This is a genomic window from Streptomyces sp. NPDC007971, assembly GCF_042958635.1.
Lineage (GTDB): Bacteria > Actinomycetota > Actinomycetes > Streptomycetales > Streptomycetaceae > Streptomyces.
Genome location: NZ_JBIBJK010000021.1, coordinates 1 through 197,736, shown reverse-complemented (window position 1 = coordinate 197,736; position 197,736 = coordinate 1). Strand labels below are relative to the sequence as shown.

General features: G+C 71.6%; 182 protein-coding genes, 8 pseudogenes and 1 riboswitch. Of the genes and pseudogenes, 102 read left to right on the top strand and 88 right to left on the bottom strand.

The window, feature by feature from the left end:
• The coding region (locus tag ACFZCP_RS35715; protein WP_391436310.1) for a VOC family protein at window positions 1–327 on the top strand (327 nt) is incomplete at its 5' end.
• Window positions 328–735: 408 nt separating this feature from the next.
• Here ACFZCP_RS35715 and ACFZCP_RS35710 read toward each other — a convergent pair.
• Window positions 736–906, bottom strand: coding sequence for a hypothetical protein (locus ACFZCP_RS35710; RefSeq protein WP_391436306.1), 171 nt, complete (start codon window positions 904–906; stop codon window positions 736–738).
• Between the two features lie 469 nt (window positions 907–1,375).
• Between ACFZCP_RS35710 and ACFZCP_RS35705 the strand changes: the two genes are divergently transcribed.
• Window positions 1,376–3,157 carry a protein kinase gene (locus ACFZCP_RS35705; RefSeq protein ID WP_391436302.1) on the top strand — a complete coding sequence of 594 codons (1,782 nt, stop codon included), beginning with the start codon at window positions 1,376–1,378 and terminating at the stop codon, window positions 3,155–3,157.
• A 39-nt stretch (window positions 3,158–3,196) separates the two neighbouring features.
• Window positions 3,197–3,895: a hypothetical protein gene (locus ACFZCP_RS35700; protein WP_391436295.1), complete on the top strand. Its 699-nt coding sequence runs from the start codon at window positions 3,197–3,199 to the stop codon at window positions 3,893–3,895.
• A 130-nt stretch (window positions 3,896–4,025) separates the two neighbouring features.
• Here ACFZCP_RS35700 and ACFZCP_RS35695 read toward each other — a convergent pair whose 3' ends face one another.
• Window positions 4,026–4,832: an alpha/beta fold hydrolase gene (locus tag ACFZCP_RS35695; protein WP_391436290.1), complete on the bottom strand. Its 807-nt coding sequence runs from the start codon at window positions 4,830–4,832 to the stop codon at window positions 4,026–4,028.
• A gap of 147 nt (window positions 4,833–4,979) precedes the next feature.
• Window positions 4,980–6,221: a serine hydrolase gene (locus ACFZCP_RS35690; RefSeq protein ID WP_391436284.1), complete on the bottom strand. Its 1,242-nt coding sequence runs from the start codon at window positions 6,219–6,221 to the stop codon at window positions 4,980–4,982.
• A gap of 467 nt (window positions 6,222–6,688) precedes the next feature.
• Here ACFZCP_RS35690 and ACFZCP_RS35685 point away from each other — a divergent pair, with 467 nt between their 5' ends.
• The gene (locus ACFZCP_RS35685; protein ID WP_391436281.1) at window positions 6,689–6,922 is read left to right on the top strand and encodes a hypothetical protein; all 234 of its coding nucleotides are present in this window, start codon (window positions 6,689–6,691) and stop codon (window positions 6,920–6,922) included.
• Window positions 6,923–7,011: 89 nt separating this feature from the next.
• Here ACFZCP_RS35685 and ACFZCP_RS35680 read toward each other — a convergent pair whose 3' ends face one another.
• A complete protein-coding gene (locus tag ACFZCP_RS35680) occupies window positions 7,012–9,318 on the bottom strand; it encodes a hypothetical protein (protein WP_391436278.1) in 2,307 nt (768 codons plus the stop codon).
• A 210-nt stretch (window positions 9,319–9,528) separates the two neighbouring features.
• Here ACFZCP_RS35680 and ACFZCP_RS35675 point away from each other — a divergent pair, with 210 nt between their 5' ends.
• The 6 genes from ACFZCP_RS35675 to ACFZCP_RS35650 all read left to right on the top strand — a co-directional run bounded on the left by ACFZCP_RS35675 (window position 9,529) and on the right by ACFZCP_RS35650 (window position 15,861).
• The gene (locus tag ACFZCP_RS35675) at window positions 9,529–10,080 is read left to right on the top strand and encodes a hypothetical protein (protein ID WP_391436276.1); all 552 of its coding nucleotides are present in this window, start codon (window positions 9,529–9,531) and stop codon (window positions 10,078–10,080) included.
• Window positions 10,081–10,167: 87 nt separating this feature from the next.
• Window positions 10,168–11,337 (top strand): histidine kinase, encoded by a 1,170-nt coding sequence (locus tag ACFZCP_RS35670; protein ID WP_391436272.1) that lies wholly within the window; start codon window positions 10,168–10,170, stop codon window positions 11,335–11,337.
• Complete coding sequence (locus ACFZCP_RS35665) at window positions 11,334–11,993, top strand: response regulator (protein ID WP_391436267.1); 660 nt, start codon at window positions 11,334–11,336, stop codon at window positions 11,991–11,993. The genes ACFZCP_RS35670 and ACFZCP_RS35665 overlap by 4 nt, the downstream gene beginning before the upstream one ends.
• 115 nt (window positions 11,994–12,108) lie before the next feature.
• Complete coding sequence (locus ACFZCP_RS35660; protein ID WP_391436263.1) at window positions 12,109–12,747, top strand: GPP34 family phosphoprotein; 639 nt, start codon at window positions 12,109–12,111, stop codon at window positions 12,745–12,747.
• Window positions 12,748–12,763: 16 nt separating this feature from the next.
• Complete coding sequence (locus ACFZCP_RS35655) at window positions 12,764–14,431, top strand: carboxylesterase family protein (RefSeq protein ID WP_391436325.1); 1,668 nt, start codon at window positions 12,764–12,766, stop codon at window positions 14,429–14,431.
• A gap of 320 nt (window positions 14,432–14,751) precedes the next feature.
• Window positions 14,752–15,861, top strand: coding sequence for an FAD-dependent monooxygenase (locus tag ACFZCP_RS35650; protein WP_391436261.1), 1,110 nt, complete (start codon window positions 14,752–14,754; stop codon window positions 15,859–15,861).
• A gap of 68 nt (window positions 15,862–15,929) precedes the next feature.
• Here the strand turns inward: ACFZCP_RS35650 and ACFZCP_RS35645 are convergent, their stop codons facing one another.
• A complete protein-coding gene (locus tag ACFZCP_RS35645) occupies window positions 15,930–16,625 on the bottom strand; it encodes an SDR family NAD(P)-dependent oxidoreductase (RefSeq protein ID WP_391436258.1) in 696 nt (231 codons plus the stop codon).
• A 90-nt stretch (window positions 16,626–16,715) separates the two neighbouring features.
• Between ACFZCP_RS35645 and ACFZCP_RS35640 the strand changes: the two genes are divergently transcribed.
• Window positions 16,716–17,315, top strand: coding sequence for a TetR/AcrR family transcriptional regulator C-terminal ligand-binding domain-containing protein (locus ACFZCP_RS35640; RefSeq protein ID WP_391436254.1), 600 nt, complete (start codon window positions 16,716–16,718; stop codon window positions 17,313–17,315).
• Window positions 17,316–17,750: 435 nt separating this feature from the next.
• Here the strand turns inward: ACFZCP_RS35640 and ACFZCP_RS35635 are convergent, their stop codons facing one another.
• From ACFZCP_RS35635 to ACFZCP_RS35615, 5 genes are all read right to left on the bottom strand, one after another.
• Window positions 17,751–18,317, bottom strand: coding sequence for a hypothetical protein (locus ACFZCP_RS35635; protein ID WP_391436250.1), 567 nt, complete (start codon window positions 18,315–18,317; stop codon window positions 17,751–17,753).
• 146 nt (window positions 18,318–18,463) lie between these two features.
• Window positions 18,464–19,492, bottom strand: a complete 1,029-nt coding sequence (locus ACFZCP_RS35630) for a MerR family transcriptional regulator (protein ID WP_391436247.1) — start codon at window positions 19,490–19,492, stop codon at window positions 18,464–18,466.
• A gap of 3 nt (window positions 19,493–19,495) precedes the next feature.
• The gene (locus ACFZCP_RS35625) at window positions 19,496–20,167 is read right to left on the bottom strand and encodes a HEAT repeat domain-containing protein (protein ID WP_391436322.1); all 672 of its coding nucleotides are present in this window, start codon (window positions 20,165–20,167) and stop codon (window positions 19,496–19,498) included.
• Window positions 20,168–20,350: 183 nt separating this feature from the next.
• On the bottom strand, window positions 20,351–21,553 hold the full coding sequence (locus ACFZCP_RS35620; RefSeq protein WP_391436243.1) for a permease: 1,203 nt from the start codon (window positions 21,551–21,553) through the stop codon (window positions 20,351–20,353).
• A 362-nt stretch (window positions 21,554–21,915) separates the two neighbouring features.
• Window positions 21,916–22,971, bottom strand: coding sequence for a Gfo/Idh/MocA family oxidoreductase (locus ACFZCP_RS35615; protein ID WP_391436238.1), 1,056 nt, complete (start codon window positions 22,969–22,971; stop codon window positions 21,916–21,918).
• A 797-nt stretch (window positions 22,972–23,768) separates the two neighbouring features.
• Between ACFZCP_RS35615 and ACFZCP_RS35610 the strand changes: the two are divergent.
• From ACFZCP_RS35610 to ACFZCP_RS35600, 3 genes and pseudogenes are all read left to right on the top strand, one after another.
• Window positions 23,769–24,377, top strand: a pseudogene (locus ACFZCP_RS35610) (nitrilase-related carbon-nitrogen hydrolase); the annotation flags it as partial.
• 361 nt (window positions 24,378–24,738) lie between these two features.
• A complete protein-coding gene (locus ACFZCP_RS35605; protein ID WP_391436233.1) occupies window positions 24,739–26,343 on the top strand; it encodes a M1 family aminopeptidase in 1,605 nt (534 codons plus the stop codon).
• A gap of 214 nt (window positions 26,344–26,557) precedes the next feature.
• Window positions 26,558–28,567 carry an N-acetylmuramoyl-L-alanine amidase gene (locus ACFZCP_RS35600; RefSeq protein ID WP_391436229.1) on the top strand — a complete coding sequence of 670 codons (2,010 nt, stop codon included), beginning with the start codon at window positions 26,558–26,560 and terminating at the stop codon, window positions 28,565–28,567.
• A 197-nt stretch (window positions 28,568–28,764) separates the two neighbouring features.
• On the opposite strand, the gene ACFZCP_RS35595 is transcribed toward ACFZCP_RS35600, so the two are convergent.
• Window positions 28,765–29,262 carry a hypothetical protein gene (locus tag ACFZCP_RS35595; RefSeq protein ID WP_391436222.1) on the bottom strand — a complete coding sequence of 166 codons (498 nt, stop codon included), beginning with the start codon at window positions 29,260–29,262 and terminating at the stop codon, window positions 28,765–28,767.
• A 183-nt stretch (window positions 29,263–29,445) separates the two neighbouring features.
• On the opposite strand from ACFZCP_RS35595, the gene ACFZCP_RS35590 reads away from it, so the two are divergent.
• The 4 genes from ACFZCP_RS35590 (at window position 29,446) to ACFZCP_RS35575 (ending at window position 32,141) form a co-directional block, all read left to right on the top strand.
• Complete coding sequence (locus ACFZCP_RS35590) at window positions 29,446–29,835, top strand: PaaI family thioesterase (RefSeq protein WP_362695294.1); 390 nt, start codon at window positions 29,446–29,448, stop codon at window positions 29,833–29,835.
• Window positions 29,836–30,026: 191 nt separating this feature from the next.
• A complete protein-coding gene (locus tag ACFZCP_RS35585) occupies window positions 30,027–30,374 on the top strand; it encodes a VOC family protein (protein WP_391436219.1) in 348 nt (115 codons plus the stop codon).
• Between the two features lie 96 nt (window positions 30,375–30,470).
• A complete protein-coding gene (locus ACFZCP_RS35580) occupies window positions 30,471–30,830 on the top strand; it encodes a DUF779 domain-containing protein (RefSeq protein WP_391436215.1) in 360 nt (119 codons plus the stop codon).
• 75 nt (window positions 30,831–30,905) lie between these two features.
• Window positions 30,906–32,141, top strand: a complete 1,236-nt coding sequence (locus ACFZCP_RS35575; protein WP_391436212.1) for a phosphodiester glycosidase family protein — start codon at window positions 30,906–30,908, stop codon at window positions 32,139–32,141.
• A 9-nt stretch (window positions 32,142–32,150) separates the two neighbouring features.
• Here ACFZCP_RS35575 and ACFZCP_RS35570 read toward each other — a convergent pair whose 3' ends face one another.
• The 6 genes from ACFZCP_RS35570 to ACFZCP_RS35545 all read right to left on the bottom strand — a co-directional run bounded on the left by ACFZCP_RS35570 (window position 32,151) and on the right by ACFZCP_RS35545 (window position 37,380).
• The gene (locus tag ACFZCP_RS35570; protein WP_362695182.1) at window positions 32,151–32,345 is read right to left on the bottom strand and encodes a hypothetical protein; all 195 of its coding nucleotides are present in this window, start codon (window positions 32,343–32,345) and stop codon (window positions 32,151–32,153) included.
• A 101-nt stretch (window positions 32,346–32,446) separates the two neighbouring features.
• On the bottom strand, window positions 32,447–33,310 hold the full coding sequence (locus ACFZCP_RS35565; RefSeq protein WP_391436200.1) for a phosphatidylinositol-specific phospholipase C/glycerophosphodiester phosphodiesterase family protein: 864 nt from the start codon (window positions 33,308–33,310) through the stop codon (window positions 32,447–32,449).
• Between the two features lie 173 nt (window positions 33,311–33,483).
• Window positions 33,484–34,566 (bottom strand): acyl-CoA dehydrogenase family protein, encoded by a 1,083-nt coding sequence (locus ACFZCP_RS35560; RefSeq protein WP_391436196.1) that lies wholly within the window; start codon window positions 34,564–34,566, stop codon window positions 33,484–33,486.
• On the bottom strand, window positions 34,563–35,744 hold the full coding sequence (locus tag ACFZCP_RS35555; RefSeq protein WP_391436191.1) for an acyl-CoA dehydrogenase family protein: 1,182 nt from the start codon (window positions 35,742–35,744) through the stop codon (window positions 34,563–34,565). The genes ACFZCP_RS35560 and ACFZCP_RS35555 overlap by 4 nt, the downstream gene beginning before the upstream one ends.
• Window positions 35,741–36,712 (bottom strand): zinc-binding dehydrogenase, encoded by a 972-nt coding sequence (locus tag ACFZCP_RS35550; protein WP_391436186.1) that lies wholly within the window; start codon window positions 36,710–36,712, stop codon window positions 35,741–35,743. The genes ACFZCP_RS35555 and ACFZCP_RS35550 overlap by 4 nt, the downstream gene beginning before the upstream one ends.
• An 86-nt stretch (window positions 36,713–36,798) precedes the next feature.
• Window positions 36,799–37,380, bottom strand: coding sequence for a cupin domain-containing protein (locus tag ACFZCP_RS35545; protein ID WP_391436180.1), 582 nt, complete (start codon window positions 37,378–37,380; stop codon window positions 36,799–36,801).
• A gap of 345 nt (window positions 37,381–37,725) precedes the next feature.
• Here ACFZCP_RS35545 and ACFZCP_RS35540 point away from each other — a divergent pair, with 345 nt between their 5' ends.
• The 4 genes from ACFZCP_RS35540 to ACFZCP_RS35525 all read left to right on the top strand — a co-directional run bounded on the left by ACFZCP_RS35540 (window position 37,726) and on the right by ACFZCP_RS35525 (window position 41,478).
• On the top strand, window positions 37,726–39,264 hold the full coding sequence (locus ACFZCP_RS35540) for an ATP-dependent DNA ligase (protein ID WP_391436175.1): 1,539 nt from the start codon (window positions 37,726–37,728) through the stop codon (window positions 39,262–39,264).
• Window positions 39,261–39,734 (top strand): NUDIX domain-containing protein, encoded by a 474-nt coding sequence (locus ACFZCP_RS35535; RefSeq protein WP_362695161.1) that lies wholly within the window; start codon window positions 39,261–39,263, stop codon window positions 39,732–39,734. Before ACFZCP_RS35540 ends, ACFZCP_RS35535 begins: the two co-directional genes overlap by 4 nt.
• A gap of 99 nt (window positions 39,735–39,833) precedes the next feature.
• On the top strand, window positions 39,834–41,219 hold the full coding sequence (locus ACFZCP_RS35530) for an NADP-dependent succinic semialdehyde dehydrogenase (protein WP_391436168.1): 1,386 nt from the start codon (window positions 39,834–39,836) through the stop codon (window positions 41,217–41,219).
• 25 nt (window positions 41,220–41,244) lie between these two features.
• Window positions 41,245–41,478, top strand: coding sequence for a DUF6213 family protein (locus ACFZCP_RS35525; RefSeq protein ID WP_362695155.1), 234 nt, complete (start codon window positions 41,245–41,247; stop codon window positions 41,476–41,478).
• A 121-nt stretch (window positions 41,479–41,599) separates the two neighbouring features.
• Here ACFZCP_RS35525 and ACFZCP_RS35520 read toward each other — a convergent pair whose 3' ends face one another.
• Window positions 41,600–42,262, bottom strand: a complete 663-nt coding sequence (locus tag ACFZCP_RS35520) for a transcriptional regulator (RefSeq protein WP_391436161.1) — start codon at window positions 42,260–42,262, stop codon at window positions 41,600–41,602.
• A gap of 165 nt (window positions 42,263–42,427) precedes the next feature.
• On the opposite strand from ACFZCP_RS35520, the gene ACFZCP_RS35515 reads away from it, so the two are divergent.
• Genes ACFZCP_RS35515 through ACFZCP_RS35505 form a run of 3 tightly spaced genes read left to right on the top strand, consistent with a single transcriptional unit; the run spans window position 42,428 to window position 45,370 of the window.
• Window positions 42,428–43,492 carry a type III polyketide synthase gene (locus ACFZCP_RS35515; RefSeq protein WP_362695149.1) on the top strand — a complete coding sequence of 355 codons (1,065 nt, stop codon included), beginning with the start codon at window positions 42,428–42,430 and terminating at the stop codon, window positions 43,490–43,492.
• The gene (locus ACFZCP_RS35510) at window positions 43,489–44,841 is read left to right on the top strand and encodes a cytochrome P450 (RefSeq protein WP_391436157.1); all 1,353 of its coding nucleotides are present in this window, start codon (window positions 43,489–43,491) and stop codon (window positions 44,839–44,841) included. The genes ACFZCP_RS35515 and ACFZCP_RS35510 overlap by 4 nt, the downstream gene beginning before the upstream one ends.
• Window positions 44,842–44,848: 7 nt before the next feature.
• Window positions 44,849–45,370: a cupin domain-containing protein gene (locus ACFZCP_RS35505; RefSeq protein WP_362695143.1), complete on the top strand. Its 522-nt coding sequence runs from the start codon at window positions 44,849–44,851 to the stop codon at window positions 45,368–45,370.
• Between the two features lie 78 nt (window positions 45,371–45,448).
• Here the strand turns inward: ACFZCP_RS35505 and ACFZCP_RS35500 are convergent, their stop codons facing one another.
• Entirely contained in the window at window positions 45,449–46,678 is a 1,230-nt protein-coding gene (locus tag ACFZCP_RS35500) for an acyl-CoA dehydrogenase family protein (protein ID WP_391436149.1), read from the bottom strand.
• 170 nt (window positions 46,679–46,848) lie between these two features.
• On the opposite strand from ACFZCP_RS35500, the gene ACFZCP_RS35495 reads away from it, so the two are divergent.
• Entirely contained in the window at window positions 46,849–47,493 is a 645-nt protein-coding gene (locus ACFZCP_RS35495) for a TetR family transcriptional regulator (protein ID WP_362695137.1), read from the top strand.
• A gap of 81 nt (window positions 47,494–47,574) precedes the next feature.
• Here ACFZCP_RS35495 and def read toward each other — a convergent pair whose 3' ends face one another.
• Window positions 47,575–48,129: a peptide deformylase gene (gene def / locus ACFZCP_RS35490; RefSeq protein ID WP_391436144.1), complete on the bottom strand. Its 555-nt coding sequence runs from the start codon at window positions 48,127–48,129 to the stop codon at window positions 47,575–47,577.
• Between the two features lie 151 nt (window positions 48,130–48,280).
• Between def and ACFZCP_RS35485 the strand changes: the two genes are divergently transcribed.
• The 8 genes from ACFZCP_RS35485 (at window position 48,281) to rocD (ending at window position 55,769) form a co-directional block, all read left to right on the top strand.
• Window positions 48,281–49,519, top strand: coding sequence for a MurT ligase domain-containing protein (locus ACFZCP_RS35485; RefSeq protein WP_362695131.1), 1,239 nt, complete (start codon window positions 48,281–48,283; stop codon window positions 49,517–49,519).
• Between the two features lie 20 nt (window positions 49,520–49,539).
• Entirely contained in the window at window positions 49,540–50,268 is a 729-nt protein-coding gene (locus ACFZCP_RS35480; protein WP_362695128.1) for a glutamine amidotransferase, read from the top strand.
• Between the two features lie 368 nt (window positions 50,269–50,636).
• Window positions 50,637–51,662 (top strand): 6-phosphofructokinase, encoded by a 1,026-nt coding sequence (locus ACFZCP_RS35475; RefSeq protein WP_362695125.1) that lies wholly within the window; start codon window positions 50,637–50,639, stop codon window positions 51,660–51,662.
• A 182-nt stretch (window positions 51,663–51,844) separates the two neighbouring features.
• On the top strand, window positions 51,845–52,795 hold the full coding sequence (locus ACFZCP_RS35470) for a cytochrome c oxidase assembly protein (RefSeq protein WP_391436137.1): 951 nt from the start codon (window positions 51,845–51,847) through the stop codon (window positions 52,793–52,795).
• A gap of 82 nt (window positions 52,796–52,877) precedes the next feature.
• Window positions 52,878–53,045, top strand: a complete 168-nt coding sequence (locus tag ACFZCP_RS35465; RefSeq protein WP_362695119.1) for a hypothetical protein — start codon at window positions 52,878–52,880, stop codon at window positions 53,043–53,045.
• 38 nt (window positions 53,046–53,083) lie between these two features.
• Window positions 53,084–53,569, top strand: a complete 486-nt coding sequence (locus tag ACFZCP_RS35460) for an Lrp/AsnC family transcriptional regulator (protein ID WP_362695116.1) — start codon at window positions 53,084–53,086, stop codon at window positions 53,567–53,569.
• A 164-nt stretch (window positions 53,570–53,733) separates the two neighbouring features.
• Window positions 53,734–54,543, top strand: coding sequence for a dimethylargininase (ddaH, locus tag ACFZCP_RS35455; protein WP_391436131.1), 810 nt, complete (start codon window positions 53,734–53,736; stop codon window positions 54,541–54,543).
• A complete protein-coding gene (rocD, locus tag ACFZCP_RS35450) occupies window positions 54,543–55,769 on the top strand; it encodes an ornithine--oxo-acid transaminase (RefSeq protein WP_391436127.1) in 1,227 nt (408 codons plus the stop codon). Before ddaH ends, rocD begins: the two co-directional genes overlap by 1 nt.
• A gap of 54 nt (window positions 55,770–55,823) precedes the next feature.
• On the opposite strand, the gene ACFZCP_RS35445 is transcribed toward rocD, so the two are convergent.
• Together ACFZCP_RS35445 and ACFZCP_RS35440 are read right to left on the bottom strand one after the other, a co-directional pair.
• Entirely contained in the window at window positions 55,824–56,468 is a 645-nt protein-coding gene (locus tag ACFZCP_RS35445) for a DUF305 domain-containing protein (protein ID WP_391436122.1), read from the bottom strand.
• A 91-nt stretch (window positions 56,469–56,559) separates the two neighbouring features.
• Entirely contained in the window at window positions 56,560–56,958 is a 399-nt protein-coding gene (locus ACFZCP_RS35440; protein WP_391436118.1) for a DUF6153 family protein, read from the bottom strand.
• Between the two features lie 185 nt (window positions 56,959–57,143).
• Between ACFZCP_RS35440 and ACFZCP_RS35435 the strand changes: the two genes are divergently transcribed.
• Window positions 57,144–57,572, top strand: a complete 429-nt coding sequence (locus ACFZCP_RS35435; RefSeq protein WP_391436115.1) for a hypothetical protein — start codon at window positions 57,144–57,146, stop codon at window positions 57,570–57,572.
• A gap of 98 nt (window positions 57,573–57,670) precedes the next feature.
• Window positions 57,671–58,390 carry a 1-acyl-sn-glycerol-3-phosphate acyltransferase gene (locus ACFZCP_RS35430; protein ID WP_391436113.1) on the top strand — a complete coding sequence of 240 codons (720 nt, stop codon included), beginning with the start codon at window positions 57,671–57,673 and terminating at the stop codon, window positions 58,388–58,390.
• 54 nt (window positions 58,391–58,444) lie between these two features.
• On the opposite strand, the gene ACFZCP_RS35425 is transcribed toward ACFZCP_RS35430, so the two are convergent.
• From ACFZCP_RS35425 to ACFZCP_RS35390, 8 genes are all read right to left on the bottom strand, one after another.
• On the bottom strand, window positions 58,445–60,040 hold the full coding sequence (locus tag ACFZCP_RS35425) for an alpha/beta fold hydrolase (RefSeq protein ID WP_391436110.1): 1,596 nt from the start codon (window positions 60,038–60,040) through the stop codon (window positions 58,445–58,447).
• A 111-nt stretch (window positions 60,041–60,151) separates the two neighbouring features.
• Window positions 60,152–60,970 (bottom strand): urease accessory protein UreD, encoded by an 819-nt coding sequence (locus tag ACFZCP_RS35420; protein ID WP_391436104.1) that lies wholly within the window; start codon window positions 60,968–60,970, stop codon window positions 60,152–60,154.
• Entirely contained in the window at window positions 60,958–61,635 is a 678-nt protein-coding gene (ureG, locus tag ACFZCP_RS35415) for an urease accessory protein UreG (RefSeq protein ID WP_362695089.1), read from the bottom strand. Before ureG ends, ACFZCP_RS35420 begins: the two co-directional genes overlap by 13 nt.
• Before the next feature lie 105 nt (window positions 61,636–61,740).
• Entirely contained in the window at window positions 61,741–62,415 is a 675-nt protein-coding gene (locus tag ACFZCP_RS35410) for an urease accessory UreF family protein (protein ID WP_362695086.1), read from the bottom strand.
• Window positions 62,415–64,136, bottom strand: coding sequence for an urease subunit alpha (locus tag ACFZCP_RS35405; protein ID WP_391436096.1), 1,722 nt, complete (start codon window positions 64,134–64,136; stop codon window positions 62,415–62,417). The genes ACFZCP_RS35410 and ACFZCP_RS35405 overlap by 1 nt, the downstream gene beginning before the upstream one ends.
• Window positions 64,129–64,440: an urease subunit beta gene (locus ACFZCP_RS35400; RefSeq protein WP_362695080.1), complete on the bottom strand. Its 312-nt coding sequence runs from the start codon at window positions 64,438–64,440 to the stop codon at window positions 64,129–64,131. The genes ACFZCP_RS35405 and ACFZCP_RS35400 overlap by 8 nt, the downstream gene beginning before the upstream one ends.
• A 10-nt stretch (window positions 64,441–64,450) precedes the next feature.
• Complete coding sequence (locus ACFZCP_RS35395; protein ID WP_391436077.1) at window positions 64,451–64,753, bottom strand: urease subunit gamma; 303 nt, start codon at window positions 64,751–64,753, stop codon at window positions 64,451–64,453.
• Between the two features lie 268 nt (window positions 64,754–65,021).
• Window positions 65,022–65,300: a type II toxin-antitoxin system prevent-host-death family antitoxin gene (locus ACFZCP_RS35390; protein WP_391436074.1), complete on the bottom strand. Its 279-nt coding sequence runs from the start codon at window positions 65,298–65,300 to the stop codon at window positions 65,022–65,024.
• Window positions 65,301–65,385: 85 nt separating this feature from the next.
• On the opposite strand from ACFZCP_RS35390, the gene ACFZCP_RS35385 reads away from it, so the two are divergent.
• The 3 genes from ACFZCP_RS35385 (at window position 65,386) to ACFZCP_RS35375 (ending at window position 67,377) form a co-directional block, all read left to right on the top strand.
• Entirely contained in the window at window positions 65,386–66,021 is a 636-nt protein-coding gene (locus tag ACFZCP_RS35385; RefSeq protein WP_391436071.1) for an ATP-dependent Clp protease proteolytic subunit, read from the top strand.
• Window positions 66,022–66,028: 7 nt separating this feature from the next.
• On the top strand, window positions 66,029–66,337 hold the full coding sequence (locus ACFZCP_RS35380; RefSeq protein WP_362695068.1) for a hypothetical protein: 309 nt from the start codon (window positions 66,029–66,031) through the stop codon (window positions 66,335–66,337).
• A gap of 433 nt (window positions 66,338–66,770) precedes the next feature.
• Window positions 66,771–66,901: riboswitch (cyclic di-AMP (ydaO/yuaA leader) on the top strand.
• A gap of 2 nt (window positions 66,902–66,903) precedes the next feature.
• Complete coding sequence (locus ACFZCP_RS35375; RefSeq protein ID WP_391436067.1) at window positions 66,904–67,377, top strand: NlpC/P60 family protein; 474 nt, start codon at window positions 66,904–66,906, stop codon at window positions 67,375–67,377.
• Between the two features lie 7 nt (window positions 67,378–67,384).
• Here the strand turns inward: ACFZCP_RS35375 and ACFZCP_RS35370 are convergent, their stop codons facing one another.
• Window positions 67,385–68,020 carry a LysE family transporter gene (locus tag ACFZCP_RS35370; protein ID WP_391436063.1) on the bottom strand — a complete coding sequence of 212 codons (636 nt, stop codon included), beginning with the start codon at window positions 68,018–68,020 and terminating at the stop codon, window positions 67,385–67,387.
• A gap of 84 nt (window positions 68,021–68,104) precedes the next feature.
• Between ACFZCP_RS35370 and ACFZCP_RS35365 the strand changes: the two genes are divergently transcribed.
• On the top strand, window positions 68,105–69,043 hold the full coding sequence (locus ACFZCP_RS35365; protein WP_391436059.1) for a LysR substrate-binding domain-containing protein: 939 nt from the start codon (window positions 68,105–68,107) through the stop codon (window positions 69,041–69,043).
• A 95-nt stretch (window positions 69,044–69,138) separates the two neighbouring features.
• On the opposite strand, the gene ACFZCP_RS35360 is transcribed toward ACFZCP_RS35365, so the two are convergent.
• The gene (locus ACFZCP_RS35360) at window positions 69,139–69,594 is read right to left on the bottom strand and encodes an ATP-binding protein (protein WP_362695056.1); all 456 of its coding nucleotides are present in this window, start codon (window positions 69,592–69,594) and stop codon (window positions 69,139–69,141) included.
• Window positions 69,595–69,806: 212 nt separating this feature from the next.
• Between ACFZCP_RS35360 and ACFZCP_RS35355 the strand changes: the two genes are divergently transcribed.
• Window positions 69,807–70,667 (top strand): helix-turn-helix transcriptional regulator, encoded by an 861-nt coding sequence (locus tag ACFZCP_RS35355; protein ID WP_362695053.1) that lies wholly within the window; start codon window positions 69,807–69,809, stop codon window positions 70,665–70,667.
• Between the two features lie 9 nt (window positions 70,668–70,676).
• Window positions 70,677–70,901 carry a DUF397 domain-containing protein gene (locus ACFZCP_RS35350; RefSeq protein ID WP_362695050.1) on the top strand — a complete coding sequence of 75 codons (225 nt, stop codon included), beginning with the start codon at window positions 70,677–70,679 and terminating at the stop codon, window positions 70,899–70,901.
• A 205-nt stretch (window positions 70,902–71,106) separates the two neighbouring features.
• On the opposite strand, the gene ACFZCP_RS35345 is transcribed toward ACFZCP_RS35350, so the two are convergent.
• Window positions 71,107–72,234 carry an aminotransferase class I/II-fold pyridoxal phosphate-dependent enzyme gene (locus ACFZCP_RS35345; protein ID WP_391436049.1) on the bottom strand — a complete coding sequence of 376 codons (1,128 nt, stop codon included), beginning with the start codon at window positions 72,232–72,234 and terminating at the stop codon, window positions 71,107–71,109.
• Window positions 72,235–72,381: 147 nt separating this feature from the next.
• On the opposite strand from ACFZCP_RS35345, the gene bioB reads away from it, so the two are divergent.
• The 4 genes from bioB to ACFZCP_RS35325 all read left to right on the top strand — a co-directional run bounded on the left by bioB (window position 72,382) and on the right by ACFZCP_RS35325 (window position 76,516).
• Window positions 72,382–73,590, top strand: a complete 1,209-nt coding sequence (gene bioB / locus ACFZCP_RS35340) for a biotin synthase BioB (RefSeq protein WP_391436046.1) — start codon at window positions 72,382–72,384, stop codon at window positions 73,588–73,590.
• Window positions 73,583–74,872, top strand: a complete 1,290-nt coding sequence (locus ACFZCP_RS35335) for an adenosylmethionine--8-amino-7-oxononanoate transaminase (RefSeq protein ID WP_391436042.1) — start codon at window positions 73,583–73,585, stop codon at window positions 74,870–74,872. The genes bioB and ACFZCP_RS35335 overlap by 8 nt, the downstream gene beginning before the upstream one ends.
• 1 nt (window position 74,873) lies before the next feature.
• Window positions 74,874–75,590 (top strand): dethiobiotin synthase, encoded by a 717-nt coding sequence (bioD, locus tag ACFZCP_RS35330; protein WP_391436029.1) that lies wholly within the window; start codon window positions 74,874–74,876, stop codon window positions 75,588–75,590.
• 233 nt (window positions 75,591–75,823) lie between these two features.
• Window positions 75,824–76,516: a class I SAM-dependent methyltransferase gene (locus ACFZCP_RS35325; protein WP_362695038.1), complete on the top strand. Its 693-nt coding sequence runs from the start codon at window positions 75,824–75,826 to the stop codon at window positions 76,514–76,516.
• Between the two features lie 26 nt (window positions 76,517–76,542).
• Here the strand turns inward: ACFZCP_RS35325 and ACFZCP_RS35320 are convergent, their stop codons facing one another.
• Both ACFZCP_RS35320 and ACFZCP_RS35315 read right to left on the bottom strand, forming a co-directional pair.
• Window positions 76,543–76,917, bottom strand: coding sequence for a fic family toxin-antitoxin system, toxin component (locus ACFZCP_RS35320; RefSeq protein WP_362695035.1), 375 nt, complete (start codon window positions 76,915–76,917; stop codon window positions 76,543–76,545).
• 4 nt (window positions 76,918–76,921) lie between these two features.
• Window positions 76,922–77,164, bottom strand: a complete 243-nt coding sequence (locus ACFZCP_RS35315) for a toxin-antitoxin system HicB family antitoxin (protein WP_391436021.1) — start codon at window positions 77,162–77,164, stop codon at window positions 76,922–76,924.
• A gap of 137 nt (window positions 77,165–77,301) precedes the next feature.
• Between ACFZCP_RS35315 and ACFZCP_RS35310 the strand changes: the two genes are divergently transcribed.
• From ACFZCP_RS35310 to ACFZCP_RS35275, 8 genes are all read left to right on the top strand, one after another.
• Window positions 77,302–78,114, top strand: coding sequence for an ATP-binding cassette domain-containing protein (locus ACFZCP_RS35310; RefSeq protein ID WP_391436017.1), 813 nt, complete (start codon window positions 77,302–77,304; stop codon window positions 78,112–78,114).
• A gap of 4 nt (window positions 78,115–78,118) precedes the next feature.
• Window positions 78,119–80,695, top strand: a complete 2,577-nt coding sequence (locus ACFZCP_RS35305; RefSeq protein WP_391436013.1) for an FtsX-like permease family protein — start codon at window positions 78,119–78,121, stop codon at window positions 80,693–80,695.
• Between the two features lie 198 nt (window positions 80,696–80,893).
• The gene (locus ACFZCP_RS35300) at window positions 80,894–81,781 is read left to right on the top strand and encodes a TIGR03621 family F420-dependent LLM class oxidoreductase (protein ID WP_391436010.1); all 888 of its coding nucleotides are present in this window, start codon (window positions 80,894–80,896) and stop codon (window positions 81,779–81,781) included.
• Window positions 81,782–81,849: 68 nt separating this feature from the next.
• A complete protein-coding gene (locus tag ACFZCP_RS35295; RefSeq protein WP_391436005.1) occupies window positions 81,850–82,311 on the top strand; it encodes a GNAT family N-acetyltransferase in 462 nt (153 codons plus the stop codon).
• A 149-nt stretch (window positions 82,312–82,460) separates the two neighbouring features.
• On the top strand, window positions 82,461–83,804 hold the full coding sequence (locus ACFZCP_RS35290; RefSeq protein ID WP_391436001.1) for a CNNM domain-containing protein: 1,344 nt from the start codon (window positions 82,461–82,463) through the stop codon (window positions 83,802–83,804).
• On the top strand, window positions 83,801–84,814 hold the full coding sequence (locus ACFZCP_RS35285; protein ID WP_391435998.1) for a CNNM domain-containing protein: 1,014 nt from the start codon (window positions 83,801–83,803) through the stop codon (window positions 84,812–84,814). Before ACFZCP_RS35290 ends, ACFZCP_RS35285 begins: the two co-directional genes overlap by 4 nt.
• 298 nt (window positions 84,815–85,112) lie before the next feature.
• Window positions 85,113–85,901 carry a GDSL-type esterase/lipase family protein gene (locus tag ACFZCP_RS35280; protein ID WP_391435995.1) on the top strand — a complete coding sequence of 263 codons (789 nt, stop codon included), beginning with the start codon at window positions 85,113–85,115 and terminating at the stop codon, window positions 85,899–85,901.
• Between the two features lie 10 nt (window positions 85,902–85,911).
• Window positions 85,912–86,268 (top strand): DUF4326 domain-containing protein, encoded by a 357-nt coding sequence (locus ACFZCP_RS35275; RefSeq protein WP_362694996.1) that lies wholly within the window; start codon window positions 85,912–85,914, stop codon window positions 86,266–86,268.
• Window positions 86,269–86,404: 136 nt separating this feature from the next.
• Here the strand turns inward: ACFZCP_RS35275 and xerC are convergent, their stop codons facing one another.
• Together xerC and ACFZCP_RS35265 are read right to left on the bottom strand one after the other, a co-directional pair.
• Window positions 86,405–87,592, bottom strand: a complete 1,188-nt coding sequence (gene xerC / locus ACFZCP_RS35270) for a tyrosine-type recombinase/integrase (RefSeq protein WP_391435988.1) — start codon at window positions 87,590–87,592, stop codon at window positions 86,405–86,407.
• A gap of 29 nt (window positions 87,593–87,621) precedes the next feature.
• Window positions 87,622–88,215 carry a helix-turn-helix domain-containing protein gene (locus ACFZCP_RS35265; RefSeq protein WP_391435984.1) on the bottom strand — a complete coding sequence of 198 codons (594 nt, stop codon included), beginning with the start codon at window positions 88,213–88,215 and terminating at the stop codon, window positions 87,622–87,624.
• Window positions 88,216–88,309: 94 nt separating this feature from the next.
• On the opposite strand from ACFZCP_RS35265, the gene ACFZCP_RS35260 reads away from it, so the two are divergent.
• The 14 genes from ACFZCP_RS35260 (at window position 88,310) to ACFZCP_RS35195 (ending at window position 100,071) form a co-directional block, all read left to right on the top strand.
• A complete protein-coding gene (locus tag ACFZCP_RS35260) occupies window positions 88,310–88,534 on the top strand; it encodes a helix-turn-helix domain-containing protein (protein ID WP_391435981.1) in 225 nt (74 codons plus the stop codon).
• Window positions 88,534–88,749: a DNA-binding protein gene (locus ACFZCP_RS35255; RefSeq protein ID WP_391435978.1), complete on the top strand. Its 216-nt coding sequence runs from the start codon at window positions 88,534–88,536 to the stop codon at window positions 88,747–88,749. The genes ACFZCP_RS35260 and ACFZCP_RS35255 overlap by 1 nt, the downstream gene beginning before the upstream one ends.
• Window positions 88,750–88,880: 131 nt before the next feature.
• Complete coding sequence (locus ACFZCP_RS35250) at window positions 88,881–89,279, top strand: hypothetical protein (protein ID WP_391435976.1); 399 nt, start codon at window positions 88,881–88,883, stop codon at window positions 89,277–89,279.
• 159 nt (window positions 89,280–89,438) lie between these two features.
• Window positions 89,439–89,918, top strand: coding sequence for a hypothetical protein (locus ACFZCP_RS35245; protein ID WP_391435973.1), 480 nt, complete (start codon window positions 89,439–89,441; stop codon window positions 89,916–89,918).
• Entirely contained in the window at window positions 89,915–91,174 is a 1,260-nt protein-coding gene (locus ACFZCP_RS35240) for an AAA family ATPase (RefSeq protein WP_391435970.1), read from the top strand. The genes ACFZCP_RS35245 and ACFZCP_RS35240 overlap by 4 nt, the downstream gene beginning before the upstream one ends.
• Before the next feature lie 309 nt (window positions 91,175–91,483).
• The gene (locus tag ACFZCP_RS35235) at window positions 91,484–91,723 is read left to right on the top strand and encodes a hypothetical protein (RefSeq protein ID WP_391435967.1); all 240 of its coding nucleotides are present in this window, start codon (window positions 91,484–91,486) and stop codon (window positions 91,721–91,723) included.
• The gene (locus ACFZCP_RS35230; RefSeq protein WP_391435964.1) at window positions 91,720–92,154 is read left to right on the top strand and encodes a hypothetical protein; all 435 of its coding nucleotides are present in this window, start codon (window positions 91,720–91,722) and stop codon (window positions 92,152–92,154) included. Before ACFZCP_RS35235 ends, ACFZCP_RS35230 begins: the two co-directional genes overlap by 4 nt.
• 100 nt (window positions 92,155–92,254) lie before the next feature.
• Window positions 92,255–92,452, top strand: coding sequence for a hypothetical protein (locus ACFZCP_RS35225; protein ID WP_391435962.1), 198 nt, complete (start codon window positions 92,255–92,257; stop codon window positions 92,450–92,452).
• Window positions 92,453–92,687: 235 nt separating this feature from the next.
• Window positions 92,688–92,921, top strand: a complete 234-nt coding sequence (locus ACFZCP_RS35220) for a WhiB family transcriptional regulator (protein ID WP_391436317.1) — start codon at window positions 92,688–92,690, stop codon at window positions 92,919–92,921.
• A 90-nt stretch (window positions 92,922–93,011) separates the two neighbouring features.
• Complete coding sequence (locus ACFZCP_RS35215) at window positions 93,012–93,719, top strand: hypothetical protein (protein ID WP_391435960.1); 708 nt, start codon at window positions 93,012–93,014, stop codon at window positions 93,717–93,719.
• A gap of 194 nt (window positions 93,720–93,913) precedes the next feature.
• The gene (locus tag ACFZCP_RS35210; RefSeq protein ID WP_391435958.1) at window positions 93,914–94,951 is read left to right on the top strand and encodes a tyrosine-type recombinase/integrase; all 1,038 of its coding nucleotides are present in this window, start codon (window positions 93,914–93,916) and stop codon (window positions 94,949–94,951) included.
• 192 nt (window positions 94,952–95,143) lie between these two features.
• Window positions 95,144–95,419 (top strand): hypothetical protein, encoded by a 276-nt coding sequence (locus ACFZCP_RS35205; protein ID WP_391435955.1) that lies wholly within the window; start codon window positions 95,144–95,146, stop codon window positions 95,417–95,419.
• The gene (locus ACFZCP_RS35200) at window positions 95,416–95,916 is read left to right on the top strand and encodes a hypothetical protein (protein WP_391435952.1); all 501 of its coding nucleotides are present in this window, start codon (window positions 95,416–95,418) and stop codon (window positions 95,914–95,916) included. Before ACFZCP_RS35205 ends, ACFZCP_RS35200 begins: the two co-directional genes overlap by 4 nt.
• 3 nt (window positions 95,917–95,919) lie before the next feature.
• On the top strand, window positions 95,920–100,071 hold the full coding sequence (locus ACFZCP_RS35195) for a phage tail tape measure protein (protein ID WP_391435950.1): 4,152 nt from the start codon (window positions 95,920–95,922) through the stop codon (window positions 100,069–100,071).
• Between the two features lie 97 nt (window positions 100,072–100,168).
• On the opposite strand, the gene ACFZCP_RS35190 is transcribed toward ACFZCP_RS35195, so the two are convergent.
• From ACFZCP_RS35190 to ACFZCP_RS35180, 3 genes are all read right to left on the bottom strand, one after another.
• Window positions 100,169–100,534: an ASCH domain-containing protein gene (locus ACFZCP_RS35190; RefSeq protein ID WP_391435948.1), complete on the bottom strand. Its 366-nt coding sequence runs from the start codon at window positions 100,532–100,534 to the stop codon at window positions 100,169–100,171.
• Window positions 100,531–101,640 carry a hypothetical protein gene (locus ACFZCP_RS35185; protein WP_391435945.1) on the bottom strand — a complete coding sequence of 370 codons (1,110 nt, stop codon included), beginning with the start codon at window positions 101,638–101,640 and terminating at the stop codon, window positions 100,531–100,533. Before ACFZCP_RS35185 ends, ACFZCP_RS35190 begins: the two co-directional genes overlap by 4 nt.
• Before the next feature lie 103 nt (window positions 101,641–101,743).
• A complete protein-coding gene (locus ACFZCP_RS35180) occupies window positions 101,744–102,064 on the bottom strand; it encodes a DUF6415 family natural product biosynthesis protein (protein WP_391435943.1) in 321 nt (106 codons plus the stop codon).
• Window positions 102,065–102,232: 168 nt separating this feature from the next.
• Between ACFZCP_RS35180 and ACFZCP_RS35175 the strand changes: the two genes are divergently transcribed.
• Window positions 102,233–103,582, top strand: a complete 1,350-nt coding sequence (locus ACFZCP_RS35175; protein ID WP_391435940.1) for a helix-turn-helix domain-containing protein — start codon at window positions 102,233–102,235, stop codon at window positions 103,580–103,582.
• Here ACFZCP_RS35175 and cutA read toward each other — a convergent pair.
• Both cutA and ACFZCP_RS35165 read right to left on the bottom strand, forming a co-directional pair.
• Window positions 103,579–103,896, bottom strand: a complete 318-nt coding sequence (gene cutA, locus ACFZCP_RS35170; protein WP_391435938.1) for a divalent cation tolerance protein CutA — start codon at window positions 103,894–103,896, stop codon at window positions 103,579–103,581. The genes ACFZCP_RS35175 and cutA overlap by 4 nt on opposite strands.
• 126 nt (window positions 103,897–104,022) lie before the next feature.
• On the bottom strand, window positions 104,023–104,598 hold the full coding sequence (locus ACFZCP_RS35165) for a DUF4352 domain-containing protein (protein WP_391435935.1): 576 nt from the start codon (window positions 104,596–104,598) through the stop codon (window positions 104,023–104,025).
• Between the two features lie 176 nt (window positions 104,599–104,774).
• Between ACFZCP_RS35165 and ACFZCP_RS35160 the strand changes: the two genes are divergently transcribed.
• The gene (locus ACFZCP_RS35160; protein WP_391435933.1) at window positions 104,775–104,921 is read left to right on the top strand and encodes a hypothetical protein; all 147 of its coding nucleotides are present in this window, start codon (window positions 104,775–104,777) and stop codon (window positions 104,919–104,921) included.
• Window positions 104,922–105,445: 524 nt separating this feature from the next.
• Window positions 105,446–105,889: a hypothetical protein gene (locus ACFZCP_RS35155; RefSeq protein ID WP_391435931.1), complete on the top strand. Its 444-nt coding sequence runs from the start codon at window positions 105,446–105,448 to the stop codon at window positions 105,887–105,889.
• Between the two features lie 187 nt (window positions 105,890–106,076).
• Here the strand turns inward: ACFZCP_RS35155 and ACFZCP_RS35150 are convergent, their stop codons facing one another.
• The 13 genes from ACFZCP_RS35150 to ACFZCP_RS35090 all read right to left on the bottom strand — a co-directional run bounded on the left by ACFZCP_RS35150 (window position 106,077) and on the right by ACFZCP_RS35090 (window position 113,635).
• Window positions 106,077–106,748: a hypothetical protein gene (locus tag ACFZCP_RS35150; protein ID WP_391435929.1), complete on the bottom strand. Its 672-nt coding sequence runs from the start codon at window positions 106,746–106,748 to the stop codon at window positions 106,077–106,079.
• A 479-nt stretch (window positions 106,749–107,227) separates the two neighbouring features.
• Window positions 107,228–109,378, bottom strand: coding sequence for a zonular occludens toxin domain-containing protein (locus ACFZCP_RS35145; RefSeq protein WP_391435926.1), 2,151 nt, complete (start codon window positions 109,376–109,378; stop codon window positions 107,228–107,230).
• Between the two features lie 85 nt (window positions 109,379–109,463).
• Entirely contained in the window at window positions 109,464–109,652 is a 189-nt protein-coding gene (locus ACFZCP_RS35140; RefSeq protein ID WP_391435923.1) for a DUF6257 family protein, read from the bottom strand.
• A 1-nt stretch (window position 109,653) separates the two neighbouring features.
• The gene (locus tag ACFZCP_RS35135; protein WP_391435920.1) at window positions 109,654–109,812 is read right to left on the bottom strand and encodes a hypothetical protein; all 159 of its coding nucleotides are present in this window, start codon (window positions 109,810–109,812) and stop codon (window positions 109,654–109,656) included.
• A 3-nt stretch (window positions 109,813–109,815) separates the two neighbouring features.
• The gene (locus ACFZCP_RS35130) at window positions 109,816–110,019 is read right to left on the bottom strand and encodes a hypothetical protein (protein WP_391435918.1); all 204 of its coding nucleotides are present in this window, start codon (window positions 110,017–110,019) and stop codon (window positions 109,816–109,818) included.
• Between the two features lie 79 nt (window positions 110,020–110,098).
• Window positions 110,099–110,293, bottom strand: a complete 195-nt coding sequence (locus ACFZCP_RS35125) for a hypothetical protein (protein ID WP_391435915.1) — start codon at window positions 110,291–110,293, stop codon at window positions 110,099–110,101.
• Window position 110,294: 1 nt separating this feature from the next.
• The gene (locus tag ACFZCP_RS35120) at window positions 110,295–110,609 is read right to left on the bottom strand and encodes a hypothetical protein (protein WP_391435911.1); all 315 of its coding nucleotides are present in this window, start codon (window positions 110,607–110,609) and stop codon (window positions 110,295–110,297) included.
• Window positions 110,606–110,779, bottom strand: a complete 174-nt coding sequence (locus ACFZCP_RS35115; protein ID WP_391435908.1) for a hypothetical protein — start codon at window positions 110,777–110,779, stop codon at window positions 110,606–110,608. The genes ACFZCP_RS35120 and ACFZCP_RS35115 overlap by 4 nt, the downstream gene beginning before the upstream one ends.
• Window positions 110,776–112,080, bottom strand: a complete 1,305-nt coding sequence (locus ACFZCP_RS35110; RefSeq protein ID WP_391435904.1) for a hypothetical protein — start codon at window positions 112,078–112,080, stop codon at window positions 110,776–110,778. The genes ACFZCP_RS35115 and ACFZCP_RS35110 overlap by 4 nt, the downstream gene beginning before the upstream one ends.
• The gene (locus ACFZCP_RS35105; protein WP_391435901.1) at window positions 112,077–112,331 is read right to left on the bottom strand and encodes a hypothetical protein; all 255 of its coding nucleotides are present in this window, start codon (window positions 112,329–112,331) and stop codon (window positions 112,077–112,079) included. Before ACFZCP_RS35105 ends, ACFZCP_RS35110 begins: the two co-directional genes overlap by 4 nt.
• A 193-nt stretch (window positions 112,332–112,524) precedes the next feature.
• On the bottom strand, window positions 112,525–112,887 hold the full coding sequence (locus ACFZCP_RS35100; protein WP_391435897.1) for a DUF6907 domain-containing protein: 363 nt from the start codon (window positions 112,885–112,887) through the stop codon (window positions 112,525–112,527).
• Complete coding sequence (locus tag ACFZCP_RS35095; protein WP_391435893.1) at window positions 112,884–113,183, bottom strand: hypothetical protein; 300 nt, start codon at window positions 113,181–113,183, stop codon at window positions 112,884–112,886. Before ACFZCP_RS35095 ends, ACFZCP_RS35100 begins: the two co-directional genes overlap by 4 nt.
• Complete coding sequence (locus ACFZCP_RS35090; RefSeq protein ID WP_391435889.1) at window positions 113,180–113,635, bottom strand: hypothetical protein; 456 nt, start codon at window positions 113,633–113,635, stop codon at window positions 113,180–113,182. The genes ACFZCP_RS35095 and ACFZCP_RS35090 overlap by 4 nt, the downstream gene beginning before the upstream one ends.
• A 209-nt stretch (window positions 113,636–113,844) precedes the next feature.
• On the opposite strand from ACFZCP_RS35090, the gene ACFZCP_RS35085 reads away from it, so the two are divergent.
• The 3 genes from ACFZCP_RS35085 (at window position 113,845) to mug (ending at window position 116,170) form a co-directional block, all read left to right on the top strand.
• Window positions 113,845–114,057, top strand: a complete 213-nt coding sequence (locus tag ACFZCP_RS35085) for a hypothetical protein (RefSeq protein ID WP_391435886.1) — start codon at window positions 113,845–113,847, stop codon at window positions 114,055–114,057.
• Between the two features lie 128 nt (window positions 114,058–114,185).
• Complete coding sequence (purB, locus tag ACFZCP_RS35080) at window positions 114,186–115,628, top strand: adenylosuccinate lyase (RefSeq protein WP_391435883.1); 1,443 nt, start codon at window positions 114,186–114,188, stop codon at window positions 115,626–115,628.
• A complete protein-coding gene (gene mug / locus ACFZCP_RS35075; RefSeq protein WP_391436314.1) occupies window positions 115,625–116,170 on the top strand; it encodes a G/U mismatch-specific DNA glycosylase in 546 nt (181 codons plus the stop codon). Before purB ends, mug begins: the two co-directional genes overlap by 4 nt.
• 228 nt (window positions 116,171–116,398) lie before the next feature.
• On the opposite strand, the gene ACFZCP_RS35070 is transcribed toward mug, so the two are convergent.
• Entirely contained in the window at window positions 116,399–117,121 is a 723-nt protein-coding gene (locus ACFZCP_RS35070; RefSeq protein ID WP_391435880.1) for an ABC transporter permease subunit, read from the bottom strand.
• Between the two features lie 2 nt (window positions 117,122–117,123).
• Entirely contained in the window at window positions 117,124–118,044 is a 921-nt protein-coding gene (locus ACFZCP_RS35065) for an ATP-binding cassette domain-containing protein (protein WP_391435877.1), read from the bottom strand.
• Window positions 118,045–118,151: 107 nt separating this feature from the next.
• Here ACFZCP_RS35065 and ACFZCP_RS35060 point away from each other — a divergent pair, with 107 nt between their 5' ends.
• From ACFZCP_RS35060 to ACFZCP_RS35050, 3 genes are all read left to right on the top strand, one after another.
• Window positions 118,152–119,303, top strand: a complete 1,152-nt coding sequence (locus ACFZCP_RS35060; protein ID WP_391435872.1) for a histidine kinase — start codon at window positions 118,152–118,154, stop codon at window positions 119,301–119,303.
• A 14-nt stretch (window positions 119,304–119,317) separates the two neighbouring features.
• Window positions 119,318–119,980: a response regulator gene (locus ACFZCP_RS35055; RefSeq protein ID WP_391435866.1), complete on the top strand. Its 663-nt coding sequence runs from the start codon at window positions 119,318–119,320 to the stop codon at window positions 119,978–119,980.
• Window positions 119,981–120,080: 100 nt separating this feature from the next.
• The gene (locus ACFZCP_RS35050; RefSeq protein ID WP_391435862.1) at window positions 120,081–121,238 is read left to right on the top strand and encodes an ROK family protein; all 1,158 of its coding nucleotides are present in this window, start codon (window positions 120,081–120,083) and stop codon (window positions 121,236–121,238) included.
• 220 nt (window positions 121,239–121,458) lie between these two features.
• Here the strand turns inward: ACFZCP_RS35050 and ACFZCP_RS35045 are convergent, their stop codons facing one another.
• Complete coding sequence (locus tag ACFZCP_RS35045) at window positions 121,459–122,220, bottom strand: GntR family transcriptional regulator (protein WP_362694963.1); 762 nt, start codon at window positions 122,218–122,220, stop codon at window positions 121,459–121,461.
• A gap of 239 nt (window positions 122,221–122,459) precedes the next feature.
• The gene (locus ACFZCP_RS35040) at window positions 122,460–122,615 is read right to left on the bottom strand and encodes a hypothetical protein (RefSeq protein ID WP_391435858.1); all 156 of its coding nucleotides are present in this window, start codon (window positions 122,613–122,615) and stop codon (window positions 122,460–122,462) included.
• Between the two features lie 212 nt (window positions 122,616–122,827).
• Here ACFZCP_RS35040 and ACFZCP_RS35035 point away from each other — a divergent pair, with 212 nt between their 5' ends.
• A complete protein-coding gene (locus tag ACFZCP_RS35035; protein WP_391435854.1) occupies window positions 122,828–123,658 on the top strand; it encodes an alpha/beta fold hydrolase in 831 nt (276 codons plus the stop codon).
• A gap of 39 nt (window positions 123,659–123,697) precedes the next feature.
• Here ACFZCP_RS35035 and ACFZCP_RS35030 read toward each other — a convergent pair.
• A pseudogene (locus tag ACFZCP_RS35030) lies at window positions 123,698–124,576 on the bottom strand (EamA family transporter); the annotation flags it as partial.
• Between the two features lie 47 nt (window positions 124,577–124,623).
• Here ACFZCP_RS35030 and ACFZCP_RS35025 point away from each other — a divergent pair.
• The 3 genes from ACFZCP_RS35025 to ACFZCP_RS35015 all read left to right on the top strand — a co-directional run bounded on the left by ACFZCP_RS35025 (window position 124,624) and on the right by ACFZCP_RS35015 (window position 129,686).
• Window positions 124,624–126,057: an aminotransferase class I/II-fold pyridoxal phosphate-dependent enzyme gene (locus ACFZCP_RS35025; protein ID WP_391435850.1), complete on the top strand. Its 1,434-nt coding sequence runs from the start codon at window positions 124,624–124,626 to the stop codon at window positions 126,055–126,057.
• A gap of 138 nt (window positions 126,058–126,195) precedes the next feature.
• Window positions 126,196–127,782: an alkaline phosphatase D family protein gene (locus ACFZCP_RS35020; protein WP_391435847.1), complete on the top strand. Its 1,587-nt coding sequence runs from the start codon at window positions 126,196–126,198 to the stop codon at window positions 127,780–127,782.
• A gap of 458 nt (window positions 127,783–128,240) precedes the next feature.
• On the top strand, window positions 128,241–129,686 hold the full coding sequence (locus ACFZCP_RS35015; protein ID WP_391435844.1) for a GNAT family N-acetyltransferase: 1,446 nt from the start codon (window positions 128,241–128,243) through the stop codon (window positions 129,684–129,686).
• Between the two features lie 60 nt (window positions 129,687–129,746).
• Here ACFZCP_RS35015 and ACFZCP_RS35010 read toward each other — a convergent pair whose 3' ends face one another.
• Complete coding sequence (locus ACFZCP_RS35010; protein ID WP_362694945.1) at window positions 129,747–130,964, bottom strand: PLP-dependent transferase; 1,218 nt, start codon at window positions 130,962–130,964, stop codon at window positions 129,747–129,749.
• A 59-nt stretch (window positions 130,965–131,023) separates the two neighbouring features.
• Between ACFZCP_RS35010 and ACFZCP_RS35005 the strand changes: the two genes are divergently transcribed.
• The 6 genes from ACFZCP_RS35005 (at window position 131,024) to ACFZCP_RS34980 (ending at window position 137,209) form a co-directional block, all read left to right on the top strand.
• Entirely contained in the window at window positions 131,024–131,503 is a 480-nt protein-coding gene (locus ACFZCP_RS35005) for an Lrp/AsnC family transcriptional regulator (protein WP_362694942.1), read from the top strand.
• 57 nt (window positions 131,504–131,560) lie between these two features.
• Window positions 131,561–133,252 (top strand): DUF885 family protein, encoded by a 1,692-nt coding sequence (locus tag ACFZCP_RS35000; protein ID WP_391435838.1) that lies wholly within the window; start codon window positions 131,561–131,563, stop codon window positions 133,250–133,252.
• A gap of 180 nt (window positions 133,253–133,432) precedes the next feature.
• Window positions 133,433–134,116: a hypothetical protein gene (locus tag ACFZCP_RS34995; RefSeq protein ID WP_391435835.1), complete on the top strand. Its 684-nt coding sequence runs from the start codon at window positions 133,433–133,435 to the stop codon at window positions 134,114–134,116.
• 185 nt (window positions 134,117–134,301) lie between these two features.
• Window positions 134,302–134,544, top strand: a complete 243-nt coding sequence (locus ACFZCP_RS34990) for a 4Fe-4S domain-containing protein (protein WP_391435831.1) — start codon at window positions 134,302–134,304, stop codon at window positions 134,542–134,544.
• Window positions 134,534–135,922, top strand: a complete 1,389-nt coding sequence (locus ACFZCP_RS34985) for an FAD-dependent oxidoreductase (RefSeq protein ID WP_391435828.1) — start codon at window positions 134,534–134,536, stop codon at window positions 135,920–135,922. Before ACFZCP_RS34990 ends, ACFZCP_RS34985 begins: the two co-directional genes overlap by 11 nt.
• A 57-nt stretch (window positions 135,923–135,979) precedes the next feature.
• Entirely contained in the window at window positions 135,980–137,209 is a 1,230-nt protein-coding gene (locus tag ACFZCP_RS34980) for a cytochrome P450 (RefSeq protein WP_391435825.1), read from the top strand.
• A 52-nt stretch (window positions 137,210–137,261) separates the two neighbouring features.
• On the opposite strand, the gene ACFZCP_RS34975 is transcribed toward ACFZCP_RS34980, so the two are convergent.
• Window positions 137,262–137,777: an Imm21 family immunity protein gene (locus ACFZCP_RS34975; protein ID WP_391435822.1), complete on the bottom strand. Its 516-nt coding sequence runs from the start codon at window positions 137,775–137,777 to the stop codon at window positions 137,262–137,264.
• Between the two features lie 26 nt (window positions 137,778–137,803).
• Window positions 137,804–138,277 carry a rhodanese-like domain-containing protein gene (locus tag ACFZCP_RS34970; protein WP_391435818.1) on the bottom strand — a complete coding sequence of 158 codons (474 nt, stop codon included), beginning with the start codon at window positions 138,275–138,277 and terminating at the stop codon, window positions 137,804–137,806.
• 94 nt (window positions 138,278–138,371) lie between these two features.
• Between ACFZCP_RS34970 and ACFZCP_RS34965 the strand changes: the two genes are divergently transcribed.
• Both ACFZCP_RS34965 and ACFZCP_RS34960 read left to right on the top strand, forming a co-directional pair.
• On the top strand, window positions 138,372–138,818 hold the full coding sequence (locus ACFZCP_RS34965) for a winged helix-turn-helix transcriptional regulator (protein WP_391435814.1): 447 nt from the start codon (window positions 138,372–138,374) through the stop codon (window positions 138,816–138,818).
• A gap of 526 nt (window positions 138,819–139,344) precedes the next feature.
• Window positions 139,345–139,731: a hypothetical protein gene (locus tag ACFZCP_RS34960; RefSeq protein WP_391435810.1), complete on the top strand. Its 387-nt coding sequence runs from the start codon at window positions 139,345–139,347 to the stop codon at window positions 139,729–139,731.
• A gap of 781 nt (window positions 139,732–140,512) precedes the next feature.
• On the opposite strand, the gene ACFZCP_RS34955 is transcribed toward ACFZCP_RS34960, so the two are convergent.
• The 4 genes and pseudogenes from ACFZCP_RS34955 to ACFZCP_RS34940 form a co-directional block, all read right to left on the bottom strand.
• Window positions 140,513–141,217, bottom strand: a complete 705-nt coding sequence (locus tag ACFZCP_RS34955) for a DUF4097 family beta strand repeat-containing protein (RefSeq protein WP_391435807.1) — start codon at window positions 141,215–141,217, stop codon at window positions 140,513–140,515.
• 428 nt (window positions 141,218–141,645) lie between these two features.
• Window positions 141,646–141,930, bottom strand: a pseudogene (locus ACFZCP_RS34950) (integrase core domain-containing protein); the annotation flags it as partial.
• Between the two features lie 401 nt (window positions 141,931–142,331).
• On the bottom strand, window positions 142,332–142,472 hold the full coding sequence (locus ACFZCP_RS34945) for a hypothetical protein (protein WP_391435803.1): 141 nt from the start codon (window positions 142,470–142,472) through the stop codon (window positions 142,332–142,334).
• A 67-nt stretch (window positions 142,473–142,539) separates the two neighbouring features.
• Complete coding sequence (locus tag ACFZCP_RS34940) at window positions 142,540–145,212, bottom strand: tetratricopeptide repeat protein (RefSeq protein WP_391435800.1); 2,673 nt, start codon at window positions 145,210–145,212, stop codon at window positions 142,540–142,542.
• Between the two features lie 407 nt (window positions 145,213–145,619).
• On the opposite strand from ACFZCP_RS34940, the gene ACFZCP_RS34935 reads away from it, so the two are divergent.
• Window positions 145,620–145,835: a hypothetical protein gene (locus ACFZCP_RS34935; protein WP_391435797.1), complete on the top strand. Its 216-nt coding sequence runs from the start codon at window positions 145,620–145,622 to the stop codon at window positions 145,833–145,835.
• A gap of 255 nt (window positions 145,836–146,090) precedes the next feature.
• Here ACFZCP_RS34935 and ACFZCP_RS34930 read toward each other — a convergent pair whose 3' ends face one another.
• From ACFZCP_RS34930 to ACFZCP_RS34910, 5 genes and pseudogenes are all read right to left on the bottom strand, one after another.
• Complete coding sequence (locus ACFZCP_RS34930) at window positions 146,091–149,081, bottom strand: AAA family ATPase (RefSeq protein ID WP_391435794.1); 2,991 nt, start codon at window positions 149,079–149,081, stop codon at window positions 146,091–146,093.
• A complete protein-coding gene (locus ACFZCP_RS34925) occupies window positions 149,078–150,241 on the bottom strand; it encodes an exonuclease SbcCD subunit D C-terminal domain-containing protein (RefSeq protein WP_391435790.1) in 1,164 nt (387 codons plus the stop codon). The genes ACFZCP_RS34930 and ACFZCP_RS34925 overlap by 4 nt, the downstream gene beginning before the upstream one ends.
• A 107-nt stretch (window positions 150,242–150,348) precedes the next feature.
• Window positions 150,349–150,975, bottom strand: a complete 627-nt coding sequence (locus ACFZCP_RS34920) for a YigZ family protein (protein WP_391435787.1) — start codon at window positions 150,973–150,975, stop codon at window positions 150,349–150,351.
• A gap of 354 nt (window positions 150,976–151,329) precedes the next feature.
• A pseudogene (locus ACFZCP_RS34915) lies at window positions 151,330–151,866 on the bottom strand (SixA phosphatase family protein); the annotation flags it as partial.
• Window positions 151,863–152,681, bottom strand: a complete 819-nt coding sequence (locus tag ACFZCP_RS34910) for a hypothetical protein (protein WP_391435784.1) — start codon at window positions 152,679–152,681, stop codon at window positions 151,863–151,865. The pseudogene ACFZCP_RS34915 and the gene ACFZCP_RS34910, both read right to left, overlap by 4 nt.
• Window positions 152,682–152,827: 146 nt before the next feature.
• Between ACFZCP_RS34910 and ACFZCP_RS34905 the strand changes: the two genes are divergently transcribed.
• From ACFZCP_RS34905 to ACFZCP_RS34890, 4 genes and pseudogenes are all read left to right on the top strand, one after another.
• The gene (locus tag ACFZCP_RS34905) at window positions 152,828–153,235 is read left to right on the top strand and encodes a CoA-binding protein (RefSeq protein ID WP_391435781.1); all 408 of its coding nucleotides are present in this window, start codon (window positions 152,828–152,830) and stop codon (window positions 153,233–153,235) included.
• A 202-nt stretch (window positions 153,236–153,437) separates the two neighbouring features.
• Window positions 153,438–155,078 carry an amino acid permease gene (locus tag ACFZCP_RS34900; RefSeq protein ID WP_391435778.1) on the top strand — a complete coding sequence of 547 codons (1,641 nt, stop codon included), beginning with the start codon at window positions 153,438–153,440 and terminating at the stop codon, window positions 155,076–155,078.
• Between the two features lie 410 nt (window positions 155,079–155,488).
• The gene (locus tag ACFZCP_RS34895; protein WP_391435775.1) at window positions 155,489–155,914 is read left to right on the top strand and encodes a hypothetical protein; all 426 of its coding nucleotides are present in this window, start codon (window positions 155,489–155,491) and stop codon (window positions 155,912–155,914) included.
• A 286-nt stretch (window positions 155,915–156,200) separates the two neighbouring features.
• A pseudogene (locus tag ACFZCP_RS34890) lies at window positions 156,201–157,143 on the top strand (FAD-dependent monooxygenase).
• Between the two features lie 12 nt (window positions 157,144–157,155).
• On the opposite strand, the gene ACFZCP_RS34885 reads toward ACFZCP_RS34890, so the two are convergent.
• Window positions 157,156–157,521: a metalloregulator ArsR/SmtB family transcription factor gene (locus ACFZCP_RS34885; protein ID WP_391435771.1), complete on the bottom strand. Its 366-nt coding sequence runs from the start codon at window positions 157,519–157,521 to the stop codon at window positions 157,156–157,158.
• Between the two features lie 61 nt (window positions 157,522–157,582).
• Between ACFZCP_RS34885 and ACFZCP_RS34880 the strand changes: the two genes are divergently transcribed.
• On the top strand, window positions 157,583–158,635 hold the full coding sequence (locus tag ACFZCP_RS34880) for a cation diffusion facilitator family transporter (RefSeq protein WP_391435766.1): 1,053 nt from the start codon (window positions 157,583–157,585) through the stop codon (window positions 158,633–158,635).
• 22 nt (window positions 158,636–158,657) lie between these two features.
• Here ACFZCP_RS34880 and ACFZCP_RS34875 read toward each other — a convergent pair whose 3' ends face one another.
• The gene (locus tag ACFZCP_RS34875) at window positions 158,658–159,215 is read right to left on the bottom strand and encodes a YbaK/EbsC family protein (protein WP_391435762.1); all 558 of its coding nucleotides are present in this window, start codon (window positions 159,213–159,215) and stop codon (window positions 158,658–158,660) included.
• A gap of 42 nt (window positions 159,216–159,257) precedes the next feature.
• Window positions 159,258–159,830 (bottom strand): XRE family transcriptional regulator, encoded by a 573-nt coding sequence (locus tag ACFZCP_RS34870; protein WP_362694878.1) that lies wholly within the window; start codon window positions 159,828–159,830, stop codon window positions 159,258–159,260.
• A gap of 103 nt (window positions 159,831–159,933) precedes the next feature.
• On the opposite strand from ACFZCP_RS34870, the gene ACFZCP_RS34865 reads away from it, so the two are divergent.
• The gene (locus tag ACFZCP_RS34865) at window positions 159,934–160,791 is read left to right on the top strand and encodes an EamA family transporter (protein ID WP_391435757.1); all 858 of its coding nucleotides are present in this window, start codon (window positions 159,934–159,936) and stop codon (window positions 160,789–160,791) included.
• A 1-nt stretch (window position 160,792) separates the two neighbouring features.
• Here the strand turns inward: ACFZCP_RS34865 and ACFZCP_RS34860 are convergent, their stop codons facing one another.
• Window positions 160,793–161,557 carry an acyltransferase gene (locus ACFZCP_RS34860; RefSeq protein ID WP_391435754.1) on the bottom strand — a complete coding sequence of 255 codons (765 nt, stop codon included), beginning with the start codon at window positions 161,555–161,557 and terminating at the stop codon, window positions 160,793–160,795.
• 109 nt (window positions 161,558–161,666) lie between these two features.
• On the opposite strand from ACFZCP_RS34860, the gene ACFZCP_RS34855 reads away from it, so the two are divergent.
• Window positions 161,667–162,194 carry a gamma carbonic anhydrase family protein gene (locus ACFZCP_RS34855; protein ID WP_362694869.1) on the top strand — a complete coding sequence of 176 codons (528 nt, stop codon included), beginning with the start codon at window positions 161,667–161,669 and terminating at the stop codon, window positions 162,192–162,194.
• A 90-nt stretch (window positions 162,195–162,284) separates the two neighbouring features.
• On the opposite strand, the gene ACFZCP_RS34850 is transcribed toward ACFZCP_RS34855, so the two are convergent.
• On the bottom strand, window positions 162,285–162,929 hold the full coding sequence (locus ACFZCP_RS34850; protein ID WP_362694866.1) for a DedA family protein: 645 nt from the start codon (window positions 162,927–162,929) through the stop codon (window positions 162,285–162,287).
• 508 nt (window positions 162,930–163,437) lie between these two features.
• Between ACFZCP_RS34850 and ACFZCP_RS34845 the strand changes: the two genes are divergently transcribed.
• On the top strand, window positions 163,438–164,370 hold the full coding sequence (locus tag ACFZCP_RS34845; RefSeq protein ID WP_391435748.1) for a lysylphosphatidylglycerol synthase domain-containing protein: 933 nt from the start codon (window positions 163,438–163,440) through the stop codon (window positions 164,368–164,370).
• Window positions 164,371–164,377: 7 nt separating this feature from the next.
• On the opposite strand, the gene ACFZCP_RS34840 is transcribed toward ACFZCP_RS34845, so the two are convergent.
• From ACFZCP_RS34840 to ACFZCP_RS34810, 7 genes are all read right to left on the bottom strand, one after another.
• On the bottom strand, window positions 164,378–165,445 hold the full coding sequence (locus ACFZCP_RS34840) for a methyltransferase domain-containing protein (protein WP_391435743.1): 1,068 nt from the start codon (window positions 165,443–165,445) through the stop codon (window positions 164,378–164,380).
• A gap of 91 nt (window positions 165,446–165,536) precedes the next feature.
• Entirely contained in the window at window positions 165,537–166,919 is a 1,383-nt protein-coding gene (locus ACFZCP_RS34835; protein WP_391435740.1) for a nucleotide disphospho-sugar-binding domain-containing protein, read from the bottom strand.
• Window positions 166,916–167,731 (bottom strand): alpha/beta fold hydrolase, encoded by an 816-nt coding sequence (locus ACFZCP_RS34830; protein WP_391435737.1) that lies wholly within the window; start codon window positions 167,729–167,731, stop codon window positions 166,916–166,918. Before ACFZCP_RS34830 ends, ACFZCP_RS34835 begins: the two co-directional genes overlap by 4 nt.
• Window positions 167,732–167,734: 3 nt before the next feature.
• Entirely contained in the window at window positions 167,735–168,055 is a 321-nt protein-coding gene (locus ACFZCP_RS34825) for an acyl carrier protein (RefSeq protein ID WP_362694851.1), read from the bottom strand.
• Window positions 168,052–172,836, bottom strand: coding sequence for a beta-ketoacyl synthase N-terminal-like domain-containing protein (locus ACFZCP_RS34820; RefSeq protein WP_391435730.1), 4,785 nt, complete (start codon window positions 172,834–172,836; stop codon window positions 168,052–168,054). Before ACFZCP_RS34820 ends, ACFZCP_RS34825 begins: the two co-directional genes overlap by 4 nt.
• Before the next feature lies 1 nt (window position 172,837).
• Window positions 172,838–180,166: an SDR family NAD(P)-dependent oxidoreductase gene (locus tag ACFZCP_RS34815; protein WP_391435727.1), complete on the bottom strand. Its 7,329-nt coding sequence runs from the start codon at window positions 180,164–180,166 to the stop codon at window positions 172,838–172,840.
• A 614-nt stretch (window positions 180,167–180,780) separates the two neighbouring features.
• Window positions 180,781–182,781, bottom strand: a complete 2,001-nt coding sequence (locus ACFZCP_RS34810) for a ricin-type beta-trefoil lectin domain protein (RefSeq protein ID WP_391435723.1) — start codon at window positions 182,779–182,781, stop codon at window positions 180,781–180,783.
• 566 nt (window positions 182,782–183,347) lie between these two features.
• Here ACFZCP_RS34810 and ACFZCP_RS34805 point away from each other — a divergent pair.
• A pseudogene (locus ACFZCP_RS34805) lies at window positions 183,348–183,440 on the top strand (UTP--glucose-1-phosphate uridylyltransferase); the annotation flags it as partial.
• A 267-nt stretch (window positions 183,441–183,707) separates the two neighbouring features.
• Here the strand turns inward: ACFZCP_RS34805 and ACFZCP_RS34800 are convergent.
• Window positions 183,708–184,166 carry a DUF4442 domain-containing protein gene (locus ACFZCP_RS34800; protein ID WP_391435719.1) on the bottom strand — a complete coding sequence of 153 codons (459 nt, stop codon included), beginning with the start codon at window positions 184,164–184,166 and terminating at the stop codon, window positions 183,708–183,710.
• A 127-nt stretch (window positions 184,167–184,293) separates the two neighbouring features.
• Here ACFZCP_RS34800 and ACFZCP_RS34795 point away from each other — a divergent pair, with 127 nt between their 5' ends.
• On the top strand, window positions 184,294–185,313 hold the full coding sequence (locus tag ACFZCP_RS34795) for a hypothetical protein (RefSeq protein WP_391435716.1): 1,020 nt from the start codon (window positions 184,294–184,296) through the stop codon (window positions 185,311–185,313).
• 55 nt (window positions 185,314–185,368) lie between these two features.
• Here the strand turns inward: ACFZCP_RS34795 and ACFZCP_RS34790 are convergent, their stop codons facing one another.
• Entirely contained in the window at window positions 185,369–185,707 is a 339-nt protein-coding gene (locus tag ACFZCP_RS34790; protein WP_391435713.1) for a hypothetical protein, read from the bottom strand.
• 192 nt (window positions 185,708–185,899) lie between these two features.
• Between ACFZCP_RS34790 and ACFZCP_RS34785 the strand changes: the two are divergent.
• A pseudogene (locus tag ACFZCP_RS34785) lies at window positions 185,900–186,565 on the top strand (MFS transporter); the annotation flags it as partial.
• A gap of 935 nt (window positions 186,566–187,500) precedes the next feature.
• Here ACFZCP_RS34785 and ACFZCP_RS34780 read toward each other — a convergent pair.
• Entirely contained in the window at window positions 187,501–193,698 is a 6,198-nt protein-coding gene (locus tag ACFZCP_RS34780) for a toxin TcdB middle/N-terminal domain-containing protein (RefSeq protein WP_391435710.1), read from the bottom strand.
• Window positions 193,699–193,707: 9 nt separating this feature from the next.
• A complete protein-coding gene (locus ACFZCP_RS34775; protein WP_391435707.1) occupies window positions 193,708–196,911 on the bottom strand; it encodes a hypothetical protein in 3,204 nt (1,067 codons plus the stop codon).
• Window positions 196,912–197,121: 210 nt separating this feature from the next.
• Between ACFZCP_RS34775 and ACFZCP_RS34770 the strand changes: the two are divergent.
• Window positions 197,122–197,451: pseudogene (locus ACFZCP_RS34770) on the top strand (transposase); the annotation flags it as partial.
• Window positions 197,452–197,736: the final 285 nt, after the last annotated feature.

Below are 197,736 nucleotides of genomic sequence, written 5' to 3'. Positions count from 1 at the left end.
GTCGACTGCGTGGATCCGCGCGCCATGGCGCGGTTCTGGGGCGAGGCGCTGGACTGGACCCTGCACGAAGTGACCGACGATCATGCGGTGTTGCGGTCCGCCAAGGGTCTCGGCCCGTACCTGGAGTTCCTGCGCACCGGCGGGAAGACCGTGCCGGACCGCGTCCATCTTGACCTGTTGCGGTACCCCGGTGACGATCAAGAGGCGGAGGTGGCCCGGCTTCGGGCGCTCGGTGCCACCGACCTCGACGTCGGCCAGGGCGACGTTCCGTGGAAGTGCATGGCCGACCCGGAGGGCCACGAGTTCTGCGTCCTCGCCCGGTCCTGACGCGGGGTCCCGGCTGCTTCGGATGTGCGAGGCAGCCGGGATCGATCAGCCCACCGGGTCAAGGACCATGTGCCCGTCAGGCGCAACCAGCCTGTTCAGCCGGCCTTCAGTGCACGGTCGATTCCGGCACTGCGACCACCTGGCGCTGAGGCGACCGCGCAACAGGCGGATACGCTGCCCCGGCCACGGGGACCGGAGGAGTACCGAACGGCGGCGGCCCGGAGGTCGAGGCGAGCAAGGTGGAGCCGCGAGCGTCCTGCGATCAGACGATGAAGGAGTGGCTGCGCCGGAACGGGACACCGGTGGAGAACGCGCATTTACGCGACATCCGTCAGGCGCTCCATTCGGTCCGTCCGCACACCGCGTGAACCGAGCAGCGCGCTCAGCGGATGCCCCTGCCGGTCGGCCTCAGTGGATTCCTCGGGCAATCCTGCCGGTGACGGCCATGCCCCGCTCCGGGTGTTCCCCCAGCCAGATACCCAGGTACTTCCGGACGGCCTCCCGGACGCAGACGCGGACTGCGGCGCCGCCCAGCCTGCCGTGTGTGGCACCTTCGAACTCGGGACGATCGAGCTTCACCGACGCCCCGGCCGATCACCGGGTTCGGTCCGGGCTCGGGAACCACCATCCGGCCGTCACCTTCGATGCCGTGCGGCACGCGCTGCGCGGCGGAGTAGTCGTCAGCCATGCGCCAGTGCAGCCACGGAAATATGCGTATGCGCGCGGAGTACACCGCTTCCGCAATCACCCCAACCGCCGCACAATTCCAATCCGCTGCACAAACGCCATTCTTGTTGCTGAATCCTGCATCGACGCCGGTGACGGCGGTTGCAGAACTGTGAAACTTCCTTCTGTATTGGATCTCTCTCCGCTGGAAGAATCTCAGTCGAGCGCCCCTCCAGGGGAGCCTCGGCACAACTGAGCGCCAGGGGGAATTATGGCAGGAGTGACCGATCGCGACGGGTGTGAAGCCGAACGGGGTGACGATTCATGGACCGTCCCCGGCTATGTCGATTTGAAGGCGCTGGGCAAAGGCGGTAGCGGCCGAGTGGTGATAGCCCGCCACGCCGCGACCGGCCGGAACGTCGCGATCAAGTACCTCAACGAGGAACTGTGCTCGAAGGCGGAATTTCGCATTGCCCTGCGAACCGAGGCCCGGCTTCTCAGCGGCCTCACATCGCCTCATGTCACGCGACTCTACGAGTACGTCGAAGCCGAGCAGGGCGCAGCCATCGTCATGGAACTGGTGTACGGCGCCGCACTCCGGGCGCTGCTGAAAAAGGAGGGACCCACCGGCACCGAGGCCGCACTCGTCGTGCTGAAAGGATCCCTGCTGGGGCTGGCCGCCGCGCACGGTGTCGGCGTGGTGCACCGCGACTACAAGCCCGAAAACGTGCTGGTGAACTGGGACGGCCGAACCAAGTTGGTGGACTTCGGAATTTCGGCGTGCACCGGCGACCGCCACAATCGGCGCGGCACCTGTGCATACATGCCCCCGGAGCAGTGGAAGATGGAGCCCGCCACCCCGGCCGGCGATGTGTACGCGGCGACCGCCACCCTCTACGAGTGCCTGACCGGAGTGCGCCCGTTCGAGGGGCCGGATCTGTGGGACTTCCAGCGCCAGCACGTGACCGAGCAGGTGCCGATGGACCGGGTACCGAAACAGGTACGCGCGCTGGTACGGCACGGCATGGCCAAGGACCCGGCGCTGCGGCCCCCGAGCGCCATGGACTTCCTGCGGGAACTGGAGTGGGTGGCCGAGAACGCGTACGGACCCGACTGGGAGGACCGCGGCCAGAGCCGGCTGGCCGCGGTGGCGGCGGCCCTCGTACCGCTGGCGATCTCACGCCTGGACGCCCGTCTGGTGGGCTCCTCGGCCGAACTGGCCCGCACCGTGCTCACCGCACGGCGCCGCCGCCGGCTGCGCAGGCGGGGCGATGTGCTCGCCGGCACGGCCGCCGTGGCTGTGGCGGGGCTGCTGACCCTGATGCCCAGCGGCTGGGCGGGCGGGGCCGAAGCGAACGCCGGTACTCACACCCAGGCCGTCACCAGGCTCGACACACGGAAGGACACCGGCGCGGCGACGCAGAGGCCGAGCAGCGAGCACAGCGGCACGACCGGGTCGGTCACGGACTCCGACGGGGCAGGCGCTTCAGGCACTCAGGGCAACGGCGGCCGCGGAGACGGCGGCGCCGGCATCGCACCCTCCGATGGCGGCACCCGTTCCGACTCGGGTTCCGGCGGTGCGGCCGGGGACAGCGGCACGGACTCCCGGACGCACACGGGTGATACCCGCTCCGACACGGAGAAGGGCGCCGGGAACGGCGACACCGGCTCGAACACCGACGGGGACACCGGCACGGAGAACGGGAACGCCAACGGCGACACCGAGAACCACGGCCACGAGAACACCGGCACCCAGGAGGACACCGACCACACGCGCGAGAACACCAACGGGGACACCGGCACGGCGAACGACACCGAGCACGGCGACACGGACTCCCACGACAACGGGAACACCGGCCAGGGCAACGGCGGGACGGACAACACCGGTACCGATCACGCCGGCGGCGACGGTGATCCCCAATCAGCGGGCGGCACCGCCACCGGCACGGTCGTGGGCTCCGGCGGTGACACCAGCTCGGGCACCAGTGCCGGTACGCAGGGGGCCTCGGGCCCCGATGCCAGCACCCTGTCACACAGCACCACCGCTCAGAGCAGCACCGACTCCGGCAACTCCGGCGGCGGTACCGGTACCGGCTCGGGTTCGACATCAGTCGTGACCCCACGGCAAGGGGTTCCGGCGGCCGTGGAGGGCGAGCCCGGCTGACGCGGGGTCCGTGACAGCGAGCCGAACGGAGGGACGAGGATGACGGACCGCGGCGAGCGCCCGGTGGTGCCGTGGGAGTTACCCGATCCGGACCTGCAGCCGACCCTGCAGGATCCGGATGTGCAACCGACCATCAGGGACGTCGACGACGCCACCTACGTCCCGACCGTCCTCGACGCCCACTGGACCAGTACCGAACCCAGTACCGAACCCGGCACCGAGCCCGCGCCCGAGTCCGACGTCGTGCATTTCGGACCGGGTGTCCCGCCCCTGGGGCTGACGGACACCGCCGTCGACGTCTGGCGCGGCACGGCGAAGAGCAGGAGCCGGAAGGAGCCCCGCGGCCGGCTGCACTGGCTGCGCAGATACCGTCTGGCGACGGCCGTCCTGGCCATCGTGCTGGCCCTGTTGTTCTGGCAGCGGCAGACGGAGGACCTGCGGATCACCCGGGTGGCGGCGCGGACGAGCAGCGTCCTCGGATGCGACGGAACAGCCCAGGTGGTCGCGGTGGTGAGCACCAACGGGGCGGCCGGAGCATTCACCTACGAGTGGAACCGCAGTGACGGCACCTCCTCGGGCCCGCGCGAAGAACGACTGGTCAGGGGGCAGGACGAGACCCGGCTCCGCCTGCTGTGGACCTTCCACGGCAAGGGCACCAGCACGGCGACAGCGAGGCTGGTCATCGAGTCCCCCAGCCGGCACACGGCGTCGGCGTCCTTCAGGTACACCTGCCGCTGATCCCATGGCTGCTACTCCGTCGGCGACGACACCATGTGGGGCCGTCATCCGGCGCCGGAAGGGCACCGCTACCGCCCTGGCCGCACTCCGCTCGGTCCGGCGCCCGCCCGTGCGGCGCCCCCCGGTGCGGTTACGGGTGGAGGATCTGTCTCGCCATGTCCCGGATAGTGCCGGCCAGAGTGTCAGGAGCGGTGAGGTGGGCGACGTGTCCCTGGCCGGTGAGCGTGACGATCCGCGCATGGGGTAGGGCTGCCGCCAGGTCGGCCAGACGTCTGCGCAGGTGGGCGGGGCTCAGATCGCCCTCGACCAGGGTCGTCGGTGTTTCGAGCGTCGCGAAGCGATCAACACCGACGCCGAGTGCGTCGATCGCCTCGTTGTCTGCGATCTGTGCCGCCGCGTACACGGAGAACGCCGCTCGCACCTGCCGGTCGGCGAACATGGCATCGACCACGTTCGCGGGCATGCGGACGATGTCCCGCATATGGATCCGCATCGCCTCGACCGGATCGCCCCTGTCGAACGCGGCGCGAGCACGTGCGCCCGCCCTCCCGGCGGTCAACTCCGCGGTGAGCAGCGGCGGTTCGTAGAGGACCAGCCCGGCGAACGCCGACGGGTCCAGCAATGCGGCTTCCAGTGCGGCGACGGCGCCCGAGGAATGCCCCACGAGAAGCACAGGAGGCTCCAGGAGACCCGCGACGGCGACGATGTCGGATGCCTCAGCGATCATCGAGTGAGGTAGTGCGATGTCTGCTTCGGGAACGTAGATCCGTCGTCGGATCCTGACGACACGGAAGTCGTCGACGAGGTGGCCGGTGACGCCGTCCCAGGTCGTCGCATCCCCGCCGCCGGGATGGACCACCAACAGGTTCTGCCCGGATCCGTCGTCGAGTGCGGTGATGAGCCCGCCGTCATCGGATGATGCAAGAAGCTCGGTCATCCGCAAAGCTTGTACCTGTCCGCCTGCATCGCACCGACAGACTGCCGACATCCCGTGCTGCCGGCAGCAGTCGGCCGTCTCGGCCGAGAGCCACCCGCCCGGCCCCACAAGCGAGCAGCAACCCGGTGGACCTCTCCACTCACAGCATCAGCTGTTCGGCGAGACCTTGGCGGGCTTGGCGCACAGGGCGTGGTCGACGAGGGTGCCCGTCGCGCGGTTGAGGGCGGCCAGGTCCGGCAGCGCGGTCGTTGTGGTGAGGGAGACGGTCAGCGCGCGCCTGCCGTCCGCGCTCACCGCGGGGCGGGTGTTGGCACCGACCCCGTCGCCCTCGTGGGTGTAGTAGAAACCGCCGCAGGTAAGCGGGATCTTGCGCAGTCCGAGGCCGTAGGTGCCCTCGGGCATCTCCGCCACGTCCTCCGGGTCGTCGGTCCGCCGGACGGTCTGTCGCATCTCACGCCACTGCTCGGCGGGCAGCAACCTCCCACCGGCCAGGGCGCGGAAGAAGGTGTTCAGGTCGGCGGCGGTGCTCACCACACCGGAGTCCGCGGTGTGCTGGAGGCTGTGCTCGGTGACGTCGAGACGCTTGCCGTCGGCGCCGACGAGGTACGCGTTCACATGCGGGTCGGGCAGGTGTGGGTCGAGCCCGGGAATGGAGGTGTCCCGCAGGCCCAGCCTGGCGATCACCCGGTGCTCGACCAGCTCCTTCCAGTCCGCGCCGCCGGCCTTTTCGGCGATCATCGCGGCCAGCAGGTAGTTGGTGTTGGAGTACGCCCATCGGGTGGCCCCACCCGGCTCGGGTACGAATGTCGGCCGGTGCTTCATGGCCACCGCGACCAGATCGGCCGCGGGCGTGGTGTCGTAGCGGTACTCGTCGAAGTGGTTGATCAGCCGGTCCTGGATCTCCGGGTCGTCGATGTAGTCGTACAGGCCGCTGGTCTGGCGCAGCAGGTCGCGGACGGTGATGCGGCCGCCGTCGTTGCCGTTGCCCGCGACGACCCCCGGCAGCCAGTGTTCGACGGTGTCGTCCAGCGACAGCCGTTTCTCCGCCACGAGTTGCAGGACCACGGTCGCCGTGAACGCCTTCGTCGTACTCGCCGTGCGGAAGTGCGCATTCCACGGGATCGGGGCCAAGGAGTCGGCCGTACGGGTGCCGATGCGTGCCATGAGCGGCGCGCCGTGCGGCCCGTCGACCCTGGCCAGCACGTTCACATCGCCTCCCCCGGCCTCTCGCACCCGCGCCAGGTCCCGCCGCAGCATGTCCTTGTCGTAGGAGTGCCTCGACGCCGACGGCCCGGTGGTGGCGGCGGTCGCGGCCATGGGTGAGGCCAGCGCGAGAAGCGCTGCGGTCAGTACGACGGTGCTGGTCTTCTTCGACGACGACATCTGCATGATCGACTCCCTCGGTGCTGTAGGTCCGGGTCGGTGACGATCACCAGCCAACCGGTTCCGCAAGCGCGAGAGGATGGAGCTGCCCTCCGCATCAGGGGTGTACGTAGCTCCCCTACGAGCTGCGGATTTCGCCGATGAACGCGTCCGCGGGGAACAGGGCTTCGTTGCACTGGATCTCCGGACCTGGCTGGGCATCCCATGAACAGGTCTCCTCAGCATGGGCATGGGCCGTGCGGGCGATGGCACAGCTCTGAGCCGACGCAGGCCGAAGGGGAGTTACGGCGTTGTCGGCGCCGAGGAGAAGTTGCGCCCCCGGCCGCCCCGCCTCCTTGCCGCGACGTGGATCGAACACGTCCGGCGCGGCGCGCCCGCCAACCGGGCGAGGGGGCGGGCACAACGGCATGGTGCGAGGGCCCGAGCAGGTCAGCGGCCGGACAGTGGTGGCCCCCAGGCAGGCAGGAGAGAGAATGGACGACCGCAGCCGCCCAGGCGCCCAGGGCTCCATGACCACCGGCACGGACCGGGGAATCGGCAGTCAGGCCGGGGTGCTGGGCACCGCGCTCGCCGGAGTGCTCGCCTTCGCGCTCTCCTCCGGCTCGTGGCAGTGGTTCTCCACCTACATCGGCGTCACACTGCTCGGCTTCAGCCTCAGCCTCAGCTTCGGCTTCGGCTTCGGCTTCGGCTTCGGCAGGGCCGCATGAGGCGAAGGTGGGCGAGCAAACGGGCCCCCGCTCGGCCGTGTCGGCCGGAGTGGGCGGGGGCCCGTTGTCATGGTGTGCTCCCGGGCGGGCTAGTCCTGGGGGCGGCGGCGCTTGGCGCGGAAGAGGAGGAAGCCGGCGGCGAGAAGGACGGCGGCGATGGCGGCGACGAGGCCGACCTGGGCCCCGGTGTCGGCAAGGCCTCCGCCGTCGTTGTCGTTCTTGCCGGGCGGGGTGGACGGCTGGTCATGGCCGGGGGCTGGGCTGGTGGGTGCGTGGCTCGGCCGGTGGCCCGGCGGTGGTGTGCCGGCCGGGGTGGTCGGCGTTCCGGTGTGCGTCGGTGCCGGTGTCGGCGTGGTGCCGCCGGCGGACTTGCCGTCGCTGTTGCCGCCCAGCATCACTGCGGTGTCGTTGTCGGCGTCGTCGGTCATGGCGTCGACGGCGATCTTCGCGGTACGCGGTGCGTAGTGGTGCTGGGTGCGGAAGACGGCCTTGGGGATGTTCCGCTTGGGCTGCTTGGAGAAGTCGACGCCGCCGACGATGTAGACCATCACACCCTGGGCGGTGTCGACGTTGTACTTGAACTCGCCCTTGGTGAAGATCTCCCGGTACTTGCGGAAGAGGGCGTCCTTGTCCCAGTGCTGGTTGGGGGCACGCAGCGGCCACCGCTTCACGTCGTTGCTGTTGATGAGGGTGTGGTAGTCGGTGGGGTGCCGGGCGTCCTGCTGGCGGATCCACTCGGCGGCGACGCGGGCGGTGTAGACGCGTCGCAGGTCGGCGTACTGGGGTGCGGTGTTGATGGTCTTCTCGACGTCGGGGACGATCATCCGGTCGATGACCGCCTGGGCCTGCCGGCGTTCGGCCTTGGTGGGGTTGCAGATGGCCTCGCCGCCGGGCTGGGTGGTGAAGTCCTGCGGGGTCGACTGCAGGCGGAGCGGGGCGTCGAGGATGTAGATGCCGCCGTCCTGCTCGCGGACCTGGGCGGTCTTCGGCTCGATCCAGTTACGGATGCCGGTGAAGCACGGGCGCCCGTCGACCCTGGGAAGGGCTGCCCAGAACCGCTTGCCGAGGTCGGTCTGCGGGTCCATGGCCTTGAAGAAGTCGTGCTTCATCCGAAGGTCGGCCTCCAGGAGCACACGCCCTGCGTCGGTGGAGGCGAACTTGCTGTCCATGACGCGGTCGGGCTGGTCCGGGTTGAGGTTCACCCAGAACTTGTCCGGGGTGAGGGCGAGCCAGGTGAAGAACGCGTCGGAGATGAGCTGTGCATTCGGCTGGGCGCCCCATCCGCCGGCGTTCTCGTCGGGGAGCTTCTTGGCGGTGAAGGCGTAGTTCAGGCCCTGGCCCTTGACGGGCGTTCCGACGTAGGAGAGGTCGAGGGTGGTGAAGTCGACGCCGCCGGGGCCTTTGGGGAAGGAGCCGTTGCGGTCGACGGACCGGATGATGCCCTGCTGCTCCTTCCACGCCTTCGCAGTGTTCGGGGACTGGCTGATGATGTTGTTTCCGCCGCCCCTGGAGCCGCCGTTCGCGCCGTTGCCGGTGCTCATGTAGGGGTAGTTCGCGCGGTAGGGGCCCTTCTCGGCCCACTTGGGAGCGCGGGGCACCTGGTCGGAGTGGAAGTTGTACTCGCGGACGCGGTCCGGTCCGGCGAGCCTCTTCATGGTCCGGATGAAGTTGCGGCCTTCGCCCGCCTGGTCCTCGCCGAAGACCATCGTGTACTTGTAGGACTTCCAGCCGGGGTTCTTGGCCCATGCCTTGTCGGCGGGCACCTGTGTGCGGTTCGGTTTGCCGTTGGCCTTGATCTCGACGATCTCGCGGGTCTTCTTGTTGTAGGCGTCCAGGACCCGCTTGTACCGCTTACCGGTCTGGGGGTCCTTGAAGTACACCTCCTTCTGGCAGATCCAGTCGGGCCCGACGAGGCCCATGTCCTTGACGACCTTCCGCTCGAAAGCGTCGCCGCGCGGGTCGTTGCCCTGGTTGGGGATGTACTGCTTGACCAGGTAGTCGCGGAAGTTCTTCCACTTGCTCTGGTTGTTGAAGCGGGCGTAGATGCGGCGCGGGTCGTTGTGGGTGTACTGCTTGTAGTTCTTACCGGCCGCCTTCACTTCGGCGTCGGTGGGGTCGAGGCCGTCGAACGCCATGCCGGGGTTGACGTACTCGTAGGAGTCCCACAGTCGCTTGTCGCGGGAGGCGTCGTACCGCGGGAGGCCGCCGACCGGGATGTTGTCTCCGGCCAGGCCGTGCAGTTCGTCGCAGCGCTGACCGGGCTTGAGCGGACCCGCGGCCTCCGCCGTGTGGGTCAGGGAGGGCAGGCCGGTCAGGGCCACCGCGGTGGCGAACGCGACGGCCAGAACTCTCGTGCTGACGGGGCGCCAGGAGGCGCGGGATATGCGTGGCGTCACGGAAGTGTCCCCCGTCGAGGGCCCAAGGGGTGATCGTCCTCGCCGGGCATCAGGGCCCCCGTCGTGTGATGCCCGGCGTGTCGACCTCAAGCTAGGTGCTCGACCAAGGCCCGTTCCTGTGGATTTGCTGTGTCGCCGCCGTTCAACTCACAACCACCACATGATCGTTACCAGCGCGAGATCTGGGCAACGGGCGCTACGGTGGTGCGCATGAGTCGCGGGAACTGGAGCGCGAAGGACATGCGCGAAGCACGGGAACTGGACGTGCTGCGCTCGGAGAACGAGGTGCTGCCCCTGTGGCTGCGCGAGCAGCAGTCACGGTTCGCCGAGTGGGTGCGGGAGAACGAAGGCCTGTGGGACTTCTCCCCCCAGTCCCTGGACCGGCTGGAAGCCGTCGTACGGGCACGGTTCCGACGGGAGGACGACTTCAACGGCCATGACGGCGAGGCGTTCTTGCAGGTCGCGGCCTGGTACCTCGGAGAGGTCCACAACCGCTGCCGGGGAACCCAGTGGCAGGTACACCCCGGCGCCAAGGGTCATCACCGCTGGAAGTCGTATCCGTTCGTCATCCCCCCGTGGGAGCGGCTGGACGACTACGAGGACGAGGACGGCATCGACTACGACGCCCGGCCCATCGTCGATCCGCTCGGCAGCCTGCGCCTGATCCTGCCCGAGCCCTACGAACGGCTGGAGCCGGGTCGGACGCTGCGCAGCGAACTGGACGCCTACGAGTCGGGCGACGACCGGGCGGGCGACGGCTGACCGGGGGTGCCGCCGAGCCTCGACGGCCGGCGTGTGGGCGGTGGTGTCCTGAAGGGCCCGGCCCGCGCTGCTGGATAGGGTCGGGGTGTGGACCGCAGCAGCAGGCAGCCGGACGACGCGTTCGCCGGGGAGGCGCGGGGCGAGCTGTCGCCCCGGGCGGCCCGGGCGCTGTGGTGGGGGTCGGCCGGTCTGGTGCTCGCCGTCCTCGGCACCTCGGTGCTCGTCGCCGGCGCGGACCACACCCGACGACTGCCCCTGGCCTTGGCCCTGGTCCTCGCCCAGCTCTGCGCCCTGAGGTGGCAGGCGCGCGCCCCGGTCGCCGTACTGGCCGCGAACACGGTGACGGGGGTCGCGGTGTGGGCCCTGCTCCCCGCGGTGACTTTGACGGGTGCCCTGCTCGCGGCGCAGGTCACGTTGTGCGTGCTGTCGGCCACCAGGCCTCGGCGGGTGTCGGTGCGGGCGCTCGCGGCGATGTGTCTGGCGGCGCCGCCGGCGTTCGCGGCGGGCGGCCCCACGGGCCTGACGGTCTATCTGCTGACGGTGGTCCTGGCATGGACCGCGGGGCAGTGGCGGCGGGCGCAGCAGGCACGGACGCGGGCGGAGATGCGCCGGGCCGTGGTGGAGGAGCGCGCGCGGATCGCGCGTGAGGTGCACGACGTCGTGGCGCACACCCTGTCGGTGATGGTCATCCAGGCGGGTGCCGCCGACGACGTGTTCACCGAGCGACCCGAACAGGCCCGTCAGGCGCTGCGGGCCATCGAGACGGGCGCTCGCTCGGCGCTCGGCGAACTGCGGCTGCTGCTGCGCGCGTTCCGGCCCGGTGAGGGGGAGGACGGGGCCGGGGAGCAGCGGGAGCCGGGGCCTTCGCTCGCGCGCCTGGACGAGCTGACCGACGCCGTGCGTGCGACCGGGATGACCGTGCACGTGCACCGCGAGGGCGCCGTCGACGCACTGCCGGCCGCGGTGGACCTGGCGGCGTACCGGATCGTCCAGGAGGCCCTCACCAACACGCTGCGCCACGCGGCGGGCGCCGACGAGGTGAGCGTGCGCGTGACGGCCGCGAAGGAGAGGGTGAAGATCACGGTGGTCGACAACGGGCGTACGCGGTCGGGTGGTTCGGATGCGGCGGGCACGGGGCGCGGCCTCGTGGGGATGAAGGAGCGCGCACGGCTCGTGGGCGGCAGCATGCGCGCCGGTCCGCTGCCCGGAGGCGGGTTCGAGGTGGCGGCGCAGCTGCCGGTGGAGGGCGCGTCATGACGCTGCGTGTGGTGGTGGCCGACGACCAGGCCCTGGTCCGTACCGGATTCCGCATGATCATCGACGCCCGGGACGACCTTGAGGTGGTCGGTGAGGCCTCCGACGGCCATGAGGCGGTGCGGCTGACGCGGGACCTGGCACCCGAAGTGGTGCTGATGGACGTACGCATGCCCGTCGTGGACGGCATCGAGGCGACCCGGCAGATCGCGGAGGGCGGCAGCCGGGCCCGGGTGCTCGTGCTCACCACCTGGGACGTGGACGCGCATGTGATCGCCGCCCTGCGGGCCGGGGCGAGCGGCTTCCTGCTCAAGGACATCCGCCCCGCCGAACTCGTCGACGCGATCCGTCTCACCGCGCGCGGCGACGCGCTGCTGGCGCCGGCCGTGCTGAGCCGCGTCCTCGACCGTTTCCTGCGCACCACGCCCGACCCGGCGCCGCCGTCCTCCCTGCAGGACCTCTCCGGCCGCGAGCGGGAGGTGCTCACCCTGATCGGGCAGGCGTTGTCGAACGCGGAGATCGCCGAGCGGCTGCGCCTGTCGGAGGCCACCGTCAAGAACCATGTCACCGCCGTGCTGCGCAAGCTGGGCCTGCGCGACCGCGTCCAGGCCGTCGTCACCGCCTACGACCACGGCCTCGTACAGCCGCGCCGCCCCTGACGGGCCCGGTCTCCTCCTCAAGGAGGAGACCGGGCCACGGTCCTCCTGCGTTCCCAGTGCCGGTCCGTTCCCGTGGCCGATCCCCGGCCGGGGTACCCGGCCATAGCGTCGAGGTGTGATCGACGACCTGACCTGCCTCATGTATCTGCTCGCCCACGACGACGCGGCCGAAGGCCCCTACGACCGTTCCCGGACGGAGCTGCTGGTCCGTGCCGCTGCCCTGGTCGACCTCGCCTTGCGCGGCCGGCTCGGGGAGGACGGCGGCACGGTCATCGTGTCCGGCACGGAACCGACCGGCGACCCCGTCCTGGACGGCATTCTGCGCGACGCCGCCGCCGGACCCGGTTGGAAGGATCTCGTGCGCCGCCACCGCCGGCGGACCCTCACGGAGGTGGAGGACCGGCTCGCCGCGGCGGGTCTCCTCACCGTGAAGGCGCCCCGCACCCGCTTCGGCACACGGCGGCTGACCGTGACGGACCGCGCCGTGCCCGCGGCACTCCGCGCCCGCGTGTCCGCGGCGCTGCACGGGGACAGCCCCGTGCGGGAGGTCCCCGCCGCCGATGCCGTGCTGCTGGCGCTGGCCGCGGCGGGCGGCGTCCGCTCGGTCGTGTCACGGCAGGACCAGAAGACCTTCCGGGCCCGTATCGACGCCTGCACGGGATCTCTCGCCGCCCTCGCGCCCGGCCTGGAGAAAGCTGTACGCGCCCTGCCGATGACCATGATCGCCGCGCAGGGCGGCATGGGCGGCAGCTGACCCGATGGGGGAGATGATGACCATGCACCGCGCCCTGACCACGCTGGGCTGCGCCCTGACCGCCGTACTCGCGACGGCCTGGTCCGCGACGCCACCGACGGAGCCCACCCGGCCCGCCATCTCGACGGCCACCTCCACCTCCACGGTCACGGCCAGGCCCACCGCCGCCTCCACGGCCACGGCCACCGCCACCGCCACCGCCACCGCCACCGCCACCGCCACCGCCACGACGGTACGCACCCACGACGGCCTGGTGCGGGGCGCCGCCCACGACGGCTACCGCACCTTCGAGGGCCTCCCCTACGCGGCGCCCCCGGTCGGCAGGCTGCGCTGGGCGCCGCCCCGCCCGGCAGCCCCCTGGTCCGGCGTACGGGACGCGACCCGGCCCGCGAGCGCCTGTCCGCAGCCGGCCGGCGAGGGGCCCGGCGGCAGCACCGACGAGGACTGTCTCCACCTGAACGTCACGACGCCGGGCGGGGCGGGACCGGCACGCCCCCGGCCGGTGATCGTGTGGCTGCACGGCGGCGGCTTCACCACCGGGGCGGGCAGCTCGTACGACGCCCATCGCATGGCCACCCGCGGTGACGTCGTGGTCGTCACCGTCGACTACCGCCTGGGGGCCCTCGGTTTCCTCGCGCACGGCGGGCTGCCCGGCTCCGGCACGTTCGGCCTGGCCGACCAGCAGGCGGCGCTGCGCTGGGTCCGCGCCGAGATCGGCGCCTTCGGCGGCGACGCGCACAACGTCACGCTGGCCGGCGAGTCGGCGGGCGGCTACAGCGTCTGCGCCCAGCTCGTCTCACCTGCCGCCGCGGGGCTCTTCCACCGGGCGATCATCGAGAGCGGCCCGTGCACAGGCCGCCCCGACCGGCCGTTCGCCCCGTCCTCCGTCCCCCTGTCCACGGCCCGTGCCACGGGCACGGACCTCGCGGCGAAGGTCGGCTGCGGCTCCGCCCGCGACGTGATGGCCTGCCTGCGGCGCACGGACGTCTCCCGCCTGCTCGCGGCCCAGGACACCGATCAGCAGCCCGCTCACACCACCGCGTTGCTGCCCCGCGCCCCCGCGGCGGCGATCGCCACCGGCCGCTTCCACCGCGTCCCCGTGCTCATCGGCAACAACCACGACGAGGGCAACGGCTGGGCCGCGGGGATCGTCCGGGCCGGCCATCCCGTCACCCCGGACACCTGGCTCGACGTCGTGGCCGCCTTCTTCCCCTCCCCGGGACAGGCGAAGGCGATCGTCCACGAGTACCCGGTGCACCGCACCGACGGCGGCCCGGTGTTCGGCGCGGTCATCGGCGACGCGGACTTCGCCTGCCCGACGGTGCGCGCCGACAGCATGCTCGCCGCCCATGTGCCCGTCCGGCGCTACGAGTTCGCCGACGAGCACGCCCCGCCGCTCACCCCGGGAACGCCACCGTTCCCGCTCGGCGCACCGCACGCTAGCGAACTGCCCTACCTGTTCGACCTGGGCGGCCGCCCGCGCGACCTGACCGCGGCACAGCGCAGGCTGGCCGACACCATGATCGGCTACTGGACCCGCTTCGCCCGCACCGGCGACCCGAACGGCCCGTCGTCGCCGCACTGGTCCCGGCAGACAGTGCTGTCCCTGGCACCGGACCGCATCGTCCCCACCCACACGACTCGGCTCCGCCACCACTGCGCGTTCTGGAACGCTCTCGGGTGACCACGGACACGACCGCCGTGCGGGTCCGTCCGCCCGCTGACCCGGCGCAATGACGAGAGACAGCCCGCGCCAACCGCCGTCCGCCAGCAGGTGGATCGTGGTAGTCGGCCCGCCGACCCTCCCCCGGCGCCGGGTGCGCGGAGGCGGGCACACCGGTGTTCCAACGCCGGACGAGACTTCCCGCTGCCCGTCACTCGGGCACTCGGGCACTCGGGCACCCAGGCACCCCGTAATTCAAAGGCACTTTCCCGGTGGCTGTGCTTACTTGGTCGAGCGCCGGATCTCCTGGCAACTCACCTGCCTGTTGAAGGGACAGCACCATGAACTCCGCCCACGCCCCCCGCATCGTGATCGTCGGGGCCGGCCTCGGCGGCCTCGCCTCGGCCCGCGTCCTGCAGCTCCACGGCCGCTCCGTCACCGTGCTCGAATCCGAGACGTCCGCCGGCGCCCGCCCCCAGGGCGGCAGTCTCGACATACATGCCGACACCGGTCAGGCCGCCCTGCGCGCGGCGGATCTGTTCGACCGGTTCCGCACCCTGGCCCGCCCCGAAGGCCAGGAATGGCGCGTGCTCGACCCCGCCACCGCCACCGCCCTGCCCGTCACCGGGCCTGCCCACGACGACGACAGCCCGGAGATCGATCGCGGCCAACTGCGCGGCCTGCTCCTGGATTCCCTCGCCGAGGGCACCGTCCGTTGGGGCTGCACCGTCACCGGGGCCACCCCGCTCGGGGACGGCACCTGGCGCCTGCTTCTCGACGACGGCACCACCGAGGACGCCGATCTGGTGGTCGGCGCCGACGGCGCCTGGTCACGCATCCGACCGGCGTTGTCGGACGCCACACCCCGCTACAGCGGTGTCACCTTCATCGAGACCGGCCTGGACGACTGCGACATCCGCCATCCCGACTTCGCACGCATGGTCGGCAACGGCACCCTGCTGGCGACCGCCGGCAGCAAGGCCCTGCTCGCCCAACGCAACAGCACCGGTCACATCCGCGTCTACGTCGCCTTCCGCGCTCCGCAGGACTGGCAGGTGAACGCCGGTGTGGCACTCGATGACACGGCGTCGGTGCGGGCGCATCTGTTGAAGATGTTCGACGGCTGGGACGAGAGCCTGCTCTACGTTCTGCGGCACCACGACGGCGGGTTCGTCAACCGGCCCGTGTTCGTGCTGCCCGCCCCGCACACCTGGGAACACGTCCCCGGCATCACGCTGCTGGGCGACGCCGCGCACCTGATGCCCCCCGTCGGGCTCGGCGCCAACCTGGCCATGCTCGACGGCACCGATCTCGCCCACGCTCTCGTCACCGAATCCAGCATCGACGACGCCGTTCGCGTCTATGAGAGCCTCATGCTGCCGCGCTCGGCCCAGGCCGCCCAGGGGTGCGCCCAGGCACTCGACGACCTCATTCCCCCGACGAACTCCTGAGGCTTCGGGCTGGAGTTGCGGGCGCCTCGGCCCGGAGTTCCACCACGGACGGTCATCGGCCCTGAGTTCTACCACGGGACGGTCACGCCGTGCCGATCCAGGAACTGCAGGCCGGGGGCACCGGCCTGTGCTTCGAGGACGTCGACGACGGCCGGGATGCTCTCCTGGGGGGTGAGGGGCGCGTCGGGTCCGCCGAGCCGAGTCCGGTTGTGGCCGGGGTCGATGAGCAGCTTGGTCCGTCCGTCGTCGGCATGACGGGTGGCGTAACTGCGCATCAGCTGGTTGAGGGCGGCCTTGCTGGCCTTGTAGAGCTCATAGCCGTCCTCGGTGTTCAGCGAGATGCTGCCCTGTTCGGAGGACATGACCGCGACGGTTCCGGCGGGAGCGACGAGTCCGCGCAGGGCCTCCAGAGCCCGCAGCGGGCTCAGCGCATTGGTGATCATCACCTCGGTGAACATGTCGGTCGAGACCTCGTGGACCGGCAGGTTGCCCCGGTCGATCGCGGCGTTGACGAAGAGCAGGTCGAACCGACGGCCTTTCAGGCGCTCGCGCAGCGCGGTCAGTTGTTCGGGGCTGGTCATCTCCAGCGATTCGACCTCCACCCGGCCGTTCCAGGCATCGGCGGTCGCCTGCAGCTCGCCGCCGCCCCGGCGCGTGGTGGCGATGACCCGCCAGCCGCGGCGGGCGAGCTCGTCGACGAGGACGAGCCCCAGCCCTCGAGACGCTCCGACGACAAGGGCCTCACGGTCGGACGTGGTGGACATACTCACTCCTTCGCGGCGGGTTGCTTTAGACTAGACGCACCGTTGCGTCTAGACAACAGGGCAGGCCCCCGGCCGGGTAGGGTGGCTCGCGTGTCCACAGCCAGCCCTCAGCCCAGCAGGCCGCGTTCCGGCAGCCGGCGCGACGAGACCGCACGTCTGGCTGTGCTTCATGCCGCGGACGATCTGCTCGTCGAGCACGGCTTCGGCGCCCTGACCGTGGAGGCCATCGCGCGCCGTGCCGGCGTCGCGAAGCAGACGATCTACCGCTGGTGGCCCTCGAAGGTCGAGATCCTCCTGGACACACTCATCGAGGACAGCACCAAACGCCTGCCCGTCCCGACGGAGAAGCCCACGGCGGAGAGCATCCGTGGCTACCTCCGTGACTTCGCGCGATTCCTCACCAGCGATCCGGCCGGCAAGGTCCTGCTCACCCTCATCGCCGAGGCGCAGCACGATCCCGCCACGGCCGAGAGCTTTCACCAGCGCTATCTCGGCCCACGTCGTGACCAGGAGCGGGACATGTTGGCGCGCGGAACCGACGCCGGCGAGGTCTCGCCCGGGCTCGGCCCCGACGCCACGCTCGACGCACTGGTCGGCCCGATCGTCTACCGCGCCCTGACGGGGTCGGCCGTTCCCCGTGATCTGGTGGACACCCTTGTCGACGGCCTGCTCAGGCCCCGCTCGGATTGAGTGTCCTCTCACCCCTTCGCCGGCTCGGTCAGGCAGGCACCACCCCCTGGCCGAACGGCAGGAACCGGCCGACGACACCGAGAAGGTGACGACCGAGGTCGGCCCGAGGGGACTGGGACACGGGGGGCCGCATGTGCGCAGTGGGCCCCGTGGACGGGCGAGGGCCGGATGGCGACGGAACGATCGCACGGAAGGCGCACTTGACCAGTGCCGGCAGCGTTCGTCCCCGCCGTCGATGCCGCCCGCGCTCGTATCACCGGGACGTTCGGCACTTCCGGCACCTTCTCGGCACGGTCCTTCCGGTGGTCGGGGGAGGGGACGTCGCCGGACCCTCTTCGCGAGGCGCAAAGAGGGCCTCGGGGCGACTTGAACACTTCCCGCCGCTGCTGCGGTGGAGCGGCTCGAACCATGTCCACCGCGCAGCCGGGCAGGTGTCTACAGGTGAGCGCTGATCACACCGTCGACACCGAGCACGATGTACACGCCGTTGGCGTCGAGCCCGGCGTCGTGCTGGTTCGCCTCCAGGGTGCCGTACACCGCACCCTCGTTGCCGAGGATCTGCGCGCGGTAGCGGAGGTCGCCGATTTTCGTGACCTTGGCCGTCCAGCCGCCCGGGAGGTGGAATGTGCCCGGTCCGCGGTGTCCGCCGCCCAGCCAGGAATGGACCTGGCCGTCCATCGTGAGCACGATGAACATGTCGTTGGCGTCGAGCCCGGCGTCGCGCTGGTTCGCCTCCAGATCGCCGAGGACCTCACCGCGAGAGACGATCTTGGCGAGATAGTGGAGGTCGCCGAGCTGGTAGATCTCGGCCGTGCTGCCGTCCGCCAGCTTCTGGGTGCGGACCGGGGAGCCCTCCCTGGCCGCGGCGACCGCTGCGGTGGTGTGGTGCGCGGCGGGCGTTGCAGCGACAGCCGTTGCGGCGGGTGCCAGCAGAGCGGCCGTCAGGATGGTGCCGGCCAGCGTGCGGACAGCGGTCGCGCGGCGAGTCGTTAAGAGGGACATGCGGGTTCTCCTGAGCGAAGTCGTGGCGTTGACGCGCGCGTTGCCTGTTCCCTCTCGTGCGGCGGACGAGAGGCAAGGGGGTGGCGCGCAAGATCGAAGTTAGTGCGAACAGTCGACGGAATAGATCGCTCTTTGTCGCTAGATCGTCACATCTGAACGGGATTTCCCGAGTATCCGGCATCGCGCGACTGAAGGAGGTACGCCGCAGTCAGCGCAACGGCACGGTCCGCGTCATGCGACAACTCCACGAGGGCACGGGACGCCCTCGCCCCCAAAATGCCCGCCAGCGCCTGGGTCAGTCGCCCGCGTGCGGGCGCCCCGGTGGTGTCGTGGGCGAGGCGGTCGTCGAGCCTGGTCGCGATCTGATCGGCCGTCACGGTGTCGCTCGCCAGCACGCTCAGCGCATCGGCCGCCTCGGTGTCGTTCCTTCCGTCCACGATCATGTCGATGAGCGCCGGGACCGCCTCGGCCGCACCACGCGTGCCGAGCGCCAGGGCCGCATACCCGCGCACCACGACGTCGGGGTGCGCGAGGGCTTCCCGCAGCCGCGCGGTGGCTTCGTCACCGGGCATCTCGACGAGGGACCGAACGGCACGTTCCCGCACCGCGGCCACCGGTGAAGCGAGGCCCTCCGCCAGCAGCGCCGGGCCACCGCCGTCCGAGCGTGCCAGCGCCCATCGAAGGGCCCCGGCGACGTTCGGCTCCGTCTCGCCGAGTGCCGCCTCGACGAGGGCCTCCACCGGCACCGGAACCTCGTCGGCCGAGGAGAGGGCCGCGCGCTGGCGCACGTCGGCGCTCTTCGACCCCAGGGCCTGGAGGAGCGCAACGACCTGGAGGACGTCCTCCCAGCCGGCCGGTTGCGCGGCACGGATCCGGCGGAGCCGCGTGAGCAGGTCGGTCTCGGCCGCGATGCGCTCGCGCGTCTGACGGATGAGGTCGTCGACGAGTGCCGAGGGCGTGAATCCGGGATCGCCGAGCGCGCGTCCGATCTCACGCAGCGACAGTCCCAGCGACCGCAGGCTCTCGATCTGGAAGATCCGCTGGATGTCCTCGCCGGAGTACTCCCGGTATCCGGAGCCGGTACGGCCCGAAGGGCGCACCAGACCGAGCGACTCGTAATGCCGGAGCATGCGGGCACTGACCCCGGACCGTCGCGCCACCTCACCGATCAACACGTCCTATCGTCCCTCCTGGCCGGACCCGCCGAGGGCCACGACGCGCTTCGCCTCCTCGATCGCGAACTCGAATCCGGCGTCCGGGTCACGCAGCAGACGTCGTGTGGCGAGCGCGTGCACGCGCGTGTGCGGGTCAGGGGCCTGCGCCGCAGAGCGAAGAGCCGGCACGACCACTTCACCCAGCGCGACCAGTGCCCGGCTGAGACTCAGCTGCGTCTCCCGCTCACCGCGCCCGAGCTGTGTCGCCAGCACCGTGGCCAGCGCGGACTCCTCGCCTTCCGGCACCAGCACGACCGCGGCCCGCCAGGCGCTTCGCGCCACCTCGTCGTCGGCGTCGGACAGGAGTGTCCGTGTGATCGCCGGCCAGGCCCGCCGGTCCCCGATCTTGGACAGCGTGTGCAGCGCCTGGCTCCGTGCCTGCGCACGCTCCGAGCGGACTTCGCGCAGCAGCCCGGGAAGCGTCAGGGCCACCGGGTGGCGGGTGAGCGCCCAGGTCAGCATGTCGCGGACGAAGAACTCGGGCTCGATCGCGCATCGCTCGATGAGCTTGCCGACGAAGCGCGGGTCAGGCGTCGTGCCGACCGCCAGAGCAGTCCGCAGTCGCACGGACGAACGGCCGTCCTCCAACCCCTGGAGCGCTCGTACCGCATCCGTGTCCTGTCCCGTGACCGTCATCGAGACCACCTCCTCGGCCCGCAGTGAAGACCCTGCCACCGTGTCAAGGTCAAACCCCGCCACCGTGTCAAGGTCGAACAGGGCCCGCGGCGCGAGCGCCGGTCACCTGCTGCGTCCCGTCCCTGTCCTCTGCGTTTCGTGACGTTGCCGGTCACGGGGCCGGCATGTGCGGGGGCGGGTCCCTCAGTGGTGTCCGCCGTGGGCGTCCCCCGGGTGGATCCCGTACTGCATGTGGTCGCCGTGGTCCTGGCCGGTTTCGGGTGTGCCGCCCATCATGCGCAGCATGCTCAGCCCTCCGGTACGGAAGAACCGCACCAGGAACACGGCGGCGAGAAGGAGGAAGGCGATGTTGAGCCAGGTGGTGTAGTTCCAACGGACGCCTTCCATGGGGACCTTGGCGTCGGACTGGTCCGGGATCAGGCCGAGAGCTCCGAAGGCGAACTCCACGACGTAGCCCGCGACGACCATCGACAGGTAGAAGGTGCCGAGGAGGAAGGCGGCCGTCTTCGCGCCGTAGTACTTCCGGTAGATGTTGAGGATCGGCAGGATCAGCAGGTCGGCGAAGATGAACGCCACCACACCGCCGAAGCTGATGCCTCCCTGCCACAGCACGACCGCCAGCGGCACGTTGCCGATGGAGCACACGAACGAGGCGATCGCCACCAGCGGGCCGACGACGGGCCCCCAGAGTTTGGCGGCGAGCGGGTGGCCCTCGAAGAAGAAGGCACCCCAGAAGGAGTCCGGGACCCAGGCGGCGATGGCACCGGCGATGAGCAGGCCGGCGACCAGGTCGCGCAGGATCGCCGCCCATTCCATGACGAACACGTGGCTCGTCGCGGTGAAGCCCTCCCGGGAGAACAGCCGGGCGGCGAAGGACCCTTCACTCTGCACGGACATGTCCATCGCGGCGTGGCCCTCCATCGACCCGGCGAGACCCCGTGCCGCCTGTTCGCGGGCCTGGCGCAGGAGTTCCGCGCGCAGGAACAGCCGGAACAGGACGGCCAGCACAATGATCATGACCGGGCCGCCGACGAACTCGGCGGCGGTGAACTGCCAGCCCATCAGCAACGCCAGGATGACGCCGAGTTCCACGACGAGGTTGGTGGAGGCGATCTCGAAGGCCATCGCTGCGGTGAAGTCGGCGCCCTTGCGGAACAGCGAGCGGGCCAGTGCCACCGCGGCGTAGGAGCAGGAGGAGGACGCCATGCCCAGGCCCGCGGAGACGGCGAGGGTCCGGGGCCGGTCGTCGCCGAGCAGGGAGACGACGGTGGACTTGCGGACCACCGCCTGGACCACGGCGGACAGGGTGAAGCCCAGGATCAGGGCCCAGGTGATCTCCCAGGTCATGGACCCGGTGATCGACAGTGCGTGCAGTACGGCGTGCATCCGTGAAGCCTTCCCTCAAAGGGGCCGCGTACGACGCCGGACACGCCCACTGCCAGGGGCTCCTCCCTGGCGGGGGGCGGGACACCGCCGGCGGTGTTCGTTCACGGTCCAGCGTCTCCGGGCGGTACGGCACCGCTGTGTACGCGGCCGCGGGCCGAGGTCCGAGGTCGTCGACGAGCGTCCCGAGCGCCGCCGGGTCGGGTGAGGGTGCACGGCCGGCGGAATCCGCACCACGCACCTCGGAGCACTGTCCGGTGTCGGTTCACTCGGCCCCGCGTTCGGCAGTCGCCTCTGTCCTGCGCTCGACAGTTGTCTCAGTCCTGCGCTCGTCAGTTGTCTCAGCCGTGCACTCCGCCGTCGCCTCAGACCTGTGCTCCGCCATCCCGTCGGTCCTGTGCTCCGCCGCGGAGCGGTAGTCCGCAGGCGCGGTAGATCTCGTCGAGGACGCCCATCGTCACCACGGCATCCCTGGCCGAGGTGATGACCGGGCCGCCGTCCAGCACCGCCGCGGCGAATGCCGACAGCTGGCAGGCGTAGCTCGACGGATTCCGGGACACGCGCTCCCGCCGCACCACACGCCCTCCTTCCTCACGGGGCGCGCGGACCGTCACCCGGTGGTACAGATGAGGCATCACGAAGTTGGTCACGTCCAGTTCGCCGTCCGTACCGACCGCCCGGGCGCGGACCGACAGCACACGGCGCGACCACATGGACGCGCGGACACGTCCGGTCACCCCGCCCGGGAACGCGAGCTCGGCGCTCATCGCCCGGTCGATGCGCGGATCCTTGCGCAGTGTCAGCATCCGCGCCGCCGTCACCGCCGGGTCTGCCCCGGTGAGAAGGCGGGCGACGTGCACGGCGTAGCAGCCCGCGTCCATGGTCGCGCCACCCGCCAGCGCGTAGTCGTATCGGATGTCGCCGAACCGGGGCAGCGGGAAGCACACGTCGGCCTCGACGTGGTGGAGTTCGCCGAGTTCACCGCTCTCCACGATCTGTCGCATCCGCGCGGCAAGCGGGTGGTGGCGGTAGTGGAAGGCCTCCATCACCACCAGGCCGCTGAGCGCGAAGGCTGCGTCGGCGGCATCGGCGACGCGCTCGGCCTCGGCGCGATGCGAGGCGAAGGGCTTCTCGCACAGGACGTGTTTGCCGGCCCCGAGAGCCTTCAGCGTCCACTCTGCGTGCAGCCCGTTCGGCAAGGGCACATAGACGGCGTCCACCTGGGGGTCGGCGAGCAGCTCGTCGTAACTGCCGTGCACGACAGGGACTCCGTGCTTGCGCGCGAACTTCTCGGCTCGTGTGCGGTCGCGAGCCGCGACAGCGGTCACGGTGACGCGCGGTACCTGCCGCGCGGGCTGGATCAATGCGCTCGGCGCGATGGCGGCTGCTCCGAGCAGCCCGACCCTGAGGCTCGTGGACATGGCGATCAGTGTGCCAGCGCCACGTCCCCGCCTGCCCGGCAGAGGATGAGTACCGGCCCGGCAGGAGGGGAGTCCCGGCCCGGGTGAAGTGGCCCGGGTCCGGCACGGGTCTCGGGGTCTCGTGCTCGGCAACGTGGAACGAGTGGACCTCGTCGCTGTCGTTCTTGATCGTCCACTCTTCCACGGTGTTGAGCCTGGACCGGAAGTCGATGCGGTTGTGGTCGAACTGCTTGTGGTGGATGTAGAAGAGCGTGCCCGCCTTGTTCTCCGTGAAGGTGCCCGTCTTGCGGCCCGCGACGGGCTCCTTCGCTAGGTCGTCCACCGGGGCGAAGGCCGTGGGCAGGGCCACGGGCCGCATCGGCTCGCCGTCGGACCGGACCGTGGCCAGCGTCGCCCTCCCGGCCGGTGCCCCGCCCCGATGCTCGCCAGGCGCCACAGCTGGGTCTCGCCGGGCCTGATCCCGATCCGCGGGTTGAGCTGCCCGTTGACGGTGCGTGTGGTGGGCGCCCCCATCTTGAGATCCGCGGTCTTGATCCGGTCCCCCACGAGTTGGGAGTCCTTGAGGGCGACGCCGTGCTGCGTGATCCCGTGGAGCCGCAGGGGGCCGCAGGGGGCCGCAGCGCACGCTGCCCCATGCCCCATGCCCCATGCCCAAAGGCTGTGCACGACCCTCTGCACGCCCGGCAGGCCGGTGGCGGCCGGGCCCGGACGATGCGCGCGATGCGCATGAGGCTCCCTACGCTCGTAGGGAACGGGTTCCTTTGGACCGTCCGCAGACGGTCCTGGAGGTGACAGCCATGCGAGCCTCACTGATCCAGCTCTCCGTGGACGCGTCGGACTCCCCCGACGACCGCCGGCGCAGGGCGGCGTCGCTGGTCCGCGACCGGGCGGGCGACGATCTGGTGGTCCTGCCGGAGCTGTGGACGGCCGGCGCCTGGTCGTACGACCGCTGGGAACACGACGCCGAAAGAGTCGACGGCCCCACCGCCGAGATCATGTCCGCCGCCGCCCGTGAGGCCGGGGCATGGCTCCACGCCGGATCGATCGTCGAGCGGGACGGGGACGGAACGCTGTACAACACCGCCCTGCTCCTCGACCGGAACGGCGAGCTGCGCGGCCGCTACCGCAAGATCCACCGCTAAGGCTTCGACACCGGCGAGGCGACCTTGATGGGCGGCGGCCTCGACATCGTCACCGTGCCCGCCGACTTCGGTGTGATCGGCCTCGCCGTCTGCTACGACCTGCGCTTCCCCGAACTGTTCCGGGGCCTGCTCGATGCGGGGGCAGAGCTGATCGTGGTGCCTGCCGCCTGGCCCGCGGCCCGTCTCGGCCACTGGCAGCTGCTCGCGGCTGGCCACCACGTGGCGCACGTGCTGGCGCACCCCGGCTGCCAGCATGCTGCGCATGACCGGAGTGGGATGAATGCGCTCCCCGGGCCGCCCGAACCGGCCGACCATCTCGGCGTTCGCAGGCCAAGCGCCAGTCGAAGGACGACACGACGCCGGCGACGATCCAGGGAATGAATCCGCGCAGATAACCCATTGAACGTTCCTCGGTGGAAGGGAAGGGACGGCTGCTGAGGGGTGCTCCCCCGAGGCCGTCCGGTGAACCGACGCCGACTGGATGCGGGGCGAGGCCCGAAGTTCGGAGCCGTTCATGTGACACCCGTCACATGCTCTGTCGGGATGGCCGCACCGCTCCGATCGGCCCGTCCGGCGCCCCGGGCTCCGAAACGCACAAATGATCTCTTACTGTCATAGTGCGACCATGGACATCACCTCGGAGCGGGGCCGGGTCCACCGCGGCATCCGTACCCGTCGCGCGGCCCTCGCCCTGACCGGTGCCGTCGGTGTCGCGGGTGCCGCCGTCCTCGTCGCCCTCCCCCGCGCCGAGCACCGCACCCCGGCGCCCGCCCGACATCCCGCCCCCGGCGCCTCTGCCGGCGCTCCCTCCTCGGGCGCCTCCTCCTCGGACGCCTCCGCCTCGGGTGCCGGGGCCGACACACCGTCACCCGGTACCCGGGGCATCGGCGACCCGCTCCTGCCGCTCGACGGCAACGGGGGCTACACGGTGCGCCGCTACACCCTCGCCCTCGACTGGCGCGCGCCCAGCACGCCCTTCCCGGCGACCGCCACCGTGAGCGCCACCGCCACCCAGGCCCTGTCCCGCTTCGACCTCGACTTCGCGGGCAACACCCTGCGCACCGTGACCGTCGACGGCACACCGGCCAGAGCCGTCCGCGACGGCGACGAGCTCGTCGTCACTCCGGCGCGGCCGGTCCCCCGCGGCCGGGCGTTCACCGTCCGGGTGGCCTACACCGCCGACCCGACACAGCGACGGCACCGCGACGACGCGATCCAGGACTACGGCTGGGTCCCCACACCCGACGGCACGCTGCTCTCGCTCCAGCCCGACGGCGCCAAGATGGTCTTCCCGGCCGACGACCACCCGAGCGTGCGGGCGCCCTTCACCTTCCGCATCACCACCCCGGCGGGCCTGACCGCGGTGGCCAACGGGCGGCTCGTCGAGCGCGTCCGGCAGCCCGGCGGCCGGGTCCGGTGGACGTACGACTCCGAAGAGCCGGTCGCCACCCAGCTGGTCCAGCTGGCCATCGGGAAGTTCGACGTCGTTCAGAGCAAGGGGCCGCGCGGGCTGCCCGTGCGGGACGTGGTCCCGGACGGCCTGGTCGGCGACACCGAGGCCTACCGTTCGCTCACCCCCGGGCATCTGGCCTGGCTGGAACAGCGGCTCGGCCCCTATCCCTTCCGCCGCTACGGCGTCCTGGTGGGGGACACCGACCTGCCGGTGGCACTGGAGACGCAGTCGCTGTCCGTCGTACCGAGCACCGACCTGCTGGGCGACCGGATCGACGCCGAGCGCAACCTCGTGCACGAACTGACCCACCACTGGACCGGCGACAGCGTGGCGATCCGCCGGTGGTCCGACCTGTGGCTGAGCGAGGGTCACGCCCGTTTCTACGAGCTGCTCTACGGCGACACGCGCGGCGGCCCCGACCTGGAGGGCATGATGCGGTCCGCGTACGCACACCACGACCAGTGGCGGCACGACGACGGCGCCCCCGCCGAGCCCACCGAGCCGGGCTTGTTCCGGCAGATGCGCTACGACGGCTCGGCGCTGGTGCTCTACGCGCTCCGGGAGAAGGTCGGCGAGGAGACCTTCCAGCGGATCGAGCGGTCCTGGGTGAGCACGTACCGGGGCCGCGCGGCCGGCACCCGGGACTTCGTCGGGCTCGCCTCCGCCGTCGCCGGCGAGGACCTGACGGCCTTTCTGACCCCGTGGCTGTACGGGCCGCACACCCCGCCCATGCCGGGGCACCCCGACTGGCAGGTGGACCCGATCGAGGAGGACTGAGCCCTCCCCCGCCGCGGCGGGCGGCCTGCCGCCGACCGGGTGGCCTCGGCCCTCGGCTGGTCCACGCCGGTGGCACTCGGCGCGACGCGGCGCGCGAGGCACGGAAACGTACGAGGGGTGACGTGTCGGGCAACCGTCCTTGCCCTGAAGGGCAACTCCCATTGCCCCGGTCGCATGTGTCCTGGCCACGCTGAACCTCGTTGGAGGCACCTCCATGAAAAAACGCGTCGCCCACCGCGTCTCCAATGCCGTACGCGGGCACCGGCGGATCATCTGTGTGACCGCTTCGGCGGCGCTTCTGGTGCCGTTGCTGATCGACCGCTCGGGCGAGGCCGGCCCGCCCGCCGACCAGCGTCTGCAGGACGACTACACCGCCGCCGCCAACGAGTACCACGTGCCCCGGAGCGTCCTGATGGGCGTGTCCTACCTGCAGTCGCGGTGGGACTCCCATCCCGGCGTCCCGAGCGTCGTCGGCGGCTACGGGCCGATGCACCTCGTGGACGTCAGCGGGCTCCAGACGCAGCAGCCGGGCCCGCAGAACGCCTCGCCGCCCGCGGCGACGGCGGGGTCGCCCGCCTCCGGCAAGGAGAACCCGGCCGCCGCCATCGGGCAGGCGGACCTGCGGAAGGCCGCCGCCCTGACCGGACTTCCGGCGGACCGGCTGCGGACCGACGACGCCGCGAACGTACGCGGCGGCGCGGCCCTCCTGGCAGCGACCCAGCGGCAGCTCGGCAAGTCGCTCAGCACCAACCCGGCGGACTGGTGGGACACCGTGGCGCGGTTCCCGGGCGGGGGCGACCGCGCGTCCTCGTCGGTGTACGCGAACGACGTCTTCGACGTGATCCGCCGGGGCGCGCACCGCACCACCGACGCCGGGCAGCGCGTCAGCCTCCCCGCGAGTCCCCGCGTCCGCCCGCACCCTCCCCTGACCCAGGCGCCGCCGCGGCCGAGGGAGGTCGACTGCCCGGCGGACGTGACCTGCTCCTGGCTGAGCGCGCCGTACGTCCAGATCGACGACGACGAGTACGGCAACCACCAGCTGGCCGACCGGCCCCGGGACCAGCGGATCGACTACATCGTCATCCACGACACCGAGGCGCCGCTGGCGTCGATGCTCCAGACCATCCAGGATCCGTCGGAGGCGTCCTGGCACTACTCCATCCGCTCCAGCGACGGCCACATCACCCAGCACGTCAGGATCAAGGACGCGGCCTGGCACTCCGGCAGCCAGTTCGTCAACGCCCGCTCGATCGGCATCGAGCACGAGGGATTCCTGCGGCAGCCCGACGCCTGGTTCACGGAGCAGATGTACCGGTCCTCGGCGCGCCTGGTGAAGTACCTGGCGAAGAAGTACGGGGTTCCGCTGGACCGGCAGCACATCTTCGGCCATGACAACGTTCCGGCGCCGACCGACGACAGCATCCCGGACATGCACGACGACCCCGGCCCCTTCTGGGACTGGCGGCACTACTTCGATCTGCTGGGCGCGCCGCTGAAGGCCACGGCCGGGCCGGACAGCGACATCGTGATGATCCTGCCGGACTACGCCCACTACAAGCCGGAGTTCACGGGGTGCCGCAAGACCGGTGTGCCGTGCGCACCGCACGGCTCCAGCGCCGTGCGCCTGCACACCGATCCGGACGAGCACGCTCCGCTGATCCAGGACCCGGGCCGGCACCCTGACGGCGAGGACTCCACGGAGGACGTCGACGACCTCGGGTCGCGGGTCTCCGCGGGCCAGACCTTCGCGGTCGCCGAACGCAGCGGCGACTGGACGGCGATCTGGTACCAGGGCCACAAGGCGTGGTTCAGGAACCCGGAGAAGCAGCCGACGGCCGTCGGTGCGCGCGGCCGGATGGTGACGCCCAGGGACGGCCTGAAGGAGGTCGAGGTGTTCGGCCGCGCCCTCCCGGAGGAGGACGCCTTCCCGGAAGGGGACGAGGACGAGCTGCCCGAGCCCTCCCCGCTCCCGTACACCATTCGCGCGGACCAGCGGTATGTGACGACGTCCCGTGTGCTCGGGTCCGTCCTGGAGAAGGCGTCCGGCGGCGACGCCCCGTCCACCGTGGTCATGGGCAGCGAGGCGTACTACGAGATCCAGCTCGGCCACCGGCTCGCCTACGTCCGGGCGAGCGACGTGGACGTGGTGAAGGCGTCGGGCTCGGCACCATCGGGCTCGGCGGCATCGGGCTCGGCGGGCCCGTCCGGACTCTCCACCCGGTGACCGCAAGCATCACCACGGCTCTCCACCCGGTGACCGCAAGCATCACCACGGCTCTCCACCCGATGGCCGCAGGCATCACCACGGCCTTCGGCAGGGCCGGATCGTCCACCTGGGTCACCTCGTCGCTCTCGCGCATCCGAGGACGCCCTCACTGCCGTCGGCACGCGGCGGCGGCACGTGCCGACGGACGCCCCCGGTCAGCCCTGGGCCCGCTTGTGGCGGCGCTTGCGGTTCGGCCGGCGCGGGGGGTGGACCGTGTCCAACTCTCCTACGGCAGAGCGGACATGAGGCGGTTCCTTCGCATCGGCCGAACCGGCGCACCACCACGACGGACGCCCGGACACCTCGCGCACATGCATCCCCAGGTCGTGCAGCGAGCAGACCGGCCACACCTGCCACAGGCGCTCCGTGACCGTGTCCTGGGCGGCTTCGGCGACCTCCTGCAAGGCAGCTGCCGGAGTAGTGCGGTCGAGCCACAGGGGCCCGCCGTGCCACTCGCCGGAGGAGAGGGCGACAAGGAACTGCGCCGGTTCGCCTTCTTCCCAGGCCGGCACGGCAAGGAGCTGCAGCGGCCGCTGCTCGGGCAGCGTCGCAGCCAGATCCTTGTTCACCACTGCCAGGGCCTCGTCCCAGAGCGGGTGTTCACCCGACGTGACGGGGCGCGGTTCGAGCCGGTCGTAGGGCGACGGATGCATACGGGCATTGTCTCCCGCGCCCCCGCGCGATGTTGACGGAGGACGCCCCTCGGTACCAGGCTCGCTTCGCCAGGGAAGTGAGGTGCGAGCGTGAAGGACACGGGGGACGTGAAGGACACGAGGGACGCGAGGGACACCGAGGACGCGAAGGACACCCTCGATCTCGACGGGGCCCGCGCGGCCCTGGCCGCGCAGCCGTTCAGCGTGCTGCTCGGTGCACGGCTGGTGGCCTTCGGGGCCGGCGCGGCCACGCTGGAGCTCGACATCCGCGAGGAACTGCTGCAGCAGCACGGCTTCCTGCACGGCGGAGTGCTCGGCTACGTGGCGGACAACGCCCTGACGTTCGCCGCCGGTGCCGTGCTCGGCCCGCGCGTCGTCACCGCCGGCTTCACCATCGACTATCTGCGCCCGGCCACCGGCACGCTCCTGCGTGCCGAGGCCCACGTCGTCCGGGGCGGCCGCACCCGGGCCGTCTGCCGCTGCGACGTGTCCGCCGTCGGCGCCGACGGGACGCCCCGGCTGTGCGCGGTGGCGCAGGGCAGCGTCTCCGTGGCCGGGCATGCGCAGAGCTAGCGCCTCTCCGTGGGCTCTCGCCGGGGTCGCGGGCCCTGGCGCGCACTCCAGCACTGCCTCCAGGGCGTGGGGGCATCCCGGGCGGCGTTGTCGTCGCCGGGGATGAGGCGCCGTGCCCCGAAGCCGGCCCGATCCGACAGAAAGACCCGGTGCGGCCGCCCGCCGCGGCCACCCGTGCAAGGGAGTCCGAGATGTACGTACGGCGTGTCGTGCCCCACCTGCGGTCCACCGCGCTGCCCGGGAACGCGGAGTTCTACGGCGTGCTGGGCTTCGAGGAGGTCATGAACCACGGCTGGATCATGACGCTCGCCTCCGCCGCGAACCCGGCCGTCCAGCTGAGTCTCATGAGTGAGGACCGCACCGCGCCCGTCGTCCCCGATCTGAGCATCGAGGTCGACGACGTCGACGCGGTCTACGCGGCGATGCGGGAGCGGGACGCGGAGATCGTGCACCCGCTCACCGACGAGGAGTGGGGGGTGCGGCGGTTCTTCGTGCGCGACCCCGACGGCAGGGTGGTCAACGTCCTCAGTCATGGCTGAACCGGCGGTCCGGCCGAAGGGCGCCTGCTGGACGTGGTCCTGACGAGCCGTGAGACTGGTCCGCGTCCCACGCCCCGGCTCCGCAGGACGGTGACCATGGAAGAGAAAGTCCCCCGCGTCGAACTCACCCCGCAGGCAGCCGAGCTGGTGCGCCGGCTGCGCGCGGAGCACGGCCCGCTGATGTTCCACCAGTCGGGCGGCTGCTGCGACGGCAGCGCGCCCATGTGCTACCCGGACGGCGAGTTCCGCACCGGCGGATCGGACGTGCTCCTCGCCGAACTGGCGGTCGAGGGCGTCGAGGAGGCCGTGACGTTCTGGATGTCGCGCAGCCAGTACGAGGCGTGGAGCCACACCCGGCTGATCGTCGACGTGGTACCCGGACGGGGTAGCGGATTCTCGCTGGAGGCACCCGAGGGGGTGCGTTTTCTCACCCGTTCTCGCGTAGTCGACGCCTAGGCACCCCACAGGCCATCGCCTTCTGGTGCACTTCCCCGGAGTCCTGGGAGAGTTGACGAGACATCAGGGGGCGCAGTGGCGCGCGATCGGCGGCAGACGGCAGCAGGCAGATCGGTTCTCACGGTTCTCACGGCGTTCGGTGTACTGGCCGGTGCGGCCCTTGCGGGGGCGGCACCGGCCGGTGCCGTACCGCTGGGCAAACGGGTCGCACCGGGGGTCACCTACCGGCAGTTCGACATCTCTGCGGCGGCAGGGGAGACACACGCCCACCTGCTGACCGTCGACCTCGGCAATCCGCATGTCCGGCTCGACCTGTTGTACCCGGGGACGGTGGCCGCCCGGGCGACCGTCTCGAAGCTGGCCGACTCGGTGGGCGCGGTCGCGGGGGTCAACGGGGATTTCTTCAACATCACCGAGACCCAGCACCCGGGCGTCGAGGCGACGGGCGCGACCGTGGGGCCGGCGATCGCGGGCGAGCAGGTGCTGAAGGCGGCGGTGCCGACGGGCCAGCGGTTCGGGCCCTCGCTGCCGCCCGGGACGACCACGACGGACGTCTTCGGCGTGGGCACCGACCGGCGGGCCCGCATGGACCGCCTCACGCTCACCGGCTCCGTCACCACGCCCGAGGGGCGGTTCCCGCTCAGGGGCCTCAACCAGTACGCGCTGCCGGAGAATTCGGTCGGCGCCTTCACCTCCCGCTGGGGCAGCGCCTCACGGATGCGCGCGACCTGCGGCACGGACACCGACCGGGCGGCCGCGTGCAGCACGGACACCCACGAGGTGACGGTCGAGGACGGCAAGGTCCTCTCCGCGTCCGACACCCCGGGCAGCGGCCCGGTCCCCGCGGGCGCCACGGTCCTGGTGGGCCGCGAGGAGGGCGCCCAGCAGCTGCGCAAGCTGTCGGTCGGTGACCGGGTGACCGTCACGCACGGACTGGTGGCGGCCACGGCCAAGGTCCCGTACACCTTCGCGATCGGGGGCTACCCGGTCCTGCGCGGCGGAGCACCGCTGTCCGGCCTCGACGACTCCGTCTCGGCCGTGCGCACCGTCGTGGGCTTCGCGGACGACGGGCACCGGATGCTGCTCCTCGCGCTGGACGGGGCCGCCGCCTACCGCAGCGGCATGACCATCGCCGAGGAGGCGGCCACCATGAAGGCGCTGGGCGCGTCCGACGCGTTCAACCTCGACGGCGGCGGGTCGAGCGAGATGGTCACCCGGGACGCGGGCGCCGGCGCTGTGACGGTCCGCAACCACCCGAGCGGCGGCGCCGAGCGGCCCGTGCCGGACGGCATCGGGGTCTTCTCGTCCTGACGCCGTGGCTCAGGGCCGCAGACTGCTCACCAGCTCGGCGGTCGCGGTGAGTCCGCTGTGGATGGTGGGCGCCATGCTGGTGCTGGCCAGGTAGAAACCGAGCAGCATGCAGACCAGGGCGTGCGAGACCTTCAGCGCGCCGTTGCGCATGAAGATCACGGCAATGATCAGGAGCAGCAGCACCACAGAGATGGAAACGGCCATCGGGAACCTCCTCCGCCACGCCCCTTCTGCGGCGTTCGGCCGCAAGTGTGGCGTAGCGGAGGGTTCGTCCGGGCGGCTGACACTCCCCCGATCGTGTGGTGTTACGCGGACGGGTGTGCGTCGAGGAACGCCTCCAGGCCTGCAAGGTCGTCGGTGTTGAGGTAGTCGACACCGCAGGCGAGGAGTTCGCTCCACAGCGCGTCCCGGGCCGGGCCGGCCGCGTCCGGCGTCGCCCAGAACCGGATCACCTGCCCGCGCTCATGGGCGGCGCCGGTGATGCTGCGCAGCTTGTCCCGCTCGGCGTCCGGGAAGGGGCCCTCGCCCAGCCAGGTGAAGTTCAGCGTCCAGTTGTCGCTGATCAGCGGGATGAAGGAGGCGGGGGCCGGGCTGCCGAGGTCGGTGAGCCGGCCGTCGTAGAAGGCGCGGCGCTCGGTCTGGGCCTCCATGGGCGTACGGGCGGCCCGGTCGCCGGAGATGACGGCGGTGACCGGTCCGTGGTGGACCCGGCCGTGCGCGTACCGGGTGAACAGGTGCGGGTAGCGCCTGAGGTGCCGGTCGAGTTCGAGGTAGGTCGAGGAGCCCTCGGTCTTGATGTCGACGAGGAGTTGGAGCGACCGGCGCCACCCCCGGTACACGGACCCGTGGTGGGCCCGGACGAGAGCGGCGAGCGGATCGAGGTAGAGGGATTCGAGGGTACGGGTCGGATCCAGCTCGGAGGCGTCGTGGCCGATGAGGAGCTGGTCACCGACGAGGAAGATGTCGGCCTCGACGCTGCCGAAGCGGTGGCCGAGGGCGTCGAACAGCGGCCGCGGGTGCTCGTAGTCGTTGTGGGCGTGCGCGTTCCACAGCGGGCACGGGCCGCGGTGGCCGCCACGCGCCCGGGCGCTGGTGGCGGGCAGGGCGATCGCGCCGGCGAGGGCGGCGCCGAGGGTGGTGAGGGCTCTGCGACGAGTGGTGAGTGCCATGCTCTGCCTCCCTTGAGGGGCCGGATGGGACCGGGGAGAGTATGCGTGCGCTCTCCACTCAACGGGCCCTGTCCGTTGGGGAGTTGGCCGGACTGCCGCCCTCTGTTCACTTCACCGGAGCACGGGCACGGGAAAGCCCGCCCCAGGTGGGGCGGGCTTGCGCGTGCCGTGGGTCAGGGTGCCCGGAGGTCGACCAGTTCGGCCAGTGCCTCCCGGTGGGCGCCCGCGGTGCCGTAGGCGATCGAGTCGGCCTTGGCCCGCTTGAGGTACAGGTGGATCGGATGCTCCCAGGTCATGCCGATCCCGGCGTGCAGCTGCAGTGCCTCCTCGGCCGCGCGGACGGCGGCGGGCGCCGCGTACGCCTGCGCGACGGCGACCGCGACGTCGGTGTCCTTGCCGGAGGCCAGCGCGTCCGCGGCGGCCCGGGCGGCGGCGCGGAGGTTGACGACCTCCAGCCACAGCTGGGCGAGCCGGTGCTTGAGCGCCTGGAAGCCGCCGACCGGGCGGTTGAACTGCTTGCGCTCCTTCAGATACCGGACCGTCTCCGTCAACGCCCATTCCGCCAGGCCCAGTTGCTCGGAGGCGAGCAGTCCGGCGGCGGCGCGCAGGGCCCGTCGTACGGCGGGTTCAGCGGCGCCGAGGCGGCGGCCCGCGGCGCCGTCGAGGGTGACGGTGGCGAGGGGGCGGGTGAGGTCGAGGGAGACCTGCGGCGTGACGGTCACCGCGGAGGCGTCGACCGCGTACAGGCCGCCGTCGTCCGCGGGCACGAGCAGCAGGTCGGCGACCGCCGCATCGGCGATGCCCGTCAACTCCCCGTACAGGAGGCCTCGTTCGGTCCGTACGGTCGCGAAGGGGGCACCGGGAGCGGTGTGCAGACCCACGGCGAGCGCGCCCACCGTGGTCGCGGACGCCAGCTGTGCGAGCAGATCGCCGGCCCCGCACTCCAGCAGCGCTTCCGTGGCCACGACCGCGCTCGTCAGGTACGGGACGGGCGCGACGGCCCGGCCCAGTTCCTCAAGGACGACGGCGGCCTCCCGGTGCGTGGCGCCCTGGCCGTCCAGCTCCTCGGGAATCAGCAGGCCGGCGAGGCCCATTGCGTCGGCCAGCGTCTTCCACAGCGCGATGTCGTGCGGTGCGTCCGACTCGGTGCGGGCGATCACCGCGGCCGGGCCGCCGCGGTCGGTCAGCAGATCCCGCACCGCCGACCGCAGCGCCTCTTCCTCCTCGGAGTAGAGGAGATCCGGCTGTGTGCTCATCGGACCAGGTCCTTCCAGGCGACGTCCTTGTCGGTGCGCGGCTCGGCGGGCAGGCCCAGCACGCGCTCGGCGACGATGTTCAGCAGAATCTCGCTGGTCCCGCCCTCGATGCTGTTGCCCTTGGAGCGCAGGTAGCGGTATCCGGCGTCGCGGCCGGTGAAGTCGACCAGCTCGGGGCGGCGCATGGTCCACTCGTCGTACAACAGGCCCTCTTCGCCGCGCAGTTCGACCTCCAGGCCGCTGATCTCCTGGTTGAGGCGGGCGAAGGCGAGCTTCATGCCGGCACCCTCGGGACCGGGCTGGCCGGCGACGAGCTGCTGGCGCAGCCGCTCGGCGGTGAGACGGGAGACCTCGGCCTCGACCCACAGCTTGAGCAGCCGCTGGTGCAGGTCGTGGGTGCGCAGTGCGGGGCGTTCGCGCCAGGTCTTGACGACCGGGCCGATCATGCCGCCCTCGCGGGGCAGCCGCATGCCGCCGATGGCGACGCGCTCGTTGTTGAGCGTGGTCTGCGCGACCCGCCAGCCGTCGCCGACCTCGCCGAGGCGACGAGAGTCGGGGATGCGGACGCCGGTCAGGAAGACCTCGTTGAACTCCGCCTCGCCGGTGATCTGGCGCAGCGGCCGCACCTCGACCCCGGGGTCGGTCATGTCGCAGAGGAAGTAGGTGATGCCCTGGTGCTTGGGCACGTCCGGGTCGGTGCGGGCGATGAGGATGGCCCAGCGGGCGATGTGGGCGCTGGAGGTCCACACCTTCTGCCCGTCGATCACCCACCCGTCGCCCTCACGGACGGCCCGTGTGCCGAGGGCGGCCAGGTCGGAGCCGGCGCCGGGTTCGCTGAACAGCTGGCACCAGACCTCCTCCCCGGTCCACAGGGGCCGCAGATAGCGCCGCTTCTGCTCCTCGGTGCCGTAGCGCAGGATGGTCGGGGCGGCCATGCCGAGGCCGATGCCGATGCGCCGCGGGTCGTTGTCCGGGGCGGCCGCGGCCTCCAGCTCGGCGTCCACCACGGCCTGCAGGGCCCGCGGGGCGCCGAGGCCACCGAGGCCCTCGGGGTAGTGCACCCAGGCCAGCCCGGCGTCGAAACGGGCCTGCAGGAACTCCAGACGTCCGGTCGCGGCGGGTGGGTGCGCGGCCAGCAACTCCCTTGTGCGGGTCAGCAGTTCTTCGGTGTCGGTCATGCCGCGGCTCCGTTCTCCATCAGGACGGCGACCCGGCCGGTGGTCACGCCGTCGGCGACCCGTTGCACGGCCGCCGCGGCCTGCCCGAGCGGCACCCGCTCGCTCACCAGCGGCTTGATCGCGCCCCGTGCGGCCAGTTCGGTGAGCTGCTCGTGGCAGTGCAGGATCAGCTTGGGGTCCTTGGTGTTGTACAGGCCCCAGTGGAGGCCGAGGATCGAGTAGTTCTTCACCAGGGCGTGGTTGAGCGCGGGGCTCGGGACGCTGCCGCTGGCGAAGCCGACGACGACGATCCGGCCCTCGAAGGCGACCACCTTGGCGGACTGGGCGTAGGCCGCGCCGCCGACGGGGTCGTAGACGACGTCGGCGCCCCGGCCTCCGGTGGCCTCCTTCACGGCCGCGATCACGTCCTGGCTGCGGCGGTCCACGACCACGTCGCAGCCCAGCTCGTGGGCGACGGCCGCCTTGTCGGCGCCGCCCACGACCCCGATCACGGTGGCGCCGGCCGCCTTGCCGAGCTGAACGGCCGCGCTGCCGACCCCGCCGGCGGCGGCGTGCACGAGGAGGGTCTCCCCCGCCTCCAGACGGGCCCGGCGGTGCAGGCCGAACCAGCCCGTCTGGTAGCCGATGTGCAGGGCGGCGGCCTCCGCGTCGTCCAGCGTCCCGGGCGCGGGCAGCAGGGCGCGGGCGTCCGCGACGGCGTACTCGGCGAAACCGCCGTACGGCAGCGCGGGATTGGCGATCACCCGGCGGCCGTCCTCGGTCTCGCCGCAGATCTCCACTCCGGGGGTGAAGGGCAGCGGCGGCCGTACCTGGTACTCGCCCCGGCACAGCAGGGCGTCCGGGAAGTTGATGTTGGCGGCGCGCACGCGCAGCAGCACCTGGCCGTCGGCGGGTGTGGGCCGCTCCACCTCCGCCAGGCGCATCACCTCGCTGGGCTCGCCGTTCTCGTGCACTTGCCATGCCTGCATGCGGGGCCTCCACGGGACTGCTTCGTCTGACCGGGTCCGACGGCATACTAAGCGGTCGCTTGCCATTCGGGGAACAGGAGAACGCGTCACACGCTCGTCGGCCGCGCCCGTACGTGCATCCGCTCCCCCTGCGGCCCGAACAGACTGAGGAACTCCACCGGCCCCTCGCCGGTCGACCCGAACCAGTGCGGCACCCGCGTGTCGAACTCGGCCGCCTCCCCCGCCGACAGCACCACGTCGTGCTCGCCCAGCACCAGCCGGAGCCTGCCCGAGAGCACGTACAGCCACTCGTACCCCTCATGGGTGCGCGGCTCGGGCTCCTGCGTGCGCTGCGGTTCGAGGACCTTGAAGGCCTGGAGGCCGCCGGGCTGGCGGGTCAGCGGCCAGAAGGTGCGGCCGTACCGCTCCAGGGGCTTCGCCCGCACCCGGGGGTCACCGACCGGCGGAGCGCCGACCAGTTCGTCCAGGGGTACCTGGTGGGCCTGGGCGATGGGCAACAGCAGCTCCAGGCTGGGCTTGCGCAGACCGGACTCCAGCCGGGACAGGGTGCTGACGGAGATGCCGGTCGCCTCGGACAGGGCCGCCAGCGTCACCTCCCGCTCCTTCCGGATGCGCCGCAACCTCGGGCCCACGCCGGCCAGAACGTCGTCGGTGTTCTCGGTACTCATACCAGAATTGCAGAATCGGCAAAGACGTTTGTCAATCCGGCAGCCACCTGCCGGCCGTCTGCCGCCGAGGCGGCCACCATGGCCGAAGGGCTCGACGAGAGCCACGGCGTGGCCGTCACCCCAGGCAGCACGGTCGGCCCGACCGCCGCGCCGGTGCCGAGCCCGGGCCGTCCGCCGCGCCGGTGCCGGGGCCAGAGCTGTCGGCCGCGGTGGCACCAGGCCGAGGCCGGGGCTGTCAGCCGCGCTGGTGCCGGGCCGGGGCCGCGATCAACGGGGAGTTGCTCTCGGCGGCTTCGATGCCGCCGTGCGGGTGTAGAGCCGGCGCCCGCGGTGCACCATGACTGCATGCTGCTGACCCGGCTCGCCGAGGTGTCCCGGGAGGTCGCCGCGACGGCCGCCCGGTCCCGCAAGACGGCCCTGCTCGCGGAGCTGTTCCGGGACGCGGAGGCGGACGACGTGCCGATCGTCATCCCCTACCTGGCCGGACGGCTCCCCCAGGGACGGCTCGGCGTCGGCTGGAAGGTCCTGAGCCGGCCGGTGCCGCCGGCCGCCGAGCCCTCCCTGACCGTGCGGGAGGTCGACGCCCGGCTCGGCGAACTGGGCGAGGTGGCCGGGCCCGGCTCCCGGACGGAGCAGGCCAGGATCGTCGGCGAGCTGATGGGCGCGGCCACCGAGGAGGAGCAGCACTTCCTGCTCGGCCTACTCACGGGCGAGGTCCGCCAGGGCGCACTGGACGCGGTCGCCGTGGAGGGGCTCGCCCGTGCGACGGACGCGGACCCGGCGGACGTACGGCGGGCGGTGATGCTCGCCGGGTCCCTGCAGACGGTCGCCCAGGCCCTGCTCGCCGAGGGGACCGGGGCGCTGGAGCGGTTCCGGCTGACGGTCGGGCGTCCGGTGCTGCCGATGCTGGCGCGCAGCGCCTCCTCGGTGGCCGAGGCGGTGGAGAAGCTGGGCTCGTGCGCGGTGGAGGAGAAGCTGGACGGCATCCGCGTCCAGGTCCACCGGGACGGCGGCACGGTACGGATCCACACCCGCACCCTGGACGACATCACCGACCGGCTGCCCGAAGTGACCGCCGCCGCCCTGGGGTTGACGGGCGAGCGGTTCATCCTGGACGGCGAGGTGATCTCCTTCGGCGGTGACGGCCGTCCGCGCTCCTTCCAGGAGACTGCGGGCCGGGTCGGCTCCCGGACGGACGTGGCGAAGGCCGCCGGTCAGGTCCCGGTCTCCCCCGTCTTCTTCGACGTCCTGGCCGTCGACGGCCGCGACCTGCTCGACCTGCCCTTCGCCGAGCGGCACGCGGCGCTGGCGCGGCTGGTGCCGGAGCCGATGCGGGTGCGCCGGGCCGTGGTGTCCGGCCCGCGGGAGACCGCCGAGGCTGAACGGTTCCTCGCCGACACCCTGGCCCGCGGCCACGAGGGCGTGGTCGTCAAGGCGCTCGACGCCCCCTACAGCGCGGGCCGGCGCGGCGCCTCCTGGCTGAAGGTCAAGCCCGTGCACACCCTGGACCTCGTGGTGCTGGCGGCGGAGTGGGGCCACGGCCGGCGCACCGGCCGGCTCTCCAATCTCCACCTCGGCGCCCGCGCCCCCGACGGCAGCTACGCCATGCTGGGCAAGACCTTCAAGGGCATGACCGACGCGATGCTCGCCTGGCAGACCGAGCGGCTGCGGGACCTGGCCGTCGAGGACGACGGCCGCGTGGTCACCGTACGGCCCGAACTCGTCGTGGAGATCGCCTACGACGGCCTGCAGCGCTCCTCCCGCTACCCGGCCGGGGTCACCCTGCGCTTCGCCCGCGTGGTCCGCTACCGCGAGGACAAGCGGCCCGAGGAGGCCGACACGGTGCAGTCCCTGCTGGCGGCCCACCCGGAGGTCGCGCCGTGACGGCAGGGACGACGAGGCGCAGCGCGGGACTGCTGCTGTTCCGGCGCACCGACGCCGGACCGGAGGTGCTGCTCGGCCATATGGGCGGACCGTTCTTCGCGAAGAAGGACGCGGGGGCATGGACCGTGCCCAAGGGCGAGTACGAGCCCGACGAGTCCGCCTGGGACGCGGCCCGCCGTGAGTTCCGGGAGGAGCTGGGGCTTGCGGTGCCCGACGGGGAGGCCGTGGCGCTCGGCGAGATCACGCAGGCAGGCGGCAAGAACGTCACGGCCTGGGCGATCGAGGCCGATCTGGACCCCGAGGCGATCGAGCCCGGCACCTTCACCATGGAGTGGCCGCCGAGGTCCGGCCGGACGCAGGAGTTCCCGGAGCTGGACCGGGTGGCGTGGTTCGGTCTCGACCGGGCCCGCACGGTGATCGTCAAGGCCCAGGCGGCCTTTCTGGACCGGCTGGCACAGCACACGGGCTAACCGCGGGGCACGGGGCACGCCAGGACAGCGCACTACACGTTGCGGTCGGCAGCGCCGCGCGCGAAGGTCGGAACAAGCCCGCTCCCAGGGAGGTCAGCCATGCCCATCGCGACGGTGAACCCGGCGAACGGCGAGACGCTCAAGGCATACGAAGCCATGGGCGAGGAAGAGCTGGAACGCCGGCTCCAGCTCGCCGAGGCCACGTTCCGCACGTACCGGACGACCTCGTTCGCCGAACGTTCCCGGCTGCTGGACAAGGCCGCGGACCTGCTGGGCGAGGACCAGCAGGAGATCGCCCGGGTGATGACCACCGAGATGGGCAAGCCGGTCGGACAGGCCCGCGCGGAGGCGGCGAAGTGCGCCAGGGCGATGCGCTGGTACGCCGAGCGCGCCGAGGGGCTGCTCGCCGACGAGGAGCCGGCCGAGGCGGACGTGCGGGACTCCGGCGCCTTTCGGGTCCGGGTCCGCTACCGGCCCATGGGCCCCGTCCTCGCGGTGATGCCCTGGAACTTCCCGCTCTGGCAGGTGATCCGTTTCGCCGCGCCCGCGCTCATGGCGGGCAACGTGGGCCTGCTCAAGCACGCCTCGAACGTCCCCCAGACCGCCCTGTATCTGGAGGATCTCTTCCACCGGGCGGGCTTTGGGGAGGGCTGCTTCCAGACCCTGCTGATCGGCTCGGGAGCGGTCGACGGCATCCTGCGCGACGAGCGGGTGAAGGCGGCGACGCTCACGGGCAGCGAGCCGGCCGGGCGGGCGGTCGCCGCCACCTGCGGCGAGATGATCAAGAAGACGGTACTGGAGCTGGGCGGCAGCGACCCGTACGTCGTCATGCCCTCGGCCGACCTCGACCGGGCGGCGCACACCGCCGTGACCGCCCGGGTGCAGAACAACGGGCAGTCCTGCATCGCCGCCAAGCGGTTCATCGTGCACACCGACGTGTACGACGCCTTCACCGAGAAGTTCGTCGCGGGCATGCGGGCGCTGAAGGTCGGCGACCCGCTGGAGGAGGACACCGACGTCGGGCCGCTCGCCAGCGAGCAGGGGCGCAGCGACCTGGAGGAGCTGGTCGACGACGCGAAGCGCAGCGGGGCGGGGGTGCTGTGCGGCGGCGAGCGCCCGGACGGGCCGGGCTGGTACTACCCGCCGACGGTCCTGGCGGGCATCACCCGCGAGATGCGCATCCACCGCGAGGAGGCGTTCGGACCGGTCGCCACGCTGTACCGGGCCGGCGACCTGGACGAGGCCGTCCTGATCGCCAACGACTCGCCGTTCGGGCTGAGTTCCAACGTGTGGACGCGCGACGACAAGGAGGTGGAGCGGTTCGCGCGGGACCTGGAGGCGGGTGCCGTGTACGTCAACGGCATGACCGCCTCCCATCCGGCGTTCCCGTTCGGTGGTGTGAAGAGGTCCGGATACGGGCGTGAGCTGTCCGAGCACGGAATCCGGGAGTTCTGCAACATCACCACGGTTTGGCAGGGTGCGTGAGCGCCGCGCGGCTACCATCCCGTTTGTGAACCGCGAAGTGACTCTGCCTCTGATCGTCGACGACAGCGGTACCTTGCAGGTGGCTGCGGCCGACGTGAGTAAGTTGTTGCGGACCGTGGGCGGGCGGTGGCTGCATCTGGTCGAGGAGGGGGAGCAGGAGCTCGACGAGAACACGGTCGCCGCGTTGACCATCGAGCTGGCGAAGCTGGCGGATCGTATCGACGTGGCGTGCATCGCGCACAGCAGCGGGGCGCCGTAGGTCCTTCGGCCGTGTTCCGGGCGAGGGTGCGCGGTGGCCGGCCGCACCCACGCGGCCGAGCCGCACAGGGAACACGGTTCCGCGCGGCCCCGACCCCCTTGACCAACATCTCAAACACGGCCTAGAGGGTTTCCTCCAGCGCGTTCCAGAACATGGCCTCGTACGCCTGGAGCAGGCGGCCGTACCGACGGGCTGCGGCCGCGTCCAGCCGGTCCTCCTCCAGCGCCTCCTGAACCGCCGCCGTCGCCCGGGCGTCCAGGTCGGGAGCCGGCTGCGCGAAGAAGTCGAAGAAGGCGCAGGCCTCGTCGGGAAAGGCGTAGTGGGTGCGCAGGGCCTCGGCGATGCGGGCGCAACAGCCGCCCCACGCCGCGAAGTTGGCACTCAGGGCCAGGATCGCGTCCGCCGGTGAGGCGTTGAGGGCCAGCCAGGACACATAGGCGGGGTAGGCCTGGCAGCCGGGCCGCGGTTCGTGGGTGCGAGTCCGCTCGGCGGTGACATCGCACGCCTGCGCGAACGCGTCCAGCCGCTCCCCCGCCAGCGTCTCGCCCTCGGCGAGCGAGGCGAAGAACACGGCCGCGGTGGGGATGTCGGCCGCTCGCTCCGCCAGATGCACGAAGGAGCGCTGGTCCGCGGCGATCACCCACTGCTGTTCCAGCGCCAGGGCGGCGAGGGTTTCGCGGTTCGCCCCGCCCCGGGCGATCACCGCAACGAGTGGGTTGGCCAGGGGGTCGGGGGCGAGTCGGGCGGTCGTCGAGGCCAGTAGTTCTGCGGCCGAGAGCGTCATCGGGTCCTCCGTCGCGGGGTGCGGGCTCCGGATCCGATCCCTACCCGTTGTCCCCGATTCGGAGTAATCCGACGAGAGATCATCGCTCCCTCGGGTGAACCTGGGTGGACCACCTTCTGACCGGCGGGCAGAAGCCTGACCGGACGGCGAAAGCAGGGACGGCTCATGGCGACTTTGTGCAGACCCTCGGTGTCCGTACCCGAACACGTGATCACGATGGAGGAGACGCTGGAGCTTGCGCGCGAGCACCACGCGGACCACCCCCAGCTCCCGCTGGCCCTCCGGCTGATCGAGAACACGGGCGTCCGCACCCGGCACATCGTGCAGCCCATCGAGGAGACCCTGAAGCACCCCGGGTTCGAGGACCGCAACAAGCTCTACGAGTCCGAGGCCAAGGCCCGCGTCCCGGCGGTGATCCAGCGGGCGCTCGACGACGCCGAGCTCCTGACCTCCGACATCGATGTCATCATCTACGTGTCGTGCACGGGCTTCATGATGCCGTCGCTGACCGCGTGGCTGATCAACGCGATGGACTTCCCGTCCAACACCCGCCAGCTCCCCATAGCCCAGCTGGGCTGTGCGGCCGGCGGCGCGGCCATCAACCGGGCCCACGACTTCTGTTCGGCCTACCCCGAGGGCAACGCCCTGATCGTGGCCTGCGAGTTCTGCTCGCTGTGCTACCAGCCCACCGACCTCGGTGTCGGCTCGCTGCTGTCCAACGGCCTGTTCGGCGACGGCATCGCCGCGGCCGTGGTCCGCGGCCGGGGCGGCGAGGGCGTCCAGCTGGAACGCAACGGGTCGTACCTGATCCCCAAGACGGAGGACTGGATCGCGTACGACGTCCGGGCCACCGGCTTCCACTTCCTGCTGGACAAGCGGGTGCCGACCACCATGGAGCCGCTCGCTCCGGCGCTCCAGGACCTCGCGGGAAATCACGGCTGGGACGCCTCCGACCTGGACTTCTACATCATCCACGCGGGCGGTCCCCGAATACTCGACGACCTCAGCAAGTTCCTCAAGGTCGAACCGCACGCATTCCGGTTCAGCCGGGCCACGCTCACCGAGTACGGCAACATCGCGAGCGCCGTCGTTCTGGACGCGCTGCGCCGGCTGTTCGACGAGGGCGGTGCCGAGCACCGGGCGCGCGGGCTGCTGGCCGGGTTCGGGCCCGGCATCACCGCCGAGATGACCGTGGGCCGCTGGGTCCAGAACGACGAGATGAGACGATGAGCGAAGAGACCCTAGCCGCGGGCGGACAACCCTGCTCCCGGGCCCTCACCGAGAGCCCGGAGCCGTTCCCCGCGCCCCTGCACGAGCCGCCCGCCGGGACGCTCTCCGCAGCGCTCCCCGAGCCGCTCTCCGCGCCCCCGGCCGAGCTCCTGCCCAAGGCCCTGCCACCGGTCCGGCACTGGCCGGCGTTCGATCTGGGCGGCACGGATTTCGACCCGGTGCTGACCGAGCTGATGCACGAGGGTCCGGTCACCCGCATCCAGCTGGCCAACGGTGAGGGCTGGGCATGGCTGGTCACCCGCTACGACGACGTGCGCATGGTGGCCGACGACCCCCGCTTCAGCCGCGAGGCGGTCGTGGGCAGGCAGGTGACCCGGCTCGCCCCGCACTTCATCCCGGACCGGAGCGCGGTCGGGTTCCTGGACCCGCCCGACCACACCCGGCTGCGCCGCTCGGTGGCCGCCGCGTTCACCGCGCAGGGCGTCGAGCGGGTCCGCGGGAAGTCGCGCGTCATGCTGGACGAGCTGATCGACGAACTCCTCCAGGACGGCCCGCCCGCCGACCTCACGACGACGGTCCTCAGCCCCTTCCCGATCGCGGTGATCTGCGAGCTGATGGGTGTCCCGGCCGCCGACCGGCACGGCATGCACACCTGGACCCAGCTGATCCTGTCCTCCTCGCACGGCAAGGAGGCCGGCGAGAAGGCCAAGCGCGAGCTGAGCGCGTACTTCTCCGACCTCATCGCGCTGCGCGAGAGCAGCACGGCCGAGAACGTCACCTCGCTGCTCGGTGCCGCGGTGGGCCGGGGCGAGGTCACGCTGGAGGAGGCCGTCGGCCTCGCCGTGCTGCTCCAGATCGGCGGCGAGGCGGTCACCCACAACAGCGGTCAGCTGTTCTATCTGCTGCTGACCCGCCCGGACCTGGTCGAACGGCTGCGCAGCGAACCGGAGATCCGCCCCCGGGCCATCGACGAGCTGCTGCGCTACATCCCGCACCGCAACTCCGTGGGCCTGTCCCGGATCGCGACCCAGGACGTGGAGATCCGGGGCACCCTCATCCGCGCGGGCGACCCGGTCTACGTCTCCTACCTGGCCGCCAACCGCGACCCGGAGGTCTTCCCCGATCCGGGGACCCTCGACTTCTCCCGCAGCCCCAACCCGCACGTGGCGTTCGGCTTCGGCCCGCACTACTGCCCCGGCGGCATGCTGGCCCGGCTGGAGTCGGAGCTCCTGGTGGACGCCCTGCTGGACCGGGTGCCGGGCCTGAGCCTTGCCGTACCGCCGAACCAGGTGCCCTTCAGGAAGGGCGCGCTGATCCGGGGCCCCGAGGCCCTGCCGGTGACCTGGTGAGTGGCCCATGACGGCGACCGAGGGACTGCTCGTACCGCCGGGACACGGCCGTGTCGTCGCGACGCCGGCCCAGCGGGTCACGTTCAAGGTCACCGGAACCCACTCGCGGTCCGCCTCCACCTTCGAGGTGGAGGTCCCGCCGGGCTTCGACGTCGGCGCGCATCTGCACACCCGCAGCGAGGAGTTGTTCTACGTCCTCGAGGGCGAGCTGGACGTCCTCGCCTTCGAGCCGCGCATCCGCACCCCCGACAACTGGCAGCGGTGGGAGTCGAGTTCGGGAAGCCGGGTGGTCCGGGCGACCCCGGGCACGGTCATCGTCGTCCCCCCGGGCTGCCCGCACGCCTTCGCGAACCCGACGGACACACCGGCGAGGATGTTCTTCCAGTCGTCTCCCCCACCGGACCACGAGCAGTATTTCGAGGAACTGCTGGAGATCCTCGGGGACGGGGGCCCGCCGGACCAGGAGGCGATCGAGGCGCTGCGGGCCAAGTACGACATTCAGCAGCTCACCCCGCTCAGGCACAGGTGAGCAGCCCAGGGGCGCGGGGAACTGCGCGACGAGCCGCGACGAGGCGGCGGACCGCAGCGCACCCGCGCCCCTGCGGCGCTATCGGATCGGCATCCCGGCCAGCGTCCGCGCGATGACGAGCCGCTGGATCTCGCTCGTGCCCTCGAAGATCGTGTAGATCGCGCTGTCCCGGTGCATCCGCTCCACCGGGTACTCCCGCGTGTACCCGTTCCCGCCCAGGATCTGGATGGCCTGCGCGGTCACCTTCTTCGCGGTTTCACTGGCGAACAGCTTGGACATCGACCCCTCGGCCGCGGTGAACGGCTTGCCGTTGACCGCCATCCACGAGGCCCGCCACACCAGCAGCCGGGCGGCGTCGACCTGGGTACGCATGTCGGCGAGCTGGAAGGCGACGCCCTGGTTGTCGATGATCGGCCGCCCGAACTGCTCCCGGGTCCTCGCGTAGTCGAGAGCGACTTCGTACGCGGCCCGGGCGGTGCCCACCGCCATGGCTCCGACGGCGGGCCGGCTCGCCTCGAAGGTGGCCATCGCCGCGTTCTTCACCCTCTCGCCACCGGAGGCCTTCGCCCTCTCCCGGGCCCGGGCGAGCCGCTCGTCCAGCTTCTCCTTGCCGCCGAGCAGGCAGGAGCCGGGGACGCGGGCGTTGTCGAGGACGACCTCGGCGGTGTGCGAGGCGCGGATGCCGTGCTTCTTGAACTTCTGGCCCTGGGACAGGCCCGGCGTGCCCGGCGGGACGATGAAGGAGGCGTGGCCCTTGGAGCCCAGCTCCGGGTCGACGCTGGCGACGACGACGTGGACGTTGGCGATGCCGCCGTTGGTCGCCCAGGTCTTGGTGCCGTTGAGCACCCACTCGTCCTTGGCCTCGTCGTAGACGGCACGCGTACGCATGGAGGCCACGTCGGATCCGGCGTCGGGCTCGGAGGAGCAGAACGCGGCGACCTTGACGTCGTTCTGGTCGCCGTACATCTGCGGGATCCAGGTGCCGATCTGTTCCTCCGTCCCGTTGGCGAGGACGCCCACGGCGGCCAGGCCGGTGCCCACGATGGACAGGGCGATGCCGGCGTCGCCCCAGAACAGCTCCTCCATGGCCGTCGGGATGCCGAGGCCGGTGGGGTCGAAGTACTGCTGCGCGTAGAAGTCGAGGGAGTAGATGCCGACCTTGGCGGCCTCCTGGATGACCGGCCAGGGGGTCTCCTCGCGCTCGTCCCACTCGGCCGCCGCGGGGCGGATCACGTCGGCGGCGAAGCCATGGAGCCAGTCCCGGACTTCCTTCTGTTCGTCGTTCAGCTCCATGGTGAACTCTGCCATGTCCCCTCCAGCAGCGGCGGTATGATGTTACTAGCGGTAACCCGAGTGTGTTACTCACCGGTAGGAAAAGTCAACTCCCGATGACGCCTCAGCAGCCCGTTCGATGTCAGAGGCACAGGCAGTGTTAGTTTGCGCAGGCGTCACCGAATCAGCACGGGTGGGGAGAGCACATGGACACCACACAGCGGACCGATCAGCAGCGGTCCGCCGACCGCCGACGGCGCGAGCTGCTGGAGGCCGCCGACCGGGTGGTGCTCCGGGACGGCCCGCAGGCCTCGATGAACGCCATCGCCGCCGAGGCCGGCATCACGAAGCCCATTCTGTACCGCCACTTCGGCGACAAGGGCGGTCTTTACGCCGCACTTGCCAAGCGGCACACGGACGCACTCCTCGATTCGCTGCGGGCGGCACTGGACGCTCCGGCCGACCGGCGGGAGCGCGTGGAGTCCACCCTGGACACCTATCTCGCCGCGATCGAGGCACGCCCCCAGGTGTATCGGTTCCTCATGCATCCGGCGGAGGGCAGCACCGGCAGCGACCAGGGATTCGACGTCGGCAAGCATTCGGCACCCCTGCTTCGCCGGATGGGCGAGGAGCTGGCCCAGGTCATCGAGGAGCGGGTCGACCTCGGGCCCGGGAGCCAGCAGCTGGCGCGGGTGTGGGGGCACGGGATCGTCGGGATGATGCACGCGGCCGGGGACTGGTGGCTGGGCGAGCGGCCGTGCTCCCGGGCCGAGTTGGTGCGCTCCCTCGCCGATCTCCTGTGGGGGCGCCTTGCCGCCGCGGGGGACAAGGTGGGCGGTCCCGGGTTCTGACACCCGTGTCCCGGCCGCGGGCGAGCGGGGGCCGATCGCACCCGGCGGCAGAGCCGCCCGTCGATGCACCCCCGCGCCCCTTCAGGCGGGACCCGCGGCCCGGTGCCAGGAAGATCGGGAGATTTGTCTCATCAGCCTGCGCCGGCGCCGGCCGCTCAGGCGGTCGGCGTACACCGAGCCCTCCAGGTGGTCGCACTCGTGCTGCAGACACCTGGCGAAGAATCCCGTGCCGTGCACGGTGACCGGTTCTCCGGTCACCGTGAAACCCTCGACGACCGCGTGGTCGTAGCGTTCCGTGCCCGCCTCCAGCCCCGGCAGGGACAGGCAGCCCTCCGGGCCTCGGATCACCACGCCGTCCGTCTCCACCAGCCGCGGATTCACGACATGTCCGAGATGTCGTACATCTTCGTCGTCCGGGCAGTCGTACACGAACACCCGCAACGGCACCCCGATCTGGTTCGCGGCCAGGCCCACCCCCTGGGCCGCGTACATGGTCGCGAACAAGTCCTCCACGAGTTCGGCGAGTTCGGCGCCGAAGTCCGTGACGTCCCGGCAGGGCTCGCGCAGGACCGTGTCGTGGAGCAGGGAAAGAGGGCGGACGCGCCCGTGGGCGCCCGGGATCGAGCCGTGTCGCATGGCGGCAAGGGTACGGTTCGTTCAGCTCATGCCTGCCGCTCCGGAGTGGGCCGGGATTCGGGTGTGCGAATGGATCTCGATAGGCTGAGGTCCACACCACGTTGCCGGATGGCCCAGGGCGCGGCGCGTACGCAAGGAGGATCGAGAACTGATGGCAGGCAACTCGGACCCGCTCACGCCGCGGGCCAAGCTGGCCGTGACGGCGGGCAAGGCGGTCGCAGCGGCATCTCGTGCCGCGGGGCGCGGCAGCGGGTCGGTGATCGGTGGCCGGGTCGCGCTGAAACTCGACCCCGACCTGCTCGCCCGGCTCGCGCAGAACCTGGACGTCGTCCTGGTGTCGGCGACCAACGGCAAGACCACGACCACCCGGCTGATCGCCGAGGCGCTGCGCGCCGCCGGCCCGGTCGTGTCGAACGCGCTCGGCGCCAACATGCCGGCCGGCATCACCTCCGCCCTCGCGGGCGGTTCGGAGTCGAAGTTCGGCGTGATCGAGGTCGACGAGAAGTACCTGGCGGGGGTGGCACGGGACACCAGCCCGAAGTGCATCGCCCTCCTCAACCTCTCCCGTGACCAGCTGGACCGCGCCGCCGAGACCCGCATGCTCGCGGAGAACTGGCGCGAGGGCCTGGCCGGGTCCAAGGCCGTGATCGTCGCCAACTGCGACGACCCGCTGATCGTGTGGGCGGCCTCCTCCTCCCCGAATGTGATCTGGGTCGCAGCCGGGCAGATGTGGAAGGACGACGCCTGGTCCTGCCCGTCGTGCGGCGGCGTGATGCAGCGCCCCGGCGACGACTGGTTCTGCGGCGAGTGCGGCTTCCGCCGCCCGACGCCGACCTGGGCACTGTCCGGGGACCATGTGCTCGACCCGCACGGGTCGGCCTGGCCGATCCACCTGCAGCTGCCGGGCCGCGCCAACAAGGCGAACGCGGCCAGCTCCGCGGCCGTCGCCGCCGTCTTCGGGGTGCCGCCACAGGTCGCCCTGGAGCGGATGTACCAGGTGCAGGCGGTCGCCGGACGCTACGACGTCGTCCAGTTCGAGGGCCGTGACCTGCGGCTGCTGCTGGCGAAGAACCCGGCCGGCTGGCTGGAGACGTTCTCCCTGATCGACCCGCCGCCCGCCCCGGTGATCCTGTCCGTGAACGCGCGCGGGGCCGACGGCACCGACACCTCCTGGCTGTGGGACGTCGACTACACGCGGCTGACCGGCCACCCGATCTTCGTCATCGGCGACCGGAAGCTGGACCTCGCCGTCCGCCTGGAGGTCGCGAACCAGCACTTCCAGGTCTGCGACAACCTCGACCAGGCCGTGCAGCTGTGCCCGCCCGGACGGATCGAGGTCATCGCGAACTACACCGCGTTCCAGGACCTGCGCCGCCGCGTCGGCAACTGATCCAGAAGGGCGATCACCTCATGAGCGACAACCAACTGCGGCTGGTGTGGATCTACCCCGACCTGCTGAGCACCTACGGCGACCAGGGCAACGCGCTCGTCGTGGAGCGCCGGGCGCGCCAGCGCGGCCTGGACGTGGCCCGGCTGGACGTGCGCAGCGACCAGCCGATCCCGACCTCCGGAGACATCTACCTGATCGGCGGCGGCGAGGACCGTCCGCAGCGCCTCGCGGCCGAGCGGCTGCGCCGCGACGGCCATCTGCAGCGGGCGGTGCAGAACGGCGCGATCGTCTTCTCCGTCTGCGCCGGCTACCAGATCCTCGGCCACGAGTTCATCAACGACCTCGGCCAGCGCGAGCCGGGCCTCGGCCTGCTCGACGTGGTGTCGGTGCGCGGCGAGGGCGAGCGGTGCGTCGGCGACGTCCTCGCGGACATCGACCCGCAGCTCGGCCTGCCCCAGCTGACCGGCTTCGAGAACCACCAGGGCGTCACCCACCTCGGCGCCACCGCCCGTCCGTTCGCCCGGACGCGTATCGGCAGGGGCAACGGCACCGGGGACGGCACGGAGGGCGCCTACAACGGGACGGTCTTCGGTACGTACATGCACGGGCCGGTCCTCGCCCGCAACCCGCAGATCGCCGACCTGCTGCTGAAGCTGGCACTCGACGTCAACGCGCTGCCGCCGATCGACGACCGCTGGTACGAGGCGCTGCGCAACGAGCGCATCACGGCCGCCGAGCAGCCTGCGTGACCTCTGCCGCGCAGCAGCCGGAGAAATCCCTGTTGCGCGGCAGCCCGCGTGTCTCCTGCCGCGCAACAGCGCGTTCGCCCTCTGCCGCACGGCATCATGCCTGATCGCCGCCGTGCGGCCGGCCGCGGTGGCCGGGCTGTACGGCATCGTGCGCAAGCGTCGCCTCAGCCGCGTCTCAGCGGCGTCTCAGCGTGTTCCGGCAGGCTCATGGCGGGCCCGCCTGACGGCCCGTCCGCTCACATGTGCGGGCGCGTCCAGCAGGCGGACGCCCGCTACGGAGCCACCCCCTCACGCCGGTAGGGTGGCCGGGAATCCGCCGGACGACGTGGTCCGGTTTCCCGGCCCACGTTGAGAAGGTATTTCGGGCTATGCGCATTGGTGTCCTCACGTCAGGCGGCGACTGCCCCGGCCTGAACGCCGTCATCCGGTCCGTCGTGCACCGTGCCGTCGCCGACCACGGCGACGAGGTCATCGGCTTCCGGGACGGCTGGAAAGGCCTCCTGGAGTGCGACTATCTGAAGCTCGACCTGGACGCGGTGGGCGGCATCCTCGCCCGCGGCGGCACCATCCTCGGCTCCTCCCGGGTCCAGCCCTCGCACCTGCGGGACGGCGTGGAGCGGGCCAAGGGCCACGTCGAGGAGCTGGGTCTGGACGCGATCATCCCGATCGGCGGCGAGGGGACGCTGAAGGCGGCCCGGCTGATGTCGGACAACGGCCTGCCCGTCGTCGGCGTCCCCAAGACCATCGACAACGACATCGCTGTCACGGACGTCACCTTCGGCTTCGACACGGCCGTGGGGGTCGCCACCGAGGCTCTCGACCGGCTCAAGACCACCGCCGAGTCCCACCAGCGCGTGCTGGTCGTGGAGGTCATGGGCCGGCACACCGGCTGGATCGCGCTGCACTCCGGGATGGCGGCCGGCGCCCACGCCATCGTCGTGCCGGAGCGGCCCTTCGACATCGACGAGTTGACGAGGAAGGTCGGCGAGCGGTTCGAGGCGGGCAAGCGGTTCGCCATCGTCGTCGCCGCCGAGGGGGCCAAGCCACGGCCCGGCTCCATGGAGTTCGACGAGGGCGGCAAGGACATCTACGGCCACGAGCGCTTCGCGGGGATCGCGCGGCAGCTGTCGGTCGAGCTGGAGCAGCGCCTCGGCAAGGAGGCGCGGCCGGTGATTCTCGGGCATGTGCAGCGGGGCGGGACGCCGACCGCCTACGACCGCGTGCTGGCCACCCGGTTCGGATGGCATGCGGTGGAGGCCGTGCATCGCGGTGAGTTCGGGCAGATGACGGCGCTGCGGGGCACCGACATCGTGATGGTGCCGCTCGCCGAGGCGGTGGAGACGCTGAAGACGGTGCCCGCGGAGCGGTACGAAGAGGCGGAGTGCGTGCTGTAGGGGGCTCGCCGCAGGGGGTTGCGATGCGTCGCCGGGTGCGGGTCGTTCGTGTGCGCTCGCGCAGTTCCCCGCGCCCCTTCGGGGCGCGTTGCACCGACCCCGGTCACAGGGGTGACCGGGGCCGGCCGTAACCTGAGTGCGGACAGAAACCGCACAACCCCCCACGAATCAGGAGCCGCCGGATGGATCACAGCGGGCACGGCATGATGATGGATCTGCCGCCGTTCACGCTGGCACGGGGGCTTCAGTGGTCGGCGGAACCCTTCTTCCTCATCGGCTGCGTGGCCGGGCTGGCCCTGTACGGGTGGGGCGTCGTGCGGCTGCGCCGCCGCGGGGACGCCTGGCCGGTGTCCCGTACGGTGTCGTACGTCATCGGCGTGCTGACCGTCCTGCTGGTCATGTGCACCAGGCTGAACGACTACGGCATGGTCATGTTCAGCGTGCACATGGTGCAGCACATGGTGATCAGCATGCTCTCGCCGATCCTGATCCTGCTGGGCGCCCCGGTCACGCTCGCGCTGCGCGCGCTGCCGGTGGCCGGCAAGGGCCGCAAGGGGCCGCGTGAGCTGCTGCTGGCACTGCTGCACAGCCGGTACATGCGGATCATCACCCACCCGGTGTTCACGATCCCGCTGTTCATCGCGAGCCTGTACGCGCTGTACTTCACGCCGATCTTCGACTTCCTGATGGGGTCGAAGTTCGGGCACATCGCGATGATGGTCCACTTCCTCGCCGTGGGTGTCGTGTTCTTCTGGCCGATCATCGGCGTGGACCCGGGGCCGCACCGGCCGGGTCACCTGATGCGGATGCTGGAGCTGTTCGCGGGCATGCCGTTCCACGCGTTCTTCGGTATCGCGCTGATGATGGCGTCGGAGCCGATGATCGACACGTTCCGGCACCCGTCAGCCTCGCTCGGCATCGACGCGCTCTCCGACCAGAACGCGGCCGGCGGGATCGCCTGGGCGTTCAGCGAGATCCCGTCCGTGCTGGTGCTGATCGCGCTGCTCTTCCAGTGGTACGGCTCCGAGCAGCGGCAGGCCAAACGCAAGGACCGGGCCGCCGACCGGGACGGCGACAAGGAGCTGGAGGCGTACAACGCCTACCTGGCGTCGCTGAACGCACGCAAGGGCTGAAACCCCGGGCCTTTCGCGGTATCCCCTCCCGGGGGAAATCGGGGCACCATGGTCGAGGACGGACCATGAGGAGGGTGTCGCGATGCCCGGTTCCACGAACGGTTCCACCAAGGCGATGGGGGCGATGACCGTCGGGGGCCTCGTCGTCGTGACGGCCTACACGGTCGCGCTCGGCAGCAACGGCTGGCTGTGGTTCGGCTGGGTGGTGCTGGGTCTGCTGACACTCGCCATGGTGGCGACCCAGCCCTAGGTTCTCCTCCCGCGGGCCTGGCTGATTACAGTGCCCGCATGAACAGCAGGACCGCGTCCTTCGACGACCTCGACCGGAAGATCATCACCGCTCTGATGGCGAATGCCCGGACGAGCTTCGCCGAGATCGGCGGGGCGATCGGGCTGTCGTCCACCGCGGTCAAACGGCGCGTGGACCGGCTGCGGGAGACCGGGGTGATCACCGGCTTCACGGCGACCGTGAAGCCCTCCGCGCTGGGCTGGCGTACGGAGGCGTACGTCGAGGTGTACTGCGAGGGCGCAGCCCCGCCACGGCGCCTGACGGAGGTCGTGCGCAATCACCCGGAGATCACGGCGGCCATGACGGTCACCGGCGGCGCGGACGCGCTGCTGCACGTGCGGGCACGGGACGTGCAGCACTTCGAGGAGGTGCTGGAGCGGATCCGCGACGAACCGTTCATCCGGAAGACGATCAGTGTGATGGTGCTGTCCCACCTCCTCCCGGAAAGCCCGGAGGCGGGCGCCACCCACGCGGCACCCGAGTGATCGCGAAGTAAACCTGCACCTGCGCAGCTCTCGTGCGTTCTTCCTGATGGATGCGCAGCGATGCTGCGCATGTGCGCAGCTTTTCGTTCTTGTCGCCCCTCCCCCTCCCTTCCTACCGTTGTGTCACCCCCCAGTGACACACAGGAAAGCGGAGGAAACCCTCTGTGGCCGAAAGCCGTGTGCCGCGCCCCCGGCGCTTCCTCGTCTGCGAACCCAGACACTTCGCCGTGCAGTATGCGATCAATCCCTGGATGCACCCCGACACGCCCGTGGACGTGGATCTGGCCCAGGATCAGTGGCAGGCGCTGATCCGCACCTACCGTGCCCACGGCCACAGCGTCGAGACGGTCGATCCGGTCCCGGGCCTGCCCGACATGGTCTTCGCCGCCAACGCGGCGTTCGTGGTCGGCGGCCGGGTCTTCGGCTCCCTCTTCCACGCCCTGGAACGGCGCGCCGAGTCGCTCCACTACGACACCTGGTTCAAGGCGGCCGGCTACGACGTCTACCGCCCGGAGGCGGTGACCGAGGGCGAGGGCGACCTGGTGTGGACCGGCCGCTACGTGCTGGCCGGCACCGGGTTCCGCACCACCCGTGAGGCCCACCGCGAGGCACAGGAGTTCCTCGGGCACCCGGTGATCGGCCTGAGCCTGGTGGACCCGTACTTCTACCACCTGGACACGGCGCTGTTCGTCCTGGACGACGACAACATCGTCTACTACCCGGAGGCCTTCTCGCCGGGCAGCCGGGAGGTACTCAAGCGCCTGTACCCGGACGCGGTGCTCGCCACCCGCGACGACGCGATGGCCTTCGGCCTCAACTCCGTGTCCGACGGCCGGCACGTCTTCATCGCCCCGAAGGCCGAGGCGCTGGCCGAGCGCCTGGACGCCCACGGTTACGTCCCCGTCCCCGTCGACCTGTCGGAGTTCCACAAGGCCGGCGGTGGCATCAAGTGCTGCACCCAGGAGATCCGCTGATGACCGCACCCGCGCACGCCCGTACGTCCGACGAACTGATCCGGGCGGAGGAGCCGGTCCTCGCGCACAACTACCACCCCCTGCCCGTGGTGGTCGCCCGGGCCGAGGGCACCTGGGTGGAGGACGTCGAGGGCCGCCGCTATCTCGACATGCTGGCCGGCTACTCGGCGCTCAACTTCGGCCACCGGCACCCGGCGCTGATCGAGGCCGCGCACCGCCAGCTCGACCGGCTCACCCTGACGTCCCGCGCCTTCCACAACGACCGGCTCGCCGAGTTCGCCGAGCGGCTCGCCGCGCTGACCGGCCTCGACATGGTGCTGCCGATGAACACCGGCGCGGAGGCGGTGGAGAGCGGCATCAAGGTGGCCCGCAAGTGGGCGTACGACGTGAAGGGCGTCCCCGCCGACCGGGCGACGATCGTGGTCGCGGCGGAGAACTTCCACGGCCGTACGACGACGATCGTCAGCTTCTCCACGGACGAGACGGCCCGTGCGGGTTTCGGCCCCTTCACGCCCGGCTTCCGGATCGTGCCGTACAACGACCTGGCCGCGCTGGAGGAAGCGGTCGACGAGACGACGGCGGCGGTGCTGATCGAGCCCATCCAGGGCGAGGCCGGCGTGATCATCCCGGACCAGGGCTACCTGGCCGGTGTCCGTGAGCTGACCCGCCGCAAGGGCTGCCTGTTCATCGCGGACGAGATCCAGTCGGGCCTCGGCCGCACCGGCACCACCCTGGCCGTCGAGCAGGAGAGCGTCGTCCCGGACGTGCTGCTGCTCGGCAAGGCGCTCGGCGGCGGCATCGTGCCGGTGTCCGCGGTGGTGGCCCGGCGCGAGGTGCTCGGCGTGCTGCACCCGGGCGAGCACGGCTCCACGTTCGGCGGCAACCCGCTGTCCGCGGCGGTGGGTACCGCGGTGGTCGAGCTGCTGGAGACCGGTGAGTTCCAGCGGCGGGCGGCCGAACTGGGTCTGGTGCTGCGCGACGGGCTGGCCGGGCTGGTCGGCAGGGGCGTGACCGGTTTCCGGGCACGCGGGCTGTGGGCGGGTGTCGACGTCGACCCGGCCATCGGCACGGGCCGGGAGATCAGCCGGCGCCTGATGCAGGAGGGGATCCTGGTCAAGGACACCCACGGTTCCACGATCCGGCTGGCGCCGCCGCTGACCATCACGGCCGACGAGCTGCACTCGGCGCTGGGCTCGCTGGAGAAGGTGCTCGGCCAGGAGAACTGACAGGGGGCGGGGGCCGGCCGGCGCAGTGGCGTCGGCCGGCCCCCGCCCGCTCGGTCAGCTGCCGTTCCTGCCGAGCAACTGCTTCATCTGCTTGATCTCGGCGTTCTGCGCGCCGACGATGTCGTCGGCCATGCCCTTGGCGGGGCCGTAGGCTCCCTTGTTCTTCTCCGTGGTGGCCATCTCGACGGCTCCCTGGTGGTGTTCGACCATCAGGGACAGGAACTTCGTGTCGAAGTCCTTGCCGGACGCCTTCTTCAGGGCCGCCATGTCGGTGTCACTCATCATCCCGGACATGCCCGGCATACCAGGCATACCGCCGTGGCCTGCGTGGTCCGTGCCGGCTGCGGGGACCTGCCGGCCCCAGGCCTTCAGCCAGCCCGTCATGGTGCGGATCTCCGGGTCCTGCGCCCTCTCGATGCGCGAGGCGAGGTCCTTGACCTGCGCCGAGGAGGCCCGGCCGGCGGCGAGCCGCGCCATCTCCAGGGCCTGCTGGTGGTGCGGGATCATGCCCTGGGCGAAGGTGACGTCCTGGGCGTTGTGGGCGGCGGCACCGGCGGATCCGCTCGGGCTCGCCGGGCTGCCGTGGGCGCCGTGGGCGCCGCCGTCATCGCTGCCGCCGCCACAGGCGGCGAGGACGACGGCGGCGAGGCCGGTCGCCGCGGCGAGGGCGGCACGGCGCGTCAGGGTACGGATGGTCATGCGGGAACTCCTGCTGTTCGAAAGGTCTTCGGGCACGCGTGGGAGCACGACCGCGACGCCCGACGGGCGTGGCGTGCGGCCGGCGCGGCCTCTAGATCCGCAGGAGTTGGAGTTCCGCCAGGGAGGGTGGGGCACGTGCCCCGTCCGGTGCCGTGGCCGCGCACAGGCTCGGACCGTCGGCCGGCCCGGGGGCGGCCAGGGAGCCGGGGGCGAGCGCGGGCAGCTGCGGGCCGCCGCCGACGGCACCCGACGCGCAGGTGGGATCGGCGTGGTGCATCCGGTGGTCACCGCAGTGGCCGTCGCCGCCGGGACAGTCGTCCCGGCCGGTGGCCATGACCTTCATGGGTACGGCCCGGGCATGCTCCGCGTGCCCCGTCCCGCCGCCGGGCGCCAGGGCATGCATGCCCAGCAGCCCGGCCAGCACCCCCAGGACGAGCAGCGCACGCAGCCGCCGGGGCGGTCGCGGGGTGTGCTGTCCGGTGGTGCGCATCGGGGACATCCTACGAGGGCCGGGGCAGCGGCTGCCGCGGGGGCTCGCGGGCGGGCACAGCGCAATCCACGGGGCCCTTCCGTCCGTATTCACAGACAGAGGTTCATGGACAAAGAGATCCATGGACGGAGGACGACTGCTCGTCCGCTTCCGCTTCGCTCCTCCCCTCAGCACCGGGATACATCATGAACTCCACCCACCCCGTCGAAGTCGTCTGGACGGGAGTGGCCGTGTCCTGCGCCGTCACCGATGCGGTCCTGCACGCACTGCTCGTCCCCGTCCACCTGGAGGAGGCGTTCTACATCGGTCTGCTCTTCGCCGTGGGAAGCGTCGTCATGCTGGTCGTGGCTGTGGCGCTCGTCGTGCAGAGACGTCCCGTGGCCGCCTGGCTGACCGGCGTGCCGGCCAGTCTCGGCATGGTCGTCGGTTTCGCGATGTCGCGCACGGTCGGTCTGCCGGGCGGGTACTACGAAGACGGCTGGGAGGCGCCGTACGGCCCGCTGTCCCTGCTCGCCGAGGGACTGTTCGTCGTCGCGTTCCTCGCCTGGTTCTCCTACGACACGGCCGAGATGCCGCAGCCACACCCGACAGCCCGCCTGATTACCCGTCAGTAGAGGCCGCAAGGGGTCAGCATGAACAGGGACGGACCCTGTTCCGCGTGAGTGCACGCACGCTTACGCTGTGTCGATCCGCCCGTGTGAGGAGCGACCCCTTGTTCTACTACCTGCTCAAGTACGTGCTGCTGGGCCCTGTGCTCAGACTGGTCTTCCGTCCGCGGATCGAGGGCCTGGAGAACGTACCGGCGTCGGGTCCCGCGATCGTCGCCGGGAACCATCTCTCCTTCTCCGACCACTTTCTGATGCCGGCGATCCTCAAGCGCCGCATCACCTTCCTGGCCAAGGCGGAGTACTTCACGGGGCCCGGCGTCAAGGGCCGGCTCACCGCGTTCTTCTTCCGCAGCGCGGGGCAGATCCCGGTGGACCGCTCGGGCAAGGACGCGGGGCAGGCGGCGATCCGTGAGGGGCTCGGCGTGCTGGACAAGGGCGAACTGCTGGGCATCTACCCGGAGGGGACCCGTTCGCACGACGGCCGGCTGTACAAGGGCAAGGTGGGGGTCGCGGTGATGGCGCTGAGGGCCGGGGTGCCGGTCGTGCCCTGCGCGATGATCGGCACTTTCGAGGCGCAGCCGCCCGGCAAGGTGATCCCCCACATCCACCCCGTCGTCATCCGCTTCGGCAAGCCGCTCGACTTCTCCCGCTACGCCGGCATGGAGCACGAGAAGGCCATCCTGCGGGCCATCACCGACGAGATCATGTACGCGATCCTCACGCTGTCCGAGCAGGAGTACGTCGACCAGTACGCAGGCGTCGTCAAGGCGGAGCAGGCCGCGGAGAAGAAGGAGCGCAAGTTCCCCCGGGCACCGCTCGGTTGACGGCGAAGGGGCGGCCCAGAAGCCCGGCCGCCCCTCGTCGCCGTACCGGAGCGGCTACGGCTTGGGCGTCGCGTGCGGCGCGCAGGACACGTCGGAGGAGTCCAGCTCACCGCTGAGCAGGTAGGAGTCGACCCGCTCGTTGATGCACGGGTTGAGCAGACCGGTCACACCGTGGGAGCCCGCGCCCTCCTCGGTGATCAGGCGGGAGCCCTTGAAGCGCTTGTGCAGGTCGACGGCGCCCTGGTACGGGGTCGCCGCGTCCCGCGTGGACTGGACGATCAGCACGGGCGGCAGGCCGCGGTGCGTCGTGACGTGCACCGGGGTCAGCTGCTTCGTCGGCCAGGTGGCACAGGGCAGGTTCATCCAGGCGTTGGCCCAGGTCATGAACGGGTAGTCCTTGTTGAGCCGGGTGTTGTCCCGGTCCCACTTCTGCCAGCTGGTGGGCCACTTGGCGTCGGCGCACTCGACGGCGGTGTAGACGGCGTTGCCGTTCTCCGCGCTGATGTTGCCGGCCGTGTTCGACAGGTCGGGCGCGGCGGCGTCGACGAGCGCCTTGGTGTCGCCGGCGGCGTACTTGCTGAACACCGTCGCCACCGGTACCCACGAGGAGTCGTAGTACGGCGCGCTCTGGAAGAAGGAGATCAGCTCGGCCGGGCCGACGACCCCGCCGATGGGGTTCTTCTTGGCGGTGGCCCGCAGGTCGAGCCACTTGGCCTGGACGGCGGCGCGGGTGGTGCCGAGGTGGAAGGCTGCGTCGTTGGCGGCGACCCAGTTCTCCCAGTCCTTCCAGCGGCCCTCGAAGGCGATGTCCTGGTTGAGGTTGGCCTCGTACCAGATGTTCTCGCGCGACGGGCCGACCACGCTGTCGACGATCATCCGGCGCAGGTGGCCCGGGAAGAGGGTGCCGTAGACGGCGCCGAGGTAGGTGCCGTAGGAGACGCCGAGGTAGTTGAGCTTCTTCTCGCCGAGCGCGGCACGGATGACGTCCAGGTCGCGGGCGGTGTTCGGCGTGGTCATGTGCGGCAGCATGGCGCCGCTGCGCTCGGCGCATCCCTCGGCGTACTCGCGGGCGAGCTTGCGCTGGGCCTTCTTGTCGGCCTCGGTGTCCGGCACCGGGTCGGCCTTGGGCGCCTTGACGAACTGCTGCGGGTCGACGCAGGAGATGGGCGCGGAGTGGCCGACACCGCGCGGGTCGAAGCCCACGAAGTCGTAGGCCTTGGCGACGTTCGCCCAGATCGCGTTCTTGTTGGTGACCCGGGTCGGGAAACGCATCCCCGAGGCGCCGGGGCCGCCCGGGTTGTAGACGAGCGCGCCCTGGCGCTCCTGCGGCGTACCGGTGTTGCCGATGCGGTCGACGGCGAGCTTGATCTGCTTGCCGTTCGGCGCGGCGTAGTCGAGCGGCACGCTCACCCAGCCGCACTGGATGGGCTTCGCAAACCCCCAGTCCGCCGGGCAGTCCTGCCAGTCGATGCCGGCCTTGGCGGCGCGGGCGGCGGCGATCTCGGCGCCGCGGGCCTCGCGGTCGCCTCCGTGGCGGCTGTCGGCGCTGGCCGCGGGCGCCGACACCGCGCCGGCTATCAGGGTCGCGGTGACGAGCGCTCCGGCTGAACCGAACGCCAGTAGACGGCCCTTCGGTCTGTTCTGACTCAAGTTGGCCCCTCCCCCTACGTCTTCGAATGGTCAGACGGGGATCCTCCCGGCTGTGAGGCAGCTGAGAACAGGGGGTGCAGGACTTTCTTTACCAATCCGATAAACGGACGATCACGTCCGGCTGAACAGAAGGGGGTCGGTCCGTCCGAGCAGGACCGACGCCTCGTCCAGCAGTCGCCGCAGCCTGAGTGCGTCGGGGGCCACGACGCTGACGAGTACGGCGGGCCCGGCGAGCGGTATCAGTGCGGCGCTCTCCCCCAGCATCCGCGCGGCAGGCATCTCGTCGGCGAACTCGGGCCGGACGACGACCAGTTGACCGACGGACCGGTGCCCGGCGAGCACGGCGGGCCCGTCCCAGCCGCCCGGCGCACCGGGCCCGCAGGACAGCTCCTGGTCCAGGACGGTACGGCCCGCGACCCGCACCGTGAGCCGGCTGGTGAGCCGCCCGGGCTCCTCCCCGGACCGTCCGAGCACCTGCTCCTCGCGCAGCACGAGCCGTGCCCCGGCGCCCACTTCGGCCCGCGTGGTGACGTACAGATCGCTGCCGGCGGCCGCGATCAGCTGCTCGGGCAGCCAGTGCAGCACGCCGCCGCCGGCCACGTCGAGCCGCACGTCGTAGCGCGCCTCGCCCTTGGCCTGGCCGGGGAGCGCGATGGTGGCGGCGGCCGACCCCACATGGAGCCGGGCGCCCTCGTCCACGCGCGCGTCCAGCGCGAAGCGGTCGCCGCCGAGCGGGCCGCTCATCGCGCCGACGACCATGACCCGCGCCTGCCCGCCGCTGCCCCGGGTGCGGCGCAGCGCGAGCGGGCCGTCGCCGTCCAGCACGGGCAGCGCCGTACCGCCGCGTCCGTCGGCGCGGGCCACGATCCGTGCGTGCGCCCGGACTCCGGTCGCCGCCATCCGGACTCCGGTCGTCGTCATGCCGTCCATGCGCCGAGCCGCTCCCGCACCCAGGCAGCGACGTCCGCGACTCCGGTCCCCCCGCGCAACGACTGGAGGACGACGGGGAGTTCGGCCCGCTGCGCCTTGGCGTCGGCGGCCATCCGGCCGAGGTCGGAGCCGACGTAGGGGGCGAGGTCGGTCTTGTTGACCACGAGCAGGTCGGCGGTGGTGACGCCGGGCCCGCCCTTGCGCGGGATGTCGTCGCCGCCGGCCACGTCGATCACGAAGATCTGCGCGTCCACGAGGCCCTTGGAGAAGGTCGCCGTCAGGTTGTCCCCGCCGGACTCCACGAGGATCAGGTCCAGCGGCCCGACCGCTTCCTCCAGGTCCTCGACCGCTTCGAGGTTGGCGGAGATGTCGTCGCGGATCGCGGTGTGCGGGCAGGCGCCGGTCTCCACGGCCGTGATCCGCTCGGGGGGCAGCACGGCTTCGCGGAGCAGGAACTCGGCGTCCTCGCGGGTGTAGATGTCGTTGGTGACGACGGCCAGCGACAGTTCGTCGCGCAGTGCCCGGCACAGCGCGGCGACGGTCGCGGTCTTCCCGGACCCGACGGGCCCGCCGAGCCCGATGCGTAGGGCGCGGCGCGAACCGTCGGGGCGGCGGGCGTCGGCGCTCACGGCGCCGGGGCCGTGGTGGGTGTGGTCGAGATGCATGTCAGCGGCTCCCTTTCGGCCGGGTGCGGCACCGATCGGCTCGTCCTGCGGTCGCGGGCGAGGCCGTTCGGGCCGAGGTGGGGGGCGGGGGGGGCGTACCCCGGGTCAGGACGCGAACAGTCGTACGGGCCAGTCCGCGTGCCATTGCGCGCCGACCTCCAGCAGCGGCCCCGACGCGGCGGGCAGTGCGTCGACGCCCTCGTCGGCGACTCTCCGCGCCGCCCGGACCGCCGCGTCCGCGACGCGGTCCAGCTCCGGCGCCAGCCGGGCCAGAACGCCTGTCGCGTCGAAGGGATCGAGGCTCAGCAGCCGCACGGTGGCCGTCGCCGGTCCGCTCACGCTCTCGTAGGCCGCGCAGTGGGCCGCGTCCATGGGCCCGAGCCCGGCCGCCCGGGCGGCGAGGCCGAGGACGATCGGCTGGTGCGCCCCCTTGGGGAACTCCCGGGCCAGCGCTTCGAGTTCGTCCGAGGGCCAGCTGGCCCGTGCGGCCCGCAGCAGCTGCCGGCCGAGCCTGCGCGCTGCGGCCCGCAGGGCGGGTGAGGGGGTGCGGGCGTCCGCCGCCGCGTCCAGCTCCCGGGGTTCGGTGCCCAGGACGGTGGCAGCGGCCAGCGCCCCCGCGACCAGTCCCGCGGTGTGCAGCCGCCCCCGGCAGAAGTCCTCCAGGCTCGCGGCGCAGGTGATCCGGCCCGCCTTGACGGCGGCCTCCGCCCCACCGGAGTGTGCGTGTCCGCCGGCGGGGAAGCGGCCGTCGGCCAGGACGAGAAGTGCTGCCCGGGTCATCAGAAGAGGAAGTAACGCTGGGCCATGGGCAGTTCGGCGGCCGGTGAGGCCTCGACCAGCTCGCCGTCGATGTGCACGGCGAAGCTGTCGGGGTCGATCTTCACCTGGGGACGGGCGTCGTTCTCCCGCATGTCCGCCTTGGTCACCCTGCGCGTGGAGTCGATGGCGACGAACCGCTTGCCGAGCTGAAGCCGCTCCGGCAGTCCGTCCTCGACGGCCAGCGGGGCCACGAAGTTGAACGAGTTGGCCGCCGGTGCCCGCCCGATCGCCCCGTACATCGGCCGCGGCAGGATCGGCTGCGGGGTCGGGATGGAGGCGTTGGCGTCACCCATCTGTGCGTACGCGATCTGGCCGCCCTTGATGACGAGGAGCGGTTTGACCCCGAAGAACGCGGGCTCCCACAGCACCAGGTCGGCGAGCTTGCCGGTCTCGACGGAGCCGATCTCGCGGGCGAGTCCCTGGGCGAGCGCCGGGTTGATCGTGTACTTGGCGACGTAGCGCCGTACCCGCCGGTTGTCCGCGTGGCCGTCACCGGGCAGTGCGCCACGCCGCCGCTTCATCACGTGCGCGGTCTGCCAGGTGCGCAGGACGACCTCGCCGACGCGGCCCATGGCCTGGGAGTCGGAGGAGATGATCGAGATGGCGCCGAGGTCGTGGAGGATGTCCTCCGCGCCGATGGTGGACGGCCGGATCCGGGACTCGGCGAACGCCAGGTCCTCGGGCACCGCCGGATTGAGGTGGTGGCACACCATCAGCATGTCGAGGTGTTCCTCGGCGGTGTTGACGGTGAAGGGCCGGGTCGGGTTGGTCGAGCTGGGCAGGACGTGCGGTTCGCAGACCACGGTCATGATGTCCGGTGCGTGTCCGCCGCCGGCGCCCTCGGTATGGTACGCGTGGATGCCCCGGCCGGCGATCGCGGCGAGGGTGTCGCCGACGAATCCGGCCTCGTTGAGGGTGTCCGTGTGGATGGCGACCTGGATGCCGGTGCGCTCGGCCACGGTCAGGGCCGCGTCGATGACGGCCGGGGTGGAGCCCCAGTCCTCGTGCAGTTTGAGGCCGAGGGCGCCGCCGCGGATCTGGGAGAGCATCGCCTCGTGGGAGACGGTGTTGCCCTTGCCGAGGAAACCGATGTTGAGCGGGTACTGCTCCATCGCCTCCAGCATCCGGGCCAGGTGCCAGGGGCCGGGCGTCACCGTGGTCGCCTTGGAGCCCTCGGCGGGTCCGGTGCCGCCTCCGACCAGGGTGGTGACACCGGCGGCGAGCGCCTCGTCGGCGATCTGCGGGCAGATGAAGTGGACGTGCGCGTCGATGGCACCGGCGGTCAGGAGGCGCCCGTTTCCGGCGATCACCTCGGTCTCCGGGCCGATGACCAGGTCCGGGTGGACCCCGTCCATCGTGTCGGGGTTGCCCGCCTTGCCGATGCCCGTGATCCGCCCGTCGCGGATGCCGACGTCCGCCTTGACGATGCCCCAGTGGTCGACGACGACGACCCCGGTGACGACCGTGTCGGGCGTGCCCTCGGCGCGGGTGGCACGCGACTGGCCCATGGATTCGCGGATGACCTTGCCGCCGCCGAAGACCGCCTCGTCACCGGCGAGTCCGGGGCCGCCGCAGCGGTCCTCCTCGATCTCGATCAGCAGGTCGGTGTCGGCGAGCCGGATGCGGTCGCCGGTGGTGGGGCCGAAGAGGTCGGCGTAGGCCTCTCGGGAGATCTCACGCATCGAGGGCACCTCCGGTCCCCCCGCGCAGACCGGGCACGATCCGGGCGCCGGCGAGGGGTACGAGTTCGACGTCGACGGGGATGCCGGGCTCGAAGCGCACGGCGGTGCCGGCGGCGACGTCCAGCCGCTTGCCGTGTGCGGCGGCGCGGTCGAACTCCAGGCCGGGGTTGGCCTCGGCGAAGTGGTAGTGGGAGCCGACCTGGACGGGCCGGTCGGCGGCGTTGAGGACGGTCAGCCGGGTGACCTCACGGCCTTCGTTGCAGACGATGGGGCCGTCCGCGAACAGAACCTCTCCGGGAATCAACGCGGCCCCCTCAGATGATCGGCTCGTGCACGGTGACGAGCTTCGTGCCGTCCGGGAAGGTGGCCTCGACCTGTACGTCGTGGATCATCTCCGGAACCCCGTCCATGACGTCGTCCCTGGTCAGAACCTTGCGGCCGGTGGACATCAGCTCGGCGACACTGCGGCCGTCGCGCGCGCCCTCCAGGATGTGCGACGTGATGAGGGCGACCGCCTCCGGGTGGTTGAGCCGCAGGCCACGGGCCCGGCGTTTCTCGGCCACGTCCGCCGCCACATGGATGAGCAGTCTCTCTTGCTCGTGCGGGGTCAGTTGCACGTCCCACCTCACAGTCCTTGCCCGGACCGTGCGGGGTCCGGTTGCCGCAGCCATCGCGACGGGTTAGGTGTAACACACAGACAAATTCGCCCGATCGTGAAGCAATACGGGCAGAAAAACCCCTGATGGCATGGAACGGCAGGCTAGTTCGCCGGAGTTTCAGCGACGTTAACCAGACCTTGAGCAGCGTATGACTGCGCAGTGGGCTAGCTCATACCTGCGCGACGGGCACACCCGTCCGCGCACAACGGCCGGACTCCCGCCCCGATCACGAGACGCCGGGCCCCCGGTGTTCCGCGGCGATCCCGAATCGCTGCCGTTCGCGCGCGGCGGAATTCACCTCGCGCACCCCGGACACCGAACTGATCACCTGCTCCTCGGCGGGCTCGTCGAGAGCGTCGAGCCGCTCCAGGTCGGCGGCCGAGACCAGCGCGACGAGCGGCTTGCCGTGCCGAGTCACGACGACGCGCTCACCGCCGTACACCACCCGGTTGATCAGGTCGGCGAGCTCAGCCCTGGCTTGCGTCACCGGAATCTCGTAGGCCATACCCCCATCATAACGTCACGTACGTCCTGTACATTTTTTACAGAAGTGGGGCCGCCGGTGCCCCGCCCGGAGGAGGGGTACACCCATGACCCGACCGTCCGCCCGTCATGTCCTGCCCGAGTTCAGCGAGCGCACGAGCACGGGCCACCGCACGCTCGATCCGTACTCGAAGCTGTTCGAGAGCCGGGTCGTCTTTCTCGGGACGCCCCTCGACGACACCGCCGCGACCGATGTGGTCACACAGTTCATGCAGCTCGAACACGCGGCACCGGACCGGGACATCACCCTGTACCTCAACTGCCCGGGCGGCTCGTTCACCGCCATGACCGCGGTCTACGACACGATCCAGTACGTCACGTGCGACGTGGAGACCTACTGTCTGGGCCAGGCCGCCTCGGCCGCCGCGGTGCTGCTCGCGGCCGGCACACCGGGCAAGCGGTTCATCCTGCCTAACGCCCGTGTGGTGCTCGAACAGCCCGCACTGCACGAACCGGCCCAGGGGCAGCCGAGCGACCTCGTCATCCAGGCCGAGGAGTTGACGCGGATGCGCTCCCTGATGGAGACGATGCTGGTGCGGCACACCGGGCGCACCGCCGAGCAGGTCCGCCAGGACCTGGAGCGGGACCTGATGCTGGATGCGCCGGGCGCGCTCGCGTACGGGCTCGTGGACGGCATCGTCCCGGGCCGCAGGGAGACCCCCGGCGCCGGGCACGCGGGGTGAGCCCCCGATGCTTCCACCCGAACTTCCGCCGCTGCCCGCACTGACCCGCGCCGAGGGCGAACTGATCGACCGTTACCTGGAGGCGGTCGACCTGCTGGGCCGGATCAACCCGGCGCAGTCCGGGGACACCTACCGCGGACTGCGCGCGGCGCAGGCCCTGGTGCGCAAGGCGTCCGAGCTGCGCGACGCCCTGACCCTGATGCACCAGCGGGGCGAGACGGAGCTGCATGGGGACACGCTGGCACGGGCCTTGCGGGTGCTGGACGGCGAGCGCCGTACTGCGCGCGTCACGCTCCCGCCCGACTGCGTCGGCTGATCCGGACGCGCGGGTGGCCCGTCGGGCCGCCCGCGTCGACCCGTCGCCGGGGCAGGACTTCAAACGGCCCGAACGGTCTACCGCCGACCGGGGTATCTCGCGATCGTTTTCCGGGCGTTCGGACTTGCACGCACCACGCGTTTGAGGCTCGTGCATGCATGCTCCGCCCCAGGTCGGGGGCTACGTGCGGGACCTGACGATGACTCGAACATGGTGGTGTCCACCCGAACGGGTGAGTGGTGAGTAACGCCACAAATCCCCGATTCCGTTGGGATTTTCGGACAGCTGTGAGTCAAGATCCCTGTCTGACGACAAGCCCCCGCCACCGCGGCGGGGCGGTCCGGGCGGACGCCGAGTCCTGCCGCCGCCCGGATGACCGGTCGACAGAAGTGGATCGGCAGGAGTGGAGGACCCGAGCAAGACGGGTCGCCGGGACGGACGTTCGTCGCAGACGGACGGTCGTGCCGAGCAGCCCTTGGGGTGAAGCCGTGGCAACGCGGCCGGGCAACTTCGCCAGCCCGAATCCGACAGGTCATCCTTCACAGGCGGCTGACGAAGGGTTGCGCATGACTGCGCTCAATCGTGTCCCGTCGCTGATGGCCCGGGCCGGCACGGCCTCGGCCCTCACCCTCGCCGCCGTGGGCGGCTCGATCATGGTCCCGGGGCTTGCCACCGACGCCTCGGCCGCCACCATAGCGACGAAAGCCCTCCAGATCGCGGCGTCCAAGAAGGGTTCCCCCTACCAGTACGGGGCCACCGGGCCGCGCCGGTTCGACTGCTCGGGGCTGACGCTCTACTCGTTCAAGAAGGTGGGCAAGAAGCTGCCGCGTACGGCCGCCCAGCAGTACAACAGGACGCATCACATCTCGGCCGGGAGCCGCAAGGCCGGCGATCTGGTGTTCTTCCACTCGGGTTCCAGCGTCTACCACGTCGGTATCTACGCGGGGAAGAACAAGATCTGGCACGCACCGAGGACCGGGGCCGTGGTGCGGCTGGAGAGGATCTGGACCAGGAGCGTCTGGTACGGCCGGGTCAGCTGACCCGGGCTCAGCGCAGGAGCGGCTCCAGCAGAAGAGCCGCTCCCAGCGCCGTCAGCGCCACCCCGGTGCCCGCCTGCAGCATGCGGGCGGCCCGGGGTCGGCGCAGCCACCTGCCGAGCCGGTCCACCAGCAGGGCCACCACCTGGAACCAGGCCAGCGCGATCACGCAGACGATCAGCGCGAGCAGCAGTGTCCTGGGCAGGGCGGAGCCGCCGGACGGCACGAACTGGGGCAGCAGGCTGAGGAAGGTCAGTGAGGCCTTCGGGTTGAGGACGTTGGTGACGAAGCCCTGCCGGAGCGGGTGCCCGGCCGAGTGCGCGGCCGACGGGTGCCCGGCCGAGGCCGCGTCCTCGGCGGCGGACCGCCGTAGCGGCCACAGGGTCCGCAGCCCGAGCTGCAGCACATAGGCACCGCCCAGCAGTTGCAGCGCGCGAAAGAGCGCGGGTACGGCGACCAGCACCGCCGCGACCCCGGCCACCGCGAGTGTGGTGTGCACGAGGAGGCCCGCGGCGATCCCGAGCCCGCAGACCGCGCCGGCCCGGCGGGAGACCAGGGCGTTGCGGACCACCACCGTGAAGTCGGCGCCGGGCATGGCGACCAGACCGGCGGCGATCCCGGTGAAGGCGATGAGCTGTCCGTCCATGGGCCCCAGACTGCCCGGCCGTAGCCTTCATCAGGTATTTAGAATCATGGAGGTCTGCCTGAAGCAATGCTTTAGGCTGGCGCCATGTACGACCCGACCCGGCTCGCCGCGCTCGTCGCCGTCGCGGAGGCGGGCTCCATCACCCGGGCCGCCGACCGGCTCGGCTACACGCCGCCTGCACTGTCCCAGCAGCTGGCCAAGCTGGAGCGGGAGGCCGGCACGGCGCTGCTGGTGCGTCACCACCGCGGGGCGCGGCTGACCGAGGCGGGCGAAGTGCTGGTGGCGCGGGCCCGTCGGGTGCTGGACGAGATGGAGCAGGCCCGGCACGAGCTGGCCCGGCTGACCGGGCTCACGGGCGGGGTGCTGCGGCTGGGGACGTTCCCGACCGCGGGCGTCCATCTGCTGCCGCCGGCGCTGAGCGCGTTCCGCCGGGCGCATCCGGACGTCCGGCTGTCGGTCGCCGACTACGACCCGCCGTCGGGGGTCACGGCGGTGGCGGCCGGTGAGGTGGACCTGGCGCTGACCCACACCTACCACCCCGCCGAACCCGTCCCCGTGCCCTCCTCGGTCGCTCTGGAGCCGGTCCTGGAGGAGGAGCTGGTGCTGGTGACGGCTCCGGGCCACGTCCTGAGCAGCGCCTCGTCCCGGCTGCCCCTGGCGGAGCTGGCGGGGCAGCCGCTGATCAGCATGGCGCCGCACCATCCCGCCCGGCGAGGGGTGGAGGCGCTGCTGGCCGAGGCGGGCGCCACCGCGGCGCTGCTGGTGCCGACCCCCGGGTACGCCGTTGTGTGCGCACTGGTCAGCGCCGGGCTCGGGGTGGCCCTCGTACCGGAGATGGTGGCGCGGACCGCCGTCACTCCGGTCGGGGTACGTCCGTTGGAGGGGGGACGGCTACGGCGCACGATCTCGGTCGCCTTCCGGGCCGACGAGGTCGCTCCGGCGGTGGAGGCGTTCCGCGCTCTGCTGCACGGGGCCTTCGGCCGGGCGCAGCACGCCCCGGAGCGTCAGCGCCCGTCCCGGTGAACCGTCCCCCGGCCGGGTGGGCTTGGCCCTGCGGACTGCGACGGTGGGGGTGGCGGGACGCCGTCCTGGGGCCCCCGTGGACGCCCGGGCGCGCTCTAGGGGTCCGGCTGGCCCGCCGCGACCGGCTCGGCCGGGAGGGCCCACGGCAGCTCGATGGAGACCGTCTTGCCGCCCTCGCGGGTGGGGCGGACGCGGAGCTTGCCGCCGCACTCGGCGGTGAGCCAGCGGATGATGACCATGCCGCGCCCGTTGTCCTGCTGGACGGCTGCGGGCAGTCTCTTCGGAAAGCGCGGATGACTGTCCGTCACACCGATGCGGAGTTGTTCGTCGTGGTGCAGGGCGATGTCGACGGTGAAGGTGGGTGACTGTCCGAAGGTGTGCTGTACGGCGTTGGTGGCGAGTTCGGAGACGATCAGCCGCACGGTGTCGGCCGCGTCGGTGTCCGGTGGCAGACCCCACTCCGCGAGGGTCCCCACCACGTAGGAGCGGGCCGCGGAGACCGAGGCGGGATCGCTCGGCAGAGTGACGGATGCTTCCAGATGGTCTGCCATGGCGACGTCGTCCCTTTCCCACGGGCCCGCAGTCCGGCGAGGAGCGGATGGTTCGAGTACGGTCCCGCACTGGTGCTTCGTCGCCAGACTGCCATTACCGGGCCGGTCTGGGGAGCGATCCACCGGGATATGCATATATCTGTCGCTCAAAGCGGTGAACTCTGCGACGGGAGACCGTATTTGGGCGGCCCGTAAGGAGTAAGGAGTACCCCATGCAGAACGGTCCCGCGGTACGGCGCCGCAAACTCGGCGCCGAGCTGCGCACGCTGCGCACGGGGACGGGGCTCACCAGTGGCGAGGCGGCCCGTCTGGTGGGCTGGCACCAGTCGAAGGTGAGCCGCATCGAGACCGGCGCGAGCGGTGTGAAACCGGCCGATGTGCGGTTACTCCTGGATGCCTACGGGGTGCGGGACGGGCAACTGCGCGAGTTGCTGCTGATGTTGGCGGGGTCCGAGGAGGCGGGCGGGCGCAGCCGGTGGTGGCACGCCTACCGGGGGATCCTGCCGCCCACCTACCGCGATTTCATCAGCCTGGAGTCGCAGGCGAGCGAGATGCGCACGCTGGAGACCACGGTGGTCCCGGGGCTGCTGCAGACGCCCGAGTACGCCCGCGCGGTGACCCGGGCGGCCGTGGAGGGGGTCGACGAGGAGCGGCTGGACGCGCTGGTGGAGGTGCGGCTGGCCCGGCAGGACGTGCTGCGCCGGGATCCCCCACTGACGCTGAGCGCGGTGCTGGACGAGGCGGTCCTCAAACGCGACGTCGGCGGACCGGAGGTGATGGCGCGGCAGCTGGCCCGGCTGGTCGAGGCCGCACGGCTGCCGCAGGTGCGGCTCCAGGTGCTGCCGTTCGCCGCGGGGGCGCATGTCGGCCTCACCGGCCCTTTCGTTATCTTCTCATTTCCGAGCACTTCTGATCTGGATGTGGTTGTTCTCGACCAGCTGACGAGTAGCCTCTATCTGGAACGGAAAGAAGACCTCATGGCCTACTCCGAGGCCTTCAACACCCTTCAGATCCACGCCCTTTCCCCCGAGGACTCGTTGGATTACATCGCCGGGATAGGTGACGGCGCGTAAGGAGGCACCATGCCAGCACTGCCTCGGAACGTCCCTGCAAGTACCGATCTGCACGAGGCGCGATGGCTGCGCAGCAGCTACAGCACCGGAGCGAACAACTGCGTGGAGACGGCTCGGCCGCACTCCGGCCCGTGGGCCGGACTGCTCGCCGTGCGCGACTCCAAGGACCCGGCCGGACCCGCGCTGCTCTTCTCCCCCGGGAGCTGGGCGGGGTTCGTGACCGCGCTCCGGTGATCCCAGTCCCCACCGATCGGAGAGATCCGACACCGGTCGGACCGACCCGACCCGACCGACATGACCGACCGGACCGAACAGACCGACTCGACTGACTCGACCGACTCGACCTGCATGATCGACTCGATCAACCCGGTCGGACCGACCCATCCCTACTGATCAGATTCGATCACTCTCGTGCGATGCACGGCCGTGTCACGCCGACTCATGGTCGCGTTTCGTCGATCACTCGTACAGCGCGTTCGATCTCGGCCCCGGACAGGTCCGCGCGGGCGGTGAGCCTCAGCCGAGAGATGCCGTCGGGCACGGAAGGAGGACGGAAGCAGCCCACGGCCAGGCCTGCCGTACGGCAGTCCGCCGCCCATTGCACGGCCTGCTCCGGGGACGGAGCCCGCACGGAGACCACCGCGGCGTCCGGACGCACCGCCTCCAGACCCGCGGCGGTCAGGCGCGTGTGCAGCTCGACGGCGACCCCGCGGGCCCGCGCCGCCCGCGCCGGCTCGCGTCGCAGCAGCCGCAGCGCCGCCAGCGCCGCGCCCACGGCGGCGGGCGCGAGGCCCGTGTCGAAGATGAACGTGCGGGCCGCATTGACCAGATGGTCGATCACCCGCGCCGGGCCGAGCACCACGCCGCCCTGGCTGCCCAGCGACTTGGAGAGCGTGGCCGTGACGACCACGTCGTCGGCCCCGGCGAGACCGGCCGCCTCGACGGCGCCCCGGCCGCCGTCGCCCAGCACGCCGAGCCCATGGGCGTCGTCCACGACCAGACCCGCCCCGTGTTCCCGGCAGGCCCCGGCCAGCGCGGCCAGCGGTGCCGCGTCGCCGTCGACGGAGAAGACCGAGTCGGAGACGACGATCGCCGCACCCCGGTGCCCGGCGAGCGCCTTGCCCACCGCCTCCGGATCGGCGTGCCCGACCACCTGTTTGGCCGCCCGGGCCAGCCGGCAGCCGTCGATGAGCGAGGCGTGGTTGCCCGCGTCGGAGACGATGAGGGAGCCGTGCGGGCCGAGCGCGGTGACGGCGGCCAGGTTCGCCGCGTAGCCGGACGCGAAGACCAGCGCGGCCTCGAAGCCGCAGAAGTCCGCCAGTTCCCGCTCCAGCTCGGCGTGCAGCTCGGTGGTTCCGGTGACCAGCCGGGAGCCGGTGGAACCGCCGCCCCACCGGCGGGCGGCAGCGGCGGCCCCCTCGACGATCTCGGGGTGGTGGGCCAGGCCCAGGTAGTCGTTGCCCGCCAGGTCCAGCAGCGGCGAGTCGGCGGGGCGCGGGCGCAGGGTCCGCACGAGTCCGGCGCGGCGGCGCGCCTCGGCCTGCTCGTCGATCCAGCCGAACGCCATGGGTCCTCCGGGGCTTTTGTAGGTAGCGCACAGACCCTAGCGGCACGATCAGCCGCCCAGGGTGTGGCAATACCCACACGGTGATCCGTCTCCGTTGTGCAAACTCTCCTTGGCCCCGGGCGGTCCCGTACGACAGGATCGGGCCTCATGGACCTGCTGAACACGCTGGTGGACAAGGGGCTGCGGCGCGAGCTGCCGACCCGTGAGGAAGCACTCGCCGTGCTCGCCACCTCCGACGACGACCTGCTCGATGTGGTGGCTGCGGCCGGCAAGGTGCGCCGGCACTGGTTCGGCCGGCGCGTGAAACTCAACTACCTGGTCAACCTCAAGTCCGGCCTGTGCCCGGAGGACTGCTCCTACTGCTCCCAGCGCCTCGGCTCCAAGGCCGACATCCTCAAGTACACCTGGATCAAGCCCGACGAGGCCTCCCAGGCGGCCGCGGCAGGCCTGGCCGGCGGGGCCAAGCGGGTCTGTCTGGTGGCCAGCGGGCGCGGCCCGACGGACCGGGACGTGGACCGGGTCTCCGAGACCATCAAGGCCATCAAGGGCCAGAACGAGGGCGTCGAGGTGTGCGCCTGCCTCGGCCTGCTCTCCGACGGCCAGGCCGAACGGCTGCGCGAGGCGGGGGCGGACGCCTACAACCACAACCTGAACACCTCCGAGGCCACGTACGGGGACATCACCACGACCCACACGTACGCCGACCGGGTGGACACGGTGCACAAGGCGCACGCGGCCGGGCTGTCCGCCTGCTCGGGCCTGATCGCGGGCATGGGCGAGACCGACGAGGACCTGGTGGACGTCGTCTTCTCGCTGCGGGAGCTGGACCCGGACTCCGTTCCGGTGAATTTCCTGATCCCGATGGAGGGCACCCCGCTCTCCACGGAGTGGAACCTCACCCCGCAGCGTTGTCTGCGCATCCTCGCGATGGTCCGCTTCGTCTGCCCGGACGTGGAGGTGCGTATCGCGGGCGGCCGCGAGGTCCACCTGCGCACGATGCAGCCCCTCGCCCTGAACCTGGCCAACTCGATCTTCCTCGGTGACTACCTGACCAGTGAGGGCCAGGCGGGCAAGGCCGACCTGGAGATGATCGCGGACGCCGGGTTCGAGGTCGAGGGCACCGACCGGGTGACGCTGCCGGAACACCGGGCCGCTGCCGCCGGCGGCGGGTGCGGATCGCACGAGAGTGCCGGGTGCGGATCGCACGAGGGCGCAGGGTGCGGGTCCGTCTGTGGCTCGCACGAGGGAGCGGACGCCGGCGGTACGGCGTCGGTGCCCGCCGCGAACGAGCGGCGCAGCGACCTCGTCGCCGTCCGCCGCCGGGGCGCCGGAACGGACCTCGCGCCCAATGCCTGACCTGCACGGCCTGAGCGTGCCCGAGCTGGTGGAGCTGGACCGGCGGCACGTGTGGCACCCGTACGGCCCGATGCCCGGGCGTGCCGAACCGCTCGTCGTGGAGTCGGCGAGCGGGGTCCGGCTGCGTCTTGCCGACGGCTCGGGCGAACTCGTCGACGGCATGTCGTCGTGGTGGTCGGCGATCCACGGCTACAACCACCCGGTGCTCAACGAGGCTGTGCAGGCTCAGCTCGGGCGGATGAGCCATGTGATGTTCGGCGGGCTCACGCACGAGCCCGCCGTACGGCTCGCGAAGCACCTTGTCGACATGTCGCCCGATGGTCTGGAGCATGTGTTCCTGGCCGACTCGGGGTCGGTGTCGGTCGAGGTCGCGGTCAAGATGTGCCTGCAGTACTGGCGCTCGCTCGGCCGGCCCGGCAAGCAGCGCCTGCTGACCTGGCGGGGCGGCTATCACGGCGACACCTGGCAGCCGATGTCGGTGTGCGACCCCCAGGGCGGTATGCACGAGTTGTGGACCGGTGTGCTCCAGCGCCAGGTGTTCGCCGAGGCACCGCCGGCGGAGTACGAGGAGTCGTACGCCGAGCATCTGCGCAAGCTGATCGGACGCCATGCGGACGAGCTGGCCGCGGTGATCGTCGAGCCGGTGGTGCAGGGCGCGGGCGGGATGCGGTTCCACTCCCCCGCGTACCTGCGGGTGCTGCGCGAGGCGTGCGACGCGCACGACGTGCTGCTGGTGTTCGACGAGATCGCCACCGGTTTCGGACGCACGGGCGCGATGTTCGCGGCGGAGCACGCGGGCGTCGCTCCGGACGTGATGTGCCTGGGCAAGGCGCTGACCGGCGGCTATCTGACGATGGCGGCGACGCTCTGCACCGCGCGCGTGGCCGACGGGATCTCGCAGGGCGAGGTGCCGGTGCTCGCCCACGGGCCGACGTTCATGGGTAATCCGCTGGCGGCAGCCGTCGCCTGCGCCTCCATCGAGCTGCTGCTCGGACAGGACTGGCGCGCGGAGGTCGAGCGCGTCGGGGCGGGTCTGCGCGAGGGCCTCGCGCCGGCCGCGGAACTGCCGGGCGTCAAGGACGTCCGCGTCCTGGGCGCCATCGGGGTCGTCCAGCTGGACCACGAGGTGGACATGGCCGCGGCCACCCGGGCCGCCGTGCGGGAGGGCGTGTGGCTGCGCCCGTTCCGCGACATGGTCTACACGATGCCGCCGTACGTGACCGGGGACGACGACGTGGCACGCATCGCGCGCGCCGTGTGCTCCGCGGCACAGGAGGGATGAGATGCAGGTACTGGTGATCACGGGGACGGGCACGGAGGTCGGCAAGACGGTCACCACCGCCGCCGTCGCCGCCTCGGCGCTCGCGGCCGGGCGTTCGGTGGCCGTGCTGAAGGCCGCGCAGACGGGGGTTGGGCCCGACGAGCGCGGGGACGCCGACGAGGTCGTCCGGCTCGCGGGTCCGGTCACGACCGCCGAACTGGCCCGCTTCCCCGAGCCGTTGGCACCGGGTACGGCGGCCCGGCGTGCGGGCATGGCTCCCGTACGGCCGAGCGAGGTGGCCGAGGCCGCGGCCAAGCTGGCCGCCGAGCACGATCTGGTGCTGATCGAGGGGGCGGGCGGGCTGCTCGTCCGGTTCGACGAGGCGGGCGGGACGCTGGCGGACGCGGCGCAGCTGCTGAACGCGCCGGTGCTGGTCGTCGCCACGGCCGGTCTGGGCACGCTCAACACCACGGAGCTGACGGCTCGTGAGCTGCGCTCGCGCGATCTGGAGCCTGCCGGTGTGGTGATCGGCAGCTGGCCCGATGCCCCCGACCTCGCCTCCCGCTGCAACGTCGCCGACCTGCCGGAGGTCGCCGGCGCCCCGCTGCTCGGGGCGCTGCCCGCGGGGGCCGCGGCCCTGGCTCCCGCGGACTTCCGCGCGGCGGCCCCGGGCTGGCTCGCGCCGCGCCTGGACGGGACGTGGGACGCGGAGGCGTTCCGGATGCGAGAGGCGCCCTGACAGCACCGCCCGGACCGTCAGGCACGGACACCGCCGCCCGAGCCCGTGAGGTATCGGGCGGCACCGTCCGCGTCCGTCAGCTATCGGGCGGGCCCGGCCGTGTCTGTCCGGTGCGACGGCGGCCAGGAACAGGGCGCGACTGCACCGTGGGCGATGCCGGGCGTTTCGCCGGGGGTGCAACGGGGTTTCCCGGGGGACAATCACCGTAGGCCCGACCCTTCCGGGAGGTTGCCATGCGGTTGTTGTCGACCGGTTCCGGCACGGTGGCGCGCAGCCCCGTCCACCATCCGCTCTTCGCCCGCTGCTACGCCCGGTTCAGCGTGGCCGCCGAGACCCGGCTGGGACTGGCCGGGGTGCGTGAGCGGCTGCTCGCCGGGCTGTCGGGGCGGGTGATCGAGATCGGCGCCGGCAACGGACTGAACTTCGGGCACTATCCGGGGACCGTCGCGGAGGTCGTGGCGATCGAACCGGAGCCGCTGCTCAGGAAGATGGCCCTGCAGTCGGCCCTGCACGTCCAGGTACCGGTCGACGTGGTGCCGGGGACCGCGGAGGCGCTGCCGGTGAAGAGCGAGGGCTTCGATGCGGTCGTGCTGTCACTGGTGCTGTGCAGCGTGCGGGACGTACCGCGGGCACTGGGCGAGGTACGGCGGGTCCTCAAACCGGGCGGCGAGGTGCGGTTCTTCGAGCACGGCCGGGGCGGCGGCCGGGTGATGACGCTGACTCAGCGCACCCTGGACCGGACGCTGTGGCCCGCGCTGAACGGCGGCTGCCATGTCGCCCGGGCCCCGGTCGCCGCACTGCGCGAGGCCGGGTTCGAACTCGGGCCGTACCGGCAGGTACTGGTGCCCGAGAAGGGGCCCAGAATGCCCACCTCGTACTGTGTGCTGGGAAGTGCCCGGCGGCCCGGCGAACCGGACGCGCACTGATCCGGTGCGCTGCCGGACCCCGCTCGTCACAGGCTCCAGCGGCGCAGCTCCCGGGCGATGTCGTCGATGTCCGCCTCGCCGCTCTTGACCAGCCGGGCAAGGTCACGGACCTGTTCGGGCGAGGTGACGACCTTCAGACCGCTGGCGACCAGGTAGGCGTAGGCGACGGCCGAGGCGAACAGGGCGTTGGAGCGCTCCAGAGCCGGCACATGGACGAGCAGCTGGAGCAGGGCGGCGGCACGGGCGTGCGGGGTGTCGTAGACGGGCACGTCGAATATCTCGGCCCGGTGCCGGGCGACGGCGGCGACCAGGGCACCCCAGTCGGTGACCTGCGGGTCCCCCGGCATCTTCTGTTCGGCGAGCATGAGGAGCCAGGCGAGATCGATACTGAGCTCGTTCAAGGGATCAGCTGCGGCCTTCGCCCGAGCCGGTGCCGCGCGCCTCGCCGAACTCCTCGGCGAACACGGACTCGTACTGCTTCATGAAGTCGGCGGCCGCGTCCACGAAGGTACGGCCCGCTTCCCCGGTGTCCTGTCTGACCAGCTCTTCGATGTAGCGGTTGACGCTCATGCCGCGCGCCAGGGCGCGCTCGCGGGCCGCTTTGGCGGTGCCCTCGTCCACACGCACGTTCAGCTGGGTCTTGGCCATGCTTTGACGCTAGCGCCGAACTGCTAGCAACGGCAAGGGCCCCGGCTCTGCGAAGGGGCTCTCCCGGGGATTCCGGCTGTGGGGCGGGTCACATTAGGCTCGGCCGGTACGAGGGAGTCGACGACCGGGAGGCGGTCTTGTCCACACCTGCTGCCGAACACGCCCCGGGCCGGGCGCGCGACGGCTCGACCGCGGCCCGCACCCGCGGGCTGACCAAGGCCTACGGCTCGGGCGAGACGGCCGTACTCGCCCTGGACTCGGTGGACGTGGAGATCGCGCGCGGCCGCTACACCGCCGTGATGGGCCCCTCGGGCTCGGGGAAGTCCACGCTCATGCACTGTCTGGCCGGCCTGGACAGCGTCTCGGCCGGGCAGGTCTGGATCGGTGACACGGAGATCACGGGCCTGAAGGACCGGGAACTGACCCGGCTGAGACGGGACCGCATCGGGTTCATGTTCCAGTCGTTCAACCTCATCCCGACGCTGACCGCGGCCGAGAACATCACGCTTCCCATGAACATCGCGGGCCGCAGGCCCGACCAGGCGTGGCTGGACCAGGTCATCGACACGCTCGGACTGCGGGGCCGCCTCACGCACCGCCCGGCGCAGCTCTCGGGCGGCCAGCAGCAGCGCGTCGCCTGCGCCCGGGCCCTGGCCTCCCGGCCCGAGCTGATCTTCGCCGACGAGCCGACCGGGAACCTCGACTCGCGAGCCGGCCTCGAAGTGCTGGGCTTTTTGCGCAGGGCCGTGGACGACCTGGGGCAGACCGTGGTCATGGTCACCCACGACCCGGGCGCGGCCGCCCACTCCGACCTGGTGCTCTTCCTCGGCGACGGGCGGATCGTGGACCGGATGGAGCGGCCGACGGCGGACGCCGTGCTGGAGCGCATGAAGGCGTTCGACGTGGTGCGCGGGCGGCTCGGCGACGGCAGCACGGCCCGGGAGGACTGACCCCGTGCTCAAGGCGACCCTGCGGAGTTTCCTCGCGCACAAGGGCAGGCTGGCGCTGTCCGGGCTGGCCGTCGTGCTGTCCGTGGCGTTCGTCGCGGGCAGCCTGATCTTCTCCGACACCGTCACCCGTACGTTCGACCGGCTGTTCGCCTCGACCTCCGCCGATGTGACGGTCGAGCCGCAGCAGGACCTGCAGTCCGCCAGGACCGCCGGTACCGTCCAGACCGTGCCCGCGGCCCTGCGGGACCGGGTGGCGAAGGTCGCCGGTGTCGCGGCGGCGCACGCGGACGTGTCGGTCCAGAACGTGGTGGTGGTCGACCGCCGCAACAGGTCCGTCGGCCCGACCACCGGCGCCCCGACCATCGCCACCTCCTGGTACGTCACCCGGCGCAGCCCGGTGAAGCTGACCTCCGGTCATGCGCCGCACGGGGCGGGCGAGGCACTGCTCGACGCGGACACCGCGGACAGGAAGCGGGTGCGGACCGGCGACATGCTGACCGTGCAGGCGCAGCCGGGCACGTTCCGGGTCCGGGTCGTCGGCATCGCCACGTTCACCACCACCAATCCGGGTGCGGCCCTGGTCTTCGTGGACCCCGCGGTGGCCGCCCGTGAGCTGCTCGGCTCCGCCGACCGGGCCACCGGCATCTCGGTGGACGCGGCCCGGGGAGTGAGCGACGCGGAACTCAAGCGCCGGGTCGGCGACGCGATCGGCACCGGCACCTACGACCTGAAGACCGCCGGTGAGCAGGCCAAGTCGGCCGCGGCCGAACTCGGCGGCTTCCTCGACGTCATCAAGTTCGTGATGCTGGGGTTCGCGGGCATCGCCGTGCTCGTGGGCGTCTTCCTGATCGTCAACACCTTCTCCATGCTCATCGCCCAGCGCACCCGTGAGCTGGGCCTGCTGCGGGCCCTCGGGGCCGACCGGAGGCAGGTGCGGCGGTCGGTGCTGACGGAGGCGGTGCTGCTCGGCGTGGCCGGCTCGACGCTGGGCCTCGCGGCCGGGATCGGGCTCGCGTTCGGGCTGATCCGGCTGATGAGCGCGTTCGGGATGAACCTGAAGGCCACGGAGATGGTCATCGGCCTGCCGACGCCCGTGGCGGCCTACGCCGTCGGCGTCGGCGTCACCTTCGTCGCCGCCTACCTGCCCTCGCGGCGCGCGGCGGCCGTCTCGCCGATGGCGGCACTCGCCAGCGACGGGGTCGCGGAAGTCGCGGGCGTGAGCAGGCCGTTGAAGGTACGGGCGATCGTCGGCTCCGTGGTCGGGGCGGCCGGCGCGGCCGCGCTGGCCGGGTGCGCGACAGCCACGAAGACCGCCTCCGCGGCCTCCCTGCTCGGCCTGGGCGTGGTCCTGACGCTGATCGCGACCGTGATCGCGGGTCCGCTGCTGGTGCGGCCGGTGATCAGGGTCCTGGGCGGCGCCTTCCCCGCGCTGTTCGGACCGGTCGGCCGGATGAGCCAGCGCAACGCCCTGCGCAATCCGCGCCGCACCGGTGCCACTGCGGCCGCGCTGATGGTGGGCCTCGCGCTGGTCGGCGGCATGTCGGTGGCGAGCGCCTCGATGTCCGCCTCCTTCGACCAGCGGATCGACAGGACGCTGGGCGCCGACTTCGTCGTCCAGAACGGCAACTTCCTGCCGTTCACCCGGGAGATCACCGACAAGGTGCACGGCACCGAGGGCGTGCGGCTCGTGGTACGGCAGCGGTTCGCACCCGTGACCGTCCGGTTTCCCGACGGCCGGCGCGTGAAGACGACCGCCGCCGGCTACGACCCGCGGGTCGACGACGTCGCCCACGTGACCTACGCGGCCGGCGGCAGCGCGGCGGCGCTCGCGGACGGCGGGCTCGGCATGGACGCCGCCTTCGCCAGGGACCACGGGGTGCGCCTGGGCAGCACCCTGCCCGTCGAGTTCCCCGGCGGGCAGCGGGCCCGGATGCGCGTGGGCGCCCTCACCGACCAGGGCGGCGGCGACGGGTTCGGCATGCAGGGCGGGCTGTTCTTCGGCATCGGCACGGTCGAGAAGTACGTCCCCGGCGGCCAGGACGCCGCCCTCTACGTCAAACGGTCCCCCGGCACCGGCGCCGACCTGCTGCGCTCCCGCCTGGAACGGACCCTCAGGCCCTATCCGCAGGTCCAGGTCCGCGACCAGGCCGACTACAAGAAGCTCGTGCACGACCAGATCGCCGTGCTGCTGTACCTCGTCTACGCGCTGCTCGGACTCGCGATCGTCATCGCCGTGCTCGGCGTGGTCAACACCCTCGCCCTGTCGGTGGTCGAACGCACCCGGGAGATCGGACTGCTGCGCGCGGTCGGGCTGAGCCGGCGGCAGTTGCGCCGGATGATCCGGCTGGAGTCGGTGGTGATCGCGGTGTTCGGCGCCGTCCTCGGCCTGGGGCTGGGGATCGTGTGGGGTGTGTGCACCCAGCAGGTGCTGGCCCTGCAGGGCATGACCGCGCTCGCGTTCCCCTGGGGCACGATCGTCGCGGTGGTGATCGGCTCGGCGGTGGTGGGCGTCGTGGCCGCCCTGCTGCCCGCGCTGAGGGCGTCACGGATGAACGTGCTGGCGGCGATCGCGCACGAGTGAGAGCGCGGGGCGCGCATGAGCGACCGCGCGGCGTGTATGAGTGACCGTGCGGCGTGTATGAGTGACCGTGCGGCGTGTATGAGTGACCGCGCGGGGCGCGCATGGGCGACCGCGTGGGGCGCGCATGAGCGACGCCGCGGGGCGCGCATGATGGGATCGGAGATCCACACTCAAGTCCTTTGCATCCCAGGAGAGTTCATGCCGCACCCCTTCCGCTTCGGAGTCAATCTGCTCACGCCGTCGCCAGCCGCCGACTGGCGCGCCAAGTGCCGCCGCGCCGAGGAACTGGGGTACGACGTGATCCTGGTCCCCGACCATCTCGGCATGGTCGCGCCGTTCCCCGCGCTGGTCGCCGCGGCGGAGGCGACCGAGCGGCCGCGGCTCGGCACGTTCGTGCTCAACGCCGGGTTCTGGAATCCGGCTCTGCTCGCCCGCGAGGTCGCGGCCACCGACGCGCTCACCGGCGGCCGTCTCGAACTCGGCCTCGGGACCGGGTACGTCCAGGCCGAGCACGAGGCGGCCGGGCTGCCCTTCGGCTCGCCGGGCGAGCGGGTGGACCAGTTGCGGCGCACGGTGGCGGAGTTGGACCGACTGCTCGGCTCCGAGGAGTTCCAGCCCCGGCCCACCCAGTCCCGGGTGCCTCTGCTGATCGGCGCCAACGGCGACCGGATGCTGCGCCTGACGGCCGAGCGTGCGGACATCGCGGCCTTCACCGGAGCGCGGGCGGGGGCCGCCCCGGGGACGCTCACGCCACTGAGCGCCGAAGAACTGGACGAGCGGATCGCCCTCTACCGGAAGTCGGCGGCGGGCCGTCCGGAACCCGCCGAGCTGAACCTGTTGATCCAGCTCGTGGCCGTCACCGACGACCCGGGGCCCGTGCTCGAACCGCTGCTCGAACGGCAGCCCGGGCTCACTCTCGACCGGGCACTGGAGCTGCCCATCATCCTGGCCGGGCCCCTGGACGACGTGGTCGCACGGGTGCGCGCGCAGCGGGAGCGGTTCGGGTTCTCGTACCTGACCGTCCTGGAGCCGTACATGGAGGCCTTCGCGCCGGTGATGCGGCGGCTGCGGGAGGAGTCCGCGTGACGACAGCGGGAGGAGTCCGCATGATGAAACGCGCGGACGGCCGCGGCCTCGTGTGATCGGGTGAGCGCATGACCGAAGTGCACATACGTCCCGCCGGGCCCGCCGACCTCGACGCCGTCCTGGCCTTCTGGAAGACGTCCGCCGAGGGCACCAGCATCAGCGACGACCGTGCCGGAGTGGAGCGGCTGGTCGCCCGCGACCCCGGGGCGCTGCTCCTCGCCCTGGAGGTCCCCCCGCTCCACCCGGGCCGGGAGCGGGGCAAGGAGGGCGAGCTGGTCGGCACGGTGATCGCGGGCTTCGACGGCTGGCGCTGCCATCTGTACCGGCTCGCGGTGCACCCGGACCGGCGGCGCCGGGGCATCGGCTCGGTGCTGCTGGCCGCCGCGGAGGAGCGGTTCGCGGAGCTCGGCGGCCGGCGCGGGGACGCGATGGTGCTGGTCCGCAACGAGAGGGCGCAGCACGCGTGGCGGGCGGCCGGGTACGCGCCCGAGGAGCAGTGGCGGCGCTGGGTGAAGCCCCTCACGGACTGACCCCCGAGATCTCTTTGCTCATCCTTTACCATTGGGGGACACTCGGCTTCGATGAAAGGTTGTGAGCGTCCTCCGATGGACGAGCCTCCCGGTCCGCGACACCGCGCGTTCCTCCCCGCCCTGTCCGATCATGGGACGGGGGTGACCCGATGACCGAAGTACTGCTCCTTCTGGTGGCGATCCTGCTCTCGCTCGCCTGCGGTGCCTTCGTGGCGGCCGAGTTCTCGCTGACCACGGTCGAGCGCGGCGAGCTGGAGCGGGCCGCCGCACGCGGCGAGCGCGGCGCCGCGGGCGCCCTGAAAGCCGCACGGAGTCTGACCTTCCAGCTGTCCGGCGCCCAGCTCGGCATCACCGTCACCAACCTGGTCGTCGGCATGCTCGCCGAGCCGTCGATCGCCAGGCTGCTGGCAGGGCCGTTCCGGGCGATGGGCCTGTCGCCCACCACGGCGGATTCGGTCGCGCTGGTGCTGGGCACGGGGCTGTCCACGGTGTTCCTGATGGTCGTCGGCGAACTGGTGCCGAAGAACTGGGCGATCTCCTCGCCGCTGGCCGTGGCCAAGCGGGTGGGCAACCCGCAGCGCTGGTTCAGCGCCGCCTTCCGCCCCTTCATCACCCACCTCAACAGCACGGCCAACCACGTGGTGCGCCGCTTCGGCCTGGAGCCCGCCGAGGAGCTGGCCTCCGCGCGCGGACCGCAGGAGCTGGCCGCCCTCGCACGGCACTCGGCGAAGGAGGGCGCCCTGGAGGCGGACACCGCCGAGCTGTTCCTGCGGACGCTGAACCTGGCCGACCTGACCGCACAGAACGTCATGACCCCGCGCGTCCAGGTCGTCGCCCTCGACACCCAGGCGACCTGCGAGGACGTGGCGAACGCGACCCGGGCCACGGGCCTGTCCCGGTTCCCGGTCTACCGCGGCAGCCTCGACGCGGTCGTCGGCATCGCCCACATCAAGGACGTCCTGGCGCTGCCCGCCGAGGACCGGACCCTGCGCTCCGTCGCCCAGGTGATGCGCGAGCCGCTGCTGGTGCCGGAGTCCCTCACCGTCGACCGGCTGCTGGACCGGCTCTCCGGCAGGCGCACCATGGCCGTCGTCATCGACGAGTACGGCGGTACCGCGGGCGTGGCGACGCTGGAGGACATCGTCGAGGAGGTCGTCGGCGAGGTGCGCGACGAACACGACCCGCACGAGACGCCGGACCTCGCCCCCGCCGGCGCCGACGAAGCGGGCCGGGCCCTGTACTCCGCGGACGGCGCCGCGCGCACGGACCAGCTCGCGCGCGTGGGCCTGCGGGTGCCCGAGGGGCCCTACGAGACACTGGCCGGCCTCGTCGCGGCCGAGCTGGGGCGCATACCCGGGGTCGGGGACAGCGTGGAGATCGCCGGCTGGCGACTGGACGTGGTGGACGCCTCCGGGCGCCGGGCGGCCCGGGTGCTGCTGCACGCCCCGCTGGACGACGAGGAGAGCGACGAGAAGACGGAGCGGACCCGATGACCGCCGTCCAGCTGCTGATCGGTGGGGCGACACTGGTCGTCAACGCCTTCTTCGTGGGCGCCGAGTTCGCGCTGATCTCGGTGCGCCGCTCGCAGATCGAGCCGCTCGCCCAGGAGGGCGACCGGCGCGCCCGGAGCGTGCTGTGGGGCCTGGAGCACGTGTCCGCGCTGCTGGCCGCCGCCCAGCTGGGCATCACCCTGTGCACGCTGGTCCTCGGCGTGGTCGCCGAGCCGGCGATCGCGCATCTGCTGGAGCCGGTGTTCCACGCGGTCGGCGTGTCCAAGGGCGCGGGCCACGCGGTGTCCTTCGTGATCGCGCTGTCCCTGGCCACCTATCTGCACATGCTGCTGGGCGAGATGGTGCCCAAGAACGTCGCGCTCGCCGAGCCGGTGCGCAGCGCGCTGCTGCTCGGCCCTCCCCTGGTCACGCTGTCCCGGGCGCTGCGCCCGGTGATCTTCACGATCAACGCCTTCGCGAACGGACTGCTGAAGCTGCTCAGGGTGGAGGCCAAGGGCGAGGTCGCGGCGACCTTCACGGACACCGAACTGGCCGAGATCGTCAAGGACGCCGGCCTGGCCGGCCTGATCGACGACCGGGCCCAGGAGAGGCTGCACGACGCGCTGGAGCTGGGCCGCAGACCGGTGCGGGACGTGGTCGTACCGCTGGAGAGGGTGGTGTACGCACGCGTGGGCGTCACGGCGGAGCAACTGGAGCGGCTGTCGGCCGAGTCGGGCTTCTCCCGGTTCCCGGTGGTCGACGAGGGCCGCCGGATCGTGGGCTACCTGCACGTCAAGGACGCGCTCGACGCCCTGCCCCGCACCGAGCCGTTCCGGCTGCGCGACATGCGGCCCATCGCACGCGTCCGGGAGAGCACCCCGCTGGACGACGTTCTCACCGCGATGCGGGGCAGCCGTACGCACCTGGCCGGCGTGCTGGGCGAGGACGGGCGGCTCGCCGGCCTGGTGACCATGGAGGACGTCCTGCAGGAGCTGTTCGGCCAGCCCGCGTGAGCGGTACGGGGGCCCTGCCAGAGGGGCAGGCGGCCCGCGTGAGGCGTGTGGGCGGGCAGCGGGACCCGTGCTCGTGCCCGCGGCCCGGGTGGACCACGTCTGCGGCCCTCATGAAGCGTGCGGGCGGTCCGCGGGAAGTCGCGGTGCCTCTAGCGTGTCCGCGGCCCGCGTGAGGCCTGCGGGCGGTCCGCGTGAAGCGCCGGGGCGCCGGGGCGTTCCGGGGTGTACCGGGGCGTTCCGGGGTGTTCCGAGGGCGACCGACCGGCGGGTATGGAGCCGGGATACCATCGCTGTCGCCATGCAGACGAACCCCACGCCTCCTCCGTACTCCAGCCTGGTCGCGCTCGGCGACTCCTTCACCGAAGGCATGTCGGACCTGCTGCCCGACGGCTCCTACCGCGGCTGGGCGGACCTGCTCGCCGCACGGATGGCGGCCCGCAGCCCCGGCTTCCGGTACGCCAACCTCGCCGTGCGCGGGAAGCTGATCGGGCAGATCGTCGACGAGCAGGTGGCCGTGGCGGCGGCGATGAACCCCGATGTGATCACGCTGGTCGGCGGGCTCAACGACGCGCTCAGGCCCAAGTGCGACATGGGCCGGGTACGGGGTCTGCTGACCGAGGCGGTCGAGCGGCTGGCACCCAGCTGCAAGCAGCTCGTGCTGATGCGCAGCCCGGGCCGCCGGGGCCCGGTGCTGGAGCGCTTCCGGCCGCGCATGGAGGAGCTGTTCGCCTGCGTGGACGAGCTGGCCGGGCAGCACGGTGCCCTGGTCGTCGACCTGTACGGTGCGCCGTCGCTGGCCGACCCCCGCATGTGGGACGTGGACCGGCTGCATCTGACCGCGGAGGGGCACCGCCGGGTCGCGGAGGCGGTGTGGCAGACGCTCGGCCACGCGCCCGAGGACGCCGAGTGGCGCACGCCGATGCCGCCCACCGTGCCGCCGGGCTGGGTGACCCGGCGCGTCACGGACGCCCGGTTCGCCAGGCAGCACCTGCTGCCCTGGATAGGCCGGCGCCTGACAGGCCGCTCCTCCGGGGACGGCCTGCCGCCCAAGCGGCCCGAGCTGCTTCCCTACGAGGCTCAGGCGTAGCGTCGCTGCCATGACCACGCGGGTGATCAGTGTCAGGGGCCGGATCCACGAGTTCGGCCCCCGGCTGGAACACGCCCCCGCGGACGTGGTCTACGTGGGCCGGCGCTGGACGATGGGCGGATGGGACCTGCCCCGGCACCCGCTGTACAACCCGTTCGCCTACGACACCCCGAAGAAGAAGCGGGACGGCACCCGGGCCGAGGTGATGGCGATGTACCGGGCCCGTCTGCTGGAGCACCCGGAGCTGCTGGACCTGGTCCCGGACCTGCGGGGCAAGACCCTGGCCTGCTGGTGTACGCCCGAGCCGTGCCACGCGGACGTGCTGGCGGAGCTGGCGGACGCGGGCGACGTGACGCGGCTCTCGTAGCATCCACCGAACCGCCCGATGGCGCTGGCCTGCACAAATCGCCAGTAGAATCCGTACACTGTTCTACCGCCGATCGTATCTATGCTGTTCAGAGGCCATATCTCGCGGTCGACAACGGCCTCTGTCTCACAATTTCTCACACAGGGGCTGTTCGATCTCCCCCATGGAAGCTGTCCCATGCGGTCGCCGCGGCCCTCATGTCCTCGACGTCGACGTGCACATACTTCCGCTTGGTGAAGCTCGCGTTCGTGTGTCCGGCCCACGCCGCGAGGATGACGTCAGGGACGCCGGACACCGCGAGGTAGGACAGGCACGAGTGCCGGGCGTCGTAGAGACGGACCTGCCGCATCCCCAGCTCGCACATCAGCCGGTAGGCGTGCTCGCGCAGGTGCCGCGTGTTCCTCGCGATGCCGAGCTGGTCGACGACGACGTACCCCGACTCGGTGTAGCCCTCGCCCGCGGCCAGCCGCTCACGGGCCTGCAGCGCCCGGAACTTCTTCAGCGCGTCCAGCACGGGCCCCGGCAGCGGCAGGACGCGCTCACCGGCCGCCGTCTTGGCGTCCTTCTCCAGCACCTGCACGTTGCCGATCATCGTGCGGGTGTTGACCATCTCCAGCGTGGCGAGCTTCAGGTCGAGGTCGGTCCAGCGCAGGCCGACGACTTCGGCCGGCCGCAGTCCCATGAGGGAGAGCAGGAGCGGGGCGTACAGGCGGTCCCCCTCGATGCCCGCGATGAACTGCTGCACCTCGGCGACGGTCCACGGCTTGACCTTCGGCCGCTCCCGCTTGTCCGTCTTCTTGTCGGCAAGGCTGATCCGCACGTATTGCGCCGGGCTGGCCGGGATCAGCTTGCGGACGACCGCGCGCCCGAGCGCTTCCCGCAGGCGGGTGAGCACGCCCTCGGCCGTGGAGACGGCGAGCCGGGTTCCGGCCCGCCCTCCCTTGCGGCGGCCGTTGGCCACGATGTCGTCGATGCAGGCCTGCACCTGGTCCTCGGTGAGTTCCTGCAGGCGGACGTGGCCGATGCGGTCGTGAACGTGGACCAGGGCCAGGCGGTACGTGCGGATCGTCGTCTCCTCGACGTCACGCCGCTTGTACTCCAGCCACTGCTCAAGCCACTCCCCCACCGTGACCTTGCTGGGGAGAATCAGAGTCCCCGCCGACCGCTGGTGCTGGATACGCGCGACCTCGTTCTTGACCTCGGTCTTGGTGTCCCGCGTGATGGTGACCTGGACGCGCTTTCCGTTCTCGTCGCGGCCGGCATCGACCACGGTCCGGTAGCGGACAGTGCCGTTCTTGAGCGTCACCTTCTTGATCTCAGCCAACGCCTCTCCCTCAACAGCCGACGATCTGGCTACTCATCCCGCACTGGCCCGCGGAATACCTCCAGGCCGTTCGGCGTCCGGGCTACCCACTCGTCGTCTTCCTTGGTCCACTCGTAACTGGCCTCACCGATGGAGCTCCGCCTCGACGACTGCGCCAGCAACTCGTTGTACTGCTGCCGCAGCGGATTGCGATCCCACTCGGGGCGCGAATCGAGCCGGAAGCGCAGGACTTGCCCGTACCGGTCTCGCTCCGTAGGAGCATGGGGCTCCTCTCCATCGATCCAGGCCCATGCCTTCCGTGCAGGTAGTCCCACCTGCTCCGTGAGCTGTACAGACGTCTCACTGTCCTCGGTGGGAGGAAGAAGAAGCGCGGTCGGGCTCACGTTGAGTGCGAGCGCGAGGGCCACCAGGTCGTCACTGTCGACCCGCCGTTCGCCCTTCTCAATCCTTGTGATCCCGGTAGCAGGGATCGAGTGCCCGATTTCCTTCAGTGCGGCGGAGAGACGTGTCGTCGAAAGGCCACGGTCAGTACGGAATCGAAGGACGTTGGCCGCTACGTAGCGGCTGATCGGTCCCCATCCGGACGGCTTCGGCGACTCGGGGGGTGGCGTCTTCGCTGTCATTTTCGCAGCGTCTCATGCGAAAGCTTGCACAGTCAACGCCAGTCCCGTACCGTTCTCAGCATCGCAGCAAACGCTGCGATTGTTGGAGGTAGTTATGCCTGGAAGCGCAGCGGTCGCTCTCGATCCGGACGAACTCCTTACGCCGATCGAGACTGCGCGCATCACGAAGCTCAGCGTGTCCACGCTCAAGGACAAGCGATGGAAGGGCACCGGACCTCGCTTCATCAAGCTCTCGCCCGGTCGCGGTGGCCGCATCCGGTACCGCCGCCGTGACGTCGAGCAGTGGCTCGACGGCCAGCCCGTCAAGAGCGCCGCCTGATGCCCGCCAAGAAGAGCGAGCCGCCGACGCTCGCCGAGGTGAAGAAGTGGCCCGCGACGGTCAACGTGCCGCGCGCCGCGCTCGCCCTCGGTTGCAGCAAGTCGCAGCTATACGAACTGATCAAGCGTGGCGAGGCACCCGTGCGAACCCTTTCGTTCGGCGCCCGGCACGTCGTCATCACAGCCTCTCTCTTGGCCGTACTCGAAGCCGCCTGAGAAGTAGGACGGCCCGGCCGTCGGTGTCATCACCACCAGCGACCGAGCCTCAACGCTCCACCACACGACGAAGCCCCGGTCCAGCCGGCAAGCAGACCCGGGGCTCGTCTCTCAGAGAGAAGGAGAAGACGTTGTCTCACCAGCTTAAGACCATCCCCGCCCTGGACACCACGCCGTCCGGCCGCGCGCTCCCGTACATCCCCGAGCCCGCCCGCGAGCACCCCGAGAACGCGGCCGCGCCCGGCGCCTGCCCCGTCTTCCGCGACTGCACGATGGCCGACCCCGGGCACTACGACCACAGCGGCCACGACCTCAAGGTGCTGGACCACACCGACGGCAGCACGGTCCTCGACGCCGGCATGGTCGCCCTGTCCGGCGAGGACCAGGCCGCGATCGTCTACATCCACAACGCCGAGTTCGAGGACGCCGCCGCGGTCCACGCCAAGACCGCCGAGCTGCGCCGCTTCCTGGACCAGGTCGACGCGATGGCGGACCGGGTGTTCGCCGACCACAAGGCCGCCAGCGCGTGACCCGCTCCCACGGCCCCCGTCGACTCCGCCCGGCCGCCACGGTCGGGCGGGGCCCGGGTCCGTGAGCCTCGGCGGTCCGCCACCCACCGCCAGAAGCAGTGCCCCAAGTCCACAGGCCGCGCCGCCCACCGGCCGAACCCCTCGCAAGGACTGAGCAACGTGACTGACAACCCCGTCACCCCACCGGGTGGCGACACCCCCGACGCGGTGGCGCTGTGGGCATCGAGCGCCGTGACGCAACTCCTCGATGGCCAGCCCGACCCGCCCAAGTACGGATCCACTGCCTGGCGGCGTCTTCCTGGTGACGATCCGCGCAGGGCCGCTGCGATCATCACTGCCGCCGAGTCCTGGCGGCGGTATGGCCACGACGACCTGTCTGTGATCGAGGCCGCGGAGATGTGGCGGAAGTACGGCGACGACGTACTGACCTGGTTCAAGGAAGCCTCCGCCTCGCACCGGCCGCTTGCTGAGCGCAAGACGCTTGACGAGCTGGACGAACTCGCGAAGCCGAAGCCGGCACGCCCGGTGCAGGCCACCGCCGAGTGGCCGCCGGTCGCGATCCCAGGACGGCCCGGCTGGTACCGGCACCTCGTCAACGGCTGCCAGGCCGACCTTGAGAACAGGCGGGCGGCTGCATGAACGATGCCGACGCCTTCGTGCAGGCCCTGAGCCGGGGCGCGGAGCACTGCGCCCACCCGACGCGAGACGGCGGCGTCTGCGGCCTCACCGAGCCCACCCACCGAGACGGCATGCTCAGTCACGACTTCCTGCTCCCGCTGAGCGCAGAGCCGTGGCCGGAAGAAGCGGCGGCGGATAGGTCAGCACAGGAGGCGCCGCAGCAGTCGCGCCGATCGTGGCGGGCGCAGGATCTCTCGGAGCTCGTTAACGGCACGTTCAAGCCCGCCTTGCCGACCGTCGGAGCGCGGGCCGACGGTGTGGGTGTGCTGTACCCGGGCCGCATGAGCACGGTTGCTGCGGAGTCCGAGGCCGGCAAGACGTGGTTCGCTCTGGTCCTGGTTCTGCAGGAGCTGAACCGTGGCAACCACGTGGTCTACATGGACTTCGAGGACGAGGCCGCAGGCGTAGTCGGGCGTCTGCTGAGCATGGGCGCGAACATCGACGACGTCTTGGAGCGGTTCCACTACATCCGGCCCGAAGAGCCTCTCAGTGCCGTCGATCTGGTGGACCTGGCCGCAGTGCTGCAGCTGGGGCCGACGCTCGCAGTGGTCGACGGTGTCACCGAGGGCATGTCGTTGCACGGGCTGAACATCAACGACAACAAGGACGTAGCGGTGTTCGGCCGACGCGTGCTGCGACCGCTGCAGGACGCGGGCCCGGCAGTGGTGACGCTCGATCACGTGGTGAAGTCGGCGGATAACCGGGGCCGGTACGCGATCGGTGGTGTGCACAAGCTCAACGGCCTCAACGGCGTGATGTACCTGCTGGAGAACGTCAAGCCGTTCGGCCTCGGCGTCAAGGGCCGGTCGATAGTCCGGATCGCCAAAGACCGGCCCGGCCAGCTCCGCAAGGAGTCCTTGCCGCACAAGTCGGGGCTGTTCTGGTTCGCGGACCTGGTGGTGGACGCGACAGAGCCGGGCCTTGTCGAGGCGGTGCTGTACGCGCCGATCGCGCAGGCCGAGGACGTTGATCCGGAGGAGCAGAAGGAAGCCGAGGCGCAGGCCAGGGTGGACGCTGCGAAGCCGCGGGTCCTCCGTGCCATCCAGACGGCGAAGCGTCCTCTGTCTGGCCGGGAGATCCTCGAACGCGTCCCCGGGAAGCAGGCTGAGGTTCGGCGGGCCGTCGCAGCGCTGGTCGACGAGGGGCGGCTGGTGACGAAGCCTGGTCCGCGGGGAGCCACGCTGCACGACCTGCCGGGGGGTAAGTCGGATGGCTAGTGCGTCCCAGTGCGTCCCGAGCGGCCGTTCCAGCGCATCGAGACTTGAGCGTTTCCGCAGGTCAGGTGTGGTTTCAGTGCGTCCCAAGATGTCGGGACGCACTAACCCTGATCTGAAACCTCGTCAGGTAAAGAGTCGGGACGCACTAGAAAGCGCTGTGACCTGCGGAAACATGCCGTCACTTCAGCGCGTCCCAGTGAGTCCCAGTGAGTCCCGGGCCGCACTGGTCAGTGTGCGTCCCGAGTCCCCCCTCTTTAGGGGGACGCGGGGACGCGCCACGGAAGCCCCGCACGCCACTCGGGAGTACCCGTGACCGAAGAACCTGATCTCTTCCGGGCGGTCGCCGCAGCGCTCATCAAGCAACACGGCTGGGACCGCGCCATTTTCGTTGCCACTGCCGTGCGCGGCTATGTCTACGGCCAGCCCAACCCGGGCCCGCACCGCGACGAAGCAGAGAAGCTCTACGGCCAACTCGGCTGGGAACAGTCAGCGCTGCTCGCCGCATGGTTCCGAGACTCCCGCAACTGGCCCAAGGGGCGTGCAGCATGACCAGCCACGTCGAACAGCAGATAGCGGCCCGGATCGCCGCAGCCCGCCGGAAGGACGCCGAGGACAAGCGGCGTCGGCAGGAACTCGCCGAGGCCCGGCAGCACGGCCTGGCCGCGCGGCACGCGCAGAAGCTCCGCAATCAGGCTTCCCGTTCCACCACCCCGAAGGAGAACCGCATGACCAGCAAGCTCGACCAGACCCGCCGCGCTGCAATGGAGCTGACCCTCTACCAGCTGCAGACACCGAACACCACCGACGTCTACGACCTGCTCACCCGCCTCTGCCCGCGCGGCATCCACGACCTGCTGCCTCTCACCCTCCACCTCGCCGAGTCGGCCGGCGAACTCCTCGCCCGTGAGTGCGGCAGCAAGGTCGACGCGGCCGCCTCGCTCGCCCAGCAGCTCGCCAAGGCCTCCGAGTCCGACCGGTGAGCAAGGGCCCGCGGTGTGATGGCCTGAGGTGCGTTGGTGTGGCGGGTTGCGTGTGTGCGGCCGCAGCTTTTCGGGGCTTGATCGGAAAGGGGATGGCGGGATGAATGGATGGGCGTTCGCGGCGGTGGCCGTGGTGTGTGTGACGGTGCTCGCGGTGGTGTTGCTGTGGGCGGTGGTCCGGGTGTCGCAGCGTCAGGCCGGTGCCGGAGTCGGGGTTGCGCTGCCGGTCGGAGAGGGGTTGCGTCGGCAGGTTGCTGAGGCGGCGGAGCGTTCGCGGCGTGGGCAGGAGGGCGAGTGATGGGGCGCGGTCAGCAGCTGCTCAGGGCCCTTGGTGCGGCCCGGTCGGACCTGATGGATGCGGCGGGTCTTGGGCTGCTGGCGTCGGCGGCGTTCACCTGGTGTACGTCGGCTGGGCTGGTGGTGGCTGGGTTGGCGGTGTTCGCCATGAACTGGCGGCTGAATGAGGGTCGCGGGTGAGGCACAACTTCGCGGGCCCACGGCCTGCGCTGCAGCTGGGCATTCCCGAGTTCGTGATGGAGGCCCGGGAGCGCCTGCGGTGCCGGGCTGACCCTGACGCCTACTTCGCGGACGGCGTCCGGCCGGCGGGAGCACGGGCCCTGTGCGGGGGTTGCAGTCAGCTGGACCCGTGCCGTCAGTTTGCGCTCGTGCGCCCGGAGCTGGTGGGCGTGTGGGGTGGGACGACGCGGCGGGAGCGGGAGGCGTTGAGGCGTCAGGGGTCGTCGGGAGGGTTGCCGACGGCCTCGTAACAGACAGGGTGCGTTGGTTGTGACCAGCAGTTTTCCGGGCGGACGTGTACCCACCCGGTTACCAGTAGAGGCGATCAAGGAGTAACGGTCATGGCGGTGCAGATCACCGAAGTGCAGGTGCGGCAGGCTGAGGCGCGGGCCGAGCGGGCGGAGGAGGCCCGGGCGGTGGCGGCGCGGAAGTTGGAGGCGTCGCCGTACAGCGATGTCGCTGCGATGGAGCACGCGGACGCTGCGCGCACGGCGGCGCAGGAGAGGGCGAACGCGAGGGAGATTCGGCAGGCGTATGAGCGACAGTTGGAGGAGGAGCGGCGGCGGGCGTCACGGCCGGCGCTGGAGAAGGCGGCGGCCGCCGAGATTCGCCAGGCGGGCCGGGACATGGACGGGCGGCGGAAGGCGCTCGTTGATGCGGCGGTGGCGGCGCAGGCTGCGTTGGTGGTGCTGGTGGACGCGGGTGTTACGTATAACGAGGCTCTTGCAGGGCACGTGCAGGTGCTGGCCGGGGCGGGTCTGGACTTCCGCGACGGCGAGTCCGGCGGGGAGCGGTCCACCCTCAACATCGACCGGCTGAAGGTGCACGGTCGGGAGTTCCACCCGGTGGATCCGGGTTCGGTGGGGGCGTGGGTGCTGCGGCGGGTGGCGGAGGCCCGGTTGTCGTCGTATCACCACCTGGTGCCCGGGCTGGAGTGGTTGTGGCGGGGTGTGGAGATGACGCAGCCCGGACTGAAGGGGGAGGTGGCGGTCCCGCCGGTGAAGGTGTTCCCGGAGCCGCCGCGGTTGCGGGTGGCGCGTGTGGACTGACGGCCTGTGCGCGGGCGCCCGGTCTTCCTGCGGGGAGGGCCGGGCGTTCGGGTTTACGAGTGGGTTTCGGTCGCACGCGGTTCGACTGGGCGGGGCTGCGGGGTTGTTGCAAGGCGTTCTTGCCGCCGCATCGTCTGGCTCCAGATAGTCTTTATTCTCTGGAATCAGAACGGGCTTTGTGAGGAGGGCAGTTCATGAGCGGCATCGAGCGCTACCAGCCCGGCGGGGCACTGTCGACGGAGGTGCTGTCACCGGAGGCGCAAGCCGCCCTCGCGGCCGGCCGCTCCGACTCGACGCGCCGCGCCTACCGCGAGGACCGGCAGGAGTACGTCGCCTGGTGCTCCGACCGCGGCGTGGCTCCGCTCCCGGCAACCCAGGAGCTGCTCGTCGAGTACGTCACCCACCTGACGATCACGCCCCGGCCGCGTACTGGCCGGCCGTCCTCGCCGAGCTCCATCGAGCGCGCCCTGTCGGCCATCTCGACGATGCACGCCGAGCTGAGCTTGCCGCGCCCAGAGACGAAGGGCGCCCGCACGGTCGTGGCCGGGTACAAGCACAGGCTGGCGAGGGCCAAGGACCCGGCAGCCAAGCCCCGCCAGTCGTCCGCGGCCGTGCCCGCCGCGCTGCGGAAGATGCTCGCCGTCCTCGACCGGGACACGCTCATCGGTAAGCGGGACGCGGCCATGCTGCTGCTCGGCTACGCGGCGGCGACCCGATCCTCGGAGCTGGTGGCCCTCGACATCAAGGACGTCGTGGAGTGCGACGAGGGGATCGAGGTCGAGGTGTACCGGGTGAAGATGAAGAAGTACACCAAGGCCGCGGTGCCCTACGGCAAGAACCCGGCTACGTGCCCCGTCCGCGCCCTGCGTGCGCTGCTCACGGCGATGCGGGAGGCAGGGCGCATCGAGGGCCCGCTGTTTGTACGGATCGACCGGCACGGCCGTGTGGCGCCGCCGATGATGCGGCGCGGCAAGCCGATCGGGGACCCGGCCGGCCGCCTCACCGCTGATGCGGCGTCCGACGTCATCGAGCGGCTGGCCGCCGAGGCGGGGTTGGAGGGGAGGTGGCGGGGACACTCACTGCGCCGAGGGTTCGCCACCGCGGCCGTGCGCGCAGGGGCGTCCATGGTCCGCGTGGCCCGGCAGGGCGGATGGACGGACAACTCCACCTCGTTGAGCCGCTACTTCGAGGAGGGCGACCAGTGGGCAGACAACCCGGTCGCCGGTCTCTGAGGGCGGCAGAGTAGCGGTGCTCACCGACACGACCCCCGGCTTCGGTCGGGGGTCTTTGTCGTGTTCCGACAGTTGCCGATCACGTGCTGTTCTTTGCCGATGCGACGCTCCGGTGGGCAGATTCCACCTGCTTCACGGCAATCAGGGGGAGATCCTTCCAAGAAATTGCAGCTTGAGCAGTAAAATCTGTCCATGGAAAACGTGAACGCGCACGGTGCTGCGCCCCTCGTTCTGCCTCTGTCGTCGAAGGTGTCGCGCAAGGAGCGGGCCGCGGTCCTGCTCGCGCTTGGTGGAACCTCGACAATCGCGGGCCGTGCCCTGGACGTCGACCCGTCCACGGTCCGCCGCTGGCGTCAGACGCCCGGCTTCCGGGCCACGGTCACCGATCTGCGGCTGCGACTGATAGGCACCGACCCGGTGAACGCCGTCGCCGCTCTCACCGCCCCGGAGAAGGGCGGCGAGCGGTGAGCCGTCGAAAGGGCTGCGGGAAGCCCTGGAAGGCGGCAGGAGCCCGCGGGGCTGCCCGGCAACGGCTGGTCGACAGCTTCGCCCGTACGACTCCTGGCGGGGTGAAGGTGCTGGTCGTCTCCGACTACACGCCGGGGGACTCGCCATGGGTCGACAGCTGGGCCGAATGGCTGCTCGCCGATGACGTACCGCGGTGCGAGCATCTGTCTCGCCGGCCGGGCGCTGGCTTCCTGAACGGCTCCGAGCGGTACGGCCGCTGCCTGGACTGCCACACGGAGCATGCGGCCTCCGAGGCCGTGCGGGGGCTGCTGGACGGCGGCAGGATCGCGAAGTGCGGGCGCTGCGAGGCGGCTGTGGTGCCGGCGTTGCTGCGTCCGGTCGCGGTTGAGCTTGGGCCGTGGGTCCTTGTGTCGGCTCTGTGCCCCGTGTGTGCGACCGTCCTGCTGCACGAGGGCCAGTCGGGGCAGGGGCTGGCGGCGGTTGGCGGGGGGAGGTGAGCCGTGTCCGCGAACGTTGTTGAAATCCTCGTCACCGCGAAGGATCTCGCCAGCCCGACGATGGCGCGGCTTAACGCGCAGGTAGAGGGCGCCAGCAAGGGCATGGCGGTTTTCCACAAGACCGCGCTCATCGCTGGTGCTGGCCTGGTGGCGATGGGTGCCGAGTCGGTGAAGATGGCCGCCAAGTTTGACGCCTCCATGACACAGCTACACACCCAGGCAGGGGTTTCCCAAGACAAGATCGCCGGACTAAAGAAGGGCGTCCTGGATCTGGCGGGCAAGGTCGGCCAGGACCCCGACAGCCTCGCCGAGTCGCTGTACCACGTTGAGTCCAACTTCGAATCGACGGGCATCTCCGGCACGAAGGCGTTGAAGCTGGTGGAGACCGCGGCGAAGGGCGCCACCATCGGCCACGCGGACCTCGTGGACGTCACCAACGCCCTCACCGCCGCCGTCGCGAGCGGGATCCCCGGCGTCGAGAATTTCGACAAGGCGATGGGCACCCTCAACGCCACCGTCGGCACAGGCGACATGAAAATGCAGGACCTCGCGGACGCGTTCGGTACCGGCATGCTGGCCGCCGTAAAGGGCTACGGCGTGACGATTCAGGACGTCGGGGCTGGCTTGGCGGTCTTTGGTGACAACAACGTCCGTGGGGCGAAGGCCGGCACCGAGTTCCGGATGATGATTCAGGGCCTAGCTCATCCGGTGGCCACGGCCAAGGATGAGTTGTCCAAGCTCGGACTGGCGCAGGACGACCTCGCGAAGGACATGCAGAAGGGCGGCCTAAACGCCGCCATGAAGGATCTTGTCGGCCGGATGAAGGCCGCCGGGGTGTCGAGCAAGGAACAGGGACAGGTCATCACCGACCTGTTCGGCAAGAAGGCCGGCCAGGGCATCAGCATGCTGGTCAGCGAGTTCGACAAGCTTGAGTCGAAGTACCCGGCCGGTATCGCGGGCGCGAACAAGTTTGGCGAGGCCTGGGCGGCTACACAGAAGACGTTCGCGTTTCAGACGAAGGCGTTGCAGGCGTCGTTTGACGCCTTGATGATCACGCTGGGGAACAAGCTGATCCCGCCCTTGCAGGCCTTCGTCAGTCTGCTACTGGCGCACAAGGGCGCGACCGTGGCTGCAACGGCCGCGCTCGCCGGGCTCCTTGCCGCCACAGTCGCTGTGTCTGCCGCGATGAAGGTTGCTGCCGCGGCCTCGATGCTGTGGGCGGCGGGTGGGCGGGCCGTCGCCGCCCTTCAGGGCGTGTTCGAGGGCGTTGCCTTGCGTGCGATGTACATGAAGGAGGCGTTCATCGCGGCCGGCGGTGGCGTGGCCGGGTTGAAGGCGGCGTTCGCAGGGCTGGGTGCGATCGGTAAGGCGTCCGTGGTTGTGGGCGGCCTTGCTCTGCTGGCCATCGCGGTGAGCAAGATTGCCGACCTGGGGAAGACGGCGCCTCCGGATGTGGACAAGCTGACGACGTCGTTGAAGAACCTGGCGTCGTCGGGGAAGTTCTCTGGCGAGTTGCAGAAGACGTTCGGCGACATGGACGGGCTGGTCGCCAAGGTCGGTGAGCTGAACCACAAGTCCGCGCAGATGAGTTCGACGCCGTTCGGGTTCCGTATCCCTGGCCTGGACGATATCGCCGACAAGATCAAGTCTGCTGTTCACAACGTCACGGACGGAAAGGACTCGCTCGACGCCCTCAAGGGCGACTTCAACAGCCTCGACAAGTCGCTCGCGGGAATGGCGTCCAACGGCTTCGCGGACTCGGCAGCGAAGGACTTCACCCGCATGAGTACCGCGCTGAAGAGTGCGGGGTACTCGACGAAGGACATCAACAGGCTGTTCCCGACCTACACGTCCTCGCTGAAGGGCCTGAAGGCGGAGCAAGAACTGACCGCGGACAGCATGGGCCTGTTCGGTAAGGCGGCCGTTTCCACGCAGAAGAATCTCGACGCTGAGGCGCAGTCCGCGAAGGGCCTCGAACAGTCGATCATGGCTCTGAACGCGGTACACCGCGGCGCGTTCGACGCTGAGACGGCCTTCTATCAAGCCATGAGCGACGCCCAGAAGGCGGTCAAGGAGAACGGCCGGACCCTGAACGTCAACTCAGAGGCGGGCCGGAAGAACCGCGATGTCCTGAGCCAACTTGCTGCGAAGACCGAGGACCTCGTCGACAAGAAGATGAAGGAAAAGGTCTCCTGGGATCAGGTCGACAAGACGTATCAGAAGGGCCGCAAGAGCCTCATTGATGCCGCCATGGCAATGGGCGACACCAAGAAGCAGGCGGAGGAACTCGCGGACGCGATCCTAAAGGCGCCTGATGCGAAGAAGTTCCAGTTCAAGGTTGACGACAAGCAAGCAGCTGCCGACCTGAACGCCTTCAACGCTGCAGTGAAGAAGACGCCGGGCGCGAAGAGCGTAACCCTGAAGACGCTGAGCAAGACTGCCGAGCAGGTGCTGGAGGCGTTCGGGTTCAAGGTAAAGCGTCTCCCGAACGGCAGCGTCAAGGTCACAGCGGCTACCGGGGCTGCCCTGGCGGCGATCCGGAATGTGGCAGGCGCCGTCAACGCGCTTCACGGCAAGACTGTGGGCATCGGCGTCTACACGACCCACTACTACAAGACGGTGCAGCAGGGCGGAGTGCACTCTGGCCCGCAGCTTCCTGGCATGCCGGGTGCTGCGCGTGGTGGTCTGCTCCGCGGGTACGCGGCTGGTGGCGACGTCCAGATGTTCCCGGACGGCGGCTACGTGCAGGGGCCCGGCTCCGGCACCAGCGACAGCATCCTCGCCCTCATGGGCTCTGGCGCTATGGCCAGGGTGTCGAATACCGAGTACGTCATGAAGGCCGACGCCGTCCGGAAGTACGGCGTGAAGTTCTTCGACGCCCTGAACGAAGGCCGCCTGCATGTGTCCGGGTTTGCGCGCGGCGGTCACCTGACGAAGGCGCAGAGGCGGGCCCAACAGCGGGCGAAGCAGGCCAGGCAGCGGGCGATCGAGCAGGCCAAGGCTGAGAAGGAGGCCCGCGGCCAGCTGTCCAGCGAGTTCGGCATCAGCTACTTCGGCCGGCTGGCGGGCTACAAGCGGACCCCGTTCGAGCACAACGTGGGCGCGCCGACGGATATCAACGCGCTGGTGTCGTCGCTGAACGAGGCTGCGGGGAAGATCAAGGCAGCGTTCCACGGCCGGACCGAGACGAACCTGCTGCGGCACCTGAACAGCGTCGGCAAGTCCCTGATCAGCCACGAGAAGGCCCTCACCAAGGTCACGGCTTCCCTGGACAAGGCGAAGGACAAGCTCAACAGCCTGAAGGATTCCGCGTCCCAGCTGTCCGACTCGGTGAAGTCCAACCTGATCAGCTCGGCGAACATCACCAAAGCCGCGAGCGGGGCCGAGGGCGGCACGCTGACCCTGTCGGCGGTCCGAGCTGGCATGGTCGTCTCACGGGACAAGGTGATCGCGTTCGCCAACGCCCTGAAGGCCCTGAAAGCGAAGGGCTTCAGCAAGAGCGTGATCCAGCAGGTCGCCGAGGCCGGCATCGACGGTGGCGGTCTGGAGACTGCGGGTGCGCTGCTGCAGGCGTCGGGTTCCGAGGTCAAGTCCATCAACGCCATGCAGGGGCAGATCGAGTCCGCGGCCGGGTCGGCTGGCAAGACCACGGCTGACACGGTGTACGGGAAGGCGATCAAGGATCAGACGGCTGCTGTCAAGAAGCTCACGCATCAGCAGGCCAGGCTCGAAAAGGCTATGGCTGACCTCGCGAAGGCGATGGAAAAGCTGATCCAGAAGGCGTTCAAGGGCAAGGCCACGGGCGGTGTTGTCGGTATGGCTGCCGCGGGTGGCCTGCGCTCCGACCTGACCTGGGTGGGCGAGCAGGGCCCCGAACTCCTCGACCTGCCTGCCGGGTCGCGGGTGTGGTCCAACGCGGACAGCCGGCGGATGGCGCAGGCTCAGACGCCGTGGGCTTCGATGCTCACCACTCAGCAACGAGCGCATGCGGCAGCTGCGAGCGTGGCTCCGGCGCGGCAGGAGCACGTGGTTGTTCTGGAGATCCGCGCGGGCGACAGCGGGCAGTACACCGAGTTCCTTGTCGGTCAGCTGCGTAAGGCTGTTCGGGTTCGTGGATCAGTTGAGGCTACGCTCGCGCCGCCGCGCGGCCGGTAGCCGCTCCAGCACGATGGCCCCCACGGTGGCGAACACCATGGGGGCCATCATGTTGCGCCCGCCCGCCCTCTCGTCCCGCAGTACGGGGTGTAGAGGGCTACGCCGAGGCGTGGATGCGCTGCATCTCGATGGCGAGGGCGCCGAGGGCTTCCTTCTCCGGCGGGTAGATCTGGCGGATGTTCGCGAGCTGCGTCTCGCGGCTCGACGTCGGGTTCACGTTCGCCGGGCCCTCGCCGTCGAGCAGGGCCTCAAAGCTCGCGTACTCCGTGACCCGCAGGACCCGGACGTCGCACGACTCGTCGGTGCCCTTGATCCGGAATCGGATTGTGTCGCCCGCGGCCATGCCGGCCAGGCGCGGGTACTTCACCCGGACTTCGATCGTCTTGCTGCCGTCGGCGACGAGATCGAAGTACCTGCGGAACAGGTTCAGGTCGTGCCTGCGGCCGGTCGCGGTGTCGCTCATGAGGTGGTGAGGCTCCTCGTCGGTTGAGACATCAGGCGGCCGATCTCGCCAGCCGAGTAGGAGCGGTAGAAGTGCCGCGGGTCGGCGAGAAGAACGTCGGCCATGTCGAGCAGTTGGTCGGCGTAGTCGGACAACGAGCCCGGCCACATCCGGGTATCGAGCATCCACGGAGCGGCGCCCTCGGGCAACGGCGCCTTGCCTTCCCGGATGAGGGTCTTCGACAGCTTGGCGCCGCTGTCTGTGACGACCTGCGGGCAGAACAGCCGGGCGGGCAGTTGCGCCCCGGTGAGGCCGATGGCGGTCAGGGCCTGGTCGACGAGCTGGGAGCCGAACACCCAGTCGCCGCCTTTGACCATGACGGCCAGCCGGTCTCGGTCCGCGATGGCGCTCAATTCCTTGACCAGGTTCCGATAGAGCGTGGCGAGGTCGAGGTAGCCGGCGCTCGCCGGGCCGACGACGATCTCGTAGGGCCCGTGGTGCAGGCAGACCGCGGAGATCTGGGCGTGGTCGGTGTCGAGCAGGATCCGTGTCCGCTCGGCGTACTTCTCGGCCCATCCGCAACCGGGTGCCGGGCAGGGGACGCGGACGTGCGGCACGCCGTGCGCCGGGTCCAGCCACCAGCGGGCGGCGTCGATCCGCCGGTGGGCGCGCAGCCAGGTCTGCCGGAAGTGCTCGGTCTGCTGGAGCCGTGAGTACATCTCGATGGAGTAGGGGATGGACAGCCGGTCGGACAGCGCGGCGAACAGCGGCCGGTAGAGGGTGTCCACCTGCGCCGCGAGGGTGTCCTCGCCGAGGGCCTGGGCGTAGGCGCGCTGGTACCGGTGCCCAGATGCGGGATCGGTGAGGACCTCGTGCGGGGCGTTGTCGAGGGCACCGAACGCCACCTCGACGGGAATGCCGAAGCGGTCGCGGACGCGCGCTGCGGCGGCGAAGGTCAGCGACTGTACGAGCGACGTGCCCAGGTGCGGTACGCCGTTGATCTGGGTCCCGACGGAGAACACGACGCCGGCGGGCCGGCCGGTCCGTAAGCGGGGGGTGAGGATGTCGGTGACGGCGCTGAGCGCGTTGGCCAGCACTGTGTTCGGTGATGCGGGATATGCCGTCATGCTCTGCTCCCTGACCGGTGGATGAGGATCTGGCTGTTCGCCCGGGCGCTCCTGCCTCTGGCGCTCGCTCGTGCTGGCCTGCGGCAGGGGCTCGGGGGTGCGCTCAGCTGTCGCCGAGCGTTTCGTAGTGGTCGCACAGGGCGCCGAGGACGCGGGCCAGGCGGCGGGCGTAAGCAACCGCACCGCCGTAACCGGGCCGGGCCGTGGCACGCAGCTTGCCCTCGGCCTCGCCGATACAGGCCAGGGCGCAATACCGGGGGACGTCGTCAGCCGATCGCTTGCGGGCGGCCATGTCCACCTCCGGAATCAACAGCTGGAGGTGGCCGCGCACGGTGCTGACGAGGGTGGCCAGTTCATCTGCGGCCGGGGGCAGGACGTCGGGACCGTCGTCCGGGCCAAGCAGGCGAGCCGTTGTGGCTCGCATCCCGTCAATGTCTGGGGGCAGTTGGGCTACCCCTGCTGCTGGGGCTGCCTGAGGGGTACGGTGCGTCACGTCGGCTCCTACGCAGTCGGCCACGCCCCGGGGCCGTTCGCCCGGCCGCCGGGGTTCGCGACCACCCTGCGCCCCGGCGCGGCAGCTGCAATCCCACTGATGGGTATCCCCATCATGGGTAGGCCCGCGGGGGCTCATGCCCTGTACCTGTTGGGGGACAACATGACGGTGATCAAGCCGCCCACCGCTCTGCCGTCCGCCGTCCTTGGGCTCCCCCAGATGCGCGAGGCGCTGAGCGCGCACGATTTCGGCGCCGTCTTCCGCATCGCTCGGCAGGAGGCAGGCATCAGCTACTCGAAGATCGCAGCCGAGTGCGGGATCAAACCTGAGCGGGTCGGCACGCTCGCGAAGGGGCGCGGCCGCGTCGAGAGCTACGACAAGATCGCAGCGATCGCGGACGCGTTCCGGATCCCCGGGCACATGGTCGGGTTAGCGCCCCGCCCATGGGAGCAGGCCCCCGGCAGTGTCCTCGTACGCCGCCGCGACGTCCTCCAAGCGGCCGGCGCCGTCGGCCTCGCCGCGAGCCTCCCGGACGCGCTCTCACCCACAGCCTCACGCCGCCTCGGCGCCAGTACCGTTGCTCGGTTGCGTGAACGCACCGTGCGGCTGCGGCGCTTGGACGACATCCTCGGCGGCGGCGACACCTACCGGGTGTACGTCGCGGAGTACCAGGCGACCAAGCGTGCCCTGCGCACCGGACTGTACAGCGACACAGTGGGCCGGGACTTGCTCGCTTTGGTGTCCGAGCAGGCGCAGCAGGCGGGGTGGGCGGCGTTCGATGGCGGCCGGGAGCGCGAGGCGACTGCTCTGTACCGAGAGAGCCGGTCTGCTGCTGAGGAGGCCGGTGCTGGGGACCTCGCACGCAACGCGCTCGCGTTCCTCTCGTATCAGGCGGCTGGTGCCGATCCTCGCGCGGCTGCCGCCATAGCGGCCCACTCGTGCGAGGCGATCACCACACGGACGCCAGCCACGGTGCGGGCCCTGCTTTGGGAGCGCTGCGCGTGGGCGCATGCCGTCGCGCAGGATGCGGACGCCACGGACCGGGCGCTCACCTCAGCCCGCGACGCCCTCGACGCCGGTGACGCCTCAGAGCCGCAACCAGACTGGTCGGCGTGGGTGGACCGGGCCGAGCTGGACATCATGGCGGGCCGCTGCTGGACGGAGCTACGGCGCCCTCTGCGCGCGGTGCCAGCGCTGGTGCGGGGCCTCACCGGATTCGATGACGCGCACGCCCGGGACAAGGCCCTGTACTCGACCTGGCTCGCGGAGGCCTACGCGAACGCCGGGGAAGTCGAGGAGGCGGCGAGGGTGACGGCGCGCGCCCTCGAACTGTCCGACGGTGTGGCGTCCGCCCGGCCCCGCCGGCGTATCGAACACGTCGTGTCCGCCCTCGCCATCGAGTACGCGGGGGTGCCGGCGGTGGCCGAGCTGGTCGAGCGGACTGCTTAGGCGGTCGTGCGGTCGATCCACTCCAGGTACGGGGCGGCGCCCTGGACGATGGGGGTGCCAGTGACCTCGGGGTTCTTCCACGGGTGATGCTCGATCAGGTGCGCTTCCAGCTCCGGGTACCGCGCGGCGCTGGTCTTGAGATGCAGCTGGTACTCCTCGCCGGTGCCGAACTCGCCGGCGTGCCAGAACACACTGGTGACGGGTCCTACGATCTGTGCGCCTGCGGCGAGCCGGGCTTGGACTGCGGACTGCGCGAGGGCCACGGCCTGGTCGCGGGTCTCGGTCGCGGTGGAGACGGTCAGGTAGTCAGCCATGGTGCGACGCTACCCGGGTCCAGACGCACGAACTCGGCCCCGCCCTCCCGGTGGAGAGCGGGGCCGAGTTCACGGGATGGCGCGCCGTCCAGGCCATCGCAGGCGGACGTCCGCCCGGCGTCTCCGTCAGGACTTCGTGATCGCCCACTCGGTCGAATCAGTGTCGGGTGCGTAGACGATGCGCTCGGGCTTCTTCCCGCTCGGCACCGGGTAGGCGACCAAACCAGATGCGCATCGCCCGGCCTTCACGGGCTTGTCCATGGGAAATTCCGGCTTCGGCATGTCGCCACCGGACAGGCCGGTGGACTCGATGCTCGTGCCGTCCTTATAGGCGAGGGACCACGGCGTCTGGCTGACGCTGATGTTGGGGCCGCTGATGTTGCACACCTTGATGCTGATCGTGGCCCAGGTGTCGCCGCCTTGGAAGTCGTCGGGCTTCTGTGGCTGCGGGCCCTTGTAGGGCTGCTGGTACTCGATGGCCTGGACGGTGATGTGGACGTCGTTCGCGTCGTCGTTGATGGCCTTCTTGGTGCCCATCGGCAGAACGCCGTCGTTTGCCTTCGTGTCCTCGGAGCCCGGTGCGGCAGTCACGGTCTTTGTGACCGTGACGGTGGGCGCCGGCTTGGCGGTGCCGCTGCTGCATGCGGTGGTGGTGACGACGGTGAGCAGGGCGCCGGCAAGCGTGACTGTGCGGACGTGCATGGTCCCCCCGGGGTCTGCGTTCGGAAGGAGCATCATGCGCGCCGTGAGGGTGGCGTGGAGGCGGTGTGGCTGTCTTGTGACGCAGCGACACCCCGAGGAGTCTTGGAGTGCCCTCCTGTCCAGCGGGTCCGTGCTGCCCTATGAGGTGACAATTCGCTTGGAACGGAGAGCAGATCATGATCAAGGAACCCCCGGGCGTCACCTTCTGCAAGAGGTGCGGGCTACCCATCAGCCTCGGCGCCGCGACCGCGCGCGGCGAGGGCGCTCTGCCTCGGCACACCACCGCGCCGGGCCGGCCCACGGAGTGCCCCAAGCAGAAGTAGGCACCTCCACCTGCTGGTTCGAGTGTTCCCTCGGAGTGTCGGTGCCGGGTCGTACACTCCAAAACGGCACAACTGTGCCATGAGTGAAGGGAGGTGAACACTCCATGGGGAAGGGATCCAGCAGCGGCCGGGGCAACTCCGGGGGCAAAGCCCGGAGCGCCGTAACCGGCCGGTACGTGACCAAGAGCTTCGCGAAAGCTCACCCACGTATCACGGTGGTAGAGACTCCGAAGAGGCGTTCCGGCAAGAAGTGACCTCGTGAGTCCCAAGGAGGGGTGTCGCCATTGGCGGCGCCCCTCCGTCGTTCCCACCCTAGCGAGCGTGTCTAGACAGTCGGGCAGGGGGCTCTGCGCCAGCCACCCGAACGGCAGCAGACATCGAAGTCCCCAGGTGCTCGCCGAACGCGAGGGCCTGCTCATCAGCGCCAACACTAAAAGGGGTCACAGTCCGGCAACACTCCCACGCTCTCCGTGATCAGCTGCCACTGTTGCCGCAGTTCGCACAGCTGAGAACAAGGGGGGCCCGTGCGCCGTACCGTCTTGCCTATCGCCGCCATCCTGCTGACCGCCGCCTGCAGCTCCGGGACGTCGACCACCGCATCGAAGCCGACGCATACGCCGACTCCCCGGGCCACGCAGAGCAGCCGTCCCGCCGCAGCACCCAGCCACAGCGCATCCCACACGACCAAGCCGAAGCCGAAGCCGTCGCGATCGAAGGGCTGCGGGCCCGAGCGGGACGTCATCGTCTGGTACAGGACGCCCGGCGGCGACGACAGCGCCCAGGTCATCGGGAACTACAACGTGGTGTCCTGCCAGACCACGTTCGACGAGCTGCGGAAGGACTCACCGACCGGCGACGGGTACTGCACGGAAGCAGCGTGGGCGGACGAGAATCCCGGCTACAACGCGGACGCCACGGTCGCCAAGCGGCTGAAGAACGTACAGGTCTCCGTCGGGCCCGCCTGCTGAGGGAGGGACGCAAGAAGGGGCGGCCGAGAGCCCGTTTCCGGGCCCCCGGGCTCCCCCTCGGCGGCGCCTCCCTGGCCTCCCTGGAAGCCTGTTTGTGCAGGTCACTCCCAGGAGGGCGGTGAGCCGGACGGCGGTTGCGGTGCGGCGGCGCATGAGTCCCCCAGTGGTGTGCGGTTCCGTCGCCGCATCAGCTGACCTGGGTCAGGCTGCCGTGGCTGATCTCGTACAGGCCGGGGTCGACGGTGTAGCTGCCCGTGAAGGCGGCGGCGCTGCCGTCGTTACGCAGGGCGTCGATGCGTACGTACACCGTGTCACCGTCCGTCGAGGTGACCTGGACCTGCGTGTACGTGGTGTCGGCGTACCCGGACACGAAGGCGTCGTAGGACGGGCTCATGTTCTTGCCGCCCAACTCCCAGGCGGACTGGTACTCCGCCGCGTTGACGGCGGCGTAGTACTGCTCGACCACGGACTCGGCGGTCGTGCTGTCGCTGTCGGTGCCTTCGGCTGGTGCGGCGTACACCGTCTGTGTCTGGGTGGGTGCCTGCACGGTGGCGGTGGCGGTGGCGGTCACGACCGGCGGGGAGGGTGCCGGCGGCGGGGTGGTGGTGGCGGGCGTCGGGGCTGGGGTGGCGGTGACTGCGGCCGCCGCCGTCTGCGCGGGGTGGTGGCGGTCGCCGAGGCCGAAGGACACGCCGACTGTTGCGCCGACCAGTGCGGCGATCCCCGCCACTGTGCCCACCGTCTGCCACGGGAACCGCGGTTGTGGCTTGTCGTCCCGGATGACGGGGATGTTGTGGAGGGTGTCGCCGTTGTGGAATCTGAGCAGGTCGTCGTCGGGCGGCGGTGTGTGGCTGGTCATCAGGTCCCCCCTGGTGTTTGGTGCAGGCATGCATGATGCGCAGGTGTGGTGGGCTGGTGAAGGCGCTGTCACCGGACTGTGACCGTCGACAAGGAGTGAGGCCCCACCAGACGAGGCGCTGTGTGCGAACTGGCCGGAGTTGAGCTGGAGTTCGAGTCTTACAAGGGCGATGCCCCAGGGGGCTATGCGTTGTCGGTCAACATCAACCGACGGCACCTGCTGAAGGGTCAACGAGCGATGGTTACCGCCCAGGCGCTGAGTTCCAAAAAACTCACAGCGGGACATGGCGCAGCGCGCTGGGGAGGGGTCTGACAGCGGGCTCGATGGGCGCAGGGAGGGAGGCTGCGCGGGGGAGCATGGACCCCGTTTCCGAGCCTCCCGAGGGAGTGTCTCCCTCCGGTCCCTGGCCTCCCTGAGTGGCCATTTCCGCAGGTCATGTTCAGGGAGGCGGGCCAGGGAGGTGGTGAGGGAGAACTCCCTCAGATCTCGTCGTCTCTCTGATCGTCGGTGTCCTCGGCGAGGCGCTCCAGGATGGCGTCCTGGACGCGCTCCCGAGCGACGACCATGCGGCCGTCGGACTTGTACTGCTGGGCGCCGTAGGGCTCCAGAGCCTTCTTCAGATCGGCCGGTCCCCAGGTGCGGTAGGCATCCGGGTTGCGCTCGGCGAGCCGGTGCAGCACCTCCTGGACCAGGACGCGCGGCTCGTCGCCGAGGACGGCGGCCGTGTCGGTGAGCGCGTCGGCCGGCTCGAACGTCGGCGTCTCGACTGGGCCGGTGCCCTCGTGCAGGCCCATCGCCCGCTCGACGACCGGCGTCACCTCGTCGACACCCCTTTCCGGGTCCCGCTCGACGTAGTAGGAGCGGATGACCTCGAACGGGCTGCTGGTGAAGCCGTAGGTGACGGCGGTGCCGATGTCCTGGCCGGGCACCAGCTCGGTTGCGCGGATGCCGGCCTTGTACTTGCCGGAGCCGAGCAGGCCGTCGTTGGCGACCTGGTCGCCGACCGCGAACGCCACACGGTGCGACGTGTTGCGGGTGACGTCCCGCGGGATGCTGTCCGCCGTCGGCGACACTGTCACCCAGATCAGGGTGATGCCCACCTTCCGGGCCTTCTTCATCACGCGAATGGCCAGCTCAGCGGCCTCCTTGCCGTAGTCCTTGTCCATGAACAGTTCGTGGCACTCGTCGAAGACGACGACCTTGGGCCGCATCCGCGGGTCCTTCATGGCCATGTCGCGCGTCAGCTTCGGCGAGTCGCCGCCGAGCTCTTCCAGCAGCTTGCCGCGCTCGGTGACCTCCTGCGTCAGGGTGCGCAGCCGGTCGAGGGCGGCCTTCAGTTGCTCCTTGTCGTCGCCCTTGACCAGCGTGCGCAGCCGCGGGCGCAGCGGGTCGTAGTCCACGTTCGTGGCCATGACGTACACCTCGGCCTCGACGAGCGGGTCGAGGATGGCGCCGAGCAGCAGCGAGACGACGATGGACGTCTTCCCGGAGCCCATGATGCCGCCGACGATCCAGTTGGAGGCCATCAGCTTGCCGATGATGGGCTCGCCGCGCTGCGAGACGGCGACGGGCACGCCCTTGAAGTAGTCAGTGGTGCCCTCCTTGAGCAGCGGCCACGGCGGCACGGTGCCGGACAGAGAGCCCTGGTCGGCCACCCACAGGTCAAGCACTCCGGGCTGCTTCGGGGGCTCGGTCGGCCACACCTCGACCGGCTTGCGCAGAAGGTTGTGGGCCAGCACCTTCTTCTTGCCGTTGACCATCTCGACGGTGACGCCCATGGGCAGCTGCAGCTGGGTGTGCCAGCCGTTCCCGGAGCGGGTCGTCGGCTGCACCCAGCGGGGCTGCCAGCCTTCCTTGATGGCCTTGTTCAGCTTCGGGATGCCCAGGTTCTCCAGGGCCCGCAGGATGGCGCCCTCGTCAGGCACGGCACCCTGCTCCTCGCCGTTGGCGGGGAGCGCCCACGGCGGGGCGGAGCGCTGGTTGCGGCCGACCGCCCACACGCCGGCCAGGGCGAGCCAGGGCAGCGCGTACAGCAGCGGATCCCAGATCACGGAGGCGATGTAGGCGACCATGGCGATGAACTCGACGACCGCCTGCAGCGGTGCGAGGACGTCGTGTAGGTCCTGGTTCGCCCACGCGAGCAGGATGCCGAGGATCAGCAGCAGCCCGGTCCCGGCAACGGCCGCCGTGAACACGGCTTTCGGGGCGTTGAGGGCCAGCTGCAGCAGCTCCATGCGTCGTTTCTGCCGGGCAGCCTTGAACGAGCTGATGCGCTGCTCCCACTCGCGGACCAGTTCCTCGTTCCCGCCGGCCTCGGCGATCCGCATCATGCGTTCGTAGCGGGCCGTGGTGCGGCTGTCCCACGCCCGTCGGCCGAGGATGCGGGTGCCGCCCCACAGGTAGGAGCCGTGGCGGACGGTGAACCGGTAGGCGGGGCTGGTGCGGGTCTCGACGACGACGCGGCGCAGCGAGTCGATACGGACCCGGCGGCGCGGCCGGGGGGCGACGTCGGTGCTGGTGGTCTCGACGGTCTCAGCGGGCTGCTGAGGCTCCGGCTCGGGCGCGACCTTGAGTAGAGACACCTGCGGGTTGACGTGCCCGTTTACCCGCTCCGGGGCGGTCTCGGTCATGCTGATGGTTCCTTCTCTCTGCGGAGGGATGGAGGGCACGGGGCGGCCGGGTACCTGGCCGGGTGACGGCCGCCCCGTGGCGGTCCTACTTCTTGCCGGTCTTGCGGCGGAGGGCCTCGTTCTCGATCCGCTTGACGCGGGCCTGCAGGTCGCTGATGTCGACGTTGCCGGTGCCGTCGTCGGCGATTCCACGCTTGGCCATGCGGGCCGTCAGGCCGGCGAGGCGCAGCTTCTCGCCGGTGGTGAAGTCGGAGAACTTCAGGTCAGCGTCCATGTCATCGGCCCTTCTTCTTGGCCTCGTGCGCCTTGCCCGCGCGGGCGGCCTGGCTGCTGCTGTCGAGCGCGTAGCCGCTGGCGCCGCAGCTGCACCGGTACTGGTACTTGCGTCCGCCCTGGGTGGGCCAGACAGAGGTGCGGTGGGTGTTACCGAACATGGGTCAGGCCTCCGGGGTCTCGTCGGCGGGCATGGTGCGGGCGATGGCCACGAACGTGCGGGCCACCTCGGACCACGCGTTGGCCGCGGCGGCGAACCGCTCGGCCTTGATGTGCTCGTTGTGGGCCCAGGTCTCGGCGTGGCCGGCCAGGTTCGCGGCCCGGCGGGCGGCCGAGTCGGCCCGGCCGATGTACTCGCTGCGCTTCACGGGTTCCTCCTATCTCAGGGGCGGACTGTCCGGCCCCACCGCACCCCCGCGGACAGGCCGCGGGGGACGGAAGAGCAGGTCAGTCGGCCCTTCGGAGTTCATGGCCGTGGCACAGGACAGAGCCGATCAGCAGTCCGACGCCGTTGACCGTCCACCGGCCGTTCGTCAGGGGGCCGGGCGGGACTTCGTCGACGATCCGGCCGGTCTTACCGATCGCACGGGGGTCGTCCTGGCAGGCCACGATCCGGACGCGGTCACCAGCGTTGAAGCTCACGTCACTTCCCCTTGAGGTAGTCGCGCCAGACCTGGCGCAGTACGAGGGCGAGGATCGCGACCGAGATCCCGCCGATGGCGATGGCGATCGAGGCGAACGCGATCCCGACACCGCCGACGCACACGGCGCAGCTGATGGCCAGCCACTCGCCCGCGCTCTTGCCGGGCTTGTGCTGGTGCTGGCAGGCGGGAGCCTGCGCGGGCTGCTGCTGGTTGAGGAGCTGCTGGACGGCCAGCAGGGCGGCGATCTGCTTGACCATCTCGGTGTTGTCGGAGGCCTCGACCGCATCGCGGACGGCCTTCTCCAGGTCGCTCACGGTGCCCACCTCCGGACCTTGGGCAGGTGCGGGCGGGCCAGGGCGCCGACGACGAACGCGACCACCACGGGCTTGGCGAGGAGCCATGCGACGACGGCGCCGACGACGGTGAAGACGGACGGGATCAGGAGCAGCAGCCCGAGCAGGGCGCAGAGGAGAAGCTGCTTCACGGCTGCTCCTCCGTGACCACCGCAGCCACCACTTCGCGGCGCAGTTCGGCAGCGTCCCGGCGGGACAGGGTGTACTCGTCGCGCAGGCGGTCGATGGTCACGGGCCGCCCGGTCTCGGCTACCAGTCGCCGGTTCAGCGATCGGGCCTGACGCCGCAGCTCAGCCGGGGTGATCGTGATCGTCTCGGTGACCACTTCCCGACCCTTCTCGGCGGGCACCGAAGTGGTCTTGCTCGGGGGCTGTCCGATGGTCGTCTGATAGGGGAACTCGTGGGCCCACGGGTCCACGTCGGTGATCTCCGGGGCGACCACTTCGGCGGGTTCCTCGACGGGCACGTAGCGCTCTGCGAAGTGGTCGATCCGGTACTGCCGGGCAGGCTCGGGCCGAGCCACGATCGGCAGCAGACGGACACCAGCCGGGACCACGACGGGCCGCGGCCGGACGGCTGGCACAGGCTCGGGATCCGGTTCCGCCTCCACCTCTGGCGCCTGCCAGGGCGAGGCCAGATCGATGGTCGCCAGAGACGCAGCGTGCCGCCGGGCGGCGAGCAGGTCGAGGAGCTTGGTCCGCTGCTCCTCGCTCGCACCGGCCTGCGCCTTGCCGACCGCAACGGACAGTCTCCGGGAGACGCGGGCGCGGCCGCGGGCGGCGGGCTCCATGTCGGCGAGCTTGGCGGCCAGGCCCACGGCCTTGACGGTCCACCTGTCGCGGGTGATCTGCTCGGCGGTGCGGTCCCGGGTGGCCAGGCCGAGGCGGGACAGCAGCCGCTCGCGGCCCTCGCGGGCGAGGAGAGCGGGCAGGCTGCCCGAGCTGCTGCCGGGCTTGGCGTGCCGCAGCTCGATGCCCATCGCGAGGTGCCAGAGCAGGGCTGCGAGGACCGGGCCGACCACGGCACGGACGGTGCCGCCGACGATCCCGGACTCGGAGTAGGCGGGGATGACCTGTACGCCGGTGATGAACCAGACCAGCATGCCCGGGGTGCCTGGCGCTCCCTGGGTGCGGAGGTTCTGGCGAGCCATCAGGGCGCAGGAGAACAGGGCCAGCTCGGCGGCGCCGAACATTGCGGCGCGTTCGCCGGTCGATGTCATGCCGAGGTAGTCGGTGGCGAACCGCCAGGACGTGTCCGCGCTGTAGGCGGTGCAGGCCATGGCGGCGAGGGAGGCCACCAGGACGGCCGCAGGGGTGCGGCCGGCAGCCTTGCGGCCTGCTCGGGCGAGCAGGGCTGCGGTGGCCAGCAGCAGGGCCGCGGCGAGGCCGGCGGGGAGGGTGTGGGTCTGTGCCCACTGGGTCAGGGTGTTCACCGCTGTGCGTCCTTTCGGAACGTGGCGTAGTCGCCGGGCGGGTGGACGTAGTTGCTGAGAGCGCCCTCGGCGGCCACCGCGGCGGCGCCGAGCGTGGCGACGGCGGCGGCCGTCGTGGTGTGGCCGTGGTTGGCGGCCGCCTGCGCGAGGACGGAGGCGGTCTGGGTGGCGCGCCGGGCCCCGGCCGGATCACCGTCGGGGGTGGTGGCCGCGTTGTAGGCGGCCTCTCGGATGCGGTCTCGGAGGCTCACCGCTCACCCACCCGAGGCTCTGAGGCGCGTACGACGCGGTGCGCGGCGAGGCATACGCCCTCGCGGTCCCGGCGGTCGCTCGCTTCCAGCAGCGCGGCCATGAGGGCAGGAACGGGGGGAACGGGCCGGGCGGAGCGGGCGAGGGCGCGTAAGGCGGCCTGCTCAGTCGGCCGGCGCACGGGCCAGCGGGCGGTCACTGCGTACCTCCGGCGAGGAGCGCGGTGAGCTGGTCGGCGAGGTCGCGCAGCTGGTCGGCGAACGCGTCGAGGTCCGCGGCCAACTCGTACAGGCCGCGGGGGTCGAGGGTCTGGCCGAGCAGGCTCACGGACACGCCCGGCTGGCGGCTGAGGCTCTCCGCGAACGGGGACTGTACGAGGCCGGCCTCACCGATGCGGTAGCCGTGGAAGGCGAGGACCGTGTCGGGGCCTTGGTGAAGGATGTCGGCGCGCAGGTCTCCGGGGAGGGAGACGTGCCCGGTGCACCAGGACGGTTCGGTCAGGGTGACGTTGCCGTGGTCGGCGGTGGGCAGGGTGACGGTGCGGGGCTCGGTGCTCACTGGTCCTCACCCCGCTCGGCGTCAAGGGCGGTGAGCTTGCCGCGGAGGTAGTCGGCGTTCCAGCCGATGTCCTCGCCGGGCTGGTCGAGGACGGCGTCGGCGATGGTCCGTGCCCACGCTGCCCGCTCCAGCAGCCGGAGTTCGTAGCCGTCAGCGTCGTACGGCAGGCTGAGGGCTTCGCGGATCGCAGCAAGGAGATCGCGCAGTTCGCGGGCGTCGTTCGGCTGGCTGGTGGCGGCCGAGGGCAGGGCGCCCGCCGCGGGAGCGGGCGCCTGCGTGGCCTTAGGGCCGGTCACGCGGCGACCTCGACCAGCTCGGCCTCGGCGCGGCGGACCTTCAAGGACGGCGTGCACCGCTTCATCGGCACCGGGCCGAGACCGAGGCGCTTGTACGTGGCGCGGATGGCGTCCAGGTCGGCGGTCTCCCGGGAGGACGTGACGCGCTCGACGAGCCAGGTGCCGTAGCGGCCGGCGGGGAGCCGGTCCAGGATCTTCTTCGCGGCGCGCTTGCCCCGGTCAGCGCGGCGGGCCTGCTCGGAGGCGCGCTCGAACTCGCGGGCGGCGGCCTCGATCGCCTCGGGCTCGGGCATCTCGTCGTCGGTGTAGACGTCGGCCGGGTCCGGGGCGGTGGTCGGCTCGACCTCGGCGGGGGCGATGGAGCGGATGGCGTCGGCGGCGGACTCTACGAGCGAGCCGATCAGGCCGCGCACGGTACGGCCGGCGCGGGGGGACATGAGAAGGTTGAGCATCGGTTCTCCCTGTTGCTGCAGGTGGTTCCGTAGGCCCTCGTTCGGTGTTGGAGCACCGACGGGGGCCGCTTGCGTTGTCGGCTGGTCTCCCTGCCGACAACCCCACTCTAGGGAACATCATGTTCCATCGTCAATGGCCTCAGCCATGGACATTGGAGCAATGTTGAGTAACCTCATGTTCCATGATGACGGATGGAACACTGTGTGCCATGGATAAGCGATCACTTGCTCAGATGGCGCAGCGGTTCAGGGATGCCGAGAAGCGGACCGAGATCCTGCGGCAGGAGCTTGCTGCGGCGATCAGGCAGGCGGACGCGGACGACGTACCGCAGAAGGACATCTGTGAGGCCACGGGGTACACGCGCCAGCAGGTACGGCGCATCGTGCTGGCCGGCGAGACCGAGACGGCCGCCGAGTCCTGACCCGCGGCCGTCTCACACTCGTCTCACAGCCCCACAGAGAAGTCCTGTGCGAAGCGCCCATGACCTGGGCGCTCTGGACTGTATGGACGTACCAGAAGCGCTCTGGACGCCGGGTAAACTCCGTACACGTGACTTCAGCGCCCGCCAAGCCCCGCATCCCGAACGTCCTCGCCGGACGTTACGCCTCCGCCGAGCTCGCCACGCTCTGGTCGCCCGAGCAGAAGGTGAAGCTGGAGCGGCAGCTCTGGCTCGCCGTACTGCGCGCCCAGAAGGACCTCGGCATCGAGGTGCCCGACGAGGCGATCGCCGACTACGAGCGCGTTCTCGACACCGTCGACCTGGCCTCGATCGCCGAGCGCGAGAAGGTCACCCGGCACGACGTCAAGGCGCGGATCGAGGAGTTCAACGACCTCGCCGGGCACGAGCACGTGCACAAGGGCATGACCTCCCGCGACCTCACCGAGAACGTCGAGCAGCTGCAGATCCGGCTGTCGCTGGAGCTGATGCGCGACCGTACGGTGGCCGTCCTTTCGCGTCTGGGCAAGCTGGCGGGCGAGTACGCCGAGCTGGTCATGGCCGGCCGCTCGCACAACGTGGCCGCCCAGGCCACGACCCTCGGCAAGCGCTTCGCGACCGCCGCCGACGAGCTGCTGGTGGCGTACGGGCGCACCGAGGAGCTGCTCGGCCGCTACCCGCTGCGCGGCATCAAGGGCCCGGTCGGCACCGCGCAGGACATGCTGGACCTGCTCGGCGGGGACGCCGCGAAGCTCGCCGAGCTGGAGCAGCGGATCGCCCATCACCTGGGCTTCTCGCAGGCCTTCACCTCGGTCGGCCAGGTCTACCCGCGCTCCCTGGACTACGAGGTCGTGACCGCGCTGGTGCAGCTGGCGGCGGCGCCGTCCTCGCTGGCCAAGACGGTCCGGCTGATGGCCGGGCACGAGCTGGTCACCGAGGGCTTCAAGCCGGGCCAGGTCGGCTCCTCGGCGATGCCGCACAAGATGAACACCCGCTCCTGCGAGCGCGTCAACGGCCTGATGGTGATCCTGCGCGGCTACGCCTCGATGACCGGTGAGCTGGCGGGCGACCAGTGGAACGAGGGCGACGTGTCCTGCTCGGTGGTGCGCCGGGTCGCGCTGCCCGACGCGTTCTTCGCGCTCGACGGCCTGCTGGAGACCTTCCTGACCGTCCTCGACGAGTTCGGGGCGTTCCCCGCGGTCGTCGCCCGCGAGCTGGACCGCTACCTGCCGTTCCTCGCCACCACCAAGGTGCTCATGGGCGCGGTGCGGGCCGGGGTCGGCCGCGAGGTCGCCCACGAGGCGATCAAGGAGAACGCCGTCGCCACCGCGCTCGCGATGCGCGAGCAGGGCGCCGAGCGCAACGACCTGCTCGACAAGCTCGCCGCCGACGGGCGCCTGCCGCTCGACCGTGAGCAGCTGGCGGCGCTGATGGCCGACAAGCTGTCCTTCACCGGCGCGGCCGCCGACCAGGTCGGCGTGGTCGTCGGCCGGATCGAGGAGATCGTCAAGCAGCGCCCGGAGGCGGCCGGCTACACCCCCGGAGCGATCCTCTGACCCGCTTCACCCGGGCCGAACTGGAGGCCGCCCGCGACCGGCTCGTCCCCGACGTGGTCGCGGACGGTCTCCAGGTGCTGTTCTGCGGCATCAACCCTGGCCTGATGACGGCCGCCACCGGCCATCACTTCGCCCGCCCCGGCAACCGCTTCTGGCCCGTGCTGCACCTGTCCGGCTTCACGCCGCGGCTCATGAAGCCCGCGGAGCAGCAGGAACTGCCGGCCTACGGGCTCGGCATCACCAACGTGGTGGCGCGGGCGACCGCGCGGGCCGACGAGCTGACCGCCGAGGAGTACACCGAGGGCGGCCGGCTGCTGACGGCCAGGGTGACGCGGTGGCGGCCGAGGTGGCTGGCCGTGGTCGGGGTGACCGCGTACCGGGCCGCCTTCGCGGACCGCAGGGCTCAGGTGGGGCCGCAGGAGCGGACCATCGGGGACACGCGCGTGTGGGTGCTGCCCAATCCCAGCGGGCTGAACGCGCACTGGACGGCGGCGACGATGGCCGAGGAGTTCGCGCGACTGCGGGAGGCTTCGCAGGCCTGAGGGGCGCCAGGACGGACCCGACCCGCTCGCGCCGTACTCCGGCCGCCGGCCGCCGACCGCCGTGTGCCGTGCTCCGTCCTCTCCCCTGCGATCCCGTCAACCGGGCTCCCCTGCGATCCGGTGAAGCGGGCTCCCGTGTGATCCGGTGAAACAGGCTCCCCTGCGATCCGGTCAACCGGGCACCCGTGGGAGCCGGTGATGCGGGCTTCGCCGACGACGGCCGGGGCGTCAGGCGTCCCTGTGCTGGATGCTCCAGGCTCCCGCGAGCAGGGCCGCCGCGGCCCACAGCGCGGTCACCGCGAGTCCGCTCCAGGGGCCGAGGGAGCCGTCCCAGGTGCTGTGCAGGGCGACCTGGCCGGCCCGGTCCGGCAGGAAGTCGGCGACGCCCGAGGACATGTCGCCGATCACGAAGGACACGATCAGCACGAACGGGATCAGCAGGGAGAGGGTCGCGACGCCGCTGCGCAGCACGGCCGTCAGTCCGGTCGCGAACAGCGCCATCAGCGTGAGGTGGAGGCCGCAGCCGACGGCACCGCGCAGCCCCTCGCCCCAGGCCGGCCCGGCGGAGCCGAGGACGGCCCTGCCCACCAGCAGCGTCACCAGGCCCGTGAGCAGGCCCACGGCCAGCACCGGCAGGGCGATCGCCGTGGCCTTCGCCGCGAACCAGCGACGCCGGCCGGGCACGGCCGACAGGGTCAGGCGCAGCGCGCCGCCCCGGAACTCCGAGGACAGGGCCGTCGTACCGACGGCGATCGCGGCGATCTGCCCGAAACCGACGCCGAAGAAGGCGGAGTACAGCGGATCCGTGTCGTCGACGCCGGAGTCCGCGGAGGAGGCGAAGAGCGCGGAGAACGCGGTGGTGGCCACGAGGATCGCGGCCAGGCCGGCCAGGAGGGAGCGCAGCGTCCGGACCTTGATCCATTCGGCATGCAGAACGGGGACGAAGGGCATGGTCAGACCTCCTGGGACTGGGCGGTGAACTCGGCCTCGGCCGCGGTCAGATCGAGGTAGGCCTGCTCCAAGGTGGCCTCCTGGGCGGCCAGTTCCAGCACGGGCACGCCCGCCTCGGACATGAGGCGTCCGAGGTCGTCCACGCGCGCGTGCCGCACGGTCCAGGTCCCGTCCTCGTCCCGGGAGGCGTCGTGGCCGTGGCGGGCGAGCAGGTCGCCGAGCGCTGCGGCGTCGGTGGTGCGGATCCTGACCTGGGGCCGCACACGCGCGTGGATGAAGTCCTGGACGGGAGTGTCGGCGAGGAGCCGGCCGCGCCCGAGGATCACCAGATGGTCGGCGAAGGCGGCGGTCTCGTGCATCAGATGACTGGAGACCAGGACGGTACGGCCGTCCCCGGCCAGCCTGCGCAGCAACGTGCGGATCCAGACGATGCCTTCGGGGTCGAGTCCGTTGGCGGGCTCGTCCAGCAGGATCACCTCGGGGTCGCCGAGCAGGGCGGCGGCGATGCCGAGCCGCTGCCGCATGCCGAGGGAGTACGTCCCGACGCGGCGCGAGGCCACGGTGGCGAGTCCGGTCTCCTCCAGCACGGCGTCGACCCTGCCGACCGGGATGCGGTTGCTCGTCGCCAGGGCGAGCAGATGGTGCCGCGCGGTCCGGGAGCCGTGGGCGGCCCCTGCGTCGAGCAACGCGCCCACCTGGCGCAGCGGTTCACGGAGTGCTGCATAGGAACGGCCGCCGATGGTGGCGGTACCGGAGGTCGGCCGGTCGAGGCCGAGGACGAGCCGCATGGTGGTCGACTTCCCGGCCCCGTTGGGTCCGAGGAAGCCCGTGACGCGGCCGGGGCGGACGCTGAAGGTGAGATGGTCCACGGCCCGTCGGCTGCCGTACTCCTTGGTGAGGTCTCGTACGTCGATGCTGGTCATGGCAACACCCTGACGCCTCGCGGGCGTTGGTTCCTCCCCCGCCGGTGGAGATCGCCTCCCCCGCCAGGGGGAGGCGAGTTGTCGGCGCCACCTGCGACGATGGCCCGATGGCCCGCTTTCTGCGCCCGCTGACGCGGGGGACGACCTACACGCGACTGCTGCATCTGTGGCTGCCGTTGCTGATCTTCAGCGTGTGGATGTTCATCGACTCGTCGAAGCCGTGGGTGCCCGCGCTCGTGCTCGTTCCGGTCGGGCTCGTCCCCGTCGTGCGGATGGGCGAGGGCGTGCAGGCCCGGCTGCTGCTGACACCCGGCGTGGAGGAGCCGGGGATCTCCGTGACACCGTCGGCGACCTGGCCGGACCGGCTGCGCACGGTGCTGTGGATGGAGGTGCGGCTGGTCCTGGGCCTGGTCACCTCGATGGTCTCGGTGTGGCTGCCGTTGCTCGCGTACGAGCTCGGCAGGATGGCGTGGGGACACGTTGCCGACATCCCGGTACTGAACCGGGCGGAGCCGCACTGGGCCTACGCCTTGCTGATCCCGCTCCCCCTGGTCGCGGTCTACGGCGCCCTCGTCGGGCTCGGCGAGCTCGCCACCGCCGTCGCGCGGCGGCTGCTCGGTACGTCCGCCGCCGAGCGGCTCGCCGCCCTGGAGGAGCGGACCGAGCAGCTCCTGGAGCGCACCCGCATCGCCCGTGAACTGCACGACTCCATCGGGCACGCCCTGACGGTGGCGGTGGTGCAGGCGGGCGCGGCGCGGACGGCCGGCGACCCGGAGTTCACCGAGCGCGCCCTGGGCGCCATCGAGGAGACGGGGCGGGCCGCGCTGGAGGACCTGGAGCGGGTGCTGGGTGTCCTGCGGGAGTCGGAGCGGCCGGTGAGCAGCCGGCCCACCCTGGCCGACGCCGACCGGCTCCTGGAATCGGCGCGCGCCTCCGGCGCCGAGGTCGACGCCGAGGTGACCGGCCGCGTGGAGACGGTGCCGGGTCCGGTCTCCCGCGAGGGCTACCGCATCCTCCAGGAGGCGCTGACCAATGTGCTGCGCCACGCGGGGGCCGTGCCCGTGCGGGTCCGTGTCACGGTCGCCGGCGGCGCCCTCGCGCTGGAGGTGCGCAATCCGCTCACGGTCCCGGTGTCCGGACCCGGCCGGGGCAGCGGGCTGCGGGGCATACGCGAGCGGGCGGCGCTGCTCGGCGGCCGCGCACACACCGGACCGCACGAGGGGGACTGGCAGGTGCACGCCGAACTGCCCTTGCAGTGATCTAGGCTTGGCGGATGCCGGTCACCGTTCTTCTCGTCGACGACGAACCCCTGGTCCGCGCCGGTCTGCGAGCCGTGCTGGAGGCGCAGCCCGACATCGAGGTGGTCGGCGAGGCGGCCGACGGGGCGGCGGTGATCCCGTTGGTCCGGCAGTTGCGGCCCGATGTGATCGCCATGGACGTACGGATGCCGCTGCTCGACGGGATCGAGGCCACGCGCGCGGTGCTGCGCACCGTCGACGATCCGCCGAAGATCCTCGTGGTGACCACGTTCGAGAACGACGAGTACGTCTACGAGGCGCTGCGCGCGGGCGCGGACGGGTTCCTGCTGAAGCGGGCCCGGCCCGCCGAGATCGTGCACGCCGTACGGCTGGTCGCCACGGGCGAGTCCCTGCTCTTCCCCGCGTCGGTGCGCCAACTGGCCGCGCAGTACGGCGACGGCGGCGGAAACCGGGCGGCGCGCGCCGCGCTGGACCGGGCCCGGCTGACCGAGCGGGAGGCCGAGGTGCTGCGGCTGATGACCCGGGGGCTGTCGAACGCGGAGATCGCGGATGGGCTGGTCGTCGGGACCGAGACGGTCAAGTCGCATGTGAGCGCCGTTCTGGCGAAGCTCGGTGCCCGGGACCGCACCCAGGCGGTGATCACGGCGTACGAATCGGGTTTCGTGGCTCCCGGCTGATCCGGTGCGCCCACGGGTCCAAGGCGGCCCGGCACTCGCCGGGGTCCGCCGTGCCGAGTACGATCCGCCCCAACACGCCCGCGAGCTGGAAGGACGGACGGTGGCGCAGCTGACCGGCGGCGATCCCTCGCTGCTGCGAAGGATCAATTCCGCGGTGGTGCTGCACGCCCTGCGTGCCACGGACTGCGCGACGCTCACCGAGATCACCCGGGTCACCGGACTGTCCCGGCCGACCGTCGAGGGGGTCGTGGAAGGCCTCATCGAGGCCGGGCTCGTGGTCGGGACGGCGGCCGAGGAGGGCACCGCACGCCGCCAGGGACGGCCCGCCCGCCGGTTCCGGTTCCGGGCCGAGGCCGGGCATCTGCTGGGCCTGGAGATCGGCGCGCACCGGGTCGCGGCACTCCTGTCGGACCTGGACGGGCGTGTGCTGGGCGCGCAGGCCAAAGAGGTGGACGAGACGGCTCCTGCGGACGAGCGGCTGGACCGGCTGCGCGGCGCCGTCGCCGAGCTGCTGCGCCGGGCCGGGGTGGCGCGCAGCTCGCTGCGGGCGGTGGGCGTGGGCACACCGGGCATCGTGGAGGCCGACGGAACGGTACGGCTGGGCACCGCCCTGCCGCAGTGGACGGGCCTCAGGCTCGGTGAGCGGCTCAGCCGCTCCTTCAAGTGCCCGGTGCTGGTGGAGAACGACGCCAACGCGGCCGCCGTCGCCGAGCACTGGAAGGGCGCGGCCACGGAGACGGACGACGTGGTGTTCGTGCTCGCCGGGCTGAGTCCCGGAGCCGGCTCGCTGATCGGGGGGCGGCTGCACCGGGGGTACGGGGGTGCGGCCGGGGAGATCGGCGCGCTGCATCTGCTGGGCCGGGAGGCCACTCCGGAGACGCTGCTGTCCACCACCGACGAGCCGTTGCACCCGCTGGACGAACCGGCGGTCGCCGAGGTGTTCGCGCTCGCCCGGGAGGGCGACCAGCGGGCACGGGCGGCGGTGGAGCGGTTCATCCAGCGGCTCGTGCACGACGTGGCCGCACTCGTGCTGGCCCTGGACCCCGAGCTGGTCGTGATCGGCGGCTGGGCGGCCGGCCTGGACGGGGTGCTGGAGCCGCTGCGCCGCGAACTCGCGCGTTACTGCCTTCGCCCGCCCCGGGTGACGCTGTCCCTGCTGGGTGAGGCGGCCGTGCCCACCGGCGCGCTGCGGCTGGCTCTCGACCACGTCGAGGAGCAGCTGTTCGCGGTGGACGGGACGGTGACGGCACGGCCCTGAGCAGGCCGCCACCGCCGCGCAGGCGGCTCAGCCGAACGACGCGCAAGCAACTCTGCCCGCCGACGCGGAAACAGCCCTGCCGACCGACGCGAACGCGGGTGGGCCTGCCGCCGACGGTGCGGCCCCCGCACGGCCGGCCGCCCATGCCACCCATGCCCCCGTTCGTCTCCGAAACGCCGCGCGCCCCGGTGGAGTTCCGGGGCGCGGTCGGGAGGAAGGCTCAGGAGGCCTGCTGCTCGGGGTCGTGGTGTATCTCCACGTCGGGCGAGTCACCGAAGGTGAGCCGGCAGGTGTCGGCCCGGTAGGTGGCCACGGAGAGCGCCGCGGTGCGGCCCTCGGCGAAGAAGCGGGTGGTGACGACGAGGACGGGGGCCCCGGGCAGCCGGTCGAGGTCCTTCGCGTCGTCCGCGCGGGCCGAGCCCAGCTCGACGGCGCGGTCCTGGTTCTCCAGGTCCAGGCGCTGCAGTTCGCGCAGCACCGCACGCGCGCGTGCCGGGCCGGACGGGGCGTCGATGGCGGTGAGGTCGGGCACGGAGGCGGCCGGGATGTAGAGCAGCTCGGTGGCGACGAGCTGGCCGTGGGACGTCCGGGAGCGGCGCACGATGTGCACGGGCTCGCCGGCGCCGCTGTCCAGGGCGGCGGCGACGGCCGCGGGCGGCGCGGACATGACGCTGTCGGCGGGCTGCCAGGTGTCGTCGGCAGCTCCGGGCCAGTCGTGCCGGCGGGTGCCGACGGCCACGCCCACGCGCGGGGGCGCGACGGTCGTGCCGACGCCGCGGCGGCGCTGCAGGCGGCCCTCCAGCTCCAGCTGTTCGAGGGCCTGGCGGAGCGTGGCGCGGGCCACCCCGAAGCGGGCGGCGAGGTCGCGCTCGTTGGGCAGGATCTCACCGACCGAGAACTCCGAGTCCAGTGCCTCACTGAGCACGGTCTTGAGATGCCAGTACTTCGGTTCCGGCACCGATTCCAGCTGCGTGGTCCCCACCCTGTCCTCCGCAAGAGCCGTGGTCCGGCGGTTTTTAGCGCCCTTGTTTATTAAAGGTTGTTGCACTTCTCTGCGACCATAGGGCGGCCGTCACCCTTGGTCAAGACCAATCCTCGTTCCCTGCGGCCCTGCGCAGGGATCGCGCAGCGGAGCGTTCACGAGGCGTTCGTACGTGATCGCGTGTGTGACATCGCGGCAAAGCCCTCGTCGTACGACGAGGGCCCGCGGTGCGCCGGTGCTCAGCGGCCGGCCCAACACCGCGGCGCGATGCGCGCGAGGTGGGCGCGCGCATCGCGGACCGCGCTGCCGCCGGCGCGCGACCGGCGCAGCCGGACGTCCCGGACCGCGTCCTCGGCATCGGTGACGCGGCCGGGCATGCGGTGGGCGAGGCTCATGAGCAGGGACGATGCATTTCGAAGACGTCGGTCGGGATGTCGGCGCGCCGCCGTCCCCGTCCCGTCCCTGCCGACACGCCTGGCGTCCTCCAGGAGGAACGGCAACGGCAATGGCAATGGCAATGGCAATGGCAACTGGGGGCTACCCGCCGGTAGCAACTGCTGACAAACTGTCTACGGCGTCCGTCAGCAGCCCAGCCGAGGAGCACCCCATGTCCGCCACCGTCTCCTTCAAGGTCCCCACCCCGCACGGCCCGAAAGACGTGACCGTCTCCTACACGCGCGTGGGACGCGGCGAGCCGCTGGTCCTGCTGCACGGCATCGGCCACCATCTGCAGGCCTGGGACCCGGTCGTGGACATCCTCGCGACGGAGCGCGACGTGATCGCCGTGGACCTGCCGGGCTTCGGCAGCTCCCCCGCTCTGCCCGGCGGCCTCGACTACGACCTGCCCACGACCAACTCCGTCCTGGCCGCCCTGTTCGAGGCCCTGGAGCTGGACCGCCCGCACGTGGCCGGCAACTCGCTGGGCGGCCTGCTGGCCCTGGAACTGGGCCGGGAGAAGCTCGTACGGTCCGTCACGGCCTTTTCGCCGGCCGGTTTCTGGACGGAGGCCGAGCGGCGCTACGCCTTCACCGTACTGCTCACGATGCGGGGCATCGCCCAGCGGCTCCCGCTGCCCCTGGTGGAGCGGCTGTCGCGCACGGCGGCCGGCCGCACCGCGCTGACGAGCACCATCTACGCCCGTCCGGCGCGCCGTTCACCCGAGGCCGTGGTCGCCGAGACGCTCGCCCTGGTGGCGGCCACCGGCTTCCAGGCGACCCTGCGGGCGGGCAGCACCGTCCAGTTCACCGACGACGTGCCGGGTCTGCCGGTCACCGTGGCCTGGGGCACCCGCGACCGGCTCCTCGTGCGTCGCCAGGGCGTCCGCGCCAAGACGATCATCCCCCGTGCCCGGCTGGTGCGGCTGCCCGGCTGCGGGCACTGCCCGATGAACGACGATCCGGCGCTCGTCGCCCGCGTCATCCTCGACACCAGCCGCTGACCGGCGCGCCCGCAGCGCACCGGAGCCGAGGGCGACCCCGGTGCCCACCAGGGCGCTCCCCGCGACCTGCGCGGGCCCGTAGGAGCCGGTGCCGACGAGCGGGGCGGTGCAGGCGGCCGCCACCGGGATGAGCCCGGAGAACAGCGTGGCCCGCTCCGCACCGAGCCGCTGCAGGCCCTTGTACCAGCACACGAACCCGACGACGGTGACGACCGCCGCCTGCCACAGCAGCGCGGCGGTCTCCTCGGCTCCGGGAAGGCGCAGCCACGCGCCGCCGTCCAGGACCACGGCGGCGAGCGCGGCCTCGACGGCGGCCACGGCACACACCGTCGCGGACAGCAGCCGCGGCCCGAGCGGCCCCAGCACCGGCACGGCCAGCAGCGCGAACCCCACCTCGCCGCCCAGTGCGCACGCCGAGAAGGCGATCCCGGGTCCGTCGGTGCGGCCCCAGCCCTGCACGGTGAACGCTCCGCCGGCCACGAGCAGCGCGCCGGACAGCACCGCGCGCCGCGGCCGGCGCCCGTCGACGAGCGGGGCGAGGACGGCCACCACGACCGGTGCGCAGCCGACGAGGACACCGGGGACGGCGGGTTCCGCGCTGCGTTCCGCGGCGATGACCGCCAGGTTGAAGCCGACCATCCCGACCGCTGCCAGCAGGGCGAGGCGGACCCACTGACGGGCGCCCAGCGCCCGCAGGCGGTGCAGGCCGTCACGCGCCGCGAGCGGGAGGAGCAGCAGACAGGCCACGGCGTAGCGCAGGAACTGGCCGCCGGCACCGGGGTAGCGGCCCAGGACGCTGTTGGCGGTGAAGGAGCCGCCGACCAGCACACAGGCGAGGGCGGCGAGAAGGGCGCCGCGGGTGCTGCCGGGCTTCCCTCGGGTGGTCGTGGCCGGCGGACGGACGGTGGTGGCTTTCATGACGGTGACGCTAGGAAGCGGGGCGGTCCGGATTAAGGTCCACTTCCATGACGTCATCGGGGACCAATGCGGGCGGCCTTGCGGGATCGGCGGCGTGGGAGCTGCTGCTGCCCGCCGCTTCGGCCCCGGCACGCGCGCGTGGCCGTGCCCTCCAGGAGGCACTGCGCGAGGCGATCCGCTCGGGCCGGCTCGTGCCGGGCACGCGGCTGCCCTCCAGCCGGGATCTCGCCGCCGACCTCGGCGTGTCGCGAGGCCTGGTCACGGAGGCGTACGAGCAGCTGACGGCCGAGGGGTACCTGCGCAGCGGCCGGGGCGCGGGCACCTGGGTCAGCGACGCCGTGCGGGCCGCCCACCCCCGCGCGCACGACCTCGCTCCGCGCACCCTCGGCACCCGCGTCGACTTCGTCCCGGGAACACCAGACCTGTCGCTGTTCCCACGGGCCGCCTGGGCGGCCGCGCAGCGCGCCGTGCTGGCCGAACTGCCGCACCACGAACTCGGCTACCCCGATCCGCGCGGACTGCCCCGGCTGCGCACCGCGCTCGCAGCTTTGCTCGCCCGCCGCCGGGGAGTGGTCGCCGACCCGGAGCGGATCGTGGTCGTCTCCGGAGTCGCGCAGGCCAGCAGCCTGGTCGGATCCGTGCTCCACGCGCGCGGGATGCGCGCGATCGGGGTCGAGAACCCCGGCAGCCCCCAGCACGACGGCCTGTACGCGGCGGCCGGTCTGGGCACCGTACCGCTGCCGCTGGACGAGGACGGCCTGACCCTCGGCCCGCTGCGCGACTCCGGCGTACGGGCCGTGGTGACGACGCCCGCCCATCAGTACCCGACCGGGATCGCGTACGGCGCGCGGCGCCGCGCCGAACTGCTCGACTGGGCACGGTCGGTGGACGGTCTGGTGCTGGAGGACGACTACGACGGGGACTTCCGCTACGACCGCGCTCCCGTCGGCGCCCTCCAGGGCCTCGACCCGGAACGCGTCGCCTACATGGGCTCGGTCAGCAAGTCCCTCGCGCCCGGGCTGCGGCTGGGCTGGCTGCTCGTACCCGCGGCCCTGACGGAGGAGGTCGTGGCGCGGAAGCGGACGACGGACCTCGGTCATCCCTCCCTGGACCAGGCACTGTTCGCACGCTTCGTGGAACGCGGCGACTACGACCGGCAGCTGCGCCGCTGCCAGCGCACCTACCGGGAGCGGCGCGACGTCCTGGTGACGGCCCTGGCCGAGCACTTCCCGCGGGCGAGGGTGTCGGGGATCGCGGCGGGCCTGCACGCGATCGCCGAACTCCCCGAACGGTACGGCCCCCAGGAGGAGTTCCTGAAGCGGGTGGCCGCCGCCGGGATCGCCGTGCGCCCGCTCGGCGACTGCACGCACGCGTGCGGCGGCGGCGAGGACGGTGTGCGGCTGGTCCTCGGGTACGCGCATCTGCCGCCGGCCCGGATCCGGGCGGGCGTACGGCTGATGGCCGAGGCGCTCGCCGTCTGACCTGCGGTCGGGCCGCGTGTCCGGATCCCGCCGACGTCCCCACGGGCCGTTGTTCACTTGTGGTTTGCGTGCGCGCCGCAGCGCACCAGTAGGTGTGGCTCTGCACACTGGCCGGATCCCTTCCCTGGAGGCGCAGCCATGTCCCACCGTCCGCTCCCCGGCCGCCGCAGCGTGCTGCGCGGCTCCCTCGCCGCGTCGGCGGCCCTGACCCTGCCGGCCGGCCTCGCCGCGGCACCGGCGTTCGCCCTCTCGGGACGCCCCGAGGCGGGCTGGGGCGTGCAGACGGGAGACGTGACCGCCGACTCGGGCCTGGTGTGGGTGCGTTCGGACCGGCCGGCCCGGATGATCGTGGAGACCTCGGCCACCGAGTCGTTCCGCAACCCGCGCAGATGGCACGGCCCGCTGCTGGGCGCGGGCACGGACTTCACCGGCACCACCCGGCTGCACGGTCTGCCGTCGGGCGAGCAGATCCACTACCGCGTGCTCCTCGCCGACCCGGACGACCCGCGCCGCACCGGCGAGCCCGTGACCGGCACCTTCCGCACGGTCACCCGGCACCGCCGCGACGGCGTGCGGTTCCTGTGGTCGGGCGACCTGGCCGGTCAGGGCTGGGGCATCAACCCCGACCGCGGCGGCTACCGGATCTACGACGCGATGGCGAAGCTGGACCCGGACTTCTTCCTGTGCAGCGGCGACAACATCTACGCCGACGGCCCGATCACCGCCACCCAGGCCCTGCCGGACGGCAGCACCTGGCGCAACATCACCACCGAGGAGAAGGCGAAGGTCGCCGAGACCCTCGCCGAGTACCGGGGCAACTTCCGCTACAACCTGCTCGACGACAACCTCAGGCGGTTCAACGCCCAGGTGCCGTCGGTCGTCCAGTGGGACGACCACGAGGTCCGCAACAACTGGTACCCGGGCGAGGTGATCGCCGCCACGGACACCCGGTACACCGAGAAGAGCATCGACGTGCTGGCCGCGCGGGCCCGGCGGGCGTTCAGCGAGTACTTCCCCCTCTCCACCCTGCGTCCGGGCACGCGGGAGGGCCGCATCTACCGCGTGCTGCGCCAGGGCCCGCTGCTCGACGTGTTCGTGCTGGACATGCGGACCTACCGCAACGCCAACTCCACCGACGACCAGAAGACGGACCCGCAGGGCATCCTCGGCCGTGAGCAACTGGACTGGCTCAAGCGGGAGCTGTCCCGCTCGCGTGCGGTGTGGAAGGTGATCGCCGCGGACATGCCACTCGGCCTGGTGGTGCCCGACCCGATGGAGAACAAGCCGAACTTCGAGGCGGTGGCACAGGGCGACCCGGGCGCGCCGCTGGGCCGTGAGCTGCAGATCGCCGAGCTGCTGCGCTTCATCAAGCACCGGCGGATCACCGGCACGCTGTGGCTGACGGCGGACGTGCACCACACCTCGGCCCAGCACTACCAGCCGTCGCGGGCCGCGTTCACCGACTTCGAGCCGTTCTGGGAGTTCGTCTCCGGGCCGCTGAACGCGGGTGCCTTCCCGGCCAGTGCGCTGGACGGCACATTCGGCCCGGAGCGGGTGTTCGTGAAGGCTCCGACCGCGTCGAACGTCTCGCCCGCCGGCGGCTACCAGTTCTTCGGCGAGGTCGACATCGACGGCGGCAGCGGCGAACTGACGGTACGGCTGCGGGAGCAGGACGGCACGCTGCTGTTCACACAGACCCTTCAGCCGGGCCGGGTCGGACAGTAGGGCATCGCGGGGCGACGGGACCTCCTCGGGCCGCAGACGCCCCGGGCGGTGACACCCACGGACAAGGTCCCGCTGCCCTGCCGACGACTGCGCGGTTTCGCCGCGGGCGCCGAGGCCCGGGCGATACCGGCCGGCCCGGCACCCGAGGCGCACGGGGAGGTGCGTCCGCCGGCCCCCGGTGCCCATGCGACGATGGGGGGGCGCTCCGGCACACCCTTCCCGCCCCGCCGGTGAGGCTCGTGGCCGTGAGTCCTGAGGCAGCGGCCTTGGCGACTGCGGGACGCACCGGCCCCGGAAGAGGCCGCCCGATGCGGGGACGCGACGCGATCGCCTGGATTCCGGCCGGGAGGCCCGTCCCTTCAACGGTAGAAAATGCAACAAAAGGGGCGAAGGCATGCTTTACCCATCGGACACAAACCGTTCGTGATCACGCAACACCGTTCCTTCACAGTGGGTGCATGACTCCAGAGATGTCTCATGTTTCCCGGGCCAGGCACGGACGGCCCGTACACCACTGGCGGCGGGACCTCGTCGAACTCGCCGCCCTGTTCACGGCGGTGGCGGTGGCGGACGCGGTGGCGAACCTGATCGGGCACGGACCCGACGGTCCGGCACTGCTGGTGATCTCGGCGATCGTGCTGGTCTCCACGGCGGGGTTCCACACATGGTGGGCACGCCGCCACGGGCACGCACCGCCCGCGGACGATACCGGTGCCCGGCCGGCCGCCGAGGTGCGGTCGGCCGGGCCCGCGCAGGACGCGGACGCGACGGCTGGGAACGCGGCCGGGGCGAGCGCGCTGTGGCGGATGCGGACGACGGTGAAGGACGAGCCCGGTTCGCTGGCCGGACTGTGCACGGCGCTGGCCGGTCGGCGGGTCGACATCCTGAGCCTGCAGACCCACCCGCTGGCCGACGGCACGGTGGACGAGTTCCTGCTGCGGGCGCCCGACACGCTCACGGCGACCGAGATCACCCGGGCCGTGTCGCTGGCCGGCGGCGTGTCCACCTGGATCGAGCGGGCCGACGCCCACGACCTGGTGGACGCCCCGACCCGGGTCCTCGGCCTCGCCGCGCGGACAGCGCTCGACGCGGCGGAACTGCCTTTGGCGCTGCGGCAGCTGCTGGGCCGGTGCACGATCCGCTCGCTGCCCGCCACACCGTTCGGCGGAGGTCGCGGACCGGAGCCCGTACCGGCCGAAGGGGTCCTGGAGGACACCGTCATCCGGCTGCGGGCGCCGGAGGGCGGCGTGCTCACCGTGGAGCGGCCGTACCTGCCGTTCACGCCGACCGAGTTCGCGCGGGCCAGGGCCCTGGTGGAGCTGGACGGCCGTCTCGGTCCGCGGATCCCGCGCAGCCAGGACGTGCTGACGCTGCCCGAGGGCAACGACATCACGGTGCGCCGGGTGGACACCGGTGACCTGACGGCGGCCAGGGCGATGCACGAGCGGTGCTCCAAGCGCACTCTCGGCCTGCGCTACCACGGGCCCGTCGGCGACGTCGACCGCTATCTGAAGCACCTGCTCAGCCCGCGCTTCGGGCGGACCCTGGCCGCGCAGACGGCGTCCGGACGCATCGTCGGCCTCGGGCATCTGCTGTGGGACGGCGACGAGACCGAGGTCGCGATCCTCATCGAGGACGAGTGGCAGCGGCGGGGCATCGGGGCCGAGCTGCTCGGCCGGCTGGTGGCGATGGCGGTGAAGGCGGACTGCGCGAGCGTGTACGCCGTGACCCAGGCCTCCAACACCGGGATGGTGGCGGCGATGCGCGGTCTCGGGCTGCCCCTGGACTACCAGATCGAGGAGGGCACCCTGGTCATCACGGCCCGGCTGGACGCCGCCCCGGTCGCGGCCCGGCCGCCCCACGGCGGCGACCAGGCACGGCTCGGCCAGGCGGCCCGCGACTGAGGTGCCACAGCGGCCGACGGCCCGGCGATCACCGCCGGGCCGTCGGCGTACCGGCGCCGGTCAGCCCGCGTTCTCCCAGAGGCGAGCGGCCTCACGGCGCCGTACGGGCCTTCCGGCCCGCTCCCCCAGCGCGTTGTCCAGGTCCATCCACAGGTCGTCGACGTCCTCCAGGCCCACCGACAGCCGCAGCAGCCGGTCGCTCACCCCGGCGCCGCGCCGGTCGTCGGCGTCCACGATCCGGTGGCTGATGGACGCGGGGTGCTGGATCAGGGTGTCCACGCTGCCCAGGCTGACGGCCGGGGTGATCAGCCGGACCCGGGAGATCACCTCGTGCGGGTCGCCGTGCACCTCGAAGGCGAGCATCGCCCCGCCCAGGCGCGGGTAGCTGACGCGGGCGACGCGCGGGTCGGCGGCGAGCCGGCGGGCCAGTACGGCGGCGTTGGCCGAGGCGGCCCGGACCCGCACCGGCAGCGTGGACAGGCCCCGGAGCAGCAGATAGCCGGCCAGCGGGTGCAGCACACCCCCGGTGGCGAAACGTATCTGCCGAAGTCGTCCGGCGAACTCCTCGTCACAGGCCACCACCCCGGCCAGCACGTCGCCGTGACCGCCGAGGTACTTGGTGGCGCTGTGCAGCACCAGACGTGCGCCCTGTTCGGCGGGGCGCTGCAGGACGGGCGTGGCGAAGGTGTTGTCCGCGAGCAGCGGGACCGAGCCGCAGGCGTGGGCGACGGCGCGCAGGTCGATCTCGGCGAGCGTGGGGTTGGCCGGGGACTCGACCATCACCAGCCCGGTGTCGGGCCGCAGCGCGTCGGTGATGCCGGCCGGATCGGTCCAGGTCACCTCGGTGCCGAGGAGCCCGGCGGTCAGCAGATGGTCGCTGCAGCCGTACAGGGGCCGTACCGCGACCACATGGCGCAGACCCTGTGCGGAGCGGGCGAGCAGGACCGCGGTGAGCGCCGCCATGCCGCTCGCGAAGGCGACGGCCGACTCGGTGCCCTCCAGCCGGGCGAGTGCGGTCTCGAAGCGGGCGACGGTCGGATTGCCGAGGCGGCCGTAGACGGGCGGGCCCACCGGGTCGGCGCCGTCGGTGGCGAAGGCGTCGATACGAGCGGCCTCGCCACGGCTGTCGTAGGACGGGTAGGTGGTGGACAGGTCGATCGGCGGAGCGTGCAGCCCCTGCCGGGCGAGGTCGTCACGGCCGGCGTGAACGGCTTCGGTGGCCAGTGCTCTCGGTGCGGTGCGTACGGCGTCGTAGGCACCCGTGCTCGCTGCGTCCATGGCGGAAGGTTGAACACCGGACGGGTTACAGGGACCGGACACCGTGCTACGTTCGGCCAATGGCTGAATCCGTCGTACTGGATCCGGTGGATCTCCATCTGTTGCGGCTGTTGCAGAACGACGCCCGGGCCACCTACCGGGATCTCGCCGCTCAGGTGGGGGTGGCGCCGTCGACCTGCCTGGACCGGGTGACCCGGCTGCGCCGCTCCGGCGTGATCCTCGGGCACCGGCTGCGGCTCGATCCGGCCAAACTCGGGCGCGGTCTGGAAGCCTTGCTGTCGGTACAGGTCAGACCGCACCGCAGGGAGCTGGTGGGGCCGTTCGTGGAGCGGATCCGGGTGCTGCCGGAGTCACTGAGCGTGTTCCATCTGACGGGGCCGGACGACTACCTGGTGCACGTGGCCGTGGCGGACATGGCCGATCTGCAACGGCTGGTGCTGGACGAGTTCACCTCCCAGCGGGAAGTGGCCCGCGTGGAGACCCGGTTGATCTTCCAGCAGTGGGACTGCGGGCCCCTGCTGCCTCCGGCCACGCCCTGAGCTGAATCAGTGATACACGGGTGACGCAGGGACGGTCCCCGTACGAGGATGGGCGGCATGTCTGAGATCCAGAACCTGCTGCCCCGCCAGGTCGCCGATGCCTACGTGGACGACCTCATCGCCCTCGACCCCGTCACCGGTACCTACCTGGGTGTGAAGGAGAGTTCGAGCAGGTTGCCCGACTACTCGCCGCAGGGTCAGGAGGCCCTCGCGGAGCTGGCGCGGACCACCCTCGCCCGGCTCGACGAGGCCGAGCGGCAGCCGGGCGCGGACCGTGACGTCGAGCGGCGCTGCGCGCGTCTGCTGCGCGAGCGGCTGACCGCCGAGCTGGCCGTGCACGAGGCCGACGAACACCTGCGCGCGGTCGGCAACCTGAGCACGCCCGGGCACTCGGTGCGGGACATCTTCACGGTGACGCCGTCGCAGACGGAGGAGGACTGGGCCGCGATCGTCGAGCGGCTGCGCGCGGTGCCGGCCGCGCTCGCGGGCTACCGGGAGTCCCTGGCGCTCGGCCTGGAGCGCAAGCTGTACGCCGCGCCGCGGCCGACCGCGACCTTCGTCGGGCAGCTCACCGAGTGGTCGGACACCGACGGCACGGGCCGCGGCTGGTACGAGGACTTCGCCGCCGCGGGCCCGGACGCGCTGCGCACGGAGCTGGACGAGGCGGCCCGCGCGGCGACCGCCGCCGTGGTGGAGCTGCGCGACTGGATGCGGGACGTGTACGCGCCGACCGCCGAGAGCGCCCCGAACACGGTGGGCCGCGAGCGGTACGCGCGCTGGGCCCGCTACTTCAACGGCACCGACCTGGACCTGGACGAGGCGTACGCGTACGGCTGGTCGGAGTTCCACCGCATCCTCGGCGAGATGAAGCAGGAGGCGGAGAGGATCCTGCCCGGCGCCGCGACGCCGTGGGTGGCGCTCGCGCACCTGGACGAGCACGGCCGGCACATCGAGGGGGTCGACGAGGTCCGGGAGTGGCTGCAGGGCCTGATGGACCGGGCCATCGAGGAACTGGACGGCACGCACTTCGAACTCGCCGAGCGGGTGCGCAAGGTCGAGTCGCGCATCGCTCCGCCCGGCGGTGCGGCGGCCCCGTACTACACGGCCCCCTCGGAGGACTTCTCGCGTCCCGGCCGAACCTGGCTGCCGACCATGGGACAGACCCGGTTCCCCGTCTACGACCTGGTGTCGACCTGGTACCACGAGGGCGTGCCCGGACATCACCTGCAGCTCGCCCAGTGGGCGCACGTCGCCGACGACCTCTCCCGCTACCAGGCCACCATCGGCGGGGTGAGCGCCAACGCGGAGGGCTGGGCGCTGTACGCGGAGCGCCTGATGGACGAGCTGGGCTACCTCACCGACGCCGAGGAGCGGCTCGGCTACCTGGACGCGCAGATGATGCGCGCGGCCCGGGTGATCGTCGACATCGGCATGCACCTGGAGCTGGAGATCCCTGCGGACTCGCCCTTCCACCCGGGCGAGCGCTGGACGCCGGAGCTGGCCGAGGAGTTCTTCGGGGCGCACAGCAGCCGCCCTGCGGACTTCGTGGAGAGCGAGCTGACCCGCTACCTGACGATCCCGGGCCAGGCGATCGGCTACAAGCTGGGCGAGCGGGCCTGGCTGGTGGGCCGGGAGAACGCCCGCGCGCGGCACGGCGACGCCTTCGACCTGAAGGCCTGGCACATGGCGGCCCTCTCCCAGGGGTCGCTGGGCCTGGACGACCTGGTGGACGAGCTGTCCCGGCTCTGACCGCCCCGGGGTCTCCATGCCGGGTGCCGCCCCCGGAGCCCGCAGCCGCAAGCCCGTGATCGGCACCGGGGGCCGCAGACCCGTGACACCCGCTCGGCCGTACGGCCGTCCCCCGGTGGCGCGGGCGTCGGCGAAGCGGCTTGCTGGTGCCTCAGGCCGATTCGGAGAGGCGGGCCGGGTATGCAGGCGAAGGGGCCGGGACGGGGACGGGAGGCGCTGGAGACCCCTCGGGCCGCCGGGCTGGCCGGGGTCGTCTTCGCCCTGCTGCTGGGCGCGGCGATCGTGCTGATCCGGCTGGGCATCCCCGAAGGGGCCGACGCGGCCGGCGCCCCGGGGTTCACCAACTCCTGGCGGCGCAGCGCGGTGCAGAGCGCGGTCGCGCTCGTGCCGTTCGCCGGCATCTTCTTCCTGTGGTTCGTCGGTTCCGTCCGGGCTCACGTCGGAGCGGTCGAGGACAAGTTCCTCGCCACCGTCTTCCTCGGCAGCGGCATCGTCTTCACCGCGACGATGTTCGGGGCGGCCGCGGCGGCCACCGCCGTCCTCTCGCTCGCGCAGCCCTCCGGGGCCCCGCCCGCGCCGGCCGCCTGGGACTTCGGCCGCCATTTCGCGTACACGCTGATGACGGGGTACGCGATGCGGATGGCGGCGGTCTTCGTGTGCTCGATGTCGGTGATCGGACACCGGCTCGGCGTGCTGCCGCGCTGGCTGACGGTCCTGGGTTTCCTCGCCGCCCTGACGCTGCTCTTCGTCTCGACGAACGTCCCCTGGTCCGAGCTGGTGTTCCCGGCCTGGTCCCTGGTGCTCAGCGTCCACATCCTCGTGGTCGGCCGTCGCGCCGCGGCAGGCCGCGCGGCGCCCTCATGACCGGCGCCCGGGGCCCGGGCCCGGCGGAACGAGGGCGAGGCTCCTCACCCGGACGGCATGCCCCGAAGGGCGGGACCCTGGCGCCGCTCCCATGCTGACGAACGGGACATGACCGCCGTCCGGGGATGCCCGCGCGAGACGCGGTGGTGCGCACCGGACCTGGCCACCGGAAGGGCGGAGCGTCGATGAGGCTCGTCGTCGATCTCAACAAGTGTCAGGGGTATGCGCAGTGCGCCTTCCTCGCGCCCGACGTCTTCGCGATGCACGGCGAGGAGTCGCTGATCTACAACCCCCGCGCGGAGGAGGAACAGCGCGAGCGGCTGGCACGTGCCGTGGCCGCCTGCCCGGTGCAGGCGATCACGGCGGACGGGCTGGACGGCACGGGGGACGGCGCCGCGTCCGGCCGGGAGGCCTCCGATGGCCGCTGACTACCTCGACTGGCTCCGGCGCGAGGGCCGGATCGTGATCGTGGGTGCGTCGCTGGCCGGTCTGCGGGCCGCCGAGACCCTGCGTGCCGAGGGATTCACCGGCGAGCTGACCCTGATCGGGGACGAGCCGTACGAGCCGTACGACCGCCCGCCGCTGTCCAAGGCCGTCCTGCTGGGAAAGGCGGATCCGCAGCACACCGAGCTGCCCCGCCTGCGGGAGATCGACGCGAAGTGGCGCCTCGGCGTCCCGGCGACCGGTCTCGACATGCCCGCGAAGCGGGTGCGGCTGGCCGACGGGGACGAGGTCGAGTACGACCGCCTGCTGATCGCGACGGGGGTGCGCGCCCGCCCCTGGCCGAAGGAGTCGGAGGCACAGCTGGACGGCGTCTTCGTGCTGCGGACCCGCGGCGACGCGGCCGCCCTGTACCGGCGGCTGAAGGCAGGGCCGCGCCGCGTCCTCGTCATCGGCGCCGGATTCACCGGGTCGGAGATCGCCTCGGCCTGCCGGGAGATGGGCCTCGCGGTCACCGTGGCCGAACGCGCGGGCGCGCCCCTGGTGGGAGCCCTCGGCGGGGTGGTCGGCGCGGTGTCGGCGGAGATGTACCGCGAGAACGGTGTGGACCTGCGCACCGGTGTCATGGTGACCGGCCTGGAGGGCGACTCGGTGGGCCGGGTCAGGGCCGCCCATCTGTCCGACGAGAGCGTCGTCGAGACGGACCTCGTCGTCGTCTCGCTCGGCTCGATGCGCAACACGGAGTGGCTGAGGGGCTCGGAGCTCGGTGCGGGTCCCCGGGGCATCGCCTGTGACGCGGGGTGCCGCGCCTTCGACATCCGGGGCATCGTCACGGACGACGTCTTCGTCGCGGGCGACGTCGCCCGGTCCCCGCACGGGCTGTTCGGCTACCAGTTCCTCTCCCTGGAGCACTGGGGCAACGCCGTCGCGCAGGCCGAGATCGCCGCGCACAACATGATCAGCCCCAGCAGCGACCGCCGCCCGCACCTGTGGGTGCCGGCCTTCTGGTCCTCGCAGTTCCGGGTGAACATCAAGTCCGTCGGCGTCCCGCCCATGGGCGACCAGATCATGATCACTCAGGGCTCACTGGGCGAGCGCCGGTTCGTGGGCGTCTACGGCTACCAGGGCCGCATCATCGCCGCGGTGAGCTTCGACAACACCCGGTGGCTGGAGTTCTACCAGCGGGAGATCGAGCGGGGTGCGCCGTTCCCGGTGGAGTACCCGACGGTGGACCGCCGCCCCGAGGGCCGCCAGCCGGTCCCGGCCGAATTCCCCGACCCGTCGCTGCCGACCCACGGCCCGACCGTGACCCTGAGCGGTTACTCGCCGACCGACCGGCAGCTGGTCTTCACCCCGGGCCACTGATCCGGTGCCCGGCTCCCGCCTCGGCCGCCACCGGCCTTCCCGCCCCAAGGACTTCGCATGACGCACGCCTCGCTCCTGCGCCGGATCACCGACTACGCGAACCGCGCCAACCCGTATCCGCTGTACGAGGAGCTCCGCAAGACGCCGGTGCTGCACGAGGAGGAGGGTGGTCCGTACGTCATCAGCTCGTACTGGGACATCGAGAACCTCCTCCACGACCCGCGGATCAGCTCCGACGAGAACAACGTCACCGCCGCGGGGGACGACGAGCTGTCCGGGCCGGAGGCGACGGGGCTGCCGCCGAGTTTCATCCGGCTCGACCCGCCGGAGCACGACCGGCTGCGGCGGATCGCCAACAGCTCGTTCGGTCCGCCGCACAGGCCGCACCGGATCGAGTCGATGCGGCCCGAACTGGAGCACATCGTCACCGGTCTGATCGACGGCTTCGGGGACGCACGGCAGGTCGACGTGGTCGACCAGTTCGCCTACCCCTTCCCCGTCACGGTCATCTGCCGGCTGCTGGGCGTGCCGCGCGAGGACGAGCCCCGCTTCCGCTCCTGGGTGGACCCGATCGTCGCCGGCCTGGACCCCGACTCCCGCACGAGCGCCGAGTCCAAGAAGACCGCGCAGGAGGCCCGGCTGCAGCTCGGCATGTACCTGAACGGGCTGGTGGAGCAGCGCGCCAGGGAACCGCGCGAGGACATGCTGTCCGACCTGGTGAACAGCCAGGGGCCGGACGGCTCCCTGACCACCATGGAGGTGCTCAGCACCGCGGTGCTGCTGCTCATCGCCGGGCACGAGACGACCGTCAACCTGATCACCAACGGCATGCTCACCCTGCTCCGCCACCCCGACCACCTCCGGCGGCTGCGCGAGGACCCGGGTCTGTCGGTGAAGATCGTCGAGGAACTGCTGCGCTACGAACCGCCGGTGCAGCTCGTGCCCCAGCGCACCTGCATCACCGACATCGAGGTGCGCGGTGTCACCATCCCGAAGGGCTCCCGCATCTGGCTGGTGCTCGCCGCGGGCAACCGGGACCCGGAGCGGTTCAAGGACCCGGACCGCTTCGACCCGGACCGCGAGGACATCCAGCACCTCGGCTTCGGCAGCGGCATCCACAGCTGCTTCGGCGCTCCGCTGGCCCGGCTGGAGGCCCAGATCGCGCTGGCCGAGCTGGCCCGGCGGCTGGAGAATCCCCGGCTCGTCGAGGACCCGCCGCCGTACCGGCCGAACGCGGTGCTGCGCGGCCCGCGCCATCTGAACATCACCTTCGAGTCACTGCGCTGACGTCCCCCGCGCCCGGCCGGGCGCGCCGGGGGCACTCCCCTCGGCGGTCGGGTCAGCGGGCGAGCCGTCTGAGCTGGACCAGACCGACCCAGGTCTCCGGCCCCGGCCGGGTGTACGCGGCGCGCACGGCGTACGGGCCCGGTGCCAGCGGGACCCGCAGGTGCTCCTCGTGCTCGGCCGCGGCGCCCGGCCGGGCCGAGTCGAACAGCACCACCGGGCCGGGCACGTCCCAGCGGATCTCGGGCTCCCACACGGCCGCATCGAGCGCGGCGGGGACCTGGGCCAGCAGGTCGTCCTCCGAGTCCGCGGCCGACCAGCGCACGAAGGTGCCATGGGCGGGCAGGTAGGAGGTGGAGGCCGGTTCGTCACCGAGGACGAGGGCCGCGCTGTCGCCGACCGGAAGCAGCCCGACGTAGCCGTCGACCTCGCACGCACGGTCGTAGTCCGTGTCGAGTTCCTCGCTGTCGGCGCCCGCCCAGAACGGCAGTACCGTCTCCGGCACCGCTATCAGGGGGCCGCCGCCCGACTCCACCCACTCCAGCGCGCCTGGATCCGCGTATCGAGCCATGGGCAGAGAACCTACACGGGCGGGATTCAGCAGCCGCACGCGCCTGCCGCGGGGGCCGTCAGCGGATCGGCGTCCTGGCGGGCGGGCCCCTGCCAGGTCTCGTACGCGAAGCCCTCCCGGGCCCAGTACTCGAAGCCGCCGAGCATCTCCTTGACCTGGTAACCGAGTTCGGCCAGGGCGAGGGCGGCACGGGTGGCGCCGTTGCAGCCGGGGCCCCAGCAGTACGTGACCACCGGCACGGACTTGTCGAGGAGTTGCTCGGCCTGCTCGGGGACGAGCGCGGTCGGCAGGTGGATCGCGCCGGGGACGTGCCCCTGGTCCCAGGACTCGGTGGAGCGGGAGTCGACCACGACGAAGCCCGGGTCGCCTCCGGCCGCGAGCGCGGCGGCCACGTCGGAGACGTCGGCGTGGAAGGCGAGGCTCGCCCGGAAGTGGACGGCGGCCTCGGCGCAGGGCGCGGGGGCGACGCGCAGAACGGGGTTCACGGAGTCAGTGATCATGACTGGAAATCTATGGGCTGCGTACCGTTCCCTGAAGGGACGATCCCCGGGCTTCCTCTTGTCCGGCCGTGGAATTCCCTGCTATTCATCCTGGATGACCGCGTATTCCCCGGACGCCACCGACTGGCGCATCCTCGACGTCCTCCAGCGGGACGGACGCGCCAGCTACGCCGAGCTGGCGCGCGCCGTCTCCATGTCGCCGAGCGCGGTGACCGAGCGGGTGCGCCGCCTGGAGGAGGCGGGTGTCATCCAGGGGTACGCGGCGGTCGTCGACCCCGAGCGCGTCGGTCTGCCGATCCTCGCGTTCGTGCGCCTGAGGTACCCGAACGGCAACTACCGGCCCTTCCACGACCTGGTGGCCGCGACCCCCGAGATCCTGGAGGCCCACCACGTGACCGGCGACGACTGCTTCGTCATCAAGGTCACCGCCCGGTCCATGTCCCATCTGGAAGAGATCTCGGGGAGGATCGGCGCGCTGGGCTCGGTGACCACCAGCGTGGTGTACTCCTCACCGCTGCCCCGGCGCCCGCTGGGCCACTGACCTCACCCGGCACCACGGTGGCACGCCCGCCGGTGATCGTCGGCGCGAGCACGTCGTGGACGAGAGCCGGGAAATGGACAATCGCCCTGGTGATCCGCCGACTCGCCCCTTCCTCCGTTTCCCGGGAATCACACAGTTCAGGCCCTGCGCCGGTCGTCGGTCCGCTTGCACGAGGCGGTGGGCTGCTTCTTGCCATGCCGCCGCCGGCACCTGATCGGCGTGCCGTGGCCGGGGCTACAGTGGCCGGGCCGCGGACGGATTGGCCCAGACCACCCAGCCGAATTCCGCGGCTGACCCAGCGGGCCGGGGCGGTGAGAACACGGGGGTACGCCTCTGCCGCTCGCGGACCGCACGCTCGGCCACCCGGACGTCGTGGACGTCGAGAACGCCAGGGACATCCGCAAGCGGCAGTGCGTGCAGAGGCTCGGGTTCCGCTTCACGCCCGGTCCGTCCGGCACGCAGTCTGCCGCGTCCTGCCCCGGCGGTCCCTGGTGCCGGGACGCCACCGCACGAAGGGATCACGACAGTGAGCGGAAAGATCCTCCTCGCCTGGTGCACGGCCGCAGCTGTCACCTTCACGGCCGCGGCCTGGCTCGGGCACCGCATGAACGACGACTCCCGGCCGGATGCCGGCCAGGACGAGCCGGTGAGGATCACCGACTCCCGCGTCTCCTACCAGCACGACAGTCAGGTGTTCACTGCCGACTACGCCGTCCACAACGACCAGCCGCAGCCGGTCACCTACCGGATCGTCTTCGACTTCGGCAACGGAACAACCAGAAGCGTCCACAAGCGTGTGGAGACCCGCGCGACCACCGAGGGGTCGGTCAGCGTGCCCTACGAGAAGCCTCACCCATGGGACGAGGGCACCCCGTCCACGGTGCACATATCCGAAATCACGACGAACGAGTGATGGCACGTCGGAAGCCGGACCGAATGATTGCGCGCCGCGGGAAGCAGGACCGAATGATTGCGCTTCCCAAGCCGGATCGCGGCAGCCGACAGTACCGGCGGCAAACGGAAGGCAACTGCGCGAGCCTTGGTATCGCTCGTCGTCGGCTCCAACGCCCTTACCGAGGGCACGTGTTGACCCCTCGGGGCGCGGTGGACGCGACGGAGCGGCCGGCGTCCGTCGAGGAACGCGTCGTGCTCGTGCATGGCGTGTGCTCAAGTTCGTTGAGGGGGGCGCCCGTCCAGCGCGAACGGCCGTGATCACCACCGACAGGGGCTTTTGCCCCTGCTCGACCGCGAGGTGGATCTTGGTCCACTGGCCGTTCGTCAGATCACCACGTCCCACGACAGGTGATCATCAACGAACAAGATCCACTTTCGCAACAGCCCCTAGCTCCCCACGTCCTCACCGGCTCCAGCGGCCAGCACGGGCAGAGCGGACACCTCCGCCTCATCAGCGATCAGGAAGGCGCCCCCAGACATGACCACTCGGTCCTTCAGCGACGATCTACATCAAGCCGAATCTGCGGTGGGCGCTGGCTGCGCTCGCTGCTGATCTCCCCAGCCCGATCCTCGCCGACGTGACCGGGATGCACCGCCACACCGCGCTCCGCTGGGTCGCCTACGCCAGACGTGACTGGGCCGAGTACCTCGCCGCCCGAGCCGAAGATGAAGGTGCCGAAAGGGAGGCGGAAGAGCGACGGTTGAAAGGCTGTGATCAGTGGCCTCTCCGAAGAAGGTCACTAGCCTGCCGACTCCACAGTCAAGTCCCCGTTCGTTGTCGACAGATCCAAGCGGTACTTGCCCGACGGGTCGTTCCTGAACGCCACCTTTTTGTCGCCGTGGGAGTCGTTCGCCGAGATCTGGTAGTTGGCGGGCGGGGCCGTGACCGTGAGGCTGCCGCTGGTCGTGCGGGCCCTGATGTTCTGTGGGGTGGCCGTCCGGATCGTCACCTCGCCGTTCGACGTCTGCGTGTCGATGTCGCCGCCCTGGGCGTCCTTGACGTTCACGTCACCGTTGGACGTGCGCAGCTTCACCGGGCCCGTTGTCTTGTTCACCGCGATCTCGCCGTTGCTCGTGTGCACGTCGACCATGCCGACATCGGTCAGTGCGAGACTGCCGTTGGAGGTGCCTCCCGTCACCGCAAGACCGGCGGGCACCTTGACGACGTAGTCGACGCCGCAGTTCTTGCCGCAGCCGGAGAGCGTCAGGACGCCGTTCTCGACACTGAACGAGGTGCCACTCGGCTTGTCACCACGGTAGTTGACCTTGCGGTGCACGGAGGTCGTTGAGATATCCGCCGAGGCGTCCACCTTCACCCCGCCGTTCCCGGTGTCGAGACGGATCGAGGAGATCTTCTGGGGCACCTTGGCATCGTCCTCGAAGGTCTTCTGGTCGAGGGCCGAGCATGCGGAGAGCCCGCCGACGGTGAGAGCAGCGAAAGCCACCGTTGCAAGGAGACGCGTCTGTAGGCGTCGCATGAAGTTCCCCCGTCTGGAGCGAGTTGGATCGGTGATCAGTCACTGCGACTTTACGCAGCCACAGTCCCGCCCACGATGGGGAAATCCCCCCAATGCCCGGGACTGGGCTGACCCTCACGTCGACCACAGCCGCCATGAGGAGATTGCGTGCGAGCGGAATCAGAGCAGCCCAGCCAGTTGGCACGGGAGTCGGGCCTTCTGGCCATCCCAGCGCGGCCGCCCGCAATTGAGGCCACGTCTCGACGAGGTCGGGCGGCGCCGCTTGCCAGGACACAGGCATCGAGTAGGGGTCATTCATGCGCCGGAGGCTGGCCTCTTCCCCCCACTGCTTCCGCACTGCCTGCGCCAGGCCATCTGCCTGTTGGGGCTGCTGCAGGTTTGGGTGACGGGTTCGGTCACGCGACCTGAAGGGCCGGTGTGGTCATGACGGTCTCGAATTCGATGGGGGTCAGCCGGCCGAGCGAGGCTTGTCTGCGGCGTCGGTGGTAGGTCCTCTCGATCCAGGTCACGATCACGATCCGCAGTTCCTCGCGGGTGGCCCACGCCCGACGGTCGAGGACGTTCTTCTGCAGCAGGCTGAAGAAGGACTCCATGGCCGCGTTGTCGCCTGCCGCCCCCACCCTCCCTATCGAGCCGACGATCCGGTGCCACTCCGAAGTCGGCGGCCACCTGCTCGACCGTCACGCCCGGACCGGGGTTCCGCGGTTCCGCGCGACCCGTACGACATCCTCGCGGAACTCTTCCGGATGAGGCTTGGGCACAGCGACATCCTTCCCACCCGCCCCACAGGGCAGACCAGATCAGACGTCATCCGATCGTGCAGCAGACCCGACGACGCGCCGCTCACCGAGAAGTACGGCTGGCGTGAGGCGAAACGTCGGCAGGCCATCGCGACGCTCGTCTCTGATCTGCACACCCAGAAGGAACTTCACCGCCGAGATCCCCGTCGCCGACTGGCGCTGGAACCTGGACCGAGCGAACAACACGTCGGCTCGCAGACTTCCTCGCGGATGACGGCGGGCCGATGACAGCCGGCGGCGACCGTTCTGCGCACGCTTCAGCATGCCCCCATCGCCCGGCGCTACTCGGCGCGCCGCTCCAGCCTGTGAAGGCGGATCACCGCCTGCCGGGCCCGAATCTCCTGGGCGTCCGCATCGCCCGACTTCACTGCGGCGTTGTGCACGGCCACGTCCCGGTACGCGGCGACCTGATCCAGCGACAAGCCCCCAGCCCGCGCCAGTGCAGGCCCGTACTCCTCGCCCTGATCGCGGGCACGCGAACTGTCCCCCTCAGAAGCTCGGCGGTTCGGGAAGGTGGCGGACGCCTGGTGTGGGCGCCGTGGCTGAATGGTTCTGGAGTTGATGCAGGGCTTGGAGGGTCCAGCGGGTGTGCGGGTGTTCCCTGCCGAGGGTGCGTTCACGCAGGGCATGGATCTCCTGGAGTTCGTGCTGGGCGTGTTCGCGGTCACCGGTTTCCCAGGCCAGCAGGGCGAGTTCGGTTCGGGTGAGCAGGGTGTAGGCGTGGTGGTCACCGAGAATACGGCGGCGTGCGGCATAGACCTCTTTGAACTCCGCTTCGGCTGTGTGGAGGTGCCCCTGTCGCCGAGCTACCCACGCCAGGCTGTGCCTGGTGGCCAGGGTGTCGGGGTGCAGGTCGCCCAGCAGTGAGCGTCGTGTTTGATAGACGCGTTCGTACGCGGCGAGGGCGCGGGTGTGTTCTCCGCGTTCGCGGTGGATCCGGGCGAGGCTGTAGGCGACTGCAAGGGTGTCGGGGTGGTTCGGGCCGAGGATGGCGGTGCGGACTCGTTCGGCTGCCTGACACTCGCGCTCGGCCGCGGCGAGGTCGCCGCGTTCGCGCAGGACCATCGCCCAGGTGTGACGGGCCTCGGCCGTGTCCAGGTCGTCGTCCCCGAGGGTGCGGCTGAGGTACTGGACCACTTCCTCGAGTTCCCGGTCGGCGGCGTCCAGGTCGCCTTGCTTGCGGTGTTCCCGGGCGAGGCTGAGACGAGCGGCCATGGTGGCGCGGTGATCGTCACCGAGAAGTTCCCGGCGTCCCTCGAAGACTTCGAGGACACGTGAGGCTGCCTGGGGATAGAGGCCTCGGCGGTCCAGGTAGCGTGCGGCCTGCAGCGCAGCGGTGCCGATCGCGATGACGTCGGCGGGCGGCGCCGACTGCTGCACGACATGCCGGTGGAGGAAGAACGCGTGCGGGGCCAGCATCTCCCAGCGCGGCCAGGTGGCAGGGTCGTCGATGCTGCCCTGTCGGGTGCTGGCGCGGTTGATGAGGCGACGGGCTGCTGCCTCGGGCTCGCTGCCGAATTGTGCGCGGAGGGTGTCGCGAACGAGTGGGTGCAAATGCAGCAGCGGCACGGCGGTGGACTGCGTGTTCAGTTCGATCAGGTTCAGCTCTGCCAGCAGTTTCAGGGCGCGCCACAGGCGGGTGCCGTCGATGTGCTCGAGACCCGAAATCTGCTCGAGTTCCTCAGGGGCGAGGACCAGGACGTAAGGCAGGGGTGCGTCCGCGAAGGCTGCGAGGAGGCTGAGCAGGGGTTTCGCCTCAGGGATGCCGCTGCTGTCCAGGCGTTCCAGGCTGAGCATCAGCGTGCTCCTGACGATGACGAGGGGTTCGAGGCTGCTGGCAGTGTCCTGATCGAGGACGTGTTGGAAGGCGAGGAATGACGAGATCGTGTCTGCAGAGGGCCAGGGTTGTTCTCTGGCTTCGGCGAGGTAGCCACCGGCCAGCCGCAGGGCAAGGGGCAGGCCTCCCAGGCGGCGGGCCAAGTGTTCGGCTTCCTGGGGAGAGCCGCAGCCGGGGCCGGCTTGGTCAAGGAGGACGGCCGCGGCAGCGGAAGGGGAAGCCGTGGACTCTGCCGTGGGCTCAGCGGTGGGGAGGCCGGCGACGCGGTGCAGCACGGCGCTGGTCCCCCAGGCGGCGGCGCTGGCCTCGCGGGTGGTGACGAGGACGAGACCTGGGGACTGGTGGGCGCGGACGAGTCCGGTGTTCTCGTGCAGGGCGCCGGATCCGTCCAGAAGGGCAGTGTTGTCGGCGCCATCCACAACCAGGAGCCAGGGCTCGGCGGACCGGTTGAGCACGGCCCACAGGGCATCGCCCAGGTCGTGGGTTCCCAACTCCTCTTCGATGACTCCTGCTTGCACGGCCACGGTGCGCAATCCGGAGACGAGGGCCTCGCCGTCTGTCGCGCGGACCCACCAGATACGCGATCCCGTCTGCCTCGCGAGGTACGCGATCTCCAGAGCCAAGGCCGACTTGCCGGCGCCGCCCATGCCGTGCAGGACGTGAACGCGGCCGTCGCGGTGATCATCCGTCAACTGGTCTACCAGCTCAGCAAGCAAGATATCCCTCCCCCGTAGGGGATGCGCGGGATCGCGTCGGCCGTAGGGAGGGGTGAGGATCGCTGCGGCGAACTGGATCTGCTTCTGCAAGTACACGTTGAGTTGCTCGACCTGTCCGGCGGCCACCCCGGCGCGGCGGACCGCCAACGCACTCTCAACCACTCCGGCCGCTACACCTCCGGGATCCGCGCTCACCTCGAGGCGGCCGCTGACAGCGAGGGAGTGAGGGCCGACCGCGGCCGTCACCTGGGAAACCGCTGCCGCCTCACGGAGCAACTGAGCCGCCATCTCCCTTTCCGGCGGGTCGAGTTCCTGCAGCAGGCCTTCGAAGCGGCTTTGCCACATCCGCCGCACGGCAGCGAACTGCTCCGGGGAGCCTCGTACTGCCGTTGCAGCCTGATCCAGCTCTGCAGAGACCGCGGCCTCCACCCGCGGATTGCCCTGGCCGAAAGCCCGGGCGATGCGTGAACGCACAGAAGCCCAGGCGTCCGTGCCTGCGGCCTGCACCATTGCGGTTCCGCCGGCCGCTGCCGCAGCGGCCAGTGCCTCAGCGAGCATCTCTCCCCCATCGGTGATCGAGCGGTGCGTGACCGCCTGATACCGCAGCACTGCTTACCCGTCACCCGCCAAGGCCAAGCCACGCGTACAAAATCGCAACAAAGCCCGACGCGCCAAGGCATGAGGCGCCTTCATCCCCTCCGGCAAGCCGTCACCACCCCGTCACGAATCGGAGCTCCGGTGACGGGCTGTGACCGTTGGTCACACAGTCACGCTTCAGCGGCACCCAGCAGCACCGATCGCTCCCCTTACCCGACGCCGCGACGGTCCGCGGCTTCCAGGCACGCCTCGCCACGGAAGACCTAGCCGCCGCCATGCACTTCAACAGCCCTGGCAGGATCGCAACAGCCCATGGCATCACCGCCCTCCTGGCTGCAAACGGCGTCGACTCCCGGGCAGACCTTCACGCGTGGCTCAACGACCAGGCCAGCCGCACTGCCTTGCGCACAGTCAAGGGTGTGGGACCAAAGACCGTGGACTACATCGGGAACCTCGTCGGCCGCTCGCAGGTCGCCATCGACGTACACCTTCGCGCCTTCGCCGCGGATGCCGGCGTCTCGGGCCTGACGTACGAGCAACTGCAAGCGGTGTACGAGGAAACCGCGACCCTCCTGGGCCAGGAACCCGGTGGCTTCGAGCACGCCGTTCGGCGGTTCAAGTCGCAGACCGCGTAGCAGGGCAAGCTGTGACAGCCACCACCAGGTTCGCGAACTCACAGCGGTAGTCACGAAACCTTCGCTGCCCGCCACCTGCGACGACGGACAAGCCCACAGGTCCGAATCATGCGATGGCTGCTCCGGGGGCTGTCCGGGGGGGGCAGGCGGGGGACAGAAGGGCAAAGAAGATCAAGGAAAGGTACGGAAAGACAGGTACAAATCCATCCCCCATTGGCCGCAACGTCGCGGCAGCAGCTGAAGGTTCGCGAGCCGTCAGACACCCCGCTGCCGCAGCGTCGACCCCGATCTCCCCTTCACCACCTCCAGCTGTGCATGGATCCGTCGCCGCAGGTCCGCGACATGGCTCACGATGCCGACGCTGCGGTCGCGTTCGCGCAGGGAGTCGAGGACGTCGAGGACTTCGTCCAGGGTCTGGTCGTCGAGGCTGCCGAAGCCCTCGTCGATGAAGAGGGTGTCCAGCCGGACGCCTCCGGCCTCGTCGGTGACGACGTCGGCGAGTCCGAGAGCGAGGGCGAGGGAGGCGAAGAAGGTCTCACCGCCGGACAGGGTGGCCGTGTCCCGTTCGCGGCCGGTCCAGGCGTCGACGACGTGCAGGCCGAGGCCGCTGCGGCCGCGTCCGGTGCGGTCGTCGGAATGGACGAGGGTGTAGCGGCCCGAGGACATGCGCTGCAGCCGGACCGTCGCGGCGGCGGCGACCTGTTCCAGGCGGGCCGCCAGCACATACGATTCCAGCCGCATCTTGCGTTCGTTGTCGGCCGAGGTGCCCGCGGTGAGGGCGGCCAGACGGGCCACCCGGTCGTACTCCTCGCGCAGCGGGGCGAGCCGGCGTACACCCTCGGTGGCGTGGGCGGAGAGCCGGTCCAGCTCGGTGCAGCACTGGGCGGCCGCGTCGCGTGCGGAGGCGGCCGTGCGCAGTCGCCGCTCCGCCTCGGTGGCGGCCCGTTCGGCCGCGGCGAGGTCGGCGGGCGGCTGCTGGGCCGCGGCCGCGGTGTCCGCCTCGGCCAGGACGGTCCGTACGGCCGCCTCCTCCGACTGCCGTTCGTCCAGGCGGTGTTGCAGCTCGCGATGGGCCGCGTCGTCCAGGAGGGCGGCGGCCGCGGCCTGCGGGGTGTCGAAACCAGCGCGGTAGGCGGCGTCGGCGAGGCGGGCGTCGGCGTCCTTCAGCCGCCGGGCCGTGTCCTCGGCGGCGCGTGCGGCGTCGGCGGCGTCGGTGAGCAGTGCCGCCTGCCGCTCCAGCTGGGCGGCGCGGGCGGTCACGCTGGCGGCGGTCCCGCGCGCCTGCGTCAACTCCTCTTCCAGAGCTGCCTGTTCGCGCTCCAGGCTCTCGCGGCGGGTGAGCCGGGAGGCGGTCCGCACGGCGGCCTGCTGGCGGTCGGCCAGGCGTCGCTCGCGCTCGTGCTCGGCCCGTCGCAGTTCCTCGTGGGCGGTGTGCAGGGCGGAGGCGTCCCGGCGGGCGCGCGTGTACTCCTGCTCCAGGGCGGTGGCCTCGGCGGCGATGCGCTCGGTGGGCATCTCACCGGCCTCGGCGGTGGCGGCGGCCAGCGCCTCGCGGACGGTGCCCAGGCGCCGCTCGTCCTCGGCGCGCTGTTCGTCGGCACGCCGACTGTCGGCGAGTGCGCGCTCCTCGGCCTCGCGGTCGACGTGCCCGGCGACCTTGCGGGCGGGCGCGGGGTGTTCGGCGGATCCGCAGACGGCGCAGGGCTCGCCGTCGGTGAGGTGGGCCGCGAGTTCGGCGGCGATGCCGCTGAGGCGCTGTTCCTTCAGGTCGAGCCAGTGGGCGCGCGCGTCCAGGGCCCGCTGTCCGGAGGCGAGCAGCCGGCGCTGTGCCTCCTCCAGGTCGGCTTCCGCCGCGTCGCGGGTGCGGGCGGCCTCCAGGCGCCTGCGCGCGGGTTCACGCTGGACGGCGAGCTGTTCGGCACGGGTGGCGGCCTCCTGGGCGGACTCGACGCGGGCCTGGAGGGCCGCGCGCGTGCCGTCCCAGTCGGCGAGCCAGGCCTCGGCCTCGCGCAGGACGTCCTCGTCGGCGCGCTCCTGCCGGTCCAGCCCGGAGCGCTCGTCGGTCAGTTCGGCGAGCCGCTGTTCGGCGCGCCGGGCCGATTCCAGGCCGCCCAGTTGCTCGGCGGCGCTGCGCGCGGCGGCCGCGAGGCCCGCGGGAGTGGCGTCGGCGAAGGAGTCGGGGAGGAGCCTGCGTGCGCCTGCCTCGCTCGCGGCGGCCCTGCGGTGCTCGTTCTCGACGGCGTCCCGCAGTTCCAGGGCGGGCGCGACGGTCTCCGCCTTGCGGCCGCGTTCCATGCGCCGCTGTGCCTCGCGGTGCTCACCGGCCCGCTCCTCCAGGAGTGCGGCCCGTCGCCGCGCCTCGGTGAACCGGCTCTGCAGCCGGGCGAGTTCGCGAGTGTCACCGAGGGCGTGCTGGGCCGCGGCGTGGGCGGACTCGGCGGCCGTCAGGCGACAGTGGGCGAGGGTGAGGTGTTCGCGGGCGGTGCTGCGGGCCACGGCGGCCGTCTCCAGGACGGCCTCCGCGAGGCCGGGCTCGCCGGGGCTCAGCTCGGGCAGCTCCATGGTGCCGCCCGCCTCCTGCTGCATGCGGTGGGCGTCAGCGAGGAGCGTGGCGTCGCCTTCGCGCACCCGGGCCTCGGTCGCGCGCCGGCGCTCGGCGAGCCGCTTCTCGACGTCGGCGAAACGCTGGGTGTCGAAGAGGCGGCCCAGCAGCCGGCCTCGGGCCTCGGCGTCGGCGCACAGGAAGCGGGCGAAGTCGCCCTGAGGCAGCAGGACGACCTGGCAGAACTGCTCGCGGCTCATCCCCAGCAGCTGGGTGATCTCCTCGCCGATCTCCTGGTGGGAGCGGCTGAGGTCCTTCCAGGCGCGGGCCGGGGCGTCGTACTCGCGCAGCCAGGTCTGGGCCTTGTCGACCGTGGTGCCCTTGCCGCGCAGCTTGGGCCGCTCCCACGGCGGCTGCCGGGTGATCTCCAGCCGGCGCCCCGCGACGGTGAGTTCGAGGCGGATCTCGGTGCGGGTGCGCGGTTCGGCGTGGTCGCTGCGCAGGTTCATGCCCTGGCTGCTCTGCCGGGCGCCGGGGACGGAGCCGTAGAGGGCGTAGCAGACGGCGTCGAGGACGGAGGTCTTGCCCGCGCCGGTGGGCCCGTGCAGCAGGAAGAGTCCTGCGGCGGACAGGGCGTCGAAGTCGACGGCCTGGGAACCGCCGAAGGGGCCGAAGGCGGTGATGTCGAGCCGGTGCAGCCTCATCGGGCCACCTCCCGGACGGTGGCATCGGCGCGCGCCGCGTCGAAGGCCTCGCCGAGCACGGCCGCCTCGCGCGGATCCGGCCCGGCGCCGCGCACATGCGCCACGAAGTCCTGGGCGATCTGCTGGTCGCTGCGGCCCGCGAGCCGCCGGGCGTAGGACACCTGGGGGTCGTCGTCGGCGCGTTCGGGGGCGAAGACGAGGCTGAGGGTGTGCGGGAAGCGCTCGGTGAGCCGGGCCATGGGGTCGGCCGGGCGGACCGGGTCGGTGAGGGTGGCCTCGACCCAGGCGTCCTCGTGGTGTGCCAGCCCGGGGTCGGCGAGGAGGTGGTCGAGGGTGCCGCGGATGCGGGCCAGCGGACGTGGCACCGGGCAGTCGACGCGCTCGGCGGTGACGGAGCCGTCGGCGTCCAGGTCGAGGAGCCACATGCTCTTGCGGTGGTCGGCCTCGGAGAAGGAGTAGGCGAGCGGGGAGCCCGCGTACCGCACCCGCTCGGTGATGGTCTGGCTGCCGTGCAGATGTCCCAGCGCCACGTAGTCGACGCCGTCGAAGACCGCGGCCGGTACGGCGGCCACTCCGCCGACGGTGATGTCCCGCTCGCTGTCGCTGGCCAGGCCACCGGTGACGAAGGCGTGGGCGAGGACGACGGAACGGGTGCCGCGCGCGCGGGTGGCGAGGTCGGCGCGGACGCGGTCCATCGCGGCGGCGAGCACGGTCTCATGGGCCGCCTTCTCCACCGCGAACTCGTCCCTGACCAGCGCGGGCTCCAGATACGGCACCCCGTAGAAGGCGACGTCGCCGTGGGTGTCCGTCAGCACGACCGGGGTGCCGACGGCGGCCGGATCGGTGCGCAGGTGGATGCCCGCGCGGTCGATGAGCCCCGCGCCGACGCCGAGCCGGCGGGCCGAGTCGTGGTTGCCGGAGATCATCACCGTGGGCACGCCGAGGTCCGCGAGGCGGTGCAGGGCGTCGTCGAAGAGCTCGACCGCGGCGAGCGGGGGCACCGCGCGGTCGTACACGTCCCCCGACACGACCACCGCGTCCACCGCGTGCTCGCGCACGGTGGTGACGAGGTGACCGACGAACTCGGACTGGGCCCCGAGCATGTTCACCCGGTGGAAGGCCCGGCCGAGATGCCAGTCGGACGTGTGCAGGAGTCTCATGATCCCCGAGACTAACGGCCGGGTCTGACATCACGGGCGGTTACTCCCGTATCGGCCCGCCATGACCCGCCCACCATGCGCCCGTTATGTCCGATTGAGGGGTAATATCACGCATCTCCGTAGGCTTCTCCGCCCAGTTCGAACCCGGCCGTGCCCGCCGTCACATCGGCGAGCCATCCTCGGAAGGCGTCCACGTCGGCGTCGGGCAGGCCGATCTCGATGGTGACGGCCTCGCCGTAGCGGACGTCCCGGACCTCGCGCCCGGTGGACCGCAGATCGTTCTGGACCTTGCCCGCACGCTGGTGGTCGACGGTCACCGTGGCCAGCCGGAACCGCCGCCGGGTGAGCGTGCCCAGTTCGTCCAGGGCCTCGCCGACCGCTCCGCCGTAGGCCCGGATGAGCCCGCCGGCGCCGAGCTTGACCCCGCCGTAGTAACGGGTGACGACGGCGACGACGTACCGCATGTCGCGGCGCAGCAGCATCTGGAGCATCGGGACACCCGCCGTGCCGCCCGGTTCGCCGTCGTCGCTGGCCTTCTGCACGGACGCGTCGGCGCCGATGACGTACGCCCAGCAGTTGTGCGTGGCGTCGGCGTGCTCCTTGCGGACGGCCGCGACGAACTCCTGGGCCTCCTGCTCGGTGGCCGCCGGGGCGAGGGCGCACAGGAAGCGGGAGCGGTTGATCTCGGTCTCGTGCACGCCCGCGCGGGCGACTGTGCGGTACTCGTCCTGCATCCCGCCAGCCTAATCCGTAGTTAAGGACGTTCCGCCGGGGCGGATGCTTCGCGGGATGTTCGAGTACGGGGCTGCGATGCCTCCGGCCAGCCGGGTCTCATGAGACCTCCGCATAGAGCGGCGCGTGGTCCCTGTGCTCATGGTGGTGGTCGCGTGGGTGCCGGACGGATGCCTGTGCTGCTCTCCCCCGTCCCCTAGCTGCGGCCCTCGTCCTCCACTCCGGCTCCCGGTCTCCTACTCCGGGCCCCGCTCCTGGTCCGGCCCCCGCTCACCTTCGCGGGTCCGCTCCGGCCCCGGCTCCTGATCCCGCACCTTGTCGTCACCCTTATCCCGGGCCTTGGCCTTGGCCTTGTCCTTCCGTCCGCGCGGCACGGTGAACGACGTCAGCAGGGCCGCGCCCGGGGCGAGGGCCGGCCAGCCGGTGCCGCGCCAGGCCAGCACGGCGATCCCGGAGGTCGGGAACTTCACCCGCACCCGGTCGAGTGCGTCGTCGAGCCCGTCCCCGGCCAGCGCCACGATCAGCTCCTCCAGCCCCGGGTTGTGCCCGACGAGCAGCAGCGTCTCCACCTCGCGAGGTGCCTCGCGCACGACTTCCAGCAGGTCGGGCACGTCGGCCGCGTACAACCGCCGGTCGTAGTGCACGGGCGGCGGTGTGCCCCACTGGCCGGAGGCCAGCTCCCAGGTACGACGGGCCCGCACGGCGGTGGAGCACAGGGCGAGGTCGGGCAGGCAGTCGGACTCCGCGAGGGCGCGTCCGGCGGCCGGGGCGTCCCTGAGGCCGCGCGGGGCCAGCGGTCGCCGGTGGTCCTCGACACCCGGGGGCCAGGCGGACTTGGCATGCCGCAGCACGACCAGCCGGCGCAGCGGGCCCGTGCCCGCGCGCTCGATCATGCGAGGCTGCCCAGGTCGCGAGCGAGGTCCAGGGCGAGCAGGCGGTCCGCGTAGACGTACGTCTCGAACCGTGCGCCGTCCGGCAGCCCCGGCGTGCGCTCCACGCCCCGCAGGACGTCCAGCACCCCGGGCAGATCCAGATCGTCCTCCCAGGCGGCCCGCAGACGCGCCCGCACCTCGTCGGGCACCGGCCGCGAGGGGCGGCGCGCCCACCCGGCGACGGCGTGCCGCCAGTGGTCGAGGGTCCGTGCGGCCTCGGCGAGCCGGCCGGCGTCCAGCCGTACGGCCGTGTTCCGCGGGACGCAGAAGAGAGCGAGCCGCAGGGAGGCGGGGTCGGAGAGGAGGAGGGAGAGATCGACAGGGAGGTCACCGCCCCTCGCGCCGGGCACGGCGGCGGGGGCGGTCGCGGCGGCAGGGGTCTCGCCCGGCGCGGGGGCCGGGATCTCCCCGGGGATCGCCGGGGCGACGGCCAGCAGGGGACCCTCGGGAGGAGGGTCCTCGGTGGTCTCCGCCACCACGTGGATCACCTGTGACTCGCCCAGCCCGGACGCGAGGTCGCGGCCGTCCTCGAAGGGGCGGATGGCCAGGGCCGTCGCGGCCGCGCGCAGCTCCGCGGTCCGGCGGGGCGCGGTGAGGATGGTCCAGACGGGAGTGCCGCCGAGCTCCAGGGCGCGGACGAGAAGGTCGGCGGTGAGCAGCACGCGCAGGGCGGTCAGGTCGAGGTCCGAGGCGTAGGCCTCGATACGGGTCAGGCCGCGGCGGGCGGGCGCGGCGGAGACGGGCTCACCGGTTCGGGCGTCGAGGATGCGCAGCACGGCCCGAGCGTAGGCGCGCGAGCGTCCGTACGCAGGCACCTTGCGCCGATTCCGGACACCGTGGCGGGGCTCCGGATGGGGAATCCGCAGCTGGCGGGCGCTGTTGTGCAGCCGAGAACTCCCCCGCGCAGCCCGAGGAGGCGGCCGTGTACGGCGACGAAGCGACCATCCGCAGGATCCTGACCGAGCTGGGTGACACCTGGGCCGTGGTGGGCCTGTCCACCAACCGGCAGCGTGCCGCGTACGGCGTGGCGCAGGTGCTGCAGCGGTACGGCAAGCGGATCGTGCCCGTGCATCCGACGGCACAGACAGTACACGGCGAGCGCGGTTACCCCTCCCTGGCGGACATCCCGTTCGAGGTGGACGTGGTCGACGTCTTCGTCAACGGTTCGCTGGCCGGAGCGGTGGCCGACGAGGCCGTCGTGAAGGGTGCGAAGGCGGTGTGGTTCCAGCTCGGCGTCGTCGACGAAACCGCTTACGCCCGGACCCGGGCGGCGGGTCTCGCGATGGTCATGGACCGGTGCCCGGCGATCGAAATTCCCCTCTTGACCTAGTGTCACTCCTTCTTCATCACAATTAGCCGCTGAATATTGACATTCGGGTTGGGTGTCTGACCTGTGAGAAGGCTGTCCCCAAGACGGACAAGATCCTGGGTCAAGTTTTGGTAAGTAGTCTTTTGCTGAGACGGAAAGCGTTCCTAGCCTGTGGCCTCCTTCCCCGTTAATTCCGCGTTTACGATCTGAGAGGCCACTTGACATGGCGAAAGTCGACCATGCCGCGCCTGTAGACACGACGGCGCAGGCCGGAGGCCTGCGCCGCGACGTCGGTCTGATCGGTCTGATGTGGGCCTCCGTGGGCTCCATCATCGGATCCGGCTGGCTGTTCGGTGCCGAGAAGGCGGTCGCGGCGGCCGGCCCCGCGGCGATCATCTCGTGGGTGATCGGTGCGGTGGCCATCGTGCTGCTGGCGCTGGTGCACGCCGAACTCGGCGGCATGTTCCCGGTGGCGGGCGGCACCGCCCGTTACCCGCACTACGCCTTCGGTGGCCTGGCCGGCATGTCCTTCGGCTGGTTCTCCTGGCTCCAGGCCGCGACGGTGGCCCCGATCGAGGTCGAGGCCATGATCGGCTATGCCAAGCACTGGCACTTCGCCGACGGGCTGCAGAACGCCAACCAGACACTCACGGCCAGCGGCATCGCCGTCGCCGTGATCCTCATGGCCGTGTTCGTCGCGGTCAACTTCCTCGGCGTCCGCATCCTCGCGCACACCAACAGCGCCGCCACCTGGTGGAAGATCGCGGTCCCGCTCGCGGCGATCTTCGTCATCGCCATCGGCAACTTCCACCCGGCCAACTTCACCTCCGAGGGCTTCGCGCCCAAGGGCGCCGCGGGCGTTCTCGGCGCTATCAGCTCCAGCGGCATCATCTTCGCGCTGCTCGGCTTCGAGCAGGCAATCCAGCTGGCCGGCGAAAGCCGCAACCCCAAGCGTGACCTGCCGCGCGCCACGCTCGGCTCGGTCGCGATCGGCGCCGTGATCTACCTGCTGCTCCAGATCGTGTTCATCGGCGCCCTGCCGCACGCCTCCTTCGCCAAGGGCTGGGCGAACCTGAACTACGCCGGCATCAGCGGCCCCTGGGCGGGTCTCGCCACGCTGTGTGGCCTGGGATGGCTGGCCTGGGTGCTGTACGCCGACGCGATCATCTCCCCCGGCGGCACGGGCCTGATCTACACCACCGCCACCTCCCGCATCTCCTACGGCCTGGCCAAGAACGGCTACGCGCCGAAGGTGTTCGCCAAGACGGACTCGCGCGGTGTGCCGTGGTTCGGCCTCGCGATCTCCTTCGTGACCGGCGTGATCTGCTTCCTGCCCTTCCCGAGCTGGCAGACGCTGGTCAGCTTCATCACCTCGGCGAGCGTGCTGATGTACGCGGGCGCCCCGCTGGCCTACGGCGTCTTCTCGGACCGGTTGCCGAACCACGAGCGTCCGTACAAGCTGCCCGGCGGCAAATTCATCTCCCCGCTGTCCTTCGTGGTCGCCAACCTGATCATCTTCTGGTCCGGCTGGGACACCCTGTGGCGCCTGGGCTTCGCGATCCTGATCGGCTACGTGCTGCTCGGCTCCTACGCCTGGTACGCGATCCGCAAGGGCCTGCCCAACGCGCCGCGGCTGGACTTCAAGGCCGCGCAGTGGCTGCTCCCCTACCTGGCGGGCATCGGCGTGATGTCCTACCTGAGCACCTTCGGCGGTAACGGCGACCTCCCGCTGTGGTGGGACATCCTGGCCGTCACGGTGTTCTCGCTCGGCATCTACTTCTGGGCCAAGGCGACCGCCTCCGCGTCCGAGCAGATCGAGCGCGACATCGAAGAGGTCGTGGTCACCGACGCCCCGGCGCACTGACGCCGCTCCTGCCCCGGTGTCCCGTCGGCCGCGTCGCGGCTGACGGGACACCGTCATGATGTGGGAGTGATCTCCCCTTCTCGCCGGGCGTCTGCCACCGGCCCGAGCCTCTCCCCGTGCCCCGGGGAATCCAGCGCGGCATCGACGAGGTCGCGGTTGTGGACGTACCCACGCGCTGACCAGTCACCCCTCTCCAACAAGGGCGTCCTCCGTCAGCCACGACCGTGTGGCCGTGGCCGGCGGCGTTCTCGCCTCCCTGACATGACATGCTCACATCAAATTCGACACATGGCTCGGTCAAGGGCGAGTAAGCACGGGACGGAATCCCTGATTCCGGCAATACCATGATCATCGAGAAGGGTCTGGGACCCAGGCATGACCGAACAGAAGCCAACGGAGAACAAGTTCACGTGAAGATCAAGGGTTTGCGGGCGGCCGTGCCCGCCCTGCTGGTACCGCTGATGGCCACTACGTTCGTGGTCGGGTCCACCGGCATCGCGTCCGCCTCCTCCAATGACTGCGAGAACCACCAGGTGACGCGCGAGGAATCGAACCTTGTGTGCATCTTCATCGACGGCAAGGGGTTGACGGTCAAGTCGATCCACGGACGGTTCATGGGCATCTGGGGCAGGCCGAAGCTGACGCTCTACATCAACGGAAAGCTGGCGTCCAGCCTGAAGTCCCCGAAGACCACGCAGGACTGGCTGACCGCCTTCCCATCGAAGTTCGACAAGAAGTACGCGAACGGGACCACGATGAAGGTCTGCCTGAGCGAGGTCACCGGCGACATCCCCGCCAAGAGCCTGTGCACCGAGCCCCTCAAGATCCACTCGTGATCCCCTCCGGATCCGTCTGACCACGAAGACCGGGAAAACGGCCCTTCAGGGGTCGTTTTTCCCTTTACGACAAGCCGACCCCTCTCGCGTCGCGCACCCTCACCGCTCGGCAAGGTGGTGGTCCGCCGTCTTCAGGACCTCCTGCACCAGCGCCGACGCCCCCGCGCCTGACCCTGCTCTCCCCTGGTGTCACATCGGCCTGCGGCTGACGGGACACCGTCACAATGTGGGGGCGATCTCCCCTTCTCCCCACCCCGACTCCACGCCCGAGGAACGCCGTACGGTGATCGTCGTGGGCGCCGGGCCCGCCGGGCTCACCATCGGCGCCGTCCTGCGGGCCGCCTCCGTCGACTGCGTGGTCCTGGAGAACGAGAGCAGGCAGTTCATCGAGACCCGGCCGAGAGCCGGCGTCATCGAGGAATGGGCGGTCCGTGAACTCGCCCGGCGCGGCCTGGCCGACAATCTGTTGACGCGGGCCCAGGTGAACGACACCTGCGAGTTCCGCTTCGGCGGCGGGCGGTACCGCTTCCCCTACAGCCATCTGACGGGTCATCATCACCACGTCTACCCACAGCCGTTGCTGGTGACGGACCCGGTGCGGGAGTACGCCGACGTGGGCGGCGGGTGACATCCGCTTCGGCGTGCGCGACGTACGGCTGCACGACCGGGACTCGGACCGGCCCGCCGTGTCGTACCAGTGTCCGGAGACGGGTGAACGGCGGCTGCTGCGCTGCGACGACCCGGGGAACTGGCCGCACGAGCGGGTCTGGGCCGAGCTGCGGACCCGCCTCGGAGCGGCCGGCGCGCCGCCGCTGACCGAAGGGCGGCTGACCGAGAAGCGGGTGCTGGACATGCCCCACTACGTCGTCGAACCCCTCGTCCACGGGCGGCTGTCGCTGGCCGGCGACGCCGGCCATCCCACGGCGCCGATCGCGGCGAAGGGCATGAACCTCGCCCTGCACGACGCCTTCCTGCTCGGCGACGCGCTCGTCGCGTACGTCACCCGGGGCGACGGGAGCGGCCTGGACGGCTACTCGGCGGCGTCTCTGCGGCGGGTGTGGGACTACCAGGAGTTCTCGCAGTGGCTGTCGGACATCCATCACGGTGGCGCCTCGGGCGATCCGTTCCGTGCGGGCACCACGCCGGCCCGGCTGCGCCGCCTGTTCACCTCGCCCGCCGCGGCGGCGGCCTTCGCCGAGCAGTATCTGGGGGCGGCCGCCGCGTTCTGAGCGCACGGCGGATCAGCGCTCGGGGGCGGTGACCTTCTCGGCGAGGCGGTGGTCGGCCACCTTCAGCGCCTCGCCGACCAGGCGGCGCACATGGCCGTCGCTCAGCGAGTAGACCACGCGGCGGCCCTCCTTGCGGGTGGCGACCAGGCCCGCGAGGCGCAGCCGGGCCAGGTGCTGGCTGACAGCGGGACGGGCGGAGCCGCACGCTTCGGTGAGCGTGGTGACGTCGGCCTCGCCCGCCGTCAGGGAATGCAGCAGGGTGAGGCGGGTGCGGTCGCCGAGCAGCGCGAGGAGTTCGGCGGCGACCGCGAACTGCTCGTCGCCGGGGCTGCGCGGCTGCGCATGATGCGCAGGTGATAGGTGCATGCGTGCGCTCATACGCACATAATGGCTCCATGGGCGCCGTACGTCCATGCCCGCACACCGGAAGGGGATCCACGTGAGCGACCGGCACACGCACCAGCAGGGCCAGGAACCCCATGAGCACGGCCATGCCCATACCTCTCCCGGGCTGCGGCACCGCCTCGCCCACCTGATCACCCCGCACTCGCACGAGACGGCCGACAAGCTCGACCCCGCCCTGGAGTCCTCGGCACGAGGCATGCGGGCGCTGTGGGTGTCGCTGGCCGTGCTCGGAGGGACCGCCCTCGCACAGGCGGCGGTGGTAGCGGTGTCCGGGTCGGTGGCGCTGCTCGGGGACACCGTGCACAACGCGGCGGACGCGCTGACGGCCATCCCCCTGGGCATCGCCTTCGTGCTGGGGCGCCGTGCAGCGACGCGGCGGTTCACCTACGGTTACGGGCGCGCCGAGGATCTCGCGGGTCTCGCGATCGTGCTGACCATCGCCGCCTCCGCCGCGTTCGCCGCCTGGGTGGCCGTCGGGCGGCTGCTCGATCCGCGCCCGGTCGAGCAGGTGCCGGCGGTCGCGGTCGCCGCGCTGCTGGGCTTCGTCGGCAACGAGTGGGTGGCTCGGTACCGGATCCGGGTGGGCAGGGAGATCGGCTCGGCCGCGCTCGTCGCCGACGGACTGCATGCCCGCACGGACGGGTTCACCTCACTGGCCGTGCTGCTGGGGGCCGCGGGCGCGGCCCTGGGATGGCAACGGGCCGACCCGATCGTGGGGTTGGCGATCACCGCCGCGATCGTGCTGGTCCTGCGGGACGCGGCGCGGGAGGTGTTCCGGCGGGTGCTGGACGCCGTCGACCCGGCGCTGGTCGACCGGGCCGAGCAGACGGTGCGTGCGGTGCCCGGCGTGCGCGGGGTGGGCGAGCTGCGGCTGCGCTGGATCGGTCACCGGCTGCGGGCGGAGCTGGCGGTCGTGGTGGACGGCGAGGCGACGGTGCGCGAGGCGCACGCGATCGCCGTCGAGGCCGAACACGCCCTGCTGCATGCCGTACCGAGGCTCACGGCTGCCCTGGTGCACGCCGATCCGGCACCGGTGTCGGGCGGGACGGACCCGCATCTGGCGCTGGCCCATCACCTGCCGGCCTGATCCAAGGCGTGACGGCCTGGCCTCAGGCGACCCCGAGCCCTTCCAGCACCACCGCGCCCGGCAGTTCCGCGAGGGCCTTGCCCGGCACCAGCAGTTTGCCGCGCCGCCGGCCGCTGCCGATCAGGACGTAGGGCAGGTCGGCCACGGCCGCGTCCACCAGCACCGGCCAGTCGGCGGGCAGCCCGATCGGGGTGATGCCGCCGTACTCCATGCCGGTCTCGCCGGTCGCGGTGTCCATCGCGGCGAACGAGGCCTTCCGGGCCCCGAGATGGCGGCGCACCACGCCGTTGACGTCGGCCCGGGTGGTGGAGAGCACCACGCACGCGGCGAGCGTGGTGTCGCCGCCCCGCTTGCCCGCGACCACCACGCAGTTCGCCGAGCGCTCCAGCAGGTCGCGGCCGTAGTGCTCGACGAACACGGCCGTGTCGGCCCAGCGCGGGTCGGTGTCGACGTAGACGATCCGGTCGGCGGGGACACTCCCCCGCCAGTGGCGTACGGCGTCGGCGACCGGCGCGGTCAGCGCGTCCAGGCACTCCGGGGCGGGGGTGGCGGAGTCGAAGTCTCCGATGGGTGCACGCATGGCCGCACGCTAGCAGTCCGCGGACCGGGCACCGGCGGGCGATCAGCGCACGGGCGGGACCGAGACGGCCATCACCATCTCCATGGGGACGTCCCCTTCATTGCCGTACGTGTGCGGGGTGTTGGCCTCGAAGGCCGCGCTCGCGCCCGTCGGAACGAGGTGCTCGACACCGTCCACGGTGAGGGTCAGCTCGCCCGCGGTGACATGGACCAGTTCCACGGTGCCGGACGGGTGCGGGTCGGAGGGACTGCGGTCGCCGGGCATCAGCCGCCAGTCCCACATCTCCAGCGGTCCGGGGGCCTCGGTGCCCGCCAGGAGCCGGTTGTAGCTGCCCGCCTCCGTGTGCCACAGCCGTACGGCCTGATCGGCGGGGACGACCCGGACCTTGGGGCCCTGTTCGTAGTCGAGCAGGGTGGTGACGCTGATGCCGAGCGCGTCGCCGATCTTGACCACGGTGCCGATGCTGGGGTTGGTGCGGGCCTGTTCGATCTGGATGAGCATGCCGCGGCTGACTCCCGCCCGGGCGGCCAGGGCGTCCAGGGTGAAGCCGCGCTCGGCACGCCAGCGTTTGACGTTGCGCGCCAGGGACTGGGTCAGCAGGTCGAGGTCCGACACATCACATCCAGGAGGGTTCACTTTATTGAATTACGAGGTTCAGCTTGTTGCACTATGCTGTGGTGCACCTACATGTTCACTGCACTGTACTGCGAGGTGGCCCGTGACAGCATTCTTCGCACTGACCACCAGTCTCCTCTGGGGCCTGGCCGACTTCGGCGGCGGGCTGCTGACACGCCGCACACCCGCGCTGACGGTGGTCGTCGTCTCGCAGGCGATCGCGGCGGCCGTACTCGGCGCGGTCGTGGTCGCAACCGGCGGCTGGAGCGAGGCCGGCCCGCGGCTGTGGTTCGCGGTCGCGGCGGGCCTGGCCGGCCCGCTGGCCGTGTTCTGCTTCTACAGAGCGCTGGCGCTGGGCCCGATGGGCGTGGTCTCCCCGCTGGCCACACTCAGTGTGGCCGTCCCGGTCGGGGTGGGGCTGCTGCTCGGCGAGCGCCCGGGAGCCCTCCAGGTCGCGGGCATCGGTGTCGCCGTCACCGGAGTCGTCCTCGCGGGCGGTCCGCAGCTGCGCGGTGCGCCCGTGCAGCGGCTGACGATCCTGCTCACACTGGTCGCGGCGCTGGGCTTCGGCACGGTGTTCGCGCTGATCACGGAGGCCTCGACCAATGTCACCGGCCTCTTCCTGTCGCTGTTCGTGCAGCGGGTGACGAGCGTCGCCGCGGGTGGCGCGGCGCTGTACGCAGCAGTGCGCCGGGGCACCCCCGCCCTGCCCGAAGGCGGCCTTCCCCGCACCGCGCTGCCGGCGCTGGCCTTCGTCGGCCTCGCGGACGTGGCGGCCAACGGCACCTATGCGGTCGCCGCCCAGCACGGCCCGGTCACCGTGGCCGCGGTGCTCGCCTCGCTCTACCCGGTGGTCACCGCGCTGGCCGCGCGCGGCTTCCTCAGCGAGCGGCTGCGCGGGATCCAGGCCGCGGGCGCCGGGCTCGCCCTGCTGGGCACGGTGCTGCTGGCGACCGGCTGAGTCAGCCGTCGGCCTCCAGACGGGCCAGCCGGGCGGCCGCCTCCTCGTCCAGGTCGGCCAGGGCGCACAGCTGCTCCGGGGTGATCCCGTCCGGGAGCGGTATCGGTGCCGGGGTCCGCAGCGGCGGCTGCCAGCCCTCGTCGGGCGTCCAGCGCCGCACGACCCGGGCGGGAGCCCCCGCCACCACGGCGTGGTCGGGCACGGTCCCGCGGACCACCGCGCCGGCCGCCACGACCACGTTCCGGCCGATCCGGGCTCCCGGCAGGATCACCGCGCCGGTGCCGATCCAGCAGCCGGGGCCGATCTCGACCGGCTCCATGCGCGGCCACTGCCTGCCGATGGGCTCGTGCGGGTCGTCGTAGGAGTGGTTGGTGGAGGTGACGTAGACGTACGGCCCGAAGTAGCAGTCGCCGCCGATGGTGACGGTGGTGTCGGCGATGACATGGCTGCCGCGGCCGAGGACGACTCCGTCGCCGATGCACAGGATCGGGTCCGGGCCGAGGTCCAGGTCCGGCATCAGGCCGGCGGTGAGGGTGACCTGCTCGCCGATGATGCAGTGGGCGCCGAGGTGGATCCAGGGCTCGCCGAAGACCGTGCCGAGCGGAAAGGCGAGTCGGGTACCCGATCCCAACGCGCCGAAGCGGAATCCCGCAGGGTGCTCGGCCGTGACGGAGCCCGTGCGCTGCACCCAGGACCAGGCCGCGTGGACGGCGCGCTGGGCGAGGCTGCGCCTCCGGGACGAGAACGTGTTCTTGCGCTTCGGCACGGGGTCACGTTACTCAGCGGTCGCCACCGGCGAGAGGGCGGACCGCTGTGATCTTTGCCCCACCGGGTGTCGTACCGTTCGGGGACACGACGCAGACGAGGAGACGGCGATGACGCACAAGGCGCTGATCGTGGGTATCGGGGGCAAGGAGCCCCGGGTCGATCCTGAGGCGTTCGTGGCACCGACGGCCTCGGTCATCGGGGATGTCACGCTGAGCGCGGGGGCCAGCGTCTGGTACGGGGCGGTCGTGCGGGGCGATGTCGAGACGATCACCGTCGGGGCGGACGCGAACGTGCAGGACAACGTCACGCTGCACGCGGATCCCGGGTTTCCCGTCCGCGTGGGCGAGCGGGTCTCCATCGGGCACAACGCCGTCGTGCACGGGGCGACCGTGGAGGACGACTGCCTCATCGGGATGGGGGCGACCGTACTCAACGGGGCGGTGATCGGGGCGGGGTCGCTGGTGGCCGCTCAGGCGCTGGTGCCGCAGGGGATGGTGGTGCCGCCCGGGTCGCTGGTGGCGGGGGTGCCGGCGAAGGTGAAGAGGGAACTGGCCGCCGAGGAGCGCGAGGGGGTCACCCTCAACGGCACCCTGTACGCGGAGTTGGCGAAGGCGCACCGCGAGGTGCATCAGTAGGGAGTGCGGCGTCCGCGGGCGGGCCGGGGCCGGTCGCGCCCGCGCGGCGGAGCCGCACACCGCCACCGCCCGCGCCCCTTGCGGGGCGCTTCAGTCCCCGGTGCCGACGGGTTCCGCCTCGCGCTGTTGCGTCTGCGCCTTCTTCGCCTTGCGCTTGATGATCAGCATCGAGGCCAGGCCGATCAGGACCGCTGCCGCCAGGCCCAGGTAGGAGAAGCGCTTCAGCCAGTCCTCGGCGACGACGCCCACGTAGTAGATGACGGCCGTGGTGCCACCGGCCCAGCAGATGCCGCCGAGGACGTTGGCCGTCAGGAACTTCCAGTACGGCATGTGCAGGACACCCGCGAGCGGGCCGGCGAAGATGCGCAGGAGGGCGACGAAGCGGCCGAAGAAGACGGCCCACATGCCCCACTTCTCGAAGGACCGCTCCGCGGTGGCGACATGGCCCTCACCGAAGTGTCTCGGGAACTTCCTGCCGAGCCAGGCCAGCAGCGGGCGTCCGCCCTTGCGGCCGATCGCATAGCCGATGGAGTCGCCGATGACGGCACCGGCGGTCGCACAGGCGCCGAGGACGACCGGGTTGATCCCGGAGTGGTGGGAGGACATGAGCGCCGCCGAGACCAGGACGATCTCGCCCGGCAGCGGGATGCCCAGGCTCTCCAGGCCGATCACCAGCGCCACGACGGCGTAGACCGCAGCCGGTGGCACCGTGTCGAGCCATTCCTGGACGTGCACGCCGGTTCCTCCCCTGTCGTCGTCTTTGGGTGCCGGAGCGTGGCTTGCGCAGCCCACCCCATGGGAAGGCTACCTGGTCGGCGGTGAACGGCGGCTCCCGCGCACGCCCGGCGGCACCGTCCCGCCCTCGCGCCTTCGGGTTTCGGACATCCCGGTGTCATACGGGAGGGGAAAACTTCCCGCGGTTTCGCCGCCCCGCCTCCCCCAGGCCCCACCCCCGTGGAGCCCGATGCGGAAGGACGACGTCCCCGTGTCCTCACTGTCCCCGCTCTCCTCACCCGGCTCACCCTCCCCGCTCACGTCGCCCACTGCACCCTCGACACTCGCCTCACCTTCTCCGCCCTCGCCACTCGCCTCACCTTCTCCGCCCTCCCCGCTCGCCTCGCATCCGTCGCCCTCCCCACTCGCCTCGGCTTCTCCGCTCGGCGCGCTCGCCTCGCCCTCGCTCGCCGCGCCCGGCGCCACTTCCCCTCCCCGGTCCGGGGCTCCGGCGCGTCGTGCCTCCCTCATGGCGGCCCGGCCCGTCCGGCTCGCCCTGTGCCTGTTTCCCCTGCTGTTCGCCGCGGGCTGGGTCCTGGCCAACCGGCCCCTGGCGTACGAGGGCGCCGCCCGGCTGGTCGCGGCCGACCCCTGGTGGCTGCTGGCCGGGGGCGGGTTCACCTGCCTGACCTGGGTCACGGCCTCCTGCGTCCGGCAGGGAGCGCTGCCGGACCGCGTCCCGCCGGGGCTGCTGCTGGCCTCGCAGTTCGCCGCCGGTGCCGCGAACCACGCCCTGCCCGGCGGCCTCGGCGCGCACGCCGTCACGGTCCGCTTCCTGCGCACCCAGGGCGTGCCGCTCGCCCGCGCGACCGCCTCGATCGGCCTGTACTCGCTGGCCAAGTCGAGCGCGAAGACCGTGGTGCTGCTGGTGTTCCTGGCCGTCACGCCCGCCTGGCGGCGGCTCGGGGACCTGGTCCCGGACGGCCGGTTCCTGGTGCCCGTCGCCGCCGTCGCGGGCGGCGCGCTCGCGCTGGTGGGTGTGCTCATGACGGTCGTACGGCCGTTGCGGCGCCCGGTGACGGAGCTGGTGCGCTCCGCCGTCGCCGACGCGCGGGAGGTGCACCGCCGGCCCGCGCGGGTGCTGGCCCTGTGGGGCGGGGCGGCCGCGATGCCGCTGGTGCAGGGCGGCGCGCTGGTGTGCGTGGGGTCCTCGCTGGGCCTCGGACTGCCCTGGGAGCACGTGGTCCTCGCCTATCTGGCGGCCGGCACCGCCGTGGGAGCCGTACCGTCCCCCGGGGGGCTGGCGGTGGACGCCGCCCTGGTGTGGACCCTGGTCGCCTTCGGCGCCACGCCGGCGGTGGCCACCGCGACCGTGATCGGCTACCGGGTGCTGACCGACTGGCTGCCGCTGCTGCCGGGCGCCCTGGTGCTGTCGGCGCTGATCCGCGCGAAGGTCCTGTGAGCGCCGGTCACTCGCGGCGGGCGACCAGCCGGTAGGCGTTGGACAGGCCGAGGCGATGGGACAGGGGTCGGATCGCGAGCCGGTCGAGGAGGGCGGCCGTGATCAGGGCGGGCACCGACGCGAGGAGGAGTGCGGTGCGCAGGGTGCGCCGCAGGGCGCCGGGCGGTTCGGGCAGCCAGGGGGCGTCCTCGCGCGGGGCGGTGTGGTCGAGGCAGAGCCAGACGGCGGCGAGCAGGTCGACCGGGTCGTGCGGCTCCGCGTGCTGCTCGGCGACCACCGTGAAGCCCAGGTCGGTCAGCCGCCGGCGCAGGTTGGCGACCGGCATGAAGTGCAGGTGCTGCGGCTGGAGCCAGGGCAGCCACCAGCGCCCGAGCAGACGGGCGTAGCGGCTCTCCGGGTCCGGTACCTCGATGAGCAGATGACCGCCGGGGCGTACCACCTCGTGGGCGGCGCGCAGTTCGCGGTCGGGGTCGGTGCTGTGCTCCAGGTAGTGGAACATGCTCACCACGTCGTAGTGGGCGGCGAGGTCGGGTGCGAGGTCGGGGAAGGCACCGCGGTAGGCGTGCTCCACGCGGCCCTCGCGGGCGGCGAGGTCGACTCCGTCGGTGAAGTCGAGGCCGTCGAAGCAGGTGCCGGGCAGCACCGTCCGGGCGGCCTCGCAGAAGTGGCCGTGGCCGGTGCCGACGTCGAGCCAGTTCTTCGGGGTGGGGTCGTGCGGCGCCATCGACTGCGCGCGGTCCCGGTACATGGCGGTGCGGCCGCCGAAGGTGCCACCCATGCGCTGCTCGCCAAGACCGTCGTAGAAGTCGCGGTAGTAGAACTCCAGCCCCTCAGCGGTCAGTTGGGGGTTCTGGAAGGTGTGGCCGCAGTCGGTGCAGCGGTCGAGGCCGAAGCGGCCGGGCTTGTGCTGGAGCAGGTCGGTGGTGCGCAGCCGGGTCGTCAGACGGCTCGAAGCGCACCAGGGGCAGGTGGTGCGCCGGGGTGCGAAGAAGCGGTCCGTGCCGTCGGCCAGATCGACCTGGTAGGCAGGGCGCAGGGCGGCGATGCGCTCGGTGTTCTTCCTCTGGTCGCTCATCGGCTCTCCGTTGTCCCTTGATCGCTCATCGGCTCTCGGTCGTCCCTCGATCGCCCGTCGGCCCTCCCTCGTCCCTCCGGGCGGGCATGGCTCACCGGCTGCTGTGCGCGGCCAGTCGTTCGAGGTGGTCGGCGGCTGCGCGGGCGCCCCCGGCCGAGCGGAACGCCGTGCGGACACGGGCCGCGGCGGCGCGGTGGGCACGGTCGTTCAGGACGGTGTCGAGGGCCGCACCCAGTCGGGGCGCGGTGACCCTGCCGAAGCGGACCCTCACGCCGGCGCCCGCGTCCACGACCTGGGTGGCCACCACGGGCTGGTCGTCCCGGATGGGGGCCACCACGAGCGGGACACCGTGCCACAGCGCCTCGCACACGGTGTTGTGCCCGGCGTGGCAGACGACCGCGTCCATCCGCTCCAGCAGCGGGAGTTGGGGCACGGACGGCAGGATCAGCACGTCCTTGTCGACAGGCCCGCCGGGGCCAACAGGATCGCCGGAGCCACCAGGACCGCCGGGGCCAACAGGACCGCCGGGGCCAACAGGACCGCCGGGGCCAACAGGACCGCCGGGGCCAACGGGGCCGACAGGGCGGGCGGGATCGCCGGGGCGGACGGGGGCGCGGGGGCCGGCAGGGCGGGTGGGGGCACCGGGGCCGGCAGGACGGGCGGGGCGGGCCTGGAGGCTGTCGCCCGGGTCCACGAGCACCGTCTGCACCCGGTCGGCGCGTTCGCGCAGTGCGGCCAGGCACTCGGCGAGGAAGCGGCCGCCGGCGTCGGCGTTGGCGGTGCCCAGGGTCACCAGGACCTTCGCCCGGCGGGGGTCCAGCCACTCCCACGGGAAGCCGGGGCCGGCGGGACGGTCGGCGAGGGACGGTCCCACGTAGTGGATCCGCTGCCCCAACGGGGCCAGGGGGCCGATGAGTTCGGGTGTGCTGAAGACGAGCATCAGGTGCGGGGAGTAGCGGGGGTCGGCGGTGCCGGCCGGGTCGCCGATCCGGGTGCGCAGTCCCGCCAGCCGCTGGTGCAGCCACTCGACGACCTTGGGCAGGCCGTCGTAGGCGCCGGTGAACTCGGCCGAGGTGGTGGCCGAGGTCGCCCACGGCAGGCCGAGGCGCTCGGCCACCAGCGCACCGGCGAAGGCCTGCTGGTCGGCGACGAGCACATCGGGGCGGAACTCCTCGGCGGCCGCACGGACACCCGGTGCCATCGCGTCGGCGAGCGGCACCAGGTACCACTCCCACAGGAACTTCAGCGCTTCCGCACCGCGCAGGTCGGGCGGCCGGACGGCCCCCTCCGCACCCGGGACCGGGCCGTCGCAGGGGTACACCCGCGCCTGCTCGCCCGCGAGCCGGTGCAGCAGTGCGGGGTCGGCGCAGGCCCAGGCCACCCGGTGTCCGCGCTCGGCGAGCCGTGCGGCGACACCGACGGCCGGGTTGATGTGCCCGACCAGCGGCGGGACGACGAACAGGAACCGGCTCACCGGACCCCCGCCCGCACGCCGCCGCTCACGGAGCCGATCAGGTCCAGGATGTGCCCGCCGACGGCGCCGGCCGCCTCGACCAGCACCGAGTGCTCATGGCCCGGCAGCACGACGGACCGGAAGTCCGCGAGCAGCGCCTGCTTCAGGGGCACCAGGTCCACCAGGTCCGAGTCGCCGCCGTACACGCCGAGGACCGGGCAGCGGACGGCCCCGATCTGCTCCTCGGTCAGCACCCGGCTGGCGGGGATGTCCCGGCCGAGGGTGGTCTCGCGGGCGAGCCGGGCGGCGCCCTTGGCCAGACGGGCGGTGTTGTGGCCGCGGTTCGCGGTGATCCAGGCGATGGCGTCGGGTTCGTTGTGCGCGAGCTGGGCCACCACCCGGCGCAGGATGCCGCCCAGCTTGGACGCCCAGGCGGTGGTCGCGGGTTCGGACTCGATCAGCGTGAGGCAGGCCGTGCGGTCCGGGTGGCGGGCCGCGTAGCCGAAGGCGATCGTGCCGCCGTAGGAGTTGCCGACCAGGTGCAGGGGGCCGGTGATCCCCAGCCGGTCGAGGAGCGCCTCCAGGTCGTCGATGTTGTGGTCGAGGGTGTAGCCGGCCGCCGGGCGCTCGCTGCGGCCGTGCCCGCGCAGGTCGTACATGACGACGTCGAGGCCGGCCGCGGCGAAGGCCGGGGCGACGGTGAAGTAGTAACTGGCCAGGCTGTCGGTGAGCAGTCCGTGCACGAGGACGACCGTGGCGTGCGGACTGCGGCCGTCCGCCGGGCCCATGCGCTGGACGTGCAGCCGGATTCCGGCGGCGTCGATCATCGCCATGGCTCAGCCCGCCTCCGTCGCCTTCAGGCTCCACACCACGTACTCGACGAGCCGGCCCACGGTCAGGTCGATGATCTCGTCGAACTCCATGCCCGCGAGGAACTCGGCGAGGTTGACCCTGCGTCCGTACCGCTCCTCCAGCAGCCCCGCCAGGGTGACGAGGTCGATGCTCTCCAGCTCCAGGTCGCGGTTGAAGGTGGTGGACATGCCGATCACCACGTCGTCCTCGCCGTACTCCGCGAGGAGGGTGCGGAGCATGCCGGTGATCTCGGCGAGCACCGTGTCGGTGGTGGGCTGCGCCGGGACCGGCGGGGTGGGGTTCATCGGGTGTACTCCTCGGCTGTTTCGTCGTCTTGTCCGACGTCCTGTCCGTCGCCGGGTGCGCTGCCGGGCCCGGCGACGGGTGCGGGGCCCTGTCCGTCGTCAGCTGCGGGGCCCTGTGGCTCGGCGGGCGTGAGGTGACATCCCTCGGCGGGCGCGGCGGCTTGTCCGTCGGCGGGTGCGGGGCCCGTCGTCCAGGCCACCACGTAGACGCGTTGCTGCAGGGTGGGCGGGTTGTTCGCGGGCGCGCAGTGCACGGTGTACGCGCCTTCCAGGCGGCCGGAGACCACCAGCCGGCTGCCGTCCGGGGCTGCCTCGCGCACGGCGAAGTCCCTGGGGCGGCCGTCGAATCCGACGCCCTCGGCCTTGGCGACGGCCTCCTTGGCGGCCCAGAAGCGGGTGAACCACAGGGCCTCGCCGTCGGGGCCGCCCGCACAGAGCGACCGCAGGAGGCGCAGTTCGTCGCCGCCGAGGGCGGTGGTGAGGGTCGCGGGGTCGCGGGCGGTGACCTCTTCGATGTCGATGCCCGGCCCGGGACCTGGACGGTGCGGCCGTACGATCGCCACGCCGGCCTCGGCCCGGTGAGCGAGCGACACGTCCAGCGGGGGCAGGGTGCGGCCGTGCACGCCGGTGACGTACGGGCGGCCGAGTTCGTCGTTGTGCACGCGCAGCTCCGCCGGGAAGACGGGGCCTTCGCCCTGTTGCCAGAGCCACTGCCGCACCGCGTCCTTGACGGCGATCCGGCCGAGCAGCCACTGCCTGCGGCCGCGCGGCGGGCGGCGGGCGTACTCGGTGCGCTCCGCGCCGCCGAGCGCGTTGCGCATGATCAGCTCGCGTGAGGCGAGGTCGGGCCAGCGCTCGTGCACCAGCGTCCAGCCGCCGGGGCGGGCCTCGGAGAGGGTGTGCCGCTCGGGGAAGCGTTCGACGGGCCGGGTCTGCGGGTCGTTGTCGAAGCGGCGGTCCTGCCAGCCGTCGAGCACGGCCCACACCCGGCCGCCGACGGACAGTTCCGCGTCCGCCTCCAGGACCGTGTCGGAGAGCGAGGTGATCCGCAGCAGGCAGACGACCTGCGTCCCGGGGGCCGGGTGGGGCCCGTGGAACCGCATGTGCCGCATCTGCACCGGGAAGACGACGGTCCGCTCGGTGCGGGTCGCCATGATCCAGTAGCCGAGCAGCTGGCCGACGTTGTCGAGCAGCGCGCCCGGCGCCGCGGGTGCGGTGATCACTCCGCGGATGTGCCGGTCGCCGATCGCCGTCAGCTTGGTGAGGCCCTGGAACGCCGGGCCGTGGAACATCCAGCGCTCACGGTAGATCTGGGCGGCGGTGTGCTCGGGGGCGCGTTCCGGGGCGCCGGGCCGGGGGCCGGGCGCGGGCGGTGCGGGGTGGTGCGGGGCGAGTTCGACCACGGCGCGGGCCGTGGGACCGAAGGTGACGGCCACGCGGTCCGGATGGCCGGGCTCGGGGGTGACGGTGACGGGCACGTCGACCGGGGGTGTGGCGGTGAGCCACCGGTCGAACCGCGCTCCGTGCACGGCGACCGCCCGCAGCCCGGGCGCTGCTTCCTCCGCCGCTTCCATCATGTGCCGCACCAGCGTGGTGGCCGGGACGACGGGCCAGCGGTCCTCCGCGTCGGGCCAGCCGGCGCGCTGCGGGAAGAAGCAGTGGTCCAGGAGGTGGGGCATGGTGTCGGGGGACACGCGCACGGTCGTCGTGGTGGTGGAGCGGGGCGGGGCGGTCGTGGGGGCGGGCGGGGCGGGAGCGGGGGTGGTGACGGCTGTCGGGGGTACGGGCGCCGGGGCGGCGTCTGGGCGGTCACGTGCCGCGATCAGTTCCGCGGCGGTGTCCGCGGTGTCCCGCAGCAGGGCGGTCAGCTCGGCGGCGGCCGGGAACCGGGCCGCGAGGCCGTCCAGGGAGGACGCGGCGGGCAGGGGCAGCCGCGAGGGGTGAGGCGCGGGGCGGGCCGCCCGCACCTGCGACCGCAGTGCGTCGAGGGCCGGCCCGGCCAGGGACACCAGGGCGCCGTCCAGGTCGAGGCGGACGGTGGGGCGGGCGGTCGTCCCCGCGGGCGCGTGGGCACGCGGAGCCGGTTCGGAGGCGCCGGCATGCGCTGCCGGTTCGGCCGGCCGGGCGGTTGACAGGGCCGGTGCCACCCGTGCTCCGGCCGCCCACAGCGCCGTTGCCACACGCCGCAGCTGGGACAGGCCGGAGCGGTGGGGTGAGTTGGCGGCGACGGTGAGGTGGTCGCGGTCGGCGAGGGTGTCGGCGACGAGGGAGGCCAGCTGGCCGGGGCCGGTCTGGACGAAGGCGCGGTGGCCCGCCGCGTACAGGGCCTCGATCAGCTCGCGGAAGCGCACGGGCTCCAGCAGATGCCGTACGAACAGCTCACGCACCGCCGCCTCGTCCGCCGGGAAGGGTGCGGCGGTCGTCCCGGACCACACCGGTACGGCCGGCGGATGGAGCCGGAAGCGGTCGGCGGCCTCCTTGATGGGCGCGAGGTACGGTTCGAGCATCGGCGTGTGGAAGCCGGAGCGGAAGGGCAGCACCTGGCACAGGACGCCCTCGGCGCGGAAGGCCCGTACGAACTCCCGGACCGCCGCGTCGGGCCCGCACACCATCGACTGGCGGGGCGCGTTGTCGTGGGAGAGCACGATTCCGGAGCCGGCCCACGCCTCGGCGAGTGCGGCGCGGACCCGGTCGGCCGAGGCACCCGTCGCGGCGAAGGCGAGACCGGGCACGGTCAACGCGTCCGGGTCGAACTCGGCCATGAAGGCGTCCACTTGGCTGCCCGAGTACAGTCCGGCCGCCACCATCGCCGTCCACTCGCCGACGCTGTGCCCGGCGACCGCGTCCGGTACGACTCCCATGCGGCGCAGCGCGGTGTCCAGCAGCCGGCCCACGCCGACGACGGAGTGGCCGTGCCGTGCGACATCGCCGACCTGCACGTCCGTGCCGGTCACGCTGGAGGGTGCGGCCAGGCCGAAGTGTGCGGCGATGTCGTCGGCGCGGGGCGCGAAGTCGCTCTCCAGGCCGGGGAAGACGAAGGCCAGCCTGCCGCCCGCGGGCCCGAGCAGGGGCGCGGGCCGGAACCAGACGTCGTTGCGGCCCTGCCAGGCCCGGCCCTTGCCGACGACCCGCCGGGCCAGCGCGAGCCGCTTGGCGGTGGGATCGACGATGCCGAGGCGTGCGGGGCCGGCGCCGGGGTGCGGCCGCGCGGGGTCCAGGCCCGAGGCGAGGACGGCCGCGTCGTCGACGCCGAGGAGGGCACCGAGCCCGTCGGCGCCGTCGGCGGCGAGCAGGAGAACGCGTTCGGGCTCGGCGACCACCGCCGGGGGCCGGGACCGGGCGGCCGGCCGCGGGCGCGCACCCGGCGCCTCCTCCAGCACCACGTGGGCGTTGATCCCGCCGAACCCGAAGGCGTTCACGGCGGCCCGCCGGACCGGCTGCTGCGGGCGGGTCTCCCAGGGGCGGGCCCGTTCGAGGGTGCGGAAGCGGGTGGCCGCGAGGGCGGGGTGCGGGTCGTCGCAGTGGAGGGTGGGCAGGAGGGTGCCGTGGTGCAGGGCGAGGACGGCCTTGACCAGACCGGCGACCCCGGCGGCCGGCATGGTGTGCCCGATCATCGACTTCACCGAACCGAGCGCGGGCCGCTCGTCGCCGGGGGCCGTTCCGGGCCCGAACACCTCGGCCAAGGTGGTGAGTTCGGCCGTGTCGCCGGCCGGGGTCGCGGTGCCGTGCGCCTCCAGCAGGCCGATCGAGTGCGGCGCGGCGGGGTCGAGTCCGGCGGCCCGCCAGGCCTGGCGCACGGCACGGGTCTGGCCGCCGGGGTCGGGTGTGACCAGCCCGGCGGTACGGCCGTCGCTGGCCACACCCGTCCCGCGGATCACCGCGTAGACGCGGTCGCCGTCGCGTTCGGCGTCCGTGAGCCGTTTGAGGACGACGACGCCGGTGCCCTCGCCGATGAGGATGCCGTCGGCGTGGCGGTGGAAGGGGCGGCTGCGCTGGGTCGGGGACAGGGCGCGGAGCTGGGAGAAGACACTCCACAGGGTGACGTCGTGGCAGTGGTGCACTCCCCCGGCCAGCATCATGTCGCAGCGGCCGGTGCCGAGTTCGGTGACCGCCTGGTCGACGGCGACCAGCGAGGAGGCGCACGCCGCGTCCACGGTGTAGGCGGGGCCGCGCAGGTCGAGCCGGTTGGCGATGCGGGAGGCGGCGAGGTTGGGCACCAGGCCGATCGCGGACTCGGGGCTGTCCGGGCCGAGGCGCTCGGTGAACGCGGTCCGTACCAGCTCCAGTTGGGCGGTGGACAGATCGGGCAGTAACTCGCCGAGGGTGCGCACGAGTTGACCGGCCGTCCGGACCCGCTGGTCGAGCCGGACCAGTCCGGGGGTGAGGTAGCCGCCGCGGCCCAGGGCCACACCGATCCGGTGCCGGTCGGGCAGCCGGTCCTCGCCGCCCGCGTCGGCGAGGGCGGCGGCGGCCACGTCGAGGGCGATCAGCTGGTCGGGCTCGGTGCCCGGCACGGAGGCGGGCATGATGCCGTACCGGGTCACCTCCACCTCGGCCAGGCCGTCCACGAATCCGCCCCTGCGGCAGTAGATCCGGTCGGCCGCGGCGGGGCCGACCGCCGAGCCGGGGCGGTAGTAGTCGGCGTCCCAGCGGCCCTCGGGGACCTCGCGGATCGCGTCCACGCCGTCGCGCAGGTTGCGCCAGTAGGCGTCCAGGCCGGCGGCACCGGGCAGCAGCACCGCCATCCCGACCACGGCGACGGCTGTCTGACGCTGCGTCATCTCACCAGCCCGAGGCGGTGTAGACGACGGCGCGGGCCGACGGGTCGCCCCAGGCCAGTTCCCGGAGGAGGGCCACGGTGCCCTCGTCGGGATCGATCAGCTTCACCCCGCGGCGGGCGTATGCGCGGCCGAGTTCCTCGCCGACCATGCCGTTGTGGCTGCCGGACGGCGCCCAGGGGCCCCAGTGGACGGTGAGCGCACGGTGGCCCGTGCGGTCGGCCCAGTCGGCGCCGAGACGTTCCAGGGCGTCGTTGGCCGCGGCGTAGTCGGCCTGGCCGCGGTTGCCGAGGACGGCGGCGATGCTGCCGAACAGCACGGTGAACGCGGGTGCGCCCGGCAGGTCCTCCAGTGCGGCGAGCAGCGCGGCGGCCCCGGCCGTCTTCGTCCCGTACACGCGCCGGAAGGACTCGGGGGTCTTCTCGGCGATCAGCCGGTCCTCGATCACCCCGGCGGCGAAGACGACTCCGTCGAGCCTGCCCTGTTCGGCGTGGATCTCCTTGACCGCCTGGAGTGCGGCGTCCCGTTCGCGGACGTCCACCGAGCGGTAGCGGGCCTCGCTGCCGAGGGCGGTGAGCTCGGCGAGGGTGGCGGTGATCTCCCGCTGGGCGAGGATCTGTTCGGCGGCCCGGTTGATCTCCGCCGGTCTCGGCGTGCCGTCCGCGGCGAGTGCGGCGCGCAGTTCGACGGGGGTGCGGGCGGCGGCGATCGCGGGGGGCTCGGGCGCGGTGGGAGCGGGCGTGCGGCCGAGCAGCTCGATGCGGCAGCGGCTCGCGGCGGCGAGCGCGGTCGCGAACTTCGCCGTGATGCCCCGGGCGCCGCCGACGAGCAGCACCACGGAGTCCCGGTCGAGGCCGAGCGCCGCGGCCTCGGCGGCGCCCTCCCCGGCGGGGCCCGCGCCGGTGCTGCCGAGCGGTCCCAGGGGCGCGGGCACCAGCTCGAAACCGTGCCGTGCGCCGGTGGCCGTGCGCAGGACGACGGGGGCCGGTTCCGTGGCGAGCAGTTCGGCGAGTACGGCGTCGGCGACGGCCGCGGGAGCGATGTCGGGGACGGTGACGATCCGGGCGAGGGTGTCGGGGTACTCCCGGGCGATGCTGCGGAAGAGGCCGTGGAGACCGGCCGACCGTGTCGCCCCGGCACCGTCGTCCGGCAGGACGGCCAGCAGACTGCGCGGGGCGCGCGCCAGGGCCGCCTGCAGCACCGGGAAGGCCTCGGGCAGCACCGGCAGTTCCGGGCCGCCGAGCGCGCCCAGGTAGAGGACGCCGTCGACCGTGCCGTCCGCCGTGCCGAGCAGATGGTCGTGGCCGACGGTCACCGCGTGGGCGCCGTGGGCGGTGAGCCCGGCCGTGACCTCGGCCGCGGCGCCCCGCCCGTCGCCGAGGAGGACGAAGCGGCGGCCGGAGAGCCCCGACCGGGGGTCCGGGGCGGGGTTCGCCTGCGGGAGAGTCACCGGGCGCAGGGCACAGCGCCGGGGAGCCTCGCCGAGGGGCGTCGCCGGTGCCTCCGCGGAGGTGAGTGCTCCCGACGCCGGTGTCCGTTCCCCGGCTTCCGCGCCGGACGCCGGTGTCAGTCCCCCGGTATCCGCGCCGGACGCCGGTGTCAGTCCCCCGGCTTCCTGGACCGACGCAGGTGTTCGTTGCCCGGTGTCCGGGCCGGACGGTGGCTCGGCCGTCGCCCGGTCCTCGCCCGCCGCGGCCCCGGCGCCGCCGGCCCGTGCCGTGAGCCAGGCCGTCACCGCGGCGGCCGTGCGCGCCTTGGTCAGCTCCTCCAGTTCCGCGTCGTCCAGGAGCTCCGCGCCGCCCGCGATCCCCAGCCGTCGGGCGAGTTCGCCCGCTATCTCGGCCCGTTTGATCGAGTCGATGCTCAGATCGGCCTCCAGGTCGAGGTCGGGCTCGATCATGTCGACGGGGTAGCCGGTGCGCTCGCTGATGATGTCCAGGACGACGCGCTCGACGTCGGGCCCGGGTTCGGCGGGCCCGGGCGCCGGCCGCCCCGGTTCGGACTGCGCGGCCGTCGACTGCCCGGACGTCGACTGCCCGGACGTCGACTGCCCGGACGTCGACTGCCCGGGCAGAGCCGCCGGCGGGGCGGCGTACCGGTCCGGCTCGGGGAGCGCGGCCTGCGGCAGCGCGGCGGGGGCGGCGGGCGCCGCCGGGACGGCTCCGGGCGCGGCCCCGAAGTAGGTGAGCAGCACGTCGCGCTGGGCGGCGATCATCTCCCGGCTGGTGCGCAGGAATTCGGAGATCAGCGCGTCCCGGCCGACCGGGTCGCCGTGCGGCGCATTCGTCGTCACAGTCGTCTCCACGACTCGTCGGGCCGGTGCGAGGGCACCGGGCAGGAGTGCTCCGTCGGCCGTGCGGACGAGGTGTCCGTCGACCGTCCAGCCGGGCCGCCGCGGCGCGGGGGCCCGCAGCGCGTCGACGGCGTCGCGGCCCCGGAAGAGCCAGGCGGTGCGCACCGGCAGCCCGGCGACGGCCAGGTGGGCGAGTGCGTCGAGCCAGCCGGTCAGCCCGCTGTCGGTGCGGGGCTCGCAGGCGACGGTGAGGTGCGGGCGGTCGCCGAGGATCTGGCCGACGAGCCGGGTGAGGACCCGGCCGGGTCCGGCCTCGACGAAGGTCCGCGCTCCCGCCTCGTACATCGCCTCGATCTGGTCGGCGAAGGCGACCGGCGCGCCGATCTGGGCGGCGAGTTCCGCGCGGACGGCGTCGGCGTCCCGGGGGTAGGGCGCGGCGGTGCGGTTGGCCCAGACGGGGAATTCGGGGGCCCGAACGGCCGTGTCCGCGAGAATCTTGGCGAATCGTTCCCCCGCCGCGGCCACGACCGGGCTGTGGAAGGCACAGGCGACGGGGATGCGCCGCGCTCCCAGACCGGCCTCCCTCAGCAGCCGTACGGCGGCCTCGACGTCCGCCGTGGGACCTGAGATCACCGACTGCTCGGGCGAGTTGCGATTGGCCACGACGACCGGCGCGGGTGTGGGCGCCGCGCGCAGCACGCGTTCGACGTCCTCGGCCCGGGCTCCGACGGCGGCCATGGTGCCGGGGGCCTCGCCCGCGGCCGCCAGAATCGCGCTCGCACGCTCGCCGCTCAGCTCCAGGAGGGTCTCCGGGTCGAGGGCACCGGCCGCACTCAGGGCGACCAGCTCCCCGTAGCTGTGTCCGGCGGCGAGGTCCGGGTGCACGCCGGCGGCGGTCAGGAAGGCGTGGGCTGCCAGGCCCGTGATGCCGAGCACGGGCTGTGCGGTCCGGGTGTCGGTGAGGGCGGCGAGGCGGCGTTCCCCGGCGGCTTCGTCGAATGCGGCCGGCGGGTAGAGCCGGTCGGCGTGGGCGCGGCCGAGCTCCAGGTAGTACCGCAGCTCGGGCAGAGCGACCAGGAGGTCGGCGAGCATGCCGGGCCGCTGGCTGCCCTGGCCGGGGAAGAGGAAGGCGACCTTGGCGCCGTCCTCCTGAGGCGCGGCCGGGTCACTCAGACGGATCCCGGACGCCGGGTCGTGATCGCCGGCCAGGACCCGGCGCAGCTGTCCGGTCAGCTCCGCCGCGTCGCGTGCCAGGACGGCCGCCCGCACCGGTTCGTGGGAGCTGTCCGCGCGGCGGGCCGCTGCCAGCGCGAGGTCGCGCAGGCGCCACGGGCGGCCGTCGGACTCGGCGGCGGCGAGGATCCGCTCGACGTCCCGGTGGGCCGCGGCCGTGTCCTTGCCCCGGAACAGGAACAGCTCGGCGGGCCAGGCGTCCAGGGTGTGCCGCGGCGGCACCGCGTCTGCGTACGCGCCGACGACCGCATGGAAGTTGGTGCCGCCGAAGCCGAAGGCGCTGACACCGGCGAGGCGTTCGGCGGCCGGTGCCGCCCAGGGCAGGGCGCGGGTGTGGAAGGCGAACGGGCTGTCCTCCTCCGACCAGGCCGCGTTGGGCCGCTCCAGGTGCAGGGTGGGCGGCTTGACGCCGTGGTACAGGGCGAGGGTGGTCTTGATGAGGCCCGCGAGTCCGGCGGCGCACTTGGTGTGCCCGATCTGCGACTTGACCGAGCCGAGCACGCACGAGCCGGCCTCGGCGCCCGCCTCGGTGAACACCTCGCCGAGCACCGCGAGTTCGGTACGGTCGCCGACGACCGTGCCGGTGCCGTGCGCCTCGACGAGACCGACCTGGGTGGGCGAGACCCCGGCGTTGCGGTAGGCGCGCAGGAGCGCGGCCCGCTGTCCCTCGGGACGGGGTGCGGTCAGGCCGAGGGAACGGCCGTCGCTGGCGGAGCCGATGCCCTTGATCACGCCGTAGATGCGGTCGCCGTCGCGTTCGGCGTCCGCGAGCCGCTTGAGGACCACGCAGGCCACGCCCTCGCCGAGCGCGATGCCGTCGGCGGAGTCGTCGAAGGCCCGGGACCGGCCCGTCGGCGAGAGGGCGTGCACGGAGGAGAACAGGACGAAGTCGTTGATGCCGTTGTGCAGGTCGGCTCCGCCGCACAGGACGGCGTCGCTGCTGCCGGAGACGAGTTCCTTGCAGGCCACGTCGAGCGCGGCGAGGGAGGAGGCACAGGCAGCGTCGACGGTGTAGTTGGCGCCGCCGAGGTCCAGCCGGTTGGCGATCCGGCCGGAGATGACGTTGGCGAGCATGCCGGGGAAGGAGTCCTCGGTCAGCCGGGGCAGCTGCTCGTCCAGACCGTCGGGGACCTTTCCGTAGTACGACGGGAGGACGGCGCGCAGGGTGGCCGCGTTGGACAGGTCGCTGCCCGCCTCCGCACCGAAGACGACCGAGGTGCGGGAGCGGTCGAACTCCCGTCCTCGGGCGCCGTATCCGGCGTCCTCCAGGGCGCGCCGGGCCGCCTCCAGGGAGAGCAGCTGGACCGGCTCGATACTGCCGAGGGAGGCGGGCGGGATGCCGTAGCCCAGCGGGTCGATGGGGATGGGGGGCAGGAAGCCGCCCCACTTGGAGGCCGTGCTCCCGGCGGCGTGGTGCACCGCGGGGTCCCAGCGCTCGGGCGGGACCTCGGTGACGGCGTCGTGTCCGGCGACCGTGTTGGCCCAGAAGGTGGCAAGGTCGGGGGCCTGGGGGAACATGCAGGCCATCCCGACGACGGCGACGTCGAGCGGTGCGGGGGGCGCCGCCACGGCGGCCGGGCGGGCGGCGGGACGCGCGGCCCGGGCAGTGAGGAAGTCGGCGGCGCCGTCGGTGACGCAGTGGTGCAGGGCGGCGACGGTGGTGGTCGCCGAGCGCAGTACGGCCACCTCGCCGGCCATGAACATCCCGTCGCCGAGCTGCCGTTCCTCGCCCACGTCGGTCAGCTCGCCGCGGGCCGAGCGCTCGACGCCCTTGCTGGCGATGCGCAACCGCCCGACGTTGAGCCGCTCCAGCGCCTCCCACACCTCGCGGTCGGGCAGGCCGGAGGTGCGTAACCGGGCCTCGTGGTCGCGGTAGTCGGCGGTGAAGGGGCTGGGGACGCAGCGGGTGGCGTGGCCGGGTGCGGTCTCCAGCAGTGCCGTGGTGGTCGCGGTCAGCACCTGTCGCTGGAAGAGCGGCCGGATCGCGCCGAGTTCCACGGCCTCGTCGGTGAACAGGTAGGCGGTGCCCATCAGGACGCCGACGGCTGCGCCCCGGGAGGTGAGGGGCGCGGCGAGGGCGGCGGCCATGGCGGCGGACCGCTCGTCGTGGATACCGCCCGCGAGGAACACCTCCAGCTGCCGCGCGGTCTCGCCATCGGCGTCGGACTCGGCCAGGAAGTCCTCCAGCACGGCGAGTTGGGCCTCCCAGAGCGGGAAGGAGGCGCGCGGTCCGACGTGTCCGCCGCACTCGGAGCCCTCGAACACGAACCTGCGCGCACCGGCCTGCAGGAACTGGTGCAGCAGCCCCGGCGAGGGCACGTGCAGGAAGGTGCGGATCCCGGCCCGCTCCAGCGCCTCGGCCTGTGCGGGGCGTCCGCCCGCGATGATCGCGTGCGTGGGCCGCAGTTCCCGTACGGCCTCCAGCTGGGCGTTCCTGATGTCCTCGGGCGCGAAGCCGAGGACGCCCACGCCCCAGGGCCGGCCGTCGAGCACGGCACGCGCCTCGGTGAGCATCGACCGGGTCCGTGCGCCGTCGGCGAGGGCAAGGGCAAGGAAGGGCAGCGCTCCGTCCTCGGCGACCGCGGCGGCGAAGGCGGCCTGGTCACTGACCCGCGTCATGGGCCCCTGGGCGACCGGGATCCGGGTTCCGAGCGCCCGGCTCATGACCGACCCGGGCCGCAGGGCCCGGCCGGGCCCCTCATCCGCAGACTCCGGGGGCCCGTCCCCGACCGGCACCACCGGCCCTGCACCCGCAGACGACGCAGGCCCGTGCCCGGCAGACACCACCGGCCCACCGACAGCCGACTCCGCAGACCCGTCCCCGGCCGATACCACCGGCCCATCACCTGGGGGCTTCGCGGAGCCGTCACCGGCGAATGCCGTCGGCTCGTGGACAGGCTCCTGCGGTCCGTCGCCGCGCGGATCCTGCGGGGCACCGCCGCTCTGCTCCTGCGGCCCGACGGCCGCGGTGATCGCCGCCCTCATCTCGCGCACCGTCCGCCGTACGTCTCCCCACCGTTCGGCGAACCGTGCGGCGAGGAAGCCGTCCTGGCCGACCGGGAGAAGCTGGCGGCGCAGGTCACGGGCACCGAGCAGGGGGGCGACCGCCGCGGGGTCGTCGGCCGGTGCGTGCGGGGTGCCGGGACCGCGCCTGCGCAGCACCCGGTGGCCGCCCAGGACCACGGTCTCGGAGCCGTCCAGGGACCGCAGCACGGCCCGGGTCGCCTCGGGCAGTGCCGACTCGGTCAGCAGGGCCAGCTGGCTGTCCAGGACCACACCGGCCGCCCCGCCGGCCACGGCAGCCGCCGCCGTACGCGGGCCGATGCCACCGCAGGCCCAGACGGGCACGTCCAACTCATCGTCATTCAACAGCAATTGGAGGAGGACGAAGGTGCTCAGGCTGCCGGTGCGGCCACCGCTCTCGGCACCCCGGGCGATCAGCCCGTGCGCCCCGGCGCGGACCGCCTCCCGCGCCTCGGCCGGACCGGTGACTTCGGCCAGCACCCGGTGTAGCGGGGCGACTTCGCGCACGCTCCAAGGGGCGTCGGCGGCGAGGACCACGGTGCCGGGCACCCCGTCCAGATCGGCGGGGCGCAGGGCGCAGCGTCCGCTCACGCGCACGCCGAACGGGCCGGGCGCGGCGCGGCGCAGGCGGGTCAGCTCCTCGCGGGATCCGCGGTCGCCCGCGCCCAGGTCGAGGATGCCGAGGGCGCCGGAACCGCAGGCGGCAGCGGCGAGTCCGGCATCGGGCTCTCCGAACGGGGTGAGACACAGGATCAGGTCGTAGGCGCGCACAGGGGAGGTCATGTTGCTCCGAAGAAACGGGAGGACAGCACGGTGGGGGTTTTGTGCGGCGAGGCCAACGGAACCTAGCGAGCTGTTACTCACGGGTCAATAACGATGCGGCGCTTTTGCTGTCGGTGGCATTGATCCGGCCAGCCCGGCGAATTCCCCGCAAGCAATTGAAAATCCGAGCAATCCCAGTCGGCGCCCGGTCCGCACGGAGTTCTCTTACTTCCCCCACACCGGCACAAGTCAGGCAAAGCGCCTGGCACATTCACCACGGACACACCCGACGGCAACACACCGGGACACGAAGGCGGCTTCTGTAAATTCCCCATGACATCCAGCCGGTGGCTCGATCGCGGCACACCGCCGACCGGACACCGGCAAGGGCGCCGGACGGCGGGCGGCGGGCGGCGGGCGGCGGGCGGCGGGCGGCGGGCGGCGGGCGATGATCGGCAGGCGGGGATCGCGGAGGGCACGCGAAGGCCGGGGAAGGCGAGCGGCGGCCGGGGATCGCCATAGAGGGGTCGGGGATCGCCGAGGAGGGTCAGGGAAGGCGAGCGGCGGCCAGGGAAGGCGGGCAGGAGCCGGAGACGGCGAGCGGGGGCCGCCTTCCGGTGACCCCCGGTCGTCGTTCAGCCGAGCAGCGAGCCCACCGCCGTCGGCGCGGCGGAGAGGACGCCGGCGACCGGGGACACGAGCGTGCCCACGAGGTCGCGAGCGGAGGCGGGCACGGCCGGAGCCGGGTCGGCCGGAGCCGGGTCGGCCGGAGCCGGGTCGGCCGGAGTCGGGTCGGCCCGAGGGAGGGCGGGCACGGCCGGAGCGGGGGCGTCGGCGGTGCCGACCTGGGCGATCCGGGGCTGGTACACCCGTTCCCGCCCGGGCCGCCGGGCCCCGGGCGCCGACTTCTCGCGCGGCGCGTCCCCGCCGGGCCGCTCGGCGGACCGCCGCGAGGACTCGGGCCGGCCCCGGCCCGGCACGCCCGGCACGCCCGGTACACCCGAGTCATCAGGCGCATCAGACACATCGGGCATATGAGGTACATCGGGTGCGTCCGGAGCGCCTGGCGCATCCGGCGCGCCGGAGCCGCGCGGAACCGCGGCCGGTGCCGGCGCCGCTTCCAGGGCCCAGCGCTGCCGGCCGGACCCGTCCCGGGCGGTCACCACCACGGGGGCGGAGGGCCTGCCGGAACCCGGGGAGAGGGCGAGACCCCTGGGCCGACGGAGCAGGAGTTCGCCGCGGACCGTGAGGTCGTACACCACCTCGCCGGCGTGCACGAGGCAGCCGGACACCACGACGCCGTGCGTGCCGGGGTCGGCGGCCAGGCAGAGGGCCGGATCGTCGGCGCTGCGCAACAGCCCGTCGTCCCGGTACGACCACTGCTGCGAGGCGGCGGACGAACACACGGCGAGCACGGCACCGGCGCCCGGCTCGGCCCTGCCCCCGCGCACGTCCAGACAGCGCCCGGTGTCGAGACTGCGCAGCCGGCCGTGCGCGACCTCGACGGGTTCACCGACCGAGGCGGCGGAAGGAGAGGCGGCCGCAGACCGCTCGCCGGTGGCGCCCGCCGTACCGGTGCGGGTCGACCGGCCGGCCGGGGCGCCCCAGGTGGCGCCGGGTCCGGGGACACCGTTGTCATCGGACCATCCCTTGGTCACCAGCACGGTGGCGAGCAGGACGAGCGAGGCCAGGCCGACACCGACCGCCAGGGCCGTACGACGTCTCCCCTCGGGCGCCGTACGGTGCCGGCCGCCCGCCGCCGGGGGTGCCGCGCGGGGCCCGGCCGGGCACCCCTCGGCGGCGCCGCGGCCGGGGCGGGAGTCGAGGTAGCGGCGGGCGCCCCAGCCGAGCACGCTCTCGGCGAGCAGCACGTCCAGGCCGCCGTCGAAATACCCGAGCTGTTCGGCGGCATACCGGCAGTGACGGCAGGCCGTCAGATGGTGCTGCACATCAGGGAGGAGAGAGCCGCCGCGGCGAATGGGGACATCCAGCAGGCGGTTGTAGAAGCGGCATTCGCTGGTGGGCGCGAGTTCCCGGTGGGCCCGTACGCAGGCCGAGCGGAATTGCTCGCGAGCCCGCTCCAGGGCGGCCGCCGCGGTGACCTCGTCGACACCCAGCAGACCAGCGGGTATGTATATGGGCTCCGCCTCGACCTCGGTATGCCACAGAAGGCATTGGGCGGCGCCGGACAGGGCCTGGAATGCGCGTTCGGCGAGGTGTCGCCTTTCGGGCGTGCCGGGCATTGCCGCGCGAAGGCCACGCCCGCCGGTGGGTTTGCGCAATTCCGGCACGACGACACAAGCCGCGTCGTCGGCGGCCCAGACACGGACGGTCTCCCGTACGGCCACGAGGAGTTGCGGACGCAGGGCGCCGCCGGCCGCCCCGCCGGCCAGTCGGCCGAGCACTCGCTGGACGGCGGCGGTGGCCACCATCTGGGCCGAAGGCCCGGTGGCGGCCAGGCAGACGACCGCATAGTCGCGCACGGCACACCAGTGGCGGGCCAGCAGCAGGGCGACGGCGTGATGACGGCCGTCGTCCGGGCCGTCAAGTCGGGCGAGGAGGTCACGGTCGGACTCGCCCGGAAGCGAACCGGGGCGGGGCGGGAACGGTGGGCGTGGGGGGTAGGGGGACTGCACGAAACCATTTCCTTTCCAGCCGCAGGACGGCATGCGAAAGGCGTCCTGTCGGAAAGCAGCGCCTGATTGGTGCATACCTAATGGGCCGGCCTTAGCGTTCGGTCATGGCCTTTGCCCTCCCATGGGGAGGCTCACCTTCGCACATGCGCATCGCGGGAAACAAGAAGTTCGATTGACCCGACCTCAGAATCGAAGAAATACACGGCAGTTACCGCGGGTATTCACACACGCTTGCGAAGCGGGGGTTGCGTGACGGCCGCAGCGCATGCGCCAAAGGCCGGACAGCACACGGTCGGTGACGTGTGGCAAAAGCCGGACGACACACGGCCGCTGCGACCGTGGCAAAGACCGGACGGCACCCGACCGCCGCGCGCGGCAAGGGCTGGACGGCACCCGACCACCACCGGTGCGCCAAAAGCCGGACGGCACAAGGGATCCCGGCCTTCCCGGCGGCAGCGGGGCGACGGGCACCGGTCGCACGACGCCCCCACGGCAGCCGCACGGGCCGGCCGCATGACGCCCGCCCACAGCCGGTTCCCATGCGTCTCCCGGCGCACTCTCATCCCGGCCGGCACAAGCGGACCATCGAGGACCACTTCGACCACGCCTTCGAGCTGGAGCAGGCCCTGGCGGCCGAGGGCGACACCGCGCGCCTGGACCTCTACGGCTGCGCGGCGGTGGAACCCGCCGGCGAGGAAGGGGCCGGCTGTCTGCGTACGGTGGTGCGCCCGGCCGGTGCCCGCCAGGTCCTCGGCCCCGCGTTCACCGGCCGGCTCAAGGAGTTCGTGGCGGATCCGGAGGACAGCGGGGACAGCAGGGACGGCGGGGCGGACACCCGGGACGGGCGCCGGGCCGCCTGAGCCGGCGTGGAAGTGCGACGAAAAAGAAGGAGGGGCCCGATCGGGCCCCTCCTTCCAGGTGCTGCGTCAGCCCTTGCTGTTGGGCCGCAACGTCCAGAGGACCTGCATCTCGCTCGTGACCGCTCCGTCCGCGCGCCGGATCTCGACCGACACCGGGAACTCGGGACGCTGCCCGGCGTCCAGTTCGGCGACGACGTCGGCGGCCGGGCGGCCCAGGGTCGCGGTCGCGGTGACAGCGCCCATCGCCAGCTTCTTGTAGGCGATCTCGGCCCGCACGGCGAGCGGCACGGCGCGCGAGAGCTGGTCCCCGAACGCGGCCAGGACGATGGCACCGCTGGCCGACTCGCCGAGCGTGAACATCGCGCCGGCGTGCGGGCCGCCCACGTGGTTGTGGTACTCGCCCTGGTCCGGCAGGGACACCACGGCCTTCTCCGGAGAGGTCTCCAGGAACTCCAGGTTCAGCGTCCGGGCCATGGGCACGGTGGCGGCGAGCATCTCGCCGATCGACATCTGGTCTGCGCTCATGGCCGCCATGTTACTCACGGGTAGGAGAGGCTGGCCAGCACGATCGCGTCACACCGCTCCCCATTGCTACGACCCTGACAAGAGCCGGTGACCGAACCGTGTCGCCGTCGCACTAGGGTTATCGGCCATGTGGCCAGATCAGCAGCCGCCAGGGGGCGCGCAGAACCCGCAGCAGAACCCGTACCAGCAGCCGGGGTACCAGCAGCCGAATCCGTACCAGCAGCCCGGGTACCAGCAGTACCCGCAGGCCGGCGGGTACGGGCAGCAACCGCAGTGGGGGCAGCAGCAGCCGCCCACCGCGCCCATGCAGCAGCCCCCACAGGGCGGCGGCGGGCGCGCGAAGCTGATCGCGGTCATCGCGGCCGCGGCGGTCGTGATCACCGCGGGTGTGACCGGTTTCCTGGTGCTCGGCGGTTCGAAGGACGACAAGGACAACAAGGCGGACGGCGGCAAGGGCGGTGGGCACGCGAGCCAGTCGCCGACGCAGCAGCCCACGGCCACCTCGTCCTCGGACGACAGCGACCCGCGCGGCAACGAGACGGAGAAGCCGACCATCGCGGGCTGGAAGGTCGTGGTGAACCCCAAGTGGGGCGTCGCCTTCGACGTGCCGGCGGACTGGGAGGTCCAGTCGCCCGGCCTCGCGGTCAACTTCGACTTCCCGAAGTCCGAGAAGGACACGGGCATCACCATGTCGGGCCTTGCCGAGTACAAGTCCAAGTGGTGCACGTCCGACGACGACAAAGACGGCCGCTCCGAGGACACCCCGCTGGCGGTCGTGGGCAGCAAGGGCGCGAGCGGCGCCAAGAACTCGGACCAGATCGCGATCAACACACCGCCGTGGTGGGTCTACGGCGGATACACCATGCCGGACAAGAAGAGCATCTCGTGGGACAAGAAGGCCACCCCCTTCAAGTCCGCCTCGGGCGTCCAGGGCAGCTACGCCTGGGCCCAGTCGATCCACACGCCGCGCAAGGGCAAGTGCGTGACCGACGGCAAGGCCCTCACCTTCGGCTTCCAGAACTCGGCCCACGACTTCGTGTCGTTCGACTTCTACGGGGCCACTGGCGTGAAGGGTGAGATCCCGAAGGCGACCGTCCTGAAGGTCCTCAGCACGATCCGGCTGCACGGAACCCCGACCTCCGACTGAGCCCGCGGGATGTTCCGGCCCACCGCGACTCGGCGGGCCGGAACGCTCTGGAGACTCAGCCCTGCTTCAGGTAGCCGCGGTAGATCCAGTGGCCGTACACCGTACTCGGGCCGTTGTCGGAGACCTGACAGTCGGAAAGGCACTCCCAGGTGCCGCTGCTGTTGTTGCACTCATAGTGGGAGACGACGTGGTGGCCCTTGAGCGCGTGACCGATCACCTTGCCGCGGGGGCTCGGCGTCTTGTGGATGGGGGCCTCGTCCTTGGTCACGACGTAGCGGTGACCGACGGGCTCGCAGCGCAATGACGCGGCCGAAGCGGGCGCCGCGACGACGGCCGGCACGGCCGCACCGATGAGCGCAGCCGTGCCGATCAGGGCTGCAACATGCTTGCGCATGAAGATCCTCTCTTCTCCTGTCACACATATCCGCCACGTTCACGACAAATAGTCATGAACATGATCAAATGAGCTTAAAGGGCTCTCCCGTTCACAGTCAAAAAAGCGCCATGCACGGCGAGTTGGCCGGATCGGCCGGCCGAGGTCGCAAACGGGTTTGAATCCGTGGCACCCACAAGCGATAGTCACCCGGTGAAATCAGCCGTCCTCCGCCGCCCGCCCGGAGCCCCGGGAGTGAGCCGCAACTACTCCCTCCTGACCACGGCGGCCGTCGTCACCGGCCTCGGCGCGAACGGCTCGCTCATCGCCGCCGCGTTCGCCGTGCTCGACGCCGGGGGCGACGGCGGGGACGTGGGACTGGTGGCCGCCTCCCGCACCCTGCCCCTCGTGGTGTTCCTGCTCATCGGCGGCGCGATCGCGGACCGGTTGCCCCGGCACCGGGTGATGGTCGCCGCCAACGCCCTCAACTGCCTCTCCCAGGCGGCCTTCGCGCTGCTCGTGCTGACCGGTGAGCCCCGGCTGTGGCAGATGATGCTGCTCACCGCGCTGGGCGGCACCGGGCAGGCCTTCTTCGGCCCGGCGGCCGAGGGCATGCTGATGTCGTCCGTGGAGGGGGAACAGGCGGCCCGGGCGTTCGCCCTGTTCCGCATGGCCACCCAGGGAGCGGCGCTCGGCGGTGCCGCGCTCGGCGGCGCGCTGGTCGCGGCGATCGGCCCCGGCTGGGTCCTGGCGATCGACGCGGCCGCCTTCGCCGTCGCCGGCGCCCTGCGCTCCTTCCTCGACGTCGGTCACATCCCGCCGCGCGCGCCGGGCGAGGGCATGCTGGCCGATCTCCGGGAGGGCTGGCGGGAGTTCACCCACTGAGTTGGGCTGTGACCGGCAGGACGACGAAGATCCCCACGCCGATAAGACCTGCGAGGGAGTAGGCCATCACCCGGGCGACCCGCCACGCGCGGCTCTCGACGAGCCTTTGCAGGAGACTACGCACGGAAGACTTCTAGCGCACCAAGTGGCTGCGGTGAGCTTCTTCGCCGACATTGGCAGCAACCCTGCAGAGCCTCACGCATCGGCCTGCAGGCCGTCGCCGCGTCTGGCATCCCCGCACCCCCAGCAACACGCTTTCCAAGTCTGTTGGCGGCCCACCAGAGGCCGTGCCGGGGCATTCACCTGCGTTCATGTCCGTCCGGGCGCTCTTCACGTGCCGGGGGCTGGACCCGCCTGAACGGTGGTGTCCGTCGCTGAATGAGACGGAAACTGAGACGGGCGGACACCCGCCCGACCAGGTGCGCTCCTCGATGCGAACTATGGGCGGGGCGGTCGTTGAGGTCTCCTCGACTGGTCAGCCGGGGGCTGGGGCAGGTAACGGTCAGCTACGGATGGGCTGGTTGCTGTACTTCATTGCTATACAGCAGCTGGGGTGTGGGCTGCCGCTTTCGAGTTGACGTCTCTCGCGCCAAGCACGGCGCTGCGCCCCTATCGTGGCACCAAGCTTGGCTCGCCCGAGACCGCCTCCCAGCGACTTCAGAGTCACTCGCAGAACCCCTCCTGACCTGCGGAAACGTCGAGCACTAGAGAAGCGGCCTGCGGCGCTCGACAAGGCGAAACCGCAGGCCAGTAGGCATGCCGTTGCTCCAGAGGCTCCAAATTACGCGGAACGCGGGACTCACTTGAGAGGGGAGCCGCGAACATGCCTTCGCCTTGTCCCCATGAGCCAGGGCGAAGGCGTGACGGGCGGTAATCAGCCAAAGGCCTCCCGGAAAGACAATAAGCCGGCACGGGAGCAGACCATCGGATCAGGCCGAACCCGTACACCGCTTCTCAGGACGTATCTGACTCGGGCTTTCGCCCGAGTCAGGCACGAATCTGAACCACTTGGAGAACCCGCTCTTGCCGTCCTCCCACCAGCCGTATTTGAACTCTTCGAAGGCGCCGAGCGCGAGGTCGAGGATGGGGACGGCGTTCCCGAGGAACACCAGTTGGTCCGCGTAGGACATCTTGCCGCTGTAGTCGAGCACCATCGAGAGGTTGACCGCAGACGTCAGGCCCCCGGCCGACAGCACCGCTTGGGGTACCCATCCGATGGGAACGCAGATCAGTGCGCCGCTGCGGCCGAGCAGCACCCCGCCGATGTTGCCGCCGGTGATGTCGAAGGTCGTCTCGAAGCACCCGCTCGCGCCCTTGATGTAGCCGGTGTTCACGAACTCGGTGATCCCGTTGCCGTTGAAGGCGCCGAGACCACCGCGCGAGATGGCGTTGGCCTCGCTGGCGGCGTCCCAGCCGAAGGAGGCGGTGGTGTCGACGTAGCCCAAGGACTTGAGAGACAGCAATCCGGCTTCGGCCGGCTCCCTCGGATCGAACTTCTGGAGCGTACCGAGCATGAGGTAGTTGTCCGCCGGGCCGCCCCCGAACCCGATCAGCACGGCCTTCACTCCGAAGCCAAGCAGCGCTCCGGTGAGCGCACCCCACTCCGCTCCCTTCAAGGCGGACTTGAAGAAGCTCCCCGCAGATCCCTTGCCGCCCGCGAAACCGATCGCCGCACCGGTACCGGCACCGGCGATGGCGCCTTGTACCGCGCCGCTCGTGACATAGCTGAGCGTGGTCGCAGCGCCTGCCGAGGTGTTGAACCACCCGCCGACGGCGGCACCGGCCGCGCCGCCGGCCAGGGCGCCGATTCCGCCGAGCAGTCCCCCGATGAGTACACCTGCGGCGACCGAGCCCCCCGCGCGTGCCGCCGCGATACCGCCGACGACGGCCCCGCCGGCCACTCCGACGGCCGTCGCCGCCATCATGCCGGCGCTGACGTTGATGGCGACACCGGCCAGGCAGAGCGTGGCGCCGCCGGTGAACAGCGCCCCCACGATGAGCGTGGCGACGACCAGCCCGACACCGATGATCGCCATCACGTTCCAGAAGCCGCACCCGCTCGGGTCCACGAACGCGACCGGGTTGTCGTGCGCGTAGACGTACGGGTTCCAGGCGTCGATATTGAACACTCCGGGGACGATCGGGTCCGGGCTGATGAAGCGGCCCAGGCGTGGGTCGTACCACCGGCGTCCGAGACAGACCAGTCCCACCTCTGAACCAGTTCCGGCTCCCCCGAGGCCCGGTGCCGTGTCGTGCCGCAGGGTGCCGTACGGCCCGAACGCGAGCCGCCGCAGTTCGCCGCCGTCCGCCCCGGTGAACAGCGTCGGGGTGCCCATCATGTCGGAATGGACGAACACCTGCTTCCCGCCGCACACCGCTGCCACCCGCATGCCACCGAACGGCAGCCACAGCACGAACTCGGCGCCCTGCTTCTCAAGGTGAGGTGTAACCGACACCGACTGAAGAACGCCGTCCCGATAGGTGACCGCCTTCTGGCCGCGAAAGTCGTAGTCGTGGTCCAGGCGGGCGTCGTCCGCTGTCACCACGGTGCGCAGGTTGTCGAACGCGTCGAAGGTCAGCGTCCCGTACGGCGCTGAGGTCAGGCGGCCCGCGGCGTCATGGGCGTAGCGGTCGGCGCCGGCCGTGACGAGCGTGGCGCCGCCTCCCGGCGCGTAGCCGAGGCCGCCGAGCCCGTCCACATGGGTGACGTTGCCCGAGTCGGAGTAGGCGTAGCCGAACCGTTCACCGCTGCCGTAGGTGGCGCTCGCGAGGCGGTTCAGGCCGTCGTAGGTATAGGTGACGGTGTCCTCGTCCCGCTGGGCTCTGACGCCGACGAGGTTGCCCTGTTCGTCGAAGCTAAAGTTCTCCTCGCGCAGTACCGTGCCATCGCCCGCGAGTACCCGCTGGGTGGTCATGCGTCCGGTGACCGGGTCGAACGAGGCAAGGTTCTCGGTGCCGTTGGCGAAGACCATGCGGGTGATGCGGGCGGCGGCATCGCGTTCGACGGAGGTCACCAGTCCCGGGCAGGACGCGATCAGCCCGCGCGCGTCGTAGGTGTAACGCAACACGCGGCGGCCCGCACCCGGCGCCGTCTCGGGCAGGGTGACGCTGACGGGCCGTCCCAGCCGGTCGTGGTCGGTGGTCGTGACGAACGACGCTCCGCCCAGTACGGTCACGGTCCGCGTCGACTCCAGCGGACGGCCGGCCGGGTCGTAGGCGAAGGTGATGGTGCCGAGCCGGTCGGTGACCTGGTGGAGGCGGCCGACCCTGTTGCGCGCGCCGTCGGACGGCAGTGGGGAGCCGCTGTCCAGGTAGGAATAGCTGATCTCGGGTGTGGTGGCGTCGGCCTCACGCACCTCGGTCACCCGGCCCAGCGGGTCCACGGCAGTGAGGACGCTCTGGCCGGTCGGCAGGGTGCGGCGCACCTGGTTGCCGGCCGCGTCGACCACTGTGACGACGCGGCCGGTGTCCGGTGAGTCACGCAACAGCGGGCGGCCGAGCAGGTCGTAGATCAGGGTGGTGACCGCTCCTTCGGGGGTTGTCGCGGAGGCGATCCGGTTGCCGTGGTCGTAGGTGTAGGTGGAACGGATCCACCGGGTCCCGTCGTTGCGGCCGATGGAGACGCTGCGGCCCAGTGCGTCGTGCTCCTGGGTCTCCATGGTGCGCGGCGCGAAGCCCGGCGCGGTTCGAGTGACCGTCATACCGCCCGGCGTGTACACACGCTCGACCGACTCGACGCCGGGCACCACCTGCCGAACGAGCCGCCCCAGCGCGTCATAGCGCATGCGCACACGTTGCACCCCTTCGGGAGGCGGTACGCACGCGGGCGTGTCGACGTGGTCGACGTAGTAGGGCACGGCGGTCTCAGCGATGTGCCCCTTGCCGCTGTAGCGACGGAATTCGGTGACGAGACGCCCGCGGCCCGGTCCGCCCTCACCGGGCGCCATGGCGGCGATGCGGCGTCCCATGGCATCACTGAACTCGTACGTGGTGTGCGTGTCGGGGCTGCCGGAGGCGATCCGGCGGGCAATAGTGAGCCGCACCGGTGCGGTGGTGAGGTCGTAGGCGTAGCTCACGGTCGGCAGTGCCGGGGTGTCGCCCGGTTCGATGGTGGCGCTCACCCGGCCCAGCGCGTCAAACTCGTCCCGTGTGGTGTTGCCGTTCGGGTCGGTGACCGCCTTGATCTGGCCGGTGCGCCGGTCGACCTCGGCCGTGAACACGTTGCCCAGTGGGTCGGTGGTGCGCCGGGGGTATTGGCCGGTCGGGTCGCTGTCTAGCCGCGCGTCGTGGCCGAGGGAATTGCGGGTGACCAGTGAGGTCCCCTCCGAAGACGTGGCGCGGGCGTGACTGCGCCGGGTCACCCACCAGCCCTGCTCTTCTGGCATCCGGTGGTAGCCGAGCGACTCCCAGTCCGGCTGATCCGCGCCATACACCGCCGCCGCCGTCTCGTCGGTGAGGGCGAGATCCTCGATCCTGGTCACCGCGCCCAAGTCGACGAGTCCCTCGGGCAGACCGGTATGGTCCGGACCGTCGTAGTAGGTGATCGATGTGCCGAGCAGCACGCCGTCGGCGCCCCGCTGCGTGACCCGGGCCGGGACGGCGAGGAGGTTCACGCCCCCGCGCGCGAACGCCACCTCGGTTGTCACATCCTGGTCGGCGGTGGGCTGTCCGGGGCGGTAGGCACGGTTGCGCTGACGGCGCACATTGCCGGCGGTGTCCACCTCCAGGTAGTCCACTTCGCGGATGGCGAAGGGTGCGCTGCCGCGGTCCCAGGTCTCTTCGACGGTCCTCCGTTCGAAGGGCACGACGACGCGGGCGCTCTCTGCCGTCGTCACGACGTGGGTGTCGTAACGGTGCCGGACGACGTGGTAGGGGCGGTCCGCGTCTGGGGAGCCATCCAGCCCGTAGGTCGTCGTGGACAGCACGCGACGACGCAGCGCGCCGAGCCGCAGCCGTTCGTCGGTGGAGAGCGGGCGCCCTGGGTCGTCGGGGTCAAGGCCGACGTGGAATGTCGTGACGACCCGTGTGGTGGGGGCGGTCTCGTCGCCGATGGTGTCGGCTATCACCTCGCTGAAGCCCAGGAACGCCCGGGCGTCCGGGTCGAACCGGGCCTCCCGGTATGCGTACTCGGTCGCCGAGGTGACGCCGGTCGCGGCGTCGGTCGACTCGACACGCCCGACGCAGTGGACCGCGACGGGGTGGAAGGTCCGCCAGGGCCGCCCCGCGGCGGCGTCCTCGCGGGCGTAGGAGGTCGACGAGCGGTAGCTGATGGTGGTGGTGAGGCCGAGTCCGTTGTCTATCTCGGTGAGCAGGTGCGGCTTAATCCCTCCGGTCAAGTCGAGGAACACGTAGGGGCCAGGCAGACCGGTGCGTGTTGACGGCGCGGTCCACAGCACACCCGCGGTGCCGGTGCCGGTCATGTCGGCGAGCCGCACCGCGCCGGGCGGCAGCGCCGGTGTTCCCTCGATCACCACGGGGTCGCTGAGCCGGTCGGCTCCAGTCGTGAACCACACGGTGACCCTGCCCGGGCCAACGTGCACGAGGTCGGCGCAGCCGTCGCCGTCCACGTCGGTGAGGTAGAGGTCAGCGGGGTCGTAGCGCGCCGGGAGCACCGGGGCTGGGGTCATCCGCACGGCTTCTGCCCAGCGGCCGTTGCCCAGCGCGGGCCAGTACGTGACGCCACCGCCATCCACGCGGACCAGGTCCATAAGCCCATCCCCGGTCATGTCGGCCAGCGCGACATGCGGGTCGCGCAGGTCCACCGGCGGCGCCTGGTGCTCGGGCAGCACCCGTGGCTCGTCCGACCAGCCGTCGCCATCGCGGAGATGGAGGGCGAACGTGCGGCCGAGACTCGTCATGAGGTCCGCGACACCATCCCCGTCGAGGTCGACGAGCCGGCTGTCGCGGCGGGCGAGCGCGGCGGCGGGCGAGCGCCGCCATTGCACCGGGGGGCCGAAGCCGCCCCCGGGGACGAGCGGGTAGTAGCCGGGCAGTGGGCGGTCCGCGACAACCAGGTCGGCGGTGCCGCTGCCGTTCATGTCGGCGAACGCGACCGCCGCGCGGTCAAGCCGGTACGGTGCCGGCATCCGCGTCAGCGTGCGAGCCTCGCCCCAGGTGCAGTCGCCCCTGTTCGGCCACAGCCGCGGCAGGCCACCGCCGAGGTCGAGGAGGTCGGGAAGGCCGTCGCCGTCCCAGTCGACGAGTTCGACCCTGCGTGAGGCGAGGTCCGGCGGCACCGCGCCGGTGAAGCGCTTCAGTTCGGCAGTGGCGGGGGCCGCGTACCTGAACGTCAGCGGTCGGCCCGCCAGTGTGCCACCGTCCTCAGTGTGGCCGAGCACCGTGATCTCCGCCAGGTGGGAGCGGCCCCGACTGTCCGCGTCCTCGTAAGAGAACCGCCATGAACGCACGAGGTGCTGAGCGACGCCGTCGACGGTCAGCTCCGCCGTGCGGGCACGCCGGTCGGTGGGGACGAGGAAGCCGAATCTGCCGTCCAACAGACGGTCGTTGCGGTCTTCGTAAGTGAAGGTGAGGGTGTAGGGGCCCCAGCGGACCGTGTGCAAATAGCGCTGCGAGCCGTCTGCTTCCCAGGTGAACGCCACGGAGTTCCCGAAGGAGTCGGTGAGCGACTCCAGTAGCCAGGCGCCCACGCGCTCGGTTCCCTCGGATGTGTCCGCAATCCGTGCGCCCGGGTTGAACCCCAGGCGATGGACCCGGTCGCTGGTGTCGGTGACCAGCCAGCCATCGCCCTGCCGCTCGATCAGCCAGTGCACGGTGTCGACCAGTGGCCGGTACCGGTCGCCGCCGAGCGCGACGAGATTCTCTACTCCGGGGACCGCGAACTCGTCGTCCGCGGTGTAGTCGGGCAGCCGACCTTCGGTGCGCCGCGCTACGGCCAGCAGTCCCAGGCCCCAGCCCATCCCGAACACCCCGTCCCCGCCGCCGCTGTGATACCGCAGCATCAGCTCCGGGCGGACTCCTCCCGGTCCGGGGGGCAGTTCGAAGGGGACGCTGAAGCCCGCCGTGCCCGTGTTGAGGTCGATGTCAACGGTCGTGCCCAGGCCCTGTACGGCACCTCCTCCCTTGGGCAGGGAGATCACCTGCTCGTCGACTCCGCTCGTACGCTCCACGCCGCCCCCTCAGCCGCGCGGGGTGAAGGAGTAGCCAAGGACCAGTGCCAGGTTGGTGATCCCGCTCAAGTCCAGACGGCCGTCCCGGACGAGTAGGGGGTTGTCGTCCGCGCTCACGCCAAGCTGATAGGCACCAAGGGCGCTTCCCGCCGCCAGCGAAGTCCACGGGCTGCCGACGGTGGTCGAACTCGCCGATCCGTGGGCGTCCGTGGTGGCCTTCGACACCGTTGTGGGAGAGGTGGGCGTCGCCAGCGACACCGTGACGCCGCCGGGCGTGGCGGGCGCCGAGGTGCCGATGACGACACCCACGCTGGTGATGGTCGGCGCGGTCTCGTTCGTGGGGAAGTCCGCGGCGGTCAGCGTGAGCGCCAAAGTACCGGTCTCGCGGAACCGGAAGAACAGGTCGGGATACAGCCAGCGCAGCGGCAGGCCGCGCTGCCGCTGCGTCACACCAGGGCGACCGCGCAGGTCGGTCAGCACGCGCGAGGCCAAGTCCGGATCGAAGCGGGCGTCGTAGACGAAGGTCAGCCGCACGTCCAGCAGGGCGCCGAAGTCGATGTCGTTGACCTCACGGGGAATGTCCAGCCGCCACGACGACACGACCCCCGCACCGCTGAAGAGGCCACCCATGCGTACGTCCGGCGGGGAAATGAGGCCGTCGGAGCGTGCAGAGTAGTCAGACAGGACCAGTGTCTCCTTCGGCTGCACACGGTGCTTGAGCCCGCTGTCCGCGGGGTCACCCCACAGCGCGGCGGGCGTGCGGTAGGAGGAGATCCCGCTGTTGGTCAGTGTTCCGGACAGCCCGGCGACCGGCACGACTCCGACCACCTCAGCCTCCACCGAACGAATCCGGCCCGCGTAGGAGCCCGGGTAGACGCCGTCGAAGTCGTCGACGCGGGTCTCGAAACTCATCGAACCCGTCCTGCGGAACTCCGATTCGAACAGCCAACCGTACCGCTCGGCCAGCGAGATCGTCTGTCTCACCGGCTGAGGCTTGCCACGCGTCGTCGTCACCAGGTCATAGGTGAAACTCTGGATATCGGCCATCAGGGCGTCCGCCCCGAGCAGGCCCCTCACCTCTTCGGACGAGTAGTCCGCCTTGACCAAGGAAAGCTCCTGGTCGGTCTCGAAGTTGTAGGCGCTCTGCATCATCTTGGCGGTCTTCAGCGCCATACCCAAGTAGCGCTGGTAGAGCCGCATCATCTCCTGGCCCATGGCGTGCCATACGTCCTGCGTGAACGTCTGCGCGTCGAAGGCATCCACGACCGCGGCGGCGTTCTTCGCCCGCAACTCGGCCACCGCATTCGCGGCCTGAGCAGCCCTGACCCGGGCGTCCGCCGCAGCCAGTTCGGCCTTCGCCTGCGCCGCGGCCCGCGCCATCTCCTGTTGGGTGCGGCGCATGGAGTCGACCTCGTACTGCCGGTTCAGGCGTGAGGCGGTCAGCTGCTCCGCCGCAGCCAGCGTGCCGCGGCTGCCCGTCAGGCTGTAGGAGCCGGACATCATCTGATCGGCGTAGGCGTTGAGCGTGTCCGAGTCGCCGTCGTCGCCACCACCGAGCTGGGACTGTAACGCCTGGTGCACGATCGCGTCCGCGGACATGGCGTCGTACTCGTCGGCGTTCGCCTCGGCGTCGGCGGCCCGGGTGTCCGCCAGATCGGCACCGGCCCGATAGGCGTCACGCTCCGCCTGGGCGGCGGCGACCTGCGTCGCCGCCGCCGAGGATTCGGCCTGTGCCTGAGCGACCCCCTGGGACAGCTGTATCCGGGTCAGCCGGCCCTGGTCGGCACGCTCCCAGAAGCTGATCACGTCCCGCTCCGCGGAGACCGCGAGCTGGGTGAAACTCACCGCGACCTGCTGGAGGTAGCCGAATGTCCAGATCGGCACGCTCGGACTCCAGTGGCCCCAGAAGTCCAGCCCGGCTCCGATCTGCAGCAGCCGCTGGCGCGTCTCCAGCACGAGAGCGGCGAGGACGGGGGCGATGCCGAGGTCCGAGATCTTCGACGTGTCGTCCATCACGCTGTCCAGCAGGCCGATGAGTTTCCGCGCCATGTCGGCGCACCCGGCCAGGGACGTCGTCGTGTACAGCGGGCTGCCCTCCGGAACGGTGCCCTCGAGGGTCAACACCTGCTGGTATACCGGCAGCGCCGCGGCGGCGTCCTCGTCGCGGTAGAGCTGATTGCCCCAGTCCACGTACAGGCCCGCAAGACGCAGCCAGACGTACGGCGTCTCGACGGCGGTGTTCAGGTACGGGTACGAACTCGCGGTCAGGTACAGCTGCTCGGACCGTTGCCAGTCCTGCAGAGCGTGATAGCACTCGGCGAGGGCGAGCGGGATCACGTAGAAGTATAGGTGCGGAAGGGACACACTGAAATCACTGGGCACCTGGGGCCGCGAGACAAGATCGGTCAAAACCTCCAGGGAGACCCGCCGCGCATAGGCTGCCTCGGTCACCTGGTCGACCGGGGGTGCGTCACCGGGCTGCCAGTTCACCACCCACGGCTCGGCCCGCTCGTCGAAGGCCAGCGCGAGAGCGCGGTCCACGGTCACGGAGGGCGGCAGCGTGAGGGGCGACGGCGCGGACTCTTCGAGAGCCGCCCGTTTGCCGGGCACGTCGCTGAGCACGTTGTCGACGCTGCGCGCCTCTGCGCCGGCAGGAGCGCTGTCGGCGTTGTCGGCCCGTACCTCCTGGGGCGATGGGGCTTGCAGGAGGAGCCCGGTGACCTCGGGGCTGATCTGTTCCGCGCGGCGCAGATAGAACGTCGCCGCTGCCTCGTTGCCCAAGCCTTGCATGGTCCGGTACATCGCCACATCCGCGGCGGCGCGCAGGCCGGGGCCGTCGAACCGAGGCGACGTGAGCCCCGCGGCCGACAGAAGAGTGGTCTGTCCCAGCAGGTCGGGGTCGACGTCCATCCGCGGCTGGATGCCCGAACACGGGCCGGAAACCGGCAACACGTTGGCCCACTCGACAGCGGCCGACAACAGCGGTGCGAACAGATCGGGGTGGCGCGGCAGCAGGTCGATGCCCCGCAGCACGCCCACATGCACCCCCGGGTCCAGGTGGCCGTACACGAGCGCCTGCGCTGCCCGGTACCCGTCGATCGCCTCCTGATAACGGCGGCCTGCATAGGCGTTGTTGGCCGCCAGCATCGCCGCCTCGACCGACTTCAGATAGGCCGACTCGGAGGTGTCGGCGGCATCGTCACCGTCGAACACACTGACAAAGTGTCTGGGCGAGTAGGAAATGAGTCCACGCGTCATGCTCGGCCCCCCTGCACGGTGGGCGACTGCGCCACCCACGTCTGGACGTTCACGGACTGTCGGCTGATGCTACTGACTTCGGCTCGTCGGGGTGAACGAACGACTTCGGCTGACGAACGAATACGGCTGACGGACGGAGAAGGCCGTCGGACCGCTCGTGCGGGCGGGGCGAAGTTCCCCAAGGCCGTCAAGAAGATCACCGGCGAGGTCGACGAGCTGCTGGCGTTCTACGACTTCCCCGCCGAGCACCGGGTCCATCTCAGGACGACGAATCCGATCGAGTCGACCTTCTCCACCGTGAAGCCTCGGACCAAGGTCACCCGCGGCGCCGGCAGCCCGGCCGCGGCCCTTGCGATGGTCTTCAAACTCGTCGAGTCCGCCCAGGCCCGCTGGCGAGCGGTCACCGCACCGCACCTCGTCGCCCTCGTTCGAGCCGGCGCCCGCTTCGAGAACGGCCTCCTCGTCGAACGAGACGAGACCCGTAGCGGTTGGTGACCAGCACGGCCTCCGCGTCGGGCTCGCCCCAGGTGCCGGGCTTGGAAAAGCGGAACTCACCCCGCCGTACCGCCGAATGGGCGACAATTTGTGCCCCGGCCGCAGAGTCCCGGCAGCCTCAGCAGATCTCTCGGCCCTAACCCACCACTCACCCCAGCTCTCATCCCGTACGCCGTCGACCCACACCACGGTGGAGCGGGCGTGGTTCATGGCGTCCAGGTGGAGCGCGCCACTGTACGAACGACCTGGACGCCATGGGCCGCGTCTGCTCGGCTCTGCCTGGGT

Coding starts and splice junctions, on each gene's coding strand:
- ACFZCP_RS35700 (WP_391436295.1), top strand. CDS start 3,197: ATGACGGACCGCGGCGAGCGCCCGGTGGTGCCGTGGGAGTTACCCGAT.
- ACFZCP_RS35695 (WP_391436290.1), bottom strand. CDS start 4,832: ATGACCGAGCTTCTTGCATCATCCGATGACGGCGGGCTCATCACCGCA.
- ACFZCP_RS35690 (WP_391436284.1), bottom strand. CDS start 6,221: ATGCAGATGTCGTCGTCGAAGAAGACCAGCACCGTCGTACTGACCGCA.
- ACFZCP_RS35685 (WP_391436281.1), top strand. CDS start 6,689: ATGGACGACCGCAGCCGCCCAGGCGCCCAGGGCTCCATGACCACCGGC.
- ACFZCP_RS35675 (WP_391436276.1), top strand. CDS start 9,529: ATGAGTCGCGGGAACTGGAGCGCGAAGGACATGCGCGAAGCACGGGAA.
- ACFZCP_RS35665 (WP_391436267.1), top strand. CDS start 11,334: ATGACGCTGCGTGTGGTGGTGGCCGACGACCAGGCCCTGGTCCGTACC.
- ACFZCP_RS35655 (WP_391436325.1), top strand. CDS start 12,764: ATGACCATGCACCGCGCCCTGACCACGCTGGGCTGCGCCCTGACCGCC.
- ACFZCP_RS35650 (WP_391436261.1), top strand. CDS start 14,752: ATGAACTCCGCCCACGCCCCCCGCATCGTGATCGTCGGGGCCGGCCTC.
- ACFZCP_RS35645 (WP_391436258.1), bottom strand. CDS start 16,625: ATGTCCACCACGTCCGACCGTGAGGCCCTTGTCGTCGGAGCGTCTCGA.
- ACFZCP_RS35635 (WP_391436250.1), bottom strand. CDS start 18,317: ATGTCCCTCTTAACGACTCGCCGCGCGACCGCTGTCCGCACGCTGGCC.
- ACFZCP_RS35625 (WP_391436322.1), bottom strand. CDS start 20,167: ATGACGGTCACGGGACAGGACACGGATGCGGTACGAGCGCTCCAGGGG.
- ACFZCP_RS35620 (WP_391436243.1), bottom strand. CDS start 21,553: ATGCACGCCGTACTGCACGCACTGTCGATCACCGGGTCCATGACCTGG.
- ACFZCP_RS35615 (WP_391436238.1), bottom strand. CDS start 22,971: ATGTCCACGAGCCTCAGGGTCGGGCTGCTCGGAGCAGCCGCCATCGCG.
- ACFZCP_RS35605 (WP_391436233.1), top strand. CDS start 24,739: ATGGACATCACCTCGGAGCGGGGCCGGGTCCACCGCGGCATCCGTACC.
- ACFZCP_RS35600 (WP_391436229.1), top strand. CDS start 26,558: ATGAAAAAACGCGTCGCCCACCGCGTCTCCAATGCCGTACGCGGGCAC.
- ACFZCP_RS35595 (WP_391436222.1), bottom strand. CDS start 29,262: ATGCATCCGTCGCCCTACGACCGGCTCGAACCGCGCCCCGTCACGTCG.
- ACFZCP_RS35585 (WP_391436219.1), top strand. CDS start 30,027: ATGTACGTACGGCGTGTCGTGCCCCACCTGCGGTCCACCGCGCTGCCC.
- ACFZCP_RS35580 (WP_391436215.1), top strand. CDS start 30,471: ATGGAAGAGAAAGTCCCCCGCGTCGAACTCACCCCGCAGGCAGCCGAG.
- ACFZCP_RS35570 (WP_362695182.1), bottom strand. CDS start 32,345: ATGGCCGTTTCCATCTCTGTGGTGCTGCTGCTCCTGATCATTGCCGTG.
- ACFZCP_RS35565 (WP_391436200.1), bottom strand. CDS start 33,310: ATGGCACTCACCACTCGTCGCAGAGCCCTCACCACCCTCGGCGCCGCC.
- ACFZCP_RS35560 (WP_391436196.1), bottom strand. CDS start 34,566: ATGAGCACACAGCCGGATCTCCTCTACTCCGAGGAGGAAGAGGCGCTG.
- ACFZCP_RS35555 (WP_391436191.1), bottom strand. CDS start 35,744: ATGACCGACACCGAAGAACTGCTGACCCGCACAAGGGAGTTGCTGGCC.
- ACFZCP_RS35550 (WP_391436186.1), bottom strand. CDS start 36,712: ATGCAGGCATGGCAAGTGCACGAGAACGGCGAGCCCAGCGAGGTGATG.
- ACFZCP_RS35545 (WP_391436180.1), bottom strand. CDS start 37,380: ATGAGTACCGAGAACACCGACGACGTTCTGGCCGGCGTGGGCCCGAGG.
- ACFZCP_RS35540 (WP_391436175.1), top strand. CDS start 37,726: ATGCTGCTGACCCGGCTCGCCGAGGTGTCCCGGGAGGTCGCCGCGACG.
- ACFZCP_RS35530 (WP_391436168.1), top strand. CDS start 39,834: ATGCCCATCGCGACGGTGAACCCGGCGAACGGCGAGACGCTCAAGGCA.
- ACFZCP_RS35520 (WP_391436161.1), bottom strand. CDS start 42,262: ATGACGCTCTCGGCCGCAGAACTACTGGCCTCGACGACCGCCCGACTC.
- ACFZCP_RS35515 (WP_362695149.1), top strand. CDS start 42,428: ATGGCGACTTTGTGCAGACCCTCGGTGTCCGTACCCGAACACGTGATC.
- ACFZCP_RS35510 (WP_391436157.1), top strand. CDS start 43,489: ATGAGCGAAGAGACCCTAGCCGCGGGCGGACAACCCTGCTCCCGGGCC.
- ACFZCP_RS35505 (WP_362695143.1), top strand. CDS start 44,849: ATGACGGCGACCGAGGGACTGCTCGTACCGCCGGGACACGGCCGTGTC.
- ACFZCP_RS35500 (WP_391436149.1), bottom strand. CDS start 46,678: ATGGCAGAGTTCACCATGGAGCTGAACGACGAACAGAAGGAAGTCCGG.
- ACFZCP_RS35495 (WP_362695137.1), top strand. CDS start 46,849: ATGGACACCACACAGCGGACCGATCAGCAGCGGTCCGCCGACCGCCGA.
- def (WP_391436144.1), bottom strand. CDS start 48,129: ATGCGACACGGCTCGATCCCGGGCGCCCACGGGCGCGTCCGCCCTCTT.
- ACFZCP_RS35485 (WP_362695131.1), top strand. CDS start 48,281: ATGGCAGGCAACTCGGACCCGCTCACGCCGCGGGCCAAGCTGGCCGTG.
- ACFZCP_RS35480 (WP_362695128.1), top strand. CDS start 49,540: ATGAGCGACAACCAACTGCGGCTGGTGTGGATCTACCCCGACCTGCTG.
- ACFZCP_RS35475 (WP_362695125.1), top strand. CDS start 50,637: ATGCGCATTGGTGTCCTCACGTCAGGCGGCGACTGCCCCGGCCTGAAC.
- ACFZCP_RS35470 (WP_391436137.1), top strand. CDS start 51,845: ATGGATCACAGCGGGCACGGCATGATGATGGATCTGCCGCCGTTCACG.
- ACFZCP_RS35465 (WP_362695119.1), top strand. CDS start 52,878: ATGCCCGGTTCCACGAACGGTTCCACCAAGGCGATGGGGGCGATGACC.
- ACFZCP_RS35460 (WP_362695116.1), top strand. CDS start 53,084: ATGAACAGCAGGACCGCGTCCTTCGACGACCTCGACCGGAAGATCATC.
- rocD (WP_391436127.1), top strand. CDS start 54,543: ATGACCGCACCCGCGCACGCCCGTACGTCCGACGAACTGATCCGGGCG.
- ACFZCP_RS35445 (WP_391436122.1), bottom strand. CDS start 56,468: ATGACCATCCGTACCCTGACGCGCCGTGCCGCCCTCGCCGCGGCGACC.
- ACFZCP_RS35440 (WP_391436118.1), bottom strand. CDS start 56,958: ATGCGCACCACCGGACAGCACACCCCGCGACCGCCCCGGCGGCTGCGT.
- ACFZCP_RS35435 (WP_391436115.1), top strand. CDS start 57,144: ATGAACTCCACCCACCCCGTCGAAGTCGTCTGGACGGGAGTGGCCGTG.
- ACFZCP_RS35420 (WP_391436104.1), bottom strand. CDS start 60,970: ATGGACGGCATGACGACGACCGGAGTCCGGATGGCGGCGACCGGAGTC.
- ureG (WP_362695089.1), bottom strand. CDS start 61,635: ATGCATCTCGACCACACCCACCACGGCCCCGGCGCCGTGAGCGCCGAC.
- ACFZCP_RS35410 (WP_362695086.1), bottom strand. CDS start 62,415: ATGACCCGGGCAGCACTTCTCGTCCTGGCCGACGGCCGCTTCCCCGCC.
- ACFZCP_RS35405 (WP_391436096.1), bottom strand. CDS start 64,136: ATGCGTGAGATCTCCCGAGAGGCCTACGCCGACCTCTTCGGCCCCACC.
- ACFZCP_RS35390 (WP_391436074.1), bottom strand. CDS start 65,300: ATGGCCTACGAGATTCCGGTGACGCAAGCCAGGGCTGAGCTCGCCGAC.
- ACFZCP_RS35385 (WP_391436071.1), top strand. CDS start 65,386: ATGACCCGACCGTCCGCCCGTCATGTCCTGCCCGAGTTCAGCGAGCGC.
- ACFZCP_RS35380 (WP_362695068.1), top strand. CDS start 66,029: ATGCTTCCACCCGAACTTCCGCCGCTGCCCGCACTGACCCGCGCCGAG.
- ACFZCP_RS35375 (WP_391436067.1), top strand. CDS start 66,904: ATGACTGCGCTCAATCGTGTCCCGTCGCTGATGGCCCGGGCCGGCACG.
- ACFZCP_RS35370 (WP_391436063.1), bottom strand. CDS start 68,020: ATGGACGGACAGCTCATCGCCTTCACCGGGATCGCCGCCGGTCTGGTC.
- ACFZCP_RS35365 (WP_391436059.1), top strand. CDS start 68,105: ATGTACGACCCGACCCGGCTCGCCGCGCTCGTCGCCGTCGCGGAGGCG.
- ACFZCP_RS35360 (WP_362695056.1), bottom strand. CDS start 69,594: ATGGCAGACCATCTGGAAGCATCCGTCACTCTGCCGAGCGATCCCGCC.
- ACFZCP_RS35355 (WP_362695053.1), top strand. CDS start 69,807: ATGCAGAACGGTCCCGCGGTACGGCGCCGCAAACTCGGCGCCGAGCTG.
- ACFZCP_RS35350 (WP_362695050.1), top strand. CDS start 70,677: ATGCCAGCACTGCCTCGGAACGTCCCTGCAAGTACCGATCTGCACGAG.
- ACFZCP_RS35345 (WP_391436049.1), bottom strand. CDS start 72,234: ATGGCGTTCGGCTGGATCGACGAGCAGGCCGAGGCGCGCCGCCGCGCC.
- bioB (WP_391436046.1), top strand. CDS start 72,382: ATGGACCTGCTGAACACGCTGGTGGACAAGGGGCTGCGGCGCGAGCTG.
- ACFZCP_RS35335 (WP_391436042.1), top strand. CDS start 73,583: ATGCCTGACCTGCACGGCCTGAGCGTGCCCGAGCTGGTGGAGCTGGAC.
- bioD (WP_391436029.1), top strand. CDS start 74,874: ATGCAGGTACTGGTGATCACGGGGACGGGCACGGAGGTCGGCAAGACG.
- ACFZCP_RS35325 (WP_362695038.1), top strand. CDS start 75,824: ATGCGGTTGTTGTCGACCGGTTCCGGCACGGTGGCGCGCAGCCCCGTC.
- ACFZCP_RS35315 (WP_391436021.1), bottom strand. CDS start 77,164: ATGGCCAAGACCCAGCTGAACGTGCGTGTGGACGAGGGCACCGCCAAA.
- ACFZCP_RS35300 (WP_391436010.1), top strand. CDS start 80,894: ATGCCGCACCCCTTCCGCTTCGGAGTCAATCTGCTCACGCCGTCGCCA.
- ACFZCP_RS35295 (WP_391436005.1), top strand. CDS start 81,850: ATGACCGAAGTGCACATACGTCCCGCCGGGCCCGCCGACCTCGACGCC.
- ACFZCP_RS35290 (WP_391436001.1), top strand. CDS start 82,461: ATGACCGAAGTACTGCTCCTTCTGGTGGCGATCCTGCTCTCGCTCGCC.
- ACFZCP_RS35285 (WP_391435998.1), top strand. CDS start 83,801: ATGACCGCCGTCCAGCTGCTGATCGGTGGGGCGACACTGGTCGTCAAC.
- ACFZCP_RS35280 (WP_391435995.1), top strand. CDS start 85,113: ATGCAGACGAACCCCACGCCTCCTCCGTACTCCAGCCTGGTCGCGCTC.
- ACFZCP_RS35275 (WP_362694996.1), top strand. CDS start 85,912: ATGACCACGCGGGTGATCAGTGTCAGGGGCCGGATCCACGAGTTCGGC.
- ACFZCP_RS35265 (WP_391435984.1), bottom strand. CDS start 88,215: ATGACAGCGAAGACGCCACCCCCCGAGTCGCCGAAGCCGTCCGGATGG.
- ACFZCP_RS35260 (WP_391435981.1), top strand. CDS start 88,310: ATGCCTGGAAGCGCAGCGGTCGCTCTCGATCCGGACGAACTCCTTACG.
- ACFZCP_RS35255 (WP_391435978.1), top strand. CDS start 88,534: ATGCCCGCCAAGAAGAGCGAGCCGCCGACGCTCGCCGAGGTGAAGAAG.
- ACFZCP_RS35240 (WP_391435970.1), top strand. CDS start 89,915: ATGAACGATGCCGACGCCTTCGTGCAGGCCCTGAGCCGGGGCGCGGAG.
- ACFZCP_RS35230 (WP_391435964.1), top strand. CDS start 91,720: ATGACCAGCCACGTCGAACAGCAGATAGCGGCCCGGATCGCCGCAGCC.
- ACFZCP_RS35225 (WP_391435962.1), top strand. CDS start 92,255: ATGAATGGATGGGCGTTCGCGGCGGTGGCCGTGGTGTGTGTGACGGTG.
- ACFZCP_RS35220 (WP_391436317.1), top strand. CDS start 92,688: ATGGAGGCCCGGGAGCGCCTGCGGTGCCGGGCTGACCCTGACGCCTAC.
- ACFZCP_RS35215 (WP_391435960.1), top strand. CDS start 93,012: ATGGCGGTGCAGATCACCGAAGTGCAGGTGCGGCAGGCTGAGGCGCGG.
- ACFZCP_RS35210 (WP_391435958.1), top strand. CDS start 93,914: ATGAGCGGCATCGAGCGCTACCAGCCCGGCGGGGCACTGTCGACGGAG.
- ACFZCP_RS35205 (WP_391435955.1), top strand. CDS start 95,144: ATGGAAAACGTGAACGCGCACGGTGCTGCGCCCCTCGTTCTGCCTCTG.
- ACFZCP_RS35190 (WP_391435948.1), bottom strand. CDS start 100,534: ATGAGCGACACCGCGACCGGCCGCAGGCACGACCTGAACCTGTTCCGC.
- ACFZCP_RS35185 (WP_391435945.1), bottom strand. CDS start 101,640: ATGACGGCATATCCCGCATCACCGAACACAGTGCTGGCCAACGCGCTC.
- ACFZCP_RS35180 (WP_391435943.1), bottom strand. CDS start 102,064: ATGCGAGCCACAACGGCTCGCCTGCTTGGCCCGGACGACGGTCCCGAC.
- ACFZCP_RS35175 (WP_391435940.1), top strand. CDS start 102,233: ATGGGTATCCCCATCATGGGTAGGCCCGCGGGGGCTCATGCCCTGTAC.
- cutA (WP_391435938.1), bottom strand. CDS start 103,896: ATGGCTGACTACCTGACCGTCTCCACCGCGACCGAGACCCGCGACCAG.
- ACFZCP_RS35165 (WP_391435935.1), bottom strand. CDS start 104,598: ATGCACGTCCGCACAGTCACGCTTGCCGGCGCCCTGCTCACCGTCGTC.
- ACFZCP_RS35160 (WP_391435933.1), top strand. CDS start 104,775: ATGATCAAGGAACCCCCGGGCGTCACCTTCTGCAAGAGGTGCGGGCTA.
- ACFZCP_RS35150 (WP_391435929.1), bottom strand. CDS start 106,748: ATGACCAGCCACACACCGCCGCCCGACGACGACCTGCTCAGATTCCAC.
- ACFZCP_RS35145 (WP_391435926.1), bottom strand. CDS start 109,378: ATGACCGAGACCGCCCCGGAGCGGGTAAACGGGCACGTCAACCCGCAG.
- ACFZCP_RS35140 (WP_391435923.1), bottom strand. CDS start 109,652: ATGGACGCTGACCTGAAGTTCTCCGACTTCACCACCGGCGAGAAGCTG.
- ACFZCP_RS35135 (WP_391435920.1), bottom strand. CDS start 109,812: ATGTTCGGTAACACCCACCGCACCTCTGTCTGGCCCACCCAGGGCGGA.
- ACFZCP_RS35090 (WP_391435889.1), bottom strand. CDS start 113,635: ATGCTCAACCTTCTCATGTCCCCCCGCGCCGGCCGTACCGTGCGCGGC.
- ACFZCP_RS35085 (WP_391435886.1), top strand. CDS start 113,845: ATGGATAAGCGATCACTTGCTCAGATGGCGCAGCGGTTCAGGGATGCC.
- ACFZCP_RS35070 (WP_391435880.1), bottom strand. CDS start 117,121: ATGCCCTTCGTCCCCGTTCTGCATGCCGAATGGATCAAGGTCCGGACG.
- ACFZCP_RS35065 (WP_391435877.1), bottom strand. CDS start 118,044: ATGACCAGCATCGACGTACGAGACCTCACCAAGGAGTACGGCAGCCGA.
- ACFZCP_RS35060 (WP_391435872.1), top strand. CDS start 118,152: ATGGCCCGCTTTCTGCGCCCGCTGACGCGGGGGACGACCTACACGCGA.
- ACFZCP_RS35055 (WP_391435866.1), top strand. CDS start 119,318: ATGCCGGTCACCGTTCTTCTCGTCGACGACGAACCCCTGGTCCGCGCC.
- ACFZCP_RS35040 (WP_391435858.1), bottom strand. CDS start 122,615: ATGAGCCTCGCCCACCGCATGCCCGGCCGCGTCACCGATGCCGAGGAC.
- ACFZCP_RS35035 (WP_391435854.1), top strand. CDS start 122,828: ATGTCCGCCACCGTCTCCTTCAAGGTCCCCACCCCGCACGGCCCGAAA.
- ACFZCP_RS35025 (WP_391435850.1), top strand. CDS start 124,624: ATGACGTCATCGGGGACCAATGCGGGCGGCCTTGCGGGATCGGCGGCG.
- ACFZCP_RS35020 (WP_391435847.1), top strand. CDS start 126,196: ATGTCCCACCGTCCGCTCCCCGGCCGCCGCAGCGTGCTGCGCGGCTCC.
- ACFZCP_RS35015 (WP_391435844.1), top strand. CDS start 128,241: ATGACTCCAGAGATGTCTCATGTTTCCCGGGCCAGGCACGGACGGCCC.
- ACFZCP_RS35010 (WP_362694945.1), bottom strand. CDS start 130,964: ATGGACGCAGCGAGCACGGGTGCCTACGACGCCGTACGCACCGCACCG.
- ACFZCP_RS35005 (WP_362694942.1), top strand. CDS start 131,024: ATGGCTGAATCCGTCGTACTGGATCCGGTGGATCTCCATCTGTTGCGG.
- ACFZCP_RS35000 (WP_391435838.1), top strand. CDS start 131,561: ATGTCTGAGATCCAGAACCTGCTGCCCCGCCAGGTCGCCGATGCCTAC.
- ACFZCP_RS34995 (WP_391435835.1), top strand. CDS start 133,433: ATGCAGGCGAAGGGGCCGGGACGGGGACGGGAGGCGCTGGAGACCCCT.
- ACFZCP_RS34990 (WP_391435831.1), top strand. CDS start 134,302: ATGAGGCTCGTCGTCGATCTCAACAAGTGTCAGGGGTATGCGCAGTGC.
- ACFZCP_RS34985 (WP_391435828.1), top strand. CDS start 134,534: ATGGCCGCTGACTACCTCGACTGGCTCCGGCGCGAGGGCCGGATCGTG.
- ACFZCP_RS34980 (WP_391435825.1), top strand. CDS start 135,980: ATGACGCACGCCTCGCTCCTGCGCCGGATCACCGACTACGCGAACCGC.
- ACFZCP_RS34975 (WP_391435822.1), bottom strand. CDS start 137,777: ATGGCTCGATACGCGGATCCAGGCGCGCTGGAGTGGGTGGAGTCGGGC.
- ACFZCP_RS34970 (WP_391435818.1), bottom strand. CDS start 138,277: ATGATCACTGACTCCGTGAACCCCGTTCTGCGCGTCGCCCCCGCGCCC.
- ACFZCP_RS34965 (WP_391435814.1), top strand. CDS start 138,372: ATGACCGCGTATTCCCCGGACGCCACCGACTGGCGCATCCTCGACGTC.
- ACFZCP_RS34930 (WP_391435794.1), bottom strand. CDS start 149,081: ATGAGGCTGCACCGGCTCGACATCACCGCCTTCGGCCCCTTCGGCGGT.
- ACFZCP_RS34925 (WP_391435790.1), bottom strand. CDS start 150,241: ATGAGACTCCTGCACACGTCCGACTGGCATCTCGGCCGGGCCTTCCAC.
- ACFZCP_RS34920 (WP_391435787.1), bottom strand. CDS start 150,975: ATGCAGGACGAGTACCGCACAGTCGCCCGCGCGGGCGTGCACGAGACC.
- ACFZCP_RS34900 (WP_391435778.1), top strand. CDS start 153,438: ATGGCGAAAGTCGACCATGCCGCGCCTGTAGACACGACGGCGCAGGCC.
- ACFZCP_RS34885 (WP_391435771.1), bottom strand. CDS start 157,521: ATGAGCGCACGCATGCACCTATCACCTGCGCATCATGCGCAGCCGCGC.
- ACFZCP_RS34875 (WP_391435762.1), bottom strand. CDS start 159,215: ATGCGTGCACCCATCGGAGACTTCGACTCCGCCACCCCCGCCCCGGAG.
- ACFZCP_RS34855 (WP_362694869.1), top strand. CDS start 161,667: ATGACGCACAAGGCGCTGATCGTGGGTATCGGGGGCAAGGAGCCCCGG.
- ACFZCP_RS34845 (WP_391435748.1), top strand. CDS start 163,438: ATGGCGGCCCGGCCCGTCCGGCTCGCCCTGTGCCTGTTTCCCCTGCTG.
- ACFZCP_RS34840 (WP_391435743.1), bottom strand. CDS start 165,445: ATGAGCGACCAGAGGAAGAACACCGAGCGCATCGCCGCCCTGCGCCCT.
- ACFZCP_RS34830 (WP_391435737.1), bottom strand. CDS start 167,731: ATGGCGATGATCGACGCCGCCGGAATCCGGCTGCACGTCCAGCGCATG.
- ACFZCP_RS34825 (WP_362694851.1), bottom strand. CDS start 168,055: ATGAACCCCACCCCGCCGGTCCCGGCGCAGCCCACCACCGACACGGTG.
- ACFZCP_RS34820 (WP_391435730.1), bottom strand. CDS start 172,836: ATGACGCAGCGTCAGACAGCCGTCGCCGTGGTCGGGATGGCGGTGCTG.
- ACFZCP_RS34815 (WP_391435727.1), bottom strand. CDS start 180,166: ATGACCTCCCCTGTGCGCGCCTACGACCTGATCCTGTGTCTCACCCCG.
- ACFZCP_RS34800 (WP_391435719.1), bottom strand. CDS start 184,166: ATGAGCGCAGACCAGATGTCGATCGGCGAGATGCTCGCCGCCACCGTG.
- ACFZCP_RS34795 (WP_391435716.1), top strand. CDS start 184,294: ATGTGGCCAGATCAGCAGCCGCCAGGGGGCGCGCAGAACCCGCAGCAG.
- ACFZCP_RS34790 (WP_391435713.1), bottom strand. CDS start 185,707: ATGCGCAAGCATGTTGCAGCCCTGATCGGCACGGCTGCGCTCATCGGT.